The sequence below is a fragment of the Tessaracoccus zhenghani genome (assembly GCF_054552775.1).
The window spans coordinates 113,019-337,505 of the sequence record NZ_CM137275.1; the positions used below are offsets into that span (position 1 = coordinate 113,019).

The 224,487-nt window shown below is 68.4% G+C and carries 218 protein-coding genes, 7 tRNA genes and 1 riboswitch (2 of these 226 running past the window's edge); of the genes, 121 read left to right on the forward strand and 104 right to left on the reverse strand.

All coding sequences use genetic code 11. The annotated features are described in order from the left end of the window. Positions 1-975 carry the 3' portion of a DUF5719 family protein gene (locus ACX1DX_RS00550; protein WP_459397297.1) on the forward strand. The gene continues 270 nt to the left of window position 1, outside the view, so 975 of the gene's 1,245 nt are visible here — the last part of the coding sequence; its start codon lies off the left edge, out of view; it ends in the stop codon at positions 973-975. Positions 976-993: 18 nt separating this feature from the next. Here ACX1DX_RS00550 and ACX1DX_RS00555 read toward each other — a convergent pair whose 3' ends face one another. Continuing rightward, positions 994-1,431 carry a metallopeptidase family protein gene (locus ACX1DX_RS00555; protein ID WP_459397298.1) on the reverse strand — a complete coding sequence of 146 codons (438 nt, stop codon included), beginning with the start codon at positions 1,429-1,431 and terminating at the stop codon, positions 994-996. Between the two features lie 37 nt (positions 1,432-1,468). Here ACX1DX_RS00555 and ACX1DX_RS00560 point away from each other — a divergent pair, with 37 nt between their 5' ends. From ACX1DX_RS00560 to ahcY, 6 genes are read left to right on the forward strand one after another with little or no spacing between them, the layout of a single operon-like run. Then, positions 1,469-1,849 (forward strand): DUF3499 domain-containing protein, encoded by a 381-nt coding sequence (locus tag ACX1DX_RS00560; protein ID WP_459397299.1) that lies wholly within the window; start codon positions 1,469-1,471, stop codon positions 1,847-1,849. Positions 1,850-1,871: 22 nt separating this feature from the next. Next, positions 1,872-3,230 (forward strand): phosphohexomutase domain-containing protein, encoded by a 1,359-nt coding sequence (locus ACX1DX_RS00565; RefSeq protein WP_459397300.1) that lies wholly within the window; start codon positions 1,872-1,874, stop codon positions 3,228-3,230. A 26-nt stretch (positions 3,231-3,256) separates the two neighbouring features. Continuing rightward, positions 3,257-3,445 (forward strand): Trm112 family protein, encoded by a 189-nt coding sequence (locus tag ACX1DX_RS00570; protein WP_459397301.1) that lies wholly within the window; start codon positions 3,257-3,259, stop codon positions 3,443-3,445. Further along, complete coding sequence (locus tag ACX1DX_RS00575) at positions 3,442-4,464, forward strand: SIS domain-containing protein (protein ID WP_459397302.1); 1,023 nt, start codon at positions 3,442-3,444, stop codon at positions 4,462-4,464. The genes ACX1DX_RS00570 and ACX1DX_RS00575 overlap by 4 nt, the downstream gene beginning before the upstream one ends. Before the next feature lie 16 nt (positions 4,465-4,480). Further along, on the forward strand, positions 4,481-4,903 hold the full coding sequence (locus ACX1DX_RS00580; protein WP_182764476.1) for a type II 3-dehydroquinate dehydratase: 423 nt from the start codon (positions 4,481-4,483) through the stop codon (positions 4,901-4,903). After that, positions 4,869-6,338, forward strand: a complete 1,470-nt coding sequence (ahcY, locus tag ACX1DX_RS00585; protein WP_459397303.1) for an adenosylhomocysteinase — start codon at positions 4,869-4,871, stop codon at positions 6,336-6,338. Before ACX1DX_RS00580 ends, ahcY begins: the two co-directional genes overlap by 35 nt. Positions 6,339-6,410: 72 nt before the next feature. Here the strand turns inward: ahcY and ACX1DX_RS00590 are convergent, their stop codons facing one another. After that, the gene (locus ACX1DX_RS00590) at positions 6,411-6,653 is read right to left on the reverse strand and encodes a DUF3039 domain-containing protein (RefSeq protein WP_459397304.1); all 243 of its coding nucleotides are present in this window, start codon (positions 6,651-6,653) and stop codon (positions 6,411-6,413) included. A 66-nt stretch (positions 6,654-6,719) separates the two neighbouring features. Between ACX1DX_RS00590 and ACX1DX_RS00595 the strand changes: the two genes are divergently transcribed. Beyond that, positions 6,720-8,078 carry an MFS transporter gene (locus ACX1DX_RS00595; protein WP_459397305.1) on the forward strand — a complete coding sequence of 453 codons (1,359 nt, stop codon included), beginning with the start codon at positions 6,720-6,722 and terminating at the stop codon, positions 8,076-8,078. On the opposite strand, the gene ACX1DX_RS00600 is transcribed toward ACX1DX_RS00595, so the two are convergent. Continuing rightward, on the reverse strand, positions 8,060-9,169 hold the full coding sequence (locus ACX1DX_RS00600; RefSeq protein ID WP_459397306.1) for a serine/threonine-protein kinase: 1,110 nt from the start codon (positions 9,167-9,169) through the stop codon (positions 8,060-8,062). The genes ACX1DX_RS00595 and ACX1DX_RS00600 overlap by 19 nt on opposite strands. Before the next feature lie 69 nt (positions 9,170-9,238). Here ACX1DX_RS00600 and ACX1DX_RS00605 point away from each other — a divergent pair, with 69 nt between their 5' ends. The 3 genes from ACX1DX_RS00605 (at position 9,239) to ACX1DX_RS00615 (ending at position 12,843) form a co-directional block, all read left to right on the forward strand. Next, complete coding sequence (locus tag ACX1DX_RS00605) at positions 9,239-10,090, forward strand: RDD family protein (protein WP_459397307.1); 852 nt, start codon at positions 9,239-9,241, stop codon at positions 10,088-10,090. 10 nt (positions 10,091-10,100) lie between these two features. Then, complete coding sequence (gene malQ / locus ACX1DX_RS00610; RefSeq protein WP_459397308.1) at positions 10,101-12,251, forward strand: 4-alpha-glucanotransferase; 2,151 nt, start codon at positions 10,101-10,103, stop codon at positions 12,249-12,251. A 73-nt stretch (positions 12,252-12,324) separates the two neighbouring features. After that, entirely contained in the window at positions 12,325-12,843 is a 519-nt protein-coding gene (locus ACX1DX_RS00615; RefSeq protein WP_459397309.1) for a hypothetical protein, read from the forward strand. Positions 12,844-12,852: 9 nt separating this feature from the next. Here ACX1DX_RS00615 and ACX1DX_RS00620 read toward each other — a convergent pair whose 3' ends face one another. Further along, positions 12,853-13,482, reverse strand: a complete 630-nt coding sequence (locus ACX1DX_RS00620; protein WP_459397310.1) for a YbaB/EbfC family nucleoid-associated protein — start codon at positions 13,480-13,482, stop codon at positions 12,853-12,855. Positions 13,483-13,535: 53 nt separating this feature from the next. On the opposite strand from ACX1DX_RS00620, the gene ACX1DX_RS00625 reads away from it, so the two are divergent. Both ACX1DX_RS00625 and ACX1DX_RS00630 read left to right on the forward strand, forming a co-directional pair. Next, positions 13,536-13,862: a hypothetical protein gene (locus tag ACX1DX_RS00625; protein ID WP_459397311.1), complete on the forward strand. Its 327-nt coding sequence runs from the start codon at positions 13,536-13,538 to the stop codon at positions 13,860-13,862. Next, a complete protein-coding gene (locus tag ACX1DX_RS00630; RefSeq protein WP_182764466.1) occupies positions 13,859-14,728 on the forward strand; it encodes a WXG100 family type VII secretion target in 870 nt (289 codons plus the stop codon). Before ACX1DX_RS00625 ends, ACX1DX_RS00630 begins: the two co-directional genes overlap by 4 nt. Positions 14,729-14,733: 5 nt before the next feature. Here ACX1DX_RS00630 and ACX1DX_RS00635 read toward each other — a convergent pair whose 3' ends face one another. Further along, the gene (locus tag ACX1DX_RS00635) at positions 14,734-16,158 is read right to left on the reverse strand and encodes a nicotinate phosphoribosyltransferase (RefSeq protein WP_459397312.1); all 1,425 of its coding nucleotides are present in this window, start codon (positions 16,156-16,158) and stop codon (positions 14,734-14,736) included. Here ACX1DX_RS00635 and clpS point away from each other — a divergent pair. From clpS to ACX1DX_RS00685, 11 genes are read left to right on the forward strand one after another with little or no spacing between them, the layout of a single operon-like run. Further along, complete coding sequence (gene clpS, locus ACX1DX_RS00640; RefSeq protein WP_459397313.1) at positions 16,117-16,410, forward strand: ATP-dependent Clp protease adapter ClpS; 294 nt, start codon at positions 16,117-16,119, stop codon at positions 16,408-16,410. The two genes, ACX1DX_RS00635 and clpS, sit on opposite strands and share 42 nt — an antisense overlap. Then, positions 16,407-17,006, forward strand: a complete 600-nt coding sequence (locus ACX1DX_RS00645; RefSeq protein WP_459397314.1) for a DUF2017 family protein — start codon at positions 16,407-16,409, stop codon at positions 17,004-17,006. The genes clpS and ACX1DX_RS00645 overlap by 4 nt, the downstream gene beginning before the upstream one ends. 9 nt (positions 17,007-17,015) lie before the next feature. Continuing rightward, a complete protein-coding gene (locus ACX1DX_RS00650; RefSeq protein WP_459397315.1) occupies positions 17,016-18,443 on the forward strand; it encodes a tyrosine phenol-lyase in 1,428 nt (475 codons plus the stop codon). A gap of 47 nt (positions 18,444-18,490) precedes the next feature. Next, positions 18,491-19,300, forward strand: coding sequence for a glutamate racemase (gene murI, locus ACX1DX_RS00655; protein WP_459397316.1), 810 nt, complete (start codon positions 18,491-18,493; stop codon positions 19,298-19,300). Positions 19,301-19,318: 18 nt separating this feature from the next. Next, positions 19,319-19,432: a DUF8730 family Cys-rich protein gene (locus ACX1DX_RS15090; RefSeq protein WP_527252160.1), complete on the forward strand. Its 114-nt coding sequence runs from the start codon at positions 19,319-19,321 to the stop codon at positions 19,430-19,432. A 23-nt stretch (positions 19,433-19,455) separates the two neighbouring features. Beyond that, entirely contained in the window at positions 19,456-20,181 is a 726-nt protein-coding gene (rph, locus tag ACX1DX_RS00660; RefSeq protein WP_076060371.1) for a ribonuclease PH, read from the forward strand. Continuing rightward, entirely contained in the window at positions 20,178-20,786 is a 609-nt protein-coding gene (rdgB, locus tag ACX1DX_RS00665; protein WP_459397317.1) for an RdgB/HAM1 family non-canonical purine NTP pyrophosphatase, read from the forward strand. The genes rph and rdgB overlap by 4 nt, the downstream gene beginning before the upstream one ends. Position 20,787: 1 nt before the next feature. Beyond that, positions 20,788-21,600 carry a thymidylate synthase gene (locus tag ACX1DX_RS00670; RefSeq protein ID WP_459397318.1) on the forward strand — a complete coding sequence of 271 codons (813 nt, stop codon included), beginning with the start codon at positions 20,788-20,790 and terminating at the stop codon, positions 21,598-21,600. Between the two features lie 23 nt (positions 21,601-21,623). Next, entirely contained in the window at positions 21,624-22,439 is an 816-nt protein-coding gene (locus ACX1DX_RS00675) for a DUF1707 SHOCT-like domain-containing protein (RefSeq protein ID WP_459397319.1), read from the forward strand. After that, positions 22,436-22,921 (forward strand): dihydrofolate reductase, encoded by a 486-nt coding sequence (locus ACX1DX_RS00680; RefSeq protein ID WP_182764458.1) that lies wholly within the window; start codon positions 22,436-22,438, stop codon positions 22,919-22,921. Before ACX1DX_RS00675 ends, ACX1DX_RS00680 begins: the two co-directional genes overlap by 4 nt. Before the next feature lie 41 nt (positions 22,922-22,962). Next, entirely contained in the window at positions 22,963-24,330 is a 1,368-nt protein-coding gene (locus tag ACX1DX_RS00685; protein ID WP_459397320.1) for a DNA polymerase IV, read from the forward strand. Positions 24,331-24,345: 15 nt separating this feature from the next. On the opposite strand, the gene ACX1DX_RS00690 is transcribed toward ACX1DX_RS00685, so the two are convergent. Then, entirely contained in the window at positions 24,346-24,744 is a 399-nt protein-coding gene (locus tag ACX1DX_RS00690; protein WP_459397321.1) for a VOC family protein, read from the reverse strand. A gap of 80 nt (positions 24,745-24,824) precedes the next feature. Next, positions 24,825-26,132 (reverse strand): DUF2254 domain-containing protein, encoded by a 1,308-nt coding sequence (locus ACX1DX_RS00695; RefSeq protein WP_459397322.1) that lies wholly within the window; start codon positions 26,130-26,132, stop codon positions 24,825-24,827. Positions 26,133-26,204: 72 nt separating this feature from the next. Here ACX1DX_RS00695 and thpR point away from each other — a divergent pair, with 72 nt between their 5' ends. After that, positions 26,205-26,783 carry an RNA 2',3'-cyclic phosphodiesterase gene (gene thpR, locus ACX1DX_RS00700; protein WP_182765877.1) on the forward strand — a complete coding sequence of 193 codons (579 nt, stop codon included), beginning with the start codon at positions 26,205-26,207 and terminating at the stop codon, positions 26,781-26,783. A 21-nt stretch (positions 26,784-26,804) separates the two neighbouring features. Then, a tRNA-Leu gene (locus ACX1DX_RS00705) sits at positions 26,805-26,886 on the forward strand. On the opposite strand, the gene ACX1DX_RS00710 is transcribed toward ACX1DX_RS00705, so the two are convergent. From ACX1DX_RS00710 to ACX1DX_RS00735, 6 genes are all read right to left on the reverse strand, one after another. Next, a complete protein-coding gene (locus tag ACX1DX_RS00710; RefSeq protein WP_076060394.1) occupies positions 26,868-27,749 on the reverse strand; it encodes an amino acid ABC transporter permease in 882 nt (293 codons plus the stop codon). The genes ACX1DX_RS00705 and ACX1DX_RS00710 overlap by 19 nt on opposite strands. Beyond that, complete coding sequence (locus ACX1DX_RS00715) at positions 27,746-28,426, reverse strand: amino acid ABC transporter permease (RefSeq protein ID WP_459397323.1); 681 nt, start codon at positions 28,424-28,426, stop codon at positions 27,746-27,748. Before ACX1DX_RS00715 ends, ACX1DX_RS00710 begins: the two co-directional genes overlap by 4 nt. Positions 28,427-28,498: 72 nt before the next feature. After that, the gene (locus tag ACX1DX_RS00720; RefSeq protein WP_459397324.1) at positions 28,499-29,356 is read right to left on the reverse strand and encodes a glutamate ABC transporter substrate-binding protein; all 858 of its coding nucleotides are present in this window, start codon (positions 29,354-29,356) and stop codon (positions 28,499-28,501) included. 42 nt (positions 29,357-29,398) lie between these two features. Further along, on the reverse strand, positions 29,399-30,172 hold the full coding sequence (locus ACX1DX_RS00725; protein ID WP_459397325.1) for an amino acid ABC transporter ATP-binding protein: 774 nt from the start codon (positions 30,170-30,172) through the stop codon (positions 29,399-29,401). A 164-nt stretch (positions 30,173-30,336) separates the two neighbouring features. Continuing rightward, positions 30,337-30,975, reverse strand: coding sequence for an IMPACT family protein (locus ACX1DX_RS00730; protein WP_459398230.1), 639 nt, complete (start codon positions 30,973-30,975; stop codon positions 30,337-30,339). Between the two features lie 7 nt (positions 30,976-30,982). Beyond that, positions 30,983-31,462: a peroxiredoxin gene (locus tag ACX1DX_RS00735; RefSeq protein WP_459397326.1), complete on the reverse strand. Its 480-nt coding sequence runs from the start codon at positions 31,460-31,462 to the stop codon at positions 30,983-30,985. A 107-nt stretch (positions 31,463-31,569) separates the two neighbouring features. Here ACX1DX_RS00735 and ACX1DX_RS00740 point away from each other — a divergent pair, with 107 nt between their 5' ends. From ACX1DX_RS00740 to ACX1DX_RS00770, 7 genes are read left to right on the forward strand one after another with little or no spacing between them, the layout of a single operon-like run. Next, positions 31,570-31,893, forward strand: coding sequence for a DUF3618 domain-containing protein (locus ACX1DX_RS00740; protein ID WP_076060406.1), 324 nt, complete (start codon positions 31,570-31,572; stop codon positions 31,891-31,893). Positions 31,894-31,916: 23 nt separating this feature from the next. Next, entirely contained in the window at positions 31,917-32,213 is a 297-nt protein-coding gene (locus ACX1DX_RS00745) for a GroES family chaperonin (RefSeq protein ID WP_076060408.1), read from the forward strand. 50 nt (positions 32,214-32,263) lie between these two features. Then, positions 32,264-33,445 carry a cytochrome P450 gene (locus ACX1DX_RS00750; RefSeq protein WP_459397327.1) on the forward strand — a complete coding sequence of 394 codons (1,182 nt, stop codon included), beginning with the start codon at positions 32,264-32,266 and terminating at the stop codon, positions 33,443-33,445. A 28-nt stretch (positions 33,446-33,473) separates the two neighbouring features. Next, positions 33,474-33,809 (forward strand): lycopene cyclase domain-containing protein, encoded by a 336-nt coding sequence (locus ACX1DX_RS00755; protein ID WP_459397328.1) that lies wholly within the window; start codon positions 33,474-33,476, stop codon positions 33,807-33,809. Continuing rightward, on the forward strand, positions 33,802-34,119 hold the full coding sequence (locus ACX1DX_RS00760; protein WP_459397329.1) for a lycopene cyclase domain-containing protein: 318 nt from the start codon (positions 33,802-33,804) through the stop codon (positions 34,117-34,119). Before ACX1DX_RS00755 ends, ACX1DX_RS00760 begins: the two co-directional genes overlap by 8 nt. Further along, a complete protein-coding gene (locus ACX1DX_RS00765; RefSeq protein WP_459397330.1) occupies positions 34,116-34,832 on the forward strand; it encodes a class I SAM-dependent methyltransferase in 717 nt (238 codons plus the stop codon). The genes ACX1DX_RS00760 and ACX1DX_RS00765 overlap by 4 nt, the downstream gene beginning before the upstream one ends. Next, positions 34,829-36,337, forward strand: a complete 1,509-nt coding sequence (locus tag ACX1DX_RS00770) for an FAD-dependent oxidoreductase (protein ID WP_459397331.1) — start codon at positions 34,829-34,831, stop codon at positions 36,335-36,337. The genes ACX1DX_RS00765 and ACX1DX_RS00770 overlap by 4 nt, the downstream gene beginning before the upstream one ends. Here the strand turns inward: ACX1DX_RS00770 and ACX1DX_RS00775 are convergent, their stop codons facing one another. The 3 genes from ACX1DX_RS00775 to idi are packed head-to-tail and all read right to left on the reverse strand — an operon-like array spanning position 36,338 to position 40,346. Further along, a complete protein-coding gene (locus ACX1DX_RS00775) occupies positions 36,338-37,225 on the reverse strand; it encodes a phytoene/squalene synthase family protein (RefSeq protein WP_459397332.1) in 888 nt (295 codons plus the stop codon). Next, entirely contained in the window at positions 37,225-38,694 is a 1,470-nt protein-coding gene (crtI, locus tag ACX1DX_RS00780; protein WP_459397333.1) for a phytoene desaturase family protein, read from the reverse strand. The genes ACX1DX_RS00775 and crtI overlap by 1 nt, the downstream gene beginning before the upstream one ends. After that, positions 38,691-40,346 (reverse strand): isopentenyl-diphosphate Delta-isomerase, encoded by a 1,656-nt coding sequence (gene idi, locus ACX1DX_RS00785; protein ID WP_459397334.1) that lies wholly within the window; start codon positions 40,344-40,346, stop codon positions 38,691-38,693. The genes crtI and idi overlap by 4 nt, the downstream gene beginning before the upstream one ends. A gap of 76 nt (positions 40,347-40,422) precedes the next feature. Here idi and ACX1DX_RS00790 point away from each other — a divergent pair, with 76 nt between their 5' ends. Continuing rightward, the gene (locus ACX1DX_RS00790) at positions 40,423-41,349 is read left to right on the forward strand and encodes a MerR family transcriptional regulator (RefSeq protein ID WP_459397335.1); all 927 of its coding nucleotides are present in this window, start codon (positions 40,423-40,425) and stop codon (positions 41,347-41,349) included. A gap of 79 nt (positions 41,350-41,428) precedes the next feature. Then, entirely contained in the window at positions 41,429-42,214 is a 786-nt protein-coding gene (locus tag ACX1DX_RS00795; protein ID WP_459397336.1) for a TspO/MBR family protein, read from the forward strand. Here the strand turns inward: ACX1DX_RS00795 and ACX1DX_RS00800 are convergent. The 9 genes from ACX1DX_RS00800 to nadE all read right to left on the reverse strand — a co-directional run bounded on the left by ACX1DX_RS00800 (position 42,211) and on the right by nadE (position 48,152). After that, positions 42,211-43,071 carry an exodeoxyribonuclease III gene (locus tag ACX1DX_RS00800; RefSeq protein WP_459397337.1) on the reverse strand — a complete coding sequence of 287 codons (861 nt, stop codon included), beginning with the start codon at positions 43,069-43,071 and terminating at the stop codon, positions 42,211-42,213. The genes ACX1DX_RS00795 and ACX1DX_RS00800 overlap by 4 nt on opposite strands. Positions 43,072-43,096: 25 nt before the next feature. Beyond that, positions 43,097-43,525: an HIT family protein gene (locus tag ACX1DX_RS00805; RefSeq protein ID WP_459397338.1), complete on the reverse strand. Its 429-nt coding sequence runs from the start codon at positions 43,523-43,525 to the stop codon at positions 43,097-43,099. 1 nt (position 43,526) lies between these two features. Then, the gene (locus tag ACX1DX_RS00810; protein ID WP_459397339.1) at positions 43,527-44,432 is read right to left on the reverse strand and encodes a serine/threonine-protein kinase; all 906 of its coding nucleotides are present in this window, start codon (positions 44,430-44,432) and stop codon (positions 43,527-43,529) included. 208 nt (positions 44,433-44,640) lie between these two features. Continuing rightward, positions 44,641-44,883 (reverse strand): DUF2249 domain-containing protein, encoded by a 243-nt coding sequence (locus ACX1DX_RS00815; RefSeq protein WP_459397340.1) that lies wholly within the window; start codon positions 44,881-44,883, stop codon positions 44,641-44,643. A 141-nt stretch (positions 44,884-45,024) separates the two neighbouring features. Beyond that, positions 45,025-45,100 (reverse strand) — tRNA-Lys (locus tag ACX1DX_RS00820). Between the two features lie 81 nt (positions 45,101-45,181). After that, the gene (locus tag ACX1DX_RS00825; RefSeq protein ID WP_459397341.1) at positions 45,182-45,514 is read right to left on the reverse strand and encodes a thioredoxin family protein; all 333 of its coding nucleotides are present in this window, start codon (positions 45,512-45,514) and stop codon (positions 45,182-45,184) included. A 240-nt stretch (positions 45,515-45,754) separates the two neighbouring features. Further along, on the reverse strand, positions 45,755-46,753 hold the full coding sequence (locus ACX1DX_RS00830; protein WP_459397342.1) for a DNA topoisomerase IB: 999 nt from the start codon (positions 46,751-46,753) through the stop codon (positions 45,755-45,757). Positions 46,754-46,761: 8 nt separating this feature from the next. Further along, positions 46,762-47,331, reverse strand: coding sequence for a cysteine hydrolase family protein (locus ACX1DX_RS00835; RefSeq protein WP_459397343.1), 570 nt, complete (start codon positions 47,329-47,331; stop codon positions 46,762-46,764). Then, on the reverse strand, positions 47,328-48,152 hold the full coding sequence (gene nadE / locus ACX1DX_RS00840; protein ID WP_459397344.1) for an NAD(+) synthase: 825 nt from the start codon (positions 48,150-48,152) through the stop codon (positions 47,328-47,330). The genes ACX1DX_RS00835 and nadE overlap by 4 nt, the downstream gene beginning before the upstream one ends. Before the next feature lie 35 nt (positions 48,153-48,187). Between nadE and ACX1DX_RS00845 the strand changes: the two genes are divergently transcribed. The 3 genes from ACX1DX_RS00845 to ACX1DX_RS00855 are packed head-to-tail and all read left to right on the forward strand — an operon-like array spanning position 48,188 to position 49,284. Further along, positions 48,188-48,646 carry a trimeric intracellular cation channel family protein gene (locus tag ACX1DX_RS00845; RefSeq protein WP_459397345.1) on the forward strand — a complete coding sequence of 153 codons (459 nt, stop codon included), beginning with the start codon at positions 48,188-48,190 and terminating at the stop codon, positions 48,644-48,646. Continuing rightward, positions 48,597-48,815: a TRIC cation channel family protein gene (locus ACX1DX_RS00850; protein WP_459397346.1), complete on the forward strand. Its 219-nt coding sequence runs from the start codon at positions 48,597-48,599 to the stop codon at positions 48,813-48,815. The genes ACX1DX_RS00845 and ACX1DX_RS00850 overlap by 50 nt, the downstream gene beginning before the upstream one ends. A 40-nt stretch (positions 48,816-48,855) precedes the next feature. Beyond that, a complete protein-coding gene (locus ACX1DX_RS00855; RefSeq protein WP_182764426.1) occupies positions 48,856-49,284 on the forward strand; it encodes a DUF1801 domain-containing protein in 429 nt (142 codons plus the stop codon). A gap of 9 nt (positions 49,285-49,293) precedes the next feature. Here ACX1DX_RS00855 and ACX1DX_RS00860 read toward each other — a convergent pair whose 3' ends face one another. The 3 genes from ACX1DX_RS00860 to orn form a co-directional block, all read right to left on the reverse strand. Then, positions 49,294-49,818: an SRPBCC domain-containing protein gene (locus tag ACX1DX_RS00860; RefSeq protein ID WP_459397347.1), complete on the reverse strand. Its 525-nt coding sequence runs from the start codon at positions 49,816-49,818 to the stop codon at positions 49,294-49,296. 64 nt (positions 49,819-49,882) lie between these two features. Further along, positions 49,883-49,955: transfer RNA gene (locus ACX1DX_RS00865), tRNA-His, on the reverse strand. Positions 49,956-50,019: 64 nt separating this feature from the next. After that, positions 50,020-50,691: an oligoribonuclease gene (gene orn / locus ACX1DX_RS00870; protein WP_459397348.1), complete on the reverse strand. Its 672-nt coding sequence runs from the start codon at positions 50,689-50,691 to the stop codon at positions 50,020-50,022. 60 nt (positions 50,692-50,751) lie between these two features. On the opposite strand from orn, the gene ACX1DX_RS00875 reads away from it, so the two are divergent. From ACX1DX_RS00875 to ACX1DX_RS00885, 3 genes are all read left to right on the forward strand, one after another. Then, positions 50,752-50,824, forward strand: a tRNA-Arg gene (locus ACX1DX_RS00875). Between the two features lie 932 nt (positions 50,825-51,756). Then, on the forward strand, positions 51,757-52,419 hold the full coding sequence (locus ACX1DX_RS00880; protein WP_459397349.1) for a hypothetical protein: 663 nt from the start codon (positions 51,757-51,759) through the stop codon (positions 52,417-52,419). Next, entirely contained in the window at positions 52,412-55,267 is a 2,856-nt protein-coding gene (locus tag ACX1DX_RS00885; RefSeq protein WP_459397350.1) for a hypothetical protein, read from the forward strand. Before ACX1DX_RS00880 ends, ACX1DX_RS00885 begins: the two co-directional genes overlap by 8 nt. 106 nt (positions 55,268-55,373) lie before the next feature. Here ACX1DX_RS00885 and ACX1DX_RS00890 read toward each other — a convergent pair whose 3' ends face one another. Continuing rightward, positions 55,374-55,913: a hypothetical protein gene (locus tag ACX1DX_RS00890; protein ID WP_459397351.1), complete on the reverse strand. Its 540-nt coding sequence runs from the start codon at positions 55,911-55,913 to the stop codon at positions 55,374-55,376. A gap of 55 nt (positions 55,914-55,968) precedes the next feature. Here ACX1DX_RS00890 and ACX1DX_RS00895 point away from each other — a divergent pair, with 55 nt between their 5' ends. Beyond that, on the forward strand, positions 55,969-56,133 hold the full coding sequence (locus tag ACX1DX_RS00895) for a hypothetical protein (RefSeq protein WP_459397352.1): 165 nt from the start codon (positions 55,969-55,971) through the stop codon (positions 56,131-56,133). Positions 56,134-56,271: 138 nt separating this feature from the next. Here ACX1DX_RS00895 and ACX1DX_RS00900 read toward each other — a convergent pair whose 3' ends face one another. Both ACX1DX_RS00900 and ACX1DX_RS00905 read right to left on the reverse strand, forming a co-directional pair. Continuing rightward, the gene (locus ACX1DX_RS00900) at positions 56,272-56,997 is read right to left on the reverse strand and encodes an AAA family ATPase (protein WP_459397353.1); all 726 of its coding nucleotides are present in this window, start codon (positions 56,995-56,997) and stop codon (positions 56,272-56,274) included. Positions 56,998-57,122: 125 nt separating this feature from the next. Continuing rightward, positions 57,123-57,383, reverse strand: coding sequence for a hypothetical protein (locus tag ACX1DX_RS00905; RefSeq protein ID WP_459397354.1), 261 nt, complete (start codon positions 57,381-57,383; stop codon positions 57,123-57,125). A gap of 223 nt (positions 57,384-57,606) precedes the next feature. On the opposite strand from ACX1DX_RS00905, the gene ACX1DX_RS00910 reads away from it, so the two are divergent. From ACX1DX_RS00910 to ACX1DX_RS00920, 3 genes are all read left to right on the forward strand, one after another. Next, a complete protein-coding gene (locus tag ACX1DX_RS00910) occupies positions 57,607-58,347 on the forward strand; it encodes a hypothetical protein (RefSeq protein ID WP_459397355.1) in 741 nt (246 codons plus the stop codon). Then, positions 58,347-58,607, forward strand: a complete 261-nt coding sequence (locus ACX1DX_RS00915; protein WP_182762945.1) for a helix-turn-helix domain-containing protein — start codon at positions 58,347-58,349, stop codon at positions 58,605-58,607. The genes ACX1DX_RS00910 and ACX1DX_RS00915 overlap by 1 nt, the downstream gene beginning before the upstream one ends. 421 nt (positions 58,608-59,028) lie before the next feature. After that, on the forward strand, positions 59,029-59,445 hold the full coding sequence (locus ACX1DX_RS00920) for a VOC family protein (protein WP_040282701.1): 417 nt from the start codon (positions 59,029-59,031) through the stop codon (positions 59,443-59,445). A 52-nt stretch (positions 59,446-59,497) separates the two neighbouring features. On the opposite strand, the gene ACX1DX_RS00925 is transcribed toward ACX1DX_RS00920, so the two are convergent. The 5 genes from ACX1DX_RS00925 to ACX1DX_RS00945 all read right to left on the reverse strand — a co-directional run bounded on the left by ACX1DX_RS00925 (position 59,498) and on the right by ACX1DX_RS00945 (position 62,893). Then, on the reverse strand, positions 59,498-59,767 hold the full coding sequence (locus ACX1DX_RS00925) for a hypothetical protein (protein WP_245244060.1): 270 nt from the start codon (positions 59,765-59,767) through the stop codon (positions 59,498-59,500). A 5-nt stretch (positions 59,768-59,772) separates the two neighbouring features. Beyond that, on the reverse strand, positions 59,773-60,000 hold the full coding sequence (locus ACX1DX_RS00930) for a hypothetical protein (protein ID WP_182762943.1): 228 nt from the start codon (positions 59,998-60,000) through the stop codon (positions 59,773-59,775). Between the two features lie 108 nt (positions 60,001-60,108). Further along, on the reverse strand, positions 60,109-61,026 hold the full coding sequence (locus ACX1DX_RS00935) for a restriction endonuclease (protein ID WP_459397356.1): 918 nt from the start codon (positions 61,024-61,026) through the stop codon (positions 60,109-60,111). A 296-nt stretch (positions 61,027-61,322) separates the two neighbouring features. Next, the gene (locus ACX1DX_RS00940) at positions 61,323-62,087 is read right to left on the reverse strand and encodes a potassium channel family protein (RefSeq protein WP_459397357.1); all 765 of its coding nucleotides are present in this window, start codon (positions 62,085-62,087) and stop codon (positions 61,323-61,325) included. A 338-nt stretch (positions 62,088-62,425) separates the two neighbouring features. Next, complete coding sequence (locus tag ACX1DX_RS00945; protein ID WP_076060473.1) at positions 62,426-62,893, reverse strand: NUDIX domain-containing protein; 468 nt, start codon at positions 62,891-62,893, stop codon at positions 62,426-62,428. A gap of 237 nt (positions 62,894-63,130) precedes the next feature. Here ACX1DX_RS00945 and ACX1DX_RS00950 point away from each other — a divergent pair, with 237 nt between their 5' ends. Then, positions 63,131-63,478, forward strand: coding sequence for a TfoX/Sxy family protein (locus tag ACX1DX_RS00950; RefSeq protein ID WP_459397358.1), 348 nt, complete (start codon positions 63,131-63,133; stop codon positions 63,476-63,478). Positions 63,479-63,583: 105 nt separating this feature from the next. Here the strand turns inward: ACX1DX_RS00950 and ACX1DX_RS00955 are convergent, their stop codons facing one another. From ACX1DX_RS00955 to ACX1DX_RS00965, 3 genes are all read right to left on the reverse strand, one after another. After that, complete coding sequence (locus ACX1DX_RS00955; protein WP_459398231.1) at positions 63,584-64,117, reverse strand: DUF1697 domain-containing protein; 534 nt, start codon at positions 64,115-64,117, stop codon at positions 63,584-63,586. A gap of 19 nt (positions 64,118-64,136) precedes the next feature. Beyond that, positions 64,137-65,024 carry a metallophosphoesterase family protein gene (locus tag ACX1DX_RS00960; RefSeq protein ID WP_459397359.1) on the reverse strand — a complete coding sequence of 296 codons (888 nt, stop codon included), beginning with the start codon at positions 65,022-65,024 and terminating at the stop codon, positions 64,137-64,139. 129 nt (positions 65,025-65,153) lie between these two features. Then, positions 65,154-65,750: a 2'-5' RNA ligase family protein gene (locus tag ACX1DX_RS00965; RefSeq protein ID WP_459397360.1), complete on the reverse strand. Its 597-nt coding sequence runs from the start codon at positions 65,748-65,750 to the stop codon at positions 65,154-65,156. A gap of 76 nt (positions 65,751-65,826) precedes the next feature. On the opposite strand from ACX1DX_RS00965, the gene ACX1DX_RS00970 reads away from it, so the two are divergent. From ACX1DX_RS00970 to ettA, 4 genes are all read left to right on the forward strand, one after another. Next, a complete protein-coding gene (locus tag ACX1DX_RS00970; RefSeq protein ID WP_459397361.1) occupies positions 65,827-67,224 on the forward strand; it encodes a PrsW family intramembrane metalloprotease in 1,398 nt (465 codons plus the stop codon). Then, positions 67,221-68,942, forward strand: coding sequence for a GTPase family protein (locus tag ACX1DX_RS00975; protein ID WP_459397362.1), 1,722 nt, complete (start codon positions 67,221-67,223; stop codon positions 68,940-68,942). The genes ACX1DX_RS00970 and ACX1DX_RS00975 overlap by 4 nt, the downstream gene beginning before the upstream one ends. After that, positions 68,942-70,552: a GTPase gene (locus ACX1DX_RS00980; RefSeq protein WP_459397363.1), complete on the forward strand. Its 1,611-nt coding sequence runs from the start codon at positions 68,942-68,944 to the stop codon at positions 70,550-70,552. Before ACX1DX_RS00975 ends, ACX1DX_RS00980 begins: the two co-directional genes overlap by 1 nt. Before the next feature lie 69 nt (positions 70,553-70,621). Beyond that, positions 70,622-72,301, forward strand: coding sequence for an energy-dependent translational throttle protein EttA (gene ettA / locus ACX1DX_RS00985; protein WP_076060493.1), 1,680 nt, complete (start codon positions 70,622-70,624; stop codon positions 72,299-72,301). 53 nt (positions 72,302-72,354) lie between these two features. Here the strand turns inward: ettA and ACX1DX_RS00990 are convergent, their stop codons facing one another. From ACX1DX_RS00990 to pstC, 12 genes are all read right to left on the reverse strand, one after another. Then, positions 72,355-72,894 carry a hypothetical protein gene (locus ACX1DX_RS00990; protein ID WP_459397364.1) on the reverse strand — a complete coding sequence of 180 codons (540 nt, stop codon included), beginning with the start codon at positions 72,892-72,894 and terminating at the stop codon, positions 72,355-72,357. A gap of 5 nt (positions 72,895-72,899) precedes the next feature. Continuing rightward, positions 72,900-73,817, reverse strand: coding sequence for a lytic transglycosylase domain-containing protein (locus tag ACX1DX_RS00995; protein WP_459397365.1), 918 nt, complete (start codon positions 73,815-73,817; stop codon positions 72,900-72,902). Then, positions 73,814-74,626, reverse strand: a complete 813-nt coding sequence (gene pstB / locus ACX1DX_RS01000) for a phosphate ABC transporter ATP-binding protein PstB (protein WP_459398232.1) — start codon at positions 74,624-74,626, stop codon at positions 73,814-73,816. The genes ACX1DX_RS00995 and pstB overlap by 4 nt, the downstream gene beginning before the upstream one ends. A gap of 293 nt (positions 74,627-74,919) precedes the next feature. After that, a complete protein-coding gene (locus ACX1DX_RS01005) occupies positions 74,920-75,750 on the reverse strand; it encodes a sortase (RefSeq protein WP_459397366.1) in 831 nt (276 codons plus the stop codon). Between the two features lie 116 nt (positions 75,751-75,866). Next, the gene (locus tag ACX1DX_RS01010; RefSeq protein WP_459397367.1) at positions 75,867-76,796 is read right to left on the reverse strand and encodes a magnesium and cobalt transport protein CorA; all 930 of its coding nucleotides are present in this window, start codon (positions 76,794-76,796) and stop codon (positions 75,867-75,869) included. Next, positions 76,796-77,893 carry a COG1470 family protein gene (locus ACX1DX_RS01015; RefSeq protein WP_459397368.1) on the reverse strand — a complete coding sequence of 366 codons (1,098 nt, stop codon included), beginning with the start codon at positions 77,891-77,893 and terminating at the stop codon, positions 76,796-76,798. The genes ACX1DX_RS01010 and ACX1DX_RS01015 overlap by 1 nt, the downstream gene beginning before the upstream one ends. Positions 77,894-78,020: 127 nt before the next feature. Continuing rightward, positions 78,021-79,730: an Ig-like domain-containing protein gene (locus ACX1DX_RS01020; protein ID WP_459397369.1), complete on the reverse strand. Its 1,710-nt coding sequence runs from the start codon at positions 79,728-79,730 to the stop codon at positions 78,021-78,023. Between the two features lie 27 nt (positions 79,731-79,757). Further along, entirely contained in the window at positions 79,758-80,882 is a 1,125-nt protein-coding gene (locus ACX1DX_RS01025) for a hypothetical protein (RefSeq protein WP_459397370.1), read from the reverse strand. A gap of 117 nt (positions 80,883-80,999) precedes the next feature. Next, positions 81,000-83,729: a hypothetical protein gene (locus tag ACX1DX_RS01030; protein WP_459397371.1), complete on the reverse strand. Its 2,730-nt coding sequence runs from the start codon at positions 83,727-83,729 to the stop codon at positions 81,000-81,002. Continuing rightward, positions 83,716-85,515 (reverse strand): phosphate ABC transporter substrate-binding protein PstS, encoded by a 1,800-nt coding sequence (pstS, locus tag ACX1DX_RS01035; RefSeq protein ID WP_459397372.1) that lies wholly within the window; start codon positions 85,513-85,515, stop codon positions 83,716-83,718. The genes ACX1DX_RS01030 and pstS overlap by 14 nt, the downstream gene beginning before the upstream one ends. Next, complete coding sequence (gene pstA / locus ACX1DX_RS01040; protein ID WP_459397373.1) at positions 85,512-86,768, reverse strand: phosphate ABC transporter permease PstA; 1,257 nt, start codon at positions 86,766-86,768, stop codon at positions 85,512-85,514. The genes pstS and pstA overlap by 4 nt, the downstream gene beginning before the upstream one ends. Then, positions 86,761-87,846 (reverse strand): phosphate ABC transporter permease subunit PstC, encoded by a 1,086-nt coding sequence (gene pstC, locus ACX1DX_RS01045; protein WP_459397374.1) that lies wholly within the window; start codon positions 87,844-87,846, stop codon positions 86,761-86,763. The genes pstA and pstC overlap by 8 nt, the downstream gene beginning before the upstream one ends. Before the next feature lie 359 nt (positions 87,847-88,205). Between pstC and ACX1DX_RS01050 the strand changes: the two genes are divergently transcribed. Beyond that, entirely contained in the window at positions 88,206-88,622 is a 417-nt protein-coding gene (locus tag ACX1DX_RS01050; RefSeq protein ID WP_459397375.1) for a hypothetical protein, read from the forward strand. Positions 88,623-88,700: 78 nt separating this feature from the next. On the opposite strand, the gene ACX1DX_RS01055 is transcribed toward ACX1DX_RS01050, so the two are convergent. The 4 genes from ACX1DX_RS01055 to ACX1DX_RS01070 all read right to left on the reverse strand — a co-directional run bounded on the left by ACX1DX_RS01055 (position 88,701) and on the right by ACX1DX_RS01070 (position 93,535). Further along, positions 88,701-89,666 (reverse strand): hypothetical protein, encoded by a 966-nt coding sequence (locus tag ACX1DX_RS01055; RefSeq protein WP_459397376.1) that lies wholly within the window; start codon positions 89,664-89,666, stop codon positions 88,701-88,703. Next, positions 89,659-90,150: an RNA polymerase sigma factor gene (locus ACX1DX_RS01060; protein WP_083665435.1), complete on the reverse strand. Its 492-nt coding sequence runs from the start codon at positions 90,148-90,150 to the stop codon at positions 89,659-89,661. Before ACX1DX_RS01060 ends, ACX1DX_RS01055 begins: the two co-directional genes overlap by 8 nt. A gap of 79 nt (positions 90,151-90,229) precedes the next feature. After that, positions 90,230-93,016 (reverse strand): FAD-binding and (Fe-S)-binding domain-containing protein, encoded by a 2,787-nt coding sequence (locus ACX1DX_RS01065; RefSeq protein ID WP_459397377.1) that lies wholly within the window; start codon positions 93,014-93,016, stop codon positions 90,230-90,232. A 63-nt stretch (positions 93,017-93,079) separates the two neighbouring features. Beyond that, positions 93,080-93,535 carry a MarR family winged helix-turn-helix transcriptional regulator gene (locus tag ACX1DX_RS01070; protein ID WP_182764412.1) on the reverse strand — a complete coding sequence of 152 codons (456 nt, stop codon included), beginning with the start codon at positions 93,533-93,535 and terminating at the stop codon, positions 93,080-93,082. Between the two features lie 109 nt (positions 93,536-93,644). Here ACX1DX_RS01070 and ACX1DX_RS01075 point away from each other — a divergent pair, with 109 nt between their 5' ends. Both ACX1DX_RS01075 and ACX1DX_RS01080 read left to right on the forward strand, forming a co-directional pair. Next, on the forward strand, positions 93,645-95,480 hold the full coding sequence (locus tag ACX1DX_RS01075; RefSeq protein ID WP_459397378.1) for an AMP-dependent synthetase/ligase: 1,836 nt from the start codon (positions 93,645-93,647) through the stop codon (positions 95,478-95,480). Between the two features lie 4 nt (positions 95,481-95,484). After that, positions 95,485-96,342, forward strand: a complete 858-nt coding sequence (locus ACX1DX_RS01080; RefSeq protein WP_459397379.1) for an acyl-CoA thioesterase — start codon at positions 95,485-95,487, stop codon at positions 96,340-96,342. A 133-nt stretch (positions 96,343-96,475) separates the two neighbouring features. Here the strand turns inward: ACX1DX_RS01080 and ACX1DX_RS01085 are convergent, their stop codons facing one another. The 8 genes from ACX1DX_RS01085 to pyrR form a co-directional block, all read right to left on the reverse strand. Beyond that, positions 96,476-96,772 (reverse strand): GIY-YIG nuclease family protein, encoded by a 297-nt coding sequence (locus ACX1DX_RS01085; RefSeq protein ID WP_459397380.1) that lies wholly within the window; start codon positions 96,770-96,772, stop codon positions 96,476-96,478. A gap of 165 nt (positions 96,773-96,937) precedes the next feature. Continuing rightward, positions 96,938-97,771, reverse strand: a complete 834-nt coding sequence (locus ACX1DX_RS01090) for a DNA-formamidopyrimidine glycosylase family protein (protein ID WP_459397381.1) — start codon at positions 97,769-97,771, stop codon at positions 96,938-96,940. Beyond that, positions 97,764-102,329 (reverse strand): DEAD/DEAH box helicase, encoded by a 4,566-nt coding sequence (locus tag ACX1DX_RS01095; RefSeq protein WP_459397382.1) that lies wholly within the window; start codon positions 102,327-102,329, stop codon positions 97,764-97,766. Before ACX1DX_RS01095 ends, ACX1DX_RS01090 begins: the two co-directional genes overlap by 8 nt. Further along, positions 102,329-103,771 (reverse strand): NADP-dependent phosphogluconate dehydrogenase, encoded by a 1,443-nt coding sequence (gene gnd / locus ACX1DX_RS01100; protein ID WP_459397383.1) that lies wholly within the window; start codon positions 103,769-103,771, stop codon positions 102,329-102,331. Before gnd ends, ACX1DX_RS01095 begins: the two co-directional genes overlap by 1 nt. 209 nt (positions 103,772-103,980) lie before the next feature. Then, on the reverse strand, positions 103,981-104,349 hold the full coding sequence (locus ACX1DX_RS01105; protein WP_459397384.1) for a beta-galactosidase: 369 nt from the start codon (positions 104,347-104,349) through the stop codon (positions 103,981-103,983). Between the two features lie 145 nt (positions 104,350-104,494). Next, complete coding sequence (locus ACX1DX_RS01110; RefSeq protein WP_459397385.1) at positions 104,495-105,769, reverse strand: dihydroorotase; 1,275 nt, start codon at positions 105,767-105,769, stop codon at positions 104,495-104,497. 3 nt (positions 105,770-105,772) lie between these two features. Then, positions 105,773-106,702, reverse strand: a complete 930-nt coding sequence (locus ACX1DX_RS01115; RefSeq protein ID WP_076060549.1) for an aspartate carbamoyltransferase catalytic subunit — start codon at positions 106,700-106,702, stop codon at positions 105,773-105,775. Beyond that, entirely contained in the window at positions 106,699-107,232 is a 534-nt protein-coding gene (gene pyrR / locus ACX1DX_RS01120) for a bifunctional pyr operon transcriptional regulator/uracil phosphoribosyltransferase PyrR (protein WP_076060552.1), read from the reverse strand. Before pyrR ends, ACX1DX_RS01115 begins: the two co-directional genes overlap by 4 nt. A gap of 78 nt (positions 107,233-107,310) precedes the next feature. On the opposite strand from pyrR, the gene ACX1DX_RS01125 reads away from it, so the two are divergent. Further along, positions 107,311-107,520: a hypothetical protein gene (locus ACX1DX_RS01125; RefSeq protein WP_076060554.1), complete on the forward strand. Its 210-nt coding sequence runs from the start codon at positions 107,311-107,313 to the stop codon at positions 107,518-107,520. A gap of 61 nt (positions 107,521-107,581) precedes the next feature. On the opposite strand, the gene pepN is transcribed toward ACX1DX_RS01125, so the two are convergent. Beyond that, positions 107,582-110,176 carry an aminopeptidase N gene (pepN, locus tag ACX1DX_RS01130; RefSeq protein WP_459397386.1) on the reverse strand — a complete coding sequence of 865 codons (2,595 nt, stop codon included), beginning with the start codon at positions 110,174-110,176 and terminating at the stop codon, positions 107,582-107,584. 163 nt (positions 110,177-110,339) lie between these two features. Here pepN and ligA point away from each other — a divergent pair, with 163 nt between their 5' ends. Both ligA and ACX1DX_RS01140 read left to right on the forward strand, forming a co-directional pair. After that, complete coding sequence (gene ligA / locus ACX1DX_RS01135) at positions 110,340-112,424, forward strand: NAD-dependent DNA ligase LigA (protein WP_459397387.1); 2,085 nt, start codon at positions 110,340-110,342, stop codon at positions 112,422-112,424. A gap of 7 nt (positions 112,425-112,431) precedes the next feature. After that, the gene (locus ACX1DX_RS01140) at positions 112,432-112,878 is read left to right on the forward strand and encodes a ribose-5-phosphate isomerase (protein WP_182764388.1); all 447 of its coding nucleotides are present in this window, start codon (positions 112,432-112,434) and stop codon (positions 112,876-112,878) included. 119 nt (positions 112,879-112,997) lie between these two features. Here the strand turns inward: ACX1DX_RS01140 and ACX1DX_RS01145 are convergent, their stop codons facing one another. Continuing rightward, complete coding sequence (locus ACX1DX_RS01145; RefSeq protein ID WP_182764387.1) at positions 112,998-113,159, reverse strand: hypothetical protein; 162 nt, start codon at positions 113,157-113,159, stop codon at positions 112,998-113,000. A 32-nt stretch (positions 113,160-113,191) separates the two neighbouring features. Here ACX1DX_RS01145 and ACX1DX_RS01150 point away from each other — a divergent pair, with 32 nt between their 5' ends. From ACX1DX_RS01150 to ACX1DX_RS01175, 6 genes are all read left to right on the forward strand, one after another. Beyond that, positions 113,192-114,004 carry an Fpg/Nei family DNA glycosylase gene (locus tag ACX1DX_RS01150; RefSeq protein WP_459397388.1) on the forward strand — a complete coding sequence of 271 codons (813 nt, stop codon included), beginning with the start codon at positions 113,192-113,194 and terminating at the stop codon, positions 114,002-114,004. A 73-nt stretch (positions 114,005-114,077) separates the two neighbouring features. Next, positions 114,078-114,791: an HAD family hydrolase gene (locus tag ACX1DX_RS01155; RefSeq protein ID WP_459397389.1), complete on the forward strand. Its 714-nt coding sequence runs from the start codon at positions 114,078-114,080 to the stop codon at positions 114,789-114,791. Positions 114,792-114,817: 26 nt separating this feature from the next. Continuing rightward, the gene (locus tag ACX1DX_RS01160; protein ID WP_459398233.1) at positions 114,818-117,295 is read left to right on the forward strand and encodes a glycoside hydrolase family 65 protein; all 2,478 of its coding nucleotides are present in this window, start codon (positions 114,818-114,820) and stop codon (positions 117,293-117,295) included. Further along, complete coding sequence (locus ACX1DX_RS01165) at positions 117,292-118,587, forward strand: hypothetical protein (RefSeq protein WP_459397390.1); 1,296 nt, start codon at positions 117,292-117,294, stop codon at positions 118,585-118,587. Before ACX1DX_RS01160 ends, ACX1DX_RS01165 begins: the two co-directional genes overlap by 4 nt. Positions 118,588-118,811: 224 nt before the next feature. Next, on the forward strand, positions 118,812-120,038 hold the full coding sequence (locus ACX1DX_RS01170; RefSeq protein WP_459397391.1) for a sensor histidine kinase: 1,227 nt from the start codon (positions 118,812-118,814) through the stop codon (positions 120,036-120,038). Continuing rightward, positions 120,035-120,655, forward strand: a complete 621-nt coding sequence (locus ACX1DX_RS01175) for a response regulator (protein WP_345584292.1) — start codon at positions 120,035-120,037, stop codon at positions 120,653-120,655. Before ACX1DX_RS01170 ends, ACX1DX_RS01175 begins: the two co-directional genes overlap by 4 nt. A gap of 57 nt (positions 120,656-120,712) precedes the next feature. On the opposite strand, the gene ACX1DX_RS01180 is transcribed toward ACX1DX_RS01175, so the two are convergent. Beyond that, entirely contained in the window at positions 120,713-121,681 is a 969-nt protein-coding gene (locus tag ACX1DX_RS01180; RefSeq protein WP_386086559.1) for an IS30 family transposase, read from the reverse strand. A 390-nt stretch (positions 121,682-122,071) separates the two neighbouring features. Between ACX1DX_RS01180 and ACX1DX_RS01185 the strand changes: the two genes are divergently transcribed. Both ACX1DX_RS01185 and ACX1DX_RS01190 read left to right on the forward strand, forming a co-directional pair. Next, positions 122,072-122,815 (forward strand): SDR family oxidoreductase, encoded by a 744-nt coding sequence (locus ACX1DX_RS01185; RefSeq protein ID WP_459397392.1) that lies wholly within the window; start codon positions 122,072-122,074, stop codon positions 122,813-122,815. Positions 122,816-123,392: 577 nt separating this feature from the next. Beyond that, positions 123,393-124,490: a YihY/virulence factor BrkB family protein gene (locus ACX1DX_RS01190; protein ID WP_345584385.1), complete on the forward strand. Its 1,098-nt coding sequence runs from the start codon at positions 123,393-123,395 to the stop codon at positions 124,488-124,490. A 5-nt stretch (positions 124,491-124,495) separates the two neighbouring features. Here the strand turns inward: ACX1DX_RS01190 and ACX1DX_RS01195 are convergent, their stop codons facing one another. Further along, entirely contained in the window at positions 124,496-124,804 is a 309-nt protein-coding gene (locus tag ACX1DX_RS01195) for a VOC family protein (RefSeq protein WP_459398234.1), read from the reverse strand. A 157-nt stretch (positions 124,805-124,961) separates the two neighbouring features. Between ACX1DX_RS01195 and ACX1DX_RS01200 the strand changes: the two genes are divergently transcribed. Further along, positions 124,962-125,453 carry a hypothetical protein gene (locus ACX1DX_RS01200; RefSeq protein WP_459397393.1) on the forward strand — a complete coding sequence of 164 codons (492 nt, stop codon included), beginning with the start codon at positions 124,962-124,964 and terminating at the stop codon, positions 125,451-125,453. Between the two features lie 13 nt (positions 125,454-125,466). Here the strand turns inward: ACX1DX_RS01200 and ACX1DX_RS01205 are convergent. From ACX1DX_RS01205 to ACX1DX_RS01215, 3 genes are all read right to left on the reverse strand, one after another. Continuing rightward, positions 125,467-125,542: transfer RNA gene (locus ACX1DX_RS01205), tRNA-Pro, on the reverse strand. Positions 125,543-125,595: 53 nt separating this feature from the next. Beyond that, a tRNA-Gly gene (locus ACX1DX_RS01210) sits at positions 125,596-125,666 on the reverse strand. A gap of 50 nt (positions 125,667-125,716) precedes the next feature. Then, positions 125,717-126,628 carry a patatin-like phospholipase family protein gene (locus tag ACX1DX_RS01215; protein WP_459397394.1) on the reverse strand — a complete coding sequence of 304 codons (912 nt, stop codon included), beginning with the start codon at positions 126,626-126,628 and terminating at the stop codon, positions 125,717-125,719. A 103-nt stretch (positions 126,629-126,731) separates the two neighbouring features. Here ACX1DX_RS01215 and tig point away from each other — a divergent pair, with 103 nt between their 5' ends. From tig to ACX1DX_RS01240, 5 genes are all read left to right on the forward strand, one after another. Further along, a complete protein-coding gene (tig, locus tag ACX1DX_RS01220; RefSeq protein WP_076060596.1) occupies positions 126,732-128,084 on the forward strand; it encodes a trigger factor in 1,353 nt (450 codons plus the stop codon). 174 nt (positions 128,085-128,258) lie between these two features. Continuing rightward, positions 128,259-128,855 carry an ATP-dependent Clp protease proteolytic subunit gene (locus ACX1DX_RS01225; RefSeq protein WP_076060599.1) on the forward strand — a complete coding sequence of 199 codons (597 nt, stop codon included), beginning with the start codon at positions 128,259-128,261 and terminating at the stop codon, positions 128,853-128,855. Next, positions 128,852-129,502: an ATP-dependent Clp protease proteolytic subunit gene (locus tag ACX1DX_RS01230; protein WP_459397395.1), complete on the forward strand. Its 651-nt coding sequence runs from the start codon at positions 128,852-128,854 to the stop codon at positions 129,500-129,502. The genes ACX1DX_RS01225 and ACX1DX_RS01230 overlap by 4 nt, the downstream gene beginning before the upstream one ends. Before the next feature lie 140 nt (positions 129,503-129,642). Next, complete coding sequence (clpX, locus tag ACX1DX_RS01235; protein ID WP_459397396.1) at positions 129,643-130,923, forward strand: ATP-dependent Clp protease ATP-binding subunit ClpX; 1,281 nt, start codon at positions 129,643-129,645, stop codon at positions 130,921-130,923. Positions 130,924-130,975: 52 nt separating this feature from the next. Continuing rightward, positions 130,976-134,203: a S41 family peptidase gene (locus ACX1DX_RS01240; RefSeq protein WP_459397397.1), complete on the forward strand. Its 3,228-nt coding sequence runs from the start codon at positions 130,976-130,978 to the stop codon at positions 134,201-134,203. Positions 134,204-134,267: 64 nt separating this feature from the next. Here the strand turns inward: ACX1DX_RS01240 and valS are convergent, their stop codons facing one another. Next, positions 134,268-136,826, reverse strand: coding sequence for a valine--tRNA ligase (valS, locus tag ACX1DX_RS01245; RefSeq protein ID WP_459397398.1), 2,559 nt, complete (start codon positions 136,824-136,826; stop codon positions 134,268-134,270). Positions 136,827-136,935: 109 nt separating this feature from the next. Then, a complete protein-coding gene (locus ACX1DX_RS01250) occupies positions 136,936-137,739 on the reverse strand; it encodes a DsbA family protein (RefSeq protein ID WP_076060606.1) in 804 nt (267 codons plus the stop codon). Positions 137,740-137,898: 159 nt separating this feature from the next. Between ACX1DX_RS01250 and ACX1DX_RS01255 the strand changes: the two genes are divergently transcribed. Genes ACX1DX_RS01255 through ACX1DX_RS01275 form a run of 5 tightly spaced genes read left to right on the forward strand, consistent with a single transcriptional unit; the run spans position 137,899 to position 143,044 of the window. Beyond that, positions 137,899-139,233 carry a bifunctional folylpolyglutamate synthase/dihydrofolate synthase gene (locus tag ACX1DX_RS01255; protein WP_459397399.1) on the forward strand — a complete coding sequence of 445 codons (1,335 nt, stop codon included), beginning with the start codon at positions 137,899-137,901 and terminating at the stop codon, positions 139,231-139,233. Further along, positions 139,230-139,583, forward strand: coding sequence for a DUF4233 domain-containing protein (locus ACX1DX_RS01260; protein WP_076060610.1), 354 nt, complete (start codon positions 139,230-139,232; stop codon positions 139,581-139,583). The genes ACX1DX_RS01255 and ACX1DX_RS01260 overlap by 4 nt, the downstream gene beginning before the upstream one ends. Beyond that, on the forward strand, positions 139,580-139,987 hold the full coding sequence (gene ndk, locus ACX1DX_RS01265; RefSeq protein WP_459397400.1) for a nucleoside-diphosphate kinase: 408 nt from the start codon (positions 139,580-139,582) through the stop codon (positions 139,985-139,987). Before ACX1DX_RS01260 ends, ndk begins: the two co-directional genes overlap by 4 nt. A gap of 30 nt (positions 139,988-140,017) precedes the next feature. Then, positions 140,018-141,052: a CPBP family intramembrane glutamic endopeptidase gene (locus tag ACX1DX_RS01270; protein WP_143570918.1), complete on the forward strand. Its 1,035-nt coding sequence runs from the start codon at positions 140,018-140,020 to the stop codon at positions 141,050-141,052. A gap of 45 nt (positions 141,053-141,097) precedes the next feature. Beyond that, complete coding sequence (locus tag ACX1DX_RS01275) at positions 141,098-143,044, forward strand: TIGR03960 family B12-binding radical SAM protein (protein ID WP_459398235.1); 1,947 nt, start codon at positions 141,098-141,100, stop codon at positions 143,042-143,044. Positions 143,045-143,077: 33 nt separating this feature from the next. Here ACX1DX_RS01275 and ACX1DX_RS01280 read toward each other — a convergent pair whose 3' ends face one another. Then, entirely contained in the window at positions 143,078-143,842 is a 765-nt protein-coding gene (locus tag ACX1DX_RS01280) for an alpha/beta fold hydrolase (RefSeq protein ID WP_459397401.1), read from the reverse strand. A gap of 62 nt (positions 143,843-143,904) precedes the next feature. Between ACX1DX_RS01280 and ACX1DX_RS01285 the strand changes: the two genes are divergently transcribed. After that, positions 143,905-145,407 carry a DUF1846 domain-containing protein gene (locus ACX1DX_RS01285; RefSeq protein WP_459397402.1) on the forward strand — a complete coding sequence of 501 codons (1,503 nt, stop codon included), beginning with the start codon at positions 143,905-143,907 and terminating at the stop codon, positions 145,405-145,407. Positions 145,408-145,421: 14 nt separating this feature from the next. On the opposite strand, the gene ACX1DX_RS01290 is transcribed toward ACX1DX_RS01285, so the two are convergent. From ACX1DX_RS01290 to ACX1DX_RS01320, 7 genes are all read right to left on the reverse strand, one after another. Next, positions 145,422-146,249, reverse strand: a complete 828-nt coding sequence (locus tag ACX1DX_RS01290; protein ID WP_459398236.1) for a glycosyltransferase family 2 protein — start codon at positions 146,247-146,249, stop codon at positions 145,422-145,424. Continuing rightward, entirely contained in the window at positions 146,249-147,223 is a 975-nt protein-coding gene (locus ACX1DX_RS01295) for a glycosyltransferase (protein ID WP_459397403.1), read from the reverse strand. The genes ACX1DX_RS01290 and ACX1DX_RS01295 overlap by 1 nt, the downstream gene beginning before the upstream one ends. Then, positions 147,220-147,822, reverse strand: coding sequence for a glycosyltransferase (locus tag ACX1DX_RS01300; protein WP_459397404.1), 603 nt, complete (start codon positions 147,820-147,822; stop codon positions 147,220-147,222). The genes ACX1DX_RS01295 and ACX1DX_RS01300 overlap by 4 nt, the downstream gene beginning before the upstream one ends. Positions 147,823-147,863: 41 nt before the next feature. Then, positions 147,864-148,262, reverse strand: a complete 399-nt coding sequence (locus ACX1DX_RS01305) for a glycosyltransferase (RefSeq protein ID WP_459397405.1) — start codon at positions 148,260-148,262, stop codon at positions 147,864-147,866. Continuing rightward, the gene (locus ACX1DX_RS01310; protein ID WP_459397406.1) at positions 148,259-149,221 is read right to left on the reverse strand and encodes a glycosyltransferase family protein; all 963 of its coding nucleotides are present in this window, start codon (positions 149,219-149,221) and stop codon (positions 148,259-148,261) included. Before ACX1DX_RS01310 ends, ACX1DX_RS01305 begins: the two co-directional genes overlap by 4 nt. Before the next feature lie 151 nt (positions 149,222-149,372). Further along, entirely contained in the window at positions 149,373-150,560 is a 1,188-nt protein-coding gene (locus ACX1DX_RS01315; RefSeq protein ID WP_459397407.1) for an MFS transporter, read from the reverse strand. Next, positions 150,557-151,765 carry an AGE family epimerase/isomerase gene (locus tag ACX1DX_RS01320; RefSeq protein ID WP_459397408.1) on the reverse strand — a complete coding sequence of 403 codons (1,209 nt, stop codon included), beginning with the start codon at positions 151,763-151,765 and terminating at the stop codon, positions 150,557-150,559. The genes ACX1DX_RS01315 and ACX1DX_RS01320 overlap by 4 nt, the downstream gene beginning before the upstream one ends. 19 nt (positions 151,766-151,784) lie before the next feature. Between ACX1DX_RS01320 and ACX1DX_RS01325 the strand changes: the two genes are divergently transcribed. The 5 genes from ACX1DX_RS01325 (at position 151,785) to rpmB (ending at position 159,861) form a co-directional block, all read left to right on the forward strand. Then, positions 151,785-152,489 (forward strand): TIGR03936 family radical SAM-associated protein, encoded by a 705-nt coding sequence (locus ACX1DX_RS01325; RefSeq protein WP_459397409.1) that lies wholly within the window; start codon positions 151,785-151,787, stop codon positions 152,487-152,489. Positions 152,490-152,692: 203 nt separating this feature from the next. Then, positions 152,693-155,671: an Rne/Rng family ribonuclease gene (locus ACX1DX_RS01330; protein WP_459397410.1), complete on the forward strand. Its 2,979-nt coding sequence runs from the start codon at positions 152,693-152,695 to the stop codon at positions 155,669-155,671. Positions 155,672-155,759: 88 nt separating this feature from the next. Next, a riboswitch (cobalamin riboswitch) is annotated at positions 155,760-155,950 on the forward strand. Positions 155,951-156,045: 95 nt separating this feature from the next. Beyond that, positions 156,046-158,559, forward strand: a complete 2,514-nt coding sequence (locus tag ACX1DX_RS01335) for a ribonucleoside-diphosphate reductase subunit alpha (RefSeq protein WP_459397411.1) — start codon at positions 156,046-156,048, stop codon at positions 158,557-158,559. A gap of 28 nt (positions 158,560-158,587) precedes the next feature. Beyond that, entirely contained in the window at positions 158,588-159,580 is a 993-nt protein-coding gene (locus tag ACX1DX_RS01340; protein WP_076062381.1) for a ribonucleotide-diphosphate reductase subunit beta, read from the forward strand. Positions 159,581-159,675: 95 nt separating this feature from the next. Next, complete coding sequence (gene rpmB, locus ACX1DX_RS01345; RefSeq protein WP_076062379.1) at positions 159,676-159,861, forward strand: 50S ribosomal protein L28; 186 nt, start codon at positions 159,676-159,678, stop codon at positions 159,859-159,861. A gap of 49 nt (positions 159,862-159,910) precedes the next feature. Here the strand turns inward: rpmB and ACX1DX_RS01350 are convergent, their stop codons facing one another. Beyond that, complete coding sequence (locus ACX1DX_RS01350) at positions 159,911-161,110, reverse strand: MFS transporter (RefSeq protein ID WP_198928284.1); 1,200 nt, start codon at positions 161,108-161,110, stop codon at positions 159,911-159,913. Between the two features lie 38 nt (positions 161,111-161,148). Between ACX1DX_RS01350 and ACX1DX_RS01355 the strand changes: the two genes are divergently transcribed. From ACX1DX_RS01355 to ftsY, 10 genes are all read left to right on the forward strand, one after another. Continuing rightward, positions 161,149-163,365 (forward strand): ATP-dependent DNA helicase RecG, encoded by a 2,217-nt coding sequence (locus ACX1DX_RS01355; RefSeq protein ID WP_076062377.1) that lies wholly within the window; start codon positions 161,149-161,151, stop codon positions 163,363-163,365. After that, a complete protein-coding gene (rsmD, locus tag ACX1DX_RS01360) occupies positions 163,362-163,937 on the forward strand; it encodes a 16S rRNA (guanine(966)-N(2))-methyltransferase RsmD (protein WP_076062374.1) in 576 nt (191 codons plus the stop codon). The genes ACX1DX_RS01355 and rsmD overlap by 4 nt, the downstream gene beginning before the upstream one ends. Before the next feature lie 30 nt (positions 163,938-163,967). Continuing rightward, the gene (gene coaD, locus ACX1DX_RS01365) at positions 163,968-164,441 is read left to right on the forward strand and encodes a pantetheine-phosphate adenylyltransferase (protein WP_076062372.1); all 474 of its coding nucleotides are present in this window, start codon (positions 163,968-163,970) and stop codon (positions 164,439-164,441) included. 81 nt (positions 164,442-164,522) lie between these two features. Next, positions 164,523-165,071, forward strand: coding sequence for a YceD family protein (locus ACX1DX_RS01370; RefSeq protein WP_076062370.1), 549 nt, complete (start codon positions 164,523-164,525; stop codon positions 165,069-165,071). 26 nt (positions 165,072-165,097) lie between these two features. Beyond that, positions 165,098-165,289 (forward strand): 50S ribosomal protein L32, encoded by a 192-nt coding sequence (gene rpmF, locus ACX1DX_RS01375; protein WP_076062368.1) that lies wholly within the window; start codon positions 165,098-165,100, stop codon positions 165,287-165,289. Positions 165,290-165,312: 23 nt separating this feature from the next. Next, the gene (rnc, locus tag ACX1DX_RS01380; RefSeq protein WP_083665565.1) at positions 165,313-165,990 is read left to right on the forward strand and encodes a ribonuclease III; all 678 of its coding nucleotides are present in this window, start codon (positions 165,313-165,315) and stop codon (positions 165,988-165,990) included. After that, positions 165,983-166,822: a bifunctional DNA-formamidopyrimidine glycosylase/DNA-(apurinic or apyrimidinic site) lyase gene (mutM, locus tag ACX1DX_RS01385; protein WP_076062366.1), complete on the forward strand. Its 840-nt coding sequence runs from the start codon at positions 165,983-165,985 to the stop codon at positions 166,820-166,822. The genes rnc and mutM overlap by 8 nt, the downstream gene beginning before the upstream one ends. Then, on the forward strand, positions 166,819-167,391 hold the full coding sequence (locus ACX1DX_RS01390) for a GtrA family protein (RefSeq protein WP_076062364.1): 573 nt from the start codon (positions 166,819-166,821) through the stop codon (positions 167,389-167,391). Before mutM ends, ACX1DX_RS01390 begins: the two co-directional genes overlap by 4 nt. A 1-nt stretch (position 167,392) precedes the next feature. Continuing rightward, on the forward strand, positions 167,393-170,953 hold the full coding sequence (gene smc, locus ACX1DX_RS01395) for a chromosome segregation protein SMC (protein WP_459397412.1): 3,561 nt from the start codon (positions 167,393-167,395) through the stop codon (positions 170,951-170,953). Positions 170,954-171,010: 57 nt separating this feature from the next. Continuing rightward, positions 171,011-172,174 carry a signal recognition particle-docking protein FtsY gene (gene ftsY, locus ACX1DX_RS01400; RefSeq protein WP_459397413.1) on the forward strand — a complete coding sequence of 388 codons (1,164 nt, stop codon included), beginning with the start codon at positions 171,011-171,013 and terminating at the stop codon, positions 172,172-172,174. Here ftsY and ACX1DX_RS01405 read toward each other — a convergent pair whose 3' ends face one another. From ACX1DX_RS01405 to ACX1DX_RS01415, 3 genes are all read right to left on the reverse strand, one after another. Next, complete coding sequence (locus tag ACX1DX_RS01405) at positions 172,175-173,593, reverse strand: NAD(P)(+) transhydrogenase (Re/Si-specific) subunit beta (protein WP_459397414.1); 1,419 nt, start codon at positions 173,591-173,593, stop codon at positions 172,175-172,177. Between the two features lies 1 nt (position 173,594). Beyond that, positions 173,595-175,130, reverse strand: a complete 1,536-nt coding sequence (locus ACX1DX_RS01410) for a Re/Si-specific NAD(P)(+) transhydrogenase subunit alpha (protein WP_459397415.1) — start codon at positions 175,128-175,130, stop codon at positions 173,595-173,597. 118 nt (positions 175,131-175,248) lie between these two features. After that, positions 175,249-177,390, reverse strand: a complete 2,142-nt coding sequence (locus ACX1DX_RS01415) for a RecQ family ATP-dependent DNA helicase (RefSeq protein ID WP_459398158.1) — start codon at positions 177,388-177,390, stop codon at positions 175,249-175,251. A 139-nt stretch (positions 177,391-177,529) separates the two neighbouring features. Between ACX1DX_RS01415 and ffh the strand changes: the two genes are divergently transcribed. Together ffh and ACX1DX_RS01425 are read left to right on the forward strand one after the other, a co-directional pair. Next, positions 177,530-179,074: a signal recognition particle protein gene (ffh, locus tag ACX1DX_RS01420; RefSeq protein WP_459397416.1), complete on the forward strand. Its 1,545-nt coding sequence runs from the start codon at positions 177,530-177,532 to the stop codon at positions 179,072-179,074. A 34-nt stretch (positions 179,075-179,108) separates the two neighbouring features. Next, a complete protein-coding gene (locus ACX1DX_RS01425; protein ID WP_459397417.1) occupies positions 179,109-180,182 on the forward strand; it encodes an amidohydrolase family protein in 1,074 nt (357 codons plus the stop codon). Here ACX1DX_RS01425 and ACX1DX_RS01430 read toward each other — a convergent pair. Further along, positions 180,175-181,107 carry a hypothetical protein gene (locus ACX1DX_RS01430; protein ID WP_459397418.1) on the reverse strand — a complete coding sequence of 311 codons (933 nt, stop codon included), beginning with the start codon at positions 181,105-181,107 and terminating at the stop codon, positions 180,175-180,177. The two genes, ACX1DX_RS01425 and ACX1DX_RS01430, sit on opposite strands and share 8 nt — an antisense overlap. A gap of 109 nt (positions 181,108-181,216) precedes the next feature. Between ACX1DX_RS01430 and ACX1DX_RS01435 the strand changes: the two genes are divergently transcribed. Then, positions 181,217-182,428: a S49 family peptidase gene (locus ACX1DX_RS01435; protein ID WP_459397419.1), complete on the forward strand. Its 1,212-nt coding sequence runs from the start codon at positions 181,217-181,219 to the stop codon at positions 182,426-182,428. Here ACX1DX_RS01435 and ACX1DX_RS01440 read toward each other — a convergent pair. Further along, positions 182,425-182,772 (reverse strand): metallopeptidase family protein, encoded by a 348-nt coding sequence (locus ACX1DX_RS01440; protein ID WP_459397420.1) that lies wholly within the window; start codon positions 182,770-182,772, stop codon positions 182,425-182,427. The genes ACX1DX_RS01435 and ACX1DX_RS01440 overlap by 4 nt on opposite strands. A gap of 137 nt (positions 182,773-182,909) precedes the next feature. Next, on the reverse strand, positions 182,910-183,188 hold the full coding sequence (locus ACX1DX_RS01445; protein WP_459397421.1) for a hypothetical protein: 279 nt from the start codon (positions 183,186-183,188) through the stop codon (positions 182,910-182,912). Positions 183,189-183,472: 284 nt separating this feature from the next. On the opposite strand from ACX1DX_RS01445, the gene ACX1DX_RS01450 reads away from it, so the two are divergent. The 15 genes from ACX1DX_RS01450 to dprA all read left to right on the forward strand — a co-directional run bounded on the left by ACX1DX_RS01450 (position 183,473) and on the right by dprA (position 195,628). Further along, positions 183,473-184,183, forward strand: a complete 711-nt coding sequence (locus ACX1DX_RS01450; protein ID WP_459397422.1) for an FAD-dependent oxidoreductase — start codon at positions 183,473-183,475, stop codon at positions 184,181-184,183. A 214-nt stretch (positions 184,184-184,397) separates the two neighbouring features. Further along, positions 184,398-184,871 (forward strand): 30S ribosomal protein S16, encoded by a 474-nt coding sequence (gene rpsP / locus ACX1DX_RS01455; RefSeq protein ID WP_459397423.1) that lies wholly within the window; start codon positions 184,398-184,400, stop codon positions 184,869-184,871. A 2-nt stretch (positions 184,872-184,873) separates the two neighbouring features. Continuing rightward, complete coding sequence (locus ACX1DX_RS01460) at positions 184,874-185,122, forward strand: RNA-binding protein (protein ID WP_076062339.1); 249 nt, start codon at positions 184,874-184,876, stop codon at positions 185,120-185,122. A gap of 77 nt (positions 185,123-185,199) precedes the next feature. Next, the gene (gene rimM / locus ACX1DX_RS01465; RefSeq protein WP_459397424.1) at positions 185,200-185,718 is read left to right on the forward strand and encodes a ribosome maturation factor RimM; all 519 of its coding nucleotides are present in this window, start codon (positions 185,200-185,202) and stop codon (positions 185,716-185,718) included. Continuing rightward, a complete protein-coding gene (gene trmD / locus ACX1DX_RS01470; protein WP_459397425.1) occupies positions 185,715-186,413 on the forward strand; it encodes a tRNA (guanosine(37)-N1)-methyltransferase TrmD in 699 nt (232 codons plus the stop codon). The genes rimM and trmD overlap by 4 nt, the downstream gene beginning before the upstream one ends. Before the next feature lie 189 nt (positions 186,414-186,602). Continuing rightward, positions 186,603-187,265 carry a succinate dehydrogenase cytochrome b subunit gene (locus ACX1DX_RS01475; RefSeq protein WP_459398159.1) on the forward strand — a complete coding sequence of 221 codons (663 nt, stop codon included), beginning with the start codon at positions 186,603-186,605 and terminating at the stop codon, positions 187,263-187,265. A gap of 23 nt (positions 187,266-187,288) precedes the next feature. Next, the gene (locus ACX1DX_RS01480; RefSeq protein WP_182764591.1) at positions 187,289-189,307 is read left to right on the forward strand and encodes a fumarate reductase/succinate dehydrogenase flavoprotein subunit; all 2,019 of its coding nucleotides are present in this window, start codon (positions 187,289-187,291) and stop codon (positions 189,305-189,307) included. After that, a complete protein-coding gene (locus ACX1DX_RS01485) occupies positions 189,304-190,059 on the forward strand; it encodes a succinate dehydrogenase/fumarate reductase iron-sulfur subunit (RefSeq protein ID WP_076062330.1) in 756 nt (251 codons plus the stop codon). The genes ACX1DX_RS01480 and ACX1DX_RS01485 overlap by 4 nt, the downstream gene beginning before the upstream one ends. Positions 190,060-190,284: 225 nt before the next feature. After that, complete coding sequence (gene rplS, locus ACX1DX_RS01490; protein ID WP_182764333.1) at positions 190,285-190,632, forward strand: 50S ribosomal protein L19; 348 nt, start codon at positions 190,285-190,287, stop codon at positions 190,630-190,632. A gap of 121 nt (positions 190,633-190,753) precedes the next feature. Continuing rightward, positions 190,754-191,563 carry a signal peptidase I gene (gene lepB / locus ACX1DX_RS01495; RefSeq protein WP_459397426.1) on the forward strand — a complete coding sequence of 270 codons (810 nt, stop codon included), beginning with the start codon at positions 190,754-190,756 and terminating at the stop codon, positions 191,561-191,563. Further along, positions 191,563-192,213 carry a ribonuclease HII gene (locus ACX1DX_RS01500; protein ID WP_182764332.1) on the forward strand — a complete coding sequence of 217 codons (651 nt, stop codon included), beginning with the start codon at positions 191,563-191,565 and terminating at the stop codon, positions 192,211-192,213. Before lepB ends, ACX1DX_RS01500 begins: the two co-directional genes overlap by 1 nt. A 12-nt stretch (positions 192,214-192,225) precedes the next feature. After that, positions 192,226-192,540, forward strand: a complete 315-nt coding sequence (locus tag ACX1DX_RS01505) for a DUF2469 domain-containing protein (protein ID WP_182764331.1) — start codon at positions 192,226-192,228, stop codon at positions 192,538-192,540. Between the two features lie 90 nt (positions 192,541-192,630). Then, positions 192,631-192,999 (forward strand): YraN family protein, encoded by a 369-nt coding sequence (locus ACX1DX_RS01510; RefSeq protein WP_459397427.1) that lies wholly within the window; start codon positions 192,631-192,633, stop codon positions 192,997-192,999. After that, positions 192,996-194,528: a YifB family Mg chelatase-like AAA ATPase gene (locus ACX1DX_RS01515; protein WP_182764329.1), complete on the forward strand. Its 1,533-nt coding sequence runs from the start codon at positions 192,996-192,998 to the stop codon at positions 194,526-194,528. Before ACX1DX_RS01510 ends, ACX1DX_RS01515 begins: the two co-directional genes overlap by 4 nt. Further along, positions 194,528-195,628 (forward strand): DNA-processing protein DprA, encoded by a 1,101-nt coding sequence (dprA, locus tag ACX1DX_RS01520; protein ID WP_459398160.1) that lies wholly within the window; start codon positions 194,528-194,530, stop codon positions 195,626-195,628. The genes ACX1DX_RS01515 and dprA overlap by 1 nt, the downstream gene beginning before the upstream one ends. 62 nt (positions 195,629-195,690) lie before the next feature. On the opposite strand, the gene ACX1DX_RS01525 is transcribed toward dprA, so the two are convergent. The 6 genes from ACX1DX_RS01525 to ACX1DX_RS01550 form a co-directional block, all read right to left on the reverse strand. Then, positions 195,691-197,244 (reverse strand): prenyltransferase/squalene oxidase repeat-containing protein, encoded by a 1,554-nt coding sequence (locus ACX1DX_RS01525; RefSeq protein ID WP_459397428.1) that lies wholly within the window; start codon positions 197,242-197,244, stop codon positions 195,691-195,693. A 142-nt stretch (positions 197,245-197,386) separates the two neighbouring features. Further along, positions 197,387-198,223 (reverse strand): ECF transporter S component, encoded by an 837-nt coding sequence (locus ACX1DX_RS01530; RefSeq protein WP_459397429.1) that lies wholly within the window; start codon positions 198,221-198,223, stop codon positions 197,387-197,389. Further along, complete coding sequence (locus tag ACX1DX_RS01535) at positions 198,210-199,790, reverse strand: ABC transporter ATP-binding protein (protein WP_459397430.1); 1,581 nt, start codon at positions 199,788-199,790, stop codon at positions 198,210-198,212. Before ACX1DX_RS01535 ends, ACX1DX_RS01530 begins: the two co-directional genes overlap by 14 nt. Continuing rightward, the gene (locus tag ACX1DX_RS01540) at positions 199,787-200,923 is read right to left on the reverse strand and encodes an energy-coupling factor transporter transmembrane component T (RefSeq protein ID WP_459397431.1); all 1,137 of its coding nucleotides are present in this window, start codon (positions 200,921-200,923) and stop codon (positions 199,787-199,789) included. Before ACX1DX_RS01540 ends, ACX1DX_RS01535 begins: the two co-directional genes overlap by 4 nt. Next, positions 200,920-202,005, reverse strand: a complete 1,086-nt coding sequence (locus ACX1DX_RS01545; protein ID WP_459397432.1) for a hypothetical protein — start codon at positions 202,003-202,005, stop codon at positions 200,920-200,922. The genes ACX1DX_RS01540 and ACX1DX_RS01545 overlap by 4 nt, the downstream gene beginning before the upstream one ends. Further along, positions 202,005-202,652, reverse strand: a complete 648-nt coding sequence (locus ACX1DX_RS01550; RefSeq protein ID WP_459397433.1) for a hypothetical protein — start codon at positions 202,650-202,652, stop codon at positions 202,005-202,007. The genes ACX1DX_RS01545 and ACX1DX_RS01550 overlap by 1 nt, the downstream gene beginning before the upstream one ends. Before the next feature lie 219 nt (positions 202,653-202,871). On the opposite strand from ACX1DX_RS01550, the gene ACX1DX_RS01555 reads away from it, so the two are divergent. Continuing rightward, entirely contained in the window at positions 202,872-203,531 is a 660-nt protein-coding gene (locus tag ACX1DX_RS01555) for an HAD family hydrolase (RefSeq protein ID WP_076062304.1), read from the forward strand. 6 nt (positions 203,532-203,537) lie between these two features. Here the strand turns inward: ACX1DX_RS01555 and ACX1DX_RS01560 are convergent, their stop codons facing one another. From ACX1DX_RS01560 to ACX1DX_RS01575, 4 genes are all read right to left on the reverse strand, one after another. Continuing rightward, positions 203,538-206,915, reverse strand: coding sequence for a PPi-type phosphoenolpyruvate carboxykinase family protein (locus ACX1DX_RS01560; protein ID WP_459397434.1), 3,378 nt, complete (start codon positions 206,913-206,915; stop codon positions 203,538-203,540). Positions 206,916-207,043: 128 nt separating this feature from the next. After that, positions 207,044-207,430, reverse strand: coding sequence for a hypothetical protein (locus ACX1DX_RS01565; RefSeq protein WP_459397435.1), 387 nt, complete (start codon positions 207,428-207,430; stop codon positions 207,044-207,046). Between the two features lie 77 nt (positions 207,431-207,507). Then, complete coding sequence (locus ACX1DX_RS01570; RefSeq protein WP_459397436.1) at positions 207,508-208,977, reverse strand: arsenic transporter; 1,470 nt, start codon at positions 208,975-208,977, stop codon at positions 207,508-207,510. Between the two features lie 86 nt (positions 208,978-209,063). Beyond that, the gene (locus ACX1DX_RS01575; protein WP_459397437.1) at positions 209,064-210,113 is read right to left on the reverse strand and encodes an arsenate-mycothiol transferase ArsC; all 1,050 of its coding nucleotides are present in this window, start codon (positions 210,111-210,113) and stop codon (positions 209,064-209,066) included. Positions 210,114-210,203: 90 nt separating this feature from the next. On the opposite strand from ACX1DX_RS01575, the gene arsD reads away from it, so the two are divergent. After that, complete coding sequence (arsD, locus tag ACX1DX_RS01580; RefSeq protein ID WP_459397438.1) at positions 210,204-210,587, forward strand: arsenite efflux transporter metallochaperone ArsD; 384 nt, start codon at positions 210,204-210,206, stop codon at positions 210,585-210,587. Beyond that, positions 210,584-212,323, forward strand: a complete 1,740-nt coding sequence (gene arsA, locus ACX1DX_RS01585) for an arsenical pump-driving ATPase (RefSeq protein WP_459397439.1) — start codon at positions 210,584-210,586, stop codon at positions 212,321-212,323. The genes arsD and arsA overlap by 4 nt, the downstream gene beginning before the upstream one ends. 17 nt (positions 212,324-212,340) lie before the next feature. On the opposite strand, the gene ACX1DX_RS01590 is transcribed toward arsA, so the two are convergent. Beyond that, entirely contained in the window at positions 212,341-212,688 is a 348-nt protein-coding gene (locus ACX1DX_RS01590; RefSeq protein WP_459397440.1) for an ArsR/SmtB family transcription factor, read from the reverse strand. A 69-nt stretch (positions 212,689-212,757) separates the two neighbouring features. Here ACX1DX_RS01590 and ACX1DX_RS01595 point away from each other — a divergent pair, with 69 nt between their 5' ends. Next, complete coding sequence (locus ACX1DX_RS01595; protein ID WP_459397441.1) at positions 212,758-213,276, forward strand: DinB family protein; 519 nt, start codon at positions 212,758-212,760, stop codon at positions 213,274-213,276. Positions 213,277-213,329: 53 nt separating this feature from the next. Here ACX1DX_RS01595 and ACX1DX_RS01600 read toward each other — a convergent pair whose 3' ends face one another. The 3 genes from ACX1DX_RS01600 to ACX1DX_RS01610 all read right to left on the reverse strand — a co-directional run bounded on the left by ACX1DX_RS01600 (position 213,330) and on the right by ACX1DX_RS01610 (position 215,753). Further along, positions 213,330-213,620 (reverse strand): hypothetical protein, encoded by a 291-nt coding sequence (locus ACX1DX_RS01600; protein ID WP_182764313.1) that lies wholly within the window; start codon positions 213,618-213,620, stop codon positions 213,330-213,332. A gap of 61 nt (positions 213,621-213,681) precedes the next feature. Beyond that, positions 213,682-215,043, reverse strand: a complete 1,362-nt coding sequence (locus ACX1DX_RS01605; protein ID WP_459397442.1) for a glucose-6-phosphate dehydrogenase — start codon at positions 215,041-215,043, stop codon at positions 213,682-213,684. Between the two features lie 35 nt (positions 215,044-215,078). Beyond that, on the reverse strand, positions 215,079-215,753 hold the full coding sequence (locus ACX1DX_RS01610) for an SDR family NAD(P)-dependent oxidoreductase (protein ID WP_459397443.1): 675 nt from the start codon (positions 215,751-215,753) through the stop codon (positions 215,079-215,081). 260 nt (positions 215,754-216,013) lie between these two features. Here ACX1DX_RS01610 and ACX1DX_RS01615 point away from each other — a divergent pair, with 260 nt between their 5' ends. Further along, positions 216,014-217,261 (forward strand): FAD-binding oxidoreductase, encoded by a 1,248-nt coding sequence (locus ACX1DX_RS01615; protein WP_459397444.1) that lies wholly within the window; start codon positions 216,014-216,016, stop codon positions 217,259-217,261. Further along, positions 217,258-218,541 carry a class I SAM-dependent methyltransferase gene (locus ACX1DX_RS01620; RefSeq protein ID WP_459397445.1) on the forward strand — a complete coding sequence of 428 codons (1,284 nt, stop codon included), beginning with the start codon at positions 217,258-217,260 and terminating at the stop codon, positions 218,539-218,541. The genes ACX1DX_RS01615 and ACX1DX_RS01620 overlap by 4 nt, the downstream gene beginning before the upstream one ends. 72 nt (positions 218,542-218,613) lie before the next feature. Here the strand turns inward: ACX1DX_RS01620 and ACX1DX_RS01625 are convergent. Beyond that, positions 218,614-218,698 (reverse strand) — tRNA-Leu (locus ACX1DX_RS01625). A gap of 132 nt (positions 218,699-218,830) precedes the next feature. On the opposite strand from ACX1DX_RS01625, the gene ACX1DX_RS01630 reads away from it, so the two are divergent. Further along, positions 218,831-219,205, forward strand: a complete 375-nt coding sequence (locus tag ACX1DX_RS01630) for a DUF3224 domain-containing protein (protein WP_459397446.1) — start codon at positions 218,831-218,833, stop codon at positions 219,203-219,205. On the opposite strand, the gene ACX1DX_RS01635 is transcribed toward ACX1DX_RS01630, so the two are convergent. Continuing rightward, positions 219,186-220,169, reverse strand: coding sequence for an aldo/keto reductase (locus ACX1DX_RS01635; protein ID WP_459397447.1), 984 nt, complete (start codon positions 220,167-220,169; stop codon positions 219,186-219,188). The genes ACX1DX_RS01630 and ACX1DX_RS01635 overlap by 20 nt on opposite strands. Before the next feature lie 13 nt (positions 220,170-220,182). Beyond that, positions 220,183-221,010, reverse strand: a complete 828-nt coding sequence (locus tag ACX1DX_RS01640; protein WP_459397448.1) for an undecaprenyl-diphosphate phosphatase — start codon at positions 221,008-221,010, stop codon at positions 220,183-220,185. Positions 221,011-221,078: 68 nt separating this feature from the next. On the opposite strand from ACX1DX_RS01640, the gene ACX1DX_RS01645 reads away from it, so the two are divergent. The 5 genes in view from ACX1DX_RS01645 to ACX1DX_RS01665 are tightly spaced (at most 18 nt apart) and all read left to right on the forward strand, a layout consistent with a single transcriptional unit that may run on beyond the window. Beyond that, complete coding sequence (locus ACX1DX_RS01645; protein ID WP_459397449.1) at positions 221,079-221,735, forward strand: Rv2135c family putative phosphatase; 657 nt, start codon at positions 221,079-221,081, stop codon at positions 221,733-221,735. 4 nt (positions 221,736-221,739) lie between these two features. Further along, positions 221,740-222,258 carry an Rv2134c family protein gene (locus ACX1DX_RS01650; protein ID WP_076063930.1) on the forward strand — a complete coding sequence of 173 codons (519 nt, stop codon included), beginning with the start codon at positions 221,740-221,742 and terminating at the stop codon, positions 222,256-222,258. After that, a complete protein-coding gene (locus tag ACX1DX_RS01655) occupies positions 222,255-222,992 on the forward strand; it encodes an Rv2133c family protein (protein WP_459397450.1) in 738 nt (245 codons plus the stop codon). Before ACX1DX_RS01650 ends, ACX1DX_RS01655 begins: the two co-directional genes overlap by 4 nt. 17 nt (positions 222,993-223,009) lie before the next feature. After that, on the forward strand, positions 223,010-224,260 hold the full coding sequence (gene mshC / locus ACX1DX_RS01660; RefSeq protein ID WP_459397451.1) for a cysteine--1-D-myo-inosityl 2-amino-2-deoxy-alpha-D-glucopyranoside ligase: 1,251 nt from the start codon (positions 223,010-223,012) through the stop codon (positions 224,258-224,260). Between the two features lie 18 nt (positions 224,261-224,278). Next, positions 224,279-224,487: the 5' portion of a phosphoribosyl-ATP diphosphatase gene (locus ACX1DX_RS01665; protein ID WP_182764303.1), read on the forward strand. 55 nt of this gene lie beyond the right edge of the window; the window shows 209 of its 264 coding nt (coding positions 1-209); the start codon lies at positions 224,279-224,281; its stop codon lies beyond the right edge, outside the window.

The window sequence follows — 224,487 nt, forward strand, 5'->3', positions numbered from 1 at the left end:
GCCGATGCCCTGGCGGTCGCGGGCATCTACGCGGCCGGGCCGGCCCGCACGTTCGCGCCCTGTGCGCCCGCGGCGACGTCCGGCACCATCGTGGTCACGGAGCCGGGCGACGCCGAACTGCTGATCACCAACAGCGACGCGAACGAGGCCATCGTGGACCTCACCCTGCTCGGCCCGGACGGTGAGGTGGCCGCCATCGGTGCCCGCGGCATCGCGGTGGCCCCGGGTGTGTCCCGCAGGATCGCGCTGTCCGTGCTGTCCCCGGAGGGGCCGGTGGGCGTGTCGTTCCGGGCCAGCGAGGGGCGCGTGGCCATGGCTGCGGTCAACGTCGAGGGACGCGCCGCCCGATACGTGGCGCCCACGCGCCCCGCCCTGGAGCACCTCATCGGGGGCGTGCCCCCCGGCGCGTCAGACGTGCAACTGGTGATCAGCAACCCGCGCGAGGAACGCGCCGACATCACCGTGACCGCGCTGGGCGCCACGTCGTCCTACGAACTCGCCGCCACCGCAGACCTGAGCGTCGAGCCCATGTCGAGCGTCGTGGTTCCCATCGCGGAGTCGCTCGGCGGCGAGGCGAGCGCCATCCGCGTCGAATCCACCCAGGAGGTGGCCGCAGGGGTGGTGGTGAGCGGCCCGACGGGGAGCCCCGCCACCCTGGTCGACGTGGAGGCCGCACCGGAGCTGGCGGCCACCACGATGGGTGGCGCCCTCCAGATCACGAACCCGGGGACCGACCCGGTCGAGGTGAAGGTGTCTGCCGGGGAAGGGTTCACGCTGACGGTGTCGCCCGGGTCCACCGTCGTGCACGTCCTCCCCCTGGCGGCCCAGCAGCTCATCACAGTGACGGCGGACGACCCTGTGATCGCCTCGGCCGCCACGTCCGAAGCGACGGGCACCATCATCGTGCCGCTGGGTGGTGTGGCCGATGAGCCACGCTCGACCGGCAGGGCGGAGCTGGACGCCCACCTGAGGTGACCCGCCGTCCGGAGGGCGTCAGTCCCAGTCGTCCCAGTTCTCGTCGCCCCCCAGGTCTTCGATGCTCCGGCCGGTGAGCGTGCTCAACTGCTCGACGATGGTGCGGTGCACCAGGCGGCGCAATTCCCCGCGCGACGAGGCGCGGTGCTCGAGCGGACGCTCGAAGATCACGATCTGGGCCTTCCGGCCCCTGCTCGGTTCCACCGCCGCGGACAGCGGCACGCGGTCTCCCGTCCAACCGCCACGCAGGTGGGGAACCTCCTCGACCCCGACGATGATCCCGTTCAGCGCATCCGGGCAGGCACCGGCGATGTCGACCATCGCGTTGGTGACGCATTCGTTGAAGTAGTCCACGCGCGTGGGCCGGCCGAGGGGCACCGGCTTGCCCGACAGCGGGTTGGGCGTGGCCAACGGGCCCCGCATTCCGCGGTCATGTCGGTCTCTTCTGCGTGGCATGTCGCCACTCTAGTAGCGGGTGAGATACCTTGCTCGGGTGCGTTCCTGTTCCCGTACCGCGTGTGCCGCCCCGGCGGTGGCGACGATGACGTACGTCTATGCAGACTCCACGGCGGTCCTGGGGCCCCTGTCGCTGACGCCGGAGCCGGGGATCTACGACCTGTGCCAGCGCCATGCGGAGCGCACCAGCCCGCCGAACGGCTGGGAGATGATCCGGCTGCCGCTCAACGGCACCGCCCCCGCCCCCACGCAGGAGACGTCCGACGACCTCATGGCGCTGGCGGATGCGGTGCGGGCCATCGGCCTACGGAATGACGACGTCGCGCCGCCGCTGACGAGCGTGGTCATCCCCGTCATCGCCGCTGCGCCCGATCCGGCCCGTGGCGGCCACCTGCGGCTCGTCCCGACGGGTGAGTGACCAGGTTCGCTACCCTGAGCAGGTGCTTGAGCGAGACATCTTCAAGGCCAACGACATCCGCGGCATCGTCGTCGGCGACAACCCGCAGTGGGACCTTGACGGGGCCCGGGCGCTGGGCGCCGCCTTCGTCGAGTTGCTCGAGCCGGAGGAATTCGTGCTCGGCCGCGACATGCGGGTGCTCGGCCGCGAACTGTCCTGGGCCTTCATCGACGGGGCGCGCCGCGCCGGCGCCTCCGTGGTGGACATCGGCCTCAGCTCGACGGACCAGCTGTGGTTCGCGTCGGGCCAGCTGAGGCTGCCCGGCGTGCAGTTCACCGCCAGCCACAACCCGTCCGAATACAACGGCATCAAGTTCTGTCTGGCGGACGCCAGGCCCGTGCCGCCGGATTTCATGAACCGGCTGCGTGACCTGGCCGCCACCGTCGAACTCGGCGACGAGGTGCGGGGCGAGGTCCGCGAACTCGACTGCCTGGAGGACTACGCGGACAAGCTCGGCGATCTGGTCCCGGCCACGGGGGAGCGCGAGCTCACCGTCGTTGTCGACGCAGGCAACGGCATGGCCGGTCACACCGCGCTGACCGCGCTGGCCGGGCGATCCCTCGACATCGTCGGCCTCTACCTCGACCTGGACGGCTCGTTCCCGAACCATCCTGCCAACCCCTTGGAGCCCGCGAACCTCGTCGACGCGCAGCGCGCCGTCGTCGACAACGACGCCGACCTCGGTCTGGTCTTCGACGGCGACGCCGACCGCTGCTTCATCATCGACGAGCAGGGCGAGGTGGTGGACCCCTCGGTCATCACCGCCATGATCGCGGTGGCGGAACTGGCGAAGCACCCCGGTTCCACCATCGTGACCAACACCATCACCTCCTGGGGCGTCGGCGAGGCCGTGGGGGCGGCCGGCGGCACCATCCGGCAGTCGCGCGTGGGCCACACCTACGTCAAGGCGCTGATGGCCGAGACCGGCGCCGTCTTCGGCGGGGAACACTCCGCGCACTACTACTTCCGCGACTTCTGGTCGGCCGACACCGGCATGCTCGCAGCGCTGCACGTGATCGAACTGCTCCGCTCCGCGGACAGGCCGCTCTCGCAGTTGGCCGCCGTCTACGACTCCTACCGCCGCTCCGGCGAACTCAACTCCACCGTCGACGACGCGGAGGCCTGCATGGACGCGGTCGCCGCCGCGTTCGAGGGCAGGGGAGAGGCGGACCGGCTCGACGGGCTGAGCGTCCGCAACCCTACGGAGGGCTGGTGGATCAACCTGCGCCCCAGCAACACCGAGCCGCTCCTGCGGCTGAACGTGGAGGCCCGCAACCAGGCCACGATGGAAGCCCTGCGCGACGAGGTGCTCGCCCTCGTCCCGGCCGGGCAGCCCGACTAAGCTGACTTCACCACTGAGGAGGAACCATGGCCGAAATTCTCGAGCTGTCGCCCGAATTCATGGCGATCGCCGCGTGCCCCGCGTGCCACGCCAAGTTCGCCGTCGACTACGACCAGCAGGAACTCGTGTGCACCAACAACGCCTGTGCGCTGGCGTACCCGGTGCGCGACGGGATCCCCGTGCTGCTCATCGACCAGGCCCGTAGCACCCAGTGAACGGCCCCCAGTTCGACGATTCGCGCCTCGAAGCTGCTGATCTCGAGCAGCACGAGGGCCTTCGCGCCCTGGCCATGGCCGGTGCCCGCATCCGGCGCGCCGCGCTGACCGAGCCGCACGGGCACCTCGAGCGGGCAGACCGCCCGCGGGGTGTGCTGGCGATGGGTGCCGAGTCCAGGCTGGTGCGCGCCGTGCTCGAGCCCGCCTGCCCGGTGCCGTTCATGGCCTGGCCGGGCCCCGGGCTGCCCGCCTGGGTGGGTCCTCTGGACCTCGCGGTCATCCTCGGGACCACGGACACCCCCGGGTGGGTGGTGCAGTGCGCCGCGGAGGCCAACCGTCGTGGCGCCACGCTGATCGTCGCCGCCCCGGAGGATTGCGAACTGACGGAGGTGACGCGCTCCAACTCCACCACGCTGATTCCGCTGGAGGAGAACGACCCCGTCGCGGCCGCCGTGTCTGTGCTGGCCCAGCTGGGCGCGCTCGGGCTCGGGCCGCTGGTGTACCCCGAACATGTGGCTGACGCGGCAGACCTCGTGGCCGAGGCGTGCGCGCCCACAAGTGACCTGTCGGAGAACCCCGGCAAGGAGCTCGCGCTCGCGCTCGCGGACAGGCTGCCGCTGATCTGGGGTGGCACGACGCTGGCCGCGCGTGCGTCGCGGCGCATAGCCGAAGCGGTCCGCCGCGCCTGTGGTCGCCCCGCCCTCGCCGCAGATGCGTCGGAGATCCGCACCCTGCTGACCTCCGCCCCCATCCGTGACCCGTTCGCAGACCCCTTCGACGGCGACTACGAGACCCAGCCGGTGCTGGTCCTGCTCGACGACGACAAACTGCCGGACCGGGTGTCCGGCGTGGCGATGGACCTGGCGGACGTGGCCGAATCGCGCGGCCTGCGGGTCGCCCGGGTCTCGTCCGGCGACGCGGACCTCGGCGCCACGGACGTCGAGCGCTACATCACGTTGCTGCAGAAGGGCCTCTACGGCGCTGCTTACCTGGAGATCGGCCTGACCGCCACCGAGTGACCGATATCCTCAGCGCATGCGCAAGGTTCTCGTCCTCAACGGCCCCAACCTCGGCCGGCTCGGTACCCGTCAGCCGGAGATCTACGGCGCCATGACCTACGCCGGCCTAGCCGAGCACCTCGTCGAGACCGGTGAAGGCATGGGCCTCGAGGTCGACGTCCGGCAGACGGAGCACGAGGGCCAGATGATCGAGTGGCTCCATGAGGCGGCCGACGGTGGCCTCCCCGTCGTCCTCAACGCAGGGGCCTGGACGCACTACTCGTATGCCATCGCGGATGCTGCGGCGCTGACCACGTACGTGGAGGTGCACATCTCCAACGTGCACGCGCGCGAGGGTTTCCGGGAACACAGCGTGCTGTCGGCCAAGGCGGCCGGCATCATCATCGGCTGCGGCGTGGGTGGATATGACCTCGCGCTGGCCCACGTGGCCGCCATGTAGAGTTGGGCCCGTGGATTTTCGTGTAGCTGACCTGTCCCTGGCCGACTTCGGCCGCAAGGAGATCACCCTCGCCGAGCATGAGATGCCCGGCCTCATGGCCATGCGCGAACGGTTCGGTGACTCCAAGCCGCTGAAGGGCGCCCGGATCGCCGGGTCGCTGCACATGACCATCCAGACAGCGGTGCTGATCGAGACCCTCGTGGCGCTGGGCGCCGACGTGCGCTGGGCCTCGTGCAACATCTTCTCCACTCAGGACCACGCGGCCGCGGCCATCGCCGTCGGCCCCGAGGGCACGCCGGACAACCCGCAGGGTGTCCCGGTGTTCGCGTGGAAGGGCGAGACGCTGGAGGAGTACTGGTGGTGCACCCGCCAGATCCTCGAATGGCCGGACGGCCGGCACCCCAACATGATCCTCGACGACGGAGGCGACGCCACGCTGCTCGTCCACCAGGGCGTCGGAGCCCAGCGCGTGGGCGAGGCCCCGGCTGACGCCGACGACGACTCCCACGAGTTCCGCGTCGTCAAGCAGACCCTGCGCGACGCGTTCGGCCAGGTGGACTGGGAGGCCCTCGCCGCGTCGATCCAGGGCGTGACCGAGGAGACCACCACCGGCGTGCACCGCCTCTACGAGATGTCGAAGAACGGCACGCTGCTGTTCCCGGCCATCAACGTCAACGACTCGGTCACCAAGTCCAAGTTCGACAACCGGTACGGCTGCCGTCATTCGCTCATCGACGGCATCAACCGCGCCACCGACGTGCTGATCGGCGGCAAGGTCGCCGTCGTGTGCGGCTACGGCGACGTCGGCAAGGGCTGTGCGGAGTCGCTGCGCGGCCAGGGCGCCCGGGTCGTCGTGACGGAGGTGGACCCCATCTGCGCGCTGCAGGCCGCGATGGACGGCTACCAGGTCACCACGCTCGACGACGTGGTGGACACCGCAGACATCTTCGTCACCGCCACCGGCTGCCTCAACGTCATCTCGCACGAGCAGATGGCCCGCATGAAGCACCAGGCCATCGTCGGCAACATCGGCCACTTCGACAACGAGATCGACATGGCCGGCCTCGAGGCCCGCACGGATGTGCAGCGGGTCGAGATCAAGCCGCAGGTCCACGAGTGGCGCTTCGACGACGGCCACTCCGTCCTCGTCCTGTCCGAGGGGCGACTGCTGAACCTGGGCAACGCCACCGGCCACCCGTCGTTCGTGATGAGCAACTCGTTCACCAACCAGGTGCTCGCACAGATCGAGCTGTTCACCAAGCCGGCCGACTACCCGGTGGGCGTCCACGTGCTCCCGAAGCAGCTGGACGAGGAGGTGGCGCGCCTCCACCTGGGCGCGCTGGGCGTGAAGCTGACGGAACTGTCCGCCACGCAGGCCGCCTACCTGGGTGTCGACGTCGCCGGCCCGTACAAGTCCGAGTACTACCGCTACTGAGCGAACCCGCTACCGAAACGAGTCGCCGGCGAGCACCTGCTCGCCGGCGATTCCTTTGCCCAACAGGTGGTGTTACTCGCCCGGCCTCAGCGTCTGCCAGATCTCCTTGCACTCAGGGCACACCGGGAACTTGTCGGGGTTCTTGGTGGGCACCCAGACCTTGCCGCACAACGCCACGACCGGCGTGCCGGTGACCATGGCTTTCATCAGCTTGTCCTTGGGCACGTAGTGCGAGAAGCGGTCTTGGTCGCCGTCCTCGAACAGCTCCGTGCGCTTGTCAACAACCGTCTGGGATCCGGGGGCCAGTTCACTCATGCGACAGATTCTACGTGGCCGCGCAGAGACACGTGCGGCACAATGGGGCGCGGCCAAGGAGGTTTCATGACGCAGGGACGGTGGGCGCTCATCGTGGGCATCATGCTGAGCGTCTTCGCGGTCGCCTTCCAGGCCATCGGCATTGCGACGGCGTTGCCCACCGTCATGGAGGACCTGGGCGCCGCCGTCCTGTACCCCTGGGCCTTCACCACCTTCGTGTCGGGCATGCTGTTGGCCGTCATCGTGGCCGGCCGGGTCACGGATCGGCGCGGCCCGTCGCTGCCCATCTATGTGGGCTTCGCGCTGTTCGGCATCGGGCTGGTGATGGGCTGGCTCGCTCCGTCGGTGTGGGTGCTGCTCGCCGGCCGCGTCGCCCAGGGCCTGGGTGCCGGCGCGCTCAACCTCACGCTGATGGTGATCGTCGCGCACGGGTTCCGGCCAGAGGACCGCCCCAAGGCCATGGCGTTGGTGTCGTTCTGCTGGCTGCTCCCGGCCTTCGTCGGCCCGCCCATCGCCGCCTGGCTGACGCTGACCAACTGGCGGCTGGTCTTCGCCGTGATGGTGCCGCTGATGGTCATCGCGTTCGCCATCACGTTGCCCGGGCTGCGGCGCGTCCAGGCGGAGTTCCACGGCGACGGCGACGTGCCGCCCGTCCCGGTCGCCGCCACCATCGCGGTGACGCTGGCGCCGTCGTTCATCCTGCTCGCCGGCCAGCCGCTGGGGCTCTGGCGTTGGGTCTCTGCCACCGCGGGTGTGGCCGCGTTGGCCTGGGGGCTCAAGCGCATCATCGCGCCCAAGGCTTTGGGCTTCGGGCCCGGTATCCCGAGCATCGTCCTGGCCCGCGCCACCCAGGCGGGCGCCTTCTTCGCGGCCGAGACCATCGTGCTGGTCACGCTCCAGCACCTGCGCGGCTACACGCCGTTCCAGGTGGGCCTCGCGCTCACCGTCGGCAGCCTCGGGTGGACCCTCGCGTCGTGGTTGCAGGCGCAGCGCTGGGTGCCCCTCAGCCGAGACGCCTTCATCACGCTGGGGGCGGCACTCTCGGCGTTCGGGATCGCGACGCTGGTGGCTTTCGCCTGGTTCCCCGGGATGCCGCTGGCGGCCGCGCTGGCCGGGTGGATCGTCGCAGGGCTGGGCATGGGGCTCACGATGCCCAGCAGCTCCGTGGCGGTGATGGGGTTGTCGTCGCAGTTCGAGCAGGGGCGGCACCAGTCGTCGCTCCAACTGGCCGAATCGGTCGGTAACTCCGTGGTGACCGCGGTCGCCGGCGGCATCTACACCGCACTGCTGTTTGTGGAGCCGAGGAAGCTCAGCTACACGGTGTCACTCGGTGCGGTGCTCCTCCTCGCGGTGGCGGCCGTTGCGCTCAGCCGACGCATCGGTTGGATCGAGAACGAGTTGCGTGCTCAGCGCGTGAGCACGTAGATGGTCAGCCAGATCGTCAGGCCGAGCAGGAGCATGGCGGAACTGGTGACCCACACGTAGAACCACGGCGAGTGTGTCTCGACCGACTTCTTCGGGGCGTAGCGACCGCGGCCGATGTAGTTGTCCAGCATGGAGGCCGGGGTCTCGCTGCGCGAAGGGAGACTGCCACCGTTCTGCCTGCCGCCGCTGATCAGGGCGCCCATGGGCTGCGGCGCGGAGGGCATCTGCCCGATCAGCGCCGTCGTCGAGGTGATGGGCCGCGGCTGGTACGAGTCGCCGCCGGGGAGCTTGTCCGCCAAGCGGTCCAGGACCTCCGCGAACTGGGCGGCGGTCTGGGGGCGCCGGTTGGGATCCGGCGAGAGGGCCGAGGCCATCAGCTGGTCCAGCAGTTCCGGGGCGCCGATCTGGTCCGCGATGGCGGCCGGGCCGATGGTGTGGTTGCGGCTGAGCAACTCCGCGAGCGTCTTGACCGGGAACGGCGGACGTCCGGTCAGCAGGGCGTAGGTGACGCAGGCCAGCGAGTAGATGTCCGAGCGCTGGTCCAGCTGCGACGAGTTGGCCTGTTCCAGCGCCATGTAGGCCGGGGTGCCGGCCGTCATGGTGTCGCGGTACTCGTCCAGCAGCGACTTCGCCACGCCGAGATCTGCGAGCATCACCCGCACGCCGCCAGACGAGTTCGTGAGCAGGATGTTGCCGGGCGTGATGTCGCGGTGCACCAGTTGGTTGCGGTGCAGCACCTCGAGCGCGCGGGCGGCCTCGGCGCAGAGCCGTAGCGCCAGGCCGGGAGCCACCATGCGCTTGCGCAACTGCTCCAGCGACCCGCCGTTGGCGAGGTCCATCACGAAGTAGGGCTGCCCCCGGTCCGTGGTGCCGATGTCGTAGACCCGCACGATGCGTTCATCCGAGATCCGGCGCAGGAGGCGCGCCTCCGCCAGGAAACGGGCGCGCACATCGTCGTTGGTGGCCCAGTTATCGGCGAGCACCTTGACGGCCACCGGCACGTCGAGCGTGTCGTCCTGGCCGCGGTAGACGGTGGCGAAAGACCCGGACCCGATACGTCCGGTGATCCTGTAGCGCCCGATCATCTCCATTGCGATAAGCATTCTCCCCTAAAAACAAGCCGCCGGGGAAGTCCGCTGATCTCTGGCATCCTTGGAACCATGACGAATACCCCGCAGCAGCCCCCCGCCGGTTGGTACCCGGATCCCGCCGGATCCGGGGGTGAGAGGTTCTGGGACGGCGTTGCATGGTCGCAGTCCACCCGGGACAAGGCGGCTCCCGAGGCAGCGCCGGGCGCAGCCCCCGGTGGGTCGGCCGGGGCGTCCGGCTACGGCGCGACGCAGTCCTACGCCGGCCCCCCACAGCAGCGAGAGCAGCCCCAGCAGCAGTACAGCCAGCAGCCCTACGGGCAGCAGCCCCAGTACGGACAGCAGCCCTACCAACCGCAGTACGGGCAGCAGCCCTACGGCGGCGTGCAGGGCTACGGCGCCGGCTACGGAGCGCAGCAGCTCCCGCGTCCGGCCGGTTTCTGGTGGCGCGTGCTGGGCTTCATCCTCGACGGCCTCGTCATCATGATCCCCAACTGGCTGGTGGGTGCTGCCACCGGCATCACGGCCCGCGCCACGGGCGCGATGGAGCAGTGGTTCCGCGACCTGATGGTCTGGTCCGAGAGCCAGACCACAGCGCCGCCGGATCTCCCGGCGGACTTCAATGAGGCGGTCCTCATCTTGTCCCTCATCCAAGTGGCGGTGTGGGCGGTGTACCGCATCGCCATGTACGCCTGGAAGAGCGCCACGCTCGGACAGATGGCCATCGGTGCCCGCACGGTGCCCGCCGCCAACCCGGACGCCAAGATGGGCTGGGGCACGATCGTCCTGCGCTCCATCGTGTCGCCCGTGCTCTACGCGCTGTCCTTCATCGGGCTCATCAACGGGCTCTTCGCGGCCTTCACCCCGCGCAAGCAGACACTCGCAGACCTCATCGCGCGCACCGTCGTCCTGAAGATCCGATAGGGTCGTTGCGGTGAGCGACGTGTACTCAGGGCTTGCCCAGCTGGCGGAGAAGTTCGGCATCGCCCAGGAATTCTGGGATTGGAAGGGCCGCCACCAGGCCATTCCTGCCGAGACCATCATCGAGGTGCTCCGCGCCTTCGAGATCGACGCCTCCACCCCGCAGGCGGCCGATGACGCGCTCACCCGGCTGGAGGACGACCGCTGGCGCCGCACCCTCCCCGCGTGCACCGTGGCGGAAGAGGGCCAGGGCATCCACGTCGACGTGCACGTCCCCGCCGGGACCTCCGTCGAGATCTCGGTGCGGCTGGAATCCGGCGAGACCCGCAGCACGTGGCAGTCGGAGAACGCCAGACCGGACCGGTGGGTCGACGGTGCACCCATCGGGGAGGCGACCTTCTGGCTGGGCGACGACCTGCCCATCGGTTACCACGAGATCGTGGCGCACACCGTCGCCGGCACGCACCGGTCGTCGCTGATCATCACGCCGCGCTTCGTCGGCTTCCCCACGCGCATGCGCGGCAACCGGATCTGGGGCTACGGCACCCAGCTGTACTCGGTCACCTCCTCGCGTTCCTGGGGCATCGGCGACCTGGGCGACCTGGCAGACCTCATCACCTGGTCCGGCACGCGCCAGTTCGCCGGCTACGTGCTGATCAACCCGCTCCACGCGGCTGAGCCGGCACCCCCGATCGAGCCGTCGCCGTACCTGCCCGCCAGCCGCCGGTTCATCAACCCCATCTACATCCACCCCGAATCCATCCCCGAGTACGCCACCCTCGGCAAGGACGAGCGCAAGCGGATCAAGCTGTTGCTGGAGCAGGCGCAGGAGGCGGCCGACACCTCCGGCATCGTGGACCGCAACGCCATCTGGCCGTTGAAGCTCGAGGCCCTGCGGATCATCCACGGGGCGGGCATGCGCCCGGCCAGGCACATCGCGTTCCAGGACTTCCGCGGCCGCGAGGGCATCGGCCTGCGGTTCTTCGCACTCTGGAGCGCACTGAGCATCGAGTTCGGTCAGTTATGGGCGGAGTGGCCGGAGGCCTACCGCTCGCCCTCGTCGCCCGCGGTGGCTGCCTTCGCGGAGGCGAACGCCGAGGAGGTGGACTTCTTCGAGTGGCTGCAGTGGGTGGCGCAGACGCAGGTGTCCGCCGCCCAGACCGTCGCCGACGAGGTGGGCATGCCGGTGGGCATCGTCACAGACCTCGCCGTCGGCGTGCACCGCTACAGCGCGGAGACGTGGATGATGCCTGACGTGTTCGCCCAAGGCATGAGCGTCGGGGCACCGCCGGACCAGTACAACCAGTCGGGGCAGGACTGGGGCCAGCCGCCCTGGCGCCCTGACCGGCTCGAGGAACTGGCCTACGAACCGTTCCGTGCCATGGTGGCGGCGGCGTTGCGCCGCGTCGGTGGCCTGCGGGTGGACCACATCATCGGCATGTTCCGCCTGTGGTGGGTGCCGCAGGGGCTGGGCCCCACCGCAGGCACCTACGTGCGCAACAACCACGAGGCCATGATCGGCATCCTGGCGTTGGAGGCGCAGCGTGCCCAGGCACTCGTCGTCGGGGAAGACCTGGGCACGGTGGAGCCCTGGGTGCGCGACTACCTCTCACGCCGTGGGCTCCTCGGCACCTCGGTGTTGTGGTTCGAATCCGGGCTGCAGGGGGAACCGCTCGACGCCCAGTGGTGGCGCGAGTACTGCATGGCCTCGGTCACCACCCACGACCTTCCGCCGACGCTGGGCTACCTCGCCGGCGACCACGTCCGGCTCCGCCATGACCTGGGGCTGCTCACGGAGCCGCTCGAGACCGAACTCGCCGCGGCGCAGCAGGAGCAGGCTGACTGGGTGACCAAGCTCATCGTCGACGGCCTGCTGGATCCCGCGCACCGCGACGACCCCGTCGAGGTCATGCTCGCGCTGCACAAATTCCTGCTGCGAACGCCGTCGAAGGTGCTGCTCGCGGCCCTCGCCGACGCGGTGGGGGAGCGCCGGGCCCAGAACCAGCCGGGCACCATCAACGAGTACCCGAACTGGCGGGTACCGCTGGGCGACGCCACCGGGCATCGCCTGGACCTGGCGGAGATCTTCCAGGCCGAGCTGCCTCGACGCCTGGCCGCGGTGATGAACGGGGTCGACAGCCAGCCCGAGTCGCGCTGGGGCTGACCCCTGGGTGAGCACGCATCCTGCGCCCTGCGGTGCGGCATACTCGGGCCAGTCGTTGAACGGAAGGTGCCCCATGTTTGATCCCGTGAAGATCTACGCGGACGAGTTCGCCCGGGTCCTCGAGCCGGGGGAACGCATCGTGGCTGCGCCGTACGTCGCCTACATGGCGGGCAGCGAGCAGACCGGCCCCGAGGACAATGTCGTCACGTTCGACATCATCGACGGTTTGACCGTGCCCAGGTGGAACCGGGCCGCCGAGTCAGCCATCTCCGGCCTGACGCTGAACGGCTCGCAGGCATCCCTGGCCGCCGACGTGGCGCGGGCCTTCGACGGACACGCCCACCTGGTGTTGACCGACGCGCGGGTGCTCGCCGTCGACCTGCCGCTGAACGGCGCTCCGGTCGTCAAGGGCTCCTGGCCGCTCGATGCGGTGGCGGAGATCCGGCACGACCCACGGCCGGGGCAGCACGGCCGGCTGCGGCTCACGATGTCGGACGGCTCGATGGTGCGGCTCGTCGCAGGCCTGTTCTTCTGGCGGCGCGCCCAGCGGCTCGTCACGGCGTGGCGTGAGCTTGTCGGCCTCCCGCGGTAACGGGGTGCGCTAGTTGAGCCTGCGCAGGATCTCGTTGAGCTGGTCGTCGACGGCGGTGAGGCGTCCTTCCAGGGCAGTCATGTCCGTGTCGAAGTGGCTGAGCAGCTTGTCCAGGGTTTCGCTGAGCGGCTGGGCGTCGTCGCGCCCCACCTGCGACGAGGCGAGCGCCCGATTCGCGGCCGCGGGCACCTGGGCAAGGTTCTCCGGCCGCACGTCCTGTACGTAGCAGGCCGTGAGACGGCGCGTCCTCGCGTCGACCTGAATGACCACCGCGCCGTCGTCAGCGGCTCCTTCGAAGGTGCGCAGCACGTCTCCCACCGGAGGCGCATCGTCGTCGGGCAGCACCCCCGTCTCGAACACCGCCCGGAGTTGCGGAGAGAGCAGGCTGCCGGATTCGACGCGGTTCTCGATGTCGCGCTCGGCGTTGGCCAGTGCGTCGTTGATGGCCTGCACGAGGGCCGTCCCGGCCTGGGCAGGCCGCTCCACGGGCCCGGCGTCGGTGGACAGCACCGACAGGCCGCCGTCGACGACGGCCGTGGCCGAGCCGTCCTGGCTGTGGCCGGTGTAGGTGGCCTCGGCGAGTGCCATCAGTTCCCTCAACTGGGGGCTGTCGAGAGCATCGCGTGGGAAATCAGACATGAGGGAATTGAAGCATGACCAGGGGTGGACCCGGCGTGACGTACGTTAGGCCGGTGACAGATTTCGCTGTGAGTTACCCGGACCTACGCGCCGCCGGAGAGCGTTTCGGCGAGATGCACGCCACAGCCAGTGACCAGGTGTTGACGCTGGGCTCGGTGCAGCTGACCCAGGCAGACTTCGGACGCGTCCCATGGTTGCAGACGCGCATCTTCGAGTCCTTCCAGGAGCACACCGCCGAGTGCACCACCGTCCTGCAGGAACTGGCTGACGTGCTGGGCTCCACGTCGGATGGGCTCCAGTTGTCCGCGGAGTCGTACGAGGCGATCGACACCGCCGCCACGGAGGCCATCAACAACTTCTTCGGGGAGGCCGGGCAGTGACCGAGTACAACAACTCCCTGGACTCCTGGTACCAGCAGTGCCCCTGGCCCGTGCAGCAGGTGCTCGAATGGCCCTACCAGAAGACCTCTGAGGCGCTGCGCTGGATCACGGGCGATCCCAACAGGGTCGCCGGCTACGCGCCCACCTACGACGCCATCGCCCAACGGGTACAGCAGCTTGGGGCGGAGGTGGAATCGGCGCGGGCCGGCATCGGGATGTGGGATGGCCAGGCACGGATGGCGTTCGACGCGAAGATGCGGCAGGTGCGGCAGAATCTCGAGTCGCTGGCGCCGGCGATCTCGCAGACGCAGGAGATCCTGCGCTCGGCCGCGGAGACCAGCGTCAGCTGCGCCAACCTGATCCTGGACATCATCCGCGGGGTCATCGAGTTCCTGGTGTCATCCCTGGCGGTGGCGGGGGCGTTGGCCGTCTTCACCGCCGGCGCGTCCGCAGTCGCCTGGGTCGCCGCGAACCTGGCCAAGGGTGCGCAGGCGTTGGCCACCGTGCTGAAGGGGGTCGAGCGGGCCGCCAAGGTGCTCCAGGCGCTGGCACGTGCCCTGACGAAGATTCAGGCCGTGATGAAGAAGGTCGCCGACGTCCTCAAGGCCATCCGCGAGCTGTTCCTGGCCATCCAGAAGGCCAAGAAGGGCGCCGGGCTGGTGGACAAGGCACTGCTCACCGCGCTGGCCGCCCCCATCAAGATCCCCACCACCCTGGCGGGCAACGCCGCGCTCGGCGGAGTCAGCGCCGTGACGGGGGTGCCGGGCCTGTCCATGCCCGGCGGCGTTGGCGAGGTGCTCAACGCCGGAGGTGACGCCACCGACGCCGTCGGAAGTTCCAACGAGGCGGTGGGTGCCGCCCGCTGACCGCGTCAGAGGTTCGTGACGATCGGTGCGGCCTGGTACGGGTTGGTCGTCACATCGCCTGCGGCGTCCAGGATGACGGTCTCCAGCGCCGGGTCTCCCTTCGAGATCCGCAGGGCGGACAGCGGCAACTCAGCCAGTGATTCGCGGTGGCGGCGACGGGCGTCGTCGAGCGTGGCGTGGTGCACCAGCTTTCCGTCCTGGTAGATGGGCACCAGGAGTTCGCGGTCGTTGCCGTCGTTGACCGGCGGGGTGCCCAGCCCGATCACCTCGGATTCGGCCCGCCCGTCGGAGCCCAGCCGGCGCATGGCGAACTTGCGGCCGCCCAGAGTGTTCTTGCCCTTGGACTTCTTACCGACCGGCACCCACGGGGCGTCGGTCGCCTCGGATTCAGCGCGGGCCACCAGCTTGTAGACGAAGCCGCACGTGGGGTGGCCGGAGCCGGTCACCAGCGACGTGCCGACGCCGTAACCGTCGACGGGGGAGCCCTGCAACTGCGCGATCTGCCATTCGTCGAGGTCTGAGGTGACCATGATCTTCGTGGCGGTGGCGCCGAGGTCGTCGAGGAGGTCTCGCGCCTGGCGGGCCATGATGGCGAGATCGCCGGAATCCAGGCGGATGGACCCGAGCCGGCCTCCCGTCAGCTCGACGCCCAGCCGGATGGCGGCCTCGACGTCGTAGGTGTCGACGAGCAGCGTGGTGTTGTCGCCCAGCGTGGCCAGTTGGGCGCGGAACGCGTCCTCTTCCGTGTCGTGCAGCAGCGTGAACGAGTGGGCGGCGGTGCCGATCGTCGGGATGCCGTGGGTGCGGCCCGCCTCGAGGTTCGACGTGGATGCGAAGCCCGCCACGTATGCGGCCCGGGCGGCGGCGACGGCTGAATATTCCTGCGTTCGGCGGGCGCCCATTTCCGCGCAGGACCGGTTGCCGGCCATCGCGGTCATCCGTGAAGCGGCGGCGGCGATGGCGGAATCGTGGTTGTAGATGCTGAGCAGGACGGTCTCCAGGAGCACCGCCTCGGCGAAAGTGCCCTCGACCGACAGGACGGGGGAGCCCGGGAAGTACACCTCTCCCTCGGGATAGCCCCAGATGTCGCCGGTGAACCGGTAGGTGGCGAGGTACTCGGCCAACTCGTCGTGGATGATGTTCTTCCCCAACAGGAAGCTGAGCTCTTCGTCGCCGAAGCGGAAGTTCTCGATGGCATCGATGGCGCGCCCCAGGCCGGCCACGACGCCGTAGCGGCGACCTTCGGGGAGGCGACGGGTGAACAGGTCGAACAGACTCCGCCGCTGCGCGGTGCCGGCGTTCATCGCCGCCTGCACCATCGTCAGCTCGTAATGATCGGTCAGCAGGGCTGTGGTCATGCGCTTCAGCGTAGTGGCAGAGTAGGGGGCATGAGCCAAGCACCAGCAGGAGGGGTTGAGGTCGTCGAGCAACCCACGGAGTCGCCGTTGAGCGCCGCGCCGTGGGTCACCATCGTGTGGGATGACCCGGTCAACCTGATGAGCTACGTCACCTACGTGTTCCAGGAGTACTTCAAGTACCCGCTGGAGAAGGCGGAGGAACTCATGCTGCGCGTGCACCACGAAGGCAAGGCTGTGGTCTCCACCGGCAACCGCGAAGCCATGGAACGCGACGTGCTGGCCATGCAGGGGTACAACCTGTGGGCCACGATGGAGCAGTCGTGACCCTGGAGCCTGAGGACATCGTCTGGGAATTCGACGGCGCGGACGGCCGCGACAAGGGGCTGGCATCCATGGTGCGGTTCTACACCCAGCACCTGGAGGAGCTCCTCCCCGCCGAGAGCGACGACCCGTTCGAGCAGATCGTCGCCGACATGTCCGACGACCCCACCAACCGCATGCTCGCCAACCCCCGCCTCGCCCGGCTGTTCCCGGCCGCGCTGGGCGACGCGAAGCAGACCGACGAGTTCTGGCGCGACTCCATCCACGCCCAGACGAGGGCGCGGATCGGGGCGGCCCAAGTGGTCGTCGACAATCTGGACGCCTACCACGACTACATCCCGGTGACGCTCGGCGCGGTGGACGACTGGGCCCGGACCCTGGGCGCGCTGCGGCTGTTCTGGTGGGCGGAGCTGGCCGGCACCGAGCGACTGGCTCGGCCGACGCCGGCGGTCGCCTCAGCGAATCCCGGCCTGGTGGACCTCGTTGAATGGCTGGGCTACATCCTGGAGGACCTCATCGATTCGCGGGAGCGCTGCCTGCGCACCGGGGCGGTGTACGACCCCGACGATTACGAACCATTGACAGGCCCGGACGCCTAGGATCGGTGGATGCCAGGAGACGCGAAACCACCCAGCTCCCTGCACACGATGGGACAGCAGCAGGACCGACGCAGCTGGGCTGAGCCCTACCGGATCAAGATGGTCGAGCCGCTGCGCATGACCACCGCCGAGGAGCGGAAGCAGGCGCTCGCCGAGGCCGGGTTCAACACCTTCCTGCTGCGCTCGCGGGACGTGTACATCGACCTGCTGACAGACTCCGGCACCAACGCGATGAGCGACCGCCAATGGGCCGGGATCATGCTGGGGGACGAGGCCTACGCCGGCAGCGAGAACTTCTACCACCTCGAACAGACCGTGCGGGAATGCTACGGCTGGGAGTACCTGGTGCCCACCCACCAGGGGCGCGGCGCGGAGAACCTGCTGTCCCAGAGCCTCATCAAGCCGGGCGACCACGTGCCCGGCAACATGTATTTCACCACCACCCGCTTCCATCAGGAGCGCGCCGGCGCCACGTTCCACGACATCATCATCGACGAGGCGCATGACTCGCACTCGCTGCACCCGTTCAAGGGCAACGTCGACCTGGAGAAGCTCTCTTCGTTGATCGACGAGGTGGGCGCCGACAAGATCCCGTACGTGTGCGTCGCGGCGACGGTGAACATGGCCGGCGGGCAGCCCATTTCCATGGCGAACCTGCGTGCGGTCCGCGAACTCACCCAGCAGCACGGCATCCCGATCTACCTGGACGCCACCCGCGCGATGGAGAACGCCCTGTTCATCCAGGAGCGCGAGGAGGGCTACGCGGACAAGCCGATCGCCGAGATCCTGCGGGAGTTCTGTTCGCACACCGACGGCGCCACGATGTCCGGCAAGAAGGACCCGCTGGTCAACATCGGTGGCTGGCTGAGCACCAACAACCGCGAACTCTTCGAGGAGGCGCGCAACCTGGTGGTGGTCTACGAGGGGCTGCACACGTACGGCGGGATGGCGGGGCGCGACATGGAGGCCATGGCGATCGGGATCCGGGAGGCACTCAACGACGACTACATGAAGAGCCGCGTCGGCCAGGTCCGGTACCTCGGCGCCCTCCTGGAGCAGTGGGGCGTCCCGTTCGTGAAACCCGTGGGTGGCCACGCCATCTTCCTCGACGCGCGCGACTTCTATCCACACCTGACGCAGGACCAGTTCCCCGCCCAGACCCTGGCCGCGGAGCTGTATCTCGAGTCCGGGGTCCGTGCCATGGAACGGGGCATCGTGTCGGCCGGTCGTGACGCCGTGACCGGTGAGAACCACTGTCCCAAGCTGGAGCTGACGCGCCTCACCATCCCGCGGCGGGTCTACACGCAGGCGCACATGGATGTGGTGGCCGAATCCGTCAAGGCCTGCTTCGACCACCGCGAATCCGTGCGCGGGCTCAGGATGGTCTACGAACCCCGGTACCTGCGCTTCTTCCAGGCCCGCTTCGAACCCCTCTGATTCCCACATAGTTGGAGGATTGGGGCAGAGGGCTAGAATCACCGCTCGTGACCAGCATCGAACAACCCATCGGCGTCTTCGACTCCGGATTCGGTGGTCTCACCGTCCTCCGCTCGCTGGTCGAGCAGTTGCCCAACGAAGACTTCGTCTACCTCGGCGACACCGCGCGCGCGCCGTACGGCCCCCGGGCCATCGCGGAGGTGCGCAGGTTCGCCCTCCAGGGGCTGGACCACCTCGTGGAGCGCGGCGTCAAGGCGCTCGTCATCGCCTGCAACTCCGCATCCTCCGCCGTGCTGCGCGACGCCCGGGAACGGTACGACGTGCCGATCACCGAGGTCGTCCTGCCCGCCGCGAGCCGCGCGGTCGCCGCCACCCGCAACGGCAGGGTTGGCGTGGTCGCCACTCAGTCGACGGTGAACTCACGCTCCTACGAGGACGCCTTCGCCATCGCGCCCCACATCTCCCTGACCCCGCAGGCCTGCCCGCGTTTTGTGGAGTTCGTGGAAGCAGGCATCACCGGCGGCGACGAGTTGCTGGGCATCGCGGAGGAGTACCTGGCCGCCATCAAGAAGGCCCAGGTCGACACCCTGATCCTCGGCTGCACGCATTACCCGCTGCTCCAGGGACTCATCGGCTACGTGCTGGGCACCGGCGTGACACTGGTCTCGTCGGCGGAGGCCTGCGCCCAGTCGACCTACTCGCAGCTCACCCAGGCGGGCCTGCTGCACCACCAACCCCGGGAGGCGGAGCGCATCTTCCTCACCACTGGAGACGCCCATAACTTCCAGGGAATCGGGCGTAGATTATTGGGTGGCTTCGTCACGGACGCCACCACCGTCGTCATCGACCACGATTGAGAGAGATTCGCCATGTGCATGAAAGTCACCTGCCCCAGGTGTGAAAAGCCCACCTGGCAGGGCTGCGGAGCCCACATCGAAGAAGCCCTCGAGGGCGTCCCCGTGCCCGAGCGCTGCGACTGCCCCCGCTGACCAGAGAAGCTAAGTTGGAGCCCATGACTGTGACCCGCATCGACGGCCGCACCACTGATCAACTGCGCCCGGTGCGCATCACCCGAAACTGGCTGGACCACGCGGAAGGTTCCGTGCTCGTCGAGTTCGGCCGCACCCGGGTGCTGGTGGCAGCATCCGTCACCGTCGGGGTGCCGCGCTGGCGCTCCGGTTCGGGCCTCGGCTGGGTGACCGCCGAATACGCCATGCTGCCCCGCGCCACCCACACCCGCTCGGATCGCGAGTCGATCCGCGGCAAGGTGGGCGGCCGCACCCACGAGATCTCCCGCCTCATCGGCCGCTCGCTGCGCGCCGTCGTGGATTACAAGGCGCTGGGCGAGAACACCATCGTCCTCGACTGCGACGTGCTCCAGGCCGACGGTGGCACGCGCACCGCTGCCATCACCGGCGCCTACGTGGCCCTCGCGGACGCCGTCGCCCATCTGCGCGGCCTCGGCGCCCTGGCCGGAGAACCCCTGACCGACTCCGTTGCCGCGGTCTCCGTCGGCTTCGACAAGGCGGGCACCGCGCTGCTGGACCTCTGTTACGACGAGGACGTGGCCGCCGAGACCGACATGAACATCGTGATGACGGGCTCCGGCAAGTTCATCGAGGTGCAGGGCACCGCTGAGGGCGTGCCGTTCAGCCGTGAGGAGTTGGGGGAGCTCATCGACCTCGGCACCGTCGGCTGCGCCGAACTGACCCGGATTCAGCGCGAGGCGCTGGCGTGACCCGCCCTGACAAGCTGGTGCTGGCCACCAACAACCCGAAGAAGCTCAGGGAACTGCGGCGCATCCTCGAGGGCGCCGGCCTCGACATCGAGGTGTTCGGCCTGGGCGACTTCGAGCGCTACCCCGAACCCGAGGAGACGGAGCGCACGTTCGAGGGCAACGCCTTCCTCAAGGCCGAGGCGGCCATGCGCGCGACGGGGCTGCTCGCCGTCGCAGACGACTCCGGCCTGGAAGTCGACGAACTCAACGGCATGCCCGGGGTGCGTTCCGCACGCTGGGCCGGCCCCGCGTGCGATGACGAGGACAACAACGCGCTGCTGCTGGCACAGCTCGACGGGCTGCCGGACGAGCGTCGCTCCGCCCGGTTCGTCTGCGCCCTGGCCATGGTCGCGCCCGACGGCGAGCGCCGCGTGTGGCACGGCCGCATGCCGGGCCGGATCAACGACCAGCCCGCGGGGGAGAACGGCTTCGGCTACGACCCGCTGTTCGTGCCCGCCGGGATGACCGTCACGTCGAGTGAGCTGACGGCGGAGGAGAAAGACTCGATCTCGCACCGCGGCATCGCCGTCCGCGCGTTCGTGGACTACCTCAGGGAACTCGGCTGACATGCGCCAGTACCACGAACTGCTGCGGCACATCATGGACACCGGCGTGGACAAGTCCGATCGCACCGGCACGGGCACCCGGTCGGTGTTCGGCCACCAGTTGCGCTTCGACCTGCGCGACGGGTTCCCCCTGCTGACCACCAAGAAGGTGCACACCCGCTCCGTCTTCGGCGAGCTGCTGTGGTTCCTGCGCGGCGACACCAACATCGGCTGGCTGCACGACAACGGCATCACCATCTGGGACGAGTGGGCGGACGCCGACGGGAACCTCGGGCCTGTCTACGGCTACCAGTGGCGCTCCTGGCCCACCCCTGATGGGAGACACGTCGACCAGATCGCCAAGGTCATCGAGTCGCTGCGCACCAACCCGGATTCGCGTCGCCACATCGTGTCGGCCTGGAACGTGGCGGACGTCGACGACATGGCGCTGCCGCCGTGCCACACGATGTTCCAGTTCTACGTCTCGCCGTCGCCCGACGGCAGCCCGGGTGCTCTGAGCTGCCAGCTGTACCAGCGCTCGGCCGACGTATTCCTCGGCGTGCCGTTCAACATCGCCTCGTACGCCCTGCTCACGCACCTGGTGGCCCAGGTCACCGGCCTGCGGGTGGGCGAGTTCGTCCACACCTTCGGCGACGCCCACATCTACTCCAACCACTTCGACCAGGTCGCCGAGCAGTTGGCGCGGGAGTTCCGGCCGCTGCCGACCCTGCGCCTCAACCCGGATGTGCGCGAGATCGACGCGTTCGAACTGGACGACATCGTGGTGGAGGGCTACGACCCGCATCCGGCGATCAAGGCACCCATCGCGGTGTGACCCCGCTGAGCTACCCTTCTCGCATGAGTGAACTGCGCCCCCACTTCCCGGAGCGCGACGCCTATCTCGACCGGTTGGCGCAGCACTACGCCGACGGACTCCTGGATGACGCCGACTTCGAGGCGCGCCGCGACATGGTGCTCCATTCGAGCAGCCACGGAGACGCGTTGCGCGCCTTCGACGGGCTGCCGCAGCCGCGTTACCGGGAAGGCAACCGCACCCGACGGCCGGCCGGCCTGGGGCGACGGGGGCTGCTGATCGGCGGGCTCGCCGCGGCTGCAGTGGTCGGCGTCGGTGGCATCGCGTCCTGGGTGTTCGGCGCCCGGTTGGGTTCCCCCATGATGGGGGGACCGATGATGGAGGAGGTCGAGCCCCAGCCCTCCATGGGCGGTGGGGACGTCGAGACCTACGCGATCGACTACGGCGTTCTCGAGGAGACCTTCTTCACGCTGCAGAAGCGTGGCCTGACGCTGATCAGTGAGTTCACCGTCGAGATCGGCGGGGTGACGGGCACTGCGATGTCGCCGAGGGCGCCTGGTGAACTGCGGACCTTCAGCCGGCGGATCGACCGGCCCATGGTCATCTCTGAGGGGTGGGAGGGCGAGGTGCCGCCCGCCGTGGAGCTGGAGCCCTGGCAGTCGCTGGTGATGATGAGCATCGAACAGGCGCCGATGGACCTGGGCGGATACGGCCATGCTGACCGCGTCGAGCTCGTGTTCACGGATCGCGGGAGTCCCACGGCACTGGTGACGGTGCTCGCCCTTGAGGACGCGCACCCGCTGGGCACCGCGCAGTACGACATCGACGGAAACCTGATCGCTCTGGAGGAGAACCGGTGAGAATCGTCGCTATCGCGGCAGTGGCCGACAACGGGGTCATCGGTTCCGGTGACGACATGCTGTGGCACATCCCGCCGGACTTCCGCCGCTTCAAGGCCGTCACCAGCGGCAACACGCTCATCTTCGGGCGCAGGACGCACGAGCAGATCGGCCGGACGTTGCCGGACCGCCGGATCATCGTCGTGACGCGGGATCCAGAGTGGAGCGACGACGGCGTCGAGGTGGCGCATTCCATCACCGAGGCGCTTGATCTGGCCGCGGAGACGCCGGAGCGCATCTGTTACGTCGGCGGGGGCAGCGAGATCTATGCGGGGGCGTGGCCGTACCTGACGGAACTCGACATCACGCACGTGCACCAGGAGCCTGAGGGCGTGGCCACGTTCCCGCTGATCTCCAGCAACGAGTGGACCGAGGTCAGCCGCGAGGTGCACCAGGGCTACGACTTCGCTCAGTACCGCCCAACCCCGTCCGCCGGTTCCTGAGCCAGCCGGCACCGGCTGGTCAGAGACCCCCGAGGATCTCCATGCGCCGTATCCTCCACCTTGACCTCGACGCGTTCTTCGCGGCCGTCGAGCAGCGTGACAAGCCGTCCCTGCGGGGGAAGCCGGTGGTCGTGGGAGGCTCGGGGCCGCGAGGCGTGGTGGCGACGGCGAGCTACGAGGCCAGGAAGTTCGGTGTTCGCTCCGCGATGTCCGGCACCGAGGCGCGACGGCGGGCCTCGCACGCGGCCTTCCTCGGCGGCCGGTTCCAGGCCTACCGGGCATCGTCGCGGGTGGTGATGGGGCTGTTGCGCGAGGTGTCGCCCCTGGTGGAGCCGTTGAGCCTGGACGAGGCCTTCGTCGATCTCGAACCCAGCAGCTGGCCCGACGACGAACTGGGGGAGCGCGTCGAGTGGCTGCGCGCCGAGCTGGAGCGGCGGACGGAAGGGCTGACCGCCTCGGTGGGGGTGGGTTCCGCGAAGTTCCTGGCGAAGCTGGCCAGCGAGGCCGCCAAGCCGAACGGCCACCGGATCCTGCGGCCCGAGGAGGAACTGGATTTCCTGGCGCCGCTGGCGGTGCGGGCCATCCCTGGGGTGGGCCCGGCGACGGAGCAGCGGCTCGTCGGCATCGGCCTGCACACCATCGAGGACCTGCGCGGCGCAGACCGGAAAGAACTGGTCAGGGAACTCGGCCAGTCGGCGGGGGAGAGCCTCGCGGAACTCGCCTGGGGCCGCGACCCGAGGCGGGTGCAACCGCAACGCGACCCGAAGTCGATCTCCACCGAGGACACGTTCGCCGTCGACCTGACCGACCGCGGCCAACTGGAACAGATCCTGCGCCGCGACTCGGCGGACGTGGCCCGACGGCTCACCCGGGCCGGGTTCTTCGCGCGGACCGTGACCCTGAAGGTGCGGTTCGCCGACTTCACCACCCGCACCATCGGCCGCAGCCTCGGGGGCGCCACGGCCGACGGCGCGGAGATCGCCGCCGAAGGCATCAGTCTGCTCAGCGATGTCGACATCCGCGCGGGCGTGCGCCTGTTGGGCATCGGTGTGTCCAACTTCGTGACCGCCGCGCAGGAGAAGCTCTTCGACCTCGGACCCGGGTCTGCGGCTGGCGCCAGTGGCCCCGTCGACGTCACCGAACAGCCAGCGGCCAGTGAGGACCCAGAGGCGATCCCCCTCAGCGGGGTGCGCGGGCAGGGCGGCTTCTACCCGGGCGCCGACGTCGAGCACGACGAGCACGGCCGCGGCTGGGTCTGGGGATCCGGCCTGGGGCGGGTGACGGTGCGGTTCGAGTCGCGACACAGCGGGCGCGGCCGCATCGCCACGTTCGCCGTCGACGATCCGGCACTGCACCCGGCAGACCCGGAGCCGCTCGCCTTCCCGTTGCCGGACGAGGACGCTGATTGAGGGGACGGCAGCTGCCTAGCCGGCGGCGATGTTGATGCCCCACTCGACGCCGAACTGGTCCGTGAGGTCGCCGTAGTGGTCGCCCCACATCTGCTGCTCGAACGGCGTGCCCACGGTGCCGCCCTCGGTCAGCGCGTCGAACCACCGGCGACCGGTCTCGGCGTCCTCGCCCCAGATCACGATGGTGGTGTTGCCCTTCTCCTCGGGAGCATCGTTCGTCGGGGTGTCTGCGGCCATCAGGGTGAACCCCTCGGTGTCGAGCTGGCCGTGCATGATCTTGTGCTCAAGTTCAGGGGCGGCGCTGTAGTCCGCAAACGGGGTGGTCGTCAGTTCGCCGCCGAAGACAGACTGGTAGAACTCCAGCGCGGCTGTGGCCTGGCCGTTGAACGCGATGTACGGGCTCATTCGAAGCATGGACGGTTCCTTCCGGATGGGGCTTCCAACGCTACGACGGCCTGGGGTTCAGGCGCCATGATTCCTTCAGGTGGCCCGGGTCAAAGCTGGGTCGGCGGCGTGAGCGTGCTCTCCGCCCGGCTGGTCTCCACGTAGCTCCGCAGCACGGCGGTGTCACGGGCGCCCAACTCCGCCTCGCTCAGGATGGTGTCGACGTGCCGGTCAGCCCGGCTGGCGACCTCGGGATCGACGGCGGCCACCCGGATCCGGGCAGCCAGGTCCACCAGCGCTTCCAACACGATGCGGGCACCGAGCGCGTAGGGGCGGATGTGGTCGAAGGGCGTGTCGACGATCTCCCCGATCGTCGTCACGGGGCGCAGGTAGACGCGGGGCACGCCTTCCTCGTCGACCAGCACGTTGGCGCTCTCGGCGCGGCTGACGGCGGTTGTCACTCCGGAGGCCACCTGCTGGATGGCGTTGACGGCGGTGTAGGGGTCGTTGTTGCCCGACGACAGGCCGCGGACGGCCAGCTCGACGATCTGCTGCTCCGCGAAGCGCACGTCCTGCTCCGTGGAGCGGCTGGGCCCGGCGTGGAGGTGGTCCGTCAGGTGTGGCTCAATTCGCTCAGCGCGATCTGCCGGCCACACCTGGGCGATGGGCTCGCCCTCGATCACCTGGTCGCCGGCCCGCTTCAGCAGCCGGACCGACACCCCGGCCTCCGTGGCGGCGTCCGCGAGCGCGCGCCCGTCGATATGGGTGAGGTAGCCGCCGACGGGGGAGCCGAGGACCGAGCCGCCCTCAGTGGGGGCGTCGATGGTGTCGTACTCCGGTGCTTCCGGGTCGAGCCAGTTGTGCCCCACCGCCCGCTGGAAGTCGAGGCGGGCGCCTTCAGAAATGGTTTCGACCTGCACGGAGCTCGCGATGTGGTGGATGAACCAGACGAACAGGAAGACGTCGATGATGCCCAGCAGGATCACCGCGTTGACGGCGAGATGGGGCACGAAGACCGCGCCGTCGTCGCTGTCCGAACGGATGGTGCGCAGCACCAGCAGCGTGTAGACGAAGGTGGCGGTGAGCACTCCCAACACCACCTGGTTGTCGCGGTTGCGCATGAAGTTGCGCACCAGGCGCGGCCCGTAGGTGGTGGACGCGGTGCTGATCACCGAAATCGTGATGGAGAACGCGGTGCCGGCCACGCCCAGGAACGCCGCCACTGACGCGAGGAGGGCGCGGGCGCCGTCGACGCCGGTGTCGAAGAGGAAGCTCCGGATGAAGCCGGGAAGCTCGAGCGAGGCGCGATCTGCGGCGACGAGGGTCTGCGCCACCAGTATTGCGGCGGCGATGAAGAGGGCAGGCACGAACCAGAAGCGCTGCGGGATGCTGGTCAGGAACGCTCGTATTCGGCCCACCGGAGTCCTCCTCGTCGTCGTCGTTCGACGCTACCGCAGACAGGTTCAGGGGAGGCCAAGTAGCGTTGGGGTATGTCGAAGCGGATGTTCACGGCCGTGCTGCCGCCGCCAGAGGTGATCCAGGAGCTGGACAGCTACGTCGCCCCGCGTCGCGAGGCTGACCGTGACCTGCGCTGGACCCGCCCCGAGGGGTGGCACCTGACGACGTCGTTCATGGGTCACGTGGGCGTCGGGCGCGATGAATACCTGGAGGACCATCTGGCGGAGGTCGCGGCGGGGACACAACCGTTCGAGGTGCGCATCGCCGGGGGCATCGCGTTCCCGAACCCGGTCAGGGCCCGCATCATCGGCCTCGGGGTGCCCGTGGGCCACGAGCCGCTGGCGTCGCTCTCCGCGCACTGCCGCACAGCCGCCTCCAGGGCGGGGATCGACGTCGACGGCAGCAGATTCGTCGGGCATCTGACGTTGGCCCGCAACAGTCGCGGGGTACAGGCCACCCGCTGGTTGACCGTGCTGGACTCGTTCCCCGGGTGGTCCTGGACGGCCGACGAGCTGGTGCTCATCGAATCCCGGAGCACCGGGTACGGCTTCGGCTATGAGGTGGCCGCGCGTTTCGCGCTGGGACGGCCCGTGGCCGATCCCTACGCGTAGCGGCTAGAATCTAGCTCGCTTGCGCAAGTGGTGGAATTGGTAGACACGCAGGATTTAGGTTCCTGTGCCTTCGGGCGTGAGGGTTCAAGTCCCTTCTTGCGTACTCAGTTCCGTGGCCGCCGGCTGCGCCGCGGTGATGCCCCCGGCCGTCTTGCCGCGCTGCTTGAGCCGCTTCTCCACCAACTGGGCCAGGCTGGTCACCAGCAGGTTGAGCAGGATGAACAGCACCGCGCCCACCACGAACGTCACCGTCAGGTTCCCGAACCGGTTGCCCATCTGGCGCACCCGGTTCAGCAGCTCGGGGTACAGGATGATGTAGCCCAGCGCGGTGTCCTTGAGGACGACGACGAGCTGGCTGAGGAGCGTGGGCATCATCGCCGTCAGGGCCTGCGGCACCAGGATCATGCGGCGGGTCTGGCTGGATGTCAGCCCGATGGACAGGCCCGCCTCACGCTGGCCCGAGGGGAGGGAGCCGACGCCATTGCGCACCACCTCGGCGATCACCGCGCCGTTGTAGCAGGTGAGGCCCACCACCACTGCGGTGAAGCTGAGCGAGGGGCCCGCCAGGTCCGTGTTGTAGGTCAGCAGGTAGAAGACGAACAGCATCATGATCAGCACGGGCACGGCGCGGAAGAACTCGACGATGACCGACGAGAGCCACCGCAGCACCTTGAGGTCCGACATGCGACCCATCGCGAACATCAGCCCGAAGATGAACGCCAACACCATGCTGAGGGCGGCGGCGAGCACGGTCTGCTGGATGCCGGGCAGGAAGTACTGCTGCCACGCCTCGACGGTGAACACGGGGAGCCAGCGGTCTGGCGTGATCTGGCCGGCGTTCCACAGGGTCAGCACTATCCAGGCGCCGGCGCCGAAGATGATGAGCACGCCGATGGAGGCGTAGATCAAGTGCCGACGGCGGGTGCTGGGGCCGGGCGGGTCGAAGAGGGCGGCTGCGCTGTTCACCGGCGAACCGCCAGCTTCTTCGAAAGCCAACCTGTCAGCAGCCCCATCGGCAGCGTGAGCACCACGAAGGTGAGGGCCACCAGGCCGAAGATGAGGATGATCACGTCGGAGCGGAACTCGATCATGCGCGCCATGGAGTGCGACACCTGGGCCACACCGATGGCCGTCACCACCGTCGTGTTCTTGGTGAGCGCGATGAGGACGTTGCCCAGCGGGGTGATGGCGCCGCGCAGCGCCTGGGGGAGGATGATGTGGCGCAGGTTCTGACTGAGGGTGAGGCCGATGGAACGCGCCGCCTCTGCCTGCCCGACGGGGATGGTGTTGACGCCGGAGCGAAGTGCCTCACACACGAACGCCGCGTGGTAGACCGCCAGCGCGATGATGGCCAGCCGGATGTTGGTGTCGATGATGTAGGTGGCTGATTCGCGCGAGGCGAGCTGCAGGCCCAACTGGTTCCACAGGATGAGGTTCGCCGCGATCACGATCAGCGTCAGCGGGGTGTTGCGGAACACGTTGACGTACACCGAGCCGGCGAAGTTCAACGCCCGTACGGGCGTCAGCCGCATGACGGCGACGATGGTGCCGAGCACGAACGCCAGCAACGCGCCCCACAGGGTGAGCTGCAGGGTCAGCCAGACCGCTCCCAGGAAGTTGAAGCGTTCGATGAGTTCCAGCATGGCACCTCCTCGTCAGATGTGGATGGGAGAGCGCGACGGGTGCGTGGGGCACCCGTCGCGCCCGGTCACGCGTCAGTCGCAGTGGCCGCCCGGCTCAGCGGGGTTGGTGTCGGGGTTCGGCGTGTACTTCGCCGGCCCCAGGTTCTTCTCGATGGCCTCGTCGATGGCGCCCTCCTCGAACAGCTCGACGAGCGCCTCATTGATCTGCTCGCAGAGCTCGCTCTCCTTGGCCACCCCGATGCCGTACAGCTCCTCGCTGAAGGGTTGGCCCACCACGCGGAACTGCCCGGCCCACTGCTCCTGGGCGGCGTAGCCGGCGAGGATCGAATCGTCGGTGGTCAGCGCGTCGACGCTGCCCGATGCCAGGGCATCCACGCAGGAGGAGTAGGTGTCGTACTCCTGCAGCTGCACGCCCGGGTATTCCTCGGCCACGCGCTCAGCCGGCGTCGAACCCGACACCGAGCAGAGGATCTTGCCCTCGAGGTCGTCTGGGCCGTTGATGGTGTCGTCGTCGGCCTTCACCAGCAGGTCCTGGCCTGCCACGAGGTAGGGGCCGGCGAACTGGACGCGTTCCTTGCGGGAATCGGTGATCGAATAGGTGGCGACGATGAAGTCGACGGTGCCCGCCTCCAGCATGGTCTCGCGCTGGGGTGACGGCGACTCCGTCCACTCGATCTGGTCTTCGGCGTAGCCGAGCTTCTCGGCGACGGCCTTGGCCACGTCGACGTCGAAGCCGGACATCTCGCCGCCCTCCTGGAGGCCGAGACCGGGCTGGTCGAACTTGGTGCCGATCTTGATGGTGCCGCTGCTTGCGCCGTCGCCGCCGGTTTCGGTGTCGGTCCCGGTGTCATTGCCGTCGCCGCCGCAGGCGGTGAGGGCGAGCGCTGCCGCCGCCGCGATGGCGGCGATTCGGTAAGTGGTCCTACGCATGGATCGTTCTCCTTTGAAAGGCTGTGGTGAAGGGAAGGGTTCTCAGTGTGTGAGGATCTTGCCGAGGAAATCCTTGGCTCGGGCTGACTGGGGTTTGGTGAAGAATTCCTCCGGGGTGTTCTCCTCTACGATTGCGCCGTCCGACATGAAGACAACCCTGTCGGCGGCCTTGCGGGCGAAGCCCATCTCGTGGGTGACGACAATCATCGTCATCCCTGACTGGGCCAGTTTGGTCATGACGTCGAGGACCTCATTGATCATTTCCGGGTCCAGCGCCGACGTGGGCTCATCGAAGAGCATCACCTTCGGCTCCATCGCGAGCGACCTGGCGATCGCGACACGCTGCTGCTGGCCGCCGGAGAGTTGCGCCGGATACTTGTGGGCCTGCTCCTGGACGCCGACCCGCTTGAGCAGTTCCATCGCCCGCTCCTTCGCGACGGCGGGTTTGACGCCCCGAGCCTTGATGGGGCCGATCGTGACGTTCTCGAGGATCGTCTTGTGATGGAAGAGGTTGAAGCTCTGGAAGACCATGCCCACGTCGGCGCGTAGTTGCGCCAGGGCCTTTCCCTCTTCAGGTAACTCCGTGCCTTCGACGGTGATGGATCCGGATTCGAAGGTCTCCAGGCGGTTGATGGTCCGGCAGAGGGTCGACTTGCCGGAGCCGGACGGGCCGATGACCACGACCACCTCGCCCTCTCGGACGGACAGGTTGATGTCCTTCAGGACGTGCAGTTCGCCGAAGTGCTTGTTCACGTCCTTGAGCACGACGAGGGGCTGGCCGAGCCCCGGGTTACGTGTCGAAGTGGTGTCGGTCATGGAGGCAAGTTAGTTGCCTAGCCGGTCACTCGCAGGCATAGGCCGTGTTTGTAACGGGATCGTGACCTTGGTCCGCGGGCGGGGGGCACGGCAGTGCCTCCGCGGGCTGGGGCTGGCCGTCTGATCGATCTTCCGCCTATGTGGGTAGAGGAACGGCAGTCTGTTCAGCCGACCCAGCGCTCGCCGATGCCGGTTGCCGTGAGGGCGCCTGCCGACATCGTCGCCAGCGCCGTCGCCAGTTCCCCTTCGTGCCCAGCGCTCACCGCCACCCGGATGTGCGCCTTGTCGCTCCACTCCACGCCGTCAACGACGACCGCCTCGCCCGACGGCAGCACCAGGCCGCGGAGCTGGTCCTCCATGCCGCCGACGGACGCGAAGTCGACGTCGATCTGCAGCAGACGGCACAGCTGGACCGTCCGGATCCCCGCGGCGTCCACGGCCTGGGCGACCGCGTCGGAGTAGGCCCGCACGAGACCCCCGGCGCCGAGTTTGATCCCCCCGAAGTAGCGGGTGACCACGGCCACGACATCAGTCAGCGAGTTCTTCTGCAGCACCTGCAGCATCGGTATCCCCGCGGTTCCGGCGGGCTCGCCGTCGTCAGAACTTCGCGCCGTGCGGGCGTCGGGGCCCAGCATGAACGCCGAGCAGTGATGTCTGGCGCTGAAGTGCACCGAGCGGCGTTCCTCGATGACCGCGCGCGCCTCGTCCTCGGTCGTCACCCGCCTGAGACGGGTGAGGAAGCGGGAGCGCTTGATCTCGAGTTCGACGTCGACGCCGTGCCCCGGCGGGGCGTCGATGGTCAGGAAGTGGTCAGACACCCAGTTCGCGGCGCAGCTTCGCCACGTGTCCGGTGGCCTTCACGTTGTACTGCGCGACGCGGACCAGGCCGTGGCCCTCGTCGTCGACGTCGATCACGAAGGTGGAGCGAAGCACGCCCTCGATCTCCTTGCCGTACAGCTTGCGCAGCCCGTAGGCGCCGTAGAGGTGGTGTACCTTCTTCTGCGGGTCTGCCAGCAGCGTGAACTCGATGTCGGAGTTCGCCTTGAACTTGGCCAGCCGCTCGACGTCGTCCGGTGAGCAGCCGAGCACGGTGTAGCCCGCGTCCCGGAACGCGTCCAGCGATGCCGAGAAATCGACGGCCTGCGTGGTGCAGCCCGGCGTCATGGCGGCGGGGTAGAAGTAGAGAATGACCGATCGCCCGGCGAAGCTGCTGAGCGAGATGTCGTTGCCGGCCTCATCGGGCAGCGTGAAGTCGGGGGCGGGCGTGCCTGTGGTCAAACGTGCGGTCATGGCCGCCAGTCTAGTGCGGCGTCGCCGCGACCGTTCTCCGCGTCTTCTGGCGTGAGAGCCCCAGTGTCAATAGGCTGGAGGGCAGAGAACCTACCGAGGAGCACTCTATGAGCACCCGTTCAGTCGATGAGATCCGCGTCGACCTCGCCGCCAACCGCGCGAAGCTGGCCAACGCCACCTCCGAGGCCGTCGAGTCGATGAAGCCGAAGAACATCGCCCGCGAATCGGTGTCTCAGGTCAAGGAGTTCGCCAAGACCGAGTTCGAGACCGCCACGTCGTCGTTCAAGGACGAGAGCGGCGCCTGGCGCACAGACCGTCTGCTGATGATCGGCGGCGCAGTCGTGGGGGCGGTGGTGTTCTTCATGGCCGTCTCGTCGGTGGCGAACAGACGCAGCCTGGCTTCGCAGGCGCGTCGGGCGATCGAGAAGTGAGCGAACCCAACCTGGCCATCCGAATGCTGCACGACCGGGTCCTCGTCGATGTCGACGCGGTGTCCGGTGAGCGACGCAGCGGCGGGGGGATTCTCATTCCAGCCACCGTGCAGATGGGGAGGCGACTCACCTGGGCCAAGGTGGTGGCCATCGGCCCCAATGTGCGCTCGGTTGAGACCGACGACCGCGTGCTCTTCGACCCCGAGGACCGGGCGGAGGTCGAACTCCAGGCGCGCACCTACGTGCTGCTGCGGGAGCGCGACATCCACGCCGTCGCCTCCACCTCCGTGGCCGACGGTGGCACCGGCCTCTACCTCTGACCTGCGCCCGCGGTCCGTCGGCCGCCTAGGCTGAGGTCACAGGAGGTGCAATGACCGACGACCAGCGCCGCGCCCACAAGCCGGGCGAGCCAACCGAACCCAGGTTGGAGCGCGTGGGAGACCTCTGGCGGATCCGCTCCCTCGAAGCTGCCCGCCAGGTGTTGCGCGCCCGCCACGCCACCACCCAGGCGGGCTTCACCGCCGAGTACATCCCCAAGGGCGTGCTCAAGCACCATCCCATCCTGATGTCGGACGGCCCCCTGCACGACGAGCAGCGCTCGAAGGTGGGACGGTTCTTCGCGCCGAAGGTGGTGCGTGAGCGCCACGGGGACCATATCTCCTTGGCGGCCGCGCGCCACGTCGACGGCCTCGCCGGAGAGGTGACCCTCGACGACCTGGCGCTCCTCTACAGCGTGGAGGTGACGTCGCGGATCGTCGGGCTGACGGAGTCGCCGGTGGAGAAGATGGCCACCCGGCTCGTCTCCTTCTTCCGCCAACCGCCCCTCGACATCACCCGAAAAGACCTCGGCCGCACCCGTCGTCAATGGATGCAGGCTGCCTGGCGGGGGCTCGTGCCCATCGCCAGGTTCTACGGTGCCGACGTCCGGCCGGCGGTGCGCCGCCGTCGGAGGGAGCGGCAGGGCGACGTCATCAGCCACCTCATCGACGAGGGCTACACCAACACCGACATCCTGGTCGAGTGCGTCACCTACGGGACGGCTGGCATGGTCACGACCCGCGAATTCATCACGATGGCCGCCTGGCACCTCCTCACCACCCCGGCACTGCTGGGGCGCTACCTTGTCGCCGGGGGCGTGGAGCGCCACGCCATCCTCAACGAGATCATCCGGCTGGAGCCCGTGGTGGGGCACCTCTACCGGCGGGCGCAGGAGGAGATCGAGATCACCGACGGCGCGCGGCGCGCCACCATCGCGCCTGGCGACCTCGTCGACGTGTGCATCCGGCAGGTCAACGCGGACGCCGAGGCGGTGGGGGAGCGGCCCCTCGCTCTTCGCCCAGGACGCGAGCTTCCGCCGGGGGTGGACGAGGCGGTGATGACCTTCGGTGACGGCGCCCATCGGTGCCCCGGGCAGCCCCTGGCGATCTTCGAGACGGACGAGTTGCTCACCCGTCTCCTCGCCCGACGGCCCCGCCTGGTGCAGGAGCCCACCCTCACGTGGGACGACCTCATCGAGGGCTACGTACTCCGTGGCCTCACACTGCTTGTATAAAGTTTGTCGAACCTCTAGGGTGACAGTGATGCCTGACAGCTACCAGTACCTGATCCTGATGGCCGCGTGCGTGGCGGTCACCCTGCCGCTCGAGTTCGTGCTCCGCGCCCGCGTCTACCGGCGTCCCCTCCGGCTGTTGCTCGCGATGCTCCCCATGCTCGTGGTCTTCCTCGCCTGGGACGTGCTGGGCATCCTGCGCGATCACTGGACCTACAGCGAGCGGTTCACCACAGGGATCATGCTCGGAATCCTTCCGCTCGAGGAACTGCTGTTCTTCCTGGTCATCCCCATCTGCGGGCTGCTGACCTACGAGGGCGTGGGCTACGTGCTGGGCCGCCTCCGGGCGAGGAGAGACGATGCCTGAGTACACCGTCCTCACCGTCATCGGGATGCTTGCGGTCATCGCGCTGGAGGTGTTCTGGCTGCGCACCGGTCTGTTCCGCAGGCTGCAGTACTGGATCTCCATGGCCATCATCTTCTTCTTCCAGGCCCTGGTCGACGGCTGGCTGACGAAGCTCTCAGACCCCATCGTGCTCTACAACCCGGCGCACCATTCCGGCATCCGGTTCCCCTGGGACATCCCAGTTGAGGACTTCGGCTTCGGGTGGACCATGCTCACCCTCACAATGCTCGTATGGGTGACGCTCGGTCGACGAAAGGGAGAGCCCGGATGAACATGGCGGAGGCCTTCGACCGCGGTGCCCGCCGCTATGACCTCATGGTGCGGCTCAACCCCGGCTACCACCGCGAACTGCGCCGCGCGGCCGAGGCCCTGACGTCGCGGCTCGACGGTGAACCCCAGGCCCTGCTGGATTTGGCGTGCGGCTCGGGCGCCTCCACCCGCGCGCTGGCCGACGCAGCACCCGAGGGCTCCTACATCCTCGGCCTCGACGCGTCCCCAGGCATGCTGGAGCGGGCCCGCGCCAAGCGGTGGCCCCCGCAGGTCCGGTTCGAGCGGGCCACCATCGGAGAACTGAACCTGGACAGGTGGGCCCGCGGAACCTTCGACGGCGCCCTCGCCTGCTACCTGTTCCGCAACGTGCCCGAGGAGCACCGCGACCGCGCGGTTGCCGAGGTGTTCGGGCTGCTGCGGCCCGGCGCCTGGCTGTGCGTGCAGGAGTACTCGGTGGCCGGCAACAATGCCGCGCGCCGCGTGTGGGACGCGGTGAGCCACGGCGTGATCATCCCGCTCGGCTCTGTGGTGGACCGCAACCCGTCGCTGTACCGCTACCTCTGGCGCAGCGTGATCGACTTCGATTCGGTCTCCACGTTCGCCGAGAGGCTGAGCGCCGGCGGCTTCGTGGATGTCGCCCACCGCACGGCCGCAGGGTGGCAGCGCGGAGTGCTCCACACCTTCATCGCCCGCAAACCGGAGGAAACCCCATGAGCCAACGCCCCGGCAGGGACAAGCGCGCCGTCCGCCATCCCGGGCAGGCCGGCGCCCACCATCTCGACGGCGGCCGCCACGCGATCGTCGTGGGCGGCGGCATCGCGGGCCTCGCGGCCGCCACCGCGCTGGCTGAGCGAGGGGTGCGCGTCACGCTGTTCGAGGCCGGCGACAGGCTGGGTGGGCGCGTCGCCGCCTGGCCGCTGGAGGACGGCCGCACCATGAGCCGCGGCTTCCACGCGTTCTTCCGCCAGTACTACAACCTGCGCCGGCTGCTGCGCCGCGCAGACGTCGACCTGTCGTTCCTCGTCCCCATCGACGACTACCCCCTGCAGCGGCCGGACGGGCTGCGCGACTCGTTCACCGGCCTGGCGAAGACGCCGCCGTGGTCTGTGCTGCAGTTCGTCGCCCGCAGCCCCGCCTTCTCACTCAAGGGGCTGGCCAAGGTGCACATCCCGGCGTCCCTCGAGCTGCTCCAGGTGCGGTTCCCCGAGACCTATGAGCGCTACGACGGCGAATCCGCCGCTGCCTTCCTGGACCGGCTCCGGTTCCCCGACGGGGCCCGCGACCTGGCGCTCGAGGTGTTCGCGCGCTCCTTCTTCGCGGACCCCCGCGAGTTCGGCGCCGGGGAACTGGTGGCGATGTTCCACACCTACTTCCTGGGCTCCGCCGAGGGCCTGCTCTTCGACGTGCCGGACGATGATTACGACACCGCCCTGTGGGCCCCGCTGGCCCGTGTGCTCGGCGGCCTTGGCGTCGACGTCCGGTTCGGCGCCGCCGTCGCTTCCATCGAGCTGGGGGACAACGGCGCGGCCGTGACCGTCGGGTCTGAGCGCATTGAGGGCGACGCCGTCGTGATCGCCGCTGACCCACGGGCCGCCCGCGCGCTGGCCGCGACCGTCGACGGCGAGGGGCTCGCCGGCTGGCGCGACTCCGTGGCCGCCACGTACAACGCGCCGCCGTTCGCCGTCGTCCGCCTGTGGCTCGACACCCCGGTGCTAGCCACGCGCCCCGCGTTCCTCGGCACGTCGGGCTACGGCCCGCTCGACAACGTCTCAGTGCTGGAACGCTTCGAGGACGGTGCCGCGAAGTGGGCCCAGACCAACGGCGGTTCCGTCGTCGAGTTGCACGCCTACGCCTGCGACCCGGCCGTCATGGAGGACCAGGCCGCTGCCGACGACGTGGTGCAGCGGCTGGAGGCGGAACTGCACAGGGTGTTCCCCGAAACGGCGACGGCCGGGGTGGTGGCCCGTGAGGTGCTCATCCGCGACGACTGCACGCTGATCGGCCCCTGGGGCTGGAGTGAGCGCCCAGGCGTCTCGACGCCGGATTCCCGGCTCGTGCTGGCGGGCGACTGGCTCCGCTGCGACTACCCGGTGGCGCTCATGGAGCGAGCCGCGACGACCGGCTTCCTGGCTGCCAACGAGCTGTTGGCCGGCTGGGGTGCAGCCGGCCACGACGTGTGGACCGTGCCGATGCGCGGGCTCCTCGGCGCCCGCCGCTGACTAGGCCAGCGTCGGTTGGGGGAGGCCGACGGTGAGCGTGCGCGCCACCACGCCGAGCTTCTCGCCCACCGGCACCCGGACCCGACCTGAGAAGACGTCGTAGCCGCGGGCTTCAATGCGGTCCAGGATGCGGCTGTACAGCACCAGGGCTGTGCCGACGCAGCGGCGCGACGCCGGCGGCAGCATGGGCAGCCCGGTCATCGCTTCCGCGTAGAGGGCGCGGTTGCGCTCGAACTGCTCGGCCATCATGGCGCGCCACTGCGGGGTGACCCGGCGCAGCCAGGGATCCGCGCCGTGCTTCGTCAGGTCCGCCTGGGGTACGTAGACTCGGCCGCGGTCGAGGTCCTCCTCGATGTCGCGGAGGAAGTTCGTCAGCTGGAAGGCGTGACCCAGCGCGCGCGCCGGCTCTCTCGCCTCGACGGTGTACGGCTCGAGAACCGGCAGCATCATCTCTCCGATCACGGCCGCCGACCCCTCCATGTAGCCGTCGCGCAGGCGCTCCCAGGTGGGCCACGTCTCCGTGTGCAGGTCCAGGGCCATGGCGTCGAAGAAGCGCTCGAAGCACTCGGGATCCGTGCCGCGGCGGCGGATGCTGTCCGCGATCGCGGCCATCACCGGATCCGACGACTTCCCGGAGGCCAGTGCCGTGAAGAACACCTGCCGGAACGCGTCGAGCCGCTCGGCCGGCGTGCCGTCCTGGGGTACCGCCAGATCCACCCGTTCCGGCTCGTCGACGATGTCGTCTGCCAGCCGACACAGCGCGTAGACGGAGTACACATCGCGGCGCTGCGACGGAGGCAGGAGCAGCGCTCCCCAGTAGTAGGTGGTGCCGTACTGACGGGTCAGTTCACCACATCGCCGGTAGCCGGCCTCGAGCATCTGGTCCATCAGAGTTCCTCCACACGGCGGGCTGCGAGTTTGCCGGAGATGAGCACCATCGGGATGCCCACGCCGGGGGTGGTGCCGGAGCCCGCGAAGATGAGCCCCCGGGCACGTTTGTCGACGTTGCGCGGGCGGAACGGGCCGGTCTGGGAGAAGGCGTGCGACAGCGCGAACGGCGTGCCCGCCGCCATCCCCTGGGCGGCCCAGTCTGCGGGCGTGACCAACTCCTCGGTGACGATGTCGACGGGGTAGCTGGAGCCCTCGAGGAAACGCAGCATGCGTTCCCGCAGGCGGGGGCCTTCCAGGGCCCAGTCGAGTTTCCCGACCTGCAGGTTCGGCACCGGCTCCAGCACGTAGAGCGTGTGGTGACCCGCGGGCGCTGCGTCGGGGGCGTGCACCGTCGGGACCGCCACGTAGCGCGACGGGTCCGCCATGGGCACGCCGCGCTTGAGGAGGTCCGTGAAGGCCTCGTCCCACGCGCGTCCGAAGTGGATGTTGTGGTGGCCCACCTGGGGAGGCAGGTCGCCCTTCACACCCAGGTGCCACACCAGCGCCGACGGCGAGAACTTGCCCCGCCGGGCGACCCTCGGGGCCTGAAGATCTGGCAGCAGCCGCTCGTAGGCGACGGGGAGGTCGGCCGTCACGACGACGGCTTCCGCGGGCACCACCTCGTGGTCCGTCAGGCGGACCCCGGTCACGGCGCCGTCGGCTCCGCGCAGCACCCTCTCGACGGTGGCGTTGTAGCGCACCTCGACCCCGGCGTCGACCGCCGCCGCGGCCATGGCGCGCGGCACGGCGTGCATCCCGCCCTCGGGGAACCACACGCCCTCGATGGAATCCATGTAGGTGATCACCGCGTACAGCGCCAGGGCCTGGGCCGGCGCGAGGCCGGCATACATCGCCTGGAAGCTGAACACCCGGTGGAGGCGCTCGTCGTCGAAGCGGCGCGCGACGGCCGGGCCGAGGCGACCGAACGCCCCGAGCCGCAGCAACTCCAGCGCGGCGGCGGGGGAGCGCAGGAGGCTGAGCGGGGAGGAGAAGTTGGTGTCGATGAAGTTGGGCACCTCGACGTCGTTGAGGCGCTTCAGCCATGCGACGAAGCGGTCGAACGCCGCGGCGTCCTTCGGGCCGCACTGGGCGAGGATCTCTTCGCGCATCAGTTCATGGCCGGGGCGCACCAGCAGCTGTGAGCCGTCGGCGAAGAACGCGTGGTACGCGGGGTCGAGCAGTGCCATCTGCACGTAGTCGCGACTGCTCCGCCCGACGGCGGCGAAGGCCTCCTCGAGCAGGCCGAGCATGGTGAACACCACCGGCCCGGTGTCGAACCGGAAGCCGTCGCGCTCCAGGATCCCGTTGCGCCCACCGGGCACCGCGTCGCGTTCCAGGAGGGTGACCCGGTGCCCCGCGCCGGCTAGGTGCAGGGCTGCGGACAGGCCGGAGAGGCCTGCGCCGACGATCACTACCTTCTTGCTCATGCGTCCCGCCAGGCGACGGCGCGGGCCGCGTCGTGCAGACCGTCGACGCCGGCAGGGACCAGGCCCACGTTGTCGAGGTGGGCGAGGGCGGCGGCCAGGTCGTCAGCGATTAGCTTCTCGAGTTCGACATCGACGCCGGCCTCACGCATGGCGTGGGCCAGTTCCGGGGCGTCGCTCCGGGCGAATCCGTCCGTGCCGAGCGCCTCGAGGGTGTCGCGGCTGGTGCCGGTGAGCCGTTCCCGCGCGATGGACAGGAGCACGGTGGCCTTCGCGTCGACGAGGTCGTCGCCGGCCGGCTTCCCGGTGATGTGGGGGTCTCCCCACACGCCCAGGTAATCGTCGCGGAGGGCGAAGGCGCGGCCGAGGAGCTCGCCACAGGCCAGAAGGGCCTCCTCGGCCTCGGCGGAGGCGCCGGCGGCGATCGCGCCGAACTGGAGCGGCCGCATCACGGTGTAGCGCCCTGACTTCAGGCGGGCGACCGATTCGGCGTGGTGGCGGTCGCAGCGTCCGGCGACGGCGCCGGTGAGGTCCGCGCGCTGGCCGGCGATGAGTTCCACGCAGAGCCGGTACCACGTCTCGCGCAGGCGGCGGGGGAGCCCGTCGACCAGCCGGTCGGCGACGGTGTGGGCGAGGTCGCCCAACAGGACGGCCAGGCTCTCGCCGAAGCGTCGTGCCTCTCCGACGGCGGAGCTGTTGCGGTGCCAGTCTGCGGCCTCGACGTGGGCCGACGGGTGGCCGCGTCGGGAATCGGACTCGTCCATCACGTCGTCGTGGATGAGCGCGAACAGATGGAGGAGTTCGAGAGCGGCTGTGATCCGCAGGAGGCGGAGGTAGGACTCGCTTCCGTGGGCGCCGCCGCTGGCGATGAAGCCCCAGTACGCCAGCCGCACGCGGATGCGCTTGCCGCCGGAGCTGAGCCGGGCCAGCCACTGGGGGAGGTCGTCGGCCAGGATGTCGACGCCGAGGTCGCCGATGAGGGCGCCCCATTCGGTGCCGAGTGCGTTGAGTTCGGCCGCGATGAGCTGGTCAACCTCGGCCACCGCTGCGTCGGGGTCGGCGGTGGAGCGGTGCTGCAGTTCGTGGGCACCGGGGAAGAGGGTGTTGATCTCCGGAACCTGGAGAGCGGCCCACGGGCTGTAGACGTGGGGGGTCGCGTCGATCGCACGGTGCAGGTCTGCCCAGTCGATCCAGGCCCACTCGGCCACTTCCTCGGGGTTCGCCACGGGGTCCTCGTCGCCGACGAAAGCAGCGAAGACGGGGCAGATCTCGTTCTCGACGATGCCCGATGCGTCCGTGGCCTGGTAGCGGAACTGCGGCAGCAGCGATACGAGGGGACCGACGTGCAGCCCGATCTCCTCGCGGATCCGGCGTCGGGCGGCGTCCTCGATCTGCTCGCCGGGCCGGGGGTGACCGCAGGCCGAGTTGGTCCACACGCCTGGCCAGGTCTTCTTCGACAACGCACGGCGGGTCACGAGGACCTGCCCGGCGGCGTTGAAGAGGTATGTGGAGAAGGCCAGGTGTAGCGGAGTGGAGTCGGTGTGGATGGTGAGGCGGTCTGCGCTGCCGACGGGGCGGCCCGCCTCGTCGAGGAGGATGACTTGGTCCGGACTGGAGGGGCTCGACGTGCTCTGAGCCGAAGTGTGAACTGACATCGCGACCTGTCTAACGTTTGTCTAAGGTTGATGGAACTCTAACGTGAAAGTGAGATGCAGGCAAGGCCGGTGTTCAATGTTTGTCCAAGGCTTGCTAGCGTTATGGTCGACAAGCGTTCCTCCTCAGTCTGGAGCAGAGGTGTACACAATCAAACAGGTTTCGGGGCTCACTGGTGTCTCGGAAGCGGTATTGCGTGCCTGGGAATCCCGGTACGGCATCGTGGAGCCCTCGAGATCCGAGGGCCGCTACCGCCTTTACAGCGACGAACAAGTGGCTGTGCTGCGGGAGATGGCGGCCCTGGTTGGGGCCGGCGTGCCCGCTTCGCGCGCTGCCGCCACCCTGCTGGCCGAGGTGCGGGATCCGGGTGCCGCCGTCAGCGCTTTCCCTGGGGGGCAGGGCATGGTGGAAGCTGCGGCGCGCCTCGACGCCGTGGCGCTGGAAGCTGCCATCGCCGCTGCCGCCCCCGTCGAGGGCTTTGAGGCGTTCGCCGACGTGTGGCTGCCGGATGGCCTCCGGGAATTGGGCGAGGCCTGGGCCAGCGGCGAGCTGGGTGTCGCGGCGGAGCATTTCGCCAGCGCCGCGCTCATGCGCACCATCGCCGCCGCCTTCGACGCGGCGGGCCCGGCGACCACCCCGGGCAAGGTCCTGGTGGGCCTGCCGCCCGGGGCGCGTCATGAGTTGATGCTGTTCGCCTTCGCGGCCTGCCTGCGGCGTCTCGGTGCCGATGTCGTCTACCTGGGTGCGGACGTCCCCGCGGCTGAGTGGGAGAGAGCGGCCCGCGAGCACCGCGCCCGGGCGGCCGTCGTGGGCGTCACGTCGGTGCAGAAGCCTGCTGATGGTGCGCAGGAGGTGGTGAGTCGCCTGGCCGGCATCGCCCCGCCGGTGAGTGTCTGGGCCGGAGGCTCGCGACGCGCGGAGGTGGAAGGGGCCGAGTCGCTGCCCGACGCCCCCTCCGAGGCGGCGAAGGTGTTGCACAGGGCGCTGCTGGCCGGCCGAACGTAGCAACCTTCGACAAACATTCAACAAAACTGCCCGGTTGGGTTACTGTGGTGACATCTACCCCACAGAACGAGGACACATCATGAACCGCGACCTTCTCCGCCAACTCTGGGTCACCGTCTCCGCCGTGCTCTGCGTGTACGGCACGCTGCTCGGTTTCGGCGTCGTCGGCACCCCCGTCGAGCAGTCATCGGGTGGTGCGCTGTCTGCCGACGCGACGCTGCTCGCGCCCGGCGGCCCCGCCTTCTCCATCTGGTCGGTGATCTACATCGGCCTGTTCGCGTATGCCATCTGGCAGTGGCTGCCGGCCAACAAGACGTCGGAGCGGGCCCGCGCCACCGGCTTGCTCGCCGGGGCCTCGATGCTGCTCAACGCCGCGTGGATCCTCGTGACGCAGGTCGGCTGGATCTGGGTGAGCGTGCTGGTGATCGCCGTCCTGGCCCTCGTGCTGGGCTTCATCGTGCGTAGCCTCACGGCCATTCCGGGTGCCAGCACGGCTGAGCGGATCGTCGTCGACGGCACCTTCGGCCTCTACCTGGGCTGGGTCACCGTCGCGACCTGCGCCAATGTCGCCGCCGCCGGCGATGCCTCAGGCTGGTCCGTGGGCGCGCTGGCAGACCAGGTGATCGCCGTCGTCGTGCTCGCCGCTGCCGCCGGCCTCGGCGCGCTGTTCGCGTGGCAGTTCGGCGGCCGCCTGGCAGTGGCTGCGGCCGCTGGTTGGGGTCTGGCGTGGATCGCCATCGCGCGCCTCGGCGATGCGCCCGAGTCGACGCTGGTGGGCATCTCCGCCATCGTCGCTGCGCTGATCGTCGTTGCCGCAGCCTTCCTGTTGCGTCGCCAGCCCGTGCTCAGGACGTCGGCAGCTTAGTCGCGCGACTGGGGCAGCCTCGTCCTGCCCACACGCTTCGGGTTCGACGGCGCGGGCACCACGGGGCCGATGTCGCCGTCGTGGGCCTCGTCGAGGTCGACGATGACGGGGGCGTGGTCGCTGGGTGCCTTGCCCTTCCGCGCGGCTCGGTCCACCCAGGCGGCCGCGACCCTGTCCGCCACCGGCTGGGACGCGAGCACCAGATCGATCCGCATGCCCAGGTCCTGGTGGAACATCCCGGCGCGGTAGTCCCAGTAGCTGAAGAGGCGCTCGTGCTCGGGCCAGCGGGCCCGCACGACGTCCACCAGCCCGAACGCGTCGATCCGCGCACGCTCAGCCGGGGTCACGTGGGTGTGTCCGACGTAGGCGGTGGGATCGAACACGTCTACGTCGCTGGGGGCCACGTTCATGTCGCCGCACAGTGCGACCTCGGCAGGCCCTGCGGCGACGGCGGCCGCCAGCGCGTCGAGCCACTCGAGCTTGTAGGCGTAGTGGTCTGACCCCACGGTGCGACCGTTGGGCACGTACAGGCTGTGGATGCGGATGCCGGAGCAGGTTGCGCTGATGGCCCGGCCTTCCGTCGCGCCGAGGTAGTCAGGCTGGCCGGCGAAGTTCCGCTCCACGTCCTCCAGGCCCACCCGGGACAACACCGCGACGCCGTTGAACCCGCCCAGCCCGTGGTGGGCCGCCTCGTACCCCAGTTCGGCCAGGGGGGCGGCGAAGAGATCGGTGAAGGCGTCGTCGGTCAGTTTGGTCTCCTGCAGGCAGACGACATCAGGCCGGCGGGCCTCCAACCAGGGCAGCAGCCGCGGCATCCGTTGCTTGGCGGAGTTGACGTTCCAGGTGGCGATCCTCACCCCTCGAGGCTACCGCCGCCGTGCGTCACGAGGTGGTGAGTGCGGCGCGAAGGCGCTCCGCGTACTGGGCGGCCTCGCCCTCGGCGTATTTCGTGCGGGGCCAGAAGAATCCCCGGAGTCCGTCGCCCTTGGTGCGGGGCACCACGTGTACGTGCAGGTGGGGCACCGACTGGCTGACGACGGTGTTGATCGCGGTGAAACTGCCTTGCGCGCCGAGGGCCTCGACCACCGCTCGTGCCACGCGCTGCACGGCGGCGAAGAGGGGAGCGATCTCGTCCCCGGGCAGCTCCAGAAGCGTTTCGACGTGCTTGACGGGGCACACGAGAACATGGCCCTTGAACACCGGCCTGTGGTCGAGGAAGGCGATGATGCCTTCGTCGCGGTAGACCACCTCCGCCTCGACCTGCCCGGCCGCGAGGCCGCACACGATGTCGACGCCCGGGGAGGCGACCATGTCAGATGGTGGCGGCGCGCCGCGGGATGGCGGGGAGGGCCGCCGTGGCATCTGGGTCGAACTCTTCTTCGCTGGCCACCGGCACCGTCTCCGGCTCGAGCAGTTTCGCCACCAGGGCAGCGGTGGGCCGCTCCTCGGGCTCCTTCGCCATGCAGGCGGTGATGAGCGACTCGAGATCAGGCGGCGTGCCCTCGGGCAGCGGCGGCGGCGGATCCTGCACGTGGGCCAGCGCGGTGGCGATGGGGCTCGTGCGGTCGAAGGGCTTCTTGCCCGTGAGCATCTCGTGGGCGAGCACGCCCAGGCCGTAGATGTCCGACGCGGGGCCGACCTGCTGGCCGAGCGCCTGCTCCGGGCTCAGGTAGTGCGCGGTGCCGAGGACCTGCCCGGTGAGGGTGCGCGAATCGCGGTCGATCGAACGGGCGATGCCGAAGTCGGTGAGCTTGGCCCCGGTTTCCGGGACCAGCACGTTGGCCGGCTTGATGTCGCGGTGGATGACGCCGGCCTCGTGGGCCACGGTCAACGCCGAGGCCAGCTCGAAGAGGATGGTTCGGGTGATCTCCGGGGACAGCGGACCGTCGGAGAGCATACGGCACAGGGTGGGCCCGTCGACGAACTCCATCACCAGGCAGGACAGTCCGTCTTCCTCGAGGTAGTCGTGGATGGTCACGATGTTGGGGTGGGTGAGCTGCGCGGCGAAGCGCGCCTCGTCGCGGAAGCGTTCCACGAGCGCAAGCTCTTCCTGGGTGTGTGGGTGCATGATCTTCAGTGCCAAACGGCGTTCAAGAACGTCGTCGAAAGCTTCCCAGACCTGCCCCATGCCGCCTGACGCGACGTGGCCGATCAATCGATAGCGCTCCGAGAGCACTAGTCCCGGCCGTAGTCGTTGCACGACACCTCCCCGACCCACCCTCGCGGCGAGGTATCGGATCTTCCTGAGTATAACCCGGCGGGGTGTTTCACCTGCATTCTGAGCCGGGTGTACTGGTTGCTGTCTTCGCTAGTCAGTCGCTGTTACGCCAGCCAACTAGGGCTGAAATTCGGAGGGGAATCCCTGCCGCATCGGGCCATGTATGGCCGATGTGGCAGGAATCTCCCTGTGAATTCTGGGCTCCCGTTCAGGCGGTCTTGTCGGTCTTGCCGATCTTCACGCGCCAGACGTCGGGCCCGTTCTCCTGGTAGTCCCAGGTGTACTCGCCCGGGTGCTCAGCGGCGAACTGGTAGGAGAGCGGCTTGGGGTCGTGGTCGTTCACGAGGATGAAAGCCTCGCCGGGAGGCAGGGCGGACCAGGTGCCGAAGATGGTCGAGTGGCGCTGGGCGGGGGCGAGTTCGCGGACGTCCAGATCAGGTGTTTGCGTCATGCCACGAGATTAGTACAGGTTCGTGGTAACAATACGGCGGGTCCGCTCTTTCGAGCAGACGGACCGCTCGCCAGCGACAACGTCCTCTCCCTCCAAGGCCTTGGAACCAAAAAGCCCCGACCGAAGTCGGGGCTTTTGGCTTGGTACACCACCAGGGACTCGAACCCTGAACCCGCTGATTAAGAGTCAGCTGCTCTGCCAGTTGAGCTAGTGGTGCGCGCGAAGAATAACTCTAGACCCTCGCCGTTCGGCTTGTCCAATCGGGGCCTTCTGTTCCACGAAACCTGTTGTCAGCAGCCTATTCGATGATGTTTGGCAGCGCGCGGTCCAGCGCCTCGTCGATCTCCCGCGGCGAGTCCGGCCGCACCACCCGGGCGACCTCCTGCCCGTCGCGCAACAGGATCATCGTGGGCCACAACTTCACCTTGAACGAGCGCCCCAACGGAAGGCCCTTCCCATCGGCGACCTTGATGCGCTCGACGTCCGGCCTGTTGCCCAACGCCTCGTTCAGCGCCGGCGCGGACCGGGCGCAGAAGCCGCACCAGTTCTGGCCGAACTCCAACGCGACGAGGCCGCGCGTTGCATCGATCTTTTCCCGTGTGGGCTGTTCATCCTGGTAGCCGAGCGTCATGTCCCCAGGCTAGGCGACCTCCCTGAGCAGAGGCCGGAGATCGGCCACATTGCCCCACCATCCGGCGCAGGACGGTGTCCCTGGAGACAAGGGCATTTGACCCGGCGCCGTAGCCGGTCTCAGCTTCGCCGTGGCGGAGAGTCACCTCGATGGCGGACTGCTCCTACTGGGCCTGCATTCACCTGCATCCCCTGCGCCTCGCCCCGCGACCACGCTGATGGGACCGTCCAGGTGGCCCCGTCACTCCAACAATGCAAGGAGGGCCTTCTCCAGGCCCGTCTGGCGCGTGTTGGCCGAGCTGTACCGCTTCCGGGCGGCCTCGGCGATGATGTCGCCGGATTCGTAGGCGTCGAGCACCCGCGGGTCGATGTACGACGAGCGCGCCACCGTCGGCGTGTTGCCCAGGTAGCTGGCCACTTCCTGGACCGCCTGCCTGATCGCGCGTTGCCGCGACGCCTTCGAAGTGCCCGGCTCCTCGGTCAGCGCCAGCGACTCCGCGGCGATCACCGTGGCGTGCCAGGTGCGGAAGTCCTTCGCCGTGAGCGCGCCGCCGAAGAGGTCGGACAGGTACCCGTTGACGTCGGCGCTGGTGAGGTCGCGCCACCGGCCGTCCTGCCGGTAGGCCAGCAGCCGCTTGGAGTCGTCGTTGCGCTTGCGCAGCTTCTCCAGCACCGTGATGGCCGGCTGGTCGTCGACGGCGATGGTGTGCGCGATTCCGGACTTCCCCGTGAACGAGAACACCAGGTCGTCGCCCCGTCGGCGGACGTGCTGCTTCTCCAGCGTGGTGAGCCCGAACGAGCCGTGTGCGTCGGTGTAGGCGTCGTTGCCGATGCGGAAGTACCCGATGTCGAGCAGCCGCACGGCCGTGGCGCAGACGCACTCCGGCGACGAGTCCCCGAGCGCCAGGTCTGCCGAGATCCGACGGCGGGCCGAGGGCAGCATCTCGGCCGCGGAGGTGATGCGCTCGAACTTGGAGCGGTCGCGCTTCAACCGCCAGTCCGGGTGGTAGAGGTACTGGCGGCGGCCCGCGTCGTCGGTGCCCAGGGCCTGCAGGTGGCCGTTGGGGTGGGGACAGATCCACACGTCGGTCCAGGCGGGCGGGATGGCCAGCGCCTTGACGCGCTCCACCTCGTCCTTGGGCAGCGCGTTGCCGTCCGCGTCGGTATAGCTGAAGCCACTGCCGCGCTTGCGACGCGTGAAGCCCATCATGCGGGGGCTGACCCGACGGAGCCTGACCATCGCGGACCTCAGTGACCCGCGAGGAGGTTGAGGCTCTCGCGCTGGGTGAGCACCGGTTGGCGCATCTCCTCGCGGAGGAAGTCGAGTAGGGCTTCGGCGAGCGGACGATGGTCCGACGCGATGGCGCCACCGGCGACGTAGGCGCGGATGTTGTGCGCGAAGGCGCCGATGGCGGTCTGGGCCACGCAGCTGTGGGTGGACACCCCGCAGATCAGCAGGCGGTCGATGCCGAGGAAGCCGAGTTGTTCCTTCAGGTTGGTGCCGAAGAAGGCGTTGTCGCGGGTCTTGACGATCTCGACGCAGTCGGTGGTGTCGAGGCCGTCCAGGAATTCCGCCTGTTCGCTGCCGGGAAAGGCGAAGCCCTGGTCGTCCTCCAGCATGTTGAGGGTCCAGGTGGACTTGTCGGGCTCGTGCTGGGTCCGCACCAGGATCACCGGGCGGCCGTTGGCGCGGGCCGCGGCGATCAGCTCGTTGGTGGGCGGCAGGAGGAGTTCCTCCTTGCCGGCGAGGCCGGCCAGCTCGAAGTAGGACTTCTGGAGGTCAATGACCACCAGCGCCAGTCCGGCGTCGCCGCTCATTCCCGCCACCAGGTGTCGAAGATCGTCACCGGCACCGTCCGCTTGTGCCGGCTGCGCAGCCAGGTCTGCTCGATCCGCTCCGCGGCAGCCGCAGGGACCTCGCGGCCCTCTAGGTAGTCGTCGATGTCGTCGTAGGGGACGCCGAGCTCCACCTCGTCCGGCTGGCCCACCTTGTCGTCGAGCAGATCCGCGGTGGGCACCTTGCCCCACAGCCGTTCAGGCGCACCCAGGTGTTTCAGGAGCTGACGGTTCTGGCGCTTGTTGAGGCCGAACAGCGGCAGGATGTCCGCGCCGCCGTCGCCGAACTTCGTAAAGAAGCCCATGACGGATTCCGCGCCGTGGTCCGTGCCCAGCACGAGCGCGTTGTTGTCGCCTGCCACGGCGTACTGCGCCACCATGCGGATGCGGGCCTTGACGTTGCCCTTGTTGAAGTCGGTGATCTCCTCGCTGACGGCCGTGGCGTACTCGTCCTCGAAGCCGTCGACGGCGGGGCCGACGTTGAAGGTGAGGTCGCGGTCCGCGCCCACGAAGTCCATCGCGGCCTGCGCGTCGGCCTCGTCGTGCTGCACGTTGTAGGGCAGCCGCATGGCGTAGAAGGTGGCGTCGCCGCCCTGCGCACGCACCCGCTCCGCGGCGAGTTGCGCGATCCTCCCGGCGAGCGTGGAGTCGATGCCGCCCGAGATGCCGAGCACGTAGCCACGGGTGTGAGAGGCGGCTAGGTAGTCGACCAGGAACTGGATGCGCCGCTCGATCTCCTGCGCAGGATCGATCTCGGGCCGCACACCGAACTCGTCGATGATGGTCTGCTGAAGTTCACGCATCACCCCATTGTGCTGGATGGTGGCACCATTGGCCCGTGGATGCGTTCGATCCCTCGGTGCTTTTCCGGTTCGTTGACGTGGCGGGTGTGGTCGCCAACGGGTTACTCGGGGCCCTTGTGGCGCGCAGGTTGAGGTTCGACATCATCGGCTTCCTGTTCCTCGCCATCCTCACCGGCCTGGGAGGGGGCATGCTTCGCGATGTGCTGCTGACCACCCGTCCCGTTGCCTTCATCGACCCGCTGTACCTCGTAGGCGCAGTCAGCGCCGCGGGGGTCGCCTACCTGGTGACGTTCAAGGGCCGATGGATGAGCCGGCTGCTGACCTCGTTGGACATGCTCGCGCTGGGCTGTTGGAGCGCCACCGGCACCATCAAGGCGTTGGGCTTCGGGCTCGACCCGCTGCCCGCCATCCTGCTGGGCGTGCTGACTGCCGTGGGCGGGGGGGATGATCCGCGACGTCGTCACGGGGCGCATCCCGGTGGTGTTCGGCGGTAACACGCTCTACGCGTCCGTGGCGGTGATCGGGGCAGCGGAGAGCCTGATCCTCACGCAGCTGGGGTACCCGAACCTGGGCATGGCGGCGTCGATCCTGACGTGCACCGTGCTGGGGCTCTTGGCGCACCGCTACCGGTGGACGCTGCCCCAAAAGGGCGAGGTGCGCTGAAAGGGCTGGAGATTTGTCGCAGGCCGGGTGAGGATGGGGCATGGAGGACAGTGGAAGTACCCAGGCCCGCCCAAAGCTGCTCTCTGGCGGCAACCCGCAGATCCCGAAGGGCGAAGGTCCCGGCCCTGTGCGCGACTACATCGCCGCGATGCCCGGCTGGAAGCAGCCCATCGGGCAACGCCTGGACGAGTTGATCGTCGAGGCGGTTCCGGACGTCCGCAGGGCCGTGAAGTGGAACCAGCCGCACTACGGGAACGAGGGGGATGGCTGGTTCCTGTCGTTTCGTTGCTACACCAAGTACGTCCAGGTGCAGTTCCTGAAGGGCACATCACTGGAGCCCATGCCGCCGAAGGAATCTAAGCATGCGGAGGTGCGTTACCTGGACATCCATGAGGACGACGACTTGGACGAAGCCCAGCTGAGATCCTGGATCGAGCAGGCGAGCAAGTTGCCCGGCGAACGGATGTAGGCGCTGGGGTCAGTCCGCCGACGCGGGGAGGTACTGGTCGGCCCACCGTCTGCCGGGTTCCGGATCTGCGCCGAACCGCTCGGCGTACCCCTCGTGGATGGCGCGCCAGTGCTTGTGGGCCTCCTCCTCGGACATGGGCTGGCCGGCGAGGTGCGGCTCCAGCCGCGACAGGTAGGTGTGCCAGCCGGTGGCGGTTTGCGCGGCCGGGAGGTCGTCGATGGTGTGGGTGAAGGTCAGGCGGGTGCCGGTCTCCGTAGGTTCGAGGTCGAAACTCTGGGGCTGGCCGGCGAACGTCCATGCCAGGCGCGACGGCACGCTGGCCTCGTCGACGGTGAGGGGCATCCCGCCGAGGTCGATGCTCTCGCCGGTTTCCGGCCCCCAAGGGGCGGCGCCGGGGAAGAACTCCTGGAGCTCAGCGGGGTTGCTGACCGCCTGCCAGACCCGCTCGACTGGGTAGGGGAGCTCGATTTCGAAGCGCAGCGCGGGGCGCCCGTCGACCGATTCGAGCGTGCCATATGGGCTGTTCGGAGCCATGATCATCCTCAACTCGGCGACAAAGCAATCGGCCCCAGCATAAGCCGGGGCCGATTCTCTTCGGGGTGAGTAACGGGACTTGAACCCGCGACTTCCTGGACCACAACCAGGTGCTCTACCAGCTGAGCTATACCCACCATCGCCGGTTGATCCGGCAGCCACTAATCGTAGCGGATGGGATTCGCCTGCGCGAATCGAGCGTCAGACCTCGTCGACGGGGGTCTCGACGGGCGTCTCGACCGGGGGAGTGACGGCCGTGGACCCGGTGGCGCCGGTGAGCGCCCCGCGGTGGCGGGCGGCGATCTCACGCAGCTGTGACGACGTGGGTCCCGGACGGGGGACGAAGAGCGCATCGCGGTAGTAGCGCAGCTCCTCGATGGATTCCTGGATGTCGGCCAGGGCGCGGTGGTTGCCGGACTTGACGGGGGCCAGGTACTGCACCCGGGGGTACCAGCGGCGGGCCAGTTCCTTGATGGAGGACACATCAACGTTGCGGTAGTGCACCCACTGCTCGAGCTCCGGCATGTCGCGGGCGAGGAAGGCGCGGTCGGTGCCGATGGTGTTGCCCGCCAGGGGCGCCTTCCGGGCGATGGGCACGTGGGTGCGGACGTAGTCCAGGACCTGCGCCATGGCATCTTCCATGGTGGTGCCGGTGCTGAGTTCGTCCAGGAGGCCCGACTTGGTGTGCATCTCGCGGACGAAGTCGCCCATGACGGTGAGCTGTTCGTCCGTCGGCTTGATGAGCACGTCGACGCCGTCGCCCAGGACGTTGAGGTCGCCGTCGGTCACGAGGGCGGCGACTTCGATCAACGCGTCGGCCCCGAGGTCGAGACCCGTCATCTCGCAGTCGATCCACACCAGTTTTTCGCTCATGGCCACCAACCTATGACTCCGGGCCACCTGCGCGCCAACGGGCTACACTGTTGGGCCGAAGCCCCAGTAGCTCAGCGGATAGAGCAACAGCCTTCTAATCTGTAGTGCGCAGGTTCGATTCCTGCCTGGGGCGCTTTACATCTCGCCGCGAGAGCGACAGCGGCTTGGGCTGCGGAGCGGGGGCGACAGGCGGGAATGGCGGCCAGAGGGAGCGCAGTGAACCTGTCGTAAGTTTGCGAGTGAACTCCGAGGTCCTCGTGCGGCGAATCGGTGCGGCATGATTCAGCCGAACTTGGTGTCCTGCCCGTTCAGAGTGAAGTCCGAACTCATTGACGCAGGATCGGGCGACATCCAGACCCACCACCGCCCGACGAGGGACCAACTGGTTCTTCTCATGCCCAGGACGCAGTCTTGCGACGATGCCGGGTTGAGAACATCCGCAATTGCCGATGACTGCGCGCTGGTTCGAACACTCTGTGCGTGGCCTCCAGATGCCCGGAAGCCTGCCTGCATCAAGACAGAAGTCGCTGATCCTGCCTGCGACAAACCCATAGACTCTCCTCTCGGGCTCAACAGAGATCCTCTCCCGCGTAGATCGGTGTGACGGAGCAGGGCAGCCAATGGAGAGGCTCACAGCCCCCCCCCCCCCCCCCAGGGCAGCCGCGGACGAGTGCAACCACCCCCGTCTAGAACCCCCCGACACCTGAACCGACCTTCGGCCAAAGGCCGTGCCCTGTGGTGGAACCACTGGATGAGTAGATGACATTCGATCGGCGGGGTCTGAGGGGATTCAATCCCCTGACGTTTTGGGTCAGATTCCGTCGATACCCTTTCCTTGTGAGAACGTCTGAGTTCGCGAAGGGGCGGGCTACCCCGTTGGCCCGCCGGAGACGGACCTCGAGCCAACCCATCCCGGGGTCAGCCGAGTTACCGCGTCGCCGTCACCGTCACGAGCGCAGCCCCATCGACGTGGACAGCGTCGCCCACGGGGTCGTGACCCGCATCCATGCCAACCCTGTGTTGGCGGCACAGGTAGCGGGTCAGATCGTCGGACATAACTGAGCTATGTCGACATCTGAGGACCGGCAGACACGCATTGCAGACTGGCTGGACGAGAAGCGGCCTGACTTGGCGAGCATGCATCGGACAGCTGGCCAGTTGCTGGCAAGTAAAGTAAAGCGCGGCGACGAGAGGGCGCGCGTCTCGCTCATCTGTCACTCCATGCGCGAGGTGATGAAGCACCTTCCTGAGGTCATCTCGGGTGGTGATCGCGTTGCCGGAGGTCCGCGAAGCGATGACTACGTCCGGCAACTGCCTAGCATTGTGTCGAAGTATCCGGCGCTCGATCTGTCTCAGGATGCGGAGAACGTGCCGGTCCCGCAGGAGATTGCCCGTTTCCTCGCTGATCTGATCAAGGCCGCCATCTCCGAGGATGGGAGGTTCCTTTCTGACATTGCGGCGTTTCTCACAGATGATGGCAACACCCAGCATCTGGCGGTGCGCGAGTGGTATCAGACCTATAACTTCTTCGTTAAGTGGGCTCACCTCCACGGCCATCAGAGCGAAGTGCGCTCGATTCCGTCGGACGACGAGTTGCGTCGTTGGATCGAGGTAGCTGAAGCCCACATGGACGGCGTCAGAGCCCAGTTCTTTGACAGTCTCCGCGCAATCGAAGACCTTCTCGCTGAAGCCAATCAACTTGTCGATGGAGGTGTGAACGATGGCTGAGTACCAAGCCCCGACTGCGGAGCAGGTTCATGGGGCGATGCGCCGATTGACGTCCTTCCAACTGCGCCGAGCCTTCTTTGAGGGGCTGAAGAACCCGCTGTGGGTCCGACCTCTTGCCGACTCTGGAGCCTTCAGTTCACCGCCTGAACCGGAGGTTGGTAGCGACGGCTCGGTCCGCGAGATGTATTGGCCGGAGGCCAGTTACCTGAGCGGGATGGCAGAGCAGGCACCGTCCGATGTTGCCGATGTGCTCCTCACCTTCGCGGGCAGCAGTAACTCTTGGGTACGCAGGATCCTCTTCGTCGCGGGCGCACGCATGCCCGCGGTGACTGCGGTCAGGCTTAAGCCTGTCATTGAGGCGTGGGCGGAGAGTGGCTTCGGATGGCGCACCGACCCGAGGGATCTCGTGTCGTTCGCAGTCAACTTGCTGGAGGGAGGCCAGACGAAGTTCGGACTGTCGTTTGTCAACAGGCTGTTCCGGCCGATCGGCGATGAGGGGACCCTGGGTGACCCAGTCACGGAGTTGAAGGCACATTGGTACTCAGCCGAACTGCCGCGGGTGAGCCGCGCACTTGGGGACGGCGCGTTGAAGACCATCCTTCCGTGGCTCGTCCTGCACGAGAGGCAGGAGGGAACCCTTGGCGAGGGCTACGACCAAACCGGCTTCGGCCGGTCATCGATCTCGGAGAGGTCGAACTCTTTTCACGAGGTGCAGGATGCCCTGATCGACGCGGTGCGCGACGCTGCGGTTGAGCGACTAGCGAAGGACCCAGCGGGCGCATGGGCCGATCTCAATCGAACTCCGATTCTCATCGTGCGCCGCATCTGTCTGTACTCGGTCGCTGAGATCTTGCAGCGCCAGGTCGCCCAAGGGCAGATCAACACCGATCTGCTGTCCATCGCCAGGGAACTGATGCTCGACGTGGGGTCGCGGGATCAACTCGCTACCGCGGACTTCATCCGACTACTTCGCGCTCTAGGTGCGGTGTCTCGCACCGAGCTGGGCCCGCTTGCAGATGTGATGGCTTCCGGGCACATCACAGGGAAGGCTGCAGAGCGAATCACTCGAAACCTGAGCGAGCAAGGCGACTCCATCGACGAGATTCGAAGCCAGATTGCGCAGTGGGACCGGCAGTGGCGGCACCGCGTGCTGGCAGGGGTCGGCCGAGACCTTATACCAAGCGCGCTGCAGGAGGAACTCGACTTGCTCGACGCCGAGGACGGGGAGGTAGATGACCCGATGCGCCCCCCGTTTGAGACTTCTGGCTGGACTGGCCCTAACAGCCCCATCACTCAAGAGGAAATGGCTGCCCTTGCGCCGATGGAGTTGGTCGCACACCTCGAGGGTTGGCACTCCGAAGGCGACGGATGGGGACCCCAGCCTTCGCATGAGGGCCAGGGAAGGGTGTTGGAGGCGCTCATCACTAGCAAGCCGCTGGCCCTCGACGGCCAAACGGACTTCTTGCGGCGTCTTCGTCCGACGTACGTTCGAGCTGCGCTGAGCGGCTGGGAGGGTGCGCTAAAGGCAGACCTCGACCTGCCCTGGGATCAGGTGCTGTTGTTAGCTGCCGACGTTCTCGACCACTCGGATGAGTCCCCGTTCCCCGTTGAAGGAAGGCGCTTTGACGACGACCCCGACTACAAAGAGGCGAAGAAGGTAGCGATTCGCCTCCTTGCGCATCTGGCGGCGAACGGTTCGGCGGAGCGGATCCCCGACGCTCAACTGAACCGACTCTCCGACCTTCTCCTTGCGGCTGCTTCCGACGCTGCCGCGTGGTCTGACTACATCGCAACAGTCGGAGACGAGGATCCTGGATGGGACCCGCTCATGGTCTCCCTGAACTGGAAGTGGCCCATCCTGCTCCGCGGACTGGTCAACCTGGTTGGACTCGGCGCCAGCCGCGAGTGGCACGACAGGGCAATGGAGGCTCTCCTCCGACAGCTCGCTCTCAACGATCCTCGGGGGGCCTCGCGGGCCGTCCTCGGAGAGGGGATCGGGAAGCTCTTCAACCACGCCCACGACTGGCTAGTGGCGAACCTTCACACGTACTTCGGCACGCAAGACGCCATCGACAGGAATCAGCAGATCGCTCTGACGACCGCCATCGCCATCCACTACTACCACCCAGATCTCTACCGGCTAATGTCTGGCCCGATGGCCGCCGCTCTCCACAGTCAGGAACAGATCCAAGTCGGGTGGGGACGGAACCCAGTTTCCCCTCAGGAACGGATCGGTCATTGGGTCATCCAGGCAATCATTCGGGGGCACATCGGCGACGATGACCCCTTGCGCACCGATTTCTACACGACGGCCGACCCTGAGATTCGCGGGGATGCCATCGGCCACACCGCGTGGTCATTCATGCACGCCGAGTTCGTCGATGACGTCATTCGTGACCGGCTAGCTGAGTTGTGGGACGAACGTGTCGCCCATGTCAGGGCGAGCCCTGAAGACAAGGCCGAACTGAAGGATTTCTACTGGTTCATCTGTAGTGAGAGGTTCTTGGCTTCATGGTGGCTCCCAAGGCTCGTGGAGGCTCTGGAGCTTAATGGTGAGCTACAAACGCACGGGATGATCGGTGAGCACCTTGGTTCGGCTGCCGAGGAGCTGCCAGAGGTTGCCCTGGCGGCCCTAACGCTGCTCCTTGGCCAAGAGGATACGTTGGCCCGTGACAACTATGATCTGCGAACCCACGCCCTCGCCCCGGTCCTTGCAGCCGCATTGAGGACAACCGATGACAAGCTCCACGTAGGTGCGCGCGCCCTCATGAACCAAATGGGCGCGCGGGGAGAGATCGATCTCGACAAACGCGTCGCAGCCCTTCTCGCCGACGCGACGAAGGGCTGATTTCCGAAGGCCGACCGAACCAGCGAACGCACGCTTCTGCCGCGTAGCTCGATTCGACTTGCGGTGGTCGCGCCATCCTGGCCAGGGACCTGTCGGGCGCACGGAATCAGAGTTGGGGCGCTTGAAGTCGTTCGCGCGCCGCGTTGAACCCCGCGATGAATTCCTGTTTGGTGTTGCCCAACGGGAACGGAGTGCCTCGATCATGCAGAAGGTTGAGACCGGCGTCGAGGAGGGGAGCGTGGAGGAGTGGGAAGATGTCCTTCTTCACGATGACGACGCCGTCCGGGTTCAGACTGCAGGCGCGCTGGACGCAGTCGGTGACGTAGTCGGCGCGTGTCTTACGGCGGTGTGCTTGACTAGCGTTCACGGGGTGGGGCATCAGGTTGACCAGGTAGAAACCATCGTCGCGGAGACGCCCCAGCCAAGGGCGCTTTCCTCGAGATGCCAGGTCGTCCTTCGTCGCGCCGTACATCGCCGCAACGACTCCGCGGAACAGGTTGTCATGTCCCAGCCGATCGGAGTAGAAGAAGCGCCGGTTCTCGGAGTCACCGCCGTCGTCCGGGGCGGACTCCGCGATTAGCAGGAGGCGGACGTGGCTGGGTTTCCAAGCCTCGCGTAGTTCGACGTACCAAGGGATCTCGCTCACGCCACCACGCTACCGCCAAGGGCTAGACCCTTCTTTCCCCTGAGCGTTCCTCTACGTGCAGATCTTCGATAAGCCACTTCAACACGGAGACGGCGTTGGAGTAACGGAGATAGCGAGGGTTCGTGTTGCTCTTAGGCTCGCAATGCTCGCGCTGTCGACGGAGAGCATCAATCATCCGTTCAAGTTCGTCGATCTTGTCCACGCCTACATCGTTCCTTGATTCGCGTATGCCGACAATGCCCGCTCATGCCGCGGTGTGCGAGGGTAGCCTTCCGGCTTGCCCGGCACCCGAGCACGACCGCCCTCAATTGCCGCATGGCGGCGGTTGGATCACGCGCTTTTAGTGCCTTATGAGAGGCTACTCGAGGCCAAAGTAGCCGGGGTCGGCCAAGAAACGGCGATAGAACGCGACGTTCATCAGTTCGTCCCAGGCGCGGCTCTGGAATCCGTCCTCGTCGAGTTCGATGATCCGCGCCCCAGGGGTCGCGGCCAATATCGGTGAGTGGGTGGCGAGCAGCACTTGAACGTCGTCGTCGCGGAGTTGTGCAAGCTGGTTGGCGAGCGCGATCTGGGAGAGGAATGAGAGCCCGGCTTCGGGCTCGTCCATCACGAGGAGGCCGCCCTGTGCGGTCAGGTGGTCGAGCTTCGCGGCCAGGAGTTCGTTGAAGGCCTGGCCGTGGGAGCGTTCGTGATAGCGGGTCTCGGGTCGGTGCCGAGAGGGGTTCTCTTCGAGGTAGGTGAGCAGGCCGTGCATGGTCTCGGCTCGAAGGAAGTAGCCCCACCTGGAGCGGCTGAGGCCGCGCTCCAGCCGGATGTGTTCGTGTAACGGCGATTCGGTGGGCCTCTCCGATCGTCGGATGATCTTGCTGCCGCCCTCGGGGCTGGGGCCGTAGGCGATCGCGATGGCCTCGATGATGGTGGATTTCCCCGTGCCGTTCTCGCCGACGAGGATGGTCAGTTCGGAGAGCTCCAGCCCGTTACGGTGCAGCTGGGCGACCGGGGCCATTGTGAACGGCCAGCGGGAGAGGTCACCTCCCGGTTCGCCTACCACCGCACGCACGGGGAGTGAACTGAACGCCTTCATGACCACAGGGTATGAGCCGCATCCGACTGATCCCCGGTGTGGGAGCGTCTCGAACGCGCCCTCATGCCGCGCTCGGCGTAGCGGAAATGCTCAAGGTGCATTCAGCGGCGCAGAGACGCGACGAGCTAGTACCTCGCCAGGATCTGGCGAACGGGGTGGCGCAGGGCCGCGCTGATGGTGGTGAGTTCGTCGGGGGTGAGCCAGCCGCGGTTAGGGTTCTGCGACGCTAGGCGGAAGCGCGCGAAGCCGGCCGGCCAGTCGTAGTTGAGGTCGTTGAGCGAGGCCGGCTGTCCGCAGCATGTCATCACTGTGTCGAGGTCGGTGAAGTCCTGCTTGAATGCGCGGTCCATCTCTTCCAGCCAGGCGTGGGCCGCGGACAGCGACATCGCTCGTGGACTCCTCGGCCGGGCGCGACGCTGGCTCGGCGACACCTTGGGGTAGGTAGAGGCCCGTCCCCCTCCTGCATCCTGCTATCCAGGGAGCGGCTTGTGTGCATATCCACAGAAGCCGCGCTCTGGAGAGCAGGCTGCAGACGGCCCCTTGCGCTTGCCCCCGAGTGCGCGTACCTTAACGATTATCGTTGTTATCGACAATCGTTAGGGGCACGTGATGTTCGGTGGAGCTGCAGTTCTGGTGCTGGTGTCGGTGGTCCTGCTCGCGGTGGGGGTGGTGCTCGTCGGTCGCGGGCGGTTGGGCGGAGACACGGCCACCCTCCGGGTGGTCCGCGGGGGGGCGGTGATCTACGGCGTCATCGTTCTCATCCTCACCGCCCTTGCTGTGGGGAGCCAGCTCCTCCTCGACACGGTGGAGGTGGCCCTCCCCACCGAGACGTTCTGGCAGGTGCTCCCTGAGGGAGTCGAGATGTTCCCCGGCGGCGACGCACGCCTAGTGGGCGGCGGCTTCACGGAGGCGTTGGCGTCCGTGACCGGCCTCGGCCTCGCCACCCGGGCGCTGCTCGCCGCCGGGACTCTGGTCCAGGGTCTCACCCAGCTCGCCGTCACCTGGGCGGTGTTCCTCATCGCGCACCGCCTCCTCGCCGGCGAGCCGTTCCGCCCCGTCGTGCGCAAGGCGGTCCTCGTGGCCGCGGCTGCGCTCATAGGCGGCGGCATCCTGTGGCAGGTGCTCTTCGGCATCGGCGACTTCATGGCGGCCAAGGAGGTCCTCGGGTCGGTCGGGTGGGGCTGGGACGAGAGCCTCGGGCTGGAAGATCCCTCAGTGCTCCTGCCCGCGCCGCAACTGCGGCTGACCATCGCGTTCTGGCCGATCTTCAGCGGCCTGGCGCTCGCGGCCGTCGCGGCGGCCTTCCGCTACGGCGAGGAACTCCAGCGCGACACGGCAGGGCTCGTCTGATGGTCCCGGCCGAGCCTGAGGAGGACACGGGCATCCACTGTCGTCTCGACGCGCTCCTCGCAGACCGCGACATGACTCTGACCCGGTTGAGCGAACTGGTGGGGGTGAGTGTGGTCAACCTCAGCGTGCTCAAGAACGACCGCGCCCGGGCCGTCCGCTTCTCCACGCTCCGGGCCATCTGCCGGGTCCTCAACTGCGAGGTGGGCGATCTGCTGGTCCTCGACGAGCCGCGACGCCGAGCTGGTTCCGGCGCCTACTGAACACGAGGGCTCCAACGTGGGGGCCGAAGAGGATTTTGATGACCGAGTTCAGCATCAGCACCATCGATGCGCAGCAGGCGGCGGCGGTACGGCGGAACGTGCCCACGGCGGAGCTCACGACGGCGTTCGACACCGGCTTCTCGCAGGGGATGAGGGCCGTCACCGAGCAGGGCGCCACCGTCACACGATCACCCCACCCGGGGGAAGTCCGGAGACCACGACCAGCATGTTCTATGCGGTGGGGGATCTGGTGACCCTGGCCACACCGAGATCTACGACCGCGTATGTCTATGATCCGCGAATCGACGCGTCGGGCGTCTTGAGATGCAGTCCCCAACATCCGCACATGCCGCCGTCGTGATGTCCGTGGCGGATCGACAAAGCGCCAGTTGAACACCTGACGCGCGATACTGTCACGGTCATGATCACGTGGTTCGCCTACGAGTACTGCACCGACATTGCTGCTACCCGCGACTTCTACCACGACCTCGTGGGACTGGAGCTGATTTGGGATGAGCCCGATGACATCGCGTTCGTCCATGGCTGCGTGCAAATTTCCTTCCAGAGGGCCATCTCGCTCGAGCGCCCGAACGGTTGGGCTTTCCAACCCGGCTGGAGTCAGGGCCAACTCCCGGGCGCACCCGAGACAGAACAGGTGAGATCCATCTCCGTCGCGCTGTCGCCCATCGACTTCCAGAAAGCCGTGGACCGGCTCAAGAAAGCCGGAGTCGAGACGCTGCGAACTGAGCCCTTTTGGGTGGGCTACTGGTCCTTCGTCATCCTGGACCCGGACGGGCGAACAGTGGAACTGACCGACCCGAAATCACCGAGGACGTGATCGGGTCTTCCGTTCGGGGTTCCAAACGCACGCTCTTGCCGCGCCTGGTGCTTCAGGCGACCTTGCTTGCGTAGCGCTGGCGGGCGGCCTCTCCGCTGGTGCCGACGAAGGCGCCGATCGCTGACCATGGCAAGCCGGCTTCGCGGGCTGCGCGGATGGCGTCAATCACGTGGCGCTCGGCTTCGGATCGCTCCGCCACCGCTGCTCGGAGCAGGGCGACTGCGCCGGCGTCGAATTCGTCGTCGGGGTTGGGTTCGTAGGACTCGAAGCGCGCCGCCAGCTCGTCGGCGTGCTGCAGGATCTCGTCAACAGTGCGTGGCATGGTCATCACCTCAGGAACTTCTCGCGGGCTTTCATTGCGTGGACGATGGCGTGCACTTGATCGCCATCGACATAGCCGACCTCCAAGAAGATCGCGGACTGGTTGGGACCCACGATCATGGTGAACCCGTCTCCGAGATCCCAGATCCGGACCGGGTTGCGGTAGGCGTGGAGGATCTCATGTTCACCCAGGCCATGCTTGAGTGCGGACGCAGCGATGACTGGATCCTCCATTGATCCAAGGTAACTTGCGAGCATGGGCAGGTCAAGTGCCCGGGAACATCCGGATTTGCCGCGGTCAGGGTGGCTGCATGCGGGCCGGAGCGATCGCTCAGCGCCCAGCTACTCGAAGAAGTCTTCGTCCAGTTCCACTGAGTGGTAGGTGTTTGTGACTTGGACACCCACCTCGTAGCGGATCATCAGCGAAGCGAGTCTGTCCCCATCGATGAGGATGAGGCGCATCGGAGTGCGGTCGGCGTAGTCGATTGCCTCCCGCGTGAATCGGGACGTGGTTATGAAGACACCGGCGTCGCCCTTTCCGCTGAGGGCACCCACAAACCCCTGAAGTGCGGGTCGGCCGATGGAGCTGTCAGCGGCATAGCGCTTGGCCTGGACGTAGACGCGGTTGATCCCGAGGGCATCGGAGTCGATGATCCCGTCGATCCCTTCGTCACCGGATGTTCGGGTCACCTGCGCGCGGCCCTCAGCTCCGCCGTATCCCATTGCTACCAGGAGCCTCACTACCGCCCGCTCGAAGAACTCTGGGGCACCCTTGCGGAGCCGGTCCAAGAGATCAGCAGCAACTGCGTTCTCTACCCGCCCGATTCCCTGCTCGATCTGCTCGATCGGGTCGAGTCCACTCGGTTCATCTGCCACGGCCGGTGTCGCCAGTCCTGAGCGCACGGAAGCCGTGTAGGGCCGAATCCCCGACTCATGGTCTTCCGCGAGGACCCTGAAGCCCCGTTCGCTGAGTGGCCCAGAAGTTCGGGCCAGGACTCGACGACCAGCATCGGTGATCACATAGTGCCCCCGCTTCGGCCGGTTGAGGGCCCCGACGTTCGCGAGGAAGGACAGCGCCCACCCGATCCGGTTCGCGTACATGGGTTCGCCGCTCGAGAGCATCTCCGCGATCTGCTCCGACCCCAGCCTGGCTTCTGCGGCAGCTAGGGCGTTGATCTCCTGCCGTCCGCGGACCTGTCCATCCTGAAGCGCAAGCAGACAATAGCGGAGGAACCCCTCCCACGTCGGCATCTGGCTCATTCCAGCCTCTTTCTGAACTTCTCAACTTGGCTCCACCTCACGATACTGCTCTGGGACGCGGGCCTGGCGGCAACCAGCTGGTTCAATACGGCGGCGTTTACCGTCATCCCGCGTGAGTCTGCGAGCGTGTCGGAGACCCGTCCGGAGGGGCTTCGATCCTGATGCTGCCGGTGGTGTGGGCCACGTGATGATCCTACGACTGGCGGGACGGCGTGACCGAGGTCACGCGGTGTGGCCGACCACCAGCCCCGAGAGCCGGCATCCACGTCCGCCGTGCTGGGTGTGTGAGTGGGCGATCAGTCGGGGTTGTGTGTGGGTGCTTCTGGTGGGCGGCTGTTGTCGGGGCTCTGATTCTGTCGCAGCAGGTCTCGGAGTTCGGCCACCTCATTGCGGAGTACCTTCATGTCTTGCGCGACTGATCCGGTCTCTTCTCTTGCCTCGCTGACCCGCTCGACGATCCATGAGGCCAGGGTTGCGGTGACGGTTCCGAGGATGGCGATGCCGCAGACCATCAGCCCGACGGCTACGCCACGTCCGAGGGTTGTCACTGGGTAGCGGTCTCCATACCCGACCGTGGTCATGGTGGTAGCTGCCCACCAGAAGGCGTCGCCAATGGTGGTGATGTTTGCTCCCTCAGCGCCACGCTCAACGTCGACCACTGCCAGGGCGCCCACTATTGCGAGGAGGAGTGATCCTCCCGCCACGTACATGCCTACCCGCCCTCGAAGGTCGGAGGTGGCTCGCCGGTTCACGAGGGAGAGCAAGGTGACCAGCCGCAACAGCCTCAAGGGGCGCAGCACGGGCAGGGCGATGATTAGCAGGTCAAACCAGTGGTGTTGCGCGAACGAGCCGCGGTTGGTGCTGAGGAGGAGGCGGACGAGGTAGTCCAGCGCGAAGAAGACCCATGTGATCCACACGAGGGCTTCGCACACCACAACGACGGAGGCGGGCGTGTCGGGCCACCAGATGATCGGGACGGCGAACGCGGCCAGGAACGCGATGGCCGCCAATGTGAGTGGGACCTCAGCGGTTCGTTCCCACGCATCAGCCTTGGAGTCCACAACGGCAGCCTAACGGCTGCGGCGCTTGCGATCACTTAGCTCCGAACGGAGAGTCAACCAGCTAGTACGCATTAATCACCCCGCCAATCCAGACTCGCCCTCGTATCGGTCCGTGCCAGGCGGGCCACGGCCCTTCGCGAACTGACCGCCAGTCGGGCAAGAGTCGTTCCGGGATGCTGGGTGGCTGGGTGGCTGGGTGGACCTCAAGGTCGGCATCCCGGCTCGTCTCGTCGTCGCCGAAGCACCCGGTCTGAGTTGTCTTGACCATTCGCCTCAGCAATGCGGTGACTCTGGACACGCGTGGAATCTTGGATGCAGAACACGCGGATCTGCCGCTGTCAGGGGCGGTCCATTTCGCCGGGTTCACGGGCGTTCGGCACAAAGTCGCGAGATGAGAGCCAGTTTCGGAGCCAGGGCACCAAGTGCATGATGTGAATGTGGCTGACCGGCACCCACTCTGCCTGTTCAGGCGATCCGCTGCTCTCTGCCCTCAGTACGCGATCCCGGACTTCCACATCATAGATGAGCCGAATTGAGTGGAGTTCCACCGGTTCGTTCCTCAAGCGGCTCACGTCAGAGACAACATCGAGTAGACCTATGATCTGTGGACTCGTCCCGGTCTCCTCCGCGAACTCCCGAGTGAGGCATTGTTCGGGTGTCTCACCGAACTCGAGCCCACCTCCGGGCAGCCACCAGGTGCTGGGTCTCCCGGCCGTTTCGGCCACACGTACCAACAACACCTCGTGGCCGCTGCGCGCAAGGCCGTATGCCGCAATGCGTTGCCGCTGGTGCACGCCGAGGTTCATGGTTCGATCGGAGGGCGCACTACCGGCAGTTCCGTGCGAGGCCAGAGGGCTGACGCTCAAGTCCGGATCTGCCGAATGGGATGCCGCCGGCCAGAGAAGGGCACACCCCGTTGGGCACGGGTGGCCAGTATGGTGTGGGCATTGAGGGCCGGAGCTTCTGACCGATCACGGGCGATCGGATGGAGAGCCAACGGGTCGGTTGCGTGCGGATATGCGACAGCAGGGTCGGAGGGTTTGATGGCGTATGACGAGGGCTTGGCTGAGCGGATCCGGGCTGCGGTCGAAGCCGCGGCCGGGACCGGCGGGTATCGCGAGATCAAGATGTTCGGTGGTCTCTGCTGGACTGTGAATACTCACATGGCCGTGGGCGTCACCGATGGTGACTTGATGGTTCACGTCGGCAAGGACGGCATGGGCGTGGCACTTGACAAGGGCGCCTCCCTAGCGACGATGGGGGAACGAACCATGGGAGGCGTGGTGCTGGTCGGCGCGGCAGAGATTCCAGACGCAGCTGCTTTGCGTGCCTGGGTCGTCCCGGCGGTGGAGCGGGCTGCGGCGAAAGCACCGAAGAAGTCGAAGGAGTAGGCCGCAGCCCTTGAGCTCGAGGCGACGCTCTGATTCGAGCAGGGCAACCGTGTCGTACGCCCTTGGTGTTCGTGGGTAGCCGATGAATGCGTCCCGCAGGTGGGTCTACGTTTGCTGCGCGGCGAGGACCGTCAACCGGGCGACGAGTCGCTGCATCGTGGGGATTCCCCGGCAGGTCACCGGGACGCCGAGCAACCGGGTCAGCTCCGGGCCGGCGGAGATTCCTGAACCGGTGGCGCTCGTGACCGCGTGACTTGAGCTGAGCGCGTGCACCACGAGCTCACCGGTGGGAACGCGCTCGACGTGAGGCAGCACGAGTTCCGGGATGCTGGCGGCGTCGAAGAGGGTGAACTCGCCGCCAGGTAGGTCGGGATCGAGGTGCCCAACGGTGTCGATGAGCCAGTCCGCCGAGCGGACCACAACAAGGTCGGAGTAACCCGTGACAGCTGTGAGGCGGGCGACTACGGACTCCGCGAGTGCGGCGGGTTCGTCGCCGGAGAAGATCACGGTCCCGTTGGTCTGGAAGTTCACGGCACGGGTCGCGCCGGCCGCAGCGAAGGCATCCAACAGCTCGGGACTGCGCGGTGACCGGCTCCGCGCCTGGCCGAGGTTCATGTTCCTGAAGAACGCCACCTGCATGCTCACGGGCCCATCGCGTTCAGCTGTGGCGGAGATCGAACTTCGACAGCGGTTCGGGGCCCGCCATCACCCGGCGGGTGACCTGCAGGAGCGCGTCCTCGTTCGGGTCCACGCGCCATCGCACAAGAGCGATGGTGTCCCCAGTGATTTCCAGGGCCGTGATGTGCGACGGGTAGACGCAGCTGCCCGAGTTGAAGTAGGGCACACCGCTCTCGCGGACGAACCTCTCGCGGTGGGTGTGACCGCAGATCAGTGCCGTCCGGTTCTGGCGGATCCACTTAGCGTAGTTGCGCTCCACCTTGTGCCGCTTGTCCGCGTTGGCCACCGGGCTCGTGGGGCTGTGGAAACCGAAGGCGTGCGCATACCTCCAGAAGGCGCGCATCATGAACCGGCTGAATCGCCATGCCTGGTCGTTGGGTAGGTCACCCTGGTGCCCGTGCACCAGCAGGATGTCCTGGTGCGTCTGCTTGTGCCGGAACACGACCGCCTCCACCGGCTCCAAGCCGTCGAAGAACGGCTCCACCTCGCCGGTGGCGACGTCCTTCGCGGTCCACAGATGCTCGCGAACGTAGTGGGGCTCCTTCAACACAATGTCGTGGTTGCCCCACATCCGGATATACCTGTCGGCACGGTGGAACTGGAGCACCTGTTCCCACACGGCGCGGTTGGCCCTGATGATGTGCTTGTAGTCGTGCTCCCAGAGCTCGTCGCCGTCACCGGCCTCCACATAGGTGAACCCGTTGCGCCAGTAGTAGTCCATCGCTGCCGTGAACGTGTTCTTGTTCTTCAGGAACTCGTCGGACTTCGAGCCGTCCCCGCGATGGCAGTCGCTCATGATCACGTAGCGCGAGGTGTCGTCGATCAGCTCAATCCGGGCATCTCTGTAGGCCTCCGAGAGACGTGTCATCGTCTTCACGGGAATCACCGCCCTTCGCTGGCTTCTCTTCGATCATAGGTCTGCGCTGCTGCCGTCGTCCCCGATTTCTCGACGGGCCACTGCCGAACCGGGCGAGCCTCAGAGCGGTCTGAGCCGCCCTCAATCAGCGTCGAGGGTCCAGTTGGCGAGCTCGATCCAGTCGAACCAGCCCAACTCCGGGCGCACCGTGACGGACACCAGATGGACGGAACCGATGTGGACGGGACCCACCTCGGGGGCGCCCTCGAGTCGGCGCTGGAGTTCCGCGTCGTCGACATCACCGGTGGCATACGCCAGGGAGATGTGGGGGCCGTACGGTGCCCCGAGGACGTCGCCACCGTAACTGGCCGCCGCGCGGCCGATGGCCTCGACCAGCGACACCCACGGGGAAGTCGAGTCCGCGACGCATTCCACTGCGACGGGTTGCGGCTGGGGCGCGCTCAGGGTCAGGTCGAAGGCGCGGACGGTGTCGAGCTCGTCGGTCAGGTGCTGCGCGAGGCGGCTGAGGTCCGCGTGCTTCAGGTCGTCGAACTGGGCCAGCCGGCGCACGGTGAAGTGCCTCCACGAGGCGGGCATCAGGGGAAGGTTCGGCAGGCCCTCGAGACGGGACGCGGCCTCGTCGAGGCGGTCCTGGACGTCGTCTGTGGGGAGGGCGTACACGTGGAGCGACCCGTCGTTCTGGGTCCAGGGGGTCATCTGCTCGAAGAAGCTGCGCATGGCGCTGAGCCTAGCGATGGGAAGCGGGCGGCGGATCCTCGGGCGCAGGACGATCGGCCGGTAGTCTGGGCGCACTATGAGTACAGCGCAGATCAGCCAGCCCACGACGCGCGGCCGTTGGCTGAACGGCCTGCCGCAGGACGGGCCCAGGCGCCCCTGGTACCTGCGGCTCCTGCGCAGCCCATTGTTCTGGCTGGCGCTGATCCTGTTCCCGCTGTACTTCTGGGCTCTGTACGACCAGTACTGGATGCTGCATCCCGAGCAGACGTTCGAGGACGGCACCCGCTCGCTGGGCATCAGCAATGAGGCCCTCAAGCTCGGTGCCTACTGGGCCATGTGGACCGGCCTCGCGTACACGACGCTGTTCATCCTGCTCGACCGGTTCCGGGCTTCGAGCCCCGTCGTCTGGTTACTGGCGCTCGGCTGGGGGGCCTGCGCCTCCACCTGGTTCTCCATCCACGTCAACACCTGGATGGGCCAGGCCATGGCCACCACCCAGGCCAACTCAGACGCGGGGTCGCGCGCCGCGATCTTCTCCGCTCCGTTCGTGGAGGAGTTCGCCAAAGCCACCATCCTGGTGCTGCTGGTGATCCTCTGGCGCAACAAGATCGTGTCGCGGCTCTCCATCATCACGCTGGCCGGGCTGTCCGCCGTCGGCTTCGCTTTCACCGAGAACATCATCTACTACGGCCGCGTCTGGATGCAGGCCACGCACGACATCACCATCGCGGAACCCGCGGAGTCCTTCATGGAGCTGGTGATGCTGCGCGGCGTGTACACCTCGTTCGGCCACCCGCTGTTCACGATGATGACCGCCGCGGGCCTCGCGATCGGGCTGGGCGCCCGCTCGAAGTGGGTCCGGGTCATGGCGCCGGTGGGCGGCTATCTGCTCGCCTGCGCGGGCCACATGCTGTTCAACGGCCTGTCGTCCACGAACTCCATCGACAACCTCATGATCCAGTGGTACATGGCGCTGGGTCTGGTGGCCGTGATCGTCATTTCCCTGATCGTCAGCATCGTCGGCAATGCGCAGATCATCCGGGCCCGCCTGGGCGACTACCAGCACGCAGGTTGGCTCACCGAGCGCGACGTCGAGCTGTACGGCCGTCCCCTCCGCCGCGCCAAGCTGCTGCTCTACGCCCTGTTCCGCGGCCCCCGCATCTGGTGGCGCACCTCGAAGCTGGTGCGTCGCGTCACGGAACTGGCGTACCTGCGCAACGCCATGACGCGCGGCCTCGTCTCGGAGGCCGGCGACGACCGCGCCCACCAACTGATCACCGAGATCCACTCGCTCCAGCAGATCACCTTCAGCGACTACGCGGGCCAGCCCATGATCCCGCCGCGCAAGAAGAAGGCCAGCGAACTGCCCCCGCCGCCCGAGGAGGGGCCGGGTGGGCCGCTCACCAGTAACTACGCCCAACCCGTCGCGCCCGGCCCGGCCGGCGTCGGCGGCAACTATCCTGTGCGTTCATGAGCGGATCCCAGAAGCTCGTCGACGCCTTCCACCTGCTCGACGCCACGCTGCCGTCGGCGCAGTTCCCGCTTCCCCTCGACGGCGCCGAGTCCCTGCGTAGCCTCGCGGGTTCGCTGGCGCACCAGGTCCGCGACTATCTGCTGCCGCGCGCCTCCAGGCTCGACGCACCGCTGCTCGCCGTGGTCGGCGGCTCCACGGGCGCCGGCAAGTCCACCATCGTGAACTCGCTCCTCCGAGCCGAGGTGACCCGCCCGGGTGTGTTGCGCCCGACGACGAAGTCGCCGGTGCTGATCTGCCATCCCGACGACGAGGAGTGGTTCCGCTCCGACAAGGTGTTGCCCGGCCTGGTGCGCACCGACACCCAACTCCACGACTCCCGGGCGCTGCACATCGTCGCGTTCCCCGACCTGCCCCCGGGCCTGGCTCTGCTGGACGCCCCCGACATCGATTCGGTCGACGACGCCAACCGGGCGCTGGCCCGCCAGCTCCTCCTCGCGGCAGACCTCTGGGTCTTCGTCACCTCCGCCGCCCGCTACGCCGACGCCGTGCCCTGGGACTACCTCCACCAGGCGCAGGAGCGCAACACGATGCTGGCGGTGGTCGTCAACCGCTGCCCACCGGGCGCGATCGCCCAGGTGGCCGGGCACCTCGCCCAGATGCTCGCCGAGCGTGGCCTGGCGTCGGCCAAGCTGTTCGCCATCGTCGAGCGCGCCCTGGGGCACGACGGGATGCTCCCGCTGCCTGATGTGGGCGGGTTGCGGCAGTGGCTGGGGCAGCTCGCCTCGCAGACCGAGGCCCGGGCGCAGGTGGCGGTGCAGTCGCTGGCCGGCTCCGTGCGCTCGCTGGACCCGCAGCTCCACGAACTCATCGGCGGCATCCACCGCCAGAACGAGGCCATCGAGGAGCTGCGCGAACAATCCGTCAGCACCTACCGCCAGGCCGTCGTCGACGTCGCCGAGGCCGCTGGCGACGGCACCATGCTGCGCGGTGAGATCCTCAGCCGCTGGCAGGACCTCGTCGGCACCGGCGAGTTCATGCGCTCCATCGAGGAGCGCATCAGCGCCTTCCGCGACCGCCTCACCGGCTGGTTCCGCGGCGAGCCCGAGGTGCGCGCCGTCGAGGTCGCCATCTCCGACAACCTCGCCGCCGTCCTCCAGGAGAAGGGCCAGTGGGCCGCGGAACAGGTGGCCGTCAAGTGGTCACGCAGCCGCTGGGGCCGCGACATCATCGTCGCCGAGCCCGGCCTCGCCCACCCGTCGCCGGATTTCGACGCCGCGGCCACCGCCGCCATCCGCGCCTGGCAGTCCGACGTGATGCGCCTCGTCGAGGAGCAGGGCCGCGGTAAACGCATGAAGGCCCGCTTCCTCGCGCTGGGCACCAACATCCTCGCGCTGGCCCTGATGATCGTCGTGTTCGCCGCCACCGGCGGACTCACCGGCGCTGAGGTGGGCATCGCCGGCGGCGCCTCGGTGCTCGCCCAGCGACTGCTCGAAGCCGTCTTCGGCGAAGGCGCCGTCCGGAAGCTCGCCGAAAAGGCCCAGGCAGACCTCGAGGCCCGCGTCCAGGGCGTGCTGTCCGTCGAACTCTCGCGCTACGGCGCCATCCTCGATTCGCTCGCGGTCGACGACGGCGCCACCGCCCAACTGGAGAGCGCCGCCGTCACCCTCCGGGACGCCGCGCGCAGCGCGTTCGACGACCTGACCGCCCCGGAGCTGTGATGTCACTGATCGCCGACCACCTCGCAGCACTCACCGAGGTCCTCGACCTCGCGCAGGGCCGTATCCCAGCCGAGGCGGAGGCGCGCGCCCGCGCCGTCCTGGCGCACGCCCCCCGCAGGCTGGCCGCCGGCGCCCAGACCGTCGTCGCCATCGCGGGCGCCACCGGATCCGGCAAGTCCAGCCTCTTCAACGCCCTCACCGGCACCCGCCTGGCAGAGCAGGGCCCCCGCAGACCCACGACGGCGCTCACCATGGCCGCCAGCTTCTCCGCCACCAACAGCCGCCTGCTGGACCTGCTGGCGGTGGCGCGCCGCCACGAGGTGGAGCCGCCCGCAGACGGCATGCAGGACCTGATCCTGCTCGACCTGCCGGACCACGACTCCACAGCCACGGCCCACCGCGACGAGGTGGACCGCCTCGTGGCGCTCGTCGACCAGTTCATCTGGGTGCTCGACCCCCAGAAGTACGCCGACGCGGCCCTTCACCAGCGCTACCTGCGGCCGTTGGCCCGGCACCGCGAGGTCATCACGGTGGTGCTGAACCAGGCAGACAAGCTGTCTCCCGAGGACCTGGCGCGCTGCCTCGCGCACATCCGCCGGCTGTTGGACGACGACGGGCTCCACGACGTGCCCATCCTCGCCACGTCGGCGGTCACCGGCATGGGGATCGAGGACCTCCGCGGCCGCCTGGCGAAGCTGGCCACCGGGAAGCGCGCAACGACCGCCCGGCTCCAGGCAGACGCCGCCGTCGCCGCCCGGGAACTCGACGCGGCCATGGGCCGCGCCGTCACCCGCGGCGTGAGCAAGGACACCGTCCAGCGGCTCAACGCCCAACTGTCCGCCGCGGCGGGGGTGCCCATTGTGGTCGACGCGGTGCGCAACTCGGTGAAGCACCGGGGTCGCCTGGCCACGGGCTGGCCGCTGGTGAAGTGGATCGGCAGGTTGAAGCCGGATCCGTTGAAGCGGCTGCGCCTCGGGGTCAAGCGCGGGGCTGCTCCGGCTGAGCTGGAACCGCCGGACGGGCTGACGCGCAGCTCGCTGCCGGCGCGCTCGGCCGCTGCGTCGTCACACCTCTCCACGGGTCTGCGTGGCCTCGCCAACGAACTCGGCGACGGCATGCCCGCCGGCTGGCGCGACGCCATCAGCCGCGCCGTGCACACGTCGGAGGCGACGCTGCCGGACCAGCTCGACCGCGCCGTCGTCGCCACCGACCTCAAGGTGGACCGCACACCCGTGTGGTGGCAGCTGATCAGGGCCCTGCAGTGGGTACTGATCGTCGCCGTCGTGGCGGGTGCCCTGTGGTTGACGCTCAACGTGGTGCTGAGCTACTTCGGTCTGCCGAAGGTGGACGTGTATCCCATGGGCCCCGACGGCGGGCTCCAACTGCCGGTGCCCACGCTGATGGTGATCGGCGGGGTGGTGGCCGGGATCGTGCTGTCGGCCCTGTCCGGCCTCGCGATCAGCGCCGCCGCGAAGGGCGCGGCCAAGCGCGCGAGGAAGGCGCTCAACGCGTCGGTGGCGGAGGTGGGCAGTGAGCACGTCGTGGCCCCCGCCGAGGCGGAGGTTCAGCGCTACGTGCAGGCCCGCTCCGCCCTGGATCGGCTCAGCTAGTGTTTCTGGGTTGTCCGCATTCCCGCATAGACTGGCCCGCGGTCCGTTACGAAGGGAAAACCGATACACGTGGCTGAGTTCATCTACAGCATGCAGAACGTCCGGAAGACCGCCGGTGAAAAGGTCATTTTGGATAACGTCACCCTCTACTTCCTGCCAGGCGCCAAAATCGGTGTCGTCGGTCCGAACGGAGCCGGCAAGTCCACCCTCCTGAAGGTGATGGCGGGCCTCGAGCGGCCCAACAACGGTGAAGCCGCCCTCAAGAAGGACGCCACCGTCGGGATCCTGCTCCAGGAGCCCCCCCTCGACGAGGACAAGACCGTCATCGAGAACGTCGAACTGGCCGTCGCCGAAACCAAGGCGATGATGGACCGGTTCAACGAGATCGGCGCCCTGATGGGCGAGCCGGACGCAGATTTCGACAAGCTCCTCGAAGAGATGGGCACTCTCCAGACGGAGCTCGACCACCGCGAGGCGTGGGAGCTCGACTCCAAGTTGCAGCAGGCCATGGACGCGCTCCAGTGCCCGCCGCCGGACGCCCCGGTCAACGTGCTCTCCGGTGGCGAGCGACGCCGCGTGGCGCTGTGCAAGCTGCTGCTCGAAGAGCCCGATCTACTGCTCCTCGACGAGCCCACCAACCACCTCGACGCCGAATCCGTCGACTGGCTGGAGAAGCACCTCAAGAACTACCCGGGCGCCGTCCTGGCGGTCACGCACGACCGCTACTTCCTCGACAACGTCGCGGAGTGGATCTGTGAGATCGACCGGGGCCGCCTGCACCCGTACGAGGGCAACTACTCCACCTACCTGCAGAGCAAGCGTGAGCGCCTGCAGATCGAGGGCAAGAAGGACGCCAAGCGCGCCAAGATCCTCGAAAAGGAACTCGAGTGGGTGCGCTCCAACCCGAAGGCCCGCCAAGCCAAGAGCAAGTCCCGCCTGGCCCGCTACGAGGAACTGGCGGCCGAGGCCGAGCGGGGTCGCGCCGTCGACCTGTCCGAGATCAACATCCCGCCGGGCCCGCGCCTGGGCTCCGTCGTCCTCGAGGTGCGCAACCTCAAGAAGGGCTTCGGCGATCGGGTGCTGATCGACGGCCTGTCCTTCACCCTGCCGCGCGCCGGCATCGTCGGCATCATCGGCCCCAACGGCGTCGGCAAGACCACGCTGTTCAAGACCATCACCGGCCAGGAGGAAGCTGATTCCGGCACGGTGAAGGTGGGCGAGACCGTGAAGTTCAGCTACGTCGACCAGGGCCGCTCGGGCATCGACCCGAAGAAGAACGTGTGGGAGGTCGTCTCCGACGGGCTCGACCACATCAAGGTCGCGAACTTCGAAATGCCGTCGCGCGCCTACGTCGCGTCGTTCGGCTTCAAGGGCCCGGACCAGCAGAAGCTGGCCGGCGTGCTGTCCGGTGGTGAGCGCAACCGCCTCAACCTGGCGCTGACGCTGAAGCAGGGTGGCAACGTCCTCCTGCTCGACGAGCCCACCAACGACCTGGACGTGGAGACCCTGCAGTCGCTCGAAGACGCGCTGCTCGACTTCCCCGGCTGCGCCGTGGTGATCTCCCACGACCGCTGGTTCCTGGACCGTGTCGCCACGCACATCCTGGCGTGGGAGGGCACCGACGAGGATCCAGCCAACTGGTTCTGGTACGAGGGCAACTTCGCCGACTACGAGGTCAACAAGGTCGAGCGACTCGGCCCCATGGCGTCGCGCCCGAAGTCGACGGCCCACCGCCGCCTCACCCGCTGATCGCAGGTTGAGCCGGGCTCAGCGACGAGTCGCGGCCGGCTCAACCGACCACGTCAACGCCCTGTCGGGCGCAATGCGCGCCACAGGGCGTTTTCTATTGAGGCGTCCGCGCGGCGCCAGAGGCGGGCGCTCACCAGCAGCACTTCGTCGTCCGATACCAGCCAGATGGCGTTGTGGTGCGTCACAGGATCCTGGACGCGGACAGTCTGCAGCGCGTCGGCGTTGGCCAGCAACGCGGCGGCGTCGGCGCGGGCCTCGTCCTCCGTCGGGAAGGCGCGGGCGCTGAGCCCCAACGTCAACTGGTTCGGCGCGACGATGGCCCAGGCGAACCCGCCCTGCCGCCCGTTGGCCTCGAGGCTGAATTCTTCGGCCACGTCGAACCACGTCTCCGCGCGGGAGCGGGCGTGGGACGCCAGTTCGCCAGGGGTCTCCTGATCAGCGGGCTGCAGTTGGAGTACATGCTCACAGATGGCCGCACGGCCCAGGTACTGCCTCCGGTCCTGCGCGGCGTCCAACACGCGCACCGCGGACGGCAGCGCCCGTCCTTTGCGCTTCCCGGGGCGTCTGGGCTGGGCGGGACGGTCAAGGGCCACGGCGCTCACCGAGCCCCCGCCCGTTCCGCGTAGGCGTTGGCGGTCTCGGCGACCGTGCGCACGTAGCTGTCTAGGCGGTTGTAGCTGAAGATCGCATCGCGCCAGCCTTCGGCTGAGGTCATCGGGCCGGAGTGGCAGAGGTAGCGGGCGGCGGCCAGCGCCGCGTCGTCGATCTGGTTGGGGTCTGCGTACCCGTCGCCGTTGCCGTCCGCGCCCCACTTGGCCCAGGTGGACGGGATGAACTGCATGGGGCCGACGGCGCGGTCCCAGACGGTGTCGCCGTCCCAGGCCCCGCCGTCGGTGTCGACGATGGCCTTCACGCCGTCGCCGTTGAGGGCGATGCCGCGGATGGGGGGAGCGGGGTAGCCGTTGTCGCCGAGCTGTGAGCTGCGGAAGAAGCCGTGCTGCGACTCCACCCAACCGATGCCCGCCAGCGTGTTCCACGCCAGACCGCATTCGGGCTGCTCGGCCGCGGCGGCGAGGGTCGCGGCACCGTAGGCCACCAGCGCGCGCCGCGGGATGCCCGTCTGGGCGGCGGTGCGATCTGCCCACGCGGGGTCCACCCCGCCGGGCCGTGGCGCCTGCGCAGGCTGCACCGGCTCGTCGCCGACTACCGGCTCCGCGATGACGGGTTCCGCGACGACCGGTTCCGGCACCGCGGGCGCCGCAGGAAGGGGAGCGGGCTGGGGCTCCGGCTGCTGCTGACCGGCGCCGGCCTGGGGCCTGGGTGCGGGCTGCGGCACGTAGGCGGGCTGGCCGACGCGGCCCTGGGCTGCGGAGAGCTGCGAAAGTCCCCAGCCGCTGAACAGCGCGGCGAGCACGAGGAGGCACACCGTCGCGGACAGCACGCGGTAGCCCCAGGTGCGCCACCAGGGTTCCTGCCAGTGCTCCTCGGAGTCGCTGGCGTGGGTGCCGTTGATCATCCGAAGCGCCCGTTGACGTAGTCGTTGGTGCGAGGGTCCTGCGGGTTGGTGAACATGGCATCGGTGTCGCCGTGTTCCACGATCACGCCGGGCGTGTCCTGCGAGGCGAGGAAGAAGGCGCACTGCTGGGAGACGCGCTGGGCCTGCTGCATGTTGTGGGTCACAATGACGATCGTGACCTCCTTCTGCAGCTCGGCCATGGTCTCCTCGATGACGCGGGTGGAGGTGGGGTCCAAGGCGGAGCACGGCTCGTCCATCAACAGCACCTTGGGCTTGATGGCCAGCGACCGGGCGATGCAGAGCCGCTGCTGCTGGCCGCCGGACAGGCCGCCGCCGGGGGCGCGGAGCCTGGTGCGGACCTCCTTCCAGAGGCCGGCCGAGGTCAACGACCGTTCGACGAGCTCGTCCTTAGTCTCCTTGGAGGCCTTCACCCCGGTGAGCTTCAGCCCGGCCACCACGTTGTCGTAGATGCTCATCGCCGGGAAGGGGTTGGGCTTCTGGAAGACCATGCCGATGTGCTTGCGCGCGTCCTGGAGCTTCTTGCGGCGGTCGTAGATGTCGTCGCCGTCGAGGAGCACCTCACCGGCCAACGAGGCCGAGGGCACGAGCTCGTGCATGCGGTTCAGGATCCGCAGGAACGTGGACTTGCCGCAGCCCGACGGGCCGATCAGCGCGGTGACCTGGCCTGCCTCCATGGTGAGGGAGACCTGCTCGAGCACCTTGTGCTCGCCGAACCAGGCGGAGATGTTGTTGGCCGTGAGGGTCGACAGCGAAGTGTTCGTCCGGGCGACGGCGACGGGCGCCTGCATCTGGGGCCTGGTCTGCACGTCGATGGGCGACATCGGCGCGGCGGCGCGCGCCGGCGCCTGGCCGGTGGGTCGGGAGAAGGCCTCCATCACAGCGTCGACGTCCTCGCGAGAGGCGGGGACAGGCGGCATCACGGTGGTGTCCAGGATCGCGTCGTGCTGCGCGGTCAGTTCCTGGAGCTCCTCGTCGGGATCCTTCGCCCAGGGTGACGGCCCGGTGAAGTCCTGATGCTCCAGCGGGATGATCTTGGTGGCGTCGATCGGGTCGTCGCTCATGTCAGTGGCTCGATTCATGGCTACAGGAGGTTGGGTAGGAGTTTGACGATCTGGGAACACGTCAGGATGCCGAGGAACAGGAAGACGGGCATCGCGACGATCCAGGTCTTGCCGGGGCCCACGCGTCGCCAGGCGTAGACGGCGACGATCTCGGCCGCCACCAGCGCCTGGAGGCAGAACACCAGCGCCCAGACGGTGGACAGGTCGCCGGCCAGTTCCTTGTCCTCGGGCGGAAGGGTGCGAAACGTCGTGTCACGCAGACCCGGCGTCTGCACCGGCGTGACCAGCTTCGCGTCCACCCGGGTGAGGCCCACCGGCATGTAGGGGAAGCCGCGGGTGGTCATGAGCGTGAGACGCGCTTCGCCGCGTTTGATGGGTGGCGGCGCGAGATCGCCGGCCTGGCGCACGCCGATCACCTCGTAGATGTGCTCTCCCTGGCCGGTGACGACGCTGATGGTCTCGCCGGGGGCGAGTTCCTGGACCCGCGCGAACGGGGCGCCGTACGAGGACCCGCGTCCCATCAACACGCTGACGCCCGCCTGACCCGGCAGGCTGGTGTCGCGACGGTGGCCGGGGCCGGCCATCAGGGTGCCGGAGCTGGTGCCCTCGACGACGATCTCGTCGACCCCGATGGTGGGGATCTCGATGCGCGCAACGGGCTCACCGTCGTCGAGGAGGACGTCCTCGAAGTTGCCCTCGCTCACCGGCGCGGTACCCGCGGCCAGTTGTTCGGTGAACGTCTGGCGCAGTTGGTGCTGCGACACGATGTGCTGGAGGTGGCTGAGCAGCAGCACGTTGGCGAGGAACCCCACGAGGACCACGAGGACCATCACGAGCAGTCCGCGGATCATCAGTTCCCGCGCCGCCATGGGTGGCCGCGGGGGAGGAGGGAGGCGCCTGGGTGGCTTCGGAGGCGTGGGTGCCTTCGGCCGCCCGGCCGCCTTGGGTGCTGCGGGTTTCAACTGGGTCACCCGGCGACCTCCGGCGACAGCGCGGAGCCGCCGAGCTGACGGATGAGGCGGGGGCCGAGCCGGACGGCGGCGATTGCGAGGCCGGTGCCGCCGAGCAGGTACCACGGGATGAAGAAGACCCACTGGTCGCGCTTGACGGGGGCGAGCTCGGTGTCGCCCAGCTTCTCCGGCGGGGTGAACACGGTCTCGGCCTTGACCAACGTCCACTGGCCGAGGCCGGTCATCTCGGCGGCCACCTCACGGACCTCATCGGGTTCGAGGTCCTTGATCTCTACTGCCATCTCCGGGCCGAGTTGCTGCCCGAACAGGTTGAGCATGCGGAAGCTCGCCTCGGCGTCCAGGGTGGCGTTCGACGCGTTGCGCACGGTGAAGCGGATGGTGTGGCTGCCGCCCCAGGGGTTGATGCTGATCCGAGTGTCGCCCGCCAGGCCGCTGACGTAGAGGAGGCCGCCGATGGAGACCTCCTCCTTCTCGGGAGGGACCGACGCTGCGGGCGAGGTGGGGACGGCTGAGGCGGAGTCGGTGCTCTCGGGCCTGTCGTTCCGGGGGGTGTTCGACGAGCCGGGTCGCACCGGACGCGAGGGCCGGGTGGTCCGGTTGCTCGGCGGGGCCATCGTCGGCCTGCTGCTCGGGGCTGCTGACGGCAGCACCGACGGAGGCCCGGGCTGGCTGGGGACCGGCGCCGTGGGCCTCCCCGTGGGCCGCGTGCTGGCGCTCTGGGTGGCAGAGGGTTTGGCGGTGGGCGAGACGGAACCCGACGGCGAGGGGCTCGGCGTCGTCTCCAGGACCCACACGGAGATGCCGCTTCCGCCGGAGCCGTCCGCGACGGCGACGGAGCCGGGCTGGGTGAGCACGGCGCCCTGGACGACCGCCACGGCCAGCGCGGCGGCCGCCACGGTCAGGGCGCGGCCAATGGGAAGCTTCATCACTTGCTGCCGCTCTCGACGAGTTCGGGCTCGGGGGCGTCGTTCTGCGCGGAGGCCTCCTGCGCCTTGCGGGCGGCCTCGGCCTCGGTGTGGGCGATCCACTCGGCGGCGCGCTTCGCGTCCACCTTGCGGCGCCAACGCCACCAGACGATGCCGCCGACGATGAGCAGCAGCGGCACGACGGCAAGGAGCGGCAGGGCCCAGACGAAGGCGTCACGCTCGACGACGGGGAGCGTGGGCGGCAGGAGGGCGTCGCCGTCGGTCTGGGTCTGGAGCAGCCACTTGACGTTGGCGAAGCCGACGGAGGGCACGTTCTCCAGGGTGAAGTTCACGGTGCGGGTGTTGCCCGGCAGCACCTCGTCGAGCACCTCGAAGGTCTCCTGGCCGACGGGCACGCCGAACCAGGTGGTGCCGGAGAGCGTGACGCGCCCTGACAGGGCGATGTTGCCGTTGTTGCTGACCGTGGCGGTGCCGGTGATGGACCCGTCGAAGGGGTTGAGGTCGCCCGAGTGGTTCGCGGAGAAGCTGCTGATCGTCATGTTGGCGACGAGGTCGCCCGCGACGCGCACGTACATGCGGTTGGCGATGCGGTTCTCACGACTAATGTCTCCTTCACGCATAGAGGAGACAACGATCCCCGCGGGGTGATCACCTGGTGCAGCGTTTGAGGGCACAGTGACCGTGAAGGGGATGATCCGCACTTCCTGCGCGCCGAGTTGCAGTTCCAGCCGACGCTCGGTGCCGAACGTCACCCATGCTCCAGCGCCCTTGGGTTCATCGTTGGTGTTGAGCAAAGCGAAGTTGCCGGTGGTGTCGTTGAACGCATCCGTGGCGAAGACGGTGACTTTGAGGGGGGTATTGCCCGCGTTGGCGACTCGGATGTGGTCAGTGACGTCCTGACCAGGCTGAACGTGGAAGCTGTGGCGCGCTCGGTCAGTGATGCTGCCGTCGGGCTCAACGGGGTTCAGGGCGATGCCAGTGGTGCCGTCGTCTTCGAGATCCTCGGCATGAGCCGTGTGTGGCACGAGCACCGCTAGTGCGACTAATCCCGACGTGAGAAGGGCTCGGACGATGCGGGGCAGGACAGCGTTCATCATGTGCCTTTTTGTAGTCGTATCTGGGGGGCACGGTGCGGGCGGGATTGGGACTCCGCCCGCACCGTGCCGTAAGGAGTGCATTTCTGGGAGCCCCGTCCTCAGCCGATGCTGAGGACGGGGCTGTGGCTCACTTGGAGACCAGCGTCAGGGTGAGGGTTGCGTCGTACTTGCCCTTCTTCGAGCCTTCCGGCGCCACGAAGGTCAGATCGGCGTCGAAGACGGTCGAACCTGAGTAGGTGCCTTCTGCCGCCTCTGCAAAAACGGCACCCGTCGCGTAGTCCGCTGAGCCAGCAGACTGCTGGGCACCGAGGGTCGCCGGGGCAAATCCGACGGTGTCCGGAGCGGTGACGCCGGGAACCTTGATCTCGGGCTTGATCCCGAGGTTCGCGGCGGCGATCACGCTCGCGCTGTCGCGGTGCTTGAACTCGGTCACATTGGTGCTCAGGGTCCAGCCATTGAGGGTCAGGTAGCGCTCGTCGATAACCTCGACCTCGCCCAGCTTGCCGGTGGACTGCGAGTGGCCGTTCACCAGCTGGCCGGTGGAGAGTTCGTTGGCCTTAATCGTTCGGTCCACGAGCAGGAACTGACCGTTTGCGTTGACGCTCGCAACCAGGTTCGACTCCAAGGACTGGGTGGTCGCGATATCGACGGTGGTGTGACCAACGACGGTGCCGTCAGCCATCGCAAGGACGAACTGAGTCGGGCCAGACGAGGTCGGGCGGACGACAATCTGCCCGCCGGTGACACCCTGCTTGCCCAGATTGGTCCACACGCCATCCTTGACCTGCCAGACGTAGACCGCGGACTCAGCAGTGGTCGTGGTCAGGGTGACATTCAGAGTGCCGGTGCTGAAAGTACCGGTCACACCGTTGGCGTTCGTGGAGTCGAGAGCCACGGCGGGCTGCACAGCGACCTCCTGGCTGGCGACCACCGTTGTCATGCCTTCGGAGCTCGAGTATGCAGACGAGTCGGGAACGAACACTGCGCGGAAGTTGTGGGTGCCGGCAGAGAGCGGGTCCGTGGTGATCGCGGCGGTCGGAGCAGTCTCCGTCACGGCCTGGGTCCCGATCGAGGTTTCGCCGTCGTAGAAGACGACCATGCCGGAGAACGTGGCCGCATCGTCAGCGACGACCTCCGAGACAGTGGCCGTCAACTCAACGGTGGCGCCGGAGGTGACTCCGGATGCCGAGGAGGTGAGCACGGTGTTCGTTGCCTTGCCCTCGACGATCACGGGGGAGACGGTGTAGTTGCCGGTGCCAGCCTCAATGTTGATTTCGCGGTAGACAGCACCCACCGTCGTCACGCCGCTGTTGATGGTGTAGGCGATACCCCACCAGTAGGAGCCACCCTGCGTGATGAGGGCCTCGATGTTGGAGTTGATCGACTCGAGGGTGAAGTCGGGTGCCAGCGTGCCACCGGTCGGACCGGCAGCGGCATCCGTCGCGAAGGACTTCCAGGTGTTGGTGCCGCCAGCCACGGCGGTCGGGTTCTTGTCAGAGATGAATCGCCACACCTGGGTGAACTCGTTCGCACCCGTGATGGGGCGGTCGCCATTCTCCATGCGGTAGTTGTGCTCCGCCCAGGGATCCGACGAGCTCGGGCTGGCGAACAGGATCTCGTTGCGGGCGTAGACACGGCTGGCGTTTCCGTCGGCGTACTCGCCGGTGTTGCCGTCGTAGAGGAAGAAGCCACCCTTTGAGCCTGCCTGGGCAGAGTCAGCGGGCTGCGGGTTGAGGGGGTCACCAGGAGCTGCCTGCGCCGTCAAGGTGGCGCCGGCCATGAGGGCTACGGCGAGGAGGCTGGCCGCGCTCGCTCGCATGATCTTCTTGAGGTTCATGATTGAAAAGTCCTATCTGGATCCGGCTCAGGCGAGTGCTGCGCGGAAGGGGGTGGTGGTCGAGGGAGCGAGGAAGCCGAACTTCTTCTTCACGGCGCCCGCCTGGTTGATGAGGGACCCGTGGTTGCTGAGCTTGGTACCAGCAGCGCTGACGACGTCGGCCAACCGTGAGTCGTACTTTGCGTCGCCCACGGTCACGCGGGCGTTCTCCACGATGAGGTAGGTGTCACGGCCCCACGTGGTGTTGTCGTAGAAGGCCTTGTTGGGGGCCATGGCGGTGCCTTCGCCGGTCACTGCGGGCGTGCCAGCGATGGGCGAGCCAATCTTGACGCCAGTGCCGCGGCGATCGACGCCCGCACCGGTGTTCTGGGCCACCCACTGGGCTGCTGACATGGCGGTGACGGCGTTGGCCGGGAAGGCGCGGCCGTCAGACAGCGACTGGGTGTCGTGCTCCTGACCCACTTCGACGCAGCCACCCTCGGAGACCTCGGGCATGCTGGCGTCGGTCACGCCGATCTTGCTCATGAAGTCCTTGCGCGTGCCGGAGCCGGCCTGCGGGATGACCGGGGTCACGGTGACGCCGCCCACTTCGCGGATGGTGCACTCGAACAGGCCCTTGAGGGTGGCCTGGTCGATGTTGTCGAACGCGGTGTTGCTGCCACCGGAGTGGGCGTACGACAGCGCATCGCGGCCGAAGGGGATGTACAGCAGAGCGCCGGTGGCGTTCGCCGTCGCACCCGAGGACGAGCGGGCAATGTCCACCTGGTTGGTGATCGTCACGTTCTTCGGAGACCCGGGGGTGCCGGCAGTGTAAGGCTGGCCGTCGATGGAGCGGCTCAGCGCCTTGACACCGTCGCCGGAGCCGTTGGGGCGGCCGAAGCGGGGGCCGTTCGGCTTGGTCTGGATCCAGCTGGACCCAGTGGCGTCGAACGAGCCGATGAACGAGGATCCGGCTGCGGAGCGCACGTTGGCGCCCGTGATGCTGGTGCCGTTGGCCAGGGCGTTGAGCACGTCCTGGAGGGTGTCGGAGCCGACGACGACGAGGCTGCTGGAGACGGGCTCCGCGGCAGCGTTGGTGGAGACGACGGTGGACATGGCGAGGCCGGCAGCCGCGGCGAGCGCGACGGCCTTGGTGACCTTGCTAGACTTCATGGATACGAGTCCTTTCAACTCGAGAAATCCGGACGGCCACTGGCATGGCCGCCCCCTCAGGCCGGGAGCACGCAGCGCTCCCGGCCTGAAGCTTTTCTGGGGTGATCCGCTGCGTCGTCACGGCTGCCGCCGGATGCGCGAGATCACAGGGATGCCCAGCGCCGCCGCCAAGCCCACCAAGCCTGTGGCGGGGACGACGGCGCTGATGGGGCCCAAGGGCGGGTCGGCAGGAGTCTCGGCCCCCACGAGTGCTCCTGCCGGAGCACCGTTGGGCGCAGGGTCTGCACCGCCCGTTGCGGGCGGCACGCTGGCCCCATCCGCAGCGGGACCTGCCGGAGTGCTGGGAGCCGCAAGCGGCGGCTGGGGGTATACCGGTGCATTCGTGCCGGGAGCGTTGGATGGCAACGGCCCTGGAGCCGGGCTCGTGGTCGCGGCGCTCGGAGAGGCCGTGGTGGTGGGCGAGGCGGTCCCCGTCGGCGACGGAGTGGCGCCGGGGCCGGCACCGGCGGAGGGGGATGCCGTCGGCGATGCGGTGGGGGTCGGGGACGGCTTCGGTTGGGGCCAACCACCCGCGGCGATGGCCTCCGCAGCTGCGAGGGCCTGAGTCCGCCAAGTCTTTGGAATGGGTGCGTATCCCGGAGGGAGTTCGCCGTCGTCGGTGCCGGGCACCTGGCCGGTCGTCACGCCGTACTCAATCAACTCGGCGTAAGCCCGCCTCAGGGTTGGGTCCGTCTGCCTCGGGCTGAGAGCGGCATAGACCGGGGAACTGAGTGGGTAGGCCGACGTCGCCTTCTTGGCCTTGTCCGAGCCGTAGTCGAAGCTGACCACCTGTGGCTGTGCCACGCTCGGGGTCATGGCAGCGGCGGCGGCCTCCAGGGAATCGGCAGTGGGAGCGACGAAGTCACCCGCAGGATTGCGCAGGCGCGCGGTGGCGGTCTGGTACTGCTGGGCTGCGGGGGTCGAACTCAGCCCGATGACGTGCTGCGTACCGGGCAGCGAGCGCTGCGACTTCCCGTACCGCGGTGGGCGCGAGAACTTGTCCCAGTCGCCCAGGATGAGACCGTCGCCCCGCAGGACACGATAGGCGCCGTCGGCGAAGCTCGACGTGTAGGGGCGCCACGTCACGAGGTTGATCGCGCCGGTTCCATTGACCGGGTCCTGCGTTGCGGTGTCGGGCTTCTCGGCAGGGTCCGCCTTCGGGAACGAGTCGGTGGGGAGATCGAGCGGAACGCCGGAAGGGTTGAGGTCAGCGTTGGTGGAGTACCACGGGTTGACGGTCATGCCCCATTCGTCGGGCTCGCCGTCGAGCCACGCCTTGGCCTCGGGATCAGCGAGGATGTAGCTCCAGACCTGTACGGCCAGGTCGGATCGTCCCAACGGCATCAATGCATCAGCGACAGAGGCGTCGACGATGGTCTGCACCGCCCACTCCGGATCATTGATCTCCAGGAAATCCGGGTCCCACACCAACGTGCGGGGGTTGTCCCCCAAGTGGGACTTGTCGACTGCAGTGGGGAGCGCGTTGAGATAGGAGGCCGTCAACAGCTTGGCCAGGAGTCTCGGCGTGAGGTTCATCTCCGGAAGGGGCAGCAGGCTTCGCGCCTTGTACTCCGCGCTCGCCGTCTGCGGGTTGGGCTGCGAATCGACGACGAACGACACGGACACGCCACCCAGCGCGACGGGGGCGTAGGCCAAGGGGTCGTACTCCCACCCCAGCGCGTCGATGTCGAGGGGGCGAGAGGAGAACGCCAGTGCGCTCGGCGCATTGCCTGCGGCCGTGAGCAGCGCATCTGACTCCGGGATCTGGACGAGAGTGAACGGCGCCTTGCCCTCGCCTTGACAGAGGACCGGCTGCCAGGAGGCGATGGCACCGGCGACGAGCTCACTGCCGGCGAGTTGCCTCTCGGCGGCCCCGATCTCGCAGCGGGACCCCAGCGGCTTGAACTCGAGCTTCACGGCGAGGTGGTGCTGCCACGAGCCCCACCAGATGCCAGGGGTGTTGATGTTGCTCGCGCCGTTGTCGCTGACGCCTCGGGGGATGATCACCAGCCAGCAGGAACTGCCTGAAACAGCTCCACCGGCGCCTTCCACGGGATTCCCGCATCCCAGCGCGGGCGACTGCATGGACGTCTGTAGTTCGAACGGCACTGCTCCTGAACCGTCCGGCCCGAACGGTGCCCAGTTGACCTCGTTGGTGGAGCTGGCGTTGTAGTAGCGGTTGGTGCTGAGATCCACCCACTCCTTCTCAGGCTTCATGACGACCTTGTCGCCGGCCGTCATGGTGTTGATGAGCACCTTGTCTGCCGGGACCTCCGCCTCGTCGACCTGACCTTCGGCGTTCCAGGCGACGAAGGGGATGGTCGTCGTGGTGCTCCACTGACCGGCCACCGAGTAGCCCTCGTCCTCAGGGAGGACGGCCTCGTCCAAGCGCCCGCCGTCCCTGGTCGCGCCCCAACGTCCGGTGCCGCCGTACTGGCAGGTGCGCCGGTCAGGGTGACCTGGGTTCTCCGGGTCCTCACCCCAACATTGGGCGATCTGCAGGAAATTGGCTCCGCCGACGGTGCTCTGAGGGGGTGCGGACAGTGCACCGCCCTTGTACGTGATCCTGATGCCCTGGCTCACGAGGTCCTTGGTCTGGGAGACGGTGACCTCGAGATCCGGGAAGGGGGCGTCGTCGGGGCTCAGCGCGTAGTCCTTGTTGGTGACCGTGACGGCCGACGAGGCGGCCGCCTCGTCCGCCCGGGCCTGGCCAGGGGAGGCCAGCGGCACCGTGGCCACGCCGACGGCGAGCAGCGCGAGTGCGGCGGCCACGCGGCGCTTCGCGGAGGTCCTGCTAGAGGCCTGCACCGGAACCACCCTTCAGCCTCGAACCCACCAGCGGCGGCACCACGACGGCGCCGATGAGGAGCACGACGGCGGCGATCATCAACCACTGCTCGGTGCCCATCCCACGCTCAGGGAGCGTGAAGGGGCTGGCCTGGGCACGCATGACGGTGCCGTTGCTGCCGGGCACGGCGCCGTCGACCCCGGCGGCGTCGTCGAAGATGACGTTGCCCTCCTCGTCGTAGACGGGGATGAGGCCTGCATCGACGGCGCCGGGATCACCGGGCACACCTGGCGCGTCGGGGTTGGCCCCGTTCGAGCTCGGCTGGTTCGTGCCGGGTTGGTTGGTGCCGGGCTGGTTGGTGCCCGGTTGGTTGGTGCCGGGCTGGTTGGTGCCCGGTTGGTTGGTGCCGGGCTGGTTGGTGCCCGGCTGATTGGTGCCGGGCTGGTTGGTCCCCGGCTGATTGGTGCCGGGCTGGTTGGTCCCCGGCTGATTGGTGCCGGGCTGGTTGGTCCCCGGCTGGTTCGTGCCGGGGTTCTGTGCCTCGGGCTTCACCGGCGTGTCCGCGGGGGCGCCGGCGGTGCCGGTGGTGCACTGCGTGGGGCCCTTCTTGTCACAGGGTGCGGGCTGCGGCGCGATCAGCACGAGTTGGTTCTTGCTGGGCGAGTCGCCCGCCTTGAACGTCGGGTTGCGGCAGCCGTTGAAGTCGATGCCGGCGGCTCCGGCGCCCGGGATGCGCTTGATCTGTTCGGAGCCGGCCATCACCAGGTTCATCGGCAGCGGGGAGTAGCCCAGGGTGTCTGCCTGCTGCTGGCCCTCGCACAGCACGTAGCGCAGGAACGCGCCGAGCGTCTTGCCCTTGTTGTCGTCGAAGATGTCGCGGCCGGGCTTCACCTCGGTGGGCACGATGGCGTACGAGTAGCTCGACAACGGGTAGGCACGCGGGTCGGTGTCGTTGTACACACCGTCGAGGTTCTGCGTGAGGTCGGAGTTGATGCCGGCCTTCGTCAGCGCCACGGCCACCGAGAAGGCGGTGGGCTCGACGTAGTGCCCGCTCTTGTTGAGCACCTTCGCCACGGGGAAGCCGGCCTTCTTGGCGTAGGAGTACTCCACGTAGGTGATGGCACCCTCGCCGTAGTTCTGTGCGACGTAGCCAGACACGCCGTCGGAGCCCTTCTGCGCCTTGGCGTTGCCGAAGCTGGGGTACTGCGAGAGCATGCCCCGGGTCCACAGGCTTGGGTACTGCTTCGACATCCAGAGGGTGAACTGGGCGCTGGTGCCGGAGCCGTCGGAGCGGATCACGGGGGTGACGGCGCGGTCCGGCATCACGAGGCCCGGGTTGTCAGCCACGATCGCCGGGTCGTTCCACTTGACGATCGCGCCGGTGAAGATCTTGGTGATGGTCTCGCCGGAGAGCCGCAGGTTCGTGACCCGCTTGCCGTTGATCTTCAGGTTGTACATGAAGCTGGTGCCACCGGCCACGATGGGCAGGTAGGAGAACGCCACGGGCGGGTTCTCAGGCGCCGAACCGTCTTCCGGGGCCGCCTGGAACGGGATCTCCGAGATGGCGAAGTCGACGGAGCCGTCGATAAAGTCGCGCCGGCCGCGGGTGGAGCCGTCGCCGGTGTAGTTGACCGTCATCGAGTAGTTGCGGGCCACGTTGGCGCGCCACTGATCGAGAGCGTTCTGCGACCACGTGGAACCGGTACCCGTGATGGGGTAGAAGCTCTCGGCACGAGCGGTGCCCGCGGGCAGCGTCATCGTCACCATCAGCAGTGCCAGGGTGAGGAAGAGTGCGCGTCGCTTCATGAGGACTCCTTGACGTCGCGGGAGGGGGAGAGGGTGAGGGCCGCGGGCTCGATGACGGTGACCTGCGCCTGCCTTGCGGCGAACCGGGCGACGTCGCGCTTCGACGCGGCCCTGACGGCGCGCGCCTGGCGTGGGGTCAGCTCGCCTGGGCCACGGCCACCGAGGGCGCGGGCCACCACGAACAGCACGAGCACGAGCAGCATCAGCACCGCTGCGGTGCCGAAGCCGCGCGCGATCATTGCCGGCTCGGGAGAGCGGACGAAGTCGAACACCTGCAGGGGCAGCGACACCATCGGCCCACTCAGCGGGTTGTAGTTCATCGCGGCGGTGATGCCCGAGGTCAGCAGGACGGGGCTGGTCTCGCCGATACCCCTGGCAGTGCCGAGGATGACGGAGGTCACCAGCCCGGACTTCGCCGTCGGCAGCACCACGAAGCGCACGGTGTTCCAGCGGGAGGTGCCCAGCGCGTAGGAGGCTTCGCGCAGGTTCTGCGGGACCAGACGCAGCACCACGTCGGCCGAACGGATGACAACTGGCAGCATCATCACCATGATGGCGATGGAGGCTGCCAGGCCGTTGCGCTCGTGCGTGACGCCCTGGATGACTGCGGCGTAGACGAACAGGCCCGCCACGATGGACGGTAGCGCCGTCATGGCGTCGGAGATGGTGCGCACGAACCGGGCGAAGCGGCCACCCACCTCGTTGAGGAACACCGCGGTGCCCACCCCCAGCGGGATGGTGATGGCCAGCGCCATGCTGATCTGGATCAGCGTGCCGACGATGGCGTGCACGATGCCGCCCTGCGTGAGCGGCTCCAGCGGGCCGGAGAGCTTCATGGTCTCCGTGAAGAAGTTCAGGTGCTGCAGCGCGTCGGTGCCACGCAGCAGCGTGTAGCCCACGATGAACAACAGCGAGCTGAACACCAGGAAGCCGGCGCTGCCGAACAGCACGGTCATCACCTTGTCGGCGACATCGAGGCGGTTGTTGTCCAGCGACACCAACAGCGAGTAGAGGAGCAGGAAGCACAGGAACGCCACGACGACCCAGCCGATGTAGCCCGAAAGCGGGGCGAACCAGCCGAACAGCAGCGTGGCCAGGGCGACAGCGCCCGCGCCGGCCCCGATGAGGTCGTAGCGCTCGCGGAACGTGGCCCCGCGCACCTCGCGGCGCGGCCCGTCCTGGCCCTTCGCCGCGGCGGGAAGCGACGTGCGGGGCCGGGCCGCCGTCGCGGAGCGGAAGAGCGTGTCAGCCATCTGATTCCGCCCCCGAACGGGAACGGGCCACGATGGACGAGGCGGTGAAGTTGATGACGAGCGTCAGCAGGAACAGCACGAGGCCCGCCGCCATGAGGGCCGAGAGGCCGAACTCGCTGGCCTCGCCGTAGCGCAGTGCGATCAGCGCGGAGACGGAGTTCGTGCCGGTCTTCAGCACCTGCCAGTTGATGGTGGTGATGGGGCTGATGATCATGTAGACCGCGATGGTCTCGCCCAGCGCGCGCCCGAGCCCCAGCATGACGCCGCCGATGACGCCGCCCTTACCGAACGGCAGCACCACCGCCTGGATCATGCCCCACCGGGTGGAGCCCAGCGCGTAGGCGCCTTCCCGCTCGCCGACGGGGGCGCGGGAGAAGCTCTCGCGCATGATCGCGGTCATCGTCGGCACCACCATGAGACCCACGACGATGCCGGCCAGGAACGCCGACGAGGTGAAGGCACTGGCGTCCGTGAAGGCGACCCCGTCGGCGTCGGTCACCGCAAACATCGGGATCCAGTGGAAGTAGGTGGAGATCCACTCCGACACCGGGATGATCTCTGCCTGGAGGAAGTAGACGCCCCAGAGGCCGAAGATGATGCTGGGCACGGCGGCCATCAGGTCAACCAGCGTCACGAGGAACTGGCGCAGTTGGCCGGAGACCACCTCGGAGAGGAGCAGCGACGTGCCGAGCGAGATGGGCACGCTCACCACCAGCGCGATCAACGCGATGGTGATGGTGCCGAAGAGGATGGCCGCGACGCCGAACTCGCCTGTCTCCGGCGACCACTGCTGCTCCGTGAGGAACCTCACGCCGGTCTTGCTCAGCGCGTCCGCCGCGCGGATGGAGAGGAAGAGCCCGACGGCGAGCATGATCGCCACCGTGATGGCCCCCGCTGCGTACGCCGAGGACCGGAATACCCGATCGACGGTGGACTGGCGCCCGGCGAGCTCGCGACGGCCGCGTCGCTCAGGTTCCGGGGCGGGGGCATCAGGGGTCTTCGGCGTTCGCTCAGGAGACGAGGCGGCAACCTCAGCCTCCTGTGTCAGGAGGGCCGTCAGCCCAACATCCGCGCTCACCGCGTACCCCTTTTCACGATCCCCAAGTGATCCGGGGCTCATGCTTCTCCAGTCGGGGACCCGGTACCAACCTGTTCGGTAAACGCCCCCGCAACCCAAGATGAACAATTGGTGATCTGGCAAACGGCGAGTGGGTTTGGGTGACCACAACGTGAACGGTCAAGGCGGATCAGGTGGAATTGCACGTTCAAGGGCGGCTGCAGGGAAATCCGACGTCGGGTGAAAAAGCCTGCCGCAGGGGCCCTCAACCGGCTGCTGCAGAGGGGCCCCGGGGTAGGCTGGAATCCATGCCTTCGCACACGCCGGTCCCGAGGTACCCCTTGGGTGAGTATGCGTATCAGGGCTTGTGGTGGGGCAGTGTGCTCCTACCGCTCTTGCTGGCGGTGGTGAGATTCGCGGCGGCTCCGGCAGACATGACGTTCGCGCTCTTCACCATCATCGGGCTGCCGGCCATCATCGCCGGGCAGATCATCGCGGGGATGCTGGCCTGGACGTATCGCCGTCGGCAGTGGCGGCACTGGCTGGGGCCGGTGGCGGCACGGTTGTCCTTCATCTATTACGTGGCCTGGGTGGTGCTGGCCCTGGCGTTGCCGGAGTCGCGGCCGGGCGCGGTCTATCCCTCGGTGCTGATGGGGCTGTTCGGCAGCGCTTTCGCCGATGGTTTGTCCGCGGTGCTCTTCTGGCTCATTCCCACGCTGTATGTCACGTTGCTGGCGTCGATCATCGTGGAGGGCGAGAGAGCGGTGCGTCGCTGGAGGAGCGTCGGGGCAGGATAAGGCACCGGAGCCCCTCGGCATCGTGGATGCAGAGGGGCTCGGGTTGCGCAGACCTGAAGAGGCTTGGCGTCCTCGACCTCAGGAACCCTCGACCAGCGTCTGGATCGCCTCGGGGATGGCCGCGGGCAACTGGCACTGACCGATGTCCGGATCCTCACCGCTGGGCTCGCAATTGTTGTCCATGCCCTCGAAGGCCGAGGTGAGCAACAACACGCGTTCCCCCGCCTGGACAACGACGGTGTCGATGAAGACGCCGAAGCCCTCCTTCTCCGGATCGGTCAGGATCATGAGACCGGTGACGTAGCTCATCCGGGCCGGAGAGGCGTCCACCGCCGAATCGTCGAACGGTACCTCGTCGGTCTGATCCCGCGTGGTGACCTCCGACGGGGCCCCGAACTTGGGATCAACGTCGGCGCACGTCAGGGAATCAGCCTTCAGCAGGTCGAACCCGGCCGAGGCCTCCTCCGGGGTGGCGTAACCGAGCACCGCGGCGCTGATGTAGGCGGGCCAGTCGCCCTCCCTGCCGTACTCGCGGCTGAGGACGGTGATCGGAGCACCGACCTCACCCGGCACGCACAGCGACGAGACACCGAGCCCTTCGAACTCGTTCTTGATCACGCCGGGGGACTGGTCGAGGAACAGCATCTCCGCCGTGGGCAGGTTCGCATACGAGGGCGGGGCCACCGTCGGGTCCGTGGGCGGCACCACGGGGGAACCCGAGGTCACGGTCTCGGTGGGTTGCGGGATGGGTGAGGGCGACGGCGACTGCGTGGGCACCTCGGTGGCACCGTCGGAGGCCGTGGGGGACGGCGTCTGGGGGATGGCGGTGTTGGCCCACTGGGGGGTGCGCAGCTGGTCGAGCAGCGGGCTCTGCCAGACACCCACACCGGCGGTCAGCACCAGCGCCATGACCCCTGCAGCCACGGACACGTGGCGGGTGGTGCGGCGGCGGCTGCCGCGGCGGCGGATCTCGGACGGGGGAAGCATGTCGACCTTCTTGGCATCGGCGGCCAGGCGGTCCAGCTCAGGAATGCGATCAGGCATGTCGGACCTCCAAGTCAGTGTTGAGAAGACGCGCCAGCGTGGCGCGGCCTCGGGCGAGCCGGGCCTTGACGGTCCCGGTGGGTGAGCCCACCTCGTCGGCCACCTGGGACACGCTCATGTCGCAGAGGTGGTACAGCACGATGGCGCGGCGTTGGTCGTCGGGCAGTTGGTCGAGCGCCCTGTTGATCGCGACCCTGTCCGGGCTCGGCTCGTAGGTGCGCTCCGGTTCGACGGCACGGTCGGCCTGGCGGAATCCCCGGCGGGCCTTACGCCAGCGACTGACGGCCAGGCGGTACGCGGTGGTGCGGATCCAGGCCTCGGGGTTCTGGTCCCAGTCCAGTTTTCTGCGATGGTCCCAGGCGCGGATGAACGCCTCTTGGACGCAGTCCTGCGCCTCGGTCAGATTGCCGCACATCGCGTAGATCTGGCCGACGAGTTTCTGAAACGACCCGGTGTACAACCGGTCGAACTGTGCCTCGTCCATGGCGCCTCCTCTCAGCGTGTTCTGCTGTGAATACGCACGGCCCCTGAGTTCGGTTGCATCAATTCTGGAGCAGCTTCGATCAGTGCGTGGCGAGCAGCTCCGCGAGCGACATCGACGAGCGGCCGGCCATCGACGTGAGCTGCGTCTGGCAGGAGAAGCCGTCGGCAAGCACGATCGCGTCCGGGTGCGCCTCGACGGCGGGGCCCAGATCGTGCTCGAACACCTTGACGCTCACCTCGTGGTGACCGCGTTCGACGCCGAAGTTGCCGGCCAGGCCGCAGCAGCCGCCCACCTGCACCAGGTCGGCGCCGGTCTGCAGCAGGATCGCCTGATCCTTCGCCCAACCGATCACGGAGGCGTGGTGGCAGTGCGGCTGGGCGACGATGGTGTGGCCGCTGAGATCCGGCGGCGTGAAATCCGGGTCTGCCGTGAGGAACTCGGCGAGCGTGAGGACCTTGCCGTTGAGCGCGGCGACGTTCTCGTCCTCGGGGAGCAGCTCAGGGGCGTCGCTGCGCCACACCGCAGTGCAGGACGGTTCCACGCCGACGATGGGCACACCGTCGCGGACGTACCGGGCGAGGACCCCTGCGGCGTTCGTGAGTTGGCGGCGGGCGCCGTCGAGCTGCCCGGTGGAGATCCAGGTGAGGCCGCAGCACGCGGTCTCGTCGAGCACCTCGGGCTCGTAGCCGAGGCGGACGAGGACCTGCACCATGGCGGCGAAGGAGGTGGATTCGAAGCAGTCCGAGAACGAGTCCACCCAGATGAGCACGCGGCCCTTGGCGCCTTCGGCGGCGCCCAGGCTCAGTGAACCGCGGGCGGTCTTCGAAGCGAAGCGGGGGATCTGGCGGCGGCCGTCGACGCCGGCGGCGAACTTCAGGAGGCGGCCCAGCACGGGCGCCCCGCCGACGAGGTTGACCAGCCTGCCCAGGCCGGGGACGCGGGTGATGAGGCGACCCCAGCGCGGCAGCCAACCCAGCGCGTAGTGCGCCCGGGGACGGAGGCGACCCTTGTAGGTCTCGTGGATCACGCGCGCCTTGTACGCCGCCATGTCGACGCCGGTGGGGCAGTCGCGCGCGCAGCCCTTGCAGCTGAGGCAGAGGTCGAGCGCGGCGTGCACCTCGGGGGAGCGCCACCCGCCGGTGATCAGGGAGCCGTTGACCATCTCCTGGAGCGCGCGCGCCCGGCCGCGCGTCGAGTCCTTCTCGTTGCGGGTGGCCTGGTAGCTGGGGCACATCACGCCGCCGGCCGCCGTCGAGTTCGCCAGGCACTTGCCCACGCCGGAGCACTGGTGCACGGCCTCGACGAAATCTGCATCGCTCAGCGACAACGGCGACCTGCTGGCCGCCACCATCCGCAGATCCGCCTCGATGGGGGCGGGATCGACGAGGACGCCGGGGTTGAGCAGGCCCTTCGGGTCGAAGACGTTCTTGATCTGGCGGAACAGGCCGAGCGCCTCGGGGGAGTACATGTGGTGCAGCAGGGCGGAGCGGGCGCGGCCGTCGCCGTGTTCGCCGGACATGGAGCCACCGAAGGCCGCCACCAGTTGCGCGGCCTCCTCGACGAAGGCCTTGTAGCGCTCGGCGCCATCCGGCTCCGTGAGCGGGAAGTCGATCCGGCAGTGCACGCACCCGTCGCCGAAGTGGCCGTACGGCAGCCCGTGCAGGTTGTACCGGCCGAGGAGTTCGTCGAAGCGACGCAGGTACTCGCCCAGGTGTTGCGGCGGGACGGCCGCGTCCTCCCAGCCGCCGTAGGCGGGCTTCTCGAGGCTCACGCCGGCCAGGCCGGCGCCGTCGGCACGGATCTTCCAGAGGCTGTTGGCTCGGGCGGGGTCGTCGACGACCCAGCCCTCCGTCGCGGCGGATCCGGCGACGACGGCGTGGGCGCGCTCCAGCACCTCGGCGCGGTCGTCGCCGACGAGTTCGAGGAACATCCAGCCGTCGCCGGCAGGCAGTTCGCCCACGGCCTCCGGCCCGTTCTTCGCGATGACCACGTCGACGATGCGCCTGTCGATGCCCTCGCACGCGGTGGGCTTGAAGCGCAGCAGGTTGGCGATGTCGTCGCCGGCGTCCGGCATGGTGGGGTAGCCCAGCGCCACCATGACGCTGACCGGGGCGTCGGTGACCAGCCGCACGGTGGCGCGCACGATCACGCCCAGCGTGCCCTCGGTGCCGGCGAAGAACTTGGGCAGGTCGAACTTCTTCTCCGGGAGGAGGTGTTCCAGCGAGTAGCCGGAGACCTGGCGGATGAACGTGCCGAACTCCGTGCGGATCACGCCCAGGTTGGCGGCGACGAGCGTGCGGAGCTCAGGCACGTCGTCGACGCCGAGCGTCAGTAGCTCGCCGGTGCCGGTGATGATGTCGAGTGAGACGACATTGTCGGACATACGGCCGTAGCCCAGGGCTCGGGGGCCGCAGGCGTTGTTGCCGATCATGCCGCCGACGGTGCAGCGGCTGGAGGTCGACGGATCCGGCCCGAGCCGCAGGCCGTAGGGGCGCGCGGCGATCTGGAGCTGATCCTGCACCACCCCCGGATCGATGACGGCGGTGCCGGCGACGGGGTCGATGGAGTGGATCGTGTGGAGGTGCTTCGCCACGTCGATCACCAGCCCCGGCCCGACGGCGTTGCCCGCGCAGGACGTACCCGCGCCGCGGGCGGTGATGGGGGTGTCGGTGGCCAGGCAGGCGCGCACGAGGGCGATCAGCTCATCGGAGGTGCGCGGGTGGGCGACGGCCAGCGGCTCGACGCGGTACAGCGAGGCATCCGAGGAGTAGAGCGCGCGCGTCAGCGAGGAGGTGTCGACGATGCCGGCGAGCTCACCCAGCTCACTCAGGAGCCGGGCGTGGGGGGCAGCGGTGTCGACGGTCACCCCCCTAGTTTCGTGCGTCGGGAGGAGAATGTCGAAAGGTATCCACCGACGCCGCCCGGCGGGTCAGTCCGTGACGGCGAGTGCTGACTGCATCGCGCGGCCAAGGGCCGCGTAATCCTCAGGGTTGATGGCGTCGACGAAGACCCGGCGCACCGAATCCACGTGGTGCGGCGCTGCCCGCTTGAGGAGGTCGAAGCCCTCTTCGGTCATGGTGGCCTGCACGCCGCGGCCGTCGGAATCGCACGAATTGCGCGAGACCAGGCCCATCCGCTCCATCCGCTTGACGGTGTGCGTCAACCGGGAACGGGAGTGGCCCACCGAGGAGGCGAGCTCGCCCATGCGCAGCGTGTGGTTGGGGGACTCGCTGAGCCGTACCAACACCTCATATTCGGGCAGCGAGAGGTTAAACTGGCTCAGCGCCTCGTCGAGGTACTCATTGATATGCGTGTTGGCCAGGAGGTAGCTCCGCCAGACACGTTGCTGGCTCTCCGTGAGCCAGCCTGCAACTGGTTCTGTCATGTGACCAGGATAGCACAATGGTTGAGGATTCAAGTAGTTGGTCCGCCAAATCCCTAGCCGACGCCGCGGCGGCACGTTAACCTAGCCTGCAACCGTTGAAAGGGACCCCATGGGACTTCGTGAAGAGATCATGTCGCGCTCGGCCGATTCTGTCGGCGCAATGCTGCGGCGGCGTGTGGCGGAGACGCCCAACAAGCTGGCGTTCATGTACCCCGACGGCAAGGCGGAGGGCCCCAACACCTGGAGCGGCCTCACCTGGCGCGAATCCAACGAGATCATCGAGAAGCTCGGCGCCGGGCTCCTCGCGCGCGGCGTGAAGTACGAGGACCGCGTGGCCATCTGCTCCAGCACCCGCGTCGAATGGATCTTCCTTGACCTCGCCATCGCGGTCGCGGCAGGAGCCACCACGACGGTGTACCCCAACACGGGCCCTGACGACGTGCACTACATCGTCAGCGACTCCGGCTCCAGCGTCTTCGTGGCGGAGAACGCCGAACAGTTGGCCAAGGTGCAGGACACCTCTGACTTCGATCAGCAGATCCACACCATCGTCGTGATCGACGGCACCGGCGTCACCTTCGACGACCGCATCATCTCCTACGACAAGCTGATGGAACTGGGCGAGGCCCACCTCAAGGAGAACCCCGACGCGCTGGACGAATCCATCGCCTCCACGAACCACGACTCGCTCTCCACGCTGATCTACACCTCCGGCACCACCGGCCGCCCCAAGGGCGTGCGGCTCAACCACCTGTCCTGGGTGTACGAGGGGGCCGCCACCAAGTACCTCGAGATCATCGGCCCTGACGAACTGCAGTTCCTGTGGTTGCCGCTCAGCCACGTCTTCGGCAAGGCGCTGATCGCCGCGCAGCTGGACTATGGCTTCGCGTCAGCGGTCGACGGCCGGATCGACAAGATCGTCCAGGGCCTGGGAGAGGTGCACCCCACCTTCATGTGTGGCGCGCCGCGCATCTTCGAGAAGGTGCGCGCCGCCGTCCTCACCAGCAGCACCGGCGTCAAGGGGAAGATCGCGCGCTGGGCGTTCTCCGTGGGCTACCGCTCCATCGACGACCGGCTCGCCGGCCGGCCGCTCAAGGGTGCGCTCGCGGTGCAGTACAAGATCGCCGACAAGCTGGTGTTCTCCAAGCTGAAGGAACGCCTCGGCGGCCAGATGAAGTTCATGATCTCGGGCTCCGCGAAGCTCAGCCCTCAGATCCAGAAGTGGTTCTACGGCGCTGGCATCCTCATCGTCGAGGGCTACGGCGCGACGGAGACCAGCGCCATCGCCGCCGTCGACCTGCCGGCGGACCCGCACTTCGGCACCGTCGGTGCCATCGTCCCGGGCGTCGAGAGCAAGCTGGCCGAGGACGGCGAACTGCTGTTGCGCGGCCCCATCATCACGCCCGGCTACCACAACCTGCCGGACCAGACCGCTGAGGCGATCGACGACGACGGCTGGTACCACACCGGCGACATCGCCGAGATCGCCCCCACCGGCCACGTCAAGATCACGGACCGCAAGAAGGACCTGTTCAAGACCTCCGGCGGCAAGTTCGTGGCTCCGCAGAAGGTGGAGGGCGCCATCCAGGCGAACATCCCCTACGTGTCGCAGTCCATCGCGGTGGGCGAGGGGCGCAAGTACGTGGCCGCCCTCATCGTGCTGGACCCGGTGATGCTGCAGAAGTGGGCCGACAAGCGCGATCTCGGGAACCTCAGCTACGCCGAGCAGTCGCAGCGGCCCGAGATCAGGGCCTCCATCGAGAAGTGGATGGGCCGGGTCAACGAGCGGCTCGAGAAGTGGGAGATGGTGAAGCAGTTCGCCATCCTGGACCACGAGCTCACCGTCGAGAACGCCGGCGTCACGGCCAACATGAAGGTGCGCCGCGGTGCGGTCACCGACAAGTACGCCGATGTCGTCGACACGCTGTACCCGCGGGAGGACTGACCCCTTGTTCCGCTGGAAGTGCCCTCTGCGCTGGTCGGACATGGACGCGCAGGGGCACATCAACAATGCCGTGATGGTCGACTACCTGCAGGAGGCGCGCGTCGTCTTCCTGCGCGGCGGGGCCGCGTCGGCGTTACTCGACGAGGGCATCGTCGTGGTCAGCCACCAGGTGGAGTACCGCAGGCCCCTCCATTACGACGGCGCTGAGGTGGTCGTCGAACTGGGGGTGTCGCGGCTGGGGGCCTCGCGGGTGGAGCTGGCCTATGAGGTGTCCCAGGGCGGTGAGGCCGCGCTGGTGGCGCGCACGATGCTGTGCGCCTTCAGCTTCGACGAGCAACAGCCCATCCGGTTGAAGCCCGAGTATCGCGAGTTCTTCGACACCCACCGCAGGGAGGTGGAGCCGCTGCGCGACCTGAGGGCTCCGGCGCTGGAGGGCGCCGGGACCCCGGTGTCGCTGCCGGTGCGGTGGACGGATCTGGACAGCTACGGGCACGTGAACAACGCGAAGGTCTACGACTACCTGCAGCAGGCGCGCATCGAGGCCACCACGCAGTGGGATCCGACGTTGGCCCGGGCCGGCTCGGAAGGCGCGGAGCACATGTGGCTCGTCGCCCGGCAGGACGTCGACTACCTGGCGCAGCTGGAGCACCGGTTGGAGCCGTACGAGGTGCGCGTGGCCCCGGTGCACCTGGGCTCGTCGTCGATCGTCCTGGCCTCCGAGATCGTCGACCCGGCCACGGGCACGGTGCACAACCGGGCGCGGACCATCCTGGTGATCGCCGACATGGACCATCGGAAGACGGAGCTGCCGGAGTCGCTGCGGGCCACGCTGGCCGAGCACCTCGTCGCTCCCGCTGGATGAGCCGCGAGTCGCTGGTTGAGCCGCGAGCGCTGCGAGTTCACGCTGGTTGAGCCGCGAGCTCTGCGAGCGTGTCGAAACCCGGTGAGCTGACCGACAACCCGAATGAAGGCCCCCGGCCGGAACGCCGCTGAGGTCACCCGTCCTGAGACGGGCGATACCCGCGTTTCGACAGCCGGGGGAGGTCTGACAAACGCCCCTCGATGAGTGCCAGCCGTTTGGCGCGGCTCCAACCCTGCACCCGCTTCTCGAGAACATAGGCTTCCTCGATGGAGTCCATCTCCTCCATCCAACGGAGCTGCACGGGTCGCCTCCTCGCGGTGTACTTGGCTCCCTTCCCGTCGTTGTGCTGTGAAAGGCGGGCATCGATGTCGAACGTCGAGCCCACGTAGAACGATCCGTCGCTGCATTCCAGGATGTACACGAATGGCATGGGTCGAGCTTCCATGCTGCAGTGGGTCACACGGTAGGGCTGTGGACAACGACGGTGGTGGTCGGGGTGGTCGTGGACGCTTGGGGGTTTCGACACGCTCGCAGGGCTCGCGGCTCAACCAGCGTTGCGGCTCAACCAGCGTTGCGGCTCAACCAGCGTTGCGGCTCAACCGGCGGTGGGCTGGCAGGTGGGGCACCACCAGATGACGCGCTGCTGGTCCGCATCTGCGTCGGCGACGGACCTGCCGCCGCCCAGTTCCGACGCCTCGATCAGCGTGCCGCATCGGCGACACGGGCGGTGCCTGCGCCCGAACACGAACGTGTTCTCTCCTCGCCGGTGGATCCCGGTGAATGTCCGGACGGGGTTCGTGAGGTTCCCGCGCATCAGTTTCGCGGCCAGGTCGACGACGGCGGGGACGTCGCACAGGGCCACCGATGTCGTCGGGTGGAGGCCCTGCAGGAAGCAGACTTCGACGCGGTACTCGTTGCCGAGGCCCGCCAGGTTGCGTTGGTCCAGCAGCGCCTCGCCGATGGTCTGCTCGCGGCGCGACGACACCCGGCGGATCGCCTCGTCGCGGCCGGTCGGCGACCAGCGGCCCGGGCCCACCCAGTCGTCGGCCAACACGTCGGGGCCCAGATGGGCCGTGCGGCGCTCGTACTCGTCCGCCGGCCACAACTCGACGACCCCCAGCCAGTGCCCGACCAGTTCCACCCCGCCGTCGACGCGGATCACCAACCGGGCCGTGTGCGCCGGGGCCGACCACCGGTCGCCGACGGCGTGGATGCGCCACGTGCCGTCCATCCGCAGGTGCGTGTGGAGGATGCGGTCGTCGCACAGCCAGTAGAGGTGCTTGCCGTACGGCCAGATGCGCCGGATCGTCGTGCCCACCAGCGTTGCCGTCGCGTGCTGCGGCACGCGGAAGTCGCTGTGCTCGATCACCCGGCCGACGAGGGGCTGGAGCCGCTGCGCCAGCCGCCAGACGGTGTCGCCCTCAGGCACGGGGCGCCTCCACCGTGATGCCCTTCGGTGTGATGCGCGCCCCCGCGGCGAGCAGCGTCTGCTCCAGGCCGGAGGCGCCGACGCGTTCGCCGTCGACCTCTTCGATCCGCAGCCGCGACATGCGGCCCTCTGCCATGGCCTGCTGCAGGGCGCGGACCACCAGGGTGGCGCGCTGCTCGCGTTGTTCGGGCCCGGCGAACAGGGTGAGGATGCGGCCGCCGCGGGTCAGGTGCGCGAGGCAGGCGCCGTCGGCCAGGACGACGAGCGCGCCCGCCGCTCGCGACGGGTGCGCCGTCGGGTGGCTCGGCCACGGGAGGATCGAGCCGTACGGGTTGGCCGGGTCGAGGGCGGCCAAGACGAAGGGGGTGCGTCCTTCGACCTGCCCGGCGCTCCGCGCTGGGGCAGGCTCAGGAACCGAGTGGGAGCGGAGCTGTTCGATCAGGTCCGGCGTACTGAACTGGGCACCGCCCAAACCCTCGACGAGGTAGCCGCGCAGCATCTTCCCGGACTCCTCGAGCTTCGACAGCAGCCGGTAGGCCGCCGCGAACCCGCCGGGCGTGCCGTCGGCGGTGACCCCACCGCGGGTGATGACGCCGAACCGCTCGAGCCACGACGACGCCAGCGCGAGCGCCGCCTCGGCCGGGGTGGGCTGCGGGTCGCGCACCCGGTACCAGCGGCCGGCGGCCTGCGGCGGGGTGAGCGAGCCCTGCCCACTGAGCAGCGCGCGCGAGGGACGAGGGAGCCTGGCCCGCCGTCGAGGGGAAGGGCGGGAGGCCTTGTGCGCACCGCGCGACGTGCCGCCGACCCGTGCCCGGACAGGGGCCATCGACGACGGCGCCACCGCGCCCTCCTCCGCCGCGTGCCAGAGCGCGTCCGCGAGTTCCACGGCGGACTCAGAGCCGTGGATCGACGCGAACGTACCGTCACCCTCCGCGAGCCGGGCGGCCACGGCGAGCGCCTCCTCCGAGGGCGGCTGATCCGGTGGCCCGAGCAGGTCGAGGTCGTCCGCCGGGACCAAAGCCACCAGCGGGTCGTTCGGCCCCGCGGAGCCACGCAGACGAACCACCACCTCGCCCTCGGCGAGCAGCGCGTCGAGGTGCGCTGCCTGGTAACCCGCCAGACGGGCTGGCAGCACGTGGGTTTCCCAGGCGCTGGCGGGGAGCGCCGCTCCGGCGAGCCGTTGCAGGGCGAGCAGCACCTCGTCGGGGCTGGACACGGGCCTGTCGTCGACGTGGTGTGATGCCGCCAGGAAGCGCGCGAAGCCCTCCTGAGAGACGGGCTGCAGCTCCGATCGCGCCTTGTAGAGCGAGCGGCTACGTAGCCGGCGGAGCACCTCCGGGTCCACGAATTGGGGCTCTGTGGCGGTGAACCGCCCGGCCACCAGGCGCTTTGCCACCCGCTCCCGCTCCACCACCAACCCGACGGTGGCCACCCCCAGGCCGAACGCGTCGGCCACCTCCTGCGCACTGAAAGGACCGTGGGTACGCGCGTAGCGGGCGATGAGCTGGGTCAGCGGGTCGCGGCCCTCCACCTGAGGCGCGGCGTGCCCGGCGGGTACCGGGATCCCGAGAGCGTCGCGCAGCAGGGCCAGATCCGAGACCGCCACCAGGTGCGGGCGCCCTGCCAGATTGAGCACCACCACCTCGTTGAGCCGCTCCGCCACGGTGGCGACGGAGGCAGCCCACCACTCAGGCGACACCTTCCCCTCGAGCTCGACGATGGGAACCGGCCCCAGTTCCCGCGGCAGCGCGGCCACCGCGTCGTCGTGGCCCGCCCGTCGGTTCGACGCGGTGCGCTGCAGCTCGGCGACCACCTCGGCCACGACTTCCGGGTCGAGCACCTCGCGCAGGTCCAGCGTTCCGAGCGCGGCGGCGAGGAGTTCCGGGTCCATGGCGAGCAGCGCGGCGCGGCGCTCCGCGAGCGGCGCGTCGCCGTCGTAGATGAACGCGCCCGGGTAGCGGAACAGGAGCGTGGCCGCGAACGGGCTGGGTTGATCGGTGACCACCTCCACGAGCCGCACCGCGCCGGAGCGCAGCCCGCGCATGAGCTCGACGAGGCCGGGCAGGTCGTAGGCGTCCTGCGTGACCTCGCGCACCGTCTCGATGATGATGGGGAACCTCGGGTGGTGCCTGGCCACCTCCAGGAGTTGGGCCGAGCGCTGCCGCTGCTGCCAGAGCGGCGCGCGCCGGCCCGGGTTGGGCCGGGGGAGGAGCAGCGCCCGGGCGGCGCACTCGCGGAAGCGGGCTGCGAACAGGGCCGTGCCGCCCACCTGCTCGACGACGATGCGGCCCACGTCGTCGGGGTCGGTCAGGAGCAGTTCGGGGAGGCGCTCGACCAGATCCGAATCAGGCAGACGCAGCACGATGCCGTCGTCGCCGGCCACGGGCACCACGTCGATGCTGACCTCCCGCGACAGCGCGTCCGCGATGATCAGCGACCATGCCCCCAGCACCCGTCGGCCGAGCGGCGAGTGGACCACCACGCGCCAGTCGCCCAACTCGTCGCGGAACCGCTCCAGCACGACGGTGTGCTCGTCCGGCACCGACCCCGTCGCCGTGCGCTGCTCAGCCAGGTAGCGCTCCAGGTTGCGGCGGGTGTTCCTGTCCAGGAAGGGGCGGTCCAGCCGTTCCGGATTGCGCGAGGCCTCCCGCTGGAGGCGGCCGATGTTCCTGCCCAGCTCCGCGGGCCGCCCCTCGTCCTCGCCGCGCCAGAACGGCAACCGGCCGGTGTTCCCCGGGGCCGGCGTGACGAGCACCCGGTCGCGCGTGATCTCCTCCACGCGCCAGGACGACGCGCCCAGCGTGAAGACGTCGCCCACCCGTGATTCGTGGACCATCTCCTCGTCGAGTTCACCCACCCGCCGGGCACCCGCCTCCTCACCGGCGAGGAACACGCCGAACATCCCCCTGTCCGGGATGGTGCCGCCCGAGGTGGCGGCCACCCGCAGCGCGCCCGGCCTGGGGTAGAGCCGGTTGTCCTCGCCCATTGCCAACCTGGCGCGCAGGTTGCCGAAGTCGGCTGAGGGGTAGGCGCCCGTGAGCAGTTCCACGACGGAATCCAGCAGGGACCGGTCCAGATCCGAGTAGGGCCGCGAGCGCGTGACGGCGGCGAACCACCCGTCGACGTCCAGCCCCTCGTCGCCCTCTGCGGCCGTTGCGGCGACCGTCTGCTGGGCCAGCACGTCCAGCGGGTGCTGCGGGATGTGGAGCTCCTCGATGTCGCCGGCCAGCATCCGCTCCGTCGTGACGACGGCCGAGGCGAGGTCGCCCCTGTGCAACGGGAAGACCTGGCCCACGGACGTGGCTCCCACCACGTGCCCTGCGCGCCCGATGCGCTGCAGGGCGCTGGCCACCGACGGGGGAGAGGCTACCTGGAGGACCCGGTCCACCGCCCCCATGTCGATGCCGAGTTCGAGCGAACTGGTGGCCACGACGCACTTGAGTTCGCCTGATTTCAGGGCGCCCTCGATCTCGGCGCGCTGCTCCTTGCTGACCGAGCCGTGGTGGGCGCGGGCGATGACCAGCGGCGCGCCCCGGACCGTGTCCACGGGAGCCATCACCTGGGCGGGTGGGCGCGCAGGGATGGGCGGGAGCGTGTCGGGGTCGTTCTCCTCGGCCCACATCTCGTTGAGCCGGCCGGTGATGCGCTCGGCCGAGCGGCGGCCGTTGGTGAAGATCAGGGTGGAGCGGCCCTGTATGACGGCGTCGTAAAGTTCCCGCTCCACATGCGGCCAGATCGAGCCGTTCGTGGCCGGGCCGCCGCGCAGCAGGTCCAACAGGTCTCCTGCGGTGCCGTCGCCTGCGGCGGGATCCGGGATGTCGGCGAGGTCCTCCACCGCGGTGCGCACGGTCACGTCCCACGACTTGTGGGCTGGCGGGGCCACCACCGTGACGGCCCTGTCGCCGCCGAGGAACGAGGCGACCTGCTCGATGGGGCGCACGGTGGCCGACAACGCCACGCGTTGGACGTCGCGTCCCACCAGCATGTCCAGCCGTTCGAGGGACAGGGCCAGGTGGGAGCCGCGCTTCGTGCCCGCCACGGCGTGGATCTCGTCCACGATCACGGTCTCGACGGACGTCAGCGTGCGCCGGGCCGAACTCGTCAGCATGAGGTACAGCGACTCCGGCGTGGTGATCAGGATGTCGGGTGGCCGCCGGATGAGGGCGGCGCGCTCCCGCTGCGGCGTGTCGCCGGAGCGCACGCCCACCGACACCTCGCTCCACGGGACGCCGAGGCGCTCAGCGGCCAATCGGGTGCCGGTGAGCGGCGCGCGCAGGTTGCGCTCAATGTCCACGCCCAGCGCCTTGAGCGGCGAGACGTACACGACGGTGGTCCCGGCCGTCGGGAGCCTCTCGGGCCGCGTCGCCAGGCCGTCGATGGCAGAGAGGAAGGCCGACAGCGTCTTGCCCGAGCCGGTAGGCGCGACGACGAGCGCATGCTCGCCCCGCTCGATCGCCGTCCAGGCCTCGGCCTGGACGGCGGTGGGGGCCGAAAACACGCTGGCGAACCACTCGCGCGTGGGTGCGGAGAAGTTCGCCAGCGGGTCAGGTGCGTTCATCAGCCAGCGGTGTCCGCGGGCTCCTCGGTGCCGTCGGTGCTCCAGTTGATGTGGAAGGCGCCCTCGGCATCGATGCGACGGTAGGTGTGGGCACCGAAGTAGTCGCGCAGGCCCTGGGTGAGAGCCGCGTTGAGACGGGGTGCGCGCGCCTGGTCGTAGTGCGCCAGGGCTGCCGCGAAGCCGGGAACGGGGACGCCGGCCTTGACGGCCACCGACACCACCTCGCGCCACGCGTCCTGCGAGCCGGCCAGGCCCTCAGCCACGGAGGGCGCCTCGAGCAGCGTGGCGAGCTTCCTGTCCGCGTACTCCGAGCGGATGCGCTCGAGCAGCTTCGCCCGGATGATGCAGCCGGCGCGCCAGATCTTGGCCACCTCGCCGACGTTGATGTCCCAGCCGTATTCGGCCCCGGCCATGCGGATCTCGTCGAGACCCTGCGCGTAGGCGACCACCTTGGAGGCCCACAGCGCCTGACGGATCTGCTCGACGAACGCCTCGCGATCCGCCACCTGGATCTTCGCGTCGGGACCCTGTAACGCGGCCTGCGCCGCCTGGCGCAGTTCGGGCGCCGACGAGATCGCGCGGGCGAAGACGGACTCGGCAATGGTGTTGACCGGGGTGCCCAGGTTGAGGGCCGACTGCACCGTCCAGGTGCCGGTGCCCTTCATGCCGGCGGCGTCGACGATCACCTCGACGAGGGGGCGGCCGGTGCGGGGATCCTTCTTGCGCAGAACCTCTGCGGTGATCTCGATGAGGTAGGAGTCCAGGTCGCCGGTGTTCCAGGTGGCGAACACGTCCGCCATCTCGTCGTGCGAGAACCCCACGGCCTTCAGGAGTTCGTACGCCTCGCCGATGAACTGCATGTCGGCGTACTCGATGCCGTTGTGCACCATCTTCACGAAGTGGCCCGCGCCATCCGGCCCGATGTAGGTGCAGCAGGGTTCGCCGTCGACCTTGGCGGAGATGGATTCGAGGATGGGCCCGAGCGCTTCGTAGGACTCCGGGGAGCCGCCGGGCATGATCGAGGGCCCTTCCAGCGCGCCCACCTCGCCACCGGAGATGCCGGCGCCGACGAAGTGGAGGCCGAGGTCACGCAGCTTGAGCTCACGCCTGCGGGTGTCCTCGAAGTGTGCGTTGCCGCCGTCGACGACGATGTCGCCCTCGTCGAGCAGCGGGACCAGCAGGTCGATGGTGGAATCCGTGGGGGCGCCGGCCTTGATCATCAGGATCATGCGGCGGGGGCGCTCGATCGAGGCGACGAAATCTGCCAGCTCGACGGCGGGGACGAAGTCACCCTCATGGCCGTGTTCGGCCACCAGTTCGTTGGTCTTGTTGGGGCTGCGGTTCCACACGGCCACACGATGGCCGTTGCGTGCCAGGTTCCGGGCCAGGTTCGAGCCCATCACCGCCATTCCGATGACGCCGACGGCTGCCAGATTGCTCATGGAAGTTCTCCTCACGTTCGTTCCCCTCGAGCCTAGTGGGGCGGGGCGAATAGGAGGAGCCCGGGAGCTGGCGCGGCGCCAAAGAACTCCAGATAATTCTTGACGTCAAGATGTCTTTGTGTCACTCTGCGGCCGCTCACGCTCACCCGTGCGAGCTTGATCACGGAATGATTAGGGATCGCTCACCTTAACCGTTCAATTAGTCGTTGCTATGAGCGTTGACGCGTGCGATGTCGGAGTATGGAGTGGTGGAATCCCCAGAAGAAATAGAGAGACACTGCGTTGAAGCCCGCAGCGCGCAGCTTCTGGAAGACGTCACGCCATCCGTCCTCGTGCGGCACCCGCCAATGGTGGAGTTCGCCGGACCAGATGACGAGGCGCTCTCCGTCGATCGTGAACGAATGGCCGTCCCAGGAGACGGCATGTTCCTGGCCATCGTTGCCGGGGAACGTGATCTTGTTGCCCTGGTGGGCGGGCGGGTCGACGGCCTTCGCCGTGCCGGGTGCTACGAAGCCGGTGATCGTGAGGGCGATCACGGCGAGGATGGCAAGAACTCTTCTTGACAAGCGGTTATTCACGCTGGGGGGCCTTCCGTGCGACAGTGCAGGTGTGGTGAGTGTCGCAAGGCGGAGCGTTCAGTAGCAAAGAATTCTGACGATCACGCGTTCTCAACGAGCGTTTGAGAACGCCCCGGCCGGATCAGGCCCCCAGCGCGGGGACCGCTCAGGAATCGGTGCGCGCGAAAGTCTGGCGACCCCTCAGGAAGGTGGCCTCCACAGGGTCCGGCAGGGTGCGTCCGTGGTACGGGTTGTTGCGGCTCAGCGACCTCGACTGAGCCCTGTCCACCGTCGCGGTCCGATCAGGGTTGACCAGCACGATGTTGGCGGGCTCGCCGGCCCGGAGCGGGCGCCCCTGATCCGCCAGAGACGCCAGCCGGGCGGGAGCGTGGCTCATCCGCTCGGCCACCTGGGCCCAGGTGAGACGCCCCGGCTTGACCATGGTCTCGATGACGACGGACAGCGCCTGCTCCAGGCCCAGCATGCCGGGCCTGGCGTCGACGAAGGCATGGTCCTTGTCCTGCGGCGCATGGGGCGCATGGTCCGTGCCCACCACGTCGATGGTGCCGTCCTCCAGCGCGGCGCGCAGGGCTTCGATGTGCTCGGGGGTGCGCAGCGGCGGGTTCACCTTGTAGAGGGTGTCGTAGCCGGTGAGTTCCTCGGTGCCCAGCAGCAGGTGGTGGGGCGTGACTTCAGCCGTGATCTGCACGCCGCGCTGCTTGGCCCACCGCACCACTTCGACGCCCTCGGCGGTGGTGATGTGGCACACGTGCAGCCGGGAACCGGTGGCCTCAGCCAGCATGGCGTCGCGGGCGATGATCGTCGACTCCGCTACGGGCGGCCAGCCGCCCAGGCCGAGGCGCCCGGACAACTCGCCCTCGTGGCAGCAGGCGCCGGGGCCGGCCAGGAACGAATCCTGCGAGTGCTGGGCGACCACGCCGTTGAAGGGGCGCACCCACTCCAGCGCGCGGCGCATGAGTTGGGGGTTCATCAGGCACATGCCGTCGTCGGAGAACATCGTCACGCGGGCGCGGGAGCGGTTCATCAGGCCCAGTTCGGCGAGTTCCTCTCCCTTGAGGCCCTTGGAGATGGCGCCGATCACGACGACGTCCACCAGGCCGGCGTTGAGGCCCAGGTCGAGCACGTGCTCGGCCTTCTCTGCTGTGTCGGTGACGGGCTGGGTGTTCGCCATGGCGCACACTGCCGTGAACCCGCCGCGCGCGGCGGCCTCAGTGCCGCTCAGCACCGTTTCGGCGTCTTCACGGCCCGGCTCACGCAGGTGGGTGTGGGGATCGACGAGGCCCGGCAGCGCGATGAGCCCGTGGCAGTCCACGATCCGCGCATCGGCCGGTGCTGACTCGGTGATCACGCCGTTGGCAAGGTGGAGGTCGGTGCGGGTGCCGTCCGGCAGTTGCACCCCGTGGAGCGTGGTGGCGGTCATCTACTACTTTTCCTCTCCGGCAAGCAGGTGGTAGAGCACGCTCATCCGCACCGCGACACCGGCCGAGACCTGGTCGAGGATGATCGAGCGCGCGGCGTCGGCGGCCGCTGACGAGATTTCGAGGCCCCTGTTCATCGGGCCGGGGTGTGCGATGCAGGCGCCGTCCTTCAGCATCCTGAGGCGTCGGGGGGTGAGGCCGTAGGCGTCGATGTATTCGCGCTCTGAGGGGAAGAACCCGCCCTGCATGCGCTCGCGCTGGACGCGCAGCATCATGGCGACGTCCACTTCCGGCAGCACCTCGTCGAAGGTGGCGGTGGTCTCCACGCCCCACGTCTCCACGCCGGGCGGCATCAGCGTCGGGGGAGCCACCAGCACGACGCTGGCGCCCACCTTCTCCCACAGGAGCACGTTGGAGCGCACCACGCGGGAGTGCAGCAGGTCGCCGGTGATGGCGATGCGCTTGCCCGACAGGTCGCCCAGGTTGTTGGCGCGCAGGTGCCGACGGATCGCGTGGGCGTCAAGGAGCGCCTGGGTGGGGTGTTCGTGCATGCCGTCGCCGGCGTTGATCATCGACGCGCGGACCCAGCCGGCCGCCTGCGCCACCGAGCCGGAGCCGGCGTGCCGCATCACGATGGCGTCGACGCTCATGGCGTCGAGGGTCTGCAGCGTGTCCTTCATGGACTCGCCCTTGGACACCGACGACCCCTTGGCCGCGACGTTGATGGAATCTGCCGACAGCCATTTGGCCGCCAACTCGAAGGATGAGCGGGTGCGCGTCGAGTCCTCGAAGAACAGGTTGACGATGGTGCGGCCGCGCAGGGCGGGCAGCTTCTTGATGGGGCGCGACTGGATGTCGTGCATTTCCTCGGCTGTGTCGAGGATGGTCCAGATCTCCTCTTCGCTGAGATCGGCGATGCCGAGGAGATGCTTCACTGGCCGCTCCGTTCGATGGTGATGAGGTCCTGGCCGTCGGTCTCGGTGAGGTTCACGCGGACCCGTTCGTCGCGGGCCGTCGGGATGAGTTTGCCGACGATGTCCGCCTGGATGGGCAGGTCGCGTCCACCGCGGTCGATGAGCGCCACCAGTTGGATGGAGCGTGGCCGGCCCAGGTCTGCCAGTGCGAGCAGCGCGGCCTGGATGGTGCGTCCGGAGAACAGCACGTCGTCCACCAGCACCACGACCTTGCCGTCGATCTCCTCCGGCAGGACGGTGGGGCTGGGCATGCGGGTGGGGTTGCGGCGCAGGTCGTCGCGGTACATCGTGATGTCGAGTTGGCCGACAGGGATGGCGTGCCCCTGCGCCTCGGCGATGGCGGCGATCCGCTCCGCCAGAGGGGCGCCCCGGGTGATGATGCCCAACAGGATCACGTCATCACTGCCGTGGTTCTTTTCGAGGATCTCGTGCGTCATGCGGTTCAACGCCCACTGCATCTCGTCGCCATCTACTACGGCGCGTGGCTCCATGGTTTCCTCCCGTGGTCGGCTCAATCTACCGTACGGACTGACTCCTCTCACACGCCAGTTCCGTATAGAGTGCCTGCCATGAACCTGCTCCCACTCGAGGTCCTTCCGGGCTGGCCCCAGCCGGAGCCCGTCTCTGACATGCTCCTGATGTTCCTGATGGTGCTAGGCCCGCTGGGCTTCGGCGTCATCGTGGCTCTGCTCTACTTCGGCCCCAAGCTGGCGCGCGAACGCCGCGAGCGCGAGCTGAAGGCCAGCAGCACCGAACTGGAGAACACCCGTCCGAACTGACCGCACCTGAACGACGAAAGGGCCGCCGGGCATTGTTGCCCGGCGGCCCTTTCGTCGTTGTTCAGGACGCGTCGAGGCGGCTGCGCTCCTGGGCCCTCAGCGAGCGGCGTGCCTCGTCGAGGCGTTCAGTGACGGAGCGGCGGACCTGTTCGCTGGGCTCGTTGTCGTCGAGCCACGCCTGGATGGTGGCCACCAGTGACTCCGTCACCAGCGGCGTCGGGAACAGCCAACGCAGCGCGGTGCCGACGGTGGCGTAGCCCCTGTCGGCCCACGTGCCCTCGCGGCGCGAGATGCGGCCGAGCAGATCGAGGTAGGCGGCCGGATAGGGCTCCAGCACCTCGTCCTGGCCGTAGCGCCAGAAGCCCATGCAGATGGACCGGTGGGTCTCGTTGGGCACGTCCGGGTCGTCCGTGGCCAGCGCCCACGCCTGCGACTTGGAGTCCACGTCAGGGAGCGCGGCACCCGCGCCGGCGGCCTGTTCGGCGCCGGCGGAGGTGTTGTCGCGGTCCAGTTCGGCGGAGATCTCGTCGTGGCCGATGGCGCCCAGCTTGGCCAGGGCCGCCGTGATCGCCCACCGCATGCCGGTGTCGATGGCCAGGCCCTGGGGCACTTCTTCGCCGTGGAGCCACCCGCGGATGAGCTCGATGCCCTCCGCGGAGCGCACATTCCCGATGAGCGCCTTGGCGATCAGCACCTGCTTGTCCGAGCCCGGCTCGGTCTCCTTGAGGAGCTGCGCCAGCCCCGCCACCCAGCGGGTGTTGAGGTCGTCGCGCAGCTCCGGAGCAGTGAAGGCGAGGGCGGCGTTGCTGGCCTGAGCCAGTAGCGTCGAGGCGCCAGCCATGTCGTTCTCCGAGGGGAGCGCGGCCTGCACCAGGCGCTTGTACTGCTGTGCCGGGAACTCCGCGTCGCGCGTCATCTCCCAGAAGGCGGTGAGCGAGACGGCGCGGGCCAGGGGATCTGTCAGCGCGCCGATGTGTTCCACGAGCGCGGCGGCCGAATCGTCGTCGAAGCGCACCTTGGCGTAGGTGAGGTCGCCGTCGTTGAGGAGCACGACGTCGCCGCGGTGCACCCCCACCAGGTCCTCGATGGCGGTGCGCTCGCCGTCGACATCGGTCTCGACGTAGTGGCTGCGGGTGAGCAGGCCGTCCTCACCGAGGGCGTAGATGCCGATGCCCAGGCGGTGCGTCCGCAGCGTCGGCCAGTCCGGGTGGGCGGTCTGCACCACGTCGAAGCGCGTGAAGCGGCCCTCGTCGTCCAGGTCGAAGCTGGGGGCCAGCGTGTTGACGCCTGCCGTCTCCAGCCACTGGGCGGAGAACCACGACAGGTCGCGGCCGGAGGCCGCTTCCAGCTCGACGAGGAGGTCCGAGAGCTCGGTGTTGCCCCACGCGTGCTTCTGGAAGTACTCGTGCACGCCGGCCAGGAACGCCTCGCGGCCGACGATGGAGACCAGCAGCTTCAGGACGGAGGCGCCCTTGGCATAGGTGATGCCATCGAAGTTCTGCTCGACCTTCTCGAGGTCGCTCATGTCGGCGGCGATGGGGTGCGTCGTGGAGAGCTGGTCCTGCAGGTAGGCCCAGGCCTTGCGCTCGTTGCTGAACGACGCCCAGGAGTTGGTGCCGGTGTCGTAGCGCTTCGAGATCTCGTCGTTGGCGTAGTGCGAGGCCCATTCGGCGAAGGATTCGTTGAGCCACAGGTCGTTCCACCAGCGCATGGTGACGAGGTCGCCGAACCACATGTGGGCCAGTTCGTGGAGGATCGTGTTGTCGCGGGCGTCCAGTTCCCGCGAGGTCACCCGCGAGCGGAACAGGTACTCGTCGCGGAAGGTGACGCAGCCGGCGTTCTCCATGGCCCCGGCGTTGAACTCCGGCACGAAGATCTGGTCGTAGGTGGAGAAGGGGTAGGGCACGCCGAAGGAGTCCTCGAAGACCTCGAAGCCGCGCTGCGTGGTGGTGAGGATGCGGTCCGCGTCCAGGTACTGGGCCAGCGACCGGCGGCATGCCACCGACGCCGGGATCTCCTTGCCGTCGGTGGTGATGGTGCCCTCCACCACGTGGAACTCGCCGCAGACCAGCGCCGTGATGTAGGTGGCAACCGGCGGCGTGGGCTCGTGCTCGAAGCGGCCGAAACCGTCGCCGATGTCGTGCGGCTCCACGCGGGCGGAGTTGGTGAACACCACCCATTCGCCGGGGGCCAGCACGGTCAGCTGGAAGGTGGCCTTCTGGTCCGGCTGCTCGGCGTTGGCGAACATGCGGCGCGCGTCGGCCGTCTCGAACTGGGTGTAGAGGCACACCGCGTCGTCGGCGGGGTCCACGAAACGGTGCAGGCCCTCGCCGGTGTTGGAGTAGCGACACGTGGCCACGACCTGCACCTCGTGCCTGCCCTCCTCCAGCTCGGGGAGGGGGAGGCGGTAGCCGTCGAAGGACGAGGTGTCGAACGCCTCACCGTCGAGGGTGGCCTCACGCACGTCGTCGGCGATGAGGTCGAGGTAGGTCGAGCCGCCCGCCGAGGAGAAGGTGAGCTGCGTGGTCGAGACGAACTGCCTGGCGGGCTGTTCGACCTCACGACCGGTGAGGTCGACGAGAACACGGTAGGCCTCGGTGGTCATGATCTGGGACCGTGCGACGGCCTCGTCGCGCGTGATGTTCGCCGTAGCCATGGGGTGTCTATTCTCCTGTGTCGATGTTGTCCGCCCTCATCAGGGTTTCCTGCATTCTTCTACTGAACTGCCGAGAGCGGTGGGATTTGGGCTCTCCTGGGAGCAAATGATTCCCCCACCGTAGATCTGGGCGGTGTCACCAGCGTATGCAACGATAAAACGCATGAGCGAAGAGAGCCGGGCCGGGGTGGAATCCCCGCAGTTGCGCCGCCGATGGACTGACCTCAACACGCGCCTCACCGAGGCGCAGGAGGCCTACTACGGCGCTGATTCGCCCACCATGTCGGACGCGGAGTACGACGAGGCGATGCGTGAACTCCAGGCACTCGAGGACGCCCACCCGTCGCTGGTCACGCCTGATTCCGTCACCCAACGCGTGGGTACCGCGCGGATCACGGATTTCAAGCCCGTGGAGCACCGCCGTCGCCTGCTCAGCCTCGACAACGTGTTCTCGGACGAGGAACTCACCGCCTGGCTGACCCGCACCCCGGCAGACCGCTACCTGTGCGAGCTGAAGATCGACGGGCTCGCCGTCAACCTGCTCTACCTCGACGGCCGCCTGAGTGTCGCGGCCACGCGCGGCGACGGGCGCGTGGGCGAAGATGTCACACCCAACGTGGAGACCATCAAGGGCATCCCGCGGCGGCTGAAGGGCGCGGCCCCGGCCGTGCTGGAGGTACGCGGCGAGGTCTTCTTCCCCGTCGCCGGCTTCGAGCGGCTCAACGAGTCGCTGGTCCAGGACGGCAAGGCGCCCTTCGCCAATCCGCGCAACGCCGCGGCGGGTTCGCTGCGCCAGAAGAACCCCGCGGTGAGCGCGTCGCGCCCGCTGCAGATGATCGTGCACGGCATCGGCGCCGTGGAGGGGGCCGCCTTCGAGTCCCAGTCAGATGCCTATGCGCAGTTGAAGGAGTGGGGTCTCCCGGTGTCGCCGGCCTACAAGGTGCTGGAATCGCGGGCGGACGTGGCCGAGTATGTCGCCCACTACGGCGAACACCGCCACGGCCTGACCCACGAGATCGACGGCGTCGTGGTGAAGGTGGACAAGCTCTCGGAGCAGGACAGGCTGGGGGCCACGTCGAGGGCTCCTCGCTGGGCCATCGCGTACAAGTACCCGCCGGAGGAGGTCAACACCAAGCTCCTCGACATCCGGGTCAACGTTGGCCGCACGGGGCGCGTCACCCCGTACGGGATCATGGAGCCCGTCTTCGTCAGTGGCTCGACGGTGGAGATGGCCACGCTCCACAACCCGTTCGAGGTAGAGCGCAAGGGCGTGCTCATCGGCGACACCGTCGTGCTCCGGAAGGCCGGCGACGTCATCCCGGAGATCGTCGCGCCCGTCGTGGCGCTGCGCGACGGCTCGGAGCGGCCGTTCGTGATGCCCACCCACTGCCCGTCCTGCGGCACCGAACTGCGGCCGGAGAAGGAGGGCGACAAGGACATCCGGTGCCCCAACTCCCGCACCTGCCCCAGCCAGCTCCGGGAACGCCTGTTCAGCCTGGCGTCCCGTGGCGCGTTCGACATCGAGGCGCTCGGCGAGAAGGGCGCCAACGCGCTGCTCAGCGCCGGTCTGCTGACGGACGAAGGCGGCCTCTTCGACCTGACGGTCGAAGACCTGCTCGCCACGGATTTCTACACGAGGCTGGCCAAGCCCGCAGACGCCGACGCGCCCAGCCGCAACGGCCGCGTGTTGTCGACGGTGGGGGAGAAGCTCCTCGCCAATCTCGAGGCCGTCAAGACCCAGCCCCTCTGGCGCGTCCTGGTGGCCTTGTCCATCAGGCACGTCGGCCCCACGGCCGCCCGCTCGCTGGCCGCCAGGTTCGCGTCGCTCGACGCCATCCGCGCCGCCTCGCTGGAGGAGCTCGCCTCGACGGAGGGCGTGGGCGGGGTGATCGCGGAGTCGGTGAAGAACTGGTTCGACGTGGACTGGCACGTCGCCATCGTCGACACGTGGGCGGCCGCCGGGGTCCGGATGGCTGACGAGGTGGACGAGTCACAGCCCCGCACACTGGAGGGCGTCACGGTGGTGGTGACCGGCTCGCTGGAGGGCTTCACCCGGGACGGCGCGAAGGAGGCCATCATCAGCCGCGGGGGCAAGGCCGCGGGCTCGGTGAGCAAGAACACCGACTACGTCGTGGTGGGCGCCAACGCGGGCACGAAGGCCGCCAAGGCGGAGGAGCTTGGGCTGCCCATCCTGGACGAGGCCGGATTCGTCACCCTGTTGAGCAGCGGCCCCGCAGGGCTGGGATAGTTGACCCATGCGAATCCACATTGCCACTGACCACGCGGCCTTCGAGTTGAAGAACTACCTCGTCGAGCGGCTTCAGGAGGACGGCTTCGAGGTCGTCGACCACGGCGCGCACGAGTACGACGCTCTGGACGACTACCCTCCCTTCGTCATCCCCTGTGCAGAGGCAGTCGTCGCGGAGGACGGTTCCCTGGGCGTCGTGCTGGGCGGCTCCGGCAACGGTGAGCAGATCGCGGCCAACAAGGTGAAGGGTGTGCGCGCGGCGCTGGCCTACAACGTGGAGTTGGCCAGGCTGGCGCGCGAGCACAATGACGCCAACGTCATCTCACTGGGCGGCCGGATGCAGTCGCTGGAAGAGTCCTACGACATCGTCAAGACCTTCGTCACCACGCAGTTCCCGGGGGAGGACCGGCATCAGCGCCGCATCGACCTCATTTCGGAATACGAGAACCGCTGAGCCTTAGAGAGTGCGCCCTTGGTCGGGTCGTTCGGAGACATGAGCAGAGTCTATGCGCAGTTTGCCCAGGAACCTCGGGCGTCCATCTGTGCGGACGCCCTAGTCACACCGTTGATCGCTCAACTTCCCTGGGCGTTGCGGTTCCGGAGCCGCTGGTGCTTCTGCTGGTCCTCGGTGCTGCGGTCCCGACGCGGGAGCAGCTTGGCCCGAAGGGCCCGCTCCCGGTCCACCAGGCCGGACACGCCGTCGCGCCCGAACTCACGCCGCTGCTCTTCGCTCATGGGCCGAGTCTACGGACGGCTAAGGTGGCGAAATGCCTGAGGGTCACGTCATTCACCGGCTCGCTTCCGAATACACCGCCACCTTCGGCGGGGTCGAGGTCTCCGTCACCTCCCCGCAGGGCCGTTTCGACGCGACACCGCTCGACGGCTCCGTGTTCAACCACGGCGAGGCAGTCGGCAAGCACCTCTTCCTCGACTTCGCCACGGGCGACGTCGTGCACATCCACCTGGGGCTGATCGGCAAGATCCGCTTCGAGCCCCTGGCCCCACCGGTCGGCGAGGTGCGGCTGCGCGTCCACAACGGCGTCACCGTCGCGGATCTGCGGGGACCGCAATGGTGCCGGATCATCACCCCGGAGGAGCGCGACGCCGTGGTCGCCTCGAGCGGCCCCGACCCGCTGCGCGCCGACGCCGATCCGTCTCGGGGTTTCGAACGAGTGCGGCGCTCCGGCAAGCCGATCGCCGCCCTGTTGATGGACCAGCGAGTCGCCGCCGGGGTGGGCAACATCTTCCGCGCGGAGGTGCTCTACCGGCACCGCCTCGACCCCGCCGTGCCCGGCCGCGACATCGACCGCCGCACCTGGGACGCCATCTGGGCGGATCTGGTCGAGCTGATGCACTACGCCGTCGGTGCCGGCCGCATCGACACGGTGCGCGACGAGCACGGCCCGGAGGCCCAGGGCCGCGACCCGCGGGTGGACCGGCACGGCGGGGAGGTCTACGTCTACCGCAGGGCCGGGCAGCCGTGCCTGGTCTGCGGCTCGGAGATCCGCACCGCCATGCTGGAGGGTCGCAACATGTACTGGTGCGGTCGCTGTCAGCGCCGGAAGCGGGTCGGTCGCTGAGCACCGGCGCGGTAAATACCGGGACCGGCCGCGCATCCGCTCGGCGGCCACCGGCGCCGCATAGGGTGGGCCCATGGAGTGGAGCGACTACCAAGCAGTCCTGTTCGACCTCGATGGAGTGATCACCCCAACCGCTGAGGTGCACATGCACGCCTGGGCCGACATGTTCAACGGCTTCCTCAGTACCCGCAGCGGCCAGTTGCCGTACACCGACGACGACTACTTCGCCTTCGTGGACGGAAAGCCTCGCTACGACGGGGTGCGCGACTTCCTCCTGTCCCGCGGCATCGTGTTGCCGGAAGGCCGGCCGACGGACGACCCGAGCCAGTTGACGGTGTGCGGGCTCGGCAACCGCAAGAACGAGGCCTTCAACACCATCATCGAGCGCGACGGCGTGGCCCCCTATCCCGGCTCGAAACTCCTGGTCGAGCAACTCGCGGCCGGCGGTTTCAAGCTCGCGGTGGTGTCGTCGTCGAAGAATGCGCCGGCCATCCTCCGCGGCGCGGGGCTCGCCTCCTACTTCCCCGTGGTGATGGACGGCAACGTCGCCGCCCGGGCGCACATCGCCGGCAAGCCGGCTCCGGACACCTTCATCCACGCCGCCCAGATGCTCGGCGTGCCCACCCGCAGCGCCGTCGTCGTGGAGGACGCGATCTCCGGCGTGGCCGCAGGTGCTGCGGGGGATTTCGGCCTCGTCATCGGGGTGGACCGCGGCGTCGGGCACGAGGCGCTGCTCCTCGCCGGCGCCGACCTCGTCGTCGACGACCTCCGGGAGCTGACGGCGTGAAGACCCGGGAGATCACCAGCGACCCGATGAACCGCTCGCGCTTCCCGGTGGACCCGTGGCGGTTGGTGGAGGTGGAGCCCAGCGCCAAGGACGTGGGTACCACGGAGTCGCTCTTCGCCGTCGGCAACGGCTACCTCGGCATGCGCGGGAACCCGGAGGAGGGGCGGGTCAGCTACGCCAACGGCACGTTCATCAACGGCTTCCACGAGACGTGGCCCATTGAGCACGCCGAGGCTGCCTACGGGTTCGCCCACACCGGCCAGACGATCGTCAACGTGCCGGACGCCAAGCTGCTCAAGGTCTACGTCGACGACGAGCCGCTGACGCTCACGGTGGCAGACCTCGACGACTATGAGAGGGTCCTCGACCTGCGCTCCGGCCGCCTCAGCCGCAAGGTGGTGTGGCGCACCCCGTCAGGCAAGGTGGTGGAGATCAGGAGCAGCCGCATGGTCTCGTTCACCGACCGTCACCTCGCCCTCATGCAGATCGAGATCACCCTGCTCGAGGGGGGTGAGGCCCCCGTCGTGGTCAGCTCGCAGATCGTCAACCGGCAGGACGGGTACTCCGACTACCGGGCGACCGAGCAGGCGGAGGGCTTCGACCCGCGGCGCACGAGCAAGTTCCAGGAGCGGGTGCTGAACCCGGAACTCAACTGGAGCAAGGGCGACCGCATGATGCTCGGTTTCCAGACGGCGCGCTCAGGCATGACCCTCGCCGTTGCGGCAGACCACCGCCTCGAGACGGGGAACCTGTACGAGGCGGTGATCTCCACCACCGAAGACGTGGGCAAGCAGGTGTACCGCTTCGACGCGAAGCAGGGCGAGCCCATCAGGATCTCCAAGGCGGTGGTCTACCACAGCTCCCGCGGGGTGCCGGTGGCGGAACTCTCGGACCGCTGTCGCCGCACGCTCGACCGCGTCCGTGACAAGGGGTTCGACTACTTCTACGACCAACAGCGGCACTGGCTTGACGACTTCTGGCGCGACTCCGACGTGGTCGTCGAGGGTCAGCCGGCCATCCAGCAGGCCGTGCGCTGGTGCCTCTTCCAGTTGGCGCAGGCGTCGGCCCGCTCGGACCAGTTGGGCATCCCCGCCAAGGGCGTGACGGGCTCGGGCTACGAGGGTCACTACTTCTGGGACACGGAGATCTACCTGCTGCCGTTCCTCACGTACACCTCGCCGCGCGCGGCCCGCAACGCGCTGCGCTCCAGAGTGATCATGTTGCCGCAGGCCCGCGACAGGGCGGCGGTGCTGTCACAGCGTGGTGCGTTGTTCCCGTGGCGCACCATCAACGGTGAGGAGGCGTCGGCGTACTACGCAGCGGGCACCGCCCAGTACCACATCGATGCCGACGTGGCCTTCGCCTTCGAGAAGTACCGCGACATCACCGGCGACCAGGCCTTCATGTACCGCGACGGTGCCGCCGTGCTGGTGGAGACCGCCCGCATGTGGGCTGACCTCGGTTTCTGGCGCACCGACGCCGAGGGCGCGCACAGGTTCCACATCCACGGCGTCACGGGACCGGACGAGTACACGGCCGTGGTCAACAACAACCTCTACACCAACGTCATGGCCCGCGCGAACCTCAACTACGCGGTCTCCCTCATCCGCGAGATGCGCCACATGGACGAGGCGGCGTACCAGCGCGTGGTGGAGGACCTGGGCCTGACCGACGACGAGGTGCTCGAGTGGGAGGCCTGCGCCAAGGGCATGGTGATCCCCTTCGACGAGACCTTCGGGATCAACCCACAGGACGAGAAGTTCCTCTACTCGGAGATGTGGGACCTGGAGAACACCCCTGATAACAAGCGGCCGCTGCTGCTGAACTACCACCCGCTGGTGATCTACCGGTTCCAGGTGTTGAAGCAGGCCGACGTGGTCTTGGCGATGTTCCTGCAGGGCGACCAGTTCACGGCGGAACAGAAGAAGGCCAACTTCGAGTACTACGACCCCATCACCACTGGCGACTCCACCCTCTCCAGCGTGGTGCAGTCCATCCTCGCGGCGGAGGTGGGGTACCAGGACATGGCCATGGAGTACTTCACGTCCGGCCTGTTCGTGGATCTCGCGGACCTGCACTCCAACGCCCGCGACGGCGTGCACATCGCGTCGACCGCCGGCGTGTGGAAGGCGCTCGTGCACGGCTTCGGCGGCTTGCGCGACCACGACGGGCAGCTCACGTTCGACCCGCGCCTGCCCAAGGAGTGGCCGTCGCTGACGTTCTCCATCACCGTGCACGGTTCCCGTCTGCGCGTGCGCCTGGAGCGCACCTCGATCGCCTTCGACGTGGAGGAGGGCGGCCCGGTCGAACTGGCCGTGCGCGGAAGGCCGCTGACGGTGCTACCCGGAAGTCCGGTCGCCGTGCCGCTCGACGGGCAGGGCCCACTCCTGCCATCGTTGGAGGGGAGCCACCCTCTGGTGGGCGGGCGTCGTAAGGACGGCTCCGTCGTCCAGGCGGTGCTGCCGGAGTCGCACCCGCAGGAGATCGCCGAGGAGACATCATGAGCCTGGAACTCACAGGGGTCGCCAGCGAACACTTCGAGACGCGCCCCCGGGCGGACGGTTTCGAGATGACCGGGGACGGCCGGCTGCGGCACCTGAGCGTCGAATTCGGTGACGGTTGGACGCTGCTCGACGACACCGTCGACGACGCGGGGGCCGAGCTGCGGCACACGTCGGGCGTGACAGGCTCCGTGCGGCTGTCGTCGGGGCCCCGCCTGCGGCTGCAGGTCAACCTCACCTCGGAGATCGACGACACCGTCACCGTCCCCGGCCCCCTGCTGCGGGTGGTGGGGGAGCAGAATCCCATCTGCTGGCTTGCCGAGGCGTCGGGCGAGATCGTCCTCCCGTCGGAACACGGCCCTGGGCTGCTCACGCAGCGACGCGGGCTGTGCAGCGACGGCCCCGAGCCGGGCATCGCATACCTCCTGGAGGCGGAGCCGCTGCTACGGCCGAAGAGCGTCCTTTCGTCGGCATGGACCTATGAGGCCCTCGAGGGCGACATCCTGGACATGCCTCTGGAACCGTCGTGGTTCCCGTTCGACCGCTATCCCGGCGTCGGGCACGGCGTCGAGTTGAGCGTCCCCGACGGCCTGGTGGTCGCCGATGAGAGCGTCCGGGTGACGGACACCGACGGCGAGTTCGAGCTGTACCCGCCGCCCGGGCTGTCGACGGTGGGGGTATGGGGCCCCGGCGGCCGGACGTTGCTGGAGATCGGCTCCCACCTCGACCCGGCGCAGCTCCGCGAGAAGCTGGCCGCTGAGCGTCTGGTGGACGACGCCTGGGCCTATGTCGCCGTGCGGCACATGATGGAGAGCTGGACCCCGGATGACTTGGTGGACCGCGTCGACTTCGTGCTCGGGCAGGTGCTCGAGAAGCCGACGGCGTGGGGCGCCGTCGCCGCGCACCTCGCCACCCAGCTCGGCCTCCCGCTGGAGCAGGAGGCGCAGGAGGCGGCCACCCAGGTGCTGTCGCGGGGCCGCGTCGACGAGGTGATCGTGCTGACGATGCACGGCATGGTGCCCATCGACCTGGCCGGCGGAGCCTGGCCGGTCGGCAACTTCCGGGAACTGGGGATCGAGGCGATGTCGCGCATCGGCTACGGCCGGGTCCGCTCGGCCGGTGCTCCGATGAGGGGCCGTGACGTGGCGGTGGCCAAGTTGTTCGCCGCAGGGCTGGGGGAGACGGAGCAGGGCCTGCGCGCCTCGTCGTGCGCGATGATGGCCGAGCACCGGCTCCTGTGCTGGCTGTCGGCGCAGCAGTCGCCGGTGGATCTGGCCTGGCTGTCCGTCGGTTGATGACAGATGTCATCCCAGAGTGGTGACATCGCCTCCTCGCGCCGCCCTCCGCCAGCACTGAGGATGGGACACGTCCATTCGTCGTCGCGGCGTCGGTGATGTTGTGCCACACGGCCCTTGGGGGCATGACCGGCTTCGCGATGATGGCCTCACTCGTCGCGCACTGTGGACTCGGCTACGGTCAGGCTGTGCGCAGGTCGCGCCCTGACCCCTGAAGGTTGTAAATGGATAGCGTTCTCGACGAAAGCCGGGCCCCGGCCCACCAACCGGCGGCGGATGGCTTGCCGTGGTACCGACGCATGGTGATGCAGGGCGGCCTGTACATCGCACCGGGTGCCGCCTTCGTCCTCATCCCCATCGTGTTTGCCTCCGGGGCGCCGCTGCACATCTGGCTGTTCGTGGTGGCGACATCCCTGTTGCTGGCGTTCCTCGTGGTGGGTTCCACCGCCATCGCCCACTGGAACGCTCGCGGCCGGTGGCTCTGGATGGCGGCGGTTCTCGGCACCGTCGGGCTGATGGCGCTGTCGCCAGGGGAGACGATGCCCATCTACCAGGTGCCCTACATCACCACCACGGCCGCCGTGCTCCTGCCGTTCCGGCACTCGCGTGTCGTGATCCTCGTGACCACCGCGGTCGCCATCCTGACGGCACTGGTCGAGCGGAACCTGCAGATCGTGGTGATGGGCGCCCTGGCGCTGGCCATGGGCCTGGTGATCGCGCTGGCGCTGGAGACGAGCCGCACCCGCGACAGGCTGCGGCTGTCGGAGCAGCGCACAGCGGTGCTGGCCGTCGCGGCGGAGCGGGAGCGGATCGGACGTGATCTCCACGACATCCTCGGGCACTCGCTGACTGCGGTGGCGGTCAAAGCGGATCTGGCAGAACGCCTGATCGACCGCGACGCCACTGCCGCCCGCGCGGAGGTGGCCGAGTTGGCCCAGATCGCCCGACAGGCCCTCGCCGACGTCCGGGCGACTGCCTCCGGGATGCGCAAGGTGCGCCTCGCGAGCGAGATCGCCTCGGCGCGCTCGGTGCTGACCGCAGCCGGCATCGAGGCGGTCATCCCGACGGCCCTGCCTGCCCTGGACGACCGGACGTCGGAACTGCTCGGCTACGTGGTGCGGGAGAGTGTGACCAACGTCGTGCGGCACGCCTCAGCGTCCACCTGCACCATCTGCTACAGCGACGGGGTGCTGACTGTCTCTGACGACGGCCGTGGGATCGGCGACCGGGAGCGGAACGGCACAGGCCTGAGCGGGCTGCGCGCCCGTGTGGCGGAAAGCGGAGGACAGCTCGAGGTGGTGGCCGGCGGAGTGGGCACCACCGTGGTCGCCTCCACCGGGGCGTCCCCCATCGTGACCGACGTGTCCCTGCGGGCGTCGTGTCTGTCGAAGATCGAGTCCTACTCACAGTCCCGCAGCGGGACGCCGGCCGTGCCGGAGGGCGCCGCATGACCACGTTGCTGATCGCGGATGACCAGACGCTGATCCGGACGGCGCTGGCCACCATGCTCTCGCTGGAGGACGACCTGCAGGTGGTGGGTCAGGCCAGCACGTGCGCAGAGGTGGTGCACCGGGCGTTGGAGACGCAACCTGGGGTCATCCTCCTCGATGTGCAGATGCCCGACGGCGGGCTGGGTGTCGACGACGGCATCGAAGCCATCCCGCACGTGCTCGACGTCGCCCCCAAGAGCAGGATCATCGTGGTGACCACCTTCGGCCGGCCCGGCTACCTGCGCCGGGCACTGGAACGGGGAGCGGTGGGATTCCTGGTGAAGGACACCCCCGTCGACAGGCTCGTGGAATCCATCCGACGCGTGTCGGAGGGGCTCCGCACGGTGGACCCGGAGTTGGCGGCCGCCTCGCTGAGCATCGGCCGCTCGCCGCTGACGGAGAAGGAGGCCCTGGTCCTGGCCGCCTCGGCCGGCGGCGCGAGCACGGCCCAGATAGCGCAGAGCGTCTACCTGTCCGAGGGGACGGTGCGCAACTACCTCAGCTCCACCATCGGCAAACTCGGCGCCCGCAACCGCGCCGAGGCGCTCCGCACCGCCACCGACAACGGCTGGCTCTGAGCGTGAGCAATTCGATGGGGTCACGGCACCTGTAACGCTGTTCGTCGGCGGGCGGATTCAATCGGTGGGTGCAACACCAACTAGTTTGGCCAGTTTCTCAGCAGGGGTCTCGTAATCCAAGCCCTTCCGGGGGCGGGTGTTGAGTTCGTACTCGGCCGCGGCGACTTCTGCGTCGGTGACACGGGTGAAGTCGGTGCCCTTGGGGAAGTACTGACGCTTGAGTCCGTTGCTGTTTTCGTTGGTGGGACGCTGCCACGGGGAGTGGGGATCACAGAAGTACACCTTGCAGGAGGTCTCGTCGGTGAATCGGTGATGGGCGGCCATCTCTACGCCCTGGTCCCAGGTCAACGAGCGCCACAGCGAAGCGGGTAACTCTCGGGCCATGATCGTGAGGATGTCGGTGACGGTGAAGGTGTCATGGACACAGACCCGCCGCATCATCGTGTACTTCGTGTGACGCTCATCGAGGGTGACCAGCGCGGAGCGTAGATCCGACCCGATGATCAGGTCACCTTCCCAGTGGCCTGGCACCCGCTTGTCGTCAGCCTCCTCGGGACGTTTCGCCAGGACCGCGTCCTCCCCGATCCAGCCCCGGGGTTTAGCAGGCAGCTTCGATCTCGGTCGACGTTTGCTGCGGCCCTGACGTAACGCCTTGTCAACCGTCAATTCGTGACGCAGTGACCCGGCGGTCTGGATGTAGAGCGCCTGGTAGATCGTCTCGTGACTCACCCACATGTCCTCCCGGTCAGGGAATTCGAGTTTCAACCGGCCCGAGATCTGCTCGGGAGAATCACGCCGCTTCAACCGCTCGACCACCTCAGCACGCACCGCGCTACCAGGGGCCAGTTTCCCAGGCTTCGGCCGTTTCCGGGCCTGGTCGGCACGTGTCTGCGCGGGACGCCACCGGTACTTACCCTCAACGGATCCGCGTTGACGCTCCCGCCACACCGTCGAACGGGCCACCCCCAACTCGGCAGCGATCCACGTGTCACCACGTCCCTCGCTCAGCCGGATCGCGATCACCATCCGACCCGCCTGAGTCAGCCTGCCATTGCAATCGACCCAGTCCCCCTCGGGCACCCGACGCGGCTCCCGCGCCGCCCGCGGCCGCAGCTCGGGCACACCCCCGAGCCGCCCATGCTGCAACTTCACACCCTCGAGTTTGGCCCACCTCCACACCATCCCAGGCGAGATACCCAACCCCCGTGCGACTTCTCGCGCACTGAGCCCCTCAGCCAACCCGGCAAGGGCAACCCCACGCTTCTCCGCGACCGACACAACACATCCCCTTCAGATCTGTTGCACTCACCCCCTGAACTCGCGGCGTGTCGCCACCGTGACCCCATCCAATTGCTCACGGTAAACGCCCCGTCGGGGTCCTTCCGGACGTCGCGGAACCCACGTAGGGTCGGTGGCATGAAGATCTGCATCATCGGTGGACACGGAAAGATCGCTCTACTCCTGCACCCCCTCCTGGTGCAGGGCGGCCACGAGGTTGCGGCGCTGATCCGCAACCCGGCCCACGTGAGCGACGTGGAGGAGACGGGGGCCAGCGCTGTGGTGGCCGACGTGGAGAGCCTCGACACCGACGCCCTGGCCGCCCAGTTCGACGGCTTCGACGCCGTGATCTGGTCGGCCGGCGCCGGCGGCGGCAATCCCGAGCGCACCTACGCCGTCGACAGGGACGCGGCCATGCGCGCGGTCGACGCCGCCCTGCAGGCGGGGGTCTGGCGGTTCGTGATGGTCTCCTATGTGGGCTCCGGCGTCGACGACATCCCCGAGGACAACCCCTTCCACCACTACGCGGCGGCCAAGGCCGACGCCGACCAGCACTTGAGGGCGTCGGCGCTGAACTGGACGATCGTCGCGCCCGGCCAACTCACGGAGGAACCGGCCACGGGGAAGATCGAGTACGGCGACCACGTGCTCTCGGGCGAGACCTCCCGCGGCAATGTCGCCCAGCTGCTCGCCGCCGTCGTCGGCCGAGCGGATCTGCCCGGCATCACCATCAGGTTCCGCGACGGCGTGCACCCCGTCGGGTTGGCGCTCGATTCGCTGGTGCGCCGACACAGCGGCCAGACGGTGAACGCGCTCACGGAGGGGGTGGGACCGCAGGGTCCGTTCCTCCAGGGGGTCGACGAGGACGTGCCGCATGACTGATGGGGCACAGGCGTGGAGCGCGGAGACCGGTTAGGGCATCTGCCCGATGCGACGGGGTGTCCCTCCGGCGGATAGTAGACCTGTCAGCAACAGCGCGGATCCGGATCAGGGTCAGCGAGACCGGGGGGACCACCATGTACGACTACCACGTTCCATACGCGATCCATCAGGAACGCGCAGCGGAGCTCGAGCGGGAGGCCATCCTCCAACGCCTTGAGCTTGAGCGACCACAATCGCCGACCGAGCCGAAGCGCCCCTTCGCTTCACTGATCACCTCCCTCATCCGGCGAATCCACACCGGCGCCCTGCCGCCCGTCACGCCCCGCCCCTCTGGTGGGTACGCCTGACGCTGGCCGGTAGCTACCCGATGGACCCCGAAGCGGCGAACGCTTCGGGGTCCGTCGCCGCGTGGGGTCGTGGGCACGCGGGGGAATCTGCGATGCTATTTTCGTCATCGCTTGATCGGGGGGGGGGCCGTTACGATGTGAGACCTGGCCACGAGCACACCACCTACCCGGTGGATCGGGGCGTAGCGCTCCTCACTCCTCGCGACTGGCCCGGCGGAAGGAGCAGCACGATGCCGAACCACGAAGCCGAACATGCCTCAGAACCCGAGTCAGTGGAACAGACCCGGGACAAGGCGGCCAGCGCCCCCGAACCCGACGACGCGCGCAAGCCGGATTCACCCCCGGACCTGCACAAGACGTCCTGGACGTACGCCTTCAAGCGGTCACTGTCGGAGTTCTCGAAGGACCACGTGACCGACCTTGCGGCGAGCCTCACGTACTTCGCCGTCCTCTCGATGTTCCCGATGCTCCTGGCACTGGTCTCGCTACTGGGCGTCTTCGGCCAAGGCGAGCAATCGGCGCAGGGCATCAGAACCCTCATAGATCAGTACGCCCCAGAGGAACTCGCCGGCCTGTTGGGGGACACCGTCAGCGGGCTGGCTGAGCAGACGGGCGCCGGCCTGGCGCTGGTGACCGGTCTCGTCCTGGCGCTGTGGGCGGCCTCCGGGTACGTGGGTGCCTTCTCGCGGGCGATGAACAGGATCTATGAGGTGGAGGAGGGCCGGCCCTTCTGGAAACACAAGCCACAGATGCTGCTTTTGACCCTCGTGCTGGTGGTCATCCTGGCCGTGATCGTCTTCGCCATGGTCCTGTCAGGGGACCTTGCGCAGTCGGTGGGCGACCTGATCGGCCTCGGCGACACGGCGGTTCTGGTGTGGAACATCGCGAAGTGGCCGGTGATCGTGGCGTTGGCGGTGCTGGTCATCGCGATGCTGTACTACTTCACCCCCAACGTTAAGCAGCCGAGGTTCCGCTGGATCAGCATCGGCGCCGTGCTGGCCCTCGTGGTGGCCGCCGTCGCGGTGGTCGCGTTCTCGATCTACGTCTCCAACTTCGCGTCCTACAACGCCACCTACGGCATCATCGGCTCGTTCATCGTCCTGCTGCTGGGGCTGTGGATCGTCAACAACGTGCTGCTGTTCGGCGCAGAGGTCGACGCGGAGATCGAGCGGGGGAGGCAACTCCAGGGTGGCATCGAGGCGGAGGAGACGATCAAGTTGCCCCCACGCGACACCCGCGCGTCGGAGAAGCTCGCGGACAGGCACACCAAGCTCGTCACGCGGGGCAGGGAGTTGCGGCTGGAGAACGAGCGCTCGACAGATCGCTGAGGCATTCAGGCCCCTGCCACGGCCCGCTCGATCTCGGCCACGTCGATCTTCTGCATCGTGAGCATCGCGGCGAACGCGCGCTCCCGCACCCCTGAATCGGCTGATTCCATGGCGTCGGTGAGCGCTCTGGGCGTGATCCGCCAGGACACACCCCAGCGGTCCTTGCACCAGCCGCAGGCGCTCTCCTGCCCGCCGTTGCCGACGATGGCGTTCCAGTAGCGGTCGGTCTCCTCCTGGTCGTCCGTGGCGATCTGGAAGGAGAACGCCTCGCTCTGCGTGAACTGGGGTCCGCCGTTGAGCCCAATGCAGGGGATGCCGCGTGATTCCCTACGGTCCCCGGGTCGCGCCCGGCGGGGTCGTCGAGCCCGCCGAAGGCCTCACTCTCGACATCACGGGCATGGCGGAGGCCGCCGCCACAGCCGAACGGTGACCTTAGGCAGCACGGCGGTCAAGGTGCCGACGCTGAGCTCGATGATCGGCCTCAAGCTGGTGGCTTGGCACTATAGACATGTCGGTGAACCGAACAAGGATGCGCGCGATCTCGGCCCGCTGCTGCAGGCCACCCGCTACGGTCCCCACGGCGAAGCGCTCTGGGATGACGTAGAAGCGCTCCAGCGTTGGGAGTACCAGGATTACCTCGTGGGCCCCTACCGGGCGGGCCGACAGCTGCACGCTGACTGGGAGCCTGCATCCCTGGAACGGTTGGTCGACATCCTCGACGGTGACGGCTCGACGACTTTGGCCTCGCACATCAGCCGCGCGACCAGGGAAACGGTGGGAAGAGCTCGCGGGGCAACTCGCCGCTCTCCGCGCCGGGGATCACCGGCTCCTGACGGACGCAAACAGGCGCCTCTCTCGGCGCCAAGGGGCGACCCGAAGGACGAGGTCTCGCGGGTCTTGCGTGAATCGCTATTGCACGCATATTGCACGAGACGTCGTTCCCATGCCGCAACTGACGTCTGACTAGGGCGAACGATGGTCGGGGCGACAGGACTCGAACCTGCGGTCTCCTGCTCCCAAAGCAGGCGCGCTAGCCACTACGCTACGCCCCGTGAACAGGGAAGCACCTAGCCGGAAGCTTCCGGCCAGGTGGATCTCTGCATCGAGCGGATGACGGGAATCGAACCCGCGTAGCTAGTTTGGAAGACTAGGGCTCTACCATTGAGCTACATCCGCAGAACCGCAGACGAGTGTATCAGCGATCTGACCCAAGCCTGGAAACCTGCTCATCGGCCACCGTCTCCGGCGCCCTCCAGGCCCAGGAAGTCCCGGATGGCATCCAGTTCGCGGTGGGCCTGTTCCCGGGCCGCGTGGAGGACTGAGCGCAACACCGGGACCCGACGCTCGGAGTTACTGATCGGCATCCGCTCCGGGAACACCAGGTAGGCGCGCCCCTGCCGTTCGAGCTCGAACAATTCCCCGAGGGTGCGGTTGTAGTTGGCGGGCCGCTCCAGCACTCCGTGGGCGATGGACGGATACTGGCGGAACAGCCGGCGGTAGCCGTGGGGGAACCGGGCCGGCGGCTTGCGGTACCCGCGGGTGCGGGTCATGACGACGAGGAACTTCTCGAAGCCGGCCGCCTTGGCAGCATCCAGGGCGAACCCTCCGGTGGGGCCGAGCGCGCCGTCGCAGTAGACCTCGCCGTCGACGGTGGCCAACGGCATGAAGAACGGCATCGTCGACGAGGCGCGGACACGCTTCATCAGGTCATACATGCGATGGATGTCCTCGCGACCCCAGTAGACCATCTCGCCGTCGTGGCAGCGCATCGCCCCGATCGCCACGCGCGCCGGGTTCCCCTGGAACGTCTCCCAGTCATAGGGGAGCGCCTGATGGGGGAGGGAGGTTCGTTCATAGATCCATTCGGCATTGAACATGCCCTTGCCCTGCAGCCAGGTGCGCCAGTTGCCGAACTCGGGCTCGGCCGCGAAGTCGACGAAGGATTTCTCTGCACGCGGGGCGTCCCGCGAGAGGTAGTTGGCCACGCAACTCGAACCGGCGGAGATCCCGCCCACCCAGTCTGCGTGGATCCCGGCCTCCAACAGGACGCTCACAACCCCTGAGGAGAACGATGCGCGCATGCCGCCGCCCTCGAAAATGAGGGCGGTGTCGGTCACGTTGCTGGTCAGCTCGCTCACGGCCCCGACTTTAGCCGGGCGCGGGAGCCCGCGTGTTGGTGGCCGGAGCATCGACCGATAGACTGACGCGCGATTCGCAAATTGACACCTCAGGAGTCCACTCGTGCCCAGCACCGTTGAGAAGCTGAAGCCCACCCGGGTAAAGCTCACCGTCGAGATCCCCTTCGCTGATCTCAAGCCCTACCTTGACAAGGCTTACAAGGAGATCGCCGAACAGGTGACGATCCCCGGCTTCCGTAAGGGGAAGGTGCCCAACACGGTCATCGACCAGCGGTTCGGCCGCGGCATGGTCCTGCAGGAGGCCATCAACGAGGCCATCCCGGAGACCTACAACCAGGCCATCGACGAGCACAAGATCTACCCCATGGCGCAGCCCGAGGTGGACATCACCAAGCTCGAAGACAAGGACGTGGTGGAGTACACCGCCGAGGTGGAGATCCGCCCCGAGGTGGAGCTGCCGGACTTCAACACCATCGAGGCCACCGTCGAGGGCGCATCCTCCGTCGACGAACTCGTCGAAGAGCGCATCGAACTGCTCCGCAAGCGCTTCGCCACCACCACCGAGGTGGAGCGCGGCGCCGCCGAGGGTGACCTGCTGAAGATCGACCTCAAGGCCACCAAGGACGGCGAGGAACTCGACGACGCCACCGCAGAAGGCATCTCCTACGTGGTCGGCGACGACCAGGGCATGCTCGACGGCCTGGACGAGGCTGTCACCGGCCTGAAGGCCGGCGAGTCCAAGACCTTCACCTCCACCCTCGTGGGCGGCGCCCATCGCGGTGAAGAGGCCGAGATCGAGGTGACCGTCGTCACCGTCTCCGAGCAGGAACTGCCGGAGGTCGACGACGACTTCGCACAGCTCATCTCCGAGTTCGACACCGTCGAGGAGATGAAGGCCGACCTGCGTTCCGGCGCCGAGCAGCAGGTGAACGCCGACCAGATCGCCGACGCCCGCGACAAGGTGCTCGAAGCGATCCTCGAGAAGGTCGACTTCGAACTGCCCGAGAACGTCCTCAAGAAGGAACTCGAAGCCCGCCGTGCCGACATCGAGCGCCAGCTCGCCCGCGGCGGCATGACGGTCGACCAGTACCTGGAGCAGACCGAAGAGGAAGAGGCCGAGACGGTCGAAGAGTTCTGGGCCGAGATGGACAAGCGCGCCACGGATGCGCTGCGCGCCCAGATCGTGCTCGACGTCTACGCCGAGGCCAACTCGATCGACGTCTCCCAGCAGGAGCTCACCGAACTCATCTTCCGCAAGGCGCAGCAGTCCGGCTCCTCGCCCCAGGATGAGATCAACCACATGATGGAGCACAACCACATGCCCGAGTGGATGAACGAGATCCGCCGCGGCAAGGCCCTGGCCTCGATCTGCGCCGCGGCCACCGTGAAGGATTCCGAGGGCAACGCCGTCGACACGTCGCTCGCCTCCGTGGAGACCGAGGACGCCGGGGAGTGATCCCAGCCGCCTCGCGATGAGCGCAACGCCAACGCCGCCGGTCCCGCAGGGGACCGGCGGCGTTGCTGTTCCCGCCGGTGCACGCTGTGCGCGAACAGGCCGCGCTTCGCTTCGGTTGTCTGAATCACCCGGTAGGTTATTGGTGTGACTCAAACTCCAATCCACCCGATCCGGATGGCCGGGCCCGCAGGCGCCGGCCTCGGCATGACAGACAACGTGTACTCCTCGTTGCTGGCCAACCGCATCATTTTCCTCGGTTCCGAGGTGCGCGACGAGAACGCCAACGCGATCTGCGCGCAGATGCTGCTGCTCAACGCGGAAGACCCCACCCAGGACATCTACCTGTACATCAACTCGCCCGGCGGGTCGGTGGACTCCGGCATGGCGATCTTCGACACCATGCAGTGGATCAGCAATGATGTGGCCACCGTCGCCATGGGCCTGGCCGCTTCGATGGGCCAGTTCCTGCTCTCGGCGGGCACCCCCGGCAAGCGCTTCGCGCTGCCGCACAGCCGCATCATGATGCACCAGCCCTCGGGTGGTCTGGGCGGCACCGCCTCAGACATCCGCATCCAGGCGGAGCAGTCGCTGCACATCAAGAAGACCATGGCCAACCTCATCGCTGAGCACACGGGTCAGAGCATCGAGCAGATCGAAGCTGATTCAGACCGTGACCGCTGGTTCACCGCCGAGCAGGCGCTCGAGTACGGCTTCATCGACCACGTGTATGAGCGCGCGTCGCAGATCCAGACGGAGGCCCCCAACCAATGATCAACAACACGTTCGCCCTGCCCCAGGGCGCGGCCCCCGTCGGCCCGGACATGAACTACTTCATCCCGCAGTGGGAGGAGCGCACCAGCTACGGCATCCGCCGCGTGGATCCGTACACGAAGCTCTTCGAGGATCGCATCATCTTCCTCGGCACCCCCATCAACGACGACGTGGCCAACGCGGTCATGGCGCAGCTGCTGGTGCTCCAGTCGATGGACCCCGAGCGCGACATCTCGATCTACCTCAACTCGCCCGGCGGCTCGTTCACCGCGCTGACCGCCATCTACGACACGATGCGCTACATCAAGCCCGACATCCAGACGGTGTGTCTCGGCCAGGCGGCTTCGGCCGCCGCCGTGATCCTCGCCGCCGGCACCAAGGGCAAGCGGTTGGCGCTGCCCAACTCGCGCATCCTCATCCACCAGCCGGCCACCGAGGGCGGCTACGGTCAGTCCTCGGACCTGGAGATCCAGGCCCGCGAGATCCTGCGCATCCGCTCCCTCATGGAGCAGATGCTCGCCGTCGACACCGGCCAGGAAGTCGCCAAGGTCAGCAAGGACATCGAGCGCGACAAGTACCTGACCGCGCAGGAGTCCATCGAGTACGGGATCATCGACGACATCCTGCCCTCGCTGAAGGGTCTCTGACCGCTCAGACCGTGCCCGCCGGGCAACTGGGTCAATGCGACCCGGATGCCCGGCGGTTCGCTCTTCTCCCGCCCCGCCTGCCGGGTAGGGTGGTGAAAACAAGACATCCAATGAGGAACTGTTGATGGGAGGTGGACGTCGTGGCTCGTATCGGTGAATCCGGCGACCTGTTCAAGTGCAACTTCTGCGGGAAAACGCAGAAGCAGGTGAAGAAGTTGATCGCCGGCCCTGGCGTCTACATCTGCGACGAGTGCATCGGCCTGTGCAACGAGATCATCGAGGAGGAGTTCCCGGACGCCCCCGAGGCCGGTCTGGTCAAGGAACTGCCCAAGCCGCGCGAGATCCGCGACTTCCTCGACACCTACGTCATCGGCCAGGACAGCGCGAAGAAGACGCTGTCGGTGGCCGTGTACAACCATTACAAGCGCATCCAGGCCGAGCACGGCGGCCGGGGTCGCCGTTCGGATTCTGACGACATCGAGGTCGGCAAATCCAACATCCTGCTCATCGGCCCCACGGGCTGCGGCAAGACGTACCTGGCCCAGACCCTCGCCCGCATGCTGAACGTCCCGTTCGCCATGGCGGACGCCACCGCGCTGACCGAGGCCGGCTACGTCGGTGAGGACGTCGAGAACATCCTGCTGAAGCTGATCCAGGCGGCGGATTTCGACATCGCCAAGGCGGAGACAGGCATCATCTACATCGACGAGATCGACAAGGTGGCCCGCAAGTCGGAGAATCCCTCGATCACGCGTGACGTGTCAGGTGAGGGTGTGCAGCAGGCGCTGCTCAAGATCCTGGAGGGCACCGTCGCCGCCGTCCCGCCGCAGGGTGGCCGCAAGCACCCCCACCAGGACTTCCTGCAGATCGACACCACCAAGGTGCTGTTCATCGTCGGCGGCGCGTTCGAGGGTCTCGACGAGATCATCAACCAGCGCGTCGGTCGTCGCCCGCTGGGCTTCAACAACAAGGCCGAGGCTCGCATGCCTGAGGCGGACCCGTTCTCCCAGGTGCGTCCCGAAGACCTGCACAAGTTCGGCCTCATCCCGGAGTTCATCGGCCGCCTGCCCATGCTGACCAGCGTCTCGCCCCTCGACGAGGAGGCGCTCACCCGCATCCTGGTGGAGCCCAAGAACGCGTTGGTGCGCCAGTTCCAGAAGCTGTTCGAACTGGACGGCGTGCAGCTGGATTTCGAGGACGGGGCCATCGCCGCCATCGCGGGTCTGGCGCTGGAACGCGGTACCGGTGCCCGCGGGCTTCGGGCCATCCTCGAGGAGCTCCTCCTCGACGTGATGTTCAACGTGCCCTCCGACGAGGACGTTGCCCAGGTGATCGTGACCAGGGAATCGGTGCTCGGCGAGGAATCGCCCACGCTCGTCCCGCGGGCCAAGGTGGCGCGTCGTCGGGATCTCTCGGCCTGATCGGCTGCGGCGGAAGCTCTCAGGAATCCGCAGGGCCAGTAAGGTTGGGCGGGTGAGCCGAGGTTATCGACGTTTCCCGCACCTGCATCAGGACGAGGTCGTCTTCGTCGCAGACGACGACCTGTGGTTGGGGCCGCTTTCGGGCGGCCGCGCCGCACGCATCACCGTGGCGGAAGGCACGCCCCGCAGCCCACGGTTCTCCCCGGACGGGTCGAAGGTCGCCTACGCGGCAACGACCCACGGCCGGTGGGACGCCTACGTCGTCGACCTCGACGGCGGCACCCGGAGGCTCACCTGGCTGGGGACGCGCAGGCTGGTCATCTCAGGGTGGCTGGATGACCAGCACGTCCTCCTCAGCTCGGACCACGAGGGCCTCCACCGGGTCGACACCTATATGTATTCGCTCTCACTCGACGGTGAGCTCACCCGGCTGCCCTGGGGCGGCGCCACCTCGGCGACCGTGCACAGCAGCGGCAGGGTGGCCGTCGCGTCCATCAACCACCGCGATCCCTCGGGATGGAAGCGCTACCGCGGCGGCATGGCCGCGCGCCTCCACATCGGCGACGGCCAGGGCGACTGGATCCGGGTCCTGCCGGAGATCGAGGCCGGCCTGCACCACCCCACCTGGGTGGGGGACCGCCTCGTCTTCACCTCGGATCTTGGCGACGCGCCGGACGTGCAGGCGCAGGTGTGGTCCGTGGACCTGAACGGCATGGACCTGCGCAACCACACCTCCCACACCGCCGAGGAGGGCTACATCCGCGACGCCACCAGCGACGGCCAGGGCGTCGTCTACCACTCGCGCGGCCAGCTGTTCCACCTGGCCAGCCTGAAGGCTCAGCCCCAACTCATCGAGTTGACCACCGGCATCGGGGCGCCGTCGCCGGTGCAGGTGCATCCCACCGACAGGCTCGAGGCGATCGTGCCGGACAACGGCGGCGACGGGTCGCTGCTGGAGTGGCGGGGCGCCGCCTACTACCTCACCCACCGCGGCGGTCCTGCCCGGGCCCTCGCGGACAACGCCGGCGTCCGGGTCAGGGAGCCGCGCTTCCTCGACCACAAGGGCGGCAAGGCGGTGTGGGTGACCGACGCGGAGGGCGAGGACGCCCTCGAGATCCGCCTGCTGGAGGGCGGCGACAAGGCCCGCCGCATCGGAGCGGGCCGCCTCGGCCGCGTCATGACGCTCGAGCCCAATGAGCAGGGCACCCGGATCGCCGTCGGCAGCCACGACGGCACGGTGTACCTCGTCGACGTGGCGCGCGGCAACGTCAAGGACATCGGCCGCTCCACCGTCGGTGAGGCGTCGGGCTTCGCCTGGTCTCCGGACGGCCGCTACCTCGTGTGGCGCAACGCCATCGCGCAGGAGGGGATGCTCGGGCAGCTCGTCGGCTACGACGTCACGGAGAAGCGCACGTTCACCCTGACCAGGGGCCAGTTCAACGACTTCTCGCCCGTGTTCACCGCCGACGGCAAGTACCTCGTGTTCCTGTCGAGCCGCACCATCGACCCCACCTACGACGAACTGACGTTCGACCTCTCCTTCACCAACACCGTGCGTCCGTGGCTGGTGCCATTGAGCGCGGCAGAGCCCGCCCCGTTCGGCCCGTCGCCGGACGGCTGGGCCATCAGCGAAGCCGATGAGGACGACGAGAAGGACGACGATTCCGGGAAGTCGGGCAAGGAAGGCAAGAAGGGCAAGGACGGCAAGGAGTCCGAGCAGGTCTCGGTCGTCTTCGACGTCGGGGGAGTGGAGGACCGGATGGTCCCCTTCCCCGTACCGTCGGGCCGCTACGTGCACCTCCAGGCGACGAAACACGGGTTCGTGTGGCAGTCGCTTCGCTCCGTCGGCGAACTCGGCGCCCTGCGCGCCGGGGTCGAGGGCGAGGTCAAGGACGTCGTGGAGCACTTCTCCCTGAAGACCCGCAAGGTCACCACGGTGGTGGAGGGCTGCGACGGCGCCGGTGTCAGCGGCGACGGCGAGCGTTTGGTCGTCCGCAACGGCGACGAGGTCTGGGTGCAGAGTGCCGAGCAGGCCCCCGGTGACGACGAGGACGCCCGGGTCGCCGTCGATCTCGGCCGGCTGCGCCGCGAGATCGATCCCCGTGCCGAGTGGCGGCAGATGTTCGAGGAGAACTCCCGCCTGATGCGCGACCACTTCTGGCGGCCGGATTTCGACGGCACGGACTGGGCTGCCGCCGTGGCGCGCTACCGGCCGCTGCTCGACGTCGTGGCCACGCACGACGACCTCCTCGACGTGCTGTGGGAGACCGTCGGCGAGCTCAACACCTCGCACGCCTATGTGTCGCCTCCTGACGACGACGGCCCGTCTGTCGGCTACCTGGGCGCCACCTTCACCCGCAACGCCAAGGGCGAGGTGGTCATCGCCGACATCCTGCCCGGCGAGACGTCGGACCCGACGGCGCGGTCGCCGCTGAGGGCGGCCGGCGTCGCTGCTGAGCCGGGCGACGTCATCGTCGCCGTCGACGGCAGGCCCACCGCCGACGCGCCGCACATCGGAGCGCTCCTCCAGGGCGCTGCGGAGAAGGTCGTCGAGTTGACCCTGGCCAGGGGGCGCCAGAAGCGCCGGGTCGCCGTCGTACCCACGAGCAACGAGTCGCCGCTGCGCTACCACCAGTGGGTGACCAGCCGCGTGGAGTACGTGCGGGAACGCTCCGGCGGGCGTATCGGCTACGTGCACGTGCCGGACATGGTGGCGCGCGGCTGGGCGGAGTTCCACCGGCTCATCGACGCCGCGATGGCGTGTGACGGGGTGGTGGTGGACGTGCGGTTCAACGGCGGGGGCCACACCTCAGAGCTGGTCATCGAGCGGCTGACGCGCCGGGCCATCGGCTGGGTGGGCGCCCGTCACCACGACGGGGCGAGCACCTACCCCAGCCAGGCCGCGCGCGGTCCCGTGGTGTTCCTCACGAACCCGTTCGCAGGCTCGGACGGCGACATCGTGACCGCCGCCGCACAGAACCTGGGCCTCGGCCCGGTGGTGGGCGAACGCAGTTGGGGCGGCGTGGTCGGCATCGACGGCCGGTTCACCCTGGTGGACGGCACCGAGGTGACACAGCCGCGCTACTGGATCGCCTTCGACCAGCACGGCTTCGGGCTGGAGAACCGCGGCGTCGACCCGGACATCGTGGTGGAGGTGGGACCGGCTGATTGGGAATCCGACGGCGACAAGCAGCTCGACGCGGCAGTGGACGAGGCGCTGCAGCGCCTCAACGGCACTCCGGCAGCGGTGGCGCCCAGCTTCCCGCCGCCGCGCTTCTGAGCGGGTGCGAAGAAGGCCTCGGAGTCGCTCGACTCCGAGGCCCTTCGTCCTCTTCAGGGAACTATCAGCCGGCGACGGGCGCCAGCTCGATGTCGGCGACGATGTGCTGGCCGTCCTCGACCCACTCCACGTCGCCCACCAGGCGGCCCACGGCGCGCAGGTCCGGCTCGATGGTCTTCAACCGCTCGACGGAGCCGGCCGGCCCGCGGAAGACGGCCTTCGCCACCTCTGCCCGCATGGAGACCTTCGCGTTGGACTTCGCGCCGCGGATGGCGATGAGCGCCTCCGCGAGATCTGCCAGCAGCGTGGCGTCGCCGTCGATGGACAACTCCTCCGCGGTGGGCCAAGCGGAGCGGTGCACGGACGAGTCGTTGGTCCAGCGCCACACCTCTTCCGCCACGAACGGCAGGAAGGGTGCGAACAGGCGTACCTGGACGCTCAGCGCGATGGCCAGCGCGGCCTGCGCCGACTTCTTGCCCTCGTCGCTGCCGGTGTAGGCGCGTTCCTTGACCAGTTCCAGGTAGTCGTCGCAGAAGGACCAGAAGAACGTCTCCGTGGCCTCGAGCGCGCCGCTGTAGTCGAAGTCTTCGAACTCCTCAGTGGCCTTCTCCACGACGACGGCCAAGCCGCGCAGCAGCGCCTTGTCCACGGGGTTCGTCACGGCGTCCAGCGTGGCGGGCGCGTCCTGCATCGACAGCACGAACTTGCCGGCGTTGAGGATCTTCATCGCGAGGCGACGGCCCACCTTCATCTGGGTCTCGTCGAACGGTGAATCCTGGCCGGGACGCGCCATGGCGGCGCGCCAGCGCACCGCGTCGGAGCCGTACTTGACGAGGATGTCGGTGGGCACCACCACGTTGCCCTTCGACTTCGACATCTTCTTGCGGTCCGGGTCCACGACGAAGCCCGAGATTGTGGCGCGCTTCCAGGGGAGCGTGCCGTTCTCGAAGTGCGCGCGCACCACGCGGCTGAACAGCCAGGTGCGGATGATGTCGTGGGCCTGGGGGGCCATGTCCATGGGGAAGGTGAGATTGAACAGCTCCTCATCGCGCTCCCAGCCGGTGGCCAGGTGCGGGGTGAGCGACGACGTCGCCCAGGTGTCCATCACGTCGGGGTCCGCCATGAAGCCGCCGGGCTGGTTGCGCTGCTCCTCCGAGAAGCCCTCCGGGGTGTCGGTCATGGGGTCGATGGGCAGCGACGCCTCGTCGGCCACGATGGGGCTCTCGTACCGCGGCTCACCGTCGGCGTCCAGCTCGTACCAGACGGGGAACGGCACGCCGAAGAAGCGCTGGCGCGAGATGAGCCAGTCGCCGTTAAGGCCCGAGACCCAGTTGTCGTAGCGGTGCTTCATGTGCTCGGGGGTCCACTCGAGGGCCCTGCCGCGCTCCAGGAGGGTGGCCTTGAGTTCCTCGTCGCGGCCGCCGTTGGTGATGTACCACTGGCGGGTGGCCACGATCTCGAGGGGCTTGTCGCCCTTCTCGTAGAAGTTGGCCATGCGGGTGGTGGGCTTGGGGTCCTCCAGCATGTCGCCCTGCTCGCGCAGCTGGGCGACGGTGGCCTCGCGGGCGGAGAAGGCGGTCTTGCCCGCCAGCCCTTCATAGGCCTCCGTGTTGACGATCCACTCCGGCGCCTCGGCCTGGAAACGGCCGTCGCGGCCGATGACGGTGCGGGTGGGCAGGTTCAGCTCACGCCACCACAGCACGTCGGTGAGGTCGCCGAAGGTACAGCACATGGCGATGCCGGCGCCCTTGTCGGGCTCGGCCGCGGCGTGGGCCAGCACCGGGATCTCGACGCCGAAGATGGGCGAGGTCACCGTCGTGCCGAAGAGGTCCTGGTAGCGCTCGTCGTCCGGGTGGGCGATGAGGGCGCAGACCGACACGATGAGTTCGGGCCTCGTCGTCTCGATCCACACCGGCTCGCCGTCCGGCTTGTGGAAGGCGACCCGGTGGTAGTGGCCGGGGTAGTCGCGGGCCTCGAGCTCGGCCTGCGCGACGGCCGTCTGGAACGTCACGTCCCAGAGGGTGGGCGCATGGTCGAGGTAGGCCTCGCCACGGGCGTGGTTGCGCAGGAACGCGCGCTGCGCCACGGACTGGGCCTCGGGCGAGATGGTGGTGTAGAGGGTGTTCCAGTCCACCGACAGGCCGAGCTGCTTCCACAGGTCCTCGAAGACCTGCTCGTCCACCTGCGTCAGTTCCTGGCACAGCTCGATGAAGTTGCGGCGGCTGATCGGGATCTGCCGCTTCGGATCCGGCTTGGCGGGCGGCTGGAAGCCGGCGTCGTAGGGCAGCGAGGGGTCGCAGCGCACGCCGTAGAAGTTCTGCACCCGGCGCTCGGTGGGCAGGCCGTTGTCGTCCCAGCCCATGGGGTAGAAGACTTCCTTGCCGCGCATCCGCTGGTAGCGCGCGATGGTGTCGGTGTGCGTGTAGCTGAAGACGTGCCCCACGTGCAGCGAGCCGGACACGGTGGGAGGGGGAGTGTCGATGCTGAACACCTCGTCGCGCGACGACGGCCGACGGAAGGCGTAGGTGCCCTCTGTCTGCCATACCTCGCCCCACTTGGCCTCCAGTCCTTCGAGGACGGGCTTGTCGGGCAGGGCACCCTTGGGCGCGGTGGTGTCAGTCATGCGGTTGATCTTAGCGAGATTCGCCACTGGTGCCGATCCGGGGAAGGGCCTCAAACGGCAGCAGCCCGGACGGTGGACGTCCGGGCTGCTGGTGTGTGGGGTGAGGCGATCAGCGCTGGTAGGGCTCAGGCTTGACGTCGATCTCCTTGCCGCCCTCTTCCCAGGCGGCGGTCGCGGCGTTGAGGAAGCCCTCGGCGGTGGGCTCGATGGAGCCGAGATCCAGGCGCTGGCCGGAGACGACGTAGGCCGGGGTCGCGTCGACGGCGTCGTCGCGGAACTTCTGGTCCGCGTTGTCGACCCACTCCTGGAACGAGCGGGAGTTGTACAGCTCGACGTAGCGGGTCAGGTCTTCACCGGTGATGCCCGCGGCCTGGGGGATGTCGTTGCGGAGCACCTGGTCCGTGTAGCCGGTGTCCTGGAAGTCGAACGCGACACGGTGGAAGTCCTCGAACGCACCCACCTCTGCTGCAGCGGCGGCCGCCACGGCGGTGCGGGACGAGGGGCCGTCCTCGCGGGCCTGATCCAGGAAGTGGGCGGTGCGGATCTCGGTGGTGATGGAGCCGTCGGCGACCAGCTGCTCCACGATCGGGCCGAGGGTTGCGTGGGCGCTGGCACACGCGGGGCACTGGTAGTCCTCCCACAGCACGAGGTGCGGCTTGTCCGCGCTGGGGGCATTACCTTCGAGCGGGATGCCGTAGCCCTCGGTGGCGGCGGGCGGCGTCAGCTGTTCTTCTGCCACCGAGGTGCGGTTGCCGATGGCCTGCACGATGACGATGGCGAGCACCACGACGACCACCAGGGCCGCCAGGCCGAAACCGAACCCCATGATGCGCTTGTTGCGCTTGTTGCGTTCGTCCATCTCCTGAGCCTGCCGCAGCGCGGCGCGCTTGCTGAGGTTCGAGTTGTTGGCCATGTAGGTGCTCCTTCAGAAATCCAGTGCGGGGCTGCGGGCACCGTGGGGTGCTGCGCTTTCGGAAGTAATGATAACCAGCGCACCCAAGGTGGTTGAATCAGTTACTACACACTGCGGAATCCTCCTGGGCGGTGCCCGGCCGAGTAGGCTGGCCCCACCATGACTGAAACCTCACACGCCGCGTTGACGGCGGCCCTGACCAGCCGTTGGCCCGAGCACCGGGTGGCGCCCAGCCTGACCAGGGTCGCCGCGCTGATGGACCTCCTCGGTGAACCGCAGCGGGCCTATCCCGTCATCCAGGTGGCCGGCACCAACGGCAAGGGCAGCACCGCCATCATGATCGAGACGCTGCTGCGTTCCGCGGGCCTGCGCACCGGGCGGTTCTCCAGCCCGCACCTGTCGGATGTGCGTGAGCGCATCGTGATCGACGGCGAACCCATCAGCGAGGAACGCTTCGCTGAGGTGTGGGCGGACATCGAGCCCTACGTCGACATGGTGGACGAGCAGCAGCTCGACGGCGTGGCCATGACGTTCTTCGAGGTCATCACCGGCATGGCGTACGCGGCGTTCGCCGACGCCCCCGTCGATGTCGCGGTGATGGAGGTGGGCCTGGGCGGGCGTTGGGACGCCACGTCGGTGGCCGACGCGGCGGTCGCCGTGGTCACGCCCATCGGGATGGACCACACGCACATCCTGGGCAACACGCTGACGGAGATCGCGGGGGAGAAGGCCGGCATCATCAAGCCCGGCGGCACCGCCGTGTTCGCCGGCCAGGCTCCCGAGGCCGCCAAGGTGCTGCTGGCCGCCGCCGTCGAGGCCGGCGCGTCGATGAAGGCCGAGGGTCCGGATTTCGGCCTGCTGGAGCGCGGCCTCGCCGTGGGTGGCCAGTTGCTGCGCATCGAGAGCGTCGGCGGCCCTGTGGCTGACGTCTTCCTGCCTCTCTACGGGGAACACATGGCCCGTAACGCCGTGCTCGCCGTGGCGGCGGTTGAGGCGTTCCTGGGTGGCAAGCCACTCAACCCGGAGATCATCGTCGAGGGGCTGGGCGCCGTCGAGGCCCCGGCGCGCCTGGAGCTGGTGCGCACCTCGCCGCCGATCGTGATCGACACCGCCCACAACACGCAGGCCGCCCGCGCCACCATCGACGCGGTGGAGGAGAGCTTCGACTTCGCGCCCACCATCGGTGTCGTGGCCATGATGCAGGACAAGGACGCCGCGGAGGTGCTCGAGATCTTCGCCGAGAAGATGGACCAGGTGGTCATCACCCAGGTCTCCTCGACCTCCCGGGCTCGGCCCGTCGACGACCTCGCCGCCGTCGCCGAAACGGTGTGGGAGACCAGCAAGGTGCACCGCGCCCCCAGCATGCGTGAGGCTCTGGACCTGGCCGTCATGCTGGCTGACACCGCCAGCGTCCAGGCCGGTGTGCTCGTCGCGGGGTCCGTCATCGCTGCGGGCGAGGCCCGCGACCTGTTGAAGAAGAGGGACGCCCAGTGACCCTCGCGCCCGACAACCCCATGCGCAGCGCGGCCATGTCGGTGCTGCTCTTCGAGGTGATCATCATCTGGTTGGCCTACATCGGCATGATCCAGGTCTCGGGCGTCGATCTCGCGGTCGCGGCCGCCTGGAGTGCAGTGGCCACGCTCTTGTGCATCGGCGCCCTCGCCGGCCTTCGGAAGCGCTGGGGCTATCTGGCGGGATGGGCCGCCCAGGCCGTCCTCATCGGATTGGGCGTTCTCACCCCGTGGATGTACGCCATGGGTATCATCTTCGCTTTGATCTGGGCGACGTGTGTGATCCTCGGCAAGAGGATTGAGGCCCACCGGCATGGAGGTAACCCACAGTGAGCGAAAAGACGCTCGTCATCATCAAGCCCGACGTGGTGGAGGCCGGTAACGCAGGAAAGGTACTGGCCCGCTACGAGGAGGCCGGGCTCTCCATCGTCGCCATGGAACTGCGCACCATCGACGGTGCCTTCGCGGACCGGCACTACGAGGAGCACCTGGCACGGGACTTCTACCCGAAGCTGCGTACCTTCATGACCAGCGGCCCCATGATCCCCCTCGTCCTGTGCGGGCCGGACTGCGTCTCCCAGGTGCGTGAGCTCAACGGGGCCACGGATCCGGCCAAGGCCGAGCCGGGCACCATCCGGGCGGATTTCGGCGACAGCGGCCCGCGCAACGCGGTGCACGCCTCTGATTCGGCTGAGTCCGCGGCGCGTGAGATCGCGCTCTGGTTCCCGGCCCTCTGACCCGGAACCCCACGAGGTTAGGGTGGGGCTGTGAGCCAGCTTCCCCCGCCCGAACAGCAGCCCTCCCCCCAGTGGGGGCCACCACAGCAATGGGCGCCGCCGCTGCCTGAGCAGCGACGCGACGTGGCGTTCCCTGCGCCGACGTGGATCCCGGCCCCGCCGTCGATGCCGACGACGCCGGTCGGGTACCACCAGTTCTGGCGCGCGCCGGGGATCGCCCCGTGGCGCCCCATCGTCGTGGTGCTCATCCTGGCGGTGGCGTTCTTCGGCTTCGCTGTGCTCGCCACGCTGGCTGCCGTGGGCGTCGAGGTGGCCACCGGGGCGGTGGACCCGGACGACCTCATGGGGATGCTCGAGGAGGGCCGTGTCACGCCGGGCCTGGTGCTGGCCAACAGCATCGCCATCGGCCTGTTGCTGCCATTCGCGCTGCTGACCGGCCACCTCGTGAAACAACGCCCCGGCTTCCTGCATTCAGTGGTCGGACGGGTGCGCTGGGGTTGGTTCTGGATCTGCGTCGCCGCGTCGCTGGTGGTGCTCGGGCTCAACATGGGCATCGAACTCTCGCTGACGGGTACCGCGGACCTGGAGCTGCAGATCCGGCCCTACACCTGGTGGCTGCTCATCGGGCTGCTGCTGGTGACGCCCTTCCAGGCAGCGGCAGAGGAGTACCTGCTGCGGGGCGTGGTCTTCCGCACCGTGGGCTCCTGGTTCAGGCCTCCCGTCGTGGCCTTCATCGTCGGTGCCGTCCTGAACTCGGCGCTGTTCATGGTGATGCACGGCGCGGCAGACCCGTGGCTCAACGTCTTCTACTTCAGCCTGGGTGCCCTGTTGAGCTGGCTGACGTGGCGCACCGGTGGCCTGGAGGCGGCGGCCGCCCTCCACATCGTCAACAACATGATCGGCTTCTCCATCGTGCCGTTCCAGGACGTCAGCGGCCTGTTCGACCGCTCCGTCGGCACGGGCGGCCCCGTGATCCTGTGGCAGCTGACCGCCTCGGTGATCCTCGTGGTGCTGCTCGACGTGTTGGCGCGGCGACGTCGACTCGCGACGCTCGGCCGGGGCTAGGCCAAAGCGCACCCCGCGGATATCCTTGACCACGCTATGACTACGATGCCCACTCTGCCCACGCACTCGGTGTTCGACCGCCTCGAGCCGCTGCTGGCGAGCGTCAGCAAGCCCATCCAGTACGTGGGCGGTGAACACAACTCCGTCGTGAAGGACTGGGACAGCGTCAGCGTGCGCTGGTGCCTCTCCTACCCGGACGCCTACGAGGTGGGCCAGCCCAACCAGGGCGTGGCCATCCTCTACGAGATCCTCAACGAACGCGACTGGATCCTCGCGGAACGCACCTACTCCGTCTGGCCGGACATGGAGAAGGTGCTGCGCGACAACCTCATCCCCCAGTTCACGCTCGACGCCCACCGCCCCGTCGGCATGTTCGACCTGCTGGGCGTCTCGTTCTCCACGGAGCTGGGGTACACGAACCTGCTCAACCTCATCGACCTGTCCGGCCTCACGCTGCACGCCGACCAGCGCAGTGAGCACGAGCCGCTCGTCGTGGCCGGCGGGCACGCGGCGTTCAACCCGGAACCCATCGCGGACTTCATCGACGTCGCGGTGCTCGGCGACGGCGAGGAGGCCTCGCTGCACATCTCCGACATCGTGCGGGAATGGAAGGCCGAGGGGCGCGAAGGCGGCCGCGACGGGCTGCTGCTGCGCCTGGCCATGACCGGCGCGTTCTACGTGCCCAAGTTCTACGACGTCGACTACCTCGACGACGGGCGCATCCAACGCGTCGCCCCGAACCGGCCCGAGGTGCCGTTCCAGGTGCGCAAGCACACGCTCATGGACCTCGACGCGTGGCCCTATCCCAAGAAACCCATCGTCCCCATGGCGGAGACGGTCCACGAGCGCTACTCCGTGGAGATCTTCCGCGGCTGCACCAGGGGCTGCCGCTTCTGCCAGGCCGGCATGATCACGCGCCCCGTCCGCGAACGCAGCATCGAGACCATCGGCGCCATGGTGGAGGGCGGCCTCAAGGCCACCGGTCTGGAGGAGATCGGGCTGCTGTCGCTGTCGTCGGCGGACCACTCCGAGATCGCTGAAGTCACCCGCCAGTTGGCGGACCGGTACGAGGGCAGCAACGTCTCGCTCTCGCTCCCGTCCACCCGCGTGGACGCGTTCAACATTGACCTGGCCAACGAACTCTCGCGCAACGGTCGGCGCTCCGGCCTCACCTTCGCGCCCGAGGGCGGCTCGGAGCGCATGCGCAAGGTCATCAACAAGATGGTCAGCGAGGACGACCTCATCAACACGGTCGCCACTGCCTTCTCCTCCGGCTGGCGGCAGGTCAAGCTCTATTTCATGTGCGGGCTGCCCACGGAGACCGACGAGGACGTGCTGGCCATCGCAAACCTCGCGCGCCGCGTCATCGAGACCGGCCGTCAGGCGTCCGGCACCAAGGACATCCGCTGCACCGTCTCGATCGGCGGCTTCGTGCCGAAGGCACACACGCCCTTCCAATGGGCCGGTCAGGCGAGCTCCGAGACCATCAACAGCCGGCTGATGCTCCTCAAGGAGACCATCAAGCAGGACCGCAACTACGGCCGCGCAATCGGTCTTCGCTACCACGAGGGTGAGCCCGGCGTGGTCGAGGGGCTGCTGTCGCGCGGCGACCGCCGCATCGGACGCGTCATCGAGCGCGTCTGGCGCGAGGGCGGCAAGTTCGACGGTTGGAGCGAGCACTTCTCCTACGAGCGCTGGGTCGCCTCGGCCAATGACGAGCTGGCGAAATTCGGCATCGACCTGGAGTGGTACACCCAGCGGGAACGCAGCTACGAAGAGGTGCTCCCGTGGGACCACCTGGACGCCGGCCTGGACCGTGACTGGCTCTGGGAGGACTGGCAGGAGGCGCTGGACGGCCGCGAGGTCGAGGACTGCCGCTGGACCCCGTGCTTCGACTGCGGCGTGTGCCCGCAGCTGGACACCGAGATCCAGATCGGCCCCACCGGCAAGGTGCTGCTCCCGCTCACCGTAGCCAAGCCCAACCTGGCCTGACCCCCGCCGGCCCGCCCCGGGTCGTCGGGTGGCTCAGCCCACGTACAGGTGCAGGAACGCCTCCACGAGCTCGTAGAAGGCTTCGGGGCGGTCGCGGCGGATGCAGTGCCCGGCGCCCGGTACCTCCACCACCCGCACCAGGTCGTTGTGGATCTTCGCGGGATCAGGGGCCATCTCGCCGTTGACGGGAACCAGGATCAGCGTCGGCACGCTCAGCCCGGTGAACATCTCCTCCCAGGCGGTGTCGCCCAGGTAGAGACCCCGTCGGAGGTATTCACGGTCGACACGGGCCTTGGATTCCGCCCACGGCTTCAGCTCGGTGTCCGTCCACGGCGTCTCCTGCAGCATGCGGGTGACCTCGCCGTCGGGGTCCTCCGTCACCGTCTCCACGAAGGCGAGCTGCTGGCGCGCGAACTCCCGCTCCGCCGCATCCCAGTGCGGGGCGGGCTTGGCCGGGTCCTCCAGCACGAGGGCGCGCACGAGCTCCGGATACGCCTGCGCGACGCGGGCGGCGACCAACCCGCCGAGCGAATGCGCCACGACCAATGCCGGCCGGCCCAGCTCGCGCAGCACTTCTGCCACGTCGTCGCGCAGCACTTCGGGGACGCGGCCCAACTCCTCGTCGGTGAAGCGGGGGGAGCGGCCGTGCCCGCGCTGGTCGACGGCGAGGATGCGGAAGTCTGATTCCCAGCGGGCGACGGCATCCGGCCAGCAGGTGCCGTCGTCGGTCAGGCCGTGGACGAGGACGAGCGGTGGGGCTGTGGTGTCGCCGTGTTCGTGGACGTTGAGCTGCGCCATGACAGGAACCTACCCCCTTCCGGTCAGGGCCGAGCGGCCTACAACGTGTAAGCTGGCGGTCCGTGGCTCAGAGCAATCGCAAACCCGGATTCGACCGTCAGAAGTACCTCGATCTCCAGTCGGAGCACATCGACCAGCGACGCAAGCGCTTCGGCGGGAAGCTCTACCTCGAGTTCGGCGGCAAGCTCTTCGACGACCACCACGCGGCGCGGGTCCTGCCCGGCTTCACCCCGGACAACAAGATCGAGATGCTCAACACCATCGCCGACGAGGTCGAGATCGTCATGGTCATCTCCTCCCACGACCTCATCCGCAACAAGGTGCGCGCCGACATCGGCATCACCTACGAGGCCGACGTGCTGCGGCTCATCGACGAGTTCCGCACCTACGGGCTCTACGTCGGCTCCGTGGTCATCACGCAGATGGCCGACGACCACCGCCAGGCCCGCAACTTCAAGCGCAAGCTGGAGCGGCTGGGTCTCAAGGTGTACCGCCACTACCCGATCAAGGGCTATCCCAACGACATCCCGCTGATCGTGAGCGAGAACGGCTACGGCCGCAACGAGTACATCGAGACCACCCGCGACGTCGTCGTGGTCACCGCCCCGGGCCCGGGCAGCGGCAAGATGGCCACCTGTCTCTCCCAGCTCTACCACGACCACAAGCGCGGTATCGCCTCCGGCTACGCCAAGTACGAGACCTTCCCCATCTGGAACCTGCCGCTGGACCACCCGGTCAACATGGCCTACGAGGCGGCCACGGCAGACCTTGACGACGTCAACATGATCGACCCCTTCCACCTCGCCGCGTACGGCGAGCAGGTCGTCAACTACAACCGCGACGTCGAGTCCTTCCCTGTGCTGAAGCTCCTCTTCGAGCAGTTGACGGGGGAGAGCCCCTACCAGTCACCCACGGACATGGGCGTCAACATGGCGGGCGTCTGCATCTCCGACGACGAGGTGTGCCGCGAGGCCTCGAAGCAGGAGGTGCTGCGGCGCTACTTCAAGGCGCTCGTGGCCGAACGCCGCGACGAGTCCGAACCCCACCAGTCGGACCGCATCGCCCTGATCATGTCCACCCTCGGCATCACGCGCGACGACCGCCCCGTCGTCGGGCCGGCGCTCGAACTGGAGAAGCGCACCAAGGGCCCGGCCGCCGCCATCCAGCTTCCCGATGGCACCGTCGTCACGGGCAAGACCTCGGCGCTGCTCGGGGCCAGTTCCGCCATGCTGCTCAATGCGCTGAAGATGCTCGCCGGCCTCCCCGATGAGGTGCGCCTCCTCGACCCGGAGACCATCGAGCCCATCCAGACCCTCAAGACCCGTCACCTGGGCAGCGCCAACCCGCGCCTCCACACCGACGAGGTGCTCATCGCGTTGTCCGTCGGCGCCCGCTTCGACGAGAACGCACGCCGGGCGCTGGCCGAACTGCAGCAGCTGCGCGGCTGCGACGTGCACGCCTCCGTCATCCTCGGCCCGGTGGACGAGTCCATCTTCCGGAACCTCGGGGTGCATGTCACCTGCGAGCCGGTCTACCAGAGCAAGAAGCTGTACAAGAAGGGCTGACGGCTGGGGCGCGCTCAGGGCGAAGCAGGCGCCCAGCCTTCGGCTGTCCGGAGCAGGTGGCCGGACTGCTCCATCGCCTCAAGCCAGCCCGGCATGGGGTACTCGCCCCAGAGGGAATGGAACAGGTTCGCGTTGCGGGCGATCGCAGCCGCGTGCTCGACGGGTGGGCTGCTCGACGGGTGCCACTGGTGGAACGCCCCGGCCCCGCGGATCCACCACAGGTGGCCTCCGGCCGCGGCCAGCCGGCGGCCGAAGTCGGTATCCTCGCCGCCGTAGCCCACGTAGCGTTCGTCGAAACCGCCGATGCGGTGCCAGTCGGTGATGCTGGTGGCGATGTTGAGCGACCACAACAGGTTCACATCGGCCGCCAGCAGGTCGTCGGTCTCCGGCACCGTCCGGGCGGGATGGTCGCGCCCGACCTCCGCGAGCCGTTCGGGGGTGTAGTCGTCCCCGCTGAGTCCCTCCGGGAGATACCTCACCCGTCCGGTCACCACTGAGGGGCCGGGCTGCGTGGCGGCGTCCAGCAGACGGGAGGTGTAGTCGGCCACGAATCCCGGTTCCGGAAGGCAGTCCACATCCAGCAGCGCCACCATCGTCGCCCCCGCCTCCTCGGCTGCGGCCACCCCGCGGTTGCGGGCACCGGCCAGGGGTAGTCCGCCGTCGGTCGGCAGCTCGACGAGCACCGTCCGCTCCCTGCCGCCGATCAGGCCTGCGATGGCGGGGTCGCCCATCGCCACCACGACGTGGACGAGGGGCCGGGGATCGAGCGCATCGATCCAGCGCAGCTGACGGGTGAGGTGGTCGTGGCGTCCGTGCGCGATGGTGACGATGGCGAGCTCCATCACGGGACCTCGTCCGCGAGCGCGGCTATCGCGGCGGCGGCCCGGGCGGCCCCGTCGCGGGTGGTCCAGCGGTGCCAACCGCAGCAGCCTGCGGCCTCGTCGAGCAGCCCCGGCCACTCACGCGCACCCGGCCACTGCGGCAGGGCCACGCAGCACCGCAGGTTCCGCAACGCCTCGACGGTGCCCAGCTGCTCGTCGAACGGCCTGGGCTGGGCGACCACCACCGCGGGGCGACCGGCCGCGGCCACCTCCGCCACGGCGTTCTGCCCGGCATGCGTGACGACGACGTCTGCCCACTCGAGGTCCGCCCAGACGTCTGGGGAGCCCGCCCGTCCGGGGCTGCGGACCTTCCACTCCCAGCCGGGGGTGGCCGCCTCTGCGGCGCGGAGGTCGTCGTCGGTCACGCCGGTGCCGCCGGCGCCCCACACCACCAGCACGCGGCGTCGGCTGCGGGTCAGGGGCGGTGGCACGCGGTCGTCGAAGCGGGAGATGGCGCCGACGTACCGGGTCTTCCGGCGCCACCGGAGGGGCCATGTGGGTTCCGGCGCGCTCTCGGGCCAGGGTGCGAGCAGCAGGGAGGCCGAATCGTAGGCGGCCTCATGCGGGCGGTCCCTGCGGTCGCCTCGCATGCCCATGACCACGGTGCGTACCCCCATGAGACGGGACAGGAGCGCCACCTCCGCCGAGACGTCCACGACCATCACGGACACGTCGCCGCGGAGCCGCTCGGCGATCAGCGCCAGCCGCTCGCGGTGCCCGGCGTGGTCGAGCGGAGCCCAGTGGAACACGCCGCCGGCCGTCGGGTCCGCAGGTTCGTCCGCGATGTCCCGGGGGAGCTGGACCCACGCTCCAGGCCAGCCGTCGGGGGTGGGCATGGATCCGAAGCCCAGTACCTCGCGCCCGAGTTGGCGTGCGATCTGGGTGCCTCGCGTGGCGTGTCCCAACCCCTGGTGGTGCACGTACCAGCCGATCATGTGAGCTCCTCGTACAGGGCGACGTAGTGGTCGACCATGGCGTCGAGGCCGCAGGCCACCTCTGCATGGCGGCGCACCTCCGCGCGGTCCATTCCGATTACCCGGGCCAGGGCGACGGCCGCCTCCTCCGGGCTCGCGGACGGGTCGACGCACTCCCCACCCGGCGGGCGCACGATCTCCGGCAACCCGCCGCGGGCCAGTGCCAGCACCGGCGTGCCGCACGCCATGGCCTCGGCTGCCACCAACCCGTAGGGCTCGTCCCATTCGGGGGTGACCAGGCACGCGGCCGACGATCCGACGAGCGTGGGCAGCGCGTAGGGCCCGAGGTGGCCCTCGTAGCTGACGTCGTCGCCCAGGAGCGGCTGGAGCGCGGAGCGGAAGTACGCCACGTCGACGATGGGGCCGGCGATCCGCAGCCGACGCCCCAAGTGGCGCGCGATCAGGACGGCGCGGTGGGGAGCCTTCTCCGGGGCGATCCGCCCGGTCCATACGAGATCGTCGCCGCCGGGGCCCGGCAGCCAGACGGAGAGGTCGATGCCGTTGTGGATGACCTGGGCGGCGGTGAACCCGGCCCATCGCTCGGACACCCAGTGCGACACCGCCACAGTCCTGGCCCGTGGCGTGAGGCGCAGGGCCGGTTCTAGCCAGGGATGCGGTGGGGTGTGCAGTGTCGTGATGAGAGGCTGGGGATCGAATCGGACAACACGATCGGCAGGTAGTGCAGCGAGTTGTTGTGCACGACGTCGATGTCGGGGCGACCCGCGAGCGTGCGCAGCGCGTGGGCGTAGGCGATGGTGGCGGTGACCTGCGACTCCGGTGGCATCGCGATGTCGCCGCGCGCGTCGTCGCTGAGGGCGAACCGGGCGACGGGGAGTTCCTCGCAGTCCAGCGTCAGGTCGCTGCCCGGTCCCGCGAACAGCACGACCTCGAGGCCACGGTCCCGAAGCCCCTTCGCCAGGTTCCAGGTGAACGATTCCAGGCCGCCTGCGAACGGGGCCGAGATGGGGAACCGGTCGTTGGCGAGGATCGCGACCTTCACGTTCGCACGCGGGCCATCGCCCGCCGGTAGATGTCTGCATGGCAGCCCGCCAGGAACTGTCGCTCAGCGTGGCGCTCGTCCGGATCGGCCCGCCAGGGTGCGGCATCCGGCAGCGCGTCGAGCGCCGCGGCGATGTCGGCGACGCTGGGGCCGTCGTCGCCCACGCGGTAACCGAAGATGCCGGGATGCTGGTCGTGGTAGTGGCCCAGGATCGGCGCCATGACGTGGGTGCCGACGTCGTAGCAGGCCTCCAACCACCCGGAATGGGTGCCGAACCGGTAGGGGAGCACCGACAGGTCCAGGCTGAGGAAGTAGGCCCAGAGTTCGTCGTCGGAGTAGTAGTCGTGCACGTGGACCGTGACGCCGTCCTTCCCCATCAGCCCCTTCAGGTAGGCGGCCACCTCGGCGTCGTGGTGGTACTCGCCGGGGGTCATGACGTCGGTGTGGACGTCGATCACCAGCTCCATCCTGCGGGCAGGGACCTCCCGCTCCAGGATGGCGAGGATGGGCAGCGGGTCGATGGAGGCGCGCAGGCTCTTGAGATGGACCCCGACGCGGGGCCGGGCGTGCTGCTGCCTGGGGCGGTGCAGGGTGTCCGGGTCCACGACGTGGGGATGCGGCAGCACCGTCGCCTCGCGGTCCCACCGCCGGCGGATCTCCTGGGCCGCCCCCGCGGTGAGCGTGATCAGCTCCGCTGCGGCCGGGATCAGCACATCGAGCGCCTCGTCGTGCGCCAACCGGTCGAGGTGGTGCGGGTTGCGCAGGTCGTGGACCGTGTAGACCAGCGGCTTGTCGTTGCGGTCGAGCGCCTCGAGGACGTCGGTCAGGTCCCGTGTGGAGAGGGCGTCGAAGCCGAAGTGGATGTGGAACACATCGAAGCTCTCAGCATTCTGGTCGATCCACTGGGGCGAGAGCAGGGCCGAGGGCCACGCCTTCCCGCCCGGATCTGGGAACCGCACGACGTCGTGGCCGTTGCAGGGGTCAGCCAGATGCCTGACGTATACGTGCCCCTCAGGAACAGATGCGACTCTGATCAAATCGATCCCCCTTCGTCCACGCCGTGCCCCTATTGGAACGCTTGCCGTACCTGGCGCGCCACCCCCTTGGGGGTTAGTGCGGACGGGGGAGCTGGTCCTCGATGATCCGGGGCTGGCAGGCGTACAGACCGGCGATGGTCATCGGGACGGCCAACCCCAACTGCAGCATGATGGGAGGGGTCCAGGAGTCGAACAACGTGTAGAGGATGCCGAAGCTGAGCGGGCCGAGGGTGGCGATGGTGTAGCCCACTGACTGGGCGAAGCCGCTGAGCGCCGCCGTGGCCGCGGGGGAATGTGCCCGGGTGCCGAACAGCGCCAGGACGAGCGGGAACGACGCAGTGCCCAGGGCCATGGCGACGGACCAGAGGACGGGCGCGGCGAGCGGCGCGTTCAGCAGCCCGAGGTAGCCGGTGATGAGGAAGGCCATCAGGCACAGGAAGAGGGCGCTGGGGTTGCGCGTGCGGGCGACGTAGGCCGGGATGAGGAAGGCCGGGACGATTCCGACGCCGGTGGCGATGCCGAGCATGTAGCCCGCCGTCGTCTGGTCCATGCCCGCCGTGCGGAAGATGGTGGGCAGCCAGCCGAACACCGAGTAGGCCTGCGCCGATTGGACGCCGAACATGATGGCGAGCGCCCAGCCCAGCCTGGTACGCGAAATGGCCGCGAGCGTGATGTCGGGCTCGCCGCCCTTCTTCGGCCGCCCGGCGCCGATCGCGAGCGGCAGCCAGCACAGCAGGGAGGCGAAGGCGATGACCACACCGGCCGCGAGGGAGGCGCGCCAGCCCCCGAAGGCATGGGCCATGGGCACGGTGGCGGTGCTGGCCAGCGTCACGCCGATAGTCAGGGCGAGGGAGTACAGGGCCGTGGCCGTCCCCACCTGGTGGGGGTAGTGTCGGCGCACCAGCGAGGGCAGCAACACGTTCGCCTGCGCCATGCCCGCCAGCGCCAAGGTGGAGAACGCCAGGAATGCGGCTGAGTCATCGACCAGCAGCCGGCCCGCCTGCCCCAAGATCAGGGCGATGAGCGCGACCAGGATCGAGCGGTGCGCCCCGATGCGGCGGGCGATCCAGGGGGCCATGGCGCCGAAGATCGCGAAGCAGAGGGTGGGAAGCGACGTGAGCAGGCCGGCGGTGAAGCCGTCGAGGCCGATGTCGCGGCTGATCTCGGTCAGGACCGGTCCGACCGAGACCGCGACGGGGCGCAGATTGAACGCCAGGGCCAGCAGCGCGATCAGCGGCCACCAGCGGCGGAGCGCGCTCAAACGAGCTGCCGTTGGGCCAACGCCATGGCCATCTGCGGTGCGAGGGGGAGGCGGGGGATCAGCGTCGCCTGGAGGGCGTGGTAGATGTCCGGTTTGCCGGGCCACACCGACGTGGCGACGCGGAGCCCGCCGTCGAGCTGATGGTGCCACGAGCCGTGCTCGGGGTCGAGGAAGTGTTCCGCCACATGGTCCCACCAGCGTGAGTAGTCCGCGGCGTAGCGCTTGTCGCCGGTGCGGTGGAACAGGGCGGCCGCCGCACCGATGGCTTCGGCAGCGACCCAGTGCAGCCGGTCCGTCGTGACGGGGGTGCCGTCCCAGCCGGTGGTGTAGACGAAGCCCTCGGCCCCGTCGCGGCCCCAGCCGTCCGTGACCGCCCGGTTGTAGAGGTGCTGGGCAGCGTCGAGCCAGGTGCCGTCGGTGTTGTTCGTGGCCGCCTCGAGGTGGAGGAACAGGCGGGCCCATTCGAGCCCGTGGCCGATGGTGGCGCCGTAGGGCCGGAACCGGTCCTCGGGCTGCGCCTCGTTGTACTCCAGCTGCGGCTGCCAGGTGTCGTCGTAGTGCTCCGGCAGACGCCAGTCGTGGACGGCGGCCTGGTGGCGGGCGAACGAGGCGATCCGCTCGGCCCGTTCCAGCCAACGCTGGTCCCAGGTGGCGTCGGCGGCGGCGAGCATGGCCTCCACGGTGTGCATGTTCGCGTTGATCCCGCGGTAGGGATCCACCGATGACCAGTCCGGCTCGGCGGCATCTGCCACCATGCCGTGCGCCTCGTCCCAGAAGCGTTCGTCGAGGACGGCCAGGGCGTCGTCGAGCAGTTCGCGCCCCCCGGGCAGTCCGGCGACGGTGGCGGAGGAGCCGGCCAGCACCACGAACGCGTGGTCGTAGGCCTGCTTGCCGCCGTCCCTGGCGGAGGTATGGAACCATCCGCCGTGCCGCTCATCATGGAGGGCGCCGGTGAGCCCGCTCATCGCGCGGATGGCGAGGGGCCGCGAACCGGGGACCCCCATCAGGTGGCCGAGCGAGTACACGTGCACCATGCGGCAGGTCACCCAGGTCTCGATGGGTCTGGTCGGGTCCGGGACGCCCCGGGCGTCCAGGTAGGCCGCGCCCTGTCCGGCGACCGGCGCGGCGGACCCGAACGCCAGGAGCCGCTCGGTTTCCTGCTGCAGCCAGGCACGATGAGTGGGGGCGGTCAGCCAGTCAGTCATGGCGCATACACTACGCCCCATGAGTACTCGCCAACCGCCTGTACAGCAGCCGCCACCGGAGCAGAAACTGCGCCTGCGTTACGCCAAGCGCGGCCCCGCGCGTTTCACGTCCCACCGCGACTTCGGGCGCGCCCTGGAGCGGGCCATCCGCAGGGCGGAGCTCCCCATGGCGTACTCATCCGGTTTCAACCCGCACCCGCGCATCTCCTACGCCAGCCCGTCGCCCACCTCCGCGTCGTCGGAGGCGGAGTACGTGGAACTCGGGCTCAGCGAGGCCTGTGATCCGGCGAAGGTGGTCGGGGCGCTCAACGAGGTACTGCCCCAAGGCTTCGAGATGCTCGACGCCGCGGTGGCGGTCAAGGAGTCTCTGGGGGACCTCCTGCAAGCCTCGGACTGGGAGATCCGGCTCAACTGCGACCCAAGTGTGCTGAGCGCCGCCGTGGCGGAGCTGCTCAGCCGCGAGCACCTCACCGTCGAGCGCATGACCAAACGCGGCATGCGCGCGTTCGACGTGCGGGAGGCCATCATCTCGCTCGAGGTCGTCGACGATGGAGTGTTGCGCCTGCGCTCCCACATCGGCACTCCGCTGGTGCGGCCCGACGACGTGGTGGCCGCGCTGCGCACCATCGACGAGACGATCCCCAGCGAGATGTTGCTCAATCGGCTCAGCCAGGGGCCACTCAACGAAGGCGACATCGGGGACCCCCTGCGTCCGCACAACTGACGACACGCACCACCCGGTGCGACGGTTTTTCATGATGTGTGGAACAATGAGCGAAGGTCATGGCGCCGCCCGGTGCCACCCTGAGGCAGTGAGACTGCACCGCGGCACAATTCTTCCGCGACTGCTCGCCGGCCTCAGAGGATCAGAGTCTTACGGCACAGCCCGCTGTGCCCGGTCCGCGCCAAGTGCGCGTAAGGAGCCGCATGCTCACATCAGAGAACAATGATCAAGTGACGCCGGAAAGCGCCGCCCCCGCCCCCACGCAGCGCCGCCGTCGCGCTGCCTCCCGCCCCGCTGGTGCCCCGAAGGTCGCCCCGGAAGCGCAGGTCGAGGCCCCGGCCGCCGCCCCCCAGAGCACCACCCCCCAGGCCACTCCTGAGGCCGCCCCCGCCGCTTCCCAGCCGGTCGCACCCGAGGCCGCCCCTGAGGCCGCGAGCGAAGCGCCCGCCGAGGACCTGGCGCCCAAGCGTCGCCGCGCCTCGACGAAGCCCACCACCCGCACCACCACCACCCGTCGCCGCAAGGTCGACGTGGAGCCGAAGGCCGAGGGCAGTGAGCCGGCGGAGTCGCCTCAGGCCGAGGCCGCCCAGCCCGAGGTCGTCCAGCCCGACGCCCCCGTCGCCGAGAAGCGGCCCGCCCGTCGCCGCGCCACGCGCAGCACCGCGGCCGCCGCCCCCTCGGAGGCCCCGAGCTCGCCCGCCGAGACCGCCACCGAAGCCGTCGAGTCCGCACCCGAAGCCCAGCCCGTACAGGCCGAGGCCCCGGCGCCCGTCGAGGCGCCTGCCGAGTCCGCCCAGCCCGCCCGTCGTCGGCGCGCCACCCGCAAGGCCGCGGCCCCCGAGGCTGCACCCACCGCGGAGGCCACCGTCGCACCCGAGGCTGACGCCGAGCCCGAGCCCGAGCCGCAGCGCGAGCCCGCCGCCCTGGGCCGCGGCCGCCAGTCACGCGCCCTCGGCCGCCGCGCTGAGGCGCGCGCCATCGAGAGCACCCCGACCCCCGAGGTCGCCGAAGAAGCTGAGGCGCCCCAGGAGGAAGCTGCTGCTCCCCGCGAGGAGACCCCCCGCGAAGAGGCTGCGCCCAGGGGGCGCCGTCGTCGGGTGAGCCGCCCGGCCGCAGCGCCTGAGCGTCGCGGCACCGCCGCAGATCCCGACGAAGACCCCATCGCCGCCGCGCTCCGTGCGGCCGAGGAGATCGCAGAGGCCCGCAAGGCTGTGCTGAGCGACCCCTTCATGACCGCCGCCGCCCGCGACGCGCAGCTGGCCGCCCTGGCCGGCGCGATCGCGGCGGATTCGGCACTGGCCGAAACCGCGGACGACGAGGCTGAGGACGAGGACGAGGACGAGGACGACGAGGAAACCGTCGACACCGAAGCCGATACCGACACCGACGAGTCCGAGACCCAGGACGACGAAACCTCCGACGACGATTCCGACGAGGAATCCGATGAGGACTCGGTAGACGACGACCGTCCCACGCGTCGCCGCCGTCGCCGTGGTGGCCGTCGCCGCCGTCGTGGTGGTCGGGCGGATTCGGAGGGCGACGACGACTCGTCCGACGAATCCGACGACGATGACACCGACGCCGCTGATTCGGACGAGCACGCCGACAGCCCCGAGTCGGCCGACGATGCGGATGGCGAAGGCGTCACAGTGCGCCGTCGTCGTCGTCGTCGCCGTCGCAACGGAGAGTCCTCGGGTGAAACCGGTCACGAGGACGAGGTCACGGGCATCGAAGGCTCGACCCGCATGGAGGCCAAGCGGCAGCGCCGCAAGGAGTCCCGCGCCGCAGGCCGTCGCCGCGCACCCATCCTCAGCGAGGCCGAGTTCCTGGCCCGCCGCGAACAGGTGGACCGCAAGCTCGTGATCCGCCAGTCGGAGGACTACACGCAGCTGGCCGTCGTCGAGGACGGCATCCTCGTGGAGCACTACGTGGACAAGGCCTCGGCCGCGTCGCTCATCGGCAACGTCTACGTCGGCAAGGTCCAGAACGTCCTGCCCAGCATGGAGGCCGCGTTCATCGACATCGGCCGTGGCCGCAACGCCGTGCTCTACGCCGGCGAGGTGGACTGGGACGCCTTCCAGGTCAGCGGCGAGAACCGCAAGGTCGAGAACGTCCTGAAGTCCGGCCAGTCCGTTCTGGTGCAGGTCACCAAGGACCCGGTCGGAGCGAAGGGTGCGCGCCTCACCGGCCACATCTCCCTGCCGGGCCGCTACATCGTGTACTCACCGGGTGGCCACCTCTCCGGCATCTCGCGCAAGCTGCCGGACACCGAGCGCAACCGCCTGCGCGGCATCCTCAGCTCGCTGATCTCGGACAACGAGTCGGTCATCGTGCGCACCGCCGCCGAGGGCATTCCGGAGGACGAGCTCGTCCGCGACGTGAACCGCCTGAAGGCGCAGTGGGAGGTCATCGAGAAGGCGTCCAAGAAGGGCAGTGCCCCGCAGGCGCTGTACTCGGAGCCGGACCTGACCCTGCGGATCGTGCGTGACCTCTTCACCGAAGACTTCGGCCAGCTCATCGTCCAGGGCGATGGTGGCCCGGAGGACTCCTACGACGCCATCGCGGCCTACGTGTCACACGTGGCCCCGCACCTGGCTGAGCGCCTCGAGCGCTTCGAGGTGGGGGATGACGGCAAGGACATCTTCGCGAAGTTCAAGATCGACGAGCAGATCGCCAAGGCGCTCGATCGCAAGGTGTTCCTCCCATCCGGTGGTTCGCTCGTCATCGACCGCACCGAGGCCATGACTGTCATCGACGTGAACACCGGCCGCTTCACCGGCGCCGGGGGCAACCTCGAGGCCACGGTCACCAGCAACAACCTGGAGGCTGCGGAAGAGATCGTGCGCCAACTCCGGCTGCGTGACCTGGGCGGCATGATCGTCATCGACTTCATCGACATGGTGTTGCCCAGCAACCGCGACCTCCTGCTGCGCAGGCTCGTCGAGTGCCTGAGCCGTGACCGGACGCGGCACCAGGTCTCGGAGGTCACCAGCCTGGGTCTGGTGCAGCTCACGCGCAAGCGCATCGGCACCGGCCTGCAGGAAGCCTTCACCGAGCCGTGCGAGCATTGCGACGGCGCCGGGTACCACCGCTTCGAAGAGCCGGTGGATTCGCAGGCGCCGTCCGACGGTGGCGAGCGCAAGGGTGGCAGCGGGCGCCGACGCGGTGGCCGCGGCCGCTGATCAGGCCATGAGGGGGCGGGTGACGATGTGTCACCCGCCCCTTTCGCATTCCCAATATATGGTGTTTACATCCGTGTGATTCACCAGATATGGTTGCGGCAACGCAAGGTTCCGCCAACCGCAGGGTTGTCGGCTAAGAGGGAATCCGGTGCAAATCCGGAACTGTCCCGCAGCGGTAAGTGAGAACGACCGCCGTCATCAGCACTGGGTGATCCCCGGGAAGCGACGGCCAGTAGGTGGCTCAGGAGTCCGAAGACCTGCCTGCGTGGCCCCGCATCCGCGGGGTCCGGTTCGAGAGCCGCGTGGAAACGGCCCGTACGCAGGATCGTGTTTCGCGCATTCTCGAACTCCCCATCGAGTGCGAGGAAACACCCATGTCCATCCGTGTGCGCAAACGTGACGGCTCCCTGGTCCCCTACGACGGCGCCGAAGTCGCCGCCTCCATCTCCGACGCCGCCCGGGGCCTCGACGACGACCTCACGCGGGCCGTCCAGCTCCGCTCCGAGGTGGAGATCACCCTCTTCGACCAGATCACCACCGAAGAACTCGACGAGGCCGTCATCCAGGTGGCGCTGGCCAACGTCAAGGACGACCCGGCCTTCGACACCATCGCCGCCAGATTGCTGGTCAAGCACATCTACAAGCTGGTCTTCGGTGACACCCACGACCTGTTCGGCGACGGCGGCCCGGAGACCATCCGCCAACTCCACGTGGCCCACTTCGCCCCGACGATCGCCAAGGCTGTCGGGAGCGGGCTGCTCGATGCCCGGCTCGCCGAGCTGTTCGATCTGGAGGCGCTGGCTCTCGCCCTGCGCCCCGAGCGCGACGACCTCCTGCGCCACATCGGGGTGACCACCATGCGCAACCGCTACCTGCTGGCCGGTGAGCACCGTCGCCCGCTCGAGGTGCCGCAGTTCTTCTGGATGCGCGTGGCGATGGGGCTCAGCCTGAACGAGGCCGACCCCACTGCGGTGGCGCTGGAGCTGTACGAGGCGATGAGCAGGCTGCGCTACCTCGCGGCCGGCTCCACCCTGGCCAATGCCGGCACCAGCTACGCACAGCTGTCCAACTGTTTCGTGATGCAGATGGAGGACGAGATCGAGCACATCGGCAAGTCCGTGCGCGACGTGATGTGGCTGACGAAGGGCACCGGCGGCATCGGGTTGTCGGTGTCGAAGCTGCGCTGCGAGGGGTCCCCGATCCGGTCCAACCAGACGACCTCCACCGGCCCCATCCCGTTCATGCACACCATCGACTCGACGCTGCGGGCGGTGTCGCGCGGCGGGAAGAAGTTCGGTGCGCTGTGCTTCTACATGGAGAACTGGCACCTCGACTTTCCCCAGTTCCTCGACCTGAAGCAGAACTCGGGGGACCCGTACCGCCGCGTCCGCACCGCCAACACCGCCGTGTGGATCAGTGACGAGTTCATGAAGCGGGTGGCCGACGACGCCGACTGGTACCTGTTCGACCCGCTGGACACGCCGGACCTCGTCGAGCTCTACGGTGCCGCGTTCTCCGCCCGCTACGGCCAGTACGTCGCGATGGCTGAGGCGGGCGAGCTGCGCCGTTTCCGGAAGATCGGGGCGCGGGAGCAGTACCGCCAGATCCTGGTGACCCTGCAGACGACCTCGCACCCGTGGCTCACGTGGAAGGACACCATCAACACCCGCGCGCTGAACAACAACACCGGCACCATCCACCTGTCCAACCTCTGCACCGAAATCTGCCTGCCGCAGGACGTCGACAACATCGCGGTGTGCAACCTGGCGTCGGTGAACCTCGCCCGGCACCTCGTCGGGCTCGGGTTCGACTGGGACAGGCTGGCTGCCACCGTGCGCACGGCGGTGCGACAACTGGACAACCTGGTCGATATCACCATCTCGTCGGTGGGCGAGGCAGAGCGCGCCAACCGCGACAACCGTGCCGTCGGTCTGGGCGTGATGGGCTTCACCGATGTGCTCGAGAAGCTGGGCCACGCCTACGACTCGGAGGCCGCCTATGAGCTCATCGACGAGGTGATGGAGTTCATCAGCTGGCATGCGATCGACGCCTCCTGTGACCTGTCCCGCGAGCGCGGCCCCTACCGCAATTTCGTGGGCTCCCGCTGGTCCCAGGGGTGGGTACCCATCGACTCGCTCGACGCCCTCGAGGAGGACCGGGGCGTGCGCGTCACCGTGGACCGGACGCAACGCATGGACTGGCACGCGCTGCGGGCCAAGGTCCGCGGGGGCATCCGCAACGCCACGTTGCTGGCGATCGCGCCCACCGCCTCCATCGGGCTGGTCGCCGGTACCACTCCCGGCATCGATCCCCAGTTCTCGCAGTTGTTCAGCCGGGCCACGTCGTCCGGCAAGTTCCTGGAGGTCAACCGCAACCTCGTGGACGACCTCAAGGCCCTGGGCCTGTGGGAGGAGGTGCGCGACGACCTCCTACGCAGTCAGGGCGACCTCAGCGTGCTGCCCACGGTGCCGGCCCACCTGAAGGCCACCTACCGGACGAGCTTCCAGGTGGACCCCGCAGCCTACGTGCAGGTGGCGGCCCGCGCGCAGAAGTGGATCGACCAGGCCATCAGCCGCAACATCTACCTCGCGGACCGCGACGTGGCGACCATGGAGGACCTCTACCAACTCGCCTGGCGGATGGGTGTGAAGACCACCTACTACCTGCACATGATGCCGCGCCACACCGCGGAGCAGAGCACGGTCAGGATCAACAAGGCGGCTGAACTGACCGGCGCCGGGGGAGCGCCGCGACGGGGCTTCGGTGCCGCCCGCCCGGTGGCTGCGGCGGTGGCGGTGGCCCGGCCCGCCGTCGAGATCGACATCGTCGACGGGGCCGCCTGCCCCGTCGACCCCCAGGAGCGCCTCCAGTGCGATTCCTGCCAGTGACGACCCCACTCCCACGAAGGACACACCCATGAGCATCCTCGGCGCCGGCATCCAGGACGGGCTCCTGTTGAAACCCGTCACCTATCCCTGGGCCTACGACCTGTACAACCAGGCCGTGGCCAACACCTGGTTCCCCAACGAGATCCAGTTGGGGGAGGACCTGGCCGACTTCCACCGCATGAGCGACGACGAGCGCCATGCCCTGACCCATCTGATGAGCTACTTCAACCCCAACGAACTCCTGGTGAACAAGGCGCTCGCGTTCGGCGTCTACCCCTACGTCAACGCGGCCGAGGCGCATCTCTACCTGGCCAAGCAGATGTGGGAGGAGGCCAACCACTGCATGGCGTTCGAATACGTCCTGGAGACGTTCCCCGTCGACAGGGAGGCGGCCTACGAGTCGCATGTGAGCGTGCCGTCGATGGCCGCCAAGGAGGAGTTCGAGGTGCGCTACATCCGGCGCATGACGCAGGACACCCTCGACATCTCGACGGTGGCCGGCAAGCAGGATTTCGTCCGCAACCTGGTGGCCTACAACGTGATCCTCGAGGGCATCTGGTTCTATTCCGGGTTCATGGTGGCCCTGTCGTTCAGGCAGCGCAACCTGCTGCGCAACTTCGGCTCGCTGATCGACTGGATCGTGCGCGACGAGTCGCTCCACCTCAAGTTCGGCATCAATCTGATCCTGACCGTGCTCGAGGAGAACCCGGAGATCGCGACGGAGGAGTTCGCGGCCGAGATCCGGGAGATGATCCTGTCGGCAGTGGACCTGGAGGTCGCCTACAACCGAGACCTGCTCCCGCGCGGCATCCTGGGGCTGAACGCCGAACTGGTCAACGACTACGTGCGCTACCTCACGGATCGACGGTTGGAGGAGCTCGGCTTCGCGCCCGAGTATCATGTGCCCAACCCCGCAAAGTGGATGGCCACGGCCAACGACACCCTGCAGTTGGTGAACTTCTTCGAAGCCACCAACACGTCCTACGAGGTCAATGCGATGGCCACCGGACGGCAGAGCTGAACCGCTCCCCGGTTTGGCGAATCTGTCCGCAACGGGTTAGCATTGTGCGGTTGCCTTTTTGAAGGTACCCCTAACGAACCAACAAGGAGATTCCAGTGGCTGCCAAGTGTGAAGTTTGCGCCAAGGGACCCGGCTTCGGTCACAACAAGCCCTGGTCGAAGAAGAAGACCAACCGTCGCTGGAACCCGAACATTCAGCGCGTCCGCGCCACCGTCAATGGTGCCGCTATGCGCGTCAACGTCTGCACCTCCTGCCTGAAGGCCGGCAAGGTCGCGCGCTGAGCTGAGACAATCTGACAACCGGCGGTCCGCTGAGCGGGCCGCCGGTTCTCTATTGCCTCCGCCTGCCGGGCAGCCCGATGACGCGTGCCCACGCGGCCATCCACGCGGCGCCGGCCCCGGCTACCGCGGCGACGCTGAACATCGCCACCGGCAGGGACGCCGCTGCGAGCAGCCCCGAGATCAAGAGCGGCCCACCCAGCGCCCCGCCCTGGCTGAACATCGCCCAGATGCTCAGGAACTTCGCGCGCCCCCTCGCCGGTGAGAGGTCCGCGCCGATCGTCATGTTGATGCCCGCGCCCAGTCCGTTGCCGACGCTCATGACGACCACCGCCGCGATGAAGCCGAACGACGTGGGCCACAGCGCCGCAAGCGCGAAGCCGGAACCGTAGACGACCAGGCACACCACCAGGGTGAAGGCCCTGCCCATCGCGTCCTTGACGTAGCCGCCGGGCATCATCAACAGCAGTTCGATGCCGGAGCCCATCGCGACGAGGAACGAGATCTGCGCCTCGTTCCAGCCGAGGTGGACGCCCCACAGGGCGATGAGGATGGGCTGCGCGATGCGGGCCACAGTCAGGGTGGTCATCGCGATGCCGGCCAGGTTCACTGCCGCCCACCGCACGCCGACGGTGGCCTCGTCCTGCTGGTGCGCCGCCTTGTTGCGCTGGACCTGGGCATCGAAGTCGCGGTTGAGCCTCTTGATGTACAGCATGCCCGTGGCCACCACCGCCATGACGGCGCCCAGGACGAAGACCGACCACAGGGGGAGCCACAGCAGCAGGAGGGCTCCGCACAGCGGGCCCACGAGGTTGCCGGCCCTCATGGTGCCGCCCAGTGCCGTCATGGCGAGGCCACGCTGGGCCTCCGGGACCGTCTCCGCCAGCACCGCCTGGCGCGCCAGGTTCCACGCGACCGCGGCGGGCGTCTGCAATACGAGCGCGCCCACGAACAGCGCCAGGGAGAACGACGACGGGTAGGCCAGCGCCACCACGCTGAGGCCGAAGAGGACCGCCGAGGAGATCGTGGCCAGCGTCATGGCCCTCTTGTCGCCCACCTTGTCGATGACGGCCCCCACCGGCACGGTGACGATGAGCGCGACCGCGCCGAACAGTGCCATGGTGGCGCTGGCGAACGACTCCGAAGCGCCGAGCTGGAGCAGGGCCAACACCATGACGGGCAGCATGGCCCCCGCGCCGACCGCGAACAGGAAGGACGGCATGAGGACCGGCCAGAAGATCAGGCGGTACATGATGGCCGATCGTACTGTCCGCGGCGCTCGGTAGGGTTATGCGCATGTGGCGCACCACCCTCTACCGCGAACTGAACCGACGTCTCGGAGACGTGGTCGGTGGGCCCACGGCCAAGGAATTCGCCAAGCTGGGCATCCACACTGTCGACGACCTGCTGCGGCACGTGCCGCGCCGGTACCTGGCCGGCTCAGAGATGTCGGATTTCTCCGGCCTGCGCGTCGGCGAGGACGCGGCTCTGGTGGCCCAGGTGAAGGGGGCCGCCAAGGCCGAATCCAACGGCCAGTTCCGCGTCAACGCGGTCATCACCGACGGGCAGACGGATGTGGACGTCACGTTCTTCGCCCCGAGGGTGAAGAACAACTCGTCCTACGGGCGCGCCAGCAACATGGCGGACTGGTGGGTGAAGGAATTGCTCTCGGGGGACAGACGCGGCATCTTCATCGGCAGGGTCGGCGTCTTCCGTGACCAACTGCAGCTGACGCACCCGGAGTTCGTGATGCTGGACGGTGCCGCTGTGCGCAATCCCAAGACCGAGAAGCAGCAGAACCGCGCCGCCATGAGCCGTGCGGTGCAGCGCTCCACGCTGGTGGGCCTCTACCCGGCGCACGGCAAGCTGCCCACGTGGGTGATCGCGGAAGCCATCCAGATGGCACTGCCCGCCGTCGCCGGCGACACGCTGCCCCCGTGGGTGGTGCAGGAGGCCGGTGTGCTGCCGTTCCAGGAGGCTCTCACCGCCGTCCACGAGCCCACGGACAGGCAGCAGGCGGAGGTGGGCAAGGCGCGGCTCAAGTTCGACGAGGCCTTCGGCATCCAGTTGGCCATGGCCCACCGTCGCGCCCAGTACGCCGGGGAACTGGCCACACCCCGCCCCCGGCGGGTGGGTGGGCTGCTGGACGCGTTCGACGAGCGGCTGCCGTTCACGCTGACGAAGGGTCAGCTCGCCATCGGCGAGCAGGTCTTCGACGAACTGGCGCGCCCTGCCCCCATGAACCGCCTGCTGCAGGGCGAGGTGGGCTCAGGCAAGACGCTGGTGGCGCTGCGCGCCATGCTCGCGGTGGTGGATTCCGGCGGCCAGGCTGTACTGCTCGCCCCCACGGAGGTGCTCGCCAAGCAGCACTTCCAGACCATCACGCGCTTCATGGGAGACCTGGGCCAGGGCCGCTCCCTGGGTGCCCATCCCGACGCGACGGGCGTGGTGCTGCTCACCGGTTCCCGCTCGACGCAGGCCAAGAGGGAGGCCCTCAACGCCATTGTCACGGGCGAGGCGGGCATCGTCGTCGGCACGCACGCCCTGCTGTCGGATCCCGTCGAGTTCTTCGACCTGGGCCTGGTGGTGGTGGATGAACAGCACCGCTTCGGCGTCGAGCAGCGGGCGGCGCTGTCCGCCAAGGCGGAACACAAGCCGCACACCCTGGTGATGACCGCCACCCCCATCCCGCGTTCCATCGCCATGACGGTCTTCGGTGACCTCGAGACCAGCGAACTGCGCGAACGGCCCGCGGGACGCGCGGAGGTGCAGACAGTCTTCGTCGACACCCACCGCAGCCCCACCTGGGTCACGCGCGCCTGGGAGCGGGTGCGCGAGGAGGTCGGCCAGGGGCGCCAGGCCTTCGTCGTGTGCCCGGCGATCACGGCGAAGGAGGGGGAGGGGCTCACCGCCGTGGAGGAACTCGCTCCGCTGCTGGCCTCCGGGCCGCTCGAAGGCCTCCGGATCGGCGTCGTGCACGGCAAGCAACACGTGCAGGACCGCGATGCGGCGATGGCCGCGTTCGCGGCGGGCGACCTCGACGTGCTGGTGGCCACCACCGTCATCGAGGTGGGGGTGGACGTGCCCAACGCCACCGTCATGGTGATCATGGACGCAGACCGCTACGGCCTCTCCCAGCTGCATCAGCTCCGCGGCCGCATCGGCCGGGGCGGCCACGCGGGCCTGTGCCTACTGCTGGCGGCCATCGGCGACAACCTGGACGCCCACACGCGGCTCACCGCGCTGACCACCACCACAGACGGTTTCGAGCTGGCAGAACTGGATCTGCGGCTGCGCCGCGAGGGTGACGTGCTGGGCGCTGCCCAGTCCGGAGCCGGTTCGCTGAAGTTGTTGCGCGCGTTGGATGATGCGGAGGTCATCATGCGCGCCAGGAAACTGGCCGAGAAGGTCCTGGCGGACCCGCGGTCAGGCACAGACCCGTTGCTGGCAGACCTCATGGCCAAGGCCGAAGAGGTGGCCGCAGCCGAGTGGATGGAGAAGACGTGAGCAGGATCATCGCAGGCCGGGCGAAGGGCCGCCGTCTGGAGACGCCGAAGGGCGACAACACGCGGCCCACCACGGACCGCACCCGGGAGGGCCTGTTCTCCTCGCTGGTCAACTGGTTCGACACCGTGGACCACGACGCCTCGGAGCACCTCAGCGGATGCTCGGTCCTCGACCTGTTCGCGGGCTCGGGCGCCATCGGTCTCGAGGCCGCCAGCCGGGGGGCGCACCCCGTCGTGCTGGTGGAATCGGACAGGGCGACGGCGGGGCTGATCTCGGCCAACGCCCGAGCCATCCGGGTGGAGGCAGACGTGCGCACCGCCAAGGCCCAGACGTTCGTCGACGGCACGGACAGGTCATTCGACGTGGTCATCATGGACCCGCCCTACGGCTTGACCACCGAAGAGGTGGAGAAGCTGCTGGCCAGCCTCGCCCGGGGTGTCGTCGCCGAGCGGGGGCTCGTCGTGGTGGAGCGGTCCAAACGTGATCGGGCGCCCATCTGGCCACCGGCCTTCACGGAGACGTGGGAGAAGCGCTACGGCGAGACGGTGCTCTACTACGGCTCGGTCGACTGAGGCGTGCGGCCGGCCCGCTAGGGTTGCGGAATGAAGGTTCTGTGCCCCGGCTCGTTCGACCCCATCACGGTGGGGCACCTCGACATCATCCGCCGTGCGCAGGCACTGTTCGGGGAGGTGGTGGTGGCCATCGGCAACAACTCCTCGAAGAAGTACCTGTTCTCGTTCGACGAGCGGGTGTCGTTGGTCCAGGGGGCCACCACCGGCGTGGACGGGATCACCGTCGAGGCGATGGACGGGCTGCTCGTCGAGTTCTGCCGCGAGCGGGGGATCGGGGCAGTGGTCAAGGGCATCAGGTTCGGCGCAGATTTCGATTTCGAGCTGCAGCAGGCCCACATGAACTACGACATGGGGGCCCTCGACACCATTCTCCTGCCGGCCGCGCGTGACCACGTCACGATGTCGTCGACGATCATCCGGCAGGTCCACAACCTGGGCGGCGACGTCTCGAGGTACGTGCCCGCGAACGTGGCGGCGGCGCTCCGGGCCAGACGCGCACGGTGATTTGGCCCGAGCCTGGAGATTCGGTAGAGTTGGCAGTCGGTCATGACGAGGTCATGGACGGTTAGGCGAAGGGAATCCGACGTGTCACCGGTACAGCAGCACCCCGATCGTCGCTCACCCCTTGTTCTCGAGGTGCATGAGCTTGGTCGGAGCGCGGGCTCCACGAAGGTGATTCACGAGACGGTTCCGGCGCCTGCCGACCTTGGTATCGAAGTGATCAGAGTGCCACAGGGCTCCGATATCGAGCTTGATCTCAAGCTCGAAGCGGTGGTTGAAGGCATCCTGGTGACGGGAACCGCAACCGTGCAACTGCACGGCCAATGCGCCCGCTGCCTGGATGACATCGAGGACGAAGAGTCCTTCGATCTGCAGGAACTCTTCTTCTATCCCGGCCGCGAGGTCGATGAGGACGAGAGCGTCGTGGTCGACGAAACAATCGATCTGGACGAAACCCTGCGCGACGCTGTGGTGCTCGAATTGCCGTTCACGCCACTGTGCAGCGAAGATTGTCTCGGGCTCTGCCCCGATTGCGGTTTCAACCGCAACGATGATCCCGCTCACAGCCACGGGGAGAAGATTGATCCCCGCTGGGAGAACCTCTCTGGACTGCGCGGCGAGAGCAACAACTGACTTTGCTGAGAATCTAGGAGAAGATCATGGCAGTTCCGAAGCGGAAGATGTCGCGCAGCAACACCCGTTCGCGCCGTGCGCAGTGGAAGACGAGCGTTGTGCCCACGGTTGTGTGCGCCAACCCCGCCTGCCGTGAGCCGCACCTGCAGCACACCGCGTGCCCCGCCTGTGGCCAGTACGGCCCCCGCGGTGCGCGTCGCCAGGTCGTCGAGGCCTGAGCGGGCTCTCCCCGAGCCAGGGGATGAGCAGGCTTGAAAACCAGCTGAAGGAGCTGGGCGTCGAGGTTGACGCCCAGCTCTTTGAGTTGTCTTTTACGCACCGCAGCTTCGCCTACGAGAACTCCCTGCCCTCGAATGAGCGGCTGGAGTTCCTGGGCGACGCGGTCCTGCAGATCGTGGTGACCGAGCACATCGTGCGTAGCTACCCCGAGTTGGCCGAGGGCCACCTGGCGAAGCTGCGCGCCTCCGTAGTGAGCTCCGCACCGTTGGCAGAACTCGCCCGTTCCCTGGAACTGGGGGAGCACCTGCGGTTGGGGAAGGGTGAGATCGCCACGCGCGGCCAGGAGAAGGGCTCCATCCTGGCGGACACGATGGAGGCCGTCATCGGCGCCATCCACCTCTCCGAAGGCCCGGACGCCTCCGCACGGTTCATCCACCACAACTTCGATCCTCTGATCGCAGCCTCCGCCCAGTCCGGTGACTACGCGGACTACAAGACGGTCCTCCAAGAGCTCACCGCCGCCAACGGATGGGGCCTGCCCCGGTACGTCGTGAACGGCACCGGCCCGGACCACCAGCGCACATTCACCGCAGTGGTGCACGTGCAGGAACGCGCCGTGGGTGAGGGGACGGCTCCCAGCAAGAAGCGCGCTGAACAGATCGCCGCGCGGCTCGCCGTGGCGGAGCTCACCAGTGCCTGAGCTGCCAGAGGTGGAAGTGGTCCGCCTCGGTCTCCACCGCCACGCCGCCGGCCGCACGATCAGTGACGTGACCGTCCACCACCCGCGTCCCGTGCGCTACCACGCGGTGGGTCCCGAAGGGTTCCGTGCAGACGTGGCCGGGCGCCGGATCGAAGAGATCCGGCGGAGGGGGAAGTACCTGTGGGCCGTGCTCGGTGAGGACGCCCTCGTGGCGCACCTCGGGATGAGCGGCCAGTTCCGCTTCAACTCCCCGGGTGACGAACTGGTGCGCAACACCCGCGTGGTGTTCCACCTGGACGACGACACCGAACTGCGGTTCGTCGACCAGCGCATGTTCGGTGGCCTGGACTTCCGTCCCGGACTGGCCGCGTGCCCCGTGCCGCACATCGCCCTGGACCCGTTCGACCCCGGCTTCGACGCCCGCGCCGTCGCCGCCCGCCTGCGCGCCAGACGCACGACGGTGAAGCGGGCGCTGCTGGACCAGTCGCTGATCAGCGGGGTGGGCAACATCTACGCCGACGAGGCCCTGTGGCGGGCCCGCGTCCACTTCGACACCCCGACGCCGGATCTGGGGCCGCGCAAGGCGGTGGAGCTGATCCGGGCCGCGGGTGAAGTCATGGCGGAGGCGCTCGAGCAGGGCGGCACGTCGTTCGACAGCCTCTATGTGAACGTCAACGGTGAGTCCGGCTACTTCTCCCGCTCCCTCAACGCCTATGGTCGGGAAGGCCAACCGTGCCACCGCTGCGGCCGCCCCATCGTGCGGCGGGTCTTCATGAACCGCAGCTCCTACCTGTGTCCGGCCTGCCAGCAGGCCCCGAAAGGACGTCAGTGAACGCTTCTCACAAAGCCCGCTACCGAAGGTCGATCGGGCAGTTCCTGAAGTTCGGCATCGTCGGCGGCTCCGGCGTCCTCATCAACATGGTGGTGGCCGTGGTGATGAACCGACTCAACGGCGGCTCCCAGAACGCCCAGGACATCGTCTGGTCCATCCCGGGCAGCGAGTTCAACCTGCGCTTCACGGCTGTGGTGTGGATCGTGGCGTTCCTGGTGGCCAACCTCTACAACTTCCAGCTCAATCGCTGGTGGACGTTCCAGAGCACGAAGCATGCCACCTGGTGGGCCGAGTTCTGGCCCTTCCTCGCCGTCGGCTCCGTGGCGGCCGCAGTGGGCCTGGTGATCAAGATCCTGCTCACGAACCCCTCGAGCCCGGTCTACCTGCCGGAGCCCTACTTCCATGAGGAACGGGGCCTCAACTCCCGCGAATACTGGGCACAGCTGATCGCGATCATGCTCACCATGCCGATCAACTTCATCGTGAACAAGGTCTGGACCTTCAGGGCGGTGCGCTCCTCTAAGCTGACGGTGGCAGAGGCTCCCGTCGAAGAGAGACCCACCGTCTGACATGTATCTCAAGAAACTCACCCTGCGTGGTTTCAAGTCCTTCGCGTCCGCGACGACGCTGGTCTTCGAACCCGGCATCACCTGCGTGGTCGGGCCCAACGGGTCCGGCAAGTCGAACGTCGTCGACGCGCTCAGTTGGGTCATGGGTGAGCAGGGCGCCAAGACGCTGCGCGGCGGAAAGATGGAGGACGTCATCTTCGCCGGCACCGCCAAGCGTGCCCCGCTGGGCCGGGCTGAGGTGGAGCTCACCATCGACAACACCGACGGTGCCCTGCCCATCGAGTACGCCGAGGTCACCATCACCCGCACGATGTTCCGCTCGGGCGGTTCGGAGTACGCGATCAACGGCACCCCTGCGCGGCTCCTGGACGTCCAGGAACTGCTCAGTGACTCCGGTATCGGCCGCGAGATGCACGTCATCGTCGGTCAGGGGCAACTCGACGCCATCCTCCAGGCCACCCCGGAGTCGCGGCGCGGCTTCATCGAGGAGGCCGCCGGAGTCCTCAAGCACCGCAAGCGCAAGGAGAAGGCGCTGCGGAAGCTCGAGTCCACCAACGCCAACCTCGAGCGCCTGCAGGACCTGGTGGGCGAACTCCAGCGTCAGCTGAAGCCCCTCGGCCGGCAGGCGCAGGCCGCGCGCAAGGCGGCGGTCATCCAGGCCGAACTCCGCGACGCGAAGGCCAGGTTGCTGGCAGACGACCTGTCGAGCGCGCAGGCAAAACTGAAGGCCGAACTGGCAGACGAGGCGGCCGCCGAGGAGGCCAAGGTGCGCGCCGAGCAGGCCGTGGCAGAGGCACAGGCCTCGGAGGAAGCCGCCGAGCGTCGGCTCCGGGCCGCAGCGACAGACTTCGACGCAGCGCAGGAGCAGTGGTACGCGCTGGCCGGCCTGCGCGAACGCGTCACCACGACCATCTCGATCTCGGCAGAGCGCATGCGCGCCGGTGAGAACCAACCCACGCTCGACGTCGGCGGGCGCGACCCCGAGGCCCTCGAGGCCGAGGCGGCAGACATCCGCATCAAGGAGCAGGGGCTGCGCCGAGAGGTGGAGGCGGCCAACAGCGCCCTGACGGACGCGACGCTGCGCCGCAACGGCGCCGAGCAGGAACATTCGGCCGCCGAGCAGGCCTACAGCTCCGCGCTGCGGGCGATCGCGGACCGGCGCGAGGGGCTGGCCCGGCTGACGGGGCGCGTGAACTCGATCAAGTCGCGCCTGGAGGCTTCCGACGAGGAGATCGCCCGGCTCGACAACCGCCGGGCAGAGGCGCTGCACCGCGCCGAAGAGGCTGCGGCGAAGTTCCACCACACTGAATCCTCCCTGGCGGGGCTGGGCGCCTCCGAGTCGGACCTCGATGCCGACTACGAGAAGGCCGCGGCCGCGCTGGAAGCGCTCGAGGCCGACGGTGCTGCACTGAAGGCGCGGGAAGCGGACGTGGGCAGGCGGCGGGCCGGGCTGAACGCGCGCGTGGACGCGCTGCGGCTGCTGACCCAGCGCAAGGACGGCTCAGCAGATCTGCTCGGGGCCGGCCGCGACGAGGTGGTAGGTCGCCTGAGTGATCTGCTCACGGTCACGTCCGGCTGGGAGGCCGCCGTGTCGGCGGCGCTGCGTGGGTTGGCGGAGGCCGTCGTCGTGCAGGGCCTCGACGGGGCGCTGGCATCCTCGAGACACATGGCGGACCAGGACCTGGGCCGGGCGCCCCTGGTCGTGGCAGACCCTTCCGTGAGCCCGGCGCCCGACGCTCGGACGGAGGGCGCGCCGGGCACTTCGCTGCTGAGCCTCGTCGAGGCGCCGGATTCGCTCGCGGCTGCCCTCAGCCGCCTCCTCGGCGACACCGTTGCGGCCGAGACGGCCGAGGAGGCTGCGCAACTGGTGGGGGAGCATCCCCACCTCACCGCTGTGACCAGGGCCGGCGACTTCTTCTCGTCCTGGCTGGTCGAGGGCGGTACCGCGGCGGCTCCGTCGTTGCTCGAGGTGCAGGCCGAACTCACCGAGGCCGAGGACGCGTTGGCCGCCGCCGGGCACGAATCCGACCGCCTGAAGTTCGCCGCGGACGAGTTGGAGGAGAGGCTCGTCGCCGCGCGGCGCGCCGAGGCGGACGCGCTGGCGGCCCTGCACGATTCGGACGCGCAGCTCGCAGCCGTGGCCGATCAGCTGGGCTCCTTCCGCCAATCGCAGGCCGCCGCCATGAAGGAGGCCGAGCGGCTCGCTGAGGCGATCGACACGGCGCGCTCCTCCCGCGCCCGCGACGAACAGCAACTGACTGAGCTGACAGAGCGGCTGGAGGCCGCGTCGACCGAAGAGGACGTGACGGAGCCGGACCCGGCGGAGCGCGACGAGAAAGCCGGCGAGGCACGCCGCGCCCGACAGGCCGAGATGGACGCCCGGCTGGCACTGCGCTCCGTCGAGGAGCAGGTCAAGGCCATTTCCGGCCGCGCCGAGTCGCTGCTGCGGGCCGCGCAACACGAGCGCCAGTCGCGGGCGAAGGCCAGGCAGCGGGCCGAGCACCTGCGTCGGGAGGGCGAGATCGCCCGCGTGGTCAACGACGCGGCCCTCATCCTCGCGGAGCGCGTGGAGGCCACCCGTCAGAAGGCCGCCGCCCAGCGCGACGCCGCGGACGCCGCCCGGCGCGAGGCCGAAGCCGGCACCACGCGCGCACGTCATGCATCCAAGGCCGCCTCCCAGCGTCTCGACGAGATCGTGCGCGGGGCCCACCGCGATGAAATGGTGCGCATCGAACACCGGATGCGCATCGAACAACTCGAGGACCGCGCCCTGAGCGAACTCGGCCTCGAGGCGGCGCAACTGGTGACGGAATACGGGCCGGACGAGTTGGTGCCCGTGATCACGCGCCCCGATGGCACGGCGCTGGGCGACGACGACGAGCAGCCCGAGCCGGTGCCCTATGACAGGGATCAGCAGACCTCCCGGCTGCGCGCCGCTGAGCGGAACCTCGCCGTGCTGGGGCGGGTGAACCCGCTGGCGCTCGAGGAGTTCGACGCCATGACGGCCCGCCACCAGTTCCTGGCGGAGCAACTCGAGGACCTGCGCCAGACCCGCACGGACCTGATCGATATCGTCGCCGAGGTCGACAAGCGGGTTCAGGAGGTCTTCGAGGCCGCCTACCGTGACGTGGAGGAGAGCTTCGACAAGGTCTTCGCCCGCCTGTTCCCGGGCGGCGAGGGCAAGCTCGTGCTCACGGACCCCGGCAACTGGCTGACCACCGGCGTCGACGTCGAAGCGCGGCCCGCGGGCAAGCAGGTCAAGCGGCTCTCGCTGCTGTCCGGTGGCGAACGCTCGCTGGTGGCGGTGGCCTTCCTGGTGTCGCTGTTCATCGCCCGCCCCAGCCCCTTCTACATCCTCGACGAGGTCGAGGCGGCGCTCGACGACGCCAACCTCGGCCGGCTCCTGGGCATCTACGAGGAGCTGCGGGCGTCGTCGCAGCTCATCGTCATCACGCACCAGAAGCGCACCATGGAGATCGCGGATTCGCTGTACGGGGTCACGATGCGCGGCGACGGCATCTCGACGGTCGTCTCGCAGCGACTCGCCGAAGAGGCCGGCTGAACCCCGCTCCCCGCAGCCGCCCGCAGCCGGGACGCGCGTGCCCAGTAGGATGAGCGCGTGGATTGGTTTTTCTGGGTAATCATCGGGATCATCGGCCTCGCGATCGTGGTCGCGGGCATCATCATCACCGTCGACGGACGCCGGCAGCGCCGGCTCGAGGCCGAGACCCGGGCGGAGATCGAACCAACCGATCGTGAACCGCCGGTCGTCGCGCCCGAGGAGGTCGTGGTCGAACCGGCGCCGCCCGTGGTCGCACCCGAACCCGTGGTGGTGGAGCCCGGCATCGAGGCTCCGGAAGCGGCGGGCACGCGCTGGGCGCGGCTGCGCAGGCGGCTCTCCTCCAGCAACAACGCCCTGGCCCGCGCACTGGGCGATCTCCTGAGCGCGGACCGGATCGACGAGGAGGTGTGGGATGACTTCGAGACCACACTGATCACCTCAGACCTGGGCGTCGGCCCCACCACTGAACTGACGGAGGCCCTCCGCAGGGAGCTCGCCATCGACGGCGTGGCAGACCCCGTCCGCGCGAAGAACGTGCTGCGCACCGAACTCCTCAAGCTGGTGGACCCCACGCTCGACCGGTCGCTGAACCTCACCCCCGCAAACGACGGTGACCCGGCCGTCGTCCTGGTCGTCGGCGTCAACGGCACCGGCAAGACCACCACCGTGGGCAAGCTGGCCCGCGTGCTGGTGGCTGAGAACAAGTCCGTGGTCCTGGGGGCGGCAGACACCTTCCGTGCGGCCGCCGCTGAGCAGCTGTCGACGTGGGGTGAGCGCGTCGGGGTCGAGACCGTGCGCTCCGGCGAGGGTGCAGACCCGGCGTCCCTCGCCTTCGACGCCGTCGACAAGGGTGCCCGCGACGGCGTGGACGTGGTCATCATCGACACCGCCGGCCGGCTCCATACAAAGACCGGGCTCATGGACGAACTGGGCAAGGTCAAGCGCGTCATCGAGAAGAAGGCCCCCGTCACCGAGGTGCTGCTCGTGCTCGACGCCACCACCGGTCAGAACGGCATGACCCAGGCGCGCATCTTCGCGGAGGTCGTCAACGTGACCGGCATCGTGCTGACCAAGCTGGACGGCTCCGCCAAGGGCGGCATCGTCATCCAGGTGCAGCGCGAACTCGGCGTGCCCGTCAAGCTGGTGGGCCTGGGCGAGGGCGTCGACGACCTCGCGCCGTTCGACCCCGAGAACTTCGTCCAGGGCATCCTGGGCGAGTAGTCAGACGCGGGCTCGGATGGCCGCCACGAGGGCGTCGGAGCTCACCTTGGCGTCGCCCAGCAACATGGTGGCGTTGTCCTCGAAGAACAGCGGGTTCTCCACCCCGGAGTAGCCGGGGGCCATCGAACGCTTGAAGACGATCACCCTGTCGGCCTCCCACACGCGCAGCACCGGCATGCCACTGATGGGCGTGCCCGGCTCCATGGCGGCGGGGTTCACGGTGTCGTTGGCGCCGATCACCAGCACCACGTCGGTCTCGTGGAAGTCGTCGTTGATCTCGTCCATCTCCAGCACGATGTCGTACGGGACGTGCGCCTCGGCCAGCAGCACGTTCATGTGCCCCGGCAGGCGACCGGCCACAGGGTGGATCGCGAAGCGCACCTGCGCGCCGTTGCTGATCAGCCGCTTGGCCAGTTCTGCGACGGGGTGCTGGGCCTGCGCGACAGCCATGCCGTACCCGGGGGCGATGACCACCCGGCGGGCATCGGTGAGCCAGCCCACCACCTCGTCGACGTTGGTGATGACAGCCTGCTTCGGGTTCCCGTCGGCGTCCAGGATCGCCACCGCTGCGCCGGAGGAGTCGCCGGTGCCGAACCCGCCGAGCAGCACATTGGTGATGGAGCGGTTCATGCCACGGGCCATCACGACGGACAGGATGATGCCGGAGAGACCGACGATGGTGCCGGCCACGATCAGCAGGTCAGAGCCCACCGCGAAGCCCGACAGGGCTCCGGCCCACCCGGAGAACGAGTTGAGGAAGCTGACCACCACGGGCATGTCCGCGCCGCCGATGGCGAGCACCATGATGATGCCGAAGGCGTAGCCCAGGAGGTGGGCGACGATGAGCGCCCACAGGTTGGGGCTGATGAGCTGCCAGGCGAGGGAACCGATCAGGCCCAGCACCAGGAGGCCGACGACGAGGTTCTTGGCGGGCAGCGCGGTGGGCTTCGAGGTGATCTTCCCGTTGAGTTTGCCCCAGGCGACGATGGAGCCCGAGAACGTCAGCGAGCCGACGAACACCGCGGCCCATACCTCGACGCCGTGCACGATCTGGTCCGTCAGCGCCGGGTAGCTCTCGACGCCCAGGGCCGCGTTGATGCCCACGAACGCGGACGCCTGACCGCCGAAGGCGTTGAACAGGGCGACCAGGCCGGGGAGGCCGGTCATGGCGACCCTGGCCGAGTAGAGCAGCCCGACGGCGAAGGCGATCACCAGGGCGATCACCAGCAGCGCGAACCCGAGGAGGTCCCATTGGGCGGCGAAGGTCTGGACCACGGTGGCGACGACGGCCAGCGTCATGCCGACGATGCCGTAGGCGTTGCCGGAGCGGGCGGTGGTCTGCTTCGACAGCCCGACGATGCTCAGGATGAACAGCAGGGCGGCGGCGATGTAGCAGCCGAAGACAAAGGCGTCGAGCACCTCAGGCCTCCTTCGACGAAGCGAACAACCCCAGCATCCGCTGGGTGATGGCGAAGCCGCCGACGCAGTTGATACCGGCCAGCACGATGGCGACGAACGCGATCAGTTGGACGTACAACAGGGGCGACGTGAGTTGGGTGATGGACCCGACGATCGTGATGCCGGAAATGGCGTTGGACACGCTCATCAGCGGGGTGTAGAGCGCAGGCTGCACGCCCCAGACCACGTAGTAGCCCACCACGCAGGCGAGCCCGAAGACCAGGATGTGGCTGAGGAACCCACCGGGGAGGAGCAGGGCCAGCAGGAGCCAGGCGGCCACCACGAGCATCAGGCGACGGAACCGCGCCCACTGATCGGGCGGGGAGGCCTTGGCGACCTGGGCCGGCACCTGGGTCGCCGGGGTCCTCGCGGGGACTGCCGACACCTGGATGGGCGGTGGGGGGAACGTGATCTCCCCGTCGCGGGTGACGGTCATCTGGCGGTGCACCTCGTCGTCGAAGTCGACGGTGAGCGCACCGTCGCCCTGCGGGGTGAGGAGCTTGAACAGGTTGACCAGGTTGGTGCCGTAGAGCTGGGACGCCTGGCCGGGGAGCCTGGACGCGAGGTCGGTCCAGCCGATGATCGTCACGCCGCCGTCGGTGGTGTACGCCTCACCCGGGCGGGTCAGCTCGCAGTTGCCGCCGCCCGCTGCGGCGAGGTCGACGATGACGCTGCCGGGACGCATGCTGGCCACCATGTCTGCGGTGATGAGCTTGGGGGAGGGCCGGCCGGGGATGGCCGCCGTGGTGATGATGATGTCGACGGTGTGGGCCTGCTCTGCGTACAGCGCGGCGGCCCTGTCGGCGTCGTCGGCGGAGGCCTCCTGGGCGTACCCGTCCGCGGAGACCTGCTTGGCCGTGGCGATGTGCAGGAACCGCGCCCCCATGGATTCGACCTGCTCGGCAGTCTCCGGCCGCACGTCCGTCGCGAAGGTCTCGGCTCCCAGGCTGCGGGCCGCGCCCACGGCAGCGAGCCCGGCGACACCGGTGCCGATGACGAACACCTTGGCCGGCGGCACCTTGCCGGCGGCGGTCACCTGCCCGCCGAACATCCGGCCGAAGGCGTGACCGGCCTCGATCACGGCGCGGTAGCCTGCGATGTTCGCCATCGAGGAGAGGGCGTCGAGCGACTGGGCGCGCGAGATGCGCGGCACCATGTCCATGCTGAGCGCCGTCGCGCCCCGCTCCGCGAGGGCCTTCGTCAGCGACAGGTCTGTGCGGGGATTCAGGAACCCGATGAGCGTCTGGCCCGGCCGCAGAAGGGCGGTCTGTTCCGGGGTGGGGGCGCCGACCATGGCGATGACGTCGCTCTGCCACACCGCCTCGGTTGACACCACCTGAGCGCCCGCCTCGGCGAAGGCGTGGTCCGGGAACGAGGCGCGTGCGCCCGCCCCGGCCTCAACGGCCACCTCGTACCCGAGACGTGCCAGATGGGTCACGGTGCTCGGCGTGGCGGCCACGCGCGCCTCCGGCGCCTCGTTGGGAATACCGATCAACACCGCTGCCTCCTTTTTTGTCCTGACTTGCAGCGGACTCGCTTCTGGAAGGCTACTGGGGGAACCCCCCGCGCGGAAGAGCAGGGGTCCCTTTAACGGGCGCCGACGAAGCCCCGGTGTGTCAGGCCACGCTGGCCAGCGCGAAGGGCAGCACCGAGCCGGCCCCGGCCCGGCGCAGCAACCGGCCGGCGACCGTCAGGGTCCAGCGCGAGTCCACCAGGTCGTCGATGAGCAGGACCGGTCCTCCAGCCGCCAGCGACTCCGCCATGGCAGCGGGCACGCGGAACCGGTGCCACGCGTCCCGTACCCGGAAGGCGCTGTTGGTTGACCTGCTGAGCTCCTCAGCGCCGGGGTTCAGATCCAGAGGCCCGAGCAACGTCAACCTCCCGGCGCGCGCGATGCCCGTGGCCAGCGACTCCACCAGTTGCGGGCGCGACAGGCTGGGCACCCACGCCACCGCCGTCGGCCGCTCCTGCCAGTTCCACTCCTTCAGCACCCGCAGGCAGGCGCCGGCCAGCTCCGCCGGCACCTCGCCGTCGAGGGGCTGCCCGTCAGGACCCGGTGCGAAGAGTTCGCGCAGCGCGTTGCCGTAGCCGAGGTCCGTCAGGCGGGCCACCACCCGCCCCTCGTCGAGGGTCTCGTTGCCGGACAGTTTGCCGCGCATCGGCTTTCCGTCCTCGTCCGTGACGCCCAATTGGTCCAGGCCTGAGGGCCACTGGCCCCGCGGCGCGATGGGCACGCCCACCTGATCGAGCGTCGAGCGCGCCTGCTCCGCCGCTTCGACGGTGACCTCCGTGGGATACCAGGGCCCGGCGCACGTGTCGCACCGGCCACACCTCGCCGACGTGGGGTCGTCGAGCTCCGAGGTGAGGAACTCCATCCGGCAGGATCCTTCGGGCAGGCGCTGGTACTCCACCATGGCCTGCTGCTCCGCAACCCGCGCCGCCGCGATCCGGTCGTAGCGCTCCTGGTCGTAGATCCAGGGCCGGCCCGTCGCCTCCCAACCGCCCTGCACGGCCTGCACCGCGCCGTCGACAGCGAGGACCTTCAGCAGCAGTTCCAGTTGCGAGCGACGGATATCGACACGGGCCTCGAGCGCCGGTGTGGAGAGCGGCCGGCCCTCAGCATTGAGCGCCTCGAGGATGGCGCCGGCCTTGGCCTCCGTCGGCATCGCGTTGGTGGCGAAGTAGTGCCAGATCTCCCGGTCCTCCGTGCCGGGCAGGAGCAGCACCTCCGCATGGTCCGTGGCGCGGCCCGCGCGGCCCACCTGCTGGTAGTACGCAACCGGAGACGACGGTGCCCCCACATGCACGACGAACCCGAGGTCCGGCTTGTCGAAGCCCATCCCCAGCGCCGAAGTGGCGATCAGGGCCTTGACCTCGTTGTTCTTGAGCGCTTCTTCGGCCGCCACCCGGTCAGCCGGGTCCGTGCGACCGGTGTAGGCGAGCACCTGGTGCCCCGCGGCGCGGAGGGCCGCAGCCGTGTCGTCCGCGGCGGAGACCGTCAGGCAGTAGACGATGCCGCTGCCCGGAAGGTCCCCCAGGTGCTGCGTCAGCCAGGCCAGCCGGCGCCAGGACGTGCCCACGTCGAGCACCCCGAGGCGCAGCGATTCGCGTGCCAGGGCGCCGCGCAGCGTGAAGACCTCGTGTCCTCCGGCGGCCATCTGCTCGGCAACGTCCTCGACGACGCGCTGGTTGGCCGTGGCCGTGGTGGCCAGGACGGGCACGCCGTCGGGGAGTTCTGCGATGAGGGTGCGCAGCCGGCGGTAATCCGGTCTGAAATCATGGCCCCAGTCGCTGATGCAGTGCGCCTCATCGATCACCAGGAGGCCGGTGCGGGCCATCAGCCGGGGGAGCTGCTCGGCGCGGAAGCGGGGGTTGACGAGGCGCTCCGGCGACACGAACAGCACGTCGACCGAGTCCTCAGCGAGGCGTTCCTCGATCTGGCCCCAGTCTGTGACGTTGGAGGAGTTGATGGCCACCGCGCGCACGCCGGCCCGCTCGGCAGCCGCCTCCTGGTCCCGCATGAGCGCCAGCAGGGGAGAGATGATCAGCGCCGGGCCGTGGCCTGCCCGCCTCCTCATCAGGGCGGCGATGAAGTACACCGCAGACTTGCCCCAACCTGTGCGTTGCACCACCAGCGCACGGCGCCCGTGCTCAGTGAGTGCTTCGATGGCCTCGCGCTGGCCCGGGTGGAACTGCGCGTCCGGCCGGCCGGTGAGTTGCTGGAGGATGCCGAGTGCTTCGTCGCTCATGCCCACCATGGAAGCACGACCCTCGGACAAGCCCCCAAAGTTATCAACAGCAGCCCCCGGTGTGACCGCATCCGCCGCCGTGGATCAGGGTCGGGGCACCGTTGGGTATCCTGATTCAGTTGCCTCCAACCGTAGAAGGATTGACTCAGTGTTTGACACTCTGCAGGACCGGCTCGCGTCGGTGTTCAAGGGGCTGCGCGCCAAGGGCCGGCTGACCGAGGCCGACATCGACGCCACGATGCGCGAGATCCGCATCGCGCTGCTCGAGGCCGACGTCAACCTCGGCGTCGTCAAGGAGTTCGTCGCAGCGGTCAAGACCCGCGCCCTGGAAGTTGAACTGTCCAAGGCCCTGAACCCTTCGCAGCAGATCATCAAGATCGTCAACGAGGAACTGGTCTCCATCCTCGGCGGGGAGGCGCGCACGATCCGCTTCGCGAAGCGGCCGCCCACCGTCATCATGCTCGCCGGCCTCCAGGGCGCCGGCAAGACCACGCTTGCGGGCAAGCTCGCCCGCTGGCTGAAGTCGGAGAAGCACACCCCGCTGTTGGTGGCGGCTGACCTCCAGCGGCCGAATGCCGTGCAGCAGCTCCAGATCGTCGGTGAGCGCGCGGGAGTGCACGTCTACGCACCGGAGCCAGGCAACGGAGTCGGTGACCCCATCGCGGTCGCCCGGGGCTCCATCGCCCACGCGGAGGCCAAGCTCTACGACGTCGTCATCGTCGACACGGCGGGCCGCCTCGGCATCGACGCGGAGCTGATGCAGCAGGCTGCGGACATCAAGGCCGCCGTGAACCCGCACGAGACGCTGTTCGTCGTGGACGCGATGATCGGCCAGGACGCCGTCAACACCGCCAAGGCGTTCGACGAGGGCGTCGGGGTCGACGGCGTGGTGCTCACCAAGCTCGACGGCGACGCCCGCGGTGGTGCCGCGCTCTCGGTCGCCCGCGTACTGGGCAAGCCCATCATGTTCGCCTCCAACGGCGAGTCGCTGGCAGATTTCGACATGTTCCACCCGGACAGGATGGCCTCGCGGATCCTCGGGATGGGTGACGTCCTCACGCTCATCGAGCAGGCGGAGAAGACCTTCGACGCCGAAGAGTCGCGTGCTGCGGCCGAGAAGCTGATGAGCCGGAACCAGTTCGGTCTCCAGGACTTCCTCTCCCAGATGCAGCAGCTGCGCAAGATGGGCCCCATGTCGAAGATCCTCGGCATGTTGCCCGGTGCCGGTCAGTTCAAGCAGGCCATCAACGAGATCGACGAGAAGGAGATCGACCGCATCGAGGCGATCATTTTCTCCATGACGCCGAAGGAACGCGACGACGTGGCCATCCTCAACGGCTCGCGCCGGGCCCGGATCGCGCGTGGCGCGGGCGTCGAGGTCTCCGACGTCAACAAGCTGGTCAACCGCTTCGTCGAGGCCCGCAAGATGATGGAATCCATGGCTGGCGGCAAGTTCCCGGGTATGGGCGGGATGCCCGGCATGGGCGGCATGCCGGGGATGCCCGGTGGCCGCAAGCCGCAGAAGCAGCAGAACCAGAAGGGTAAGAAGGGTCGCCGCGGCACCGCACGCCCCGCCGGCTCGAACCGCCCGGCGGCCCAGCCCGCCGCGCCGCAGATCCCGCAGACCATCGACGACTTCCAGCTCCCGCCGGAACTGCAGAAGATGTTCAACGAGAACAAGCCGAAGTTCTGATTCTCGAGTCTGAGGACAGCCAGAGGAGCGACCCGTGACCCAACCCCTGCACATCCATGGCACGTTCCTCCCTGAGGAGGAGCCGCGCGACCTCTGGGTCGTCGACGGCGTCCTCACCGACGAACCGGTGCGCGACGCCACCATGCTCGCCCGGAACGCTTTCATCGTGCCCGGCTACGTGGACGCCCACTCCCACATCGGGCTGGGCGTCGAAGGCGCGGTCAGCGCGGAGACGGCCCGCCGGCAGGCGACGCAGGACCTGCGCTCCGGCACGATGCTCGTGCGCGACGCGGGGTCGCCGTCTGATACTCGGTGGGTGCACGGCGAGCACGACCTGCCCCGGCTGATCCGCTCCGGCCGCCACATCGCCCGCCCCCGGCGCTACATCCGCTACCTCGGCGTCGAGGTGGAGCCGGACCAGCTCGTCGAACAGGTGCGGCACGAGGCCCGCTCCGGCGAGGGCTGGATCAAGCTCGTCGGCGACTGGATCGAGCGCGGCGTGGGAGACCTCGCGCCGCTCTGGCCGGCGGACATCGCGCAGCAGGCCATCGACGCCGCCCATGAGGAGGGCGCCCGCGTGACCGCCCACTGCTTCGGCGAGCAGGCCGTCCATGAGCTCGTTGCCGCCGGCATCGACTGCATCGAGCACGGCACCGGCCTCAGCGACGAGGGCATCGAGCAGATGGCCGGCCTGGGCACGGCTCTGGTGCCGACCATGATCAATCTGGAGAACTTCCCGATGTACGCCGCTCCGGCACAGGAGAAGTTTCCCAGCTACTACGCCCACATGCACGACCTCCACACGCGCCGTAAGCAGACCATCGGCAAGGCGATCGAAGCCGGGGTGCCGGTGTTCGCCGGCACCGACGCGGGCACCGTCGTTGAACACGGCCGCATCCGCGACGAGATCGACGCCCTCGCAGAGGTGGGGGGCCGAGCGTTCGCCGTGGCCGCCGCCAGCTGGGCGGCCCGCGAATGGCTGGGCGCGGACGGCCTTGAGGTGGGGGCCAGCGCAGACCTCATCGTGCTCGACGCGGACCCGCGCACCAGCGCCGAAACCATCCGTCAGCCGCTGGCGATGGTGCTGCGCGGGGTGGCCCTCAGCTGAAGCGCACCATGTTGTTGAACTGCCAGTCCGTCTTCTGCACGAACCGGCCGTTCTCCAACGCGATGAACGTCGACATCACGAACGAGCGGCACGCGTTGCGACCTGTGAGCGCCGTGTCACACTCCGTGCGCCACTGCCGGCTGTCGGCGGCGGACCAGAGCACGCTGTAACCCAGGGGGTTTCCCTTCCACAGCGAACGCGGCGACGCGGCGTAGGTGAGGTTGTTGAACACCCAGCCGGTGGTCTGGACGTAACTGCCGCTGGTGTTCTGGATGGTAGTGGCCTTGATCTCGGTGCGGCAGCGCTTGGTTCGCGAGTAGGGCTCGCATCGGGTGCGCCACTCCCTGCCGTTCAGCAGGTGCATGCCGGGGGTGATGTACACGTCCAGGCCTGCGGGTGCCGGCTGCGCGCCCACGCGGTAGACCACAGGCAGTCCCTGGTAGCTGGTGCCGAGTTGTGCCTGCAGCAGCGCGACTCCGGCGCTTTCCCCAGCCACCTGCAGGGACCGTTGCGTGAGGCCGGGGGTGGGGTAGATCGCCGCCAACGCCCCGCTGGTGAACTCCGCCGCGTAACGCTTCTCGAGCGCCGCCACGGCCGCCTCGACGGTGGCGTACGGTATCGCAACCGGGGTGAAGCTCACCGTGGTGGCGCCGGCTTTGCGCATCTTCTGGCGCAGATCCTCCTGCATGCTCGGCCAGGTCAGGACCGAACTGTCGAGATAGGCCAGGTGCGCGGCCGACCCGTGGAGTTCCCATGCGTCGACCGAGCCCGGGAAAATCTGGTTCCACCCGCTGACGATGTCCAGTAGGTGCTGCCCGACCGAGGAGGTGGGGGTGGGGTAGTCAGCCTCAGCCACCGGGCCGGAACCTACGACCAGCGCGAGTGCACTCAGGATCACGGCTGCCCAACGGGTGACGGTCTTCATCTGACTACTCCTAATCCGTGGCTCCACCACAGCCGGCGAGAGGTGTTCTTGAATCTACCGGACCGGCGCTCCACTAGGGTGGGCAAGGCGGACCAGGAGGCATCAGGCAGTGAACGACCACAGGCACAACTTTCCCCCACCCTCACCCCGCGAACGCGGCGCCGACATCCAGTCGCCCCATCCCACGCCCATGCAGGGCCCGCTGGGGCCACCGCCCCTCCCGGTGGGGCCGTCCCCGGCGAAGGGGGCGTTCGCACGGGGCTTCGGCGGCGGGGTCGGGCTCGGCCTGGGTCTGGGCGGGATGCTGCTGGTGACCTCGCTGGTCACCACCCTCATGATGGTGGTGGGCCTCGCGGCGCTCACCCCGTCAGCTGCGGGCTCCGCGAGCACCGGTCTGACCACGATGTGGGGGAGCGGTTCCGACACGTTGCGCGCCGTCAACGTTTCCGGCGCCATCCTGTCCGACGCCTCCGACGGGGCGCTGCTCTCCGCGGGCACCTTCGGCAACGAGGTGGCCGCCCAGGTCGACGAACTGACGGCGGAGGACGCCTCGGGGCTGGTGCTGCTGGTCAACACCCCCGGCGGCAGCATCGGTGGGTCGCGCGCCATCAGCGACGCCGTCGACCGCTACCAGGAGCGCACCGGCCACAAGGTGCTCGTGCACGTCACCTCCATGTCTGCTTCCGGCGGCGTCTACGCCACGGCCTCGGCAGACGAGATCATCTCGGACCACGGAGCGCTCATCGGCTCCATCGGCGTGATCTTCGGCCCGTTCCGCCAGTACACCGACGTGGTGGCCACCACCGGCACCATCCTCGAATCCGGCGTCACGACCACCGGCGGCATCACCGAGGAATACCTGTCCGCGGGCAAGGGCAAAGACTTCGGCAACCCCTTCCGCCCCATCACGGAGGAGGAGCGGGCCCACTACCTGGCCGGCCTCGACGTCGAGTACGACAATTTCGTCTCCCACGTGGCCACGCATCGCGACATCCCGGCAGAGAAGATCACCGGACAGTTGGGGGCGTACCTTTTCGACCCGGAGACGGCGAAGGAACACGGCCTCATCGACGACATCATGGGCCGCGACGCCTTCTTCCGGCACGCGGCGGAGGCCGCCGGTCTGGACCCGGACAACACCCGCGTCGAAGCCACCCGCCAACCCACGGCGTGGGAAGCATTGCTGGGCGCCCAGCGGGCCTTCGGTGAGGCTCCCGCCGTCGAGCAGGGGCCAGGCATGGTGCCGGCGGTGAGCCGCACCTTGTGCGGTGGGGGACAGCCGCTGGCGTTCTCCGGCGAACTGGCCGCAGTCTGCGGCTAGCCCCAACCCAGCTCGTGGAGCGAGTCCTCTTCGATCCCGTGGTAGTGCCCCAACTCGTGCACGAGCGTGATCCAGATCTCCTCGTAGAGATCGTCCTCCGTCTCGCAGAGGCGGGTCAGCGGGCCTTGGAACAGCACGATCCGGTCGGGTAGCTGACCGTAGCCGTAGGTCTCGCCACGGTCCGTCAGCGAGGTGCCCTCGTACCAGCCGAGCGTGTCCGAGCCGTCCTCAGGTTCGTCCTCGATCACGAAGACGAGATTGTCCAGACGCTCCGTGAGACGCTCGGGCAGCATCTCGAGCGCCTCCTCGACGAGCCCTTCAAACACAGCCCCACTGATCTCCACGGACCCGATCCTAGGCGGGCGGGCCCAAGGAAGTGCGCACTCATACTGCTCGGACTTTTTAGCACCCAGCACTTCGACTTCGACACGGACCCCAGCAAGAGTGAGGTGCTCGCCGACGCGAAGCCGGCCATCAATATCTACTTCTCCACGCTGACGGTGTCGCCGAAACCGTCGCCGAAGTCCTCGACGTCGCCGTCCGGCAAGCCGACGACGACGCCGCCCACGCCGCCGAAGTGCGAGCGCACCGCGCCGTACACATCACCGGGTGAGCACACGGTCAACAACCGGGAGTGGATGACCACCTGCGAGTCGTACTCGCAGACCGAGCGCTGCCGCACCGACATCTGGGCGACCATCGTGGTCATCGAGGACGGCCAGTTCGTGCGGAAGTCGGGGTGGGCGTTCAACAACCTCACCTACCTCCCGTACATGACGCGCGAGTCTTGGCGGGGCAACCCGCTCGGTGATGTTGCCGCCACCGCGGACGGGGCGTTCTCGTCAGCCGGACGGCAGTGGCGCACCGAATGCGACACCCCCGCGACCGGCCGTGGTGCGTGCCGTAGCTACACCATGACGACGGTGTATGCGGCCACTTCGAAGGCCGGCGGTAGCTATACCGGCGGTTCTCCGTCCAGGGACGTGCGCCCTGTTCAACGCGTGCATCGCGGGCATACTATGTGCCAAAGATCGGAGGCTTTTCATGGTCGAAAAGTTGAGGTTGCTGAGCAAGGAACTGGTTGCTGAGGGCACCATGGCCTTTCATTTCAAGAAGCCCGCGGATTTCGAATTCCGGGCGGGTCAGTACGGGGAATTCACACTCCTTGATCCTCCGGAAACCGACGAGGCGGGCAACTCCCGCATCTTCTCGCTGGTGCAGGCGCCGCATGAGGGTGAGATCGTCCTCGCCACGAGACTCCGGGACAGTGCCTTCAAGCGTGTGCTCAGGGAATCTCCCGCCGGCACCGAAGTGAAGTTCGACGGGCCGTGGGGTGACTTCAGGCTGCACAACAAGGAGTCCACGCCGGCGGTCTTCCTCATCGGCGGTATCGGCGTGACGCCGGCGCGCAGCATCATCTCGCAGGCGACCCATGACCGGACGGGGCATCAGTTGCTGCTGATCCACGCGAACGAGGACGCCAGCGGGGCGCCGTTCGTCGCCGACTTCGAACGGTTCGCGGCCGAGAACCCCAACTTCACCTATGTCCAGGCCCTCTCCAGCCCGACTGAGGACTGGCAGGGGGAGGTGGGGCGGATCGACCACGCGATGCTGCGCCGCCATGTCGCAGACCTCGCCGCCCCCATCTACTATCTGTCGGGGCCGGCGGGTATGGTCAAGGCCATGCGCGGACTAGTTCTGGAAGCCGGCGCAGATGAAGACAACATCCGCACCGAGGAGTTCTCGGGTTACTGACCGCCCTCGCCGGGAATGAGCGCCACGGGCACCCTGAACCGGTGTTTGGGCCAGAGGCATCGTTTCTGGCAGAATGGCGGATGCACCTCGTCGAGGCGTGCCCTCTCACGCGCCCGGCGGGACCCTTTGGTTTACGTGCGACGTGCCCCACACGCCGCGCGGCACCTTTCGACACAGCCTCCCAGAGGCAGATACAACAGGAGACCCCACACACGTGGCTACCAAGATTCGTCTGAAGCGTCTCGGCAAGATTCGCTCGCCCCACTACCGCATCATCGTGATCGACGAGCGCGCCAAGCGCGACGGTCAGGCCATCGAAGAGATCGGTCTGTACCACCCGAAGAACGAGCCCAGCCTCATCCGCGTCGATTCTGAGCGCGTGCAGTACTGGCTCGGTGTCGGTGCGCAGCCCACGGAGGCCGTGGTCGCCATCCTGAAGCGCACCGGTGACTGGCAGCAGTTCTCCGGCGACACCTCGCCGTCCGGCGTCCTGCCGCAGCGTGAGCCCCGTGACCGCGACGCCGCGTTCGCCGCCGCCCTCGCCGAGGATTCCGACGCTTCCGCGCCGGCCATCTCGAAGGCCAAGAAGAAGGCCGATGAGGAGGCTGCCAAGAAGGCTGCTGCGGAAGCCGCCGCCGCAGAGGCCACCCCGGCCGAAGATGCCGAGGCTCCCGCCGAAGAGGCCTGAGCATGCTTGCTGAAGCCCTGGAGCACCTCGTCGCGGGAATCGTGTCGAATCCTGACGACGTGACTGTCAAGGACAAGGATCTGCGCCGTGGTCGTCTGCTCGAGGTGCGTGTGCACCCCGACGACGTGGGCAAGGTGATCGGCCGTCAGGGCCGCACCGCCCAGGCCCTGCGCACCGTGGTCGGTGCGCTGGCGGGCAAAGAGAGCGTCCGTGTCGACTTCGTCGATGTGGACCGGCCCAGCCGCCGCTGACAGCAGCCTCACAAGCCGAGCAATGCCCCGGGACTTGACGAAAGTCCCGGGGCATCGCCTATCTAGGACATGAAGACATGAGCGAGATTGAAGTCATCGTCGGCTGCATCGGCCGGGCCCACGGCCTCCGGGGCGAGGTGTTCATCGACGTGCGCACGGACGAGCCGGCGCGCCGGTTCATCGCCGGCGGCACGCTGCAGATGGGGGACAAGCGCCGCCCGGTGAAGCTCGCATCCGTCCGCTGGAACCGCGGCAGGCTGCTGGTCGGCTTCGCGGACACCCCGGACCGCACGGCCGTCGAGAAGCTCACCGGAGAACTGCTCTACGACCGGGTCGCGGAGTCCGAGCTGCCCAGTGAACCCGAGGAGTTCTTCGACCGGCACCTGGTCGGCCTCGTCGTGCGTGACCACACGGGCGCGGAACGCGGCACCGTGACGGAGGTGCTGCACCTGCCGGCGCAGGACGTGCTGCAGCTGGACGTCGACGGTGAGGAGCGGCTGGTCCCGTTCGTCGAGGCGCTGGTGCCCACCGTCGAGGTGGAGGCGGGCTACATCCAACTGGCCGACGTGCCGGGCCTGTTGGAGGACATCGAATGAGGCTCGACTACGTCACGATCTTCCCGGACTACTTCGCACCGCTCCAGCTCTCGCTGGTGGGCAGGGCCATCGACAGCGGCATCATCGACGTGGACGTGCACGACCTGCGCACCTGGACCCATGACCGGCACCACACCGTCGACGACACGCCGTACGGCGGCGGCGCCGGCATGGTGATGAAGCCCGAACCCTGGGGTGAGGCCTTCGACGCGCTGGAGGAATCAGATCCCCGGCCCATGACCGTCATCGTGACCACCCCGACAGGCCGGCCGTTCACCCAGGCGCTGGCCTACGAACTCACTGCCAGGGAGCGGCTGGTGTTCGCCTGTGGCCGTTACGAGGGGATCGACCAGCGCGTCATCGACCACTGCACCGAGCGCTACGAGGTCATCGAGCTGAGTCTGGGCGACTACGTGCTCAACGGGGGAGAGGTGGCCGCGCTCGCCGTTACCGAGGCCGTGGTCCGCCTTCTGCCGGGCGTCGTGGGTAACCCCGAGTCGCTCGTCGAGGAATCCCACTCCGCCGAGCACCAGTTGCTCGAGTACCCGAACTACACCAAGCCCCCGCTCTGGCGTGGCCGCGAGGTGCCGGGGATCCTGTTCAGTGGACACCATGCGAATATCGCGAAATGGCGTCTGGAGCAGGCCACCGAACGGACGCGGGAGCGGCGCCCGGACCTCCTCCACGAGGACTGACAACCACCTGGTCACCTCCAGCGAATTTGGCGTGGGGAAACGCACGTAAATAGCGCATCAGGAGGGCCTGTCGGTTAACCTGCCCCCTTGGCCCACGAGGTGATTCACGTTGGCTAGAGTGTCGGCGTGGCAACAAATCTCACCATTCATCAACGTGCGAGGCGAAGCACGGTCGTGAAGAAGGTCATCATGGCGGTGACCGGTCTCATCATGATCGCCTTCCTCCTAGTGCACATGTACGGCAACCTGAAGATGTTCTACACGGCGGACAACTTCCATGCCTTCGACTACTACGCAGAATGGCTCAAGGGCAAGACGCCCGATGGCGGCATCCTGTACCCGATCATGCCCGCCGGTACCTTCATCTGGGTGTTCCGCTTCGCCCTGGTGCTTTCGGTCGTACTGCACATCTGGTCGGCGGCTACGCTGTCCGCCAAGACCCTCGCGCAGCGTGGTGACAAGTACGTGACCTCGAAGAAGAAGGTCCAGACCTACTCGTCGCGCACCATGCGCTGGGGCGGCATCATCATCGCGGCCTTCCTGATCTTCCACCTCCTCCAGTTCACGATCGTCCCCGGCTCCCTCGGCGCCGGTGGCAGTGGCGAACACCCCCACGAGATGGTGCTGGCCAGCTTCAGCCTGTGGTGGATGGTCGTCATCTACGGCATCTGCATGGTCCTCATCGTCATGCACATCCGTCATGGCTTCTGGAGCGCCTTCGCGACGCTCGGCGGCAACCCCAGCGCCAAGTCGCGCCAGTGGCTGAACATCCTGTCCGTCATCGTCGCCGCTGTCCTGTTCAGCGGCTTCATGGTCATGCCGATCGCCGTTCTGATTGGAGTCATCTCGTGACCGAGACCACTGCAACCGCTCCTGTGGAGACCGCGCCCGCCGTCACCACGCCTGCGGCCACGGACTTCTGGACCGTCGGCCAGGACATCTCCGACACGAAGGCGCCGCAGGGCGTCTCCATCGACGAGGTCTGGAAGACCCGCCAGTTCCAGGCCCGCCTGGTCAACCCGGCCAACCGCCGCAAGCTCAGCGTCATCATCGTCGGCACCGGCCTCGCCGGTGGCGCCGCCGCCGCGACGCTCGGTGAGGCCGGCTACAACGTGCTGAACTTCTGCTACCAGGACAGCCCGCGTCGGGCCCACTCGATCGCCGCCCAGGGCGGCATCAACGCGGCGAAGAACTACCGCAATGACAACGACTCGACGCACCGCCTGTTCTACGACACGGTCAAGGGCGGCGACTACCGCGCCCGCGAGACCAACGTGCACCGTCTCGCCGAGGTGTCGGCCAACATCATCGACCAGTGCGTCGCCCAGGGCGTGCCCTTCGCCCGCGAGTACGGCGGCCTGCTCGACACCCGCTCCTTCGGCGGCGTGCAGGTGCAGCGCACGTTCTACGCGCGTGGCCAGACGGGCCAGCAGCTCCTGATCGGCGTCTACCAGCAATTGGAGCGTCAGATCGCCGCGGGCACGGTCAAGATGTACGCCCGTCACGAGATGATCGAACTGATCGTCGTCGACGGCCGGGCGCGCGGCATCGTGACCCGCAACATGATCAACGGCAAGATCGAGGCCTTCACCGCAGACGCCGTCGTGCTGGGTACCGGTGGCTACGGCAATGTCTTCTTCCTTTCCACCAACGCGATGGGCTGCAACGTCACGGCGACGTGGCGCGCGCACCGCAAGGGTGCCTACTTCGGCAACCCCTGCTACACGCAGATCCACCCCACCTGCATCCCGGTGCACGGTGAGACCCAGTCGAAGCTCACGCTCATGTCCGAGTCGCTGCGCAACGACGGCCGCATCTGGGTGCCCAAGCGCGCCGAAGACTGTGGCAAGGATCCCCGCGAGATCGCCGAGGAGGACCGCGACTACTACCTGGAGCGCATCTACCCGGCGTTCGGCAACCTGGTGCCGCGCGACATCGCGTCCCGGCAGGCCAAGAACATGTGCGACGAGGGTCGCGGCGTCGGCCCGGCGGTCGCCGAGCGTGACTCCGAGGGCAACGAGCGGCACATGCGTCGCGGTGTCTACCTCGACTTCTCGGATGCCATCAACCGACTGGGTCAGAAGGCCGTCGAAACCAAGTACGGCAACCTCTTCGACATGTACGCCCAGATCACCGGCGAGAACCCGTACGAGACGCCGATGCGTATCTACCCGGCGGTGCACTACACGATGGGTGGCCTGTGGGTGGACTACGACCTCCAGTCGTCGATCACCGGCCTGTACGTGACAGGCGAGGCGAACTTCTCGGACCACGGCGCGAACCGCCTGGGCGCCTCGGCCCTCATGCAGGGCCTGGCCGACGGCTACTTCGTGCTGCCGAACACCATCAACGACTACCTGGCTGATGCCCCGTTCGACAAGGTCGACCTGGATCACCCGGCCGTCATCGAAGCCGTCGGGTCCGCCCGCGGCCGGATCGAGAAGCTGCTCAGCATCCAGGGCACCCGCTCGGTCGACTCCTTCCACAAGGAACTCGGCCACATCATGTGGGAGTACTGCGGCATGGAGCGCACCGAGGAGGGCCTCACGAAGGCCATCGGCCTCATCCGTGCGCTGCGTGAGGAATTCTGGACCAACGTCCGCGTGACGGGTGTCAACGAGGACTTCAACCAGGCCCTCGAGCGCGCCGGCCGTGTGGCCGACTTCATGGAACTCGGCGAACTGATGTGTGTCGACGCCCTGCACCGTCGCGAATCGTGTGGCGGTCACTTCCGCGCCGAGTCGCAGACGGAGGACGGCGAGGCCATGCGCAACGACGACGAGTACCTCTATGTCGGCGCCTGGGAGTGGGGTGGCGAGGGCGGCAAGCCCGTGCTGCACCGCGAGCCTCTCATCTACAAGGCAATCGAACTGAAGCAACGGAGTTACAAGTGAAGCTCAAGCTACGTATCTGGCGCCAGGCCGGCCCGCAGGCGGCCGGCAAGATGGTCGAGTACGACCTCGACGGCGTGTCCGAGGACATGTCGTTCCTGGAGATGCTTGACCTTCTCAACGAGCAGCTCACGCAGCGCAACGAAGAGCCGGTGGCCTTTGACCATGACTGCCGCGAGGGTATCTGCGGCATGTGTGGCGTCGTCATCAACGGCATCGCGCACGGCGGTAGCGAGTTCCGCACCACCACCTGCCAACTGCACATGCGTTCCTTCGAGGACGGCGCGACGATCGACATCGAGCCTTGGCGTGCTGGGGCCTTCCCGGTGATCAAGGACCTCGCCGTCGATCGCACCGCGTTCGACCGCATCATCGCCGCAGGCGGCTTCATCTCGTCGAACACCGGTTCGGCGCCGGACGCCCACGCAACCCCGGCACCGAAGCGCGAAGCAGATCTGGCCTTCGACAACGCCACCTGCATCGGTTGCGGCGCCTGCGTCGCGGCCTGCCCGAACAGCTCCGCGATGCTGTTCACCTCGTCGAAGATCACGCACCTGGCGATGCTGCCGCAGGGTCAGCCTGAGCGGTACCGCCGGGTGAAGTCGATGGTGGCGCAGCACGATGAAGAGGGCTTCGGCAACTGCACCAACATCGGTGAGTGCGCCGCTGTCTGCCCGAAGGGCATCCCGTTGGAGTCGATCTCACAGTTGAACCGCGACCTCATCAAGGCGATGTTCATGAGCGACGGCAAGTAGTCATCTGCCACACAGGGAGGGGCGGTGCTTCGGCGCCGCCCCTTTCTCGTTGTGTGGGACCGACCCTGATTTCCGACGGTGCGCGCAAGGTGCCATAATGAGTAGCCGTTGCCCACACCTGGGCAACCCCAGCAATGCCAGCTCCTGCCACGGGGGGATCGTCTGAGCGTCTGCCGGGCCAGACAACACCGCGGTGACCTGTGGCACTGACGGAAAGGTTTGAACATGACCAACCCCCTCATCCAAGAGGTCAACAAGGCGTCGCTGCGCGATGACATGCCGCAGTTCCGCGCCGGTGACTCCGTCAAGGTGCACGTGCGCGTCGTTGAAGGCAGCCGCTCCCGTATCCAGGTGTTCGCCGGCGTCGTCATCGCCCGCAACGCCGGTGGTGTGCAGGAGGCGTTCACCGTCCGCAAGGTGAGCTTCGGTGTCGGCGTGGAGCGTACGTTCCCGCTGCACTCTCCCATCATCGAGAAGATCGAGGTCGAGCGTCGCGGTGACGTTCGTCGCGCCAAGCTGTACTACCTCCGCAGCCTGCGCGGCAAGGCCGCCAAGATCCGCGAGAAGCGTTGATCACCTGCTCCTAGAGCTGCATGAACCGCCGGGCCGTGCCCGGCGGTTCTGCGTTATCCACGTCTGTGGGCGGCGGTATGCTCAGACGAGCGACCCCGCCTGACCTCTAAGGACTGAATTCGTGGCATCCACCACCGAGCCAACCGAACCGTTCGCAGTCGGGGCATCCCAGACGCCGACAGAGCATGTCGAGCCCGCCCCGCCGGGGTTCGGCCGTCGCCTGCTCGGCTGGTTGGGGGAGGGCATCCTGATCATCGTCGGGGCGGTCGTCATCGCCACGCTCCTGCGCACGTTCGTCGGGCAGATGTTCGTCATCCCCTCGGGATCCATGGAGAACACGCTCCAGGTCAATGACCGGGTGCTGGTGGCCAAGTTCGGGGGGTTCCAGCGCGGTGACGTCGTCGTCTTCGAGGATCCGGGCAACTGGTTGCCGCCCAGCACCCCCACGGACAACCCGGTCAAGAAGTCGCTCGAGTTCATCGGTGTGCTGCCCAACTCGGGCACCGAGCACCTCATCAAGCGCGTCATCGGCATGCCGGGAGACCACGTCCGCACCACGGATGACGGCTTCCTGGAGGTCAACGGCCACAAACTGGAGGAGTCGGCGTACCTGTACGCCGCCAACGGCGTCCAGGTGGCTCCGTTCACCGTCCCGTTCGACATCATCGTGCCGAAGGACCGCATCTTCGTGATGGGAGACCACCGCAACGCATCGAACGACTCCCGTTGCCGGCTGGGCGACGTGTCGCAGGTGCCGGGGGAGCGCGCCTTCGTGCCGGTGAGCAACGTGGTGGGCTCGTCAGTGGCCATCGTGGCGCCGCTGCAGAGGCTCTCCACCTTCACCGTGCCGGAGACCTACGCGAGCGTGCCCGCGCCGGCGGACCCTGCGCCGGACAAGCCGGACCTCATCCGGGTGGAGCCCGGCTGCTGATGATTCGGCCGGGTCGAGGCCCCTACGGGTATGAAAGAGCGTTGGTACGCGCCGGGCTGGGTCCCGTCGCCGGTGCCGACGAGGCCGGGCGTGGCGCATCTGCCGGCCCCCTCGTCGCGGCCGCCGTCATCCTCAACCCGGACAGGCCCATCAAGGGCCTCGACGACTCCAAGGTCCTCACCGCCGCAGCCCGTGAGCGGCTCCACGACGAGATCGTCAAGCGTGCGGTTGCCGTTGCGTGGTCGCTGGTGGAGCCGGCGGAATGCGATGAGTTGGGCATGCACCAGGCAGACCTGCACGGTCTTCGCCGAGCGGTGGGGCGCCTGGAGGTGGCGGCCGGCTTCGTGCTGACCGACGGCTTCCCCGTGGACGGCCTCGGCGTGCCCGGGCTGGCGATGTGGAAGGGCGACAAGGTGGCCGCCTGCGTGTCCGCCGCGTCCATCGTCGCGAAGGTCACCAGAGACCGCATCATGACCGAATACGACGCCACGTACCCCGGCTATGGGTTCGCCATCCACAAGGGCTACAACACCAAGGTGCACCAGAGCGCCCTGCAGGAGTACGGGCCCTCACCCATCCACCGTTGGTGCTTTGAGAACGTCCGGCTCAGTGCCAGGCGGGCAGATGTTACCGCGGCCGAATCAAGCTAGAGTTGAGCAACCATGAGTGCCGAGGATCTTGAACAGTACGAGAGCAAGCTCGAGCTTGACCTGTACCGCGAGTACAAGGACGTCGTGTCCATCTTCACTTACGCGGTGGAGACGGAGCGGCGGTTCTATCTGTGCAACGCGGTGGATCTCAAGGTGCGCACCGAAGGCGGTGACGTCTACTACGAGGTCTCCATGGGCGATGCGTGGGTGTGGGACATGTACCGCCCGGCCCGCTTCGTGAAGTCGGCGAAGGTGCTGACGTTCCGTGACGTGTCGATCGAGGAGATCGCGCACTCGGATCTCCAGGTGCCCGACAACGAGGACTGAGTCCTCGTCCAGCACCCGGTTCGCCGGAATCTGTGGATAACGGTGATCGACCACCCCCGCTGACCATAAATGGGTCCGAGGTGATGACCCATGAACCACAAACAGACATTCGGGCGTCTGGGAGAACAACGAGCGACGGACTACCTGCTGGAATGCGGCTGGCAGATCCTTGAGCGCAACTGGCGCTGCAAGGAGGGCGAGGCCGACATCATTGCGATAGACCCCGATGCGGAGGCCCTGGTGGTCGTCGAAGTGAAGACGCGCGCAGGCCTGGGGTTCGGCTCGCCGCTGGAGACGATCACGTACGCCAAGGCTCGCCGGCTCCGGCAACTGGCCGGCATCTACGCCCGGCAGTCCCAGTTGGGGCTGCCCCGGCTGAGGGTGGACGCCATCGGCATCCTCTGGCCCCGGAACGGCGGCTCTGAACTGGTGCACGCCCGTGGGATCGAGGAGCGGTGAGCCTGTCGTCGTGGTCAGTGGCACTGCAGGGCATCGACGGGCATCCGGTGGAGGTGGAGGCCGCGGAGGGCGGCGGCCTGCCCCGCACCCAGATCGTGGGGCTGGCGGACAAGGCGCTCAACGAGGCCAAGGAGCGGGTCAAGGCGGCCGTGCGGGCGTGCGAATTCAAGTGGCCGGAACAACTGGTCACCATCAACCTGTCCCCGGCGGGCCTGCCCAAGGCGGGTACCCACTACGACCTGGCCATCGCCGTGGCGGCGCTCGCCACTCAGGGCTACATCAGCCCCGGCAGGGCCGCGCGTACGGTGCTGATCGGCGAGTTGGCGCTCGACGGGCGGGTGCGGAGGGTGCGCGGAATCCTACCCGCCATGTTGGCCGCAGTGAAAGCCGGCTTCGAGCGTGCCATCGTCCCGTACGGCCAGCAGGAGGAGGCTGCCCTGGTGCCGGGCATCGCGGTGGATGGAGCGGGTCGCCTCGACGAGGTGGTCAGGCTGGTCAACGGGCTGACGGTCGACAACCCTACTGAGGCCGCCCCGCCGTCCGAGCCCATGGCCGGGCCCGGCTCCGTCTTCGTCCCTGATCTCGCGGATGTCGTGGGGCACGAGGACGGCAAGTTCGCCCTCGAGGTTGCGGCTGCAGGCCGGCACCACCTGTTCCTCACGGGCGCACCGGGCGTCGGCAAGACCATGTTGGCGTCGCGGCTGCCCTCGATCCTGCCGGAACTGGACCCCGACGAGTCGGTGGAGGTGTCTGCGCTCCATTCGCTGGCGGGGCACGAGCTCTCGGGGTTGATCACCCGCCCTCCCTTCGCGGACCCGCACCACTCGACCACGCAGGTGGCGCTCGTGGGGGGCGGCTCCGGCGAGTTGAAGCCGGGCGCCATCTCGCTGGCCCACAGGGGCGTGCTCTTCCTGGACGAGTGCCCGGATTTCGGCGGCAAGTTGGATGCGCTGCGCACCCCGTTGGAGAACGGGTGGATCAACGTGAGCCGGGCCCGCATGTCCACCCGCTTCCCTGCCCGTTTCCAGTTGGTACTGGCCGCCAACCCGTGCCCCTGTGGACGTTTCGGGGTGGCCGGGATGGACTGCACCTGCGAGCCCGTCAAGGTGCGCAGATATCAGGAGCGGCTCAGCGGGCCCATCCTCGACCGCATCGACATCAAGCACCAGATGGCAGGCATCAACCGGGTGCTGCTGGATTCGGATGTCGCGGCCCCGGAGCCCAGCGCCGTGGTGTTGCAGCGCGTGCTTGAGGCCCGGGAGCGCCAGCGGCACAGGCTGCGCCGTACTCCCTGGACCACCAACGGCGAGGTGGCGGGGCCCTATCTCCGCAAGAAGCTGCCGCTGCCGCTGGATCTGGGGTTGCTCAACAGCGCGCTGCAGCGCGGCACCATCAGCGCGCGCGGCGTGGACAAGGTGCTGAAGCTGGCCTGGACCCTGGCGGACCTGGCCGGTGGAAGCGGGATCTCGGACAGGGAACTGCGCGTTGCGCTGCACCTTCGCCAGGGTGACCAGGAGAGGGCGGCGTGATGGTCACGGAGAGAGCGGCCCGGATGGCGCTGTGCGCCCTCACGCCGCTGGGGCAGCCCAATGTGGTGCAGGCGCTGGCGCGCTTCGGTGCCGAGGAACTCTGGCGGGGATTCCTCTCGCAACCGGACACGTCGTGGGGGAGGCGGGCGGAGGTGATCGATCTGGCTGGGCTGCAGCGGAGCACAGAGCGCTGCGGGTCCAGGTTCATCATCCCGGGAGATGTCGAATGGCCGTCCGCCCTGGCCGGCCTGGCAACGGCGGAGGTCGCCAAGCAGACCGGCGAGCCCATCGGGCTGTGGATCAGGGGGCGGCCGCTGACCGGGCTGGGCGGTGGAGTGGCCATCGTCGGTTCCCGGGCCTGCACCACCTACGGCGAACACGCAGCCGTGACGCTGGCGGCAGACCTGGCGATGGAGGATCGTCCCGTCATCAGCGGGCTTGCGTACGGGGTGGACGCTGCCGCCCACAGGGGTGCGCTCGGGGTCCGTGGCACCACGGTGGCGGTGCTGGCCAGCGGGGTCGACGAGCCCTACCCGGCGGCCAACAGCCGCCTGGCCGATCGGATCATCGGGTCGGGCGCGCTCGTGTCGGAGTTGCCTCCGGGTTACCGCCCCACCCGCTATGCCTTCCTGGCACGCAACCGGATCATTGCGGCGCTGGCGGACGCGGTGATCGTGGTGGAGGCTGCCGCGCGGTCCGGCGCCAAGAACACTGCCTCGTGGGGCAACTCGCTGGGCCGCCCGGTGCTCGCGGTGCCAGGCCCCATCACGTCGTCGTTGTCGTCCACGCCGCACAAGCTCATCCGCGACGGCGAGGCCATCCTCGTCACGGGTGCTGAGGACGTCCAAGCGGTGCTGTCCCCGTTGGGCGCAGTGGCCGAGCCCACCGGTCGTGGAAAAAGCCGGCCCATCGACCAGTTGCCGCTCCCGCTCATGGAGATCCGGGAGGCGATTGGCTCGAAGGAGCGCGTGAGCGCTGCGCAACTGTCCGCCCGTACCGGCCAGGCGATGATGGAGACGTTGGCCAACGCTGCAGAACTCGTGGAATCCGGCTGGCTCGACGAGCAGGGCGGGCTCTTCTCCCTGCCCACCAGGCGCTGAACGGACGAGGCCCTGGGGCCGCGGCAGAGCCGCAGGCCCGGGGCCCCGTTCGGTTGATCGCGTCAGCGCTTCTCGGGGCCGCCGAACATCACGATGTTGTTGAACACCCACCTGTTGCTCTGGCTGAAGGTATAGCCACCGCCGGCCTTCGAAGTGGCCGCATACACCGTCGTCATGGTGTAGCTACGGCACGCGCCACGGCCGGTTGCGGGGGTGTCGCATTCGGTGCGCCACTGCCGTCCGGCTGACGAGAACGCCCCGTCCGCGGTGGCGGCAACATCACCGAGCGGGTTGCCCCGCCAAGACTCGCGCGTCATGTACGGGAGGTAGGTGAGGTTGTTGAACGCCCACCCGGACTTCCGCACGAACTGGCCGTCCTCGATGACCACGATGGTCGCCCAGATGTCCGTGCGGCAGCGGTCCGTGCGCGAATACGGCTCGCACTGCGTCTTCCACAGCCGGCCGTTGACGGTGTGTTCACCGGCCAGGGTGTAGGGGGCGGTGCGCACGAACTTCGCGACAGGGGTGGGTGTGGTCACCGTCGGCTTCGGGCTGGGCGTGGGGGTCTCAGCGGCGCCGAGCCGATAGAAGTCCACGGGCGCCAGCGCGAAGGAGGCCTGGGTGGTGGCACGAAGCCACTGGCCGCGTCCCACGGCCGAGATGTTTCCGTCCACTGCCAGGTCGAAGGCCTGCTTGTCGTAGGCCACCGCTCCGGTGTTGTTCGCGCCGGTCAGCTGCAGGGTCTTCACCCAGTTACCGATGTGGCTCACCACTGTGGGCTCCAGGTCTGCGAGGGCAGCGGCCACGAGGCCGGTGGAGTTCGTGTTCGGCGAGGGCGTGAAGGGAAGGGCGCCAGTGTACGAGCCATCCTTCAGTTGCTGGGACTTCAGCCAGGACACGCCCTTGTCGAGCGGAGCCTTGGCCGCCGTGATGCCCTTGGCCTGTGCAGCCCGCAGAGCCATGACGATCATCGCCGTGCCGTCCGGGTCCGCCGACTTCTTCGCGACGTCGCAGTGCTTCGCGGGGTCGGCGTCGAAGTACATGGGCCAGGCGCCGCTGGCGCACTGCTGGCCGGCGAGGAAGGTGACGGTGTTGGCGGGCAGCGTGCCGGTGCGGGCCAGGCCGATCATGATGTAGGCCTGACCGAACGCGTTGGTGCCTGCCGCGTGGCCGGGCATCGTCGTGTCGGTGAACGACTCCGCGGCCAGCTTCTGCGGGTTGATGCCGGCGAAGCTGGACGTGGAGTGGCCGGCGGCGGCCGTGGCGACCAGGGCCTTGCCGATCATGCCGTGGTCCCGGCTGGTGCCCAACTCGGCGTCGTCGAGGACACGCTCCGCGAAGCTCGGGCCGGAGAGCTGTTCGATGGCGGACAGCCAGCCGTCGATGGTGGTGTCAGGGAGCCCGGCCGCCACGCCGCCCAGCGTCGCGTCGAGCATGAGACCGGGATCCGGGAAGTCCTCGTAGGAGGACAGGCTGCCGTCGGGATTGTTCTGGGCGGACACCCATGTCATGGCCGCGAGGGCGTCGCTGGTGGTGTCTGCGGAGGCAAGGGAGCCGAGGCCTAAGGTGAGGCCGGCAATCAGGGGGAGCGCCATCAGGCGGGTGCGCATACGCACTGAGGATCCTTTCGCGTAAGACCCGCACACGGTGTGCGGGTGATCCATGCACGAGCTTCGGTCCGACTTCTCCACTGGAGTTACGGTTGCGCGTCAGTCCCGGATTCACACCGGCGTTCTCCGCTCGACGGCCCTGACCCTATCAACCGGTGTGGACCCTGGCCATTCCCGAGGCCCGGCGCAGCACCGTGAGCACGGGGCGGCCCACGATCAGCAGGGCAACAGTGGTGGTGATCGCCCGGCCGGTGTCCCAGCCCGCCGTCGAGGTGAGGAGGGTGAACCAGCCGAAGCGGGTCAGGTTCTCGAGGATGGGAGCGCCTGGCACGTAGTCGAGGCTCCCACCGGTGCCGTCGAGATTGATACCCGTGATGAACGGCCAGAACCACATGTTCATCAGCGCCCCGTAGAGGTAGGCCGACAGGATGCCCAGAGCGATCAACATCGCGATCTCCCAGCCACCCTTGACGCGCTTGGGCAGCAGGCCGGCCGTCAGACCCACCCAGCCCGCACACAGCATCTGGAAGGGCAGCCACGGACCCACGCCTGCCGTCAGCAGCGCGGACGCGAAGAGCGATGTGAACCCCAACAGGTAGCCGAAGCCGGGGCCGAAGGCCCTGCCGGCGAGGATCAACAGGAAGAAGACCGATTCGATGCCGGCCGTACCCGCGCCCAGGGCAGGGCGGATGGCCGCGTTGATGGCCGAGAGCACTCCGAGCACCGCCAGGGAGCGGGCGTCGAGCCCGCCTTCGGTGACCTGGGCGATCACGAGCAGCAGGATCACCGGCAGGAGCGCCGCGAAGACGAAGGGCGCGTCGTCGGCATGCTCGGGGGCGACCCCGACGGCCGGGATGAGGAGCGGCCAGCCGATGGCGAACAGGCCCAGCACGGTGGACAGTGACATGACCAGCCAACTGCGCCAGCCGATGGCGACGCCCACCACAGGCGCCGGGATCTCCAACGTGGGGTCAGCGGGCCGCATCGACGAACTCCTCCACCGTGAGCAGCGGAACGGGGTTGACCACCTTCGCCACCTGGGTGGCCAACAGCGCGGACCCCGCGAGGACATCGCGCGTTGGGCCGTCGGAGACGACCTCGCCCTCGGCCATGACCACCACCCGCTCGCAGGTCTGGGCCACCATCTCCACGTCGTGGGTGGCGATCAGCACCGCGCGGCCGTCGGCGGCCATCCCGGCCACGATCTCCGTGAGCGCCTGCTTGGCTGCGTAGTCCAGCCCGCGCGTGGGTTCATCGAGCAGCACCACCCGGGGGTTGCCTGCCAGTTCCACAGCGAGGACGACGGCGAGCTTCTGGCCCTCGGACAGGTCGCGCGGGTGCGCGTCGGGCTCGATGTCCGGCACCAGCCTGCGCAGCAGCGCCAGGGTGCTGCCCGAGGGCAGGCCGGCGTTGCGGTCGCTCTGCTCACATTCGGCGGCCACCGACGTGAGGTAGAGCAGGTCCGACGGGGTCTGGGGCACCAGCGCTATGCCTGGCACCTCGGAGACCTGGCCAAGGGCGGCCATGGTGACGGAGCCGCCGTCGCGCCGGCCCGCGCCGTGCAGGGCCCACAGGAGGCTGGACTTGCCGCACCCGTTGCGGCCCATCAGCGCGGTGACCTCGCCCGCGTGCAACGTGAGGTCGACGCCGGCCACCGCCACCTTCGAGCCATAGCGCACGATGATGTCGCGGGCGGTGAGTTCCGCCTCCGTCCGGGGGGCCGGCAGGGGGAGGACGGGCGGTACCTCGGCCCAGACGCGACGATGCTCGCTGGCAAGCCGTCGTCCCTCGCGGATGGTGAGGGGCAGCGGCGACCAGTTCATGCGGGCGCCCAACTCGACGAGCGGCGGCTTGATGCTGGCCTTCGCCAGGATGTCGCGGGTGTCGCCGTGGCGCACCTCATCGCCCACCAGCAGCACTGAATCAGCGAACTCGATGACGCGCTCCATCCGGTGTTCGGCGATGACGACGGTCGTGCCGAGGTCGCGCACCAGCCGGCTGATGATCGCCAGCACCTCCTCAGCCGCGATGGGGTCGAGCGCCGAGGTCGGCTCATCCAGGACGAGCACCTTGGGGGAGCTCGCCAGCACGCTGCCGATGGCCACCCGCTGCTGTTGGCCGCCCGACAACGTGCGTAGGTTCCGGTCGCGGAGTTCCGCGATGCCCAACAGGTCCAGCGTCTCCTCCACCCGCCGTCGCATCTCGGGAGGCGCGAACCCGAGTTGCTCCATCGAATAGGCCAGCTCTTCCTCCACGGTGTCCGTGACGAAGCCCGCCAACGGGTCCTGGCCGACGTAGCCGACGGTGGTGGCGAGCTCGCGGGGCTGCAGGAGCGTGGTGTCCACGCCGTCGATGAAGACGCGGCCGGTGCGGATGCCGCCGGTGAAGCGCGGGACCAGGTTGTTGATGCAGCCCAGCAGCGTGGACTTGCCGCTACCGGTGGGCCCCACCACGAGGCAGAGTTCGCCCTCGTCGATCCGGAAGTCCACCGCGGCGAGGCGCAGCGTCTCACTGCTCGCGTAGTGGAAGGAGATGTTCTCGAAACGGATCATGCCCTGGTCCTCCTCTGGGCCGCGGTGGGCGGCGGGGTGACGAATGCCGGCAGCGCGGCGAGGACCAGCGCCAACAGCAGCGGGAGGGTCAGTTCCGGCCAGACGAAGGGATAGATGCTGGGGAAGAGCGCCCCCGCGTCGTCGGAGTCGGCGATGAGGTGGACCACGGCTGCGGCGCCCACCCCCGCGGCCACCGCGACGGTCTCCGCCAGCGCCCATCGGATGGGCCGGTACTGGCTTCGCTTCACCGTTCTGCCTGAGACCCGCAAGGCGCCCACCGCGGCGGCGACGCCGGCGAGGAGGAGCAGCGTGGAGATCACCGGCACCCGGAAGACGAACTGGTCCGGGGCGGCGGCGAGGAAGCGGTAGGCCCACACCGCCAACAGCGACATGGCGGCCAGCCCCAGCGCCAAGGAGACGACCCTGTCCCGGGCGGAGGCGCTGCCGGCGCGCCCGTAGCCGCGCACGTCCATGGAAGCGGCCAGCGCCAGGGAGCGCTCAAGGGCGTCCGAGAGGACGGGCACGATGATGGTCTCCACCACCTTCAGCCGCTGCCTGCGACCCCGTGCGGCCGGGGCGCGGCGCAGTTTTCGGGCGCGAGCCACGCGTTGCAGCGAGTCTCCCAGCTGGGGGAGCGCGGACACGGCCACCACCATGACGGTGCCCAGTTCATACAGGGCGCCGGGCAGGCTGGCGAGGAGCTTCTTCGGGTTGGCCAGGGCGTTGGCCGCGCCCACGCACACGATGATCGTGGCCAGGCGCATTCCGTCGTAGAAGCCGGTCACCACCGCTTCCAGGGAGACCGGCCCGAGCAGGCGGATGCCTCGCACCCAGACGGGCAGCGGGACCTCGGGCAGCGTGAAGAGGACGGTGGGGCCGTCACCGCCTCCGAAGACGATCCGGAACGCCACACGGAGCACCACGATGAACAGGCCCAGGTAGAGGTACAGCTTGAAGGCCCTTCCCCAGGGCGAGTCCGCGCGTCGTGCGATGACCACCAGGGAGGCCACTGCCATGAAACCCGCCAGCAACAGCGGGTTGGAGGTCGACGACGCGGCCACGGCGAGCGCGAGCGCCCACCCCCACCAGGCGAACGGGTGCAGTTGTCGGGGAAGGAAGTAGCGTTTGATCACAGGCCGCGGCGTCGCCACCACATGACGCCACCACCCAGCCCGATGGCGGCGACAGCCCCTGCTCCTACGAGGGTGCCCGTCGGCACACCGCCGTCATCGGCGACAGTGGCGGCCACCGGCGGGGCACCTTCCGGTGCTGCCATCTGCTCGTCGGTGGGGCTCGAGCCCGCCGCAGCGGTTTCCGTCATGACGGATTCGACGGTGCGGCTGGCCGACGCGGACGGCGTGGCCTCGGCGCTTTCGGGCTCCGCGGACGACGGCGTGATGGCCGGGGCCTCGGGGCTCGCGCTCCGGCTCGGCTCCGTCGGCGTGCTGACGACGCGGGGTTTGGTGCTCGTTCGGGGCTTTGTGGTCGTTCTGGCCGGGGCCGCAGTGGTGGGTGCCGCCGGCGTCGTCGCGGGAGCCTGCGTGGCCGCGGGGGCCTGCGTGGCCGCGGGAGCCTGCGTGGTGGAAGCGGCCGTCGTCGCGGCAGGGGCCGTCGTGGTGGCCGCCGGTGCCTGGGTGGTGGGTGCCGGCGCCTTCGTGGTGGGGGCGGGCTGCGGCTTCACCACCGGGTGCGACGGCGTGACGCCGGGCGGCGGGTTGCTGTTCTCGGTGTTGTTGAGGGAGAAGGACCAGCCCTCGTAGCCGCCGGGGATCACCTCACGGTTGCCTCCGCCCAACTGCGAGAAGGTCCAGGAGCCGTTGTTGGGGGCGTGCCAGTAGCTCCAGAACGCCGTCTTGGGCGGGGTGTCGACGCAGCGTTCCCGGTAGTCGGGGCTGCCGTCCACAGGGATGCTCTCGTCGACCGAGGGCCGCCCGCCGATCCGGCACACGAAGCCGGGCCCGTCGTGGATGGTCCCCTCCGAGGCCAGGCCGGCCAGCTTGAGGAGCCGGAGGCCACTGGTGCCGTCGGGCACGTCCTCGACGCATTTGATGATGCGTCCGCCGCCCAGCTCCTGGTGGTCCACCACGAGGGTGACCCCCGTATCCGTCGTGCAATGACCGTCTGTGACGGCCGCCGAGGCGGACGGTGATGCCACCCAGCTACCGGCGACGGCCAGGAACAGGGAGGCGAGCAGGGCGGCAGGACGCACGTTCATCAGTTACCGGTCTTGGGCAGACCCGGGCGGCTCGGAACGGCGGTGGCGGTGACCTCCACCGAGACGGAGGGCGAAGCAACCGGCGATGCGGAAACCGTCGGCGAGGCGGACGGGGCGGGGGACTGGCTCACCGAGGGGCTGGGCGACGGGCTGGGGGCGGGCTCCTCATCGGTCAGCACCACGCCGTCGACCGGGTTCACGGCCGGTGTGAGCGTCTGGTCCATGAAGTTGTAGTCGTCCTGGAGCTTCAGTGCCAGCACCTCCGAGGGATACATCTCCAGTTCGGCGACGCCGACCTCCGCGAATTCCCACTCGCCCGGGTACGTGCCGTCGTCGTTGGGTGACATGAAGTAGACGGACCACCACTCGGTGCCCTCGGAGAGGCGGCCGTCCACGGTCTGGATCCAGCTGACATCCTCGGTCACGCCGGTGCTCAGGAGCGCCTCCTGCGCGCTGGCGAACTCGGTGGCGCAGGCACCGGTCACGGTCTCGTCGTATTCGATGTGGACCCAGACGTTGCCCGCCTGGACGCATTCCTCGGCCTCGCTGGGGGCGGCCGCGGCGTGCAGTGCGGGGATAGCGAGACCGATGGTCAGGACGGCGGCGGTGGGAACGGCAAGGCGGGTGAGGGCGGTGCGTCGGAGCATCTGCTGGACCTCTTCTGTGTAGGTCCGTCGCCCGAGAGGCGGTTCCGCTGGTCGCGACGGAGGTAACCGTGATGCCGGGCGGAGGTCCGACTCCCCGCAGCAGCGGGATCACGGTTGCGCGACAGTTCCGGGATCTCACCGAATTCAGCCGTCCGACAAGAGTCCATGCTAGCGAAAGAACTAGGCTGGCGCGGAACCGCATCGAGTTAGGAGACACCCATGGGCCCTCAGGCCATCGTGTTCGACATGGACGGCACGCTCACGGACACCGAGGAGATCTGGGACCAGGTGCGTCGCGGGCTCGCCGCCGACGCCGGGCTGACCTGGCCGGACGGCTCGACCCAGGCGATGATGGGCATGTCGACGCAGGAGTGGGCCAGGCACCTGGTCGATGTCGTGGGGCTGCCGTACGCACCGGAGGAGGCGGCCCAGCGCACCATCGAGGGCATGGCGGCCGCTTATCGCAGGGGCATCACGGTGCTCACCGGAGCAGTTGAAGCGGTCCGACGGATGGCTGAGCGCTACCCGGTCGCCATCGCCAGCTCGTCGCCCCGGCTGCTGATCGACACCGGGGTCGAGGTGATGGGTCTGGCCGATGTCGTCCGGGTGAGTGTCTCCACGGAAGAGGTCGAGCGCGGCAAGCCGGCCCCCGACGGCTACCTCAGGGCCTGTGAACTGCTCGGCGTTGACCCCACGCGGTCCGTAGCGGTCGAGGATGCGACCAACGGCATCAAGTCGGCACTGGCGGCCGGGATGGCCGTGGTCGCCGTGCCGCCCCACTTCCACCCGCCGGCCGCCGAACTCCTGGCGAGGACCACAAAGCTCGAGACCCTCGACGAGCTCACGCATGAACTCGTCGAGGGCCTCGTCGCGGATTGAGCCGCGCTAGAACCGCCAGTTGACCTGGCGGCCCAGGGTGCCGCGGAGGGCTTCGGCGGCCTCCTGGCCCGACGCCTTCTTCAGCTTGGACTGCATCGCCGAGATCTTCTCGCTGATGCAGAGCCGCTGGGCGGCGTCGGCGTTGACCTCTTCGCTGATGAACCGCTGCATCGCGCCGGTGGCCATCTCGGCCAACTTGGCGTCAGCAGCGGTCTTCGAGCGGAGGCGCTCGAAGTACCAGTCGGAGGCCAGCACGTTGTCGCGGTCGAACATGGCGCGGAACGCCTCGTCGTGCAACGTCAGGCCCTCGGCGGAGCTTCCGGTGGCCATGATCTCCAACAGCGCCCGGATCGGCGGCACCGCCAGGGCGACGGTCCCGTCGTCGATGTACGACTGGGCCACCCGCTGGTGCGTCTTGACGATGGTGCGCACTGATTCTGCGTAGGCGTCGATGTCCTGCAGTTCAGGCTTCAGCATGGGCTCTGAGAACACGACGTGCGGGTGCATGAAGATGCGGCCGAAGTACTTCGACTGGAACTTCGCGGTCATGCGGTAGCCGAGGCGGGAGGCCTCCAGCGTCTCGCCGTCGTGCTCGAAGTCCTCGACCCGCTCCAGGGCGCCTTCGCCGATGAGGTGCTTCGCGTCACGTTCCTCGGGCGTCATCCGGCAGAACACCTCCGGCACGAGCAACGAGATGTCATGGTCGACGCGCACGTTGGGGCCGATGACCCCGGCGCTGGAGAGCCAGCCGTCGTACCCGGTGAGCGCGAACGACAGGAAGGCGGCGTTGAGGTCCACGGCGGAGGGCAGCGCGTTGAACGGGCCCTTCGTCATCGCACCCTCGGAGCCGGCGCCCGTCGTGGACGGCGACTTGCCGGTCATCGACGAGATGAACTCCATGAACAGCTCAGGCAGTTCCATGTAGTGCAGCGGGGCGTACGAGCACAGCGGCGGCACGCCCTCTTCGGCCGCGTTGTTGCGGCGGCCGGCTGCCACGATGTCGACGGGGAGGCGCAACGGCGCGTCCATCGGCAGCGACCGGTGGAGGCGGGTGACCATTTCGGCGGTTGCGGTGGCCCTCGGGCGGGAGACGTCGGAGCGGATCTGCAGGTAGCGCGGGTTCTTGGAGCGGGCCCCGTTGATGATCCTGGGATGGGCGGAGGAGACGAAGAAGCCGGCCTTCTGGTTGCCCTTCGCCATGCGGCGGATGAGCTTCTGCATCGGCTTGGTGAACTTCGAGAACTCGATCGCGTTGTCCACCAGGGCGCTGGCGTCGTCAGGGGTCAGGGGCTCGAAGTTGCTGATGAACGCGCCGCCGGCGATGTCGGCCTCCGCCTGCTTGTCGTAGCCGCGGTGGATGGCGTCGTCGGGCCGTTGGAAGAGCAGCGACTCGCAGTTGGTGGTGTACTTGCGCGACAACCCGTCCTCGCGCCCGGCCGCTTCACCCGGCACGACGATGGAGGCGCTGATGTCGTCCTCCGTCTGCACCTTGGCCGAGGGGTGGAAGTCGTGGCGCAGCCCGAAGAGCCGCCACGAGCCGTCCGGTGCGAACCCGACCCGCAGCATGTTGACGGTGATCTTGTCGCCATCGAGACGCATGGCGTGACCGGCGCGACCGTTGATGCGACCCACCGAGAAGTGGGAGGCCCAGTCGCCACCCCACTCGGGGCGGTAGAAGCGCTTGACCACGAACACGAGTTCCTTGATGTGGTGGGGGATGGTGGCCAGCCACTCGTTGTATTCGTCGGTGAACTCGCGGCTGGGGGTCAGGAGTTTGATCACGGAGCCCACGCTGCGCGCGTCGGACAGCAGCGGGCGGTGGTCGTCCGCGGCGGGGTCGTTGAACCGCGTCGAGAAGTCGCGGTCGACGATCGCAGCGACGGCGGCCATGTCCTCGACGAAGTCGTTGACGTAGGCGTTGCCGAAGACGAAGGCGTCGGTGATGGACTTGGAGATCTCGGACTTGCCGCCACCCGACACGGTGGCCGGCTTGTGGCAGTTCGTGGCGACGGGTGAGGTGCCCAGCAGCGTCCACTGGTCGCCGTCGGCCGCGATGTGACCGAGTTCGACGAGGTAGCCGTCCGGGCCGACGTACTGCACGTCGGCGCGCAGCGGGATCGTGCGGGTCTCGCCGTCGATGGGCCAGCTCACCGTGGAATCGCGCAGCGAGTAGCTCGCCTGTTCCGGCACGAGGATGACGTGCGGCTGCTCTGCGTCGAGGGCGTGGCCCTCGGGCTGGACGGTGAAGCGCTCGGGGTCGCGGGCCACCACGTCGGCGATCCTGAATGACTCGTCCGTGTAGGTGGCGGTGAAGGTCTGGCCCAGGTTGTAGCGGGGGAAGGCGATGGCGCCGCCGGAGTGCTCCTCCTCGACGAGGCCCAGGAGGTTCGCGGCGTAGCTGATCTGCGCCTTGACCTCCTTCTTGCAGTAGCCGAAGTAGTTGTCGGCGATGATCGTGACGATGACGCCACGCTCGTCGCGGGCGCAGGCCTTGAAGGCGGAGCCGCCGTTGTAGAGCTCGTCCTCGTCCTTCCAGCACATGCCGTCGCGGCGCTGGCGCTCAGTGGCGTCGTCCCAGTGGGGTAGCCCGAGGTCCTTCTTCCTCAGCCTGGTCAGGTGGGGTGCCAGGATGACGGCGCCGGTGTGGCCCGTCCAGGTCTCGGGGTTGAGGCTCGCGTCGTTCTCGGGGATGTACGGGTCGCCGCCGTTGCCGAAGATGCCCTCGACGAAGTCGAGGTTGGCCATGAGGGTGGCCGGGGCGAAGAACCGGGTCTCCATGGACTTCTGCTGGATGTAGCCGGGCACTTCCGGCACCACGATGGGGCGCATCAGCAGCGAGACCCAGCACTTCGGCTGCTCCGGCTGCTCAGAGGTGTAGGGCAGGATCATCGCCTCGGCCGGCGGGTTGAACGCCTGCTCCAGCAGCTTGCCGAAGGTGCCGCGGGGCACGGCGATCTTGTCGTCCTGGATGGGCAGGCCACCCTCGGCGATGTGGAACACGCCCTTGGTGGTGCGGCGGTCGTTGGCCGGGTTGTGGAGGATGCCGTTGACGAGGCGGTAGCTCGTGAGTTGCGCGGAGGTGAAGGTGTCGCCGTCGACGGGGAGGCTCATCTCGCGCGCGAGGCCCGCCTGGTCGAGCACCAGGGTCTGGCGGGGGAGCCGGGGCTTGGCGTCGACGCCCTCGAGATAGGCATCGAGGAAGTTCTGGATCCGGGTGTCGACCGCGGGGAGGCGGTGCCCGAGGCGCCGGTTGGCTTCCCTCTGACGCGCCAGCACGGGCCGGACCAGGTTAAGGGCCTCCTGGGAGTCCTTGCCCTCGACGAGGGGAAGTCCCAGCAGGCCGAGGCGGAGATTGATTGCAGCGGTGTCCGCGAAAGTCGCCATGGCCCCACTCTATGGAGGGGGCGGTGGCGACACTCACGCCGGGGTGGCTCATCGCTCAATCCCGGTGGCGCTACGATGCGTCGGCTGCTCGATCGCTCAGTGCCCTGAGCGTCTCTGTGCCTGCTGGCTCAGTTGGCGGCCCTGTGGACCGCTTCGATTCCGTTGACCACTCGCTCATTGAGGCCCGCGAGGTGAGCGAAATCCTTCGGCGGTTCACCGCGGTACAGGGGCCGGACGGTGGTCAGCACCTCGTAAAGATCGTCCTTGGTGAACTGGGACCTGCGGGACAGCAGACGCAGTTCGCCACGCGCGTTGCGCACGTCGCGGAGCCGCCCGCGCCAACCGGGGTTGGACAGGGGCGCGTCCTCGGTGTCCATCGCGTCCGCGAGCTCGCCCAGGGAGCCGATCAGTTCGTCGATCTTCACGCGGACCGCATCGGGGTCGAAGGTGGACAGCGTCACCGGGGCGTCGTCGTTGGCCGAAGATCGGCCGAACAGCTTGTTGAGAATGCCCATGGGTGACTCCTGTGTCCGGGGGAGGGTATTGGGCAAGCGTACCGAAGCCTGACGCACCCCGGTGGCGCGGCCTTCCGTCACAGGCTGAGCACGGTGAGCCACCCCGCCAGCGCCAGCAGCGTGACGGCGAGCACCGGGACGGTCAGCACGACGCCCACCTTGAAGTACGTGCCCCACCCGATGTGCATGCCCTTCTTGTCCAGGACCGACAACCACAGCAGGGTCGCCAGGCTGCCGATGGGGGTGATCTTGGGTCCGAGGTCGGCGCCGATGACGGCTGCGTAGGCCATCAGTTCCCTGGTCAGGCCGGTGACCCCTGCCGCGTCGATCCCGAGGGCGGCGATCAGGGTGGTGGGCATGTTGTTCATGACGGAGGACATGACCGCCACGAGGAAGCCCGTGCCGACGGCGGCGGCAGTGTGCCCATGGCCCGCCACCCATGCCAGCAGCTGGCCGAGGTGATCGGTCAGGCCGGCGTTGCGCAAGCCGTAGACGACGAGATACATGCCCAGGCTGAACAGGACGATCTGCCACGGCGCGGACCGCACCACGGTCCAGACGTCGATGATGGGACGCAGCGCGCCGGAAGTGGCCGCAGTTGGCGGGGTGGGCGAGGCGTGGCCGGCCGGCGCGGCGGGGAGGTCCGTGGCGACATGTCCCGCACCGACGCTGAGCAGCTCGTCGGCATCCTCCGCGTGGGTGTCGGCCGACGGGGCAGCCGGCAGGAGCACGCTGAACAGCGCGCGGGGCTGCCGGGCCGCGACCAACGAGATGACGACGGCGCAGGTGCTGGCCACTGCAGCCACGGGCACCCCGAGGGGATCGGCGGCGAAGTAGCCGAGCAGGAGGACGGCGAGCACCACGACTCCCGCGAGGAAGGTGGGGCGGTCCCGGATGGCCTCCTCGGGGCGGCGCAGCGCCGACACGTCGTAGGCGCCCGGGATGGACCTGCGGAAGAAGAGGCGCAGGACAACGAGGCTGGCGCCCAGCGAGACGAGCGCGACGGGCACCATGACCAGGGCGTAGCGCGCGAAGCCGATGCGGAAGTAGTCGGCGATCACGATGTTGACCAGGTTGGAGACCACCAGCGGCAGGCTGGTGGTGTCAGCGATGAACCCGGTGGCGATGACCAGCCCGAAGGCGACGCGCGGGCTGAATTTCAGCGCGATGATCAGTTGGAACACGATGGGCGTGAGCGTCAGGGCCGCACCGTCGTTGGCGAACAGCGCAGCGATGCCCGCGCCCAGCACCACGATGAGGTTGAACAGGACGTCGCCGCGGCCGCGGGCCCACCGTGACAGGTGGAGCGCCGACCATTCGAAGAAGCCTGCTTCGTCGAGGATCGAACAGATGACGATGACCGCCACGAAGGTCAGCGTGGCGTTCCACACGATGCCCCAGACCGTCGGCACGTCTGACAGGTGGACCACGCCGGTAGCCAGCGCGACGGCGGCTCCTCCCAACGCTGTCCACCCGATGCCCAGTCCGCGGGGTTGCCAGATGACCAGCACGAGAGTCGCCACGAAGATTGCTGCCGCCAGGACCATGGTCCACCCTTATGTATCGATGAATATCGATATGAACCTAGAGGTCATCCTCCCTGCAGGTCAAACCCCCTTGCGGGTGGTGCGGGTCACTGACGCTCAAGCACGCCGAGGTCGCTCAGCAGCGCCTTCACCCTGGTCTCGAGGTCGTCCGCGATCCGCCGGACGTCCTCGATGGGGCGGCCGTTGGGGTCCTCGACCGCCCAGTCCTCGTAGCGCTTCCCGGGGTAGAACGGGCACTCGTCGCCGCAGCCCATGGTGATCACGACGTCCGAGGCCTCCACGGCGTCGTCGGTGAGCGGCTTGGAGAACAGGTAGGTGGCATCCATGCCACGCTCGGCCAGGACTGCCTCGGCGTCCGGGTTGAGCTTGCCCGCAGGCCTGGATCCTCCCGAGCGCACGTTGACCCGACCATCGGAGAAGTGCTTTGCCATGGCAGCGGCCATCTGCGAGCGTCCCGCGTTCTGGACGCAGACGAACAGCAATTCCGGCTTGCCGTCGGTGGGCTGTCCCTTGGCCTTCGCTGCAGCGCGGAGCTTGTCGTGTGCGAACCGCTCCACGAAGAGCGGCAGGAACTGGGGTGCCTTGGTGGTGGCTGCCAGTTCGGCGTGGGCCGTGCGAACGGCGGCGCGCACCTCGTCGTAGCTGAAGATGCCGTCATAGTGCCGTGCCAGGTCGCCGACGATGCCGCGGTACCGCTCGAGGTCTGCACGGTTCTGCCCGGTCACCTCGAGGACCAGTTCGGCCACCCTGGTGAAGATGTCCTCGCGGACCAGCCGCATCCGCTCCTCGCCCTCGATGCCGCGGAGGCTCGGCTCGTCTGTGTCCCAGACCTCGACGGGGGCGGTCATGCCGGGGACCGGCTCAACCTCCGCCTCGGTTCCGACGAGGATGACGTGGGTGGCGGCCCTCAGCATGTCGTCGGTGAGTTGCTTCGGCGACTCGCCCTCCATGGAGGCTCCCACCTCCGCGAGTGCTTCGACGGACGCCTCGTTGAGGGATGATCCGGGCTTCGTGCCCGCTGACGTGACCTCCACGGCCTCGCCGCCGAACTGGCGGGCGAGGGCGGCTGCCATCTGCGATTTGCCGCCGTTCTTGACGCACACGAACAGGAGGTGGGGCTTGGTCTCGGGCATCATTTCCACTTTCTCAGGGGCGGGGCGAGTCTCTGCTCGACGAGTTGTATGCTCAGAGAATCATATCGATGTGCATCAATACAAGGGAGTCTCATGATGAACGCGATCAAGGTCTTTGAACCGCCGCTGTGCTGCAACACCGGTGTCTGTGGCACCGACGTGGACCAGACACTGGTGGACTTCGCTGCGGACGTCGCCTGGCTGAAGGAGCGTGGGGGTGCGGTGACGCGGGCGAACCTGGCGTCGGACCCGGCAGCCTTCGCAGAGGAAGAGGCGGCCAAGGAATTCATGCGGGTGGCCGGCATCGACGGCCTACCGCTGGTCGTCGTGGGCGGCACCACCGTCCTCACCGGCCGTTACCCGGACCGCTCGGAGCTGGCGCGATTCGCCGGCGTCGACGAACACCCGGATCTGGGCCTCACGGCTGTCACCGCTGGTGAGAGCGGCTGCTGTGGCGGAGGCGGATGCTGCTCATGAGGTTCCTCACGGACCTGCCCCGCAACGTGTTCCTCACCGGTAAGGGCGGGGTGGGGAAGACCAGTGTGGCGTGCGCCCTGGCCACGCGGCTGGCGGATGAGGGCAGGCGTGTCCTGCTGATTTCCACCGACCCTGCGTCCAACGTCGGACAGGTGTTCGGCGTCGAGGTGGGGCACCGCGTCGTGTCTGTGCCGGCCGTCCCCGGGCTCGATGCCATTGAGATCGACCCTGAGGAGGCTGCCCACCGCTACCGGGAGCGGACCCTCGCCCCGGTGCGCGACTTCCTGAAGCCCGAGGATCTTGCGGCGGCCACCGAGCAGCTGTCGGGGTCGTGCACGACGGAGGTGGCCTCGTTCAACGAGTTCACCGAACTGCTGGCAGAACCTGCCCGGACGGCGGCCTACGACCACGTGATCTTCGACACCGCACCTACGGGACACACCATCCGGCTGCTGGAACTGCCTGGCGAATGGACGGGGTTCCTCGACGAGGGGTTGGGCGACGCTTCGTGCCTCGGGCCGATGTCCGGGTTGGACAAGGCCCGCGGAACCTATGCGGCGGCCGTCGAGGCGCTGGCGAGCCCGGAGCGCACGAGGATCATCCTGGTCGCCCGGGCTGATCGGTCCAGCCTCGACGAGGCTGAGCGTGCACTGCTCGAACTGGCCACCGTCGGCATTCATGCCAGCCACCTCGTCGTGAACGGAGTCCTGCCCCAGGAGGAGATCCACGATGCGCTCGCCGACGCCATCCGTGCCCGCGAGGCAAAGGCGGTGGAGCAGTTGCCCCTCGGGCTACGGCGCCTCGAGCTCGACACCTTGCCACTCAGGGCCACCAACATGGTGGGTGTCGACGCGCTGCGCCGGATGTTCGGCCCGGCGGATCCGCCCGCGGCCGTGGCGGCCGGACAGGCAGCGGCCGGCGCCCCGGGGCTCGGCGCCCTGGTCGACGAGTTGGTCAGCGCGGACAAGGGCCTCGTGATGTGTATGGGCAAGGGCGGCGTCGGCAAGACGACCGTTGCCGCTGCACTGGCCGTCGCGCTGGCCGAACGGGGCAAGGACGTACTGCTGACGACGACGGATCCCGCCGCGCATCTGGACAGGACCGTCGGCATGGACGCGGCGGGGATCGAGGTCACCAGCATCGATCCGGACCGCGCCACCCAGGACTACCGGGACCGGGTGATGGCCACGAAGGGTAAGAACCTCGACGCGGCCGGTCGCGCTGCGCTGGAGGAGGACCTCAAATCGCCGTGCACGGAGGAGATCGCGGTCTTCCAGGCCTTCTCGAAGGCGATCGCGCAGGCGGACAAGCGGTTCGTGGTGATGGACACCGCGCCCACCGGGCACACCCTGCTGCTGATGGATGCCACCGGCTCGTACCACCGGGAGGTGGCCCGCGGGTTGGGCAGTGCCAGGTTCACCACACCGCTCATGCGGCTCCAGGACCCGGACTACACGAAGCTGGTCATCGTCACCACCGCGGAGACGACCCCGGTGCTGGAGGCGCAGAGTCTCGTCGACGACCTGGCTCGGGCGGGGATCGCGCCCTGGGCGTGGGTGGTCAACCAGACCCTGTCCCAGACCGGCACCTCGTCACCCCTGCTCATGCAGCGGGCGGCGAACGAGGCCGGTCCGCTGGCCCAGGTGAGTGCCGGCGCGCCCAGGCTGGCGCAACTCGTCATGCAGCAGGTCCCGCCGATCGGCGCCCAACTGGCGGGCCTGAGCGCCGCACGTTGAACCGGGGGCGCGGCCCGTCAGCAGCAGCGGGCCGCGTCCTCAGTGGTGGTGCCCAGGAACTCACGCGCCACCTCCAGCACGTCGCTGGCCGCCGTGTAGTGCGCCCAGCGCCCCCGCTGTTCGCGCGTCACGAGGCCGGCGGCCGTCAGCTTCTTCAGGTGGTGCGACAGGGTCGGCTGGCTGATGCCGAGAGTGTCGGGGATGTGGCAGGCGCAGGCGGTGCCGTCGGGGGAGTCCGCGATGTGGGCCAGGAGCCGTACCCGGGTGGGGTCTGAGAGCGCCTTGAAGAGTTCGGCCAGACACGCTGCTCGCTCTGCCGACATCATCGAGGTGGGGGCTGTTGCGCACTCTGGGGCGGTGGACATCCATCCAGCTTAGGCGCATTGACGAACGTCGATGCGCGACCCCGGAACTGCGACGGGGGATACTGGGTCATGGTCGTGCCCGACGAGGTGCTGGCCCGGCTCGAGGAGTGCCGGGAGGATTTCCGAGGCCTCGTGAGGGAGGCGAATCCGGCAGATCTGGTGGCGCCCACCCGGGGCACCCGGTGGACGAACCGGGAGTTGCTGTTCCACATGTGGTTCGGCCAGCACCTCGCCAGGGTGTTCGTTCCGTTGTTCGGGGTCTTCGGCCGCCTGCCGCGCCCCGTCTCCGCGGGATACGCGCGTGGCCTGACGGCGTTGAGCCGGCCCTACAACTGGATCAACTACGCCGGACCGGTCGCTGGCGTGAGGATCGTTTCCAGGGGGCGACTTGAGCGGTGGATGGACGCCGACACCCGCTGGCTCCTGACCTGGGCCGGGGGCGCCAGCGACGCCGAATTGAGGCTCGGCATGCCGGTGCCCGAGAGTTGGGACCCCTACTTCGCGTCCTGGATGACGCGTCTCGACGTGCTGGACTGGGCGCCGAAGCACTATCGACACCACCGCGCCCAACTGACGCTGAGCCTCTGACCCCGGGACTGTGCGCATTCTGTGGCCACCCACCTCGTCGTGGCACTGCCCGGTCAGGCACTCCACCCCAGTAGCGCCTCACCGAGCGACAGCCCGCCGATGAGGATGCCGAGCGCCAGAACCGGGACCAGGAGGACAAGCAACGGACGGTCCCGCAACAGCCGGAGGCAGACCAGCAGGAGCACCACCCAGATCACCCAGAAGCCCAGGAGCCACGGCATAGGGGTGACAAGCCCCACCGTCAGGTAGATGTAGCCCACCACGAGGTGAGCGAGGATCCCCAAGATGCCGAAGGCCCGCTTCCAGCCCGGCGGGGTCGGGGACACGTCGGAAGCTTGCGTCATTGAGCCAAACTACGCCCACACCCTTCGTGCTGTGTCCGCCAGGCGTCCCGAACTGTATCCGTCACGCGTTCCAGCGCGTCGGCCCTGCTCCTCCTGCCACATACTCATCCAAGGGCACCAGGCCCTGCTGCCAGGCGTGAATGACCGGTTGCACGATCCGCCAACATTCCTCGGCCACGTCACCGCGCACGGTCAGGAGCGGGTCGCCGCGGAAGATGGAGTCGAGGATTTCGCCGTAGGGCTTGAGCGGGCTCTCCGCGAGGTCCGTCGAGAGCACCGACTGGTCCAGCTGGAAGCGGTCGGACTCCGCGTTGGTCGACAGCCCCAGCCTGATGTTGGCGGGTTTCATGCCGATGCTCAGCACGTTCGGCGGCGCCTCCGTGAAGCCCTCCGGCACGTGGTCCACCGGACGGAAAGCCACGGTGATGCCGTTGCGGGCGTCGCCGAGCGCCTTGCCGCTGCGCAACCGGAACGGGACACCGGCCCACCGGTCCGTGTTGATCCTCACGGTGAGTTCCGCCAGCGTCTCGGTGTTCCGCGAGGCGTCGACACCCGGCTCGTCGACGTAGTTCGGGACGGCCTCGCCGCCAACCCGGCCGGCCGTGTACCGCGCGCGACGGGAGGAGGCCACCGGGTCGTCATCCCACACGTGGGTGTGCCGGAGCATCAGGGCGATGAGGTCGCGAACGTCACGCTCGTTGAGCGACGGCGGCTCCTCCATCGCGAACAGGGCCAGGACCAGCAGGAGGTGGCTCTGGATCATGTCGCGGAGCGCACCCGCACCGTCGTAGTAACCGGCGCGGCCCTCGAGCGCCAGCACCTCGTCGACGGTGATGTCGACGCGCTCGATGTTCTGGTTGTTCCAGGCATGCTCGAAGATGCGGTTGGTGAAGCGGAGCCCCAGGAGATTGAGTACCACGGACTTACCGAGGAAGTGATCGATGCGGAAGAGTTGGTTCTCCGGCACGAGACCGGCGAGCACCCCGTTGAGTTCGCGGGCAGTTTCGAGGCTGGAGCCGAACGGCTTCTCCAGGGCGAGCCGGAGCCCCGGCGGAATCTCGAGGGTGGTCAAGGCCTTGCAGAGTTCGATCGAGATCCGGGGCGGGAGCGCCAGGTAGAGCACCGGTGCGTCGCCGAGGCCATCGAGCAGGGTGCGCAGGGCGCCGGCGTCGGTGAGGTCGAGCTGTTCGTAGCGCGTGGTGGCGATCACCCGTTCGACGCTCGCCTTGGTGCACCGACGACCCAGCGCCCCGCGGACGCGCTCAACCCACTCCTCCTGGGACAACTCATCGGCGGCGCACCCCACCAGGGTCACGTCGTATTCAGGGTTGGTCTCGAGCAGGGTCCCCAGACCGGGCAGGAGGAGGCGGGTGGCGAGGTCGCCTGAGGCGCCGAGGATCGCGAGCGTGACGGGAACGGCCATTTGCCCACTCTATGCACCCGGCCCGGGATCGGGCGCTACTCGCGCCCCTCCTCGAGCGGGATGAGCATCGTCCTGAATTCACCCGGCGTCGTGTGGAGCTGCCAGATGCGCTCCGCGACCCCGTCGACGCCGTTGGCGACCTTCAGCTTGGGGATGGAGCCGGGGATCACCAACTGGACGACGCGGACGCCCTCGTCGGCCAGCGCCTCGTGCAGCATCTCGCCGTACGCGCTCTCTGCCGGGAAGGCCACCGACGTGCCCGAGAAGCCCGCCCGGGCCTTCACCGAGGTGCCGCCGTTGATGAGGATGATCGTGCCGTCGCCCGCGGCGCGCATCCCAGGCAGAACTGCACGGGCCGCCGTGATGAGCCCCAACGCTGAGAAGCGCAGCGCCTCGAGCGCCAGCTCGGGGGTGAGGTCGAAGACGGGTTCCAGGTATGACCGGGACGGGAGCGGGCTGTACTGCAGCGCGGTGATCGGACCCAGCTCGCCGGCGGCTGCCGACAGCGCGGCCTCGAGGGACGCGGCATCGCGGACATCGGCTGCGTATCCGCGTGCCGTCACGCCGCCGTCGGTGAGCTCGGCCGCGAGGGCGTCCAGCTTTGCTTTGTCGCGTGAGACGAGCGCCACCGAGAACCCTTCGCGCCCGAACCTGCGCGCCACCGCGGCGCCCAGACCAGGCCCCGCCCCGACGATTGCCAACGTTGCCATGAGGCTCTCCTTCACTCAAAGTCCCCTCTCGCTGAGCGTAGCGTCGGCCTGAGCGGCGAAAGCGAAAGGGGTACGGATTCTCCGTCCGGGCAGATACACGAGAGGCTCCGGGTTACGGTGGCCTCGTGGCAGCAGCACCTGTCCGGACGGAGCATGACCAGGCAATAGCGAGCCTGCGATCGTCGTACGAGGCGATCCCGGCAGGCTCGCCGGTGCGCCTCGCCAAGCCCACGTCGAACCTGTTCCGTCCGAGAAGCGGCATGACAGCTCCCGGACTGGACGTTTCCGGCCTCACCGGGGTACTGGCCGTCGACCCCGTGACGCGCACGGCAGAAGTCCAGGGCATGTGCACCTACGAAACCCTCGTGGACGCCACGCTCGCCCACGGGCTGATGCCGCTGGTCGTCCCGCAGTTGCGGACGATCACCATCGGTGGTGCGGTGAGCGGGCTCGGTATCGAGTCCACGAGCTTCCGCAACGGCATGCCGCACGAGTCCGTCCTCGAGATGGACGTCTTCACCGGGGCCGGCGAGGTGGTCACCACAAGGCCCGGCGACGACCTCTTCGACGCCGTGCCGAACTCCTACGGCTCCCTGGGCTATGTCACCCGGCTCCTGATCGAACTTGAGCGGGCGCCCGCCTTCGTCGCGCTGCGTCACCTGCGCTTCAGCGACACCGGCTCGCTGGCCGCCACCATCGCCGAGATCTGCGCGACCCGCTCCCACGACGGCACCACGGTCGACGGACTCGACGGCGTGGCCTTCGCGCCCGGGGAGTACTACCTCACCCTCGCCACCTGGACCGACGCACCCTCCGGCCCTGTCAGCGACTACACCGGCCAGCAGATCTACTACCGCTCCATCCGGAGCCTCTCCACTGACCAACTCACCGGCCACGACTACCTCTGGCGGTGGGACACGGACTGGTTCTGGTGCTCGCGCGCCTTCGGCGTGCAGCACCCGTTGGTCCGCAGGGTGTGGCCCCGCCGCTGGCGCCGCTCCGACGTCTACCACCGGCTGGTCGGGCTCGACCGCCGCACCCGCCTCAGCGAGCGGTTGGACGCGCTCGCCCGCCGCCCGCGGCAGGAACGCGTGATCCAGGACGTCGAGGTGCCGGTGGAGCGGGTGGGGGAGTTCCTCACCTGGTTCGATGACGCCGTCGGGATGCGCCCGGTGTGGCTCTGCCCGCTGCGACTGAGGGCGACGGGCGGACCCGGCGCCCGGCCCTGGCCGACGTACCCCCTGCGCGGGGGCACCACCTACGTCAACGTGGGCTTCTGGGGCGCCGTGCCCGTCGGGCCGGACGCGCCGCTCGCGCCGCGCAACCGGGCGATCGAGGAGAAGGTGCAGGCGCTGGGTGGGCACAAGTCTCTCTACTCCGAGGCCTTCTATGACCGGGACACGTTCGAGCGTCTGTACGGCGGCGCGAATCTGGCCGCGGTGAAGGCCCGTTACGACCCTGACAACCGGCTGACCAGCCTGTACGAGAAGGCGGTGGAGGAACGATGAAACAGAACCTGAACCCACGGATGCCCATCGCCGACGCGGTCGCGTCGCTGCTGCGCGAGGGCATGCCCCTGAGATTCACGGCATCGGACGGGAGCGCGACCGGACCGGAGGACGCGGAGCTGGGCCTGGCGCTGCGCACCCGGCGCGGACTCGCGTACCTGCTGACCGCCCCCGGCGAACTCGGCATGGTGAGGGCGTACCTCGCCGGGGACCTCGAACTGAGGGGCGTGCACCCGGGCGACCCCTACGAGATCCTCAAACTCGTCCAGGACCGGGTGGCGTTCCGGCTGCCCAGCGCCCCCGAGGCGCTCGAACTGGCGCGCTCTCTCGGGCTCGAAACGCTCAAGCCGCCCCCGCCGCCCCCGCTGGAGTACCCGCCGCGCTGGCGGAGACTGGCCAGGGGACTGCGCCACTCGAAGGCCCGCGATTCGGACGCGATCTCGCATCACTACGACGTCTCCAACACGTTCTACGAACACATCCTCGGACCGTCGATGACCTACACGTGCGCCGTCTATCCCAGTGGGGATGCGACGCTGGAGGAGGCGCAGGCGGAGAAGTACGACCTGATCTGCCGCAAGCTGGGGTTGCGCGCCGGAATGCGGCTGCTCGACGTCGGCTGCGGTTGGGGCGGCATGGTGCGCCACGCGGCGAAGCATTACGGCGTGCGGTCTCTGGGGGTGACGCTGTCGCGCCAGCAGGCACTCTGGGCCACGGACGCCATCGCGCGTGAGGGGCTCCGCGACCTCACCGAGGTGCGGCACGGGGACTACAGAGACGTGACCGAGAGCGGCTTCGACGCCGTGAGTTCGATCGGGCTGACGGAACACATCGGCGTGAAGAACTACCCCACCTACTTCGCGTTCCTGCGGGATCGGCTCCGGCCGGAGGGCCGGCTCCTGAACCACTGCATCACCCATTCCCATAACCGCCGCGAGCCGGTGGGCCCGTTCCTGGACCGCTACATCTTCCCCGACGGCGAGATGAGCGGGTCCGGCGTCATCATCAGGGACGCCCAGGACGCCGGGTTCGAGGTCATCCACGAGGAGAACTTCCGCCCGCACTATGCCCTCACGCTCGCCGCCTGGTGCCGCAACCTCGTCGACCACTGGGATGCCTGCGTGGCGGAGGTGGGGGATACGAAGGCCCGTGCCTGGGGCCTCTACATGGCCGGTTCCAGGCTGAGTTTCGAACGCAACCACGTCCAGTTGCACCACGTTCTCGCGGTGCGTGCCACCGACGACGGCACCAACGGCTTCCCGCTGCGACCCACCTGGTGAGCGAGGCACGCGTAGAGAAAAGCAAAACCCCCGGTGATCTGCGTTTCCGCTGATCACCGGGGGTTTCCAGTGTGTCCGAGAGAGGACTTGAACCTCCACGCCCTAAACGGGCACTAGCACCTCAAGCTAGCGCGTCTACCAATTCCGCCACCCGGACAGGGTGTGCTTCCCTTTCGGGGAGCGACAAGGAACTCTAGCAGGTACACCCCGGGACTACGCAAATCGGGGCTAGGGTGGACTCCAGAAGGGCCCCGGCAGGTGGGCGCGGAACGTCTGAGGAGCAGATGACATGGGCGTTGAGGCGACCTTTGAGATTGAGATCACCCCCACCGAGGCCCTGCTGCCCGCCACCAGCAGGTTCGACTTCGCCAAGGTGTGGGAGGGCGCGGCGCAGGGCGTCAGCAAGGGGGTCATGGTCTCAGGTGGGGACGCGTCCAGCGGGACGGCGGGCTACGTGGCCATGGAGGTCTTCGAGGGTACGCTGGACGGCCGCAAGGGAGCCGTCTCGTTCCAGCAGTTCGGCACCATGCAGGGCGGCGTGCAGGAGCTTCGCTACGAGATCGTCCCCGGCTCGGGCACCGGGGAACTGGAAGACGTCACCGGGACGCTGCACCTCGAGATCGACGGCGAGGGCCTGCACCACATCACGTTCGAGCTGGGCTAGCCGGCCGTAGCCCGTTCGGGCCGCCGGAGATGTCGTCGAGGGCGGCGACGATGGGCGGCACGAGCGTCTTGTGCTCGACGTCCATGAGCTCGGCCAGGTGTTCCGTGGTGCGGGGGCCGATGAGGGCCGAGGCCACCTGGGGAGCGTCCCTGGTCCACAGCAGCGACACCTGGGCCGCTGTCAGCCCCAGACCCTGGGCGGCGTGTGCCACCGCGTCGACGATCGCCGACGAGCGGGGCTGCAGATACGGCTCGACGAACCAGCTGAAGTGGTCTGAGGCGCCGCGGGAATCGCGGGGGATCCGGCCGCCGGCGTACTTGCCGGTCAACACCCCGCGGCCCAGCCCGGACCACGCCAGCACGCCCAGCCGGTGGTGCGCGGCGGCGGGGATGACCTCCACCTCGGCACGCCGTGCCAGCAGGGAGTACTCCACCTGAACGCTGGACAGCGTTACCCGGGCCCGGTCCGCGTCCTGCCAGGTGGCGGCCGTGGCGGTCTGCCAGCCCACGAAGTTCGACACACCCACGTAGTGGGCCATACCCCGGGCGACGGCCGTGTCCAGCGCCGACATCGTTTCGTCGACGGGGGCGTCACCCCAGGCGTGCACCTGCCACAGGTCCACGTGGTCCGTCCCCAGCCGCCGCAGCGACTGCTCCAGGTCGTTGAGCAACGCGCCGCGGGACGTGTCGATCACCCGGCGTCCGTCGCGCACGACGAAGCCCGCCTTGGTGGCGATGACCAGCGACTCCCTGGGCAGACCCGCGTGCAGGGCCTTGCCGATCATCTTCTCCGCGACCCCGGCGCCGTACGCGGGTGCGGTGTCGACGAGGTTGCCCCCACCGTCGACGAAATCGTGCAGGATGGCCTGCGCCATCGGCCACTCGACGTCGCGGCCCCACGCCATGGTCCCCAAACCGAGGGGGGAGACATGGAGACCGGTGGCACCGAGTGGACGAAGCTGCATAGCGGGACCCAGCCTATGCGGCCGCGAGCACGCCGGTGAGCAGCAGCACCGCGACGATCGCGGCTACAGCCAGGCGGTAGACGACGAAGAGCCGGAAGTTGTGCGTGGAGACGTAGCGCAGCAGCCACGCGATCACGGCGTAGCCGATGATGAACGCCAGGACGGTGGCCACGATGGTGGGACCCCAGGCGGCGGTGGCGTCGCCGCCGATGTCCTTGAGCTTGTAGAGGCCGGAGCCGAAGACTGCCGGGACGGCCAGCAGGAACGCGTAGCGGGTGGCGGCGGGCCGGTCATAGCCCAGGAACAGACCGCCGGAGATGGTGGCGCCGGAGCGCGACACACCGGGGATCAGCGCCGCGGCCTGGAACAGGCCGAACAGGATGCCGTCGCGCCAGCTCAGCTGCCGCAGGTCCTTGGTGTTGTTCTCGCCGAACTTGTCAGCGATCGCCAGCACGATGCCGACGCCGGCCAGCATCGCCACGGTGATCCAGAGATTGCGCAGCGTGGTGTCGATGGCGTCCTGGAACAGCAGCCCCAGCACGACGATGGGGACGGAGCCGATGATCACCAGCCAGCCCATGCGGGCGTCGGGGTCGGAGCGCTCCACCGTGCCGCGGAGCGAACCGAACCAGCGCGCGATGATGCGTGCGATGTCCTTGCGGAAGTAGACGAGCACGGCCGTCTCGGTGCCCAGCTGGGTGACGGCGGTGAAGGCGGCGCCGGGGTCGCGGCCGTCGAACAGCAGCTGCCCGACGATCGACACGTGCGCGCTCGACGAGATGGGCAGGAATTCCGTGAGGCCCTGCACGATGCCGAGCACGATCGCCTGCAACCAGTCCATATGTGCGTCCTCCCGAAGCCAAACCGGGGGCCACTGTACCGCCGATGAGGCTACTAGGCTTGGGCCCCATGACCAAGGTGGTGCTGATCAGGCATGGCCGCTCGACGGCGAACGCAGCGGGCGTGCTCGCCGGGCGCGCGCCGGGGGTGGCGTTGGACGACATCGGGCGGGGGCAGGCCGTGGCCCTCGGCGAACTGCTGAGGAACGTGACCATCGCGGCCGCCTACAGCTCCCCGGTGGAGCGGTGCATCGAGACGGCCACGCTGGCCGGCTTCCCCCACCCTGAGCTGCTCGACGGCGTCAGCGAATGTGACTACGGCGAATGGACCGGCGCGAAACTCGACGACCTGAGTTCCCAGGAGGTGTGGGCCGACGTGCAGGACAGGCCCTCCGTCGTGGCCTTCCCCGGCGGCGAGTCCATGCTGGCCATGTTCCATCGAACCACCGCGGCCATCGCCGACGTGGCGGGCAGGCACGGCGCGGACGAGGTCATCGCCGTGTTCTCGCACGGTGACCCGATCAAGGCGATCCTCGCGCACGCTTTCGGAATGCATCTGGACCAGTTCCAGCGCCTCCACGTGCACCCGGCCGGCCTGAGCGTCATCGACTACAGCGGCGAGCGGCCCCTCGTGGTGTGCGTGAACACCGGGGGCGACCTCGCCTCGCTCCTCGGGGGCAACTCCGCTCCGACCATCGGCGGCGGCGATGTCGCGGGCGTAGGGTGATGCCATGATGCTCGCCTTCGACAACCCGGATCGCTGCATCGTCGGCACCATCGGCGCGCCTGGTGAACGCCTGTTCCTCATCCAGGTGGCGCAGGGCAACCGCCTGGCGGCCGTGGCACTGGAGAAGGAGCAGACGCTCCTGCTGGGCGTGCGGGTCGGCGACGTGCTCGACCAGCTCGCGGAACTGGGCCACGAAGTGCCGCCGCGGCAGCCACCGGCTGACAACGGTCCGCTCGACGCGCCCGTCGAGGTGCTGTTCCGCGCGGCGGCCATCGGCCTGGCCTGGGATCATGAGCGCAACCGCCTCCTCCTCGAACTCTTCTCCGCCGAACCTGACGAGGAGGGTGAGAACTCGCTCGTCCAGATCCGGATGACGCCCGTGATGGCGCGGGAGTTCTCCTCCCGAGCGGAGGTCGTCGTCGCCTCCGGGCGGCCCTCCTGCCCGGCGTGCAGCCAGCCACTGGACCCGGCAGGACACATCTGCCCCCGCGCGAACGGCTACCGCGGGCCGCTGTTCGGATGACCGGGCCCAGCGGAGCGCTCCAGGTCGTGGGGCGGCTCGTCGATGCCTCCAACGCCACCTTCCTCGCGGTAGACGAGGAGGAGGCGCACTGGGTGTACAAGCCGGTGGCGGGGGAGGCTCCGCTGTGGGACTTCCCGATGGCCACCCTCGGCCGCCGCGAGGTCGCGGCCTACGCGTTGTCAGAAGAACTCGGGTTCGGTGTGGTGCCGCTGACCGTCTGGTGCGAGGGGCCGCTCGGCGAGGGATCTGCCCAGCGCTGGGTGGACGGCGCCCCCACGCCGCTGATCGATCTGCTCGAGCCCACCGACGTGGACGAGACCTGGTTGCCCATCCTCACCGGTCTGAACGCTGAGGACCGGCCCGTTGTGCTGGCGCACCGCGACGACCCCCGGCTCCGCGCGCTCGCCCTGTTCGACGCGCTGCTGAACAACTCCGACCGCAAGGCCAGCCACGTCATCACGCACGGCGACGCCCTCGCGGGTGTCGACCACGGCGTGAGCCTCCACACAGACAACAAACTGCGCACGGTGCTGTGGGGATGGGCCGGCGATCCACTCACCGAGGGCGAGCTCGCCGTCGTGGCGCTCGCCGCGGCTATCGAAGCGCCGCTCGCGCCCGGGCTGACCGACGAGGAATGGGCCGCGCTGACCAGCCGGGCCGAGGAGATGCTGGCGGAAGGAGCGATGCCGCGGCCATCCGAGCGGTGGCCCAGCATCCCGTGGCCTCCGATCTAGGCGGTAAGTTGTGACCCATGTATGCGTGGGAAACCGTTGACGTCCCGGCCCTGCCGCCCTCGGGTGGCGCCGTTCCGGACAAACTCACCCTGTTCGACACAGCGTCGCGCAGCCAGGTGCCTGTGGCCGCGGACGTGGAGACCGCGCGCATGTACGTGTGCGGCATCACCCCCTACGACGCCACGCATCTGGGTCACGCCAACACCTACCTCACGTTCGACCTGATCAACCGCGTCTGGCGCGACCTCGGGCTCAACGTCGACTACACCCAGAACGTCACCGATGTCGACGACCCGCTCCTCGAGCGTGCCGCCGAGACCGGCGTCGAATGGGAGGAACTGGCCGCGGACCAGACCGAACTGTTCCGCAGCGACATGCAGGACCTGCGCGTCCTGCCCCCGAACAACTACATCGGAGCCGTGGAGTCCATCAGCTGCGTCACCGAACTGATCGACGACCTGCTCGCCAGCGGTTTCATCTACCAGGTGGGCGACGACGAGCACCCGGACTGGTACTTCAACACGGCAGCCGCGCCAGGCTTCGGCGGCGTCAGTCACCTCAGCGAGGCCGAGATGATCGCCAGCTTCCGTGAGAACGGCGGCGACCCGGACCGCCCGGGCAAGCGGCACCCGCTCGACAGCCTGCTGTGGCGCTACTCCCGCGACGGCGAACCCAGCTGGTCCTCGCAACTCGGTGCGGGTCGTCCCGGCTGGCACATCGAGTGCACAGCCATCTCGCTGCGCTACCTCGGAGCGAACTTCGACGTCCAGGGTGGCGGGGCGGACCTCGTCTTCCCGCACCACGAGATGTGCGCGGCGCAGGCCATCGTGGCCAGCCGTGAGCCCCTCGCGGATGCCTTCGTGCACTCCGGCCTGGTGGCGCTCCACGGCGAGAAGATGAGCAAGTCCAAGGGCAACCTCGAGCTTGTCAGCCGCCTGCGCAAGGCCGGGGCGGATCCCATGGCCATCAGGCTGGCGCTGCTGGACCACCACTACCAGGAGAACTGGGAGTGGACGCCGGACCAGCTCGAACGGGCCACCGAGCGCCTCGCCCTGTGGCGGGGCATGGTCAACGACGGCGGGGCGCTGCCCGCGGGCGAGACGATCGCCGCCATGCGTACCGCGCTCCGCAACAACCTCGACGCCCCTGCCGCCCTCGCGGCCGTCGACACCTGGGCGGCGGCCAGCCTCAGCATCGGTGGCGACGACACCGACGCCATCTCGGAGATGTCCGCCGCGGTCGACGCGCTGCTCGGCATCAAGCTCTAAGCGATAAGGTCTGGAAACGTGAAGTCCTTCGAACAGCTCTTCGAGCAGCTCACCGAAACCGCGCGCAACCGGCCCGAAGGCTCGAGCACGGTGGAGCGGCTGGACGCCGGCGTGCACGCCATCGGCAAGAAAGTCGTCGAGGAGGCCGCCGAGGTGTGGATGGCCGCCGAGTACGAGTCGAAGGACCAGGCCGCCGAGGAGATCAGCCAGCTGCTCTACCATCTGCA

Excerpts from the sequence above, each read along its gene's own strand:
- ACX1DX_RS00650 (WP_459397315.1), top strand. The coding sequence starts at position 17,016 with ATGCCAGGAGACGCGAAACCACCCAGCTCCCTGCACACGATGGGACAG.
- ACX1DX_RS01430 (WP_459397418.1), bottom strand. The coding sequence starts at position 181,107 with ATGAAGACCGTCACCCGTTGGGCAGCCGTGATCCTGAGTGCACTCGCG.
- nadE (WP_459397344.1), bottom strand. The coding sequence starts at position 48,152 with ATGCGTGAACTTCAGCAGACCATCATCGACGAGTTCGGTGTGCGGCCC.
- ACX1DX_RS00965 (WP_459397360.1), bottom strand. The coding sequence starts at position 65,750 with ATGCGCAGCTTCTTCGAGCAGATGACCCCCTGGACCCAGAACGACGGG.
- ACX1DX_RS01460 (WP_076062339.1), top strand. The coding sequence starts at position 184,874 with ATGCTTGCTGAAGCCCTGGAGCACCTCGTCGCGGGAATCGTGTCGAAT.
- ACX1DX_RS01225 (WP_076060599.1), top strand. The coding sequence starts at position 128,259 with ATGGCCGGGCCCGCAGGCGCCGGCCTCGGCATGACAGACAACGTGTAC.
- ACX1DX_RS00835 (WP_459397343.1), bottom strand. The coding sequence starts at position 47,331 with ATGAGCGGCGACGCCGGACTGGCGCTGGTGGTCATTGACCTCCAGAAG.
- pepN (WP_459397386.1), bottom strand. The coding sequence starts at position 110,176 with ATGGCTACGGCGAACATCACGCGCGACGAGGCCGTCGCACGGTCCCAG.
- ACX1DX_RS15090 (WP_527252160.1), top strand. The coding sequence starts at position 19,319 with ATGAAAGTCACCTGCCCCAGGTGTGAAAAGCCCACCTGGCAGGGCTGC.
- ACX1DX_RS01510 (WP_459397427.1), top strand. The coding sequence starts at position 192,631 with ATGAACCACAAACAGACATTCGGGCGTCTGGGAGAACAACGAGCGACG.
- ACX1DX_RS01605 (WP_459397442.1), bottom strand. The coding sequence starts at position 215,043 with ATGGCCGTTCCCGTCACGCTCGCGATCCTCGGCGCCTCAGGCGACCTC.
- ACX1DX_RS01590 (WP_459397440.1), bottom strand. The coding sequence starts at position 212,688 with ATGTCCACCGCCCCAGAGTGCGCAACAGCCCCCACCTCGATGATGTCG.
- ligA (WP_459397387.1), top strand. The coding sequence starts at position 110,340 with ATGAGCGAAGAGAGCCGGGCCGGGGTGGAATCCCCGCAGTTGCGCCGC.
- pstB (WP_459398232.1), bottom strand. The coding sequence starts at position 74,626 with ATGCAGGCGCCCGTCGCCGTCGCCCGGACGAACACTTCGCTGTCGACC.
- ACX1DX_RS01575 (WP_459397437.1), bottom strand. The coding sequence starts at position 210,113 with ATGATGCCCGAGACCAAGCCCCACCTCCTGTTCGTGTGCGTCAAGAAC.
- ACX1DX_RS00755 (WP_459397328.1), top strand. The coding sequence starts at position 33,474 with ATGCCTGACAGCTACCAGTACCTGATCCTGATGGCCGCGTGCGTGGCG.
- ACX1DX_RS01005 (WP_459397366.1), bottom strand. The coding sequence starts at position 75,750 with ATGATCCGCGGACTGCTCGTGATGGTCCTCGTGGTCCTCGTGGGGTTC.
- ACX1DX_RS01415 (WP_459398158.1), bottom strand. The coding sequence starts at position 177,390 with ATGGTGGGCATGAGCGACGAAGCACTCGGCATCCTCCAGCAACTCACC.
- rimM (WP_459397424.1), top strand. The coding sequence starts at position 185,200 with ATGAGCGAGATTGAAGTCATCGTCGGCTGCATCGGCCGGGCCCACGGC.
- ACX1DX_RS00745 (WP_076060408.1), top strand. The coding sequence starts at position 31,917 with ATGCTGCACGACCGGGTCCTCGTCGATGTCGACGCGGTGTCCGGTGAG.
- ACX1DX_RS00555 (WP_459397298.1), bottom strand. The coding sequence starts at position 1,431 with ATGCCACGCAGAAGAGACCGACATGACCGCGGAATGCGGGGCCCGTTG.
- ACX1DX_RS01150 (WP_459397388.1), top strand. The coding sequence starts at position 113,192 with ATGCCTGAGGGTCACGTCATTCACCGGCTCGCTTCCGAATACACCGCC.
- ACX1DX_RS01275 (WP_459398235.1), top strand. The coding sequence starts at position 141,098 with ATGCCCACTCTGCCCACGCACTCGGTGTTCGACCGCCTCGAGCCGCTG.
- mshC (WP_459397451.1), top strand. The coding sequence starts at position 223,010 with ATGTATGCGTGGGAAACCGTTGACGTCCCGGCCCTGCCGCCCTCGGGT.
- ACX1DX_RS00880 (WP_459397349.1), top strand. The coding sequence starts at position 51,757 with ATGTCGACATCTGAGGACCGGCAGACACGCATTGCAGACTGGCTGGAC.
- ACX1DX_RS01355 (WP_076062377.1), top strand. The coding sequence starts at position 161,149 with ATGCGCATGTGGCGCACCACCCTCTACCGCGAACTGAACCGACGTCTC.
- ACX1DX_RS01610 (WP_459397443.1), bottom strand. The coding sequence starts at position 215,753 with ATGGCAACGTTGGCAATCGTCGGGGCGGGGCCTGGTCTGGGCGCCGCG.
- ACX1DX_RS01635 (WP_459397447.1), bottom strand. The coding sequence starts at position 220,169 with ATGCAGCTTCGTCCACTCGGTGCCACCGGTCTCCATGTCTCCCCCCTC.
- ACX1DX_RS00995 (WP_459397365.1), bottom strand. The coding sequence starts at position 73,817 with ATGATCAACGGCACCCACGCCAGCGACTCCGAGGAGCACTGGCAGGAA.
- ACX1DX_RS01615 (WP_459397444.1), top strand. The coding sequence starts at position 216,014 with ATGACAGCTCCCGGACTGGACGTTTCCGGCCTCACCGGGGTACTGGCC.
- ACX1DX_RS01545 (WP_459397432.1), bottom strand. The coding sequence starts at position 202,005 with ATGAACGTGCGTCCTGCCGCCCTGCTCGCCTCCCTGTTCCTGGCCGTC.
- ACX1DX_RS01565 (WP_459397435.1), bottom strand. The coding sequence starts at position 207,430 with ATGGGCATTCTCAACAAGCTGTTCGGCCGATCTTCGGCCAACGACGAC.
- gnd (WP_459397383.1), bottom strand. The coding sequence starts at position 103,771 with ATGAGCAATCTGGCAGCCGTCGGCGTCATCGGAATGGCGGTGATGGGC.
- ACX1DX_RS01650 (WP_076063930.1), top strand. The coding sequence starts at position 221,740 with ATGATGCTCGCCTTCGACAACCCGGATCGCTGCATCGTCGGCACCATC.
- clpS (WP_459397313.1), top strand. The coding sequence starts at position 16,117 with ATGAGCCAAGCACCAGCAGGAGGGGTTGAGGTCGTCGAGCAACCCACG.
- ACX1DX_RS01640 (WP_459397448.1), bottom strand. The coding sequence starts at position 221,010 with ATGGACTGGTTGCAGGCGATCGTGCTCGGCATCGTGCAGGGCCTCACG.
- crtI (WP_459397333.1), bottom strand. The coding sequence starts at position 38,694 with ATGAGCAAGAAGGTAGTGATCGTCGGCGCAGGCCTCTCCGGCCTGTCC.
- ACX1DX_RS00770 (WP_459397331.1), top strand. The coding sequence starts at position 34,829 with ATGAGCCAACGCCCCGGCAGGGACAAGCGCGCCGTCCGCCATCCCGGG.
- ACX1DX_RS00760 (WP_459397329.1), top strand. The coding sequence starts at position 33,802 with ATGCCTGAGTACACCGTCCTCACCGTCATCGGGATGCTTGCGGTCATC.
- ACX1DX_RS01200 (WP_459397393.1), top strand. The coding sequence starts at position 124,962 with ATGATCGGCCTCAAGCTGGTGGCTTGGCACTATAGACATGTCGGTGAA.
- ACX1DX_RS01560 (WP_459397434.1), bottom strand. The coding sequence starts at position 206,915 with ATGGCGACTTTCGCGGACACCGCTGCAATCAATCTCCGCCTCGGCCTG.
- ACX1DX_RS01155 (WP_459397389.1), top strand. The coding sequence starts at position 114,078 with ATGGAGTGGAGCGACTACCAAGCAGTCCTGTTCGACCTCGATGGAGTG.
- ACX1DX_RS01170 (WP_459397391.1), top strand. The coding sequence starts at position 118,812 with ATGGATAGCGTTCTCGACGAAAGCCGGGCCCCGGCCCACCAACCGGCG.
- ACX1DX_RS00975 (WP_459397362.1), top strand. The coding sequence starts at position 67,221 with ATGAGCGGATCCCAGAAGCTCGTCGACGCCTTCCACCTGCTCGACGCC.
- ACX1DX_RS00595 (WP_459397305.1), top strand. The coding sequence starts at position 6,720 with ATGACGCAGGGACGGTGGGCGCTCATCGTGGGCATCATGCTGAGCGTC.
- valS (WP_459397398.1), bottom strand. The coding sequence starts at position 136,826 with ATGACTGACACCACCGCGCCCAAGGGTGCCCTGCCCGACAAGCCCGTC.
- ACX1DX_RS01075 (WP_459397378.1), top strand. The coding sequence starts at position 93,645 with ATGGGACTTCGTGAAGAGATCATGTCGCGCTCGGCCGATTCTGTCGGC.
- ACX1DX_RS00910 (WP_459397355.1), top strand. The coding sequence starts at position 57,607 with ATGTTCGGTGGAGCTGCAGTTCTGGTGCTGGTGTCGGTGGTCCTGCTC.
- ACX1DX_RS00750 (WP_459397327.1), top strand. The coding sequence starts at position 32,264 with ATGACCGACGACCAGCGCCGCGCCCACAAGCCGGGCGAGCCAACCGAA.
- ACX1DX_RS01250 (WP_076060606.1), bottom strand. The coding sequence starts at position 137,739 with ATGGCCAACAACTCGAACCTCAGCAAGCGCGCCGCGCTGCGGCAGGCT.
- arsA (WP_459397439.1), top strand. The coding sequence starts at position 210,584 with ATGAGGTTCCTCACGGACCTGCCCCGCAACGTGTTCCTCACCGGTAAG.
- ACX1DX_RS01320 (WP_459397408.1), bottom strand. The coding sequence starts at position 151,765 with ATGACTGACTGGCTGACCGCCCCCACTCATCGTGCCTGGCTGCAGCAG.
- ACX1DX_RS00605 (WP_459397307.1), top strand. The coding sequence starts at position 9,239 with ATGACGAATACCCCGCAGCAGCCCCCCGCCGGTTGGTACCCGGATCCC.
- rnc (WP_083665565.1), top strand. The coding sequence starts at position 165,313 with ATGAGCAGGCTTGAAAACCAGCTGAAGGAGCTGGGCGTCGAGGTTGAC.
- ACX1DX_RS00670 (WP_459397318.1), top strand. The coding sequence starts at position 20,788 with ATGCGCCAGTACCACGAACTGCTGCGGCACATCATGGACACCGGCGTG.
- ACX1DX_RS00945 (WP_076060473.1), bottom strand. The coding sequence starts at position 62,893 with ATGAACCTCGGCGTGCACCAGCGGCAACGCATTGCGGCATACGGCCTT.
- ACX1DX_RS00885 (WP_459397350.1), top strand. The coding sequence starts at position 52,412 with ATGGCTGAGTACCAAGCCCCGACTGCGGAGCAGGTTCATGGGGCGATG.
- ACX1DX_RS01180 (WP_386086559.1), bottom strand. The coding sequence starts at position 121,681 with ATGGTGATCGCGATCCGGCTGAGCGAGGGACGTGGTGACACGTGGATC.
- ACX1DX_RS00795 (WP_459397336.1), top strand. The coding sequence starts at position 41,429 with ATGAACCGCGACCTTCTCCGCCAACTCTGGGTCACCGTCTCCGCCGTG.
- ACX1DX_RS01500 (WP_182764332.1), top strand. The coding sequence starts at position 191,563 with ATGATTCGGCCGGGTCGAGGCCCCTACGGGTATGAAAGAGCGTTGGTA.
- ACX1DX_RS01190 (WP_345584385.1), top strand. The coding sequence starts at position 123,393 with ATGCCGAACCACGAAGCCGAACATGCCTCAGAACCCGAGTCAGTGGAA.
- ACX1DX_RS01505 (WP_182764331.1), top strand. The coding sequence starts at position 192,226 with ATGAGTGCCGAGGATCTTGAACAGTACGAGAGCAAGCTCGAGCTTGAC.
- ACX1DX_RS00950 (WP_459397358.1), top strand. The coding sequence starts at position 63,131 with ATGGCGTATGACGAGGGCTTGGCTGAGCGGATCCGGGCTGCGGTCGAA.
- trmD (WP_459397425.1), top strand. The coding sequence starts at position 185,715 with ATGAGGCTCGACTACGTCACGATCTTCCCGGACTACTTCGCACCGCTC.
- ACX1DX_RS00915 (WP_182762945.1), top strand. The coding sequence starts at position 58,347 with ATGGTCCCGGCCGAGCCTGAGGAGGACACGGGCATCCACTGTCGTCTC.
- arsD (WP_459397438.1), top strand. The coding sequence starts at position 210,204 with ATGATGAACGCGATCAAGGTCTTTGAACCGCCGCTGTGCTGCAACACC.
- ACX1DX_RS01060 (WP_083665435.1), bottom strand. The coding sequence starts at position 90,150 with ATGGACGAGGCACAGTTCGACCGGTTGTACACCGGGTCGTTTCAGAAA.
- ACX1DX_RS01110 (WP_459397385.1), bottom strand. The coding sequence starts at position 105,769 with ATGACCGCCACCACGCTCCACGGGGTGCAACTGCCGGACGGCACCCGC.
- coaD (WP_076062372.1), top strand. The coding sequence starts at position 163,968 with ATGAAGGTTCTGTGCCCCGGCTCGTTCGACCCCATCACGGTGGGGCAC.
- ACX1DX_RS01325 (WP_459397409.1), top strand. The coding sequence starts at position 151,785 with ATGAGTACTCGCCAACCGCCTGTACAGCAGCCGCCACCGGAGCAGAAA.
- idi (WP_459397334.1), bottom strand. The coding sequence starts at position 40,346 with ATGTCAGTTCACACTTCGGCTCAGAGCACGTCGAGCCCCTCCAGTCCG.
- ACX1DX_RS01595 (WP_459397441.1), top strand. The coding sequence starts at position 212,758 with ATGGTCGTGCCCGACGAGGTGCTGGCCCGGCTCGAGGAGTGCCGGGAG.
- ACX1DX_RS00765 (WP_459397330.1), top strand. The coding sequence starts at position 34,116 with ATGAACATGGCGGAGGCCTTCGACCGCGGTGCCCGCCGCTATGACCTC.
- ACX1DX_RS01125 (WP_076060554.1), top strand. The coding sequence starts at position 107,311 with ATGAACCTGCTCCCACTCGAGGTCCTTCCGGGCTGGCCCCAGCCGGAG.
- rpmF (WP_076062368.1), top strand. The coding sequence starts at position 165,098 with ATGGCAGTTCCGAAGCGGAAGATGTCGCGCAGCAACACCCGTTCGCGC.
- ACX1DX_RS00850 (WP_459397346.1), top strand. The coding sequence starts at position 48,597 with ATGATCCGCGACGTCGTCACGGGGCGCATCCCGGTGGTGTTCGGCGGT.
- ACX1DX_RS00775 (WP_459397332.1), bottom strand. The coding sequence starts at position 37,225 with ATGGACCAGATGCTCGAGGCCGGCTACCGGCGATGTGGTGAACTGACC.
- ACX1DX_RS00690 (WP_459397321.1), bottom strand. The coding sequence starts at position 24,744 with ATGCTTCGAATGAGCCCGTACATCGCGTTCAACGGCCAGGCCACAGCC.
- ACX1DX_RS01295 (WP_459397403.1), bottom strand. The coding sequence starts at position 147,223 with ATGATCGGCTGGTACGTGCACCACCAGGGGTTGGGACACGCCACGCGA.
- ACX1DX_RS00720 (WP_459397324.1), bottom strand. The coding sequence starts at position 29,356 with ATGCGTAGGACCACTTACCGAATCGCCGCCATCGCGGCGGCGGCAGCG.
- ACX1DX_RS00620 (WP_459397310.1), bottom strand. The coding sequence starts at position 13,482 with ATGTCTGATTTCCCACGCGATGCTCTCGACAGCCCCCAGTTGAGGGAA.
- ACX1DX_RS00715 (WP_459397323.1), bottom strand. The coding sequence starts at position 28,426 with ATGCTGGAACTCATCGAACGCTTCAACTTCCTGGGAGCGGTCTGGCTG.
- ACX1DX_RS01475 (WP_459398159.1), top strand. The coding sequence starts at position 186,603 with ATGGCGGTGACCGGTCTCATCATGATCGCCTTCCTCCTAGTGCACATG.
- pstS (WP_459397372.1), bottom strand. The coding sequence starts at position 85,515 with ATGAAGCGACGCGCACTCTTCCTCACCCTGGCACTGCTGATGGTGACG.
- ACX1DX_RS01165 (WP_459397390.1), top strand. The coding sequence starts at position 117,292 with ATGAGCCTGGAACTCACAGGGGTCGCCAGCGAACACTTCGAGACGCGC.
- ACX1DX_RS01140 (WP_182764388.1), top strand. The coding sequence starts at position 112,432 with ATGCGAATCCACATTGCCACTGACCACGCGGCCTTCGAGTTGAAGAAC.
- pstA (WP_459397373.1), bottom strand. The coding sequence starts at position 86,768 with ATGGCTGACACGCTCTTCCGCTCCGCGACGGCGGCCCGGCCCCGCACG.
- ACX1DX_RS00735 (WP_459397326.1), bottom strand. The coding sequence starts at position 31,462 with ATGACCGCACGTTTGACCACAGGCACGCCCGCCCCCGACTTCACGCTG.
- ACX1DX_RS00860 (WP_459397347.1), bottom strand. The coding sequence starts at position 49,818 with ATGGCTCCGAACAGCCCATATGGCACGCTCGAATCGGTCGACGGGCGC.
- ACX1DX_RS00960 (WP_459397359.1), bottom strand. The coding sequence starts at position 65,024 with ATGACACGTCTCTCGGAGGCCTACAGAGATGCCCGGATTGAGCTGATC.
- ACX1DX_RS01655 (WP_459397450.1), top strand. The coding sequence starts at position 222,255 with ATGACCGGGCCCAGCGGAGCGCTCCAGGTCGTGGGGCGGCTCGTCGAT.
- ACX1DX_RS00900 (WP_459397353.1), bottom strand. The coding sequence starts at position 56,997 with ATGAAGGCGTTCAGTTCACTCCCCGTGCGTGCGGTGGTAGGCGAACCG.
- ACX1DX_RS00855 (WP_182764426.1), top strand. The coding sequence starts at position 48,856 with ATGGAGGACAGTGGAAGTACCCAGGCCCGCCCAAAGCTGCTCTCTGGC.
- ACX1DX_RS00970 (WP_459397361.1), top strand. The coding sequence starts at position 65,827 with ATGAGTACAGCGCAGATCAGCCAGCCCACGACGCGCGGCCGTTGGCTG.
- ACX1DX_RS00590 (WP_459397304.1), bottom strand. The coding sequence starts at position 6,653 with ATGAGTGAACTGGCCCCCGGATCCCAGACGGTTGTTGACAAGCGCACG.
- rplS (WP_182764333.1), top strand. The coding sequence starts at position 190,285 with ATGACCAACCCCCTCATCCAAGAGGTCAACAAGGCGTCGCTGCGCGAT.
- ACX1DX_RS00600 (WP_459397306.1), bottom strand. The coding sequence starts at position 9,169 with ATGGAGATGATCGGGCGCTACAGGATCACCGGACGTATCGGGTCCGGG.
- ACX1DX_RS01550 (WP_459397433.1), bottom strand. The coding sequence starts at position 202,652 with ATGCTCCGACGCACCGCCCTCACCCGCCTTGCCGTTCCCACCGCCGCC.
- rph (WP_076060371.1), top strand. The coding sequence starts at position 19,456 with ATGACTGTGACCCGCATCGACGGCCGCACCACTGATCAACTGCGCCCG.
- ACX1DX_RS01450 (WP_459397422.1), top strand. The coding sequence starts at position 183,473 with ATGGTCGAAAAGTTGAGGTTGCTGAGCAAGGAACTGGTTGCTGAGGGC.
- orn (WP_459397348.1), bottom strand. The coding sequence starts at position 50,691 with ATGAGCGAAAAACTGGTGTGGATCGACTGCGAGATGACGGGTCTCGAC.
- ACX1DX_RS00675 (WP_459397319.1), top strand. The coding sequence starts at position 21,624 with ATGAGTGAACTGCGCCCCCACTTCCCGGAGCGCGACGCCTATCTCGAC.
- ACX1DX_RS01645 (WP_459397449.1), top strand. The coding sequence starts at position 221,079 with ATGACCAAGGTGGTGCTGATCAGGCATGGCCGCTCGACGGCGAACGCA.
- ACX1DX_RS00905 (WP_459397354.1), bottom strand. The coding sequence starts at position 57,383 with ATGTCGCTGTCCGCGGCCCACGCCTGGCTGGAAGAGATGGACCGCGCA.
- ACX1DX_RS01020 (WP_459397369.1), bottom strand. The coding sequence starts at position 79,730 with ATGAACCTCAAGAAGATCATGCGAGCGAGCGCGGCCAGCCTCCTCGCC.
- ACX1DX_RS00830 (WP_459397342.1), bottom strand. The coding sequence starts at position 46,753 with ATGGTCAGGCTCCGTCGGGTCAGCCCCCGCATGATGGGCTTCACGCGT.
- ACX1DX_RS01350 (WP_198928284.1), bottom strand. The coding sequence starts at position 161,110 with ATGTACCGCCTGATCTTCTGGCCGGTCCTCATGCCGTCCTTCCTGTTC.
- ACX1DX_RS00615 (WP_459397309.1), top strand. The coding sequence starts at position 12,325 with ATGTTTGATCCCGTGAAGATCTACGCGGACGAGTTCGCCCGGGTCCTC.
- ACX1DX_RS01185 (WP_459397392.1), top strand. The coding sequence starts at position 122,072 with ATGAAGATCTGCATCATCGGTGGACACGGAAAGATCGCTCTACTCCTG.
- ACX1DX_RS00805 (WP_459397338.1), bottom strand. The coding sequence starts at position 43,525 with ATGGTCGCCTCCCCGGGCGTCGACATCGTGTGCGGCCTCGCGGCCGGG.
- ACX1DX_RS01600 (WP_182764313.1), bottom strand. The coding sequence starts at position 213,620 with ATGACGCAAGCTTCCGACGTGTCCCCGACCCCGCCGGGCTGGAAGCGG.
- ACX1DX_RS00955 (WP_459398231.1), bottom strand. The coding sequence starts at position 64,117 with ATGCAGGTGGCGTTCTTCAGGAACATGAACCTCGGCCAGGCGCGGAGC.
- ACX1DX_RS00935 (WP_459397356.1), bottom strand. The coding sequence starts at position 61,026 with ATGAGCCAGATGCCGACGTGGGAGGGGTTCCTCCGCTATTGTCTGCTT.
- ACX1DX_RS01095 (WP_459397382.1), bottom strand. The coding sequence starts at position 102,329 with ATGAACGCACCTGACCCGCTGGCGAACTTCTCCGCACCCACGCGCGAG.
- ACX1DX_RS01010 (WP_459397367.1), bottom strand. The coding sequence starts at position 76,796 with ATGAAGCTTCCCATTGGCCGCGCCCTGACCGTGGCGGCCGCCGCGCTG.
- smc (WP_459397412.1), top strand. The coding sequence starts at position 167,393 with ATGTATCTCAAGAAACTCACCCTGCGTGGTTTCAAGTCCTTCGCGTCC.
- ACX1DX_RS01255 (WP_459397399.1), top strand. The coding sequence starts at position 137,899 with ATGACTGAAACCTCACACGCCGCGTTGACGGCGGCCCTGACCAGCCGT.
- thpR (WP_182765877.1), top strand. The coding sequence starts at position 26,205 with ATGTCGAAGCGGATGTTCACGGCCGTGCTGCCGCCGCCAGAGGTGATC.
- ACX1DX_RS01230 (WP_459397395.1), top strand. The coding sequence starts at position 128,852 with ATGATCAACAACACGTTCGCCCTGCCCCAGGGCGCGGCCCCCGTCGGC.
- ACX1DX_RS01335 (WP_459397411.1), top strand. The coding sequence starts at position 156,046 with ATGTCCATCCGTGTGCGCAAACGTGACGGCTCCCTGGTCCCCTACGAC.
- pyrR (WP_076060552.1), bottom strand. The coding sequence starts at position 107,232 with ATGGAGCCACGCGCCGTAGTAGATGGCGACGAGATGCAGTGGGCGTTG.
- ACX1DX_RS01630 (WP_459397446.1), top strand. The coding sequence starts at position 218,831 with ATGGGCGTTGAGGCGACCTTTGAGATTGAGATCACCCCCACCGAGGCC.
- ACX1DX_RS01145 (WP_182764387.1), bottom strand. The coding sequence starts at position 113,159 with ATGAGCGAAGAGCAGCGGCGTGAGTTCGGGCGCGACGGCGTGTCCGGC.
- ahcY (WP_459397303.1), top strand. The coding sequence starts at position 4,869 with ATGACCTCGCGCTGGCCCACGTGGCCGCCATGTAGAGTTGGGCCCGTG.
- ACX1DX_RS01070 (WP_182764412.1), bottom strand. The coding sequence starts at position 93,535 with ATGACAGAACCAGTTGCAGGCTGGCTCACGGAGAGCCAGCAACGTGTC.
- ACX1DX_RS00980 (WP_459397363.1), top strand. The coding sequence starts at position 68,942 with ATGTCACTGATCGCCGACCACCTCGCAGCACTCACCGAGGTCCTCGAC.
- ACX1DX_RS01085 (WP_459397380.1), bottom strand. The coding sequence starts at position 96,772 with ATGCCATTCGTGTACATCCTGGAATGCAGCGACGGATCGTTCTACGTG.
- dprA (WP_459398160.1), top strand. The coding sequence starts at position 194,528 with ATGGTCACGGAGAGAGCGGCCCGGATGGCGCTGTGCGCCCTCACGCCG.
- ACX1DX_RS01555 (WP_076062304.1), top strand. The coding sequence starts at position 202,872 with ATGGGCCCTCAGGCCATCGTGTTCGACATGGACGGCACGCTCACGGAC.
- ACX1DX_RS00570 (WP_459397301.1), top strand. The coding sequence starts at position 3,257 with ATGGCCGAAATTCTCGAGCTGTCGCCCGAATTCATGGCGATCGCCGCG.
- ACX1DX_RS01535 (WP_459397430.1), bottom strand. The coding sequence starts at position 199,790 with ATGATCCGTTTCGAGAACATCTCCTTCCACTACGCGAGCAGTGAGACG.
- ACX1DX_RS01620 (WP_459397445.1), top strand. The coding sequence starts at position 217,258 with ATGAAACAGAACCTGAACCCACGGATGCCCATCGCCGACGCGGTCGCG.
- ACX1DX_RS00920 (WP_040282701.1), top strand. The coding sequence starts at position 59,029 with ATGATCACGTGGTTCGCCTACGAGTACTGCACCGACATTGCTGCTACC.
- ACX1DX_RS00740 (WP_076060406.1), top strand. The coding sequence starts at position 31,570 with ATGAGCACCCGTTCAGTCGATGAGATCCGCGTCGACCTCGCCGCCAAC.
- ACX1DX_RS00925 (WP_245244060.1), bottom strand. The coding sequence starts at position 59,767 with ATGCCACGCACTGTTGACGAGATCCTGCAGCACGCCGACGAGCTGGCG.
- ACX1DX_RS00685 (WP_459397320.1), top strand. The coding sequence starts at position 22,963 with ATGCGCCGTATCCTCCACCTTGACCTCGACGCGTTCTTCGCGGCCGTC.
- ACX1DX_RS00790 (WP_459397335.1), top strand. The coding sequence starts at position 40,423 with ATGTTTGTCCAAGGCTTGCTAGCGTTATGGTCGACAAGCGTTCCTCCT.
- ACX1DX_RS00580 (WP_182764476.1), top strand. The coding sequence starts at position 4,481 with ATGCGCAAGGTTCTCGTCCTCAACGGCCCCAACCTCGGCCGGCTCGGT.
- ACX1DX_RS01530 (WP_459397429.1), bottom strand. The coding sequence starts at position 198,223 with ATGCGGCCCGCTGACCCCACGTTGGAGATCCCGGCGCCTGTGGTGGGC.
- ACX1DX_RS01290 (WP_459398236.1), bottom strand. The coding sequence starts at position 146,249 with ATGGAGCTCGCCATCGTCACCATCGCGCACGGACGCCACGACCACCTC.
- ACX1DX_RS01015 (WP_459397368.1), bottom strand. The coding sequence starts at position 77,893 with ATGATGAACGCTGTCCTGCCCCGCATCGTCCGAGCCCTTCTCACGTCG.
- ACX1DX_RS00825 (WP_459397341.1), bottom strand. The coding sequence starts at position 45,514 with ATGACGCTCGGCTACCAGGATGAACAGCCCACACGGGAAAAGATCGAT.
- ACX1DX_RS01025 (WP_459397370.1), bottom strand. The coding sequence starts at position 80,882 with ATGAAGTCTAGCAAGGTCACCAAGGCCGTCGCGCTCGCCGCGGCTGCC.
- ACX1DX_RS01055 (WP_459397376.1), bottom strand. The coding sequence starts at position 89,666 with ATGCCTGATCGCATTCCTGAGCTGGACCGCCTGGCCGCCGATGCCAAG.
- ACX1DX_RS01280 (WP_459397401.1), bottom strand. The coding sequence starts at position 143,842 with ATGGCGCAGCTCAACGTCCACGAACACGGCGACACCACAGCCCCACCG.
- ACX1DX_RS01570 (WP_459397436.1), bottom strand. The coding sequence starts at position 208,977 with ATGGTCCTGGCGGCAGCAATCTTCGTGGCGACTCTCGTGCTGGTCATC.
- ACX1DX_RS00725 (WP_459397325.1), bottom strand. The coding sequence starts at position 30,172 with ATGACCGACACCACTTCGACACGTAACCCGGGGCTCGGCCAGCCCCTC.
- ACX1DX_RS01175 (WP_345584292.1), top strand. The coding sequence starts at position 120,035 with ATGACCACGTTGCTGATCGCGGATGACCAGACGCTGATCCGGACGGCG.
- ACX1DX_RS00815 (WP_459397340.1), bottom strand. The coding sequence starts at position 44,883 with ATGACGCAAACACCTGATCTGGACGTCCGCGAACTCGCCCCCGCCCAG.
- ACX1DX_RS00930 (WP_182762943.1), bottom strand. The coding sequence starts at position 60,000 with ATGGAGGATCCAGTCATCGCTGCGTCCGCACTCAAGCATGGCCTGGGT.
- ACX1DX_RS01330 (WP_459397410.1), top strand. The coding sequence starts at position 152,693 with ATGCTCACATCAGAGAACAATGATCAAGTGACGCCGGAAAGCGCCGCC.
- ACX1DX_RS01160 (WP_459398233.1), top strand. The coding sequence starts at position 114,818 with ATGAACCGCTCGCGCTTCCCGGTGGACCCGTGGCGGTTGGTGGAGGTG.
- ACX1DX_RS01340 (WP_076062381.1), top strand. The coding sequence starts at position 158,588 with ATGAGCATCCTCGGCGCCGGCATCCAGGACGGGCTCCTGTTGAAACCC.